Origin of the sequence: Arthrobacter sp. JUb119 (assembly GCF_024807995.1) — a bacterium.
Lineage (GTDB): Bacteria > Actinomycetota > Actinomycetes > Actinomycetales > Micrococcaceae > Glutamicibacter.
In genome coordinates this window covers 287,022-514,628 of sequence record NZ_JANUFE010000002.1, presented here as the reverse complement: position 1 = coordinate 514,628, position 227,607 = coordinate 287,022, and the positions used below count along the sequence as shown (strand labels likewise).

Annotated in this window: 214 protein-coding genes, 3 tRNA genes and 1 riboswitch (2 of these 218 running past the window's edge); of the genes, 79 read left to right on the top strand and 138 right to left on the bottom strand. The window is 60.6% G+C overall.

Annotated elements, in window-relative coordinates; genetic code table 11:
- Positions 1 to 1,263 carry the 5' portion of a sensor histidine kinase gene (locus M2368_RS08430; RefSeq protein WP_105661847.1) on the bottom strand. It extends 348 nt beyond the left edge of the window, so only the first 1,263 of its 1,611 coding nucleotides appear in the window; it begins with the start codon at positions 1,261 to 1,263; its stop codon lies off the left edge, out of view.
- Positions 1,264 to 1,492: 229 nt separating this feature from the next.
- Here M2368_RS08430 and M2368_RS08425 point away from each other — a divergent pair, with 229 nt between their 5' ends.
- From M2368_RS08425 to M2368_RS08410, 4 genes are read left to right on the top strand one after another with little or no spacing between them, the layout of a single operon-like run.
- A complete protein-coding gene (locus tag M2368_RS08425) occupies positions 1,493 to 2,506 on the top strand; it encodes a Bug family tripartite tricarboxylate transporter substrate binding protein (protein WP_105661846.1) in 1,014 nt (337 codons plus the stop codon).
- Positions 2,503 to 3,006, top strand: a complete 504-nt coding sequence (locus tag M2368_RS08420) for a tripartite tricarboxylate transporter TctB family protein (RefSeq protein WP_332594928.1) — start codon at positions 2,503 to 2,505, stop codon at positions 3,004 to 3,006. Before M2368_RS08425 ends, M2368_RS08420 begins: the two co-directional genes overlap by 4 nt.
- A 21-nt stretch (positions 3,007 to 3,027) precedes the next feature.
- On the top strand, positions 3,028 to 4,614 hold the full coding sequence (locus tag M2368_RS08415) for a tripartite tricarboxylate transporter permease (protein WP_483561974.1): 1,587 nt from the start codon (positions 3,028 to 3,030) through the stop codon (positions 4,612 to 4,614).
- A complete protein-coding gene (locus M2368_RS08410) occupies positions 4,611 to 5,012 on the top strand; it encodes a universal stress protein (protein ID WP_332727091.1) in 402 nt (133 codons plus the stop codon). The genes M2368_RS08415 and M2368_RS08410 overlap by 4 nt, the downstream gene beginning before the upstream one ends.
- 69 nt (positions 5,013 to 5,081) lie before the next feature.
- Here the strand turns inward: M2368_RS08410 and M2368_RS08405 are convergent, their stop codons facing one another.
- Positions 5,082 to 5,480 carry a DUF4282 domain-containing protein gene (locus M2368_RS08405; protein WP_105661845.1) on the bottom strand — a complete coding sequence of 133 codons (399 nt, stop codon included), beginning with the start codon at positions 5,478 to 5,480 and terminating at the stop codon, positions 5,082 to 5,084.
- Positions 5,481 to 5,659: 179 nt separating this feature from the next.
- Between M2368_RS08405 and M2368_RS08400 the strand changes: the two genes are divergently transcribed.
- A complete protein-coding gene (locus tag M2368_RS08400; protein ID WP_105661844.1) occupies positions 5,660 to 6,676 on the top strand; it encodes a S66 family peptidase in 1,017 nt (338 codons plus the stop codon).
- Positions 6,677 to 6,767: 91 nt separating this feature from the next.
- On the opposite strand, the gene M2368_RS08395 is transcribed toward M2368_RS08400, so the two are convergent.
- The 3 genes from M2368_RS08395 to M2368_RS08385 all read right to left on the bottom strand — a co-directional run bounded on the left by M2368_RS08395 (position 6,768) and on the right by M2368_RS08385 (position 9,454).
- A complete protein-coding gene (locus M2368_RS08395) occupies positions 6,768 to 7,865 on the bottom strand; it encodes a pyridoxal-phosphate-dependent aminotransferase family protein (RefSeq protein ID WP_105661843.1) in 1,098 nt (365 codons plus the stop codon).
- 109 nt (positions 7,866 to 7,974) lie between these two features.
- Positions 7,975 to 8,682, bottom strand: a complete 708-nt coding sequence (locus M2368_RS08390) for a phosphonatase-like hydrolase (RefSeq protein ID WP_498724336.1) — start codon at positions 8,680 to 8,682, stop codon at positions 7,975 to 7,977.
- 13 nt (positions 8,683 to 8,695) lie between these two features.
- Complete coding sequence (locus M2368_RS08385; RefSeq protein WP_133833237.1) at positions 8,696 to 9,454, bottom strand: GntR family transcriptional regulator; 759 nt, start codon at positions 9,452 to 9,454, stop codon at positions 8,696 to 8,698.
- A gap of 168 nt (positions 9,455 to 9,622) precedes the next feature.
- On the opposite strand from M2368_RS08385, the gene M2368_RS08380 reads away from it, so the two are divergent.
- Genes M2368_RS08380 through phnE form a run of 4 tightly spaced genes read left to right on the top strand, consistent with a single transcriptional unit; the run spans position 9,623 to position 13,423 of the window.
- A complete protein-coding gene (locus M2368_RS08380) occupies positions 9,623 to 10,822 on the top strand; it encodes a TIGR03364 family FAD-dependent oxidoreductase (RefSeq protein ID WP_286172040.1) in 1,200 nt (399 codons plus the stop codon).
- A 29-nt stretch (positions 10,823 to 10,851) separates the two neighbouring features.
- Entirely contained in the window at positions 10,852 to 11,772 is a 921-nt protein-coding gene (locus M2368_RS08375) for a phosphate/phosphite/phosphonate ABC transporter substrate-binding protein (RefSeq protein WP_133832986.1), read from the top strand.
- 2 nt (positions 11,773 to 11,774) lie between these two features.
- Complete coding sequence (locus tag M2368_RS08370; RefSeq protein ID WP_105658231.1) at positions 11,775 to 12,551, top strand: phosphonate ABC transporter ATP-binding protein; 777 nt, start codon at positions 11,775 to 11,777, stop codon at positions 12,549 to 12,551.
- The gene (gene phnE, locus M2368_RS08365) at positions 12,548 to 13,423 is read left to right on the top strand and encodes a phosphonate ABC transporter, permease protein PhnE (protein WP_286172041.1); all 876 of its coding nucleotides are present in this window, start codon (positions 12,548 to 12,550) and stop codon (positions 13,421 to 13,423) included. The genes M2368_RS08370 and phnE overlap by 4 nt, the downstream gene beginning before the upstream one ends.
- 207 nt (positions 13,424 to 13,630) lie before the next feature.
- On the opposite strand, the gene M2368_RS08360 is transcribed toward phnE, so the two are convergent.
- The gene (locus tag M2368_RS08360) at positions 13,631 to 14,761 is read right to left on the bottom strand and encodes an MFS transporter (RefSeq protein WP_498724335.1); all 1,131 of its coding nucleotides are present in this window, start codon (positions 14,759 to 14,761) and stop codon (positions 13,631 to 13,633) included.
- Positions 14,762 to 14,946: 185 nt separating this feature from the next.
- The gene (locus M2368_RS08355; RefSeq protein ID WP_498724334.1) at positions 14,947 to 16,617 is read right to left on the bottom strand and encodes an amidohydrolase; all 1,671 of its coding nucleotides are present in this window, start codon (positions 16,615 to 16,617) and stop codon (positions 14,947 to 14,949) included.
- Between the two features lie 304 nt (positions 16,618 to 16,921).
- Here M2368_RS08355 and M2368_RS08350 point away from each other — a divergent pair, with 304 nt between their 5' ends.
- Entirely contained in the window at positions 16,922 to 17,659 is a 738-nt protein-coding gene (locus M2368_RS08350) for a type 1 glutamine amidotransferase domain-containing protein (protein ID WP_402741683.1), read from the top strand.
- Between the two features lie 199 nt (positions 17,660 to 17,858).
- On the opposite strand, the gene M2368_RS08345 is transcribed toward M2368_RS08350, so the two are convergent.
- The 5 genes from M2368_RS08345 to M2368_RS08325 all read right to left on the bottom strand — a co-directional run bounded on the left by M2368_RS08345 (position 17,859) and on the right by M2368_RS08325 (position 22,920).
- Positions 17,859 to 18,416, bottom strand: a complete 558-nt coding sequence (locus M2368_RS08345; protein WP_105658233.1) for a hypothetical protein — start codon at positions 18,414 to 18,416, stop codon at positions 17,859 to 17,861.
- Positions 18,417 to 18,992: 576 nt separating this feature from the next.
- Positions 18,993 to 20,321, bottom strand: coding sequence for an LLM class flavin-dependent oxidoreductase (locus tag M2368_RS08340; RefSeq protein WP_426735088.1), 1,329 nt, complete (start codon positions 20,319 to 20,321; stop codon positions 18,993 to 18,995).
- Positions 20,322 to 20,350: 29 nt separating this feature from the next.
- A complete protein-coding gene (locus M2368_RS08335; protein ID WP_105658236.1) occupies positions 20,351 to 21,193 on the bottom strand; it encodes an ABC transporter permease in 843 nt (280 codons plus the stop codon).
- Entirely contained in the window at positions 21,190 to 22,038 is an 849-nt protein-coding gene (locus M2368_RS08330) for an ABC transporter ATP-binding protein (protein ID WP_105658237.1), read from the bottom strand. Before M2368_RS08330 ends, M2368_RS08335 begins: the two co-directional genes overlap by 4 nt.
- A 6-nt stretch (positions 22,039 to 22,044) precedes the next feature.
- The gene (locus tag M2368_RS08325; protein ID WP_166650649.1) at positions 22,045 to 22,920 is read right to left on the bottom strand and encodes an ABC transporter substrate-binding protein; all 876 of its coding nucleotides are present in this window, start codon (positions 22,918 to 22,920) and stop codon (positions 22,045 to 22,047) included.
- 76 nt (positions 22,921 to 22,996) lie between these two features.
- On the opposite strand from M2368_RS08325, the gene M2368_RS08320 reads away from it, so the two are divergent.
- On the top strand, positions 22,997 to 23,239 hold the full coding sequence (locus M2368_RS08320) for a hypothetical protein (protein ID WP_498724333.1): 243 nt from the start codon (positions 22,997 to 22,999) through the stop codon (positions 23,237 to 23,239).
- Between the two features lie 307 nt (positions 23,240 to 23,546).
- On the opposite strand, the gene rpsO is transcribed toward M2368_RS08320, so the two are convergent.
- The 6 genes from rpsO to truB all read right to left on the bottom strand — a co-directional run bounded on the left by rpsO (position 23,547) and on the right by truB (position 27,514).
- Positions 23,547 to 23,816: a 30S ribosomal protein S15 gene (gene rpsO, locus M2368_RS08315; protein ID WP_013348393.1), complete on the bottom strand. Its 270-nt coding sequence runs from the start codon at positions 23,814 to 23,816 to the stop codon at positions 23,547 to 23,549.
- Between the two features lie 107 nt (positions 23,817 to 23,923).
- Positions 23,924 to 24,709, bottom strand: coding sequence for a class I SAM-dependent methyltransferase (locus M2368_RS08310; RefSeq protein WP_105661835.1), 786 nt, complete (start codon positions 24,707 to 24,709; stop codon positions 23,924 to 23,926).
- 5 nt (positions 24,710 to 24,714) lie between these two features.
- Positions 24,715 to 25,668, bottom strand: coding sequence for a bifunctional riboflavin kinase/FAD synthetase (locus tag M2368_RS08305; RefSeq protein WP_105657289.1), 954 nt, complete (start codon positions 25,666 to 25,668; stop codon positions 24,715 to 24,717).
- Positions 25,669 to 25,732: 64 nt separating this feature from the next.
- Entirely contained in the window at positions 25,733 to 26,200 is a 468-nt protein-coding gene (locus M2368_RS08300; protein WP_181148828.1) for a hypothetical protein, read from the bottom strand.
- Between the two features lie 10 nt (positions 26,201 to 26,210).
- Positions 26,211 to 26,573 (bottom strand): hypothetical protein, encoded by a 363-nt coding sequence (locus M2368_RS08295; protein WP_105657288.1) that lies wholly within the window; start codon positions 26,571 to 26,573, stop codon positions 26,211 to 26,213.
- A gap of 17 nt (positions 26,574 to 26,590) precedes the next feature.
- Positions 26,591 to 27,514 carry a tRNA pseudouridine(55) synthase TruB gene (truB, locus tag M2368_RS08290; RefSeq protein WP_105661834.1) on the bottom strand — a complete coding sequence of 308 codons (924 nt, stop codon included), beginning with the start codon at positions 27,512 to 27,514 and terminating at the stop codon, positions 26,591 to 26,593.
- Between the two features lie 279 nt (positions 27,515 to 27,793).
- Between truB and M2368_RS08285 the strand changes: the two genes are divergently transcribed.
- The 4 genes from M2368_RS08285 to M2368_RS08270 all read left to right on the top strand — a co-directional run bounded on the left by M2368_RS08285 (position 27,794) and on the right by M2368_RS08270 (position 31,735).
- Positions 27,794 to 28,456, top strand: a complete 663-nt coding sequence (locus tag M2368_RS08285) for a fasciclin domain-containing protein (protein WP_105657286.1) — start codon at positions 27,794 to 27,796, stop codon at positions 28,454 to 28,456.
- 171 nt (positions 28,457 to 28,627) lie between these two features.
- A complete protein-coding gene (sigK, locus tag M2368_RS08280) occupies positions 28,628 to 29,209 on the top strand; it encodes an ECF RNA polymerase sigma factor SigK (protein WP_286134598.1) in 582 nt (193 codons plus the stop codon).
- Positions 29,209 to 30,051: an anti-sigma factor gene (locus tag M2368_RS08275; RefSeq protein WP_105657284.1), complete on the top strand. Its 843-nt coding sequence runs from the start codon at positions 29,209 to 29,211 to the stop codon at positions 30,049 to 30,051. The genes sigK and M2368_RS08275 overlap by 1 nt, the downstream gene beginning before the upstream one ends.
- 199 nt (positions 30,052 to 30,250) lie before the next feature.
- Positions 30,251 to 31,735, top strand: coding sequence for a molybdopterin-dependent oxidoreductase (locus M2368_RS08270; protein WP_105661832.1), 1,485 nt, complete (start codon positions 30,251 to 30,253; stop codon positions 31,733 to 31,735).
- A 114-nt stretch (positions 31,736 to 31,849) separates the two neighbouring features.
- On the opposite strand, the gene M2368_RS08265 is transcribed toward M2368_RS08270, so the two are convergent.
- From M2368_RS08265 to rimP, 6 genes are all read right to left on the bottom strand, one after another.
- Positions 31,850 to 32,296, bottom strand: a complete 447-nt coding sequence (locus M2368_RS08265; protein WP_105657283.1) for a YdeI/OmpD-associated family protein — start codon at positions 32,294 to 32,296, stop codon at positions 31,850 to 31,852.
- 188 nt (positions 32,297 to 32,484) lie between these two features.
- Complete coding sequence (gene rbfA / locus M2368_RS08260; protein ID WP_105657282.1) at positions 32,485 to 32,919, bottom strand: 30S ribosome-binding factor RbfA; 435 nt, start codon at positions 32,917 to 32,919, stop codon at positions 32,485 to 32,487.
- A 101-nt stretch (positions 32,920 to 33,020) separates the two neighbouring features.
- Positions 33,021 to 35,987, bottom strand: a complete 2,967-nt coding sequence (infB, locus tag M2368_RS08255; RefSeq protein WP_105661831.1) for a translation initiation factor IF-2 — start codon at positions 35,985 to 35,987, stop codon at positions 33,021 to 33,023.
- 176 nt (positions 35,988 to 36,163) lie between these two features.
- Positions 36,164 to 36,484 carry a YlxR family protein gene (locus M2368_RS08250; protein WP_105657280.1) on the bottom strand — a complete coding sequence of 107 codons (321 nt, stop codon included), beginning with the start codon at positions 36,482 to 36,484 and terminating at the stop codon, positions 36,164 to 36,166.
- Between the two features lie 141 nt (positions 36,485 to 36,625).
- Positions 36,626 to 37,609: a transcription termination factor NusA gene (gene nusA / locus M2368_RS08245; protein ID WP_105661830.1), complete on the bottom strand. Its 984-nt coding sequence runs from the start codon at positions 37,607 to 37,609 to the stop codon at positions 36,626 to 36,628.
- Between the two features lie 2 nt (positions 37,610 to 37,611).
- A complete protein-coding gene (rimP, locus tag M2368_RS08240; protein WP_105657278.1) occupies positions 37,612 to 38,178 on the bottom strand; it encodes a ribosome maturation factor RimP in 567 nt (188 codons plus the stop codon).
- 175 nt (positions 38,179 to 38,353) lie between these two features.
- Here rimP and M2368_RS08235 point away from each other — a divergent pair, with 175 nt between their 5' ends.
- Both M2368_RS08235 and M2368_RS08230 read left to right on the top strand, forming a co-directional pair.
- Positions 38,354 to 39,427 carry a hypothetical protein gene (locus M2368_RS08235; RefSeq protein WP_105661829.1) on the top strand — a complete coding sequence of 358 codons (1,074 nt, stop codon included), beginning with the start codon at positions 38,354 to 38,356 and terminating at the stop codon, positions 39,425 to 39,427.
- A 465-nt stretch (positions 39,428 to 39,892) separates the two neighbouring features.
- Complete coding sequence (locus M2368_RS08230; protein ID WP_133832996.1) at positions 39,893 to 40,324, top strand: hypothetical protein; 432 nt, start codon at positions 39,893 to 39,895, stop codon at positions 40,322 to 40,324.
- A 5-nt stretch (positions 40,325 to 40,329) separates the two neighbouring features.
- Here M2368_RS08230 and M2368_RS08225 read toward each other — a convergent pair whose 3' ends face one another.
- The 15 genes from M2368_RS08225 to M2368_RS08155 all read right to left on the bottom strand — a co-directional run bounded on the left by M2368_RS08225 (position 40,330) and on the right by M2368_RS08155 (position 57,475).
- The gene (locus M2368_RS08225) at positions 40,330 to 41,142 is read right to left on the bottom strand and encodes a TSUP family transporter (protein ID WP_181148826.1); all 813 of its coding nucleotides are present in this window, start codon (positions 41,140 to 41,142) and stop codon (positions 40,330 to 40,332) included.
- Positions 41,143 to 41,179: 37 nt separating this feature from the next.
- Positions 41,180 to 42,967, bottom strand: coding sequence for a proline--tRNA ligase (locus tag M2368_RS08220; RefSeq protein WP_105661828.1), 1,788 nt, complete (start codon positions 42,965 to 42,967; stop codon positions 41,180 to 41,182).
- A 605-nt stretch (positions 42,968 to 43,572) separates the two neighbouring features.
- Positions 43,573 to 45,363 (bottom strand): NAD(P)/FAD-dependent oxidoreductase, encoded by a 1,791-nt coding sequence (locus M2368_RS08215; protein WP_133832998.1) that lies wholly within the window; start codon positions 45,361 to 45,363, stop codon positions 43,573 to 43,575.
- A 124-nt stretch (positions 45,364 to 45,487) separates the two neighbouring features.
- Positions 45,488 to 46,657, bottom strand: coding sequence for a helix-turn-helix domain-containing protein (locus M2368_RS08210; protein WP_498724332.1), 1,170 nt, complete (start codon positions 46,655 to 46,657; stop codon positions 45,488 to 45,490).
- A gap of 112 nt (positions 46,658 to 46,769) precedes the next feature.
- Positions 46,770 to 47,510: a hypothetical protein gene (locus M2368_RS08205; RefSeq protein WP_105657272.1), complete on the bottom strand. Its 741-nt coding sequence runs from the start codon at positions 47,508 to 47,510 to the stop codon at positions 46,770 to 46,772.
- 369 nt (positions 47,511 to 47,879) lie between these two features.
- On the bottom strand, positions 47,880 to 48,620 hold the full coding sequence (locus tag M2368_RS08200; RefSeq protein ID WP_332486588.1) for a hypothetical protein: 741 nt from the start codon (positions 48,618 to 48,620) through the stop codon (positions 47,880 to 47,882).
- 51 nt (positions 48,621 to 48,671) lie between these two features.
- The gene (locus M2368_RS08195; RefSeq protein WP_332486590.1) at positions 48,672 to 49,466 is read right to left on the bottom strand and encodes a hypothetical protein; all 795 of its coding nucleotides are present in this window, start codon (positions 49,464 to 49,466) and stop codon (positions 48,672 to 48,674) included.
- Positions 49,467 to 49,982: 516 nt separating this feature from the next.
- A complete protein-coding gene (locus tag M2368_RS08190) occupies positions 49,983 to 50,666 on the bottom strand; it encodes a GNAT family N-acetyltransferase (protein WP_332486592.1) in 684 nt (227 codons plus the stop codon).
- A 166-nt stretch (positions 50,667 to 50,832) separates the two neighbouring features.
- Positions 50,833 to 51,999: a flavodoxin-dependent (E)-4-hydroxy-3-methylbut-2-enyl-diphosphate synthase gene (gene ispG, locus M2368_RS08185; RefSeq protein ID WP_105657267.1), complete on the bottom strand. Its 1,167-nt coding sequence runs from the start codon at positions 51,997 to 51,999 to the stop codon at positions 50,833 to 50,835.
- Between the two features lie 139 nt (positions 52,000 to 52,138).
- A complete protein-coding gene (locus M2368_RS08180) occupies positions 52,139 to 52,693 on the bottom strand; it encodes an NAD(P)H-dependent oxidoreductase (RefSeq protein ID WP_105657266.1) in 555 nt (184 codons plus the stop codon).
- Positions 52,694 to 52,814: 121 nt separating this feature from the next.
- Positions 52,815 to 53,237 carry an alternative ribosome rescue aminoacyl-tRNA hydrolase ArfB gene (gene arfB / locus M2368_RS08175; RefSeq protein ID WP_105661823.1) on the bottom strand — a complete coding sequence of 141 codons (423 nt, stop codon included), beginning with the start codon at positions 53,235 to 53,237 and terminating at the stop codon, positions 52,815 to 52,817.
- A 114-nt stretch (positions 53,238 to 53,351) separates the two neighbouring features.
- Positions 53,352 to 53,651, bottom strand: a complete 300-nt coding sequence (locus tag M2368_RS08170) for a YciI family protein (RefSeq protein WP_105657265.1) — start codon at positions 53,649 to 53,651, stop codon at positions 53,352 to 53,354.
- Positions 53,652 to 53,674: 23 nt separating this feature from the next.
- Positions 53,675 to 55,024: a M50 family metallopeptidase gene (locus M2368_RS08165; RefSeq protein WP_498724331.1), complete on the bottom strand. Its 1,350-nt coding sequence runs from the start codon at positions 55,022 to 55,024 to the stop codon at positions 53,675 to 53,677.
- Positions 55,021 to 56,244, bottom strand: a complete 1,224-nt coding sequence (gene dxr, locus M2368_RS08160; RefSeq protein ID WP_105661821.1) for a 1-deoxy-D-xylulose-5-phosphate reductoisomerase — start codon at positions 56,242 to 56,244, stop codon at positions 55,021 to 55,023. The genes M2368_RS08165 and dxr overlap by 4 nt, the downstream gene beginning before the upstream one ends.
- A gap of 76 nt (positions 56,245 to 56,320) precedes the next feature.
- On the bottom strand, positions 56,321 to 57,475 hold the full coding sequence (locus M2368_RS08155; RefSeq protein WP_105657262.1) for an acyl-CoA dehydrogenase family protein: 1,155 nt from the start codon (positions 57,473 to 57,475) through the stop codon (positions 56,321 to 56,323).
- A gap of 237 nt (positions 57,476 to 57,712) precedes the next feature.
- Between M2368_RS08155 and M2368_RS08150 the strand changes: the two genes are divergently transcribed.
- On the top strand, positions 57,713 to 58,333 hold the full coding sequence (locus M2368_RS08150; RefSeq protein WP_105657261.1) for a TetR/AcrR family transcriptional regulator: 621 nt from the start codon (positions 57,713 to 57,715) through the stop codon (positions 58,331 to 58,333).
- A gap of 69 nt (positions 58,334 to 58,402) precedes the next feature.
- Complete coding sequence (locus M2368_RS08145; protein ID WP_105657260.1) at positions 58,403 to 58,864, top strand: GNAT family N-acetyltransferase; 462 nt, start codon at positions 58,403 to 58,405, stop codon at positions 58,862 to 58,864.
- 445 nt (positions 58,865 to 59,309) lie between these two features.
- Here the strand turns inward: M2368_RS08145 and M2368_RS08140 are convergent, their stop codons facing one another.
- The 11 genes from M2368_RS08140 to pdhA form a co-directional block, all read right to left on the bottom strand.
- On the bottom strand, positions 59,310 to 61,007 hold the full coding sequence (locus M2368_RS08140; RefSeq protein WP_332486603.1) for an ABC transporter ATP-binding protein: 1,698 nt from the start codon (positions 61,005 to 61,007) through the stop codon (positions 59,310 to 59,312).
- On the bottom strand, positions 61,004 to 62,074 hold the full coding sequence (locus M2368_RS08135) for an ABC transporter permease (RefSeq protein ID WP_105657258.1): 1,071 nt from the start codon (positions 62,072 to 62,074) through the stop codon (positions 61,004 to 61,006). Before M2368_RS08135 ends, M2368_RS08140 begins: the two co-directional genes overlap by 4 nt.
- A 51-nt stretch (positions 62,075 to 62,125) precedes the next feature.
- A complete protein-coding gene (locus M2368_RS08130; protein WP_105657257.1) occupies positions 62,126 to 63,643 on the bottom strand; it encodes an ABC transporter permease in 1,518 nt (505 codons plus the stop codon).
- 141 nt (positions 63,644 to 63,784) lie between these two features.
- Positions 63,785 to 65,593: an ABC transporter family substrate-binding protein gene (locus tag M2368_RS08125; protein ID WP_332498227.1), complete on the bottom strand. Its 1,809-nt coding sequence runs from the start codon at positions 65,591 to 65,593 to the stop codon at positions 63,785 to 63,787.
- Between the two features lie 437 nt (positions 65,594 to 66,030).
- Positions 66,031 to 67,674, bottom strand: coding sequence for an ABC transporter ATP-binding protein (locus M2368_RS08120; protein ID WP_105657255.1), 1,644 nt, complete (start codon positions 67,672 to 67,674; stop codon positions 66,031 to 66,033).
- 3 nt (positions 67,675 to 67,677) lie between these two features.
- On the bottom strand, positions 67,678 to 68,700 hold the full coding sequence (locus M2368_RS08115) for an ABC transporter permease (protein ID WP_286134154.1): 1,023 nt from the start codon (positions 68,698 to 68,700) through the stop codon (positions 67,678 to 67,680).
- Positions 68,693 to 69,619: an ABC transporter permease gene (locus M2368_RS08110; protein ID WP_105657254.1), complete on the bottom strand. Its 927-nt coding sequence runs from the start codon at positions 69,617 to 69,619 to the stop codon at positions 68,693 to 68,695. The genes M2368_RS08115 and M2368_RS08110 overlap by 8 nt, the downstream gene beginning before the upstream one ends.
- 190 nt (positions 69,620 to 69,809) lie before the next feature.
- On the bottom strand, positions 69,810 to 71,441 hold the full coding sequence (locus M2368_RS08105; protein ID WP_105657253.1) for a peptide ABC transporter substrate-binding protein: 1,632 nt from the start codon (positions 71,439 to 71,441) through the stop codon (positions 69,810 to 69,812).
- A gap of 196 nt (positions 71,442 to 71,637) precedes the next feature.
- Positions 71,638 to 72,987 carry a dihydrolipoamide acetyltransferase family protein gene (locus tag M2368_RS08100; protein WP_105657252.1) on the bottom strand — a complete coding sequence of 450 codons (1,350 nt, stop codon included), beginning with the start codon at positions 72,985 to 72,987 and terminating at the stop codon, positions 71,638 to 71,640.
- Positions 72,987 to 73,976, bottom strand: a complete 990-nt coding sequence (locus M2368_RS08095) for an alpha-ketoacid dehydrogenase subunit beta (protein ID WP_105657306.1) — start codon at positions 73,974 to 73,976, stop codon at positions 72,987 to 72,989. Before M2368_RS08095 ends, M2368_RS08100 begins: the two co-directional genes overlap by 1 nt.
- A 14-nt stretch (positions 73,977 to 73,990) precedes the next feature.
- Complete coding sequence (gene pdhA, locus M2368_RS08090) at positions 73,991 to 75,106, bottom strand: pyruvate dehydrogenase (acetyl-transferring) E1 component subunit alpha (protein WP_105657251.1); 1,116 nt, start codon at positions 75,104 to 75,106, stop codon at positions 73,991 to 73,993.
- A 150-nt stretch (positions 75,107 to 75,256) separates the two neighbouring features.
- Between pdhA and M2368_RS08085 the strand changes: the two genes are divergently transcribed.
- Entirely contained in the window at positions 75,257 to 75,730 is a 474-nt protein-coding gene (locus M2368_RS08085; protein WP_388023964.1) for an Lrp/AsnC family transcriptional regulator, read from the top strand.
- Between the two features lie 84 nt (positions 75,731 to 75,814).
- On the opposite strand, the gene M2368_RS08080 is transcribed toward M2368_RS08085, so the two are convergent.
- Together M2368_RS08080 and M2368_RS08075 are read right to left on the bottom strand one after the other, a co-directional pair.
- On the bottom strand, positions 75,815 to 77,440 hold the full coding sequence (locus tag M2368_RS08080) for a monocarboxylic acid transporter (RefSeq protein WP_105657249.1): 1,626 nt from the start codon (positions 77,438 to 77,440) through the stop codon (positions 75,815 to 75,817).
- Positions 77,441 to 77,785 carry a DUF485 domain-containing protein gene (locus M2368_RS08075; protein WP_105657248.1) on the bottom strand — a complete coding sequence of 115 codons (345 nt, stop codon included), beginning with the start codon at positions 77,783 to 77,785 and terminating at the stop codon, positions 77,441 to 77,443.
- Positions 77,786 to 77,982: 197 nt separating this feature from the next.
- Between M2368_RS08075 and M2368_RS08070 the strand changes: the two genes are divergently transcribed.
- From M2368_RS08070 to M2368_RS08055, 4 genes are all read left to right on the top strand, one after another.
- Positions 77,983 to 79,164, top strand: coding sequence for a sensor histidine kinase (locus M2368_RS08070; RefSeq protein ID WP_105657305.1), 1,182 nt, complete (start codon positions 77,983 to 77,985; stop codon positions 79,162 to 79,164).
- A gap of 29 nt (positions 79,165 to 79,193) precedes the next feature.
- Positions 79,194 to 79,910 carry a LytR/AlgR family response regulator transcription factor gene (locus M2368_RS08065; RefSeq protein ID WP_105657247.1) on the top strand — a complete coding sequence of 239 codons (717 nt, stop codon included), beginning with the start codon at positions 79,194 to 79,196 and terminating at the stop codon, positions 79,908 to 79,910.
- 125 nt (positions 79,911 to 80,035) lie between these two features.
- Positions 80,036 to 80,335, top strand: a complete 300-nt coding sequence (locus M2368_RS08060) for a DUF485 domain-containing protein (protein WP_286172046.1) — start codon at positions 80,036 to 80,038, stop codon at positions 80,333 to 80,335.
- Positions 80,328 to 81,803 carry a sodium/solute symporter gene (locus M2368_RS08055; RefSeq protein ID WP_498724330.1) on the top strand — a complete coding sequence of 492 codons (1,476 nt, stop codon included), beginning with the start codon at positions 80,328 to 80,330 and terminating at the stop codon, positions 81,801 to 81,803. Before M2368_RS08060 ends, M2368_RS08055 begins: the two co-directional genes overlap by 8 nt.
- On the opposite strand, the gene M2368_RS08050 is transcribed toward M2368_RS08055, so the two are convergent.
- Positions 81,800 to 82,750 (bottom strand): DMT family transporter, encoded by a 951-nt coding sequence (locus tag M2368_RS08050; RefSeq protein WP_498724329.1) that lies wholly within the window; start codon positions 82,748 to 82,750, stop codon positions 81,800 to 81,802. The two genes, M2368_RS08055 and M2368_RS08050, sit on opposite strands and share 4 nt — an antisense overlap.
- A 39-nt stretch (positions 82,751 to 82,789) precedes the next feature.
- On the opposite strand from M2368_RS08050, the gene M2368_RS08045 reads away from it, so the two are divergent.
- On the top strand, positions 82,790 to 83,293 hold the full coding sequence (locus M2368_RS08045) for a MarR family winged helix-turn-helix transcriptional regulator (protein ID WP_105661811.1): 504 nt from the start codon (positions 82,790 to 82,792) through the stop codon (positions 83,291 to 83,293).
- 104 nt (positions 83,294 to 83,397) lie between these two features.
- Here the strand turns inward: M2368_RS08045 and M2368_RS08040 are convergent, their stop codons facing one another.
- From M2368_RS08040 to rpsB, 6 genes are all read right to left on the bottom strand, one after another.
- Complete coding sequence (locus M2368_RS08040) at positions 83,398 to 83,970, bottom strand: DivIVA domain-containing protein (RefSeq protein WP_105657242.1); 573 nt, start codon at positions 83,968 to 83,970, stop codon at positions 83,398 to 83,400.
- 149 nt (positions 83,971 to 84,119) lie between these two features.
- Positions 84,120 to 85,676, bottom strand: coding sequence for a phosphatidate cytidylyltransferase (locus tag M2368_RS08035; RefSeq protein ID WP_286134594.1), 1,557 nt, complete (start codon positions 85,674 to 85,676; stop codon positions 84,120 to 84,122).
- Positions 85,676 to 86,233 (bottom strand): ribosome recycling factor, encoded by a 558-nt coding sequence (gene frr / locus M2368_RS08030; RefSeq protein ID WP_105657241.1) that lies wholly within the window; start codon positions 86,231 to 86,233, stop codon positions 85,676 to 85,678. The genes M2368_RS08035 and frr overlap by 1 nt, the downstream gene beginning before the upstream one ends.
- A gap of 78 nt (positions 86,234 to 86,311) precedes the next feature.
- Complete coding sequence (gene pyrH / locus M2368_RS08025; protein ID WP_105657240.1) at positions 86,312 to 87,034, bottom strand: UMP kinase; 723 nt, start codon at positions 87,032 to 87,034, stop codon at positions 86,312 to 86,314.
- A 204-nt stretch (positions 87,035 to 87,238) separates the two neighbouring features.
- The gene (gene tsf, locus M2368_RS08020) at positions 87,239 to 88,075 is read right to left on the bottom strand and encodes a translation elongation factor Ts (protein ID WP_105657303.1); all 837 of its coding nucleotides are present in this window, start codon (positions 88,073 to 88,075) and stop codon (positions 87,239 to 87,241) included.
- A 145-nt stretch (positions 88,076 to 88,220) separates the two neighbouring features.
- A complete protein-coding gene (rpsB, locus tag M2368_RS08015; RefSeq protein ID WP_105661810.1) occupies positions 88,221 to 89,072 on the bottom strand; it encodes a 30S ribosomal protein S2 in 852 nt (283 codons plus the stop codon).
- A gap of 396 nt (positions 89,073 to 89,468) precedes the next feature.
- On the opposite strand from rpsB, the gene M2368_RS08010 reads away from it, so the two are divergent.
- On the top strand, positions 89,469 to 90,002 hold the full coding sequence (locus M2368_RS08010; protein WP_105661809.1) for a M23 family metallopeptidase: 534 nt from the start codon (positions 89,469 to 89,471) through the stop codon (positions 90,000 to 90,002).
- A 256-nt stretch (positions 90,003 to 90,258) separates the two neighbouring features.
- Here M2368_RS08010 and M2368_RS08005 read toward each other — a convergent pair.
- The 7 genes from M2368_RS08005 to M2368_RS07975 form a co-directional block, all read right to left on the bottom strand.
- Positions 90,259 to 90,335: transfer RNA gene (locus tag M2368_RS08005), tRNA-Ile, on the bottom strand.
- A gap of 99 nt (positions 90,336 to 90,434) precedes the next feature.
- Positions 90,435 to 91,622, bottom strand: a complete 1,188-nt coding sequence (locus M2368_RS08000; RefSeq protein WP_105657237.1) for a glycosyltransferase — start codon at positions 91,620 to 91,622, stop codon at positions 90,435 to 90,437.
- A gap of 51 nt (positions 91,623 to 91,673) precedes the next feature.
- Positions 91,674 to 92,585 carry a DMT family transporter gene (locus M2368_RS07995; protein WP_105657236.1) on the bottom strand — a complete coding sequence of 304 codons (912 nt, stop codon included), beginning with the start codon at positions 92,583 to 92,585 and terminating at the stop codon, positions 91,674 to 91,676.
- Between the two features lie 86 nt (positions 92,586 to 92,671).
- Positions 92,672 to 93,517: a phage holin family protein gene (locus tag M2368_RS07990; protein ID WP_332486638.1), complete on the bottom strand. Its 846-nt coding sequence runs from the start codon at positions 93,515 to 93,517 to the stop codon at positions 92,672 to 92,674.
- Between the two features lie 273 nt (positions 93,518 to 93,790).
- Positions 93,791 to 93,866, bottom strand: a tRNA-Asn gene (locus M2368_RS07985).
- 139 nt (positions 93,867 to 94,005) lie between these two features.
- Entirely contained in the window at positions 94,006 to 95,079 is a 1,074-nt protein-coding gene (locus M2368_RS07980; RefSeq protein WP_332486640.1) for a glycosyltransferase family 4 protein, read from the bottom strand.
- 42 nt (positions 95,080 to 95,121) lie between these two features.
- A complete protein-coding gene (locus M2368_RS07975) occupies positions 95,122 to 96,375 on the bottom strand; it encodes an MFS transporter (RefSeq protein ID WP_332486642.1) in 1,254 nt (417 codons plus the stop codon).
- A 353-nt stretch (positions 96,376 to 96,728) separates the two neighbouring features.
- Here M2368_RS07975 and M2368_RS07970 point away from each other — a divergent pair, with 353 nt between their 5' ends.
- Genes M2368_RS07970 through M2368_RS07960 form a run of 3 tightly spaced genes read left to right on the top strand, consistent with a single transcriptional unit; the run spans position 96,729 to position 101,924 of the window.
- On the top strand, positions 96,729 to 98,222 hold the full coding sequence (locus M2368_RS07970; RefSeq protein ID WP_105661913.1) for a pyridoxal phosphate-dependent decarboxylase family protein: 1,494 nt from the start codon (positions 96,729 to 96,731) through the stop codon (positions 98,220 to 98,222).
- The gene (locus tag M2368_RS07965) at positions 98,219 to 99,565 is read left to right on the top strand and encodes a lysine N(6)-hydroxylase/L-ornithine N(5)-oxygenase family protein (RefSeq protein WP_498724328.1); all 1,347 of its coding nucleotides are present in this window, start codon (positions 98,219 to 98,221) and stop codon (positions 99,563 to 99,565) included. Before M2368_RS07970 ends, M2368_RS07965 begins: the two co-directional genes overlap by 4 nt.
- A 10-nt stretch (positions 99,566 to 99,575) precedes the next feature.
- Positions 99,576 to 101,924, top strand: a complete 2,349-nt coding sequence (locus M2368_RS07960) for a GNAT family N-acetyltransferase (RefSeq protein ID WP_498724327.1) — start codon at positions 99,576 to 99,578, stop codon at positions 101,922 to 101,924.
- A gap of 54 nt (positions 101,925 to 101,978) precedes the next feature.
- Here the strand turns inward: M2368_RS07960 and M2368_RS07955 are convergent, their stop codons facing one another.
- Positions 101,979 to 102,626: a maleylpyruvate isomerase family mycothiol-dependent enzyme gene (locus tag M2368_RS07955; protein WP_332486647.1), complete on the bottom strand. Its 648-nt coding sequence runs from the start codon at positions 102,624 to 102,626 to the stop codon at positions 101,979 to 101,981.
- Positions 102,627 to 102,834: 208 nt separating this feature from the next.
- On the opposite strand from M2368_RS07955, the gene M2368_RS07950 reads away from it, so the two are divergent.
- From M2368_RS07950 to bioB, 5 genes are all read left to right on the top strand, one after another.
- Entirely contained in the window at positions 102,835 to 103,179 is a 345-nt protein-coding gene (locus M2368_RS07950) for a PadR family transcriptional regulator (protein WP_332486649.1), read from the top strand.
- A 2-nt stretch (positions 103,180 to 103,181) separates the two neighbouring features.
- Entirely contained in the window at positions 103,182 to 103,553 is a 372-nt protein-coding gene (locus tag M2368_RS07945) for a DUF1048 domain-containing protein (RefSeq protein ID WP_105657228.1), read from the top strand.
- Between the two features lies 1 nt (position 103,554).
- Entirely contained in the window at positions 103,555 to 104,346 is a 792-nt protein-coding gene (locus M2368_RS07940; protein WP_498724326.1) for an ABC transporter ATP-binding protein, read from the top strand.
- A complete protein-coding gene (locus M2368_RS07935; protein WP_498724325.1) occupies positions 104,343 to 105,110 on the top strand; it encodes an ABC transporter permease in 768 nt (255 codons plus the stop codon). Before M2368_RS07940 ends, M2368_RS07935 begins: the two co-directional genes overlap by 4 nt.
- 180 nt (positions 105,111 to 105,290) lie before the next feature.
- Positions 105,291 to 106,523, top strand: coding sequence for a biotin synthase BioB (gene bioB, locus M2368_RS07930; protein WP_402472383.1), 1,233 nt, complete (start codon positions 105,291 to 105,293; stop codon positions 106,521 to 106,523).
- A 21-nt stretch (positions 106,524 to 106,544) separates the two neighbouring features.
- Here the strand turns inward: bioB and map are convergent, their stop codons facing one another.
- Positions 106,545 to 107,327 carry a type I methionyl aminopeptidase gene (map, locus tag M2368_RS07925; protein WP_498724324.1) on the bottom strand — a complete coding sequence of 261 codons (783 nt, stop codon included), beginning with the start codon at positions 107,325 to 107,327 and terminating at the stop codon, positions 106,545 to 106,547.
- Between the two features lie 46 nt (positions 107,328 to 107,373).
- Here map and M2368_RS07920 point away from each other — a divergent pair, with 46 nt between their 5' ends.
- The 5 genes from M2368_RS07920 (at position 107,374) to M2368_RS07900 (ending at position 110,493) form a co-directional block, all read left to right on the top strand.
- Positions 107,374 to 107,667, top strand: coding sequence for a helix-turn-helix domain-containing protein (locus M2368_RS07920; protein ID WP_332486659.1), 294 nt, complete (start codon positions 107,374 to 107,376; stop codon positions 107,665 to 107,667).
- A 104-nt stretch (positions 107,668 to 107,771) separates the two neighbouring features.
- The gene (locus M2368_RS07915) at positions 107,772 to 108,098 is read left to right on the top strand and encodes an ArsR/SmtB family transcription factor (protein WP_498724323.1); all 327 of its coding nucleotides are present in this window, start codon (positions 107,772 to 107,774) and stop codon (positions 108,096 to 108,098) included.
- A 16-nt stretch (positions 108,099 to 108,114) separates the two neighbouring features.
- A complete protein-coding gene (locus tag M2368_RS07910; RefSeq protein WP_388024191.1) occupies positions 108,115 to 108,867 on the top strand; it encodes an NADPH-dependent F420 reductase in 753 nt (250 codons plus the stop codon).
- A 55-nt stretch (positions 108,868 to 108,922) separates the two neighbouring features.
- Positions 108,923 to 109,945 carry an LLM class flavin-dependent oxidoreductase gene (locus tag M2368_RS07905; protein WP_105657221.1) on the top strand — a complete coding sequence of 341 codons (1,023 nt, stop codon included), beginning with the start codon at positions 108,923 to 108,925 and terminating at the stop codon, positions 109,943 to 109,945.
- Between the two features lie 110 nt (positions 109,946 to 110,055).
- Positions 110,056 to 110,493 (top strand): 6,7-dimethyl-8-ribityllumazine synthase, encoded by a 438-nt coding sequence (locus tag M2368_RS07900; RefSeq protein WP_105657220.1) that lies wholly within the window; start codon positions 110,056 to 110,058, stop codon positions 110,491 to 110,493.
- A gap of 96 nt (positions 110,494 to 110,589) precedes the next feature.
- Here the strand turns inward: M2368_RS07900 and M2368_RS07895 are convergent, their stop codons facing one another.
- Positions 110,590 to 111,246 (bottom strand): DUF6308 family protein, encoded by a 657-nt coding sequence (locus M2368_RS07895; RefSeq protein WP_146112926.1) that lies wholly within the window; start codon positions 111,244 to 111,246, stop codon positions 110,590 to 110,592.
- Between the two features lie 136 nt (positions 111,247 to 111,382).
- Here M2368_RS07895 and M2368_RS07890 point away from each other — a divergent pair, with 136 nt between their 5' ends.
- Positions 111,383 to 111,757 carry a PH domain-containing protein gene (locus M2368_RS07890; RefSeq protein ID WP_105661912.1) on the top strand — a complete coding sequence of 125 codons (375 nt, stop codon included), beginning with the start codon at positions 111,383 to 111,385 and terminating at the stop codon, positions 111,755 to 111,757.
- 44 nt (positions 111,758 to 111,801) lie between these two features.
- On the opposite strand, the gene M2368_RS07885 is transcribed toward M2368_RS07890, so the two are convergent.
- From M2368_RS07885 to M2368_RS07865, 5 genes are all read right to left on the bottom strand, one after another.
- On the bottom strand, positions 111,802 to 113,028 hold the full coding sequence (locus M2368_RS07885) for a glycerate kinase family protein (RefSeq protein ID WP_134780869.1): 1,227 nt from the start codon (positions 113,026 to 113,028) through the stop codon (positions 111,802 to 111,804).
- 58 nt (positions 113,029 to 113,086) lie between these two features.
- Positions 113,087 to 114,646 (bottom strand): SLC13 family permease, encoded by a 1,560-nt coding sequence (locus tag M2368_RS07880; RefSeq protein WP_498724322.1) that lies wholly within the window; start codon positions 114,644 to 114,646, stop codon positions 113,087 to 113,089.
- The gene (locus M2368_RS07875; protein WP_498724321.1) at positions 114,643 to 116,163 is read right to left on the bottom strand and encodes an ATP-binding protein; all 1,521 of its coding nucleotides are present in this window, start codon (positions 116,161 to 116,163) and stop codon (positions 114,643 to 114,645) included. The genes M2368_RS07880 and M2368_RS07875 overlap by 4 nt, the downstream gene beginning before the upstream one ends.
- Positions 116,156 to 116,347 carry a hypothetical protein gene (locus M2368_RS07870; protein ID WP_133833006.1) on the bottom strand — a complete coding sequence of 64 codons (192 nt, stop codon included), beginning with the start codon at positions 116,345 to 116,347 and terminating at the stop codon, positions 116,156 to 116,158. The genes M2368_RS07875 and M2368_RS07870 overlap by 8 nt, the downstream gene beginning before the upstream one ends.
- 284 nt (positions 116,348 to 116,631) lie before the next feature.
- On the bottom strand, positions 116,632 to 117,441 hold the full coding sequence (locus tag M2368_RS07865) for a DUF4352 domain-containing protein (protein ID WP_498724320.1): 810 nt from the start codon (positions 117,439 to 117,441) through the stop codon (positions 116,632 to 116,634).
- Between the two features lie 337 nt (positions 117,442 to 117,778).
- On the opposite strand from M2368_RS07865, the gene M2368_RS07860 reads away from it, so the two are divergent.
- A complete protein-coding gene (locus M2368_RS07860) occupies positions 117,779 to 118,606 on the top strand; it encodes a hypothetical protein (RefSeq protein WP_498724319.1) in 828 nt (275 codons plus the stop codon).
- Positions 118,607 to 118,768: 162 nt separating this feature from the next.
- On the opposite strand, the gene M2368_RS07855 is transcribed toward M2368_RS07860, so the two are convergent.
- From M2368_RS07855 to dusB, 4 genes are all read right to left on the bottom strand, one after another.
- Positions 118,769 to 118,841, bottom strand: a tRNA-Asn gene (locus tag M2368_RS07855).
- A 53-nt stretch (positions 118,842 to 118,894) separates the two neighbouring features.
- Positions 118,895 to 120,775: a DNA primase gene (gene dnaG / locus M2368_RS07850; protein WP_498724318.1), complete on the bottom strand. Its 1,881-nt coding sequence runs from the start codon at positions 120,773 to 120,775 to the stop codon at positions 118,895 to 118,897.
- A gap of 9 nt (positions 120,776 to 120,784) precedes the next feature.
- A complete protein-coding gene (locus tag M2368_RS07845; protein ID WP_498724317.1) occupies positions 120,785 to 122,068 on the bottom strand; it encodes a deoxyguanosinetriphosphate triphosphohydrolase in 1,284 nt (427 codons plus the stop codon).
- Between the two features lie 77 nt (positions 122,069 to 122,145).
- Positions 122,146 to 123,330 (bottom strand): tRNA dihydrouridine synthase DusB, encoded by a 1,185-nt coding sequence (gene dusB / locus M2368_RS07840; protein WP_105657211.1) that lies wholly within the window; start codon positions 123,328 to 123,330, stop codon positions 122,146 to 122,148.
- A 103-nt stretch (positions 123,331 to 123,433) separates the two neighbouring features.
- Between dusB and M2368_RS07835 the strand changes: the two genes are divergently transcribed.
- From M2368_RS07835 to M2368_RS07810, 6 genes are all read left to right on the top strand, one after another.
- On the top strand, positions 123,434 to 123,898 hold the full coding sequence (locus M2368_RS07835) for a hypothetical protein (protein ID WP_134780863.1): 465 nt from the start codon (positions 123,434 to 123,436) through the stop codon (positions 123,896 to 123,898).
- Positions 123,898 to 125,544, top strand: coding sequence for a DUF5671 domain-containing protein (locus tag M2368_RS07830; RefSeq protein ID WP_105661784.1), 1,647 nt, complete (start codon positions 123,898 to 123,900; stop codon positions 125,542 to 125,544). The genes M2368_RS07835 and M2368_RS07830 overlap by 1 nt, the downstream gene beginning before the upstream one ends.
- Positions 125,545 to 125,679: 135 nt before the next feature.
- Positions 125,680 to 126,756, top strand: coding sequence for a FecCD family ABC transporter permease (locus M2368_RS07825; RefSeq protein ID WP_105657208.1), 1,077 nt, complete (start codon positions 125,680 to 125,682; stop codon positions 126,754 to 126,756).
- The gene (locus M2368_RS07820) at positions 126,753 to 127,799 is read left to right on the top strand and encodes a FecCD family ABC transporter permease (RefSeq protein ID WP_102598151.1); all 1,047 of its coding nucleotides are present in this window, start codon (positions 126,753 to 126,755) and stop codon (positions 127,797 to 127,799) included. Before M2368_RS07825 ends, M2368_RS07820 begins: the two co-directional genes overlap by 4 nt.
- Entirely contained in the window at positions 127,796 to 128,596 is an 801-nt protein-coding gene (locus M2368_RS07815; RefSeq protein WP_105657206.1) for an ABC transporter ATP-binding protein, read from the top strand. Before M2368_RS07820 ends, M2368_RS07815 begins: the two co-directional genes overlap by 4 nt.
- 13 nt (positions 128,597 to 128,609) lie before the next feature.
- Complete coding sequence (locus M2368_RS07810) at positions 128,610 to 129,578, top strand: ABC transporter substrate-binding protein (protein ID WP_332498741.1); 969 nt, start codon at positions 128,610 to 128,612, stop codon at positions 129,576 to 129,578.
- Between the two features lie 78 nt (positions 129,579 to 129,656).
- Here the strand turns inward: M2368_RS07810 and chrA are convergent, their stop codons facing one another.
- From chrA to M2368_RS07790, 4 genes are all read right to left on the bottom strand, one after another.
- A complete protein-coding gene (chrA, locus tag M2368_RS07805; protein ID WP_105657205.1) occupies positions 129,657 to 130,862 on the bottom strand; it encodes a chromate efflux transporter in 1,206 nt (401 codons plus the stop codon).
- 57 nt (positions 130,863 to 130,919) lie between these two features.
- Positions 130,920 to 131,933 (bottom strand): DMT family transporter, encoded by a 1,014-nt coding sequence (locus M2368_RS07800; RefSeq protein ID WP_332595107.1) that lies wholly within the window; start codon positions 131,931 to 131,933, stop codon positions 130,920 to 130,922.
- A 79-nt stretch (positions 131,934 to 132,012) separates the two neighbouring features.
- A complete protein-coding gene (locus tag M2368_RS07795) occupies positions 132,013 to 132,942 on the bottom strand; it encodes a GNAT family N-acetyltransferase (protein WP_105657204.1) in 930 nt (309 codons plus the stop codon).
- Positions 132,943 to 132,948: 6 nt separating this feature from the next.
- On the bottom strand, positions 132,949 to 134,334 hold the full coding sequence (locus tag M2368_RS07790) for a glycine--tRNA ligase (RefSeq protein WP_105657203.1): 1,386 nt from the start codon (positions 134,332 to 134,334) through the stop codon (positions 132,949 to 132,951).
- A 180-nt stretch (positions 134,335 to 134,514) separates the two neighbouring features.
- Between M2368_RS07790 and M2368_RS07785 the strand changes: the two genes are divergently transcribed.
- Positions 134,515 to 134,745 carry an RNA-binding S4 domain-containing protein gene (locus M2368_RS07785; RefSeq protein WP_181148825.1) on the top strand — a complete coding sequence of 77 codons (231 nt, stop codon included), beginning with the start codon at positions 134,515 to 134,517 and terminating at the stop codon, positions 134,743 to 134,745.
- Here the strand turns inward: M2368_RS07785 and M2368_RS07780 are convergent, their stop codons facing one another.
- Together M2368_RS07780 and M2368_RS07775 are read right to left on the bottom strand one after the other, a co-directional pair.
- Positions 134,746 to 135,396, bottom strand: coding sequence for an alpha/beta hydrolase (locus tag M2368_RS07780; protein WP_105657201.1), 651 nt, complete (start codon positions 135,394 to 135,396; stop codon positions 134,746 to 134,748).
- Between the two features lie 35 nt (positions 135,397 to 135,431).
- Positions 135,432 to 135,746, bottom strand: a complete 315-nt coding sequence (locus M2368_RS07775; RefSeq protein ID WP_332489447.1) for a hypothetical protein — start codon at positions 135,744 to 135,746, stop codon at positions 135,432 to 135,434.
- Between M2368_RS07775 and M2368_RS07770 the strand changes: the two genes are divergently transcribed.
- Both M2368_RS07770 and M2368_RS07765 read left to right on the top strand, forming a co-directional pair.
- On the top strand, positions 135,745 to 136,143 hold the full coding sequence (locus tag M2368_RS07770) for an SHOCT domain-containing protein (RefSeq protein WP_105657199.1): 399 nt from the start codon (positions 135,745 to 135,747) through the stop codon (positions 136,141 to 136,143). The two genes, M2368_RS07775 and M2368_RS07770, sit on opposite strands and share 2 nt — an antisense overlap.
- A gap of 68 nt (positions 136,144 to 136,211) precedes the next feature.
- Entirely contained in the window at positions 136,212 to 137,069 is an 858-nt protein-coding gene (locus tag M2368_RS07765) for an SGNH/GDSL hydrolase family protein (protein WP_402472421.1), read from the top strand.
- Between the two features lie 82 nt (positions 137,070 to 137,151).
- Here the strand turns inward: M2368_RS07765 and metX are convergent, their stop codons facing one another.
- Positions 137,152 to 138,297: a homoserine O-acetyltransferase MetX gene (gene metX, locus M2368_RS07760; RefSeq protein WP_105657197.1), complete on the bottom strand. Its 1,146-nt coding sequence runs from the start codon at positions 138,295 to 138,297 to the stop codon at positions 137,152 to 137,154.
- Between the two features lie 2 nt (positions 138,298 to 138,299).
- Positions 138,300 to 139,643 (bottom strand): bifunctional o-acetylhomoserine/o-acetylserine sulfhydrylase, encoded by a 1,344-nt coding sequence (locus tag M2368_RS07755; protein ID WP_105657299.1) that lies wholly within the window; start codon positions 139,641 to 139,643, stop codon positions 138,300 to 138,302.
- A gap of 91 nt (positions 139,644 to 139,734) precedes the next feature.
- Positions 139,735 to 139,854, bottom strand: a riboswitch (SAM riboswitch).
- A gap of 172 nt (positions 139,855 to 140,026) precedes the next feature.
- Here M2368_RS07755 and M2368_RS07750 point away from each other — a divergent pair.
- The gene (locus M2368_RS07750) at positions 140,027 to 140,671 is read left to right on the top strand and encodes a VOC family protein (protein WP_105657196.1); all 645 of its coding nucleotides are present in this window, start codon (positions 140,027 to 140,029) and stop codon (positions 140,669 to 140,671) included.
- Positions 140,672 to 140,732: 61 nt separating this feature from the next.
- On the opposite strand, the gene M2368_RS07745 is transcribed toward M2368_RS07750, so the two are convergent.
- Together M2368_RS07745 and M2368_RS07740 are read right to left on the bottom strand one after the other, a co-directional pair.
- Positions 140,733 to 141,149, bottom strand: a complete 417-nt coding sequence (locus M2368_RS07745) for a GNAT family acetyltransferase (RefSeq protein ID WP_332502608.1) — start codon at positions 141,147 to 141,149, stop codon at positions 140,733 to 140,735.
- Between the two features lie 18 nt (positions 141,150 to 141,167).
- The gene (locus tag M2368_RS07740) at positions 141,168 to 141,950 is read right to left on the bottom strand and encodes a CPBP family intramembrane glutamic endopeptidase (RefSeq protein ID WP_402696405.1); all 783 of its coding nucleotides are present in this window, start codon (positions 141,948 to 141,950) and stop codon (positions 141,168 to 141,170) included.
- 96 nt (positions 141,951 to 142,046) lie between these two features.
- On the opposite strand from M2368_RS07740, the gene M2368_RS07735 reads away from it, so the two are divergent.
- Together M2368_RS07735 and M2368_RS07730 are read left to right on the top strand one after the other, a co-directional pair.
- A complete protein-coding gene (locus tag M2368_RS07735; RefSeq protein ID WP_332502610.1) occupies positions 142,047 to 142,892 on the top strand; it encodes a phosphotransferase family protein in 846 nt (281 codons plus the stop codon).
- Positions 142,893 to 142,981: 89 nt separating this feature from the next.
- Positions 142,982 to 143,416 carry a hypothetical protein gene (locus M2368_RS07730; protein ID WP_498724316.1) on the top strand — a complete coding sequence of 145 codons (435 nt, stop codon included), beginning with the start codon at positions 142,982 to 142,984 and terminating at the stop codon, positions 143,414 to 143,416.
- A 148-nt stretch (positions 143,417 to 143,564) separates the two neighbouring features.
- On the opposite strand, the gene tpx is transcribed toward M2368_RS07730, so the two are convergent.
- Positions 143,565 to 144,062: a thiol peroxidase gene (tpx, locus tag M2368_RS07725; RefSeq protein WP_105657183.1), complete on the bottom strand. Its 498-nt coding sequence runs from the start codon at positions 144,060 to 144,062 to the stop codon at positions 143,565 to 143,567.
- 98 nt (positions 144,063 to 144,160) lie between these two features.
- Here tpx and M2368_RS07720 point away from each other — a divergent pair, with 98 nt between their 5' ends.
- Positions 144,161 to 144,403: a class I SAM-dependent methyltransferase gene (locus M2368_RS07720; RefSeq protein ID WP_498724315.1), complete on the top strand. Its 243-nt coding sequence runs from the start codon at positions 144,161 to 144,163 to the stop codon at positions 144,401 to 144,403.
- 138 nt (positions 144,404 to 144,541) lie between these two features.
- Here M2368_RS07720 and M2368_RS07715 read toward each other — a convergent pair whose 3' ends face one another.
- The 8 genes from M2368_RS07715 to tdh all read right to left on the bottom strand — a co-directional run bounded on the left by M2368_RS07715 (position 144,542) and on the right by tdh (position 153,703).
- Positions 144,542 to 144,679, bottom strand: coding sequence for a hypothetical protein (locus M2368_RS07715; RefSeq protein WP_498724314.1), 138 nt, complete (start codon positions 144,677 to 144,679; stop codon positions 144,542 to 144,544).
- 684 nt (positions 144,680 to 145,363) lie between these two features.
- The gene (gene hutI, locus M2368_RS07710; protein WP_498724313.1) at positions 145,364 to 146,551 is read right to left on the bottom strand and encodes an imidazolonepropionase; all 1,188 of its coding nucleotides are present in this window, start codon (positions 146,549 to 146,551) and stop codon (positions 145,364 to 145,366) included.
- A gap of 136 nt (positions 146,552 to 146,687) precedes the next feature.
- Positions 146,688 to 147,635 carry a carbohydrate ABC transporter permease gene (locus tag M2368_RS07705; RefSeq protein WP_332498752.1) on the bottom strand — a complete coding sequence of 316 codons (948 nt, stop codon included), beginning with the start codon at positions 147,633 to 147,635 and terminating at the stop codon, positions 146,688 to 146,690.
- On the bottom strand, positions 147,632 to 148,771 hold the full coding sequence (locus M2368_RS07700) for a carbohydrate ABC transporter permease (protein ID WP_402696413.1): 1,140 nt from the start codon (positions 148,769 to 148,771) through the stop codon (positions 147,632 to 147,634). The genes M2368_RS07705 and M2368_RS07700 overlap by 4 nt, the downstream gene beginning before the upstream one ends.
- Positions 148,772 to 148,839: 68 nt before the next feature.
- Complete coding sequence (locus M2368_RS07695) at positions 148,840 to 150,198, bottom strand: ABC transporter substrate-binding protein (RefSeq protein ID WP_105661765.1); 1,359 nt, start codon at positions 150,196 to 150,198, stop codon at positions 148,840 to 148,842.
- Between the two features lie 134 nt (positions 150,199 to 150,332).
- On the bottom strand, positions 150,333 to 151,349 hold the full coding sequence (locus M2368_RS07690; protein ID WP_388024054.1) for a LacI family DNA-binding transcriptional regulator: 1,017 nt from the start codon (positions 151,347 to 151,349) through the stop codon (positions 150,333 to 150,335).
- A gap of 70 nt (positions 151,350 to 151,419) precedes the next feature.
- On the bottom strand, positions 151,420 to 152,619 hold the full coding sequence (locus M2368_RS07685; RefSeq protein WP_105657176.1) for a glycine C-acetyltransferase: 1,200 nt from the start codon (positions 152,617 to 152,619) through the stop codon (positions 151,420 to 151,422).
- Positions 152,620 to 152,650: 31 nt separating this feature from the next.
- Positions 152,651 to 153,703: an L-threonine 3-dehydrogenase gene (gene tdh / locus M2368_RS07680; RefSeq protein WP_105657175.1), complete on the bottom strand. Its 1,053-nt coding sequence runs from the start codon at positions 153,701 to 153,703 to the stop codon at positions 152,651 to 152,653.
- A gap of 135 nt (positions 153,704 to 153,838) precedes the next feature.
- Here tdh and M2368_RS07675 point away from each other — a divergent pair, with 135 nt between their 5' ends.
- Positions 153,839 to 154,750, top strand: coding sequence for a LysR family transcriptional regulator (locus M2368_RS07675; RefSeq protein ID WP_105657174.1), 912 nt, complete (start codon positions 153,839 to 153,841; stop codon positions 154,748 to 154,750).
- 154 nt (positions 154,751 to 154,904) lie between these two features.
- Here M2368_RS07675 and M2368_RS07670 read toward each other — a convergent pair whose 3' ends face one another.
- Positions 154,905 to 155,867 carry a carbohydrate ABC transporter permease gene (locus M2368_RS07670; protein WP_105661761.1) on the bottom strand — a complete coding sequence of 321 codons (963 nt, stop codon included), beginning with the start codon at positions 155,865 to 155,867 and terminating at the stop codon, positions 154,905 to 154,907.
- A 237-nt stretch (positions 155,868 to 156,104) separates the two neighbouring features.
- Here M2368_RS07670 and M2368_RS07665 point away from each other — a divergent pair, with 237 nt between their 5' ends.
- Positions 156,105 to 156,581 carry a hypothetical protein gene (locus M2368_RS07665; protein WP_146112254.1) on the top strand — a complete coding sequence of 159 codons (477 nt, stop codon included), beginning with the start codon at positions 156,105 to 156,107 and terminating at the stop codon, positions 156,579 to 156,581.
- Positions 156,582 to 157,021: 440 nt separating this feature from the next.
- Here M2368_RS07665 and M2368_RS07660 read toward each other — a convergent pair whose 3' ends face one another.
- Positions 157,022 to 157,852 carry an aldo/keto reductase gene (locus tag M2368_RS07660; protein WP_498724312.1) on the bottom strand — a complete coding sequence of 277 codons (831 nt, stop codon included), beginning with the start codon at positions 157,850 to 157,852 and terminating at the stop codon, positions 157,022 to 157,024.
- Positions 157,853 to 157,896: 44 nt separating this feature from the next.
- Positions 157,897 to 159,078 carry an MFS transporter gene (locus tag M2368_RS07655; protein WP_498724311.1) on the bottom strand — a complete coding sequence of 394 codons (1,182 nt, stop codon included), beginning with the start codon at positions 159,076 to 159,078 and terminating at the stop codon, positions 157,897 to 157,899.
- Positions 159,079 to 159,192: 114 nt separating this feature from the next.
- Between M2368_RS07655 and M2368_RS07650 the strand changes: the two genes are divergently transcribed.
- The gene (locus M2368_RS07650; RefSeq protein ID WP_105657169.1) at positions 159,193 to 159,639 is read left to right on the top strand and encodes a MarR family winged helix-turn-helix transcriptional regulator; all 447 of its coding nucleotides are present in this window, start codon (positions 159,193 to 159,195) and stop codon (positions 159,637 to 159,639) included.
- 55 nt (positions 159,640 to 159,694) lie between these two features.
- A complete protein-coding gene (locus M2368_RS07645; protein WP_498724310.1) occupies positions 159,695 to 160,348 on the top strand; it encodes an HAD family hydrolase in 654 nt (217 codons plus the stop codon).
- Between the two features lie 26 nt (positions 160,349 to 160,374).
- Here the strand turns inward: M2368_RS07645 and M2368_RS07640 are convergent, their stop codons facing one another.
- The 3 genes from M2368_RS07640 to M2368_RS07630 all read right to left on the bottom strand — a co-directional run bounded on the left by M2368_RS07640 (position 160,375) and on the right by M2368_RS07630 (position 163,457).
- Positions 160,375 to 161,649, bottom strand: coding sequence for a low temperature requirement protein A (locus M2368_RS07640; protein ID WP_498724309.1), 1,275 nt, complete (start codon positions 161,647 to 161,649; stop codon positions 160,375 to 160,377).
- 97 nt (positions 161,650 to 161,746) lie between these two features.
- Complete coding sequence (locus M2368_RS07635) at positions 161,747 to 162,391, bottom strand: isochorismatase family protein (protein ID WP_498724308.1); 645 nt, start codon at positions 162,389 to 162,391, stop codon at positions 161,747 to 161,749.
- A gap of 142 nt (positions 162,392 to 162,533) precedes the next feature.
- Complete coding sequence (locus M2368_RS07630; protein WP_498724307.1) at positions 162,534 to 163,457, bottom strand: aminoglycoside phosphotransferase family protein; 924 nt, start codon at positions 163,455 to 163,457, stop codon at positions 162,534 to 162,536.
- 63 nt (positions 163,458 to 163,520) lie between these two features.
- On the opposite strand from M2368_RS07630, the gene M2368_RS07625 reads away from it, so the two are divergent.
- Positions 163,521 to 163,994, top strand: a complete 474-nt coding sequence (locus M2368_RS07625) for a mycothiol transferase (protein ID WP_332727279.1) — start codon at positions 163,521 to 163,523, stop codon at positions 163,992 to 163,994.
- Between the two features lie 26 nt (positions 163,995 to 164,020).
- Here M2368_RS07625 and M2368_RS07620 read toward each other — a convergent pair whose 3' ends face one another.
- The 3 genes from M2368_RS07620 to M2368_RS07610 form a co-directional block, all read right to left on the bottom strand.
- A complete protein-coding gene (locus M2368_RS07620) occupies positions 164,021 to 164,194 on the bottom strand; it encodes a hypothetical protein (protein ID WP_166650654.1) in 174 nt (57 codons plus the stop codon).
- A 119-nt stretch (positions 164,195 to 164,313) separates the two neighbouring features.
- Positions 164,314 to 164,832 (bottom strand): GNAT family N-acetyltransferase, encoded by a 519-nt coding sequence (locus M2368_RS07615; protein WP_498724369.1) that lies wholly within the window; start codon positions 164,830 to 164,832, stop codon positions 164,314 to 164,316.
- Positions 164,833 to 164,942: 110 nt separating this feature from the next.
- Entirely contained in the window at positions 164,943 to 165,518 is a 576-nt protein-coding gene (locus tag M2368_RS07610; protein ID WP_402696441.1) for a cysteine hydrolase family protein, read from the bottom strand.
- A 70-nt stretch (positions 165,519 to 165,588) separates the two neighbouring features.
- Here M2368_RS07610 and M2368_RS07605 point away from each other — a divergent pair, with 70 nt between their 5' ends.
- Complete coding sequence (locus M2368_RS07605) at positions 165,589 to 166,536, top strand: GlxA family transcriptional regulator (protein WP_332594774.1); 948 nt, start codon at positions 165,589 to 165,591, stop codon at positions 166,534 to 166,536.
- Here M2368_RS07605 and M2368_RS07600 read toward each other — a convergent pair.
- From M2368_RS07600 to M2368_RS07575, 6 genes are all read right to left on the bottom strand, one after another.
- Positions 166,490 to 167,032, bottom strand: a complete 543-nt coding sequence (locus M2368_RS07600) for a GrpB family protein (protein WP_402696444.1) — start codon at positions 167,030 to 167,032, stop codon at positions 166,490 to 166,492. The genes M2368_RS07605 and M2368_RS07600 overlap by 47 nt on opposite strands.
- Before the next feature lie 63 nt (positions 167,033 to 167,095).
- Positions 167,096 to 168,028: a hypothetical protein gene (locus M2368_RS07595; protein ID WP_402696446.1), complete on the bottom strand. Its 933-nt coding sequence runs from the start codon at positions 168,026 to 168,028 to the stop codon at positions 167,096 to 167,098.
- A 142-nt stretch (positions 168,029 to 168,170) separates the two neighbouring features.
- The gene (gatB, locus tag M2368_RS07590) at positions 168,171 to 169,679 is read right to left on the bottom strand and encodes an Asp-tRNA(Asn)/Glu-tRNA(Gln) amidotransferase subunit GatB (RefSeq protein WP_133833015.1); all 1,509 of its coding nucleotides are present in this window, start codon (positions 169,677 to 169,679) and stop codon (positions 168,171 to 168,173) included.
- 5 nt (positions 169,680 to 169,684) lie between these two features.
- A complete protein-coding gene (gene gatA / locus M2368_RS07585; protein ID WP_402696449.1) occupies positions 169,685 to 171,223 on the bottom strand; it encodes an Asp-tRNA(Asn)/Glu-tRNA(Gln) amidotransferase subunit GatA in 1,539 nt (512 codons plus the stop codon).
- A gap of 5 nt (positions 171,224 to 171,228) precedes the next feature.
- Positions 171,229 to 171,525, bottom strand: coding sequence for an Asp-tRNA(Asn)/Glu-tRNA(Gln) amidotransferase subunit GatC (gatC, locus tag M2368_RS07580; protein WP_038989805.1), 297 nt, complete (start codon positions 171,523 to 171,525; stop codon positions 171,229 to 171,231).
- An 84-nt stretch (positions 171,526 to 171,609) separates the two neighbouring features.
- Positions 171,610 to 172,161, bottom strand: coding sequence for a maltokinase N-terminal cap-like domain-containing protein (locus M2368_RS07575; RefSeq protein WP_133833017.1), 552 nt, complete (start codon positions 172,159 to 172,161; stop codon positions 171,610 to 171,612).
- A gap of 85 nt (positions 172,162 to 172,246) precedes the next feature.
- Here M2368_RS07575 and M2368_RS07570 point away from each other — a divergent pair, with 85 nt between their 5' ends.
- Positions 172,247 to 172,846, top strand: coding sequence for a GNAT family N-acetyltransferase (locus tag M2368_RS07570; RefSeq protein WP_166650655.1), 600 nt, complete (start codon positions 172,247 to 172,249; stop codon positions 172,844 to 172,846).
- A gap of 16 nt (positions 172,847 to 172,862) precedes the next feature.
- Here M2368_RS07570 and M2368_RS07565 read toward each other — a convergent pair whose 3' ends face one another.
- Both M2368_RS07565 and M2368_RS07560 read right to left on the bottom strand, forming a co-directional pair.
- Entirely contained in the window at positions 172,863 to 174,776 is a 1,914-nt protein-coding gene (locus M2368_RS07565) for a penicillin-binding transpeptidase domain-containing protein (RefSeq protein ID WP_133833019.1), read from the bottom strand.
- A gap of 63 nt (positions 174,777 to 174,839) precedes the next feature.
- Positions 174,840 to 175,400: a GNAT family N-acetyltransferase gene (locus M2368_RS07560; RefSeq protein WP_133833020.1), complete on the bottom strand. Its 561-nt coding sequence runs from the start codon at positions 175,398 to 175,400 to the stop codon at positions 174,840 to 174,842.
- A gap of 192 nt (positions 175,401 to 175,592) precedes the next feature.
- Here M2368_RS07560 and M2368_RS07555 point away from each other — a divergent pair, with 192 nt between their 5' ends.
- The 3 genes from M2368_RS07555 (at position 175,593) to M2368_RS07545 (ending at position 178,077) form a co-directional block, all read left to right on the top strand.
- Positions 175,593 to 176,723, top strand: a complete 1,131-nt coding sequence (locus tag M2368_RS07555) for an ROK family transcriptional regulator (RefSeq protein WP_166650656.1) — start codon at positions 175,593 to 175,595, stop codon at positions 176,721 to 176,723.
- Between the two features lie 69 nt (positions 176,724 to 176,792).
- On the top strand, positions 176,793 to 177,599 hold the full coding sequence (locus tag M2368_RS07550) for a glucosamine-6-phosphate deaminase (RefSeq protein WP_402696649.1): 807 nt from the start codon (positions 176,793 to 176,795) through the stop codon (positions 177,597 to 177,599).
- Between the two features lie 28 nt (positions 177,600 to 177,627).
- On the top strand, positions 177,628 to 178,077 hold the full coding sequence (locus M2368_RS07545) for an SRPBCC family protein (RefSeq protein ID WP_133833022.1): 450 nt from the start codon (positions 177,628 to 177,630) through the stop codon (positions 178,075 to 178,077).
- A gap of 9 nt (positions 178,078 to 178,086) precedes the next feature.
- On the opposite strand, the gene M2368_RS07540 is transcribed toward M2368_RS07545, so the two are convergent.
- Positions 178,087 to 178,320 (bottom strand): hypothetical protein, encoded by a 234-nt coding sequence (locus M2368_RS07540; RefSeq protein ID WP_498724305.1) that lies wholly within the window; start codon positions 178,318 to 178,320, stop codon positions 178,087 to 178,089.
- A gap of 196 nt (positions 178,321 to 178,516) precedes the next feature.
- Between M2368_RS07540 and M2368_RS07535 the strand changes: the two genes are divergently transcribed.
- The gene (locus tag M2368_RS07535; protein WP_133833024.1) at positions 178,517 to 179,074 is read left to right on the top strand and encodes a hypothetical protein; all 558 of its coding nucleotides are present in this window, start codon (positions 178,517 to 178,519) and stop codon (positions 179,072 to 179,074) included.
- Here M2368_RS07535 and M2368_RS07530 read toward each other — a convergent pair.
- From M2368_RS07530 to M2368_RS07500, 7 genes are all read right to left on the bottom strand, one after another.
- A complete protein-coding gene (locus tag M2368_RS07530; RefSeq protein ID WP_105657144.1) occupies positions 179,071 to 179,871 on the bottom strand; it encodes an inositol monophosphatase family protein in 801 nt (266 codons plus the stop codon). The two genes, M2368_RS07535 and M2368_RS07530, sit on opposite strands and share 4 nt — an antisense overlap.
- A gap of 2 nt (positions 179,872 to 179,873) precedes the next feature.
- Positions 179,874 to 182,150 carry an NAD-dependent DNA ligase LigA gene (gene ligA / locus M2368_RS07525; RefSeq protein WP_286172049.1) on the bottom strand — a complete coding sequence of 759 codons (2,277 nt, stop codon included), beginning with the start codon at positions 182,148 to 182,150 and terminating at the stop codon, positions 179,874 to 179,876.
- A gap of 47 nt (positions 182,151 to 182,197) precedes the next feature.
- The gene (locus M2368_RS07520) at positions 182,198 to 183,154 is read right to left on the bottom strand and encodes a PP2C family protein-serine/threonine phosphatase (RefSeq protein ID WP_402696454.1); all 957 of its coding nucleotides are present in this window, start codon (positions 183,152 to 183,154) and stop codon (positions 182,198 to 182,200) included.
- Entirely contained in the window at positions 183,154 to 184,365 is a 1,212-nt protein-coding gene (locus M2368_RS07515; protein WP_105657141.1) for an adenylate/guanylate cyclase domain-containing protein, read from the bottom strand. Before M2368_RS07515 ends, M2368_RS07520 begins: the two co-directional genes overlap by 1 nt.
- Positions 184,362 to 184,910, bottom strand: a complete 549-nt coding sequence (locus M2368_RS07510; RefSeq protein ID WP_133833027.1) for a hypothetical protein — start codon at positions 184,908 to 184,910, stop codon at positions 184,362 to 184,364. Before M2368_RS07510 ends, M2368_RS07515 begins: the two co-directional genes overlap by 4 nt.
- Positions 184,911 to 184,996: 86 nt before the next feature.
- On the bottom strand, positions 184,997 to 185,863 hold the full coding sequence (locus M2368_RS07505; protein ID WP_402696456.1) for a biotin--[acetyl-CoA-carboxylase] ligase: 867 nt from the start codon (positions 185,861 to 185,863) through the stop codon (positions 184,997 to 184,999).
- 57 nt (positions 185,864 to 185,920) lie between these two features.
- Positions 185,921 to 186,778, bottom strand: coding sequence for an SDR family oxidoreductase (locus M2368_RS07500; RefSeq protein ID WP_133833029.1), 858 nt, complete (start codon positions 186,776 to 186,778; stop codon positions 185,921 to 185,923).
- 195 nt (positions 186,779 to 186,973) lie between these two features.
- On the opposite strand from M2368_RS07500, the gene M2368_RS07495 reads away from it, so the two are divergent.
- Entirely contained in the window at positions 186,974 to 188,584 is a 1,611-nt protein-coding gene (locus M2368_RS07495; protein ID WP_105657137.1) for an acyl-CoA carboxylase subunit beta, read from the top strand.
- A gap of 52 nt (positions 188,585 to 188,636) precedes the next feature.
- Complete coding sequence (locus M2368_RS07490) at positions 188,637 to 188,855, top strand: acyl-CoA carboxylase subunit epsilon (RefSeq protein WP_105657136.1); 219 nt, start codon at positions 188,637 to 188,639, stop codon at positions 188,853 to 188,855.
- 79 nt (positions 188,856 to 188,934) lie between these two features.
- Here M2368_RS07490 and M2368_RS07485 read toward each other — a convergent pair whose 3' ends face one another.
- The 9 genes from M2368_RS07485 to M2368_RS07445 are packed head-to-tail and all read right to left on the bottom strand — an operon-like array spanning position 188,935 to position 205,930.
- The gene (locus M2368_RS07485) at positions 188,935 to 189,636 is read right to left on the bottom strand and encodes a hypothetical protein (protein ID WP_133833030.1); all 702 of its coding nucleotides are present in this window, start codon (positions 189,634 to 189,636) and stop codon (positions 188,935 to 188,937) included.
- 9 nt (positions 189,637 to 189,645) lie between these two features.
- Entirely contained in the window at positions 189,646 to 191,205 is a 1,560-nt protein-coding gene (locus tag M2368_RS07480; protein ID WP_133833031.1) for a serine/threonine-protein kinase, read from the bottom strand.
- Positions 191,202 to 193,100 (bottom strand): FHA domain-containing protein, encoded by a 1,899-nt coding sequence (locus tag M2368_RS07475; RefSeq protein ID WP_133833032.1) that lies wholly within the window; start codon positions 193,098 to 193,100, stop codon positions 191,202 to 191,204. Before M2368_RS07475 ends, M2368_RS07480 begins: the two co-directional genes overlap by 4 nt.
- Positions 193,097 to 193,921: a PP2C family protein-serine/threonine phosphatase gene (locus M2368_RS07470; protein ID WP_498724304.1), complete on the bottom strand. Its 825-nt coding sequence runs from the start codon at positions 193,919 to 193,921 to the stop codon at positions 193,097 to 193,099. The genes M2368_RS07475 and M2368_RS07470 overlap by 4 nt, the downstream gene beginning before the upstream one ends.
- Positions 193,918 to 195,015: an RDD family protein gene (locus M2368_RS07465; RefSeq protein ID WP_133833034.1), complete on the bottom strand. Its 1,098-nt coding sequence runs from the start codon at positions 195,013 to 195,015 to the stop codon at positions 193,918 to 193,920. The genes M2368_RS07470 and M2368_RS07465 overlap by 4 nt, the downstream gene beginning before the upstream one ends.
- Entirely contained in the window at positions 195,006 to 197,360 is a 2,355-nt protein-coding gene (locus M2368_RS07460; RefSeq protein WP_498724303.1) for a DUF4129 domain-containing transglutaminase family protein, read from the bottom strand. The genes M2368_RS07465 and M2368_RS07460 overlap by 10 nt, the downstream gene beginning before the upstream one ends.
- Positions 197,357 to 198,676, bottom strand: coding sequence for a DUF58 domain-containing protein (locus tag M2368_RS07455; RefSeq protein ID WP_105661753.1), 1,320 nt, complete (start codon positions 198,674 to 198,676; stop codon positions 197,357 to 197,359). The genes M2368_RS07460 and M2368_RS07455 overlap by 4 nt, the downstream gene beginning before the upstream one ends.
- Positions 198,676 to 199,686, bottom strand: a complete 1,011-nt coding sequence (locus tag M2368_RS07450) for an AAA family ATPase (protein ID WP_105661752.1) — start codon at positions 199,684 to 199,686, stop codon at positions 198,676 to 198,678. The genes M2368_RS07455 and M2368_RS07450 overlap by 1 nt, the downstream gene beginning before the upstream one ends.
- A gap of 49 nt (positions 199,687 to 199,735) precedes the next feature.
- Positions 199,736 to 205,930 carry an Ig-like domain-containing protein gene (locus M2368_RS07445; RefSeq protein WP_498724302.1) on the bottom strand — a complete coding sequence of 2,065 codons (6,195 nt, stop codon included), beginning with the start codon at positions 205,928 to 205,930 and terminating at the stop codon, positions 199,736 to 199,738.
- Positions 205,931 to 206,281: 351 nt separating this feature from the next.
- On the opposite strand from M2368_RS07445, the gene M2368_RS07440 reads away from it, so the two are divergent.
- Positions 206,282 to 207,949 carry a DUF885 domain-containing protein gene (locus M2368_RS07440; protein WP_498724301.1) on the top strand — a complete coding sequence of 556 codons (1,668 nt, stop codon included), beginning with the start codon at positions 206,282 to 206,284 and terminating at the stop codon, positions 207,947 to 207,949.
- 53 nt (positions 207,950 to 208,002) lie between these two features.
- Here the strand turns inward: M2368_RS07440 and M2368_RS07435 are convergent, their stop codons facing one another.
- Complete coding sequence (locus M2368_RS07435; RefSeq protein ID WP_498724300.1) at positions 208,003 to 208,365, bottom strand: VOC family protein; 363 nt, start codon at positions 208,363 to 208,365, stop codon at positions 208,003 to 208,005.
- Between the two features lie 216 nt (positions 208,366 to 208,581).
- Between M2368_RS07435 and M2368_RS07430 the strand changes: the two genes are divergently transcribed.
- The 5 genes from M2368_RS07430 to M2368_RS07410 all read left to right on the top strand — a co-directional run bounded on the left by M2368_RS07430 (position 208,582) and on the right by M2368_RS07410 (position 215,601).
- Positions 208,582 to 209,046, top strand: a complete 465-nt coding sequence (locus M2368_RS07430; protein ID WP_388024122.1) for a DUF2975 domain-containing protein — start codon at positions 208,582 to 208,584, stop codon at positions 209,044 to 209,046.
- A gap of 246 nt (positions 209,047 to 209,292) precedes the next feature.
- Positions 209,293 to 210,669: a dicarboxylate/amino acid:cation symporter gene (locus M2368_RS07425; RefSeq protein ID WP_426735255.1), complete on the top strand. Its 1,377-nt coding sequence runs from the start codon at positions 209,293 to 209,295 to the stop codon at positions 210,667 to 210,669.
- Positions 210,670 to 210,672: 3 nt separating this feature from the next.
- Positions 210,673 to 211,455, top strand: a complete 783-nt coding sequence (locus tag M2368_RS07420) for a TetR family transcriptional regulator (protein WP_105661747.1) — start codon at positions 210,673 to 210,675, stop codon at positions 211,453 to 211,455.
- A gap of 4 nt (positions 211,456 to 211,459) precedes the next feature.
- Positions 211,460 to 214,963 carry an MMPL family transporter gene (locus M2368_RS07415; protein ID WP_498724299.1) on the top strand — a complete coding sequence of 1,168 codons (3,504 nt, stop codon included), beginning with the start codon at positions 211,460 to 211,462 and terminating at the stop codon, positions 214,961 to 214,963.
- On the top strand, positions 214,960 to 215,601 hold the full coding sequence (locus M2368_RS07410) for a Maf family protein (RefSeq protein WP_105661745.1): 642 nt from the start codon (positions 214,960 to 214,962) through the stop codon (positions 215,599 to 215,601). Before M2368_RS07415 ends, M2368_RS07410 begins: the two co-directional genes overlap by 4 nt.
- 54 nt (positions 215,602 to 215,655) lie before the next feature.
- On the opposite strand, the gene M2368_RS07405 is transcribed toward M2368_RS07410, so the two are convergent.
- Entirely contained in the window at positions 215,656 to 215,859 is a 204-nt protein-coding gene (locus tag M2368_RS07405; protein ID WP_146112924.1) for a hypothetical protein, read from the bottom strand.
- Between the two features lie 25 nt (positions 215,860 to 215,884).
- Between M2368_RS07405 and M2368_RS07400 the strand changes: the two genes are divergently transcribed.
- Both M2368_RS07400 and M2368_RS07395 read left to right on the top strand, forming a co-directional pair.
- Complete coding sequence (locus tag M2368_RS07400) at positions 215,885 to 216,403, top strand: CGNR zinc finger domain-containing protein (RefSeq protein ID WP_498724298.1); 519 nt, start codon at positions 215,885 to 215,887, stop codon at positions 216,401 to 216,403.
- Between the two features lie 85 nt (positions 216,404 to 216,488).
- A complete protein-coding gene (locus tag M2368_RS07395) occupies positions 216,489 to 217,055 on the top strand; it encodes a GNAT family N-acetyltransferase (protein ID WP_388024124.1) in 567 nt (188 codons plus the stop codon).
- 158 nt (positions 217,056 to 217,213) lie between these two features.
- On the opposite strand, the gene M2368_RS07390 is transcribed toward M2368_RS07395, so the two are convergent.
- Positions 217,214 to 217,552 carry a hypothetical protein gene (locus tag M2368_RS07390; RefSeq protein ID WP_498724297.1) on the bottom strand — a complete coding sequence of 113 codons (339 nt, stop codon included), beginning with the start codon at positions 217,550 to 217,552 and terminating at the stop codon, positions 217,214 to 217,216.
- 281 nt (positions 217,553 to 217,833) lie between these two features.
- On the opposite strand from M2368_RS07390, the gene M2368_RS07385 reads away from it, so the two are divergent.
- Complete coding sequence (locus M2368_RS07385; RefSeq protein WP_498724368.1) at positions 217,834 to 219,615, top strand: acetyl/propionyl/methylcrotonyl-CoA carboxylase subunit alpha; 1,782 nt, start codon at positions 217,834 to 217,836, stop codon at positions 219,613 to 219,615.
- Between the two features lie 71 nt (positions 219,616 to 219,686).
- Here M2368_RS07385 and M2368_RS07380 read toward each other — a convergent pair whose 3' ends face one another.
- The 4 genes from M2368_RS07380 to M2368_RS07365 form a co-directional block, all read right to left on the bottom strand.
- Entirely contained in the window at positions 219,687 to 220,142 is a 456-nt protein-coding gene (locus M2368_RS07380) for a DUF6176 family protein (RefSeq protein WP_498724296.1), read from the bottom strand.
- Between the two features lie 102 nt (positions 220,143 to 220,244).
- Entirely contained in the window at positions 220,245 to 220,985 is a 741-nt protein-coding gene (locus M2368_RS07375; protein WP_448937578.1) for an SDR family oxidoreductase, read from the bottom strand.
- A 183-nt stretch (positions 220,986 to 221,168) separates the two neighbouring features.
- Positions 221,169 to 222,557, bottom strand: coding sequence for an MFS transporter (locus M2368_RS07370; RefSeq protein ID WP_102598219.1), 1,389 nt, complete (start codon positions 222,555 to 222,557; stop codon positions 221,169 to 221,171).
- A 335-nt stretch (positions 222,558 to 222,892) separates the two neighbouring features.
- Positions 222,893 to 224,302, bottom strand: a complete 1,410-nt coding sequence (locus M2368_RS07365; RefSeq protein ID WP_181148819.1) for an NAD(P)H-quinone dehydrogenase — start codon at positions 224,300 to 224,302, stop codon at positions 222,893 to 222,895.
- A gap of 126 nt (positions 224,303 to 224,428) precedes the next feature.
- On the opposite strand from M2368_RS07365, the gene M2368_RS07360 reads away from it, so the two are divergent.
- The 3 genes in view from M2368_RS07360 to deoC are tightly spaced (at most 59 nt apart) and all read left to right on the top strand, a layout consistent with a single transcriptional unit that may run on beyond the window.
- Positions 224,429 to 225,229 (top strand): purine-nucleoside phosphorylase, encoded by an 801-nt coding sequence (locus M2368_RS07360; protein WP_105657112.1) that lies wholly within the window; start codon positions 224,429 to 224,431, stop codon positions 225,227 to 225,229.
- A gap of 52 nt (positions 225,230 to 225,281) precedes the next feature.
- Complete coding sequence (locus M2368_RS07355) at positions 225,282 to 227,012, top strand: phospho-sugar mutase (protein ID WP_498724295.1); 1,731 nt, start codon at positions 225,282 to 225,284, stop codon at positions 227,010 to 227,012.
- 59 nt (positions 227,013 to 227,071) lie between these two features.
- A protein-coding gene (gene deoC / locus M2368_RS07350) for a deoxyribose-phosphate aldolase (protein ID WP_388024126.1) crosses the window boundary here: on the top strand, positions 227,072 to 227,607 show its 5' portion. Its footprint extends 151 nt past the window's final position; the window shows 536 of its 687 coding nt (coding positions 1-536); it begins with the start codon at positions 227,072 to 227,074; its stop codon lies off the right edge, out of view.

Genomic DNA, 227,607 nt, shown 5'->3' with positions numbered 1-227,607 from the left:
GGTTGAGCTAGGCGCCATCTTCAGGTGCACCCCTCGCTCGGCGGCCACGCTGGACTTGGCAATCAGCAACGCGGCAATCGTGGGTTCGGCGATGCACGCGGAGACGTCCTCGAAGATCTTGCTCCGGCTGAAGCTCACGCCATCGATGAAGCCCACGACTTCGTCGTATTCCCCGAGCTGGATCAACCCGGAAATTGCGTGCAGCTGGTTGGCGAATTCATGGGTCTGCGCCCTGAGCATGTCGGCGGTGGCCTTGCTGTCTCCAAGTTCTTGTTCCAGCAGGGTCAGTTCGGTCTTGTCGCGGAAGGTGGTGACCGATCCCAAATCCCGCCTGGCGGTCTTGACCGGCATCCGGTTGAAGACCAATACCCGCTCGCCGACAAGGAATTGCCGGTCGGGCAGCTCTTGGCTGGTGGTCAGTGCATGGCGGACCTGCGGAACAACATCCAATTCGTCCAGGGTCCTGCCCACGCAGTGACTGGGCAGCTGGAGCAGCTCGATGGCGACATCATTGGCCAGCATCACCCGGCTATCCGGCGACACCGAGATGATTCCCTCTTTGACTCCGTGCAGCAGGGCTTCGCGATGCTCGAAAAGCTCTGCAATTTCCCGGGGTTCAAGCCCGCGGGTCTGGTGCTTGACCCGGCGGGCCAGCAAGACTGAGCCGGCGGTCCCCAGCAGCAGGGAAATGACCAGGGTGAACAAGGCGTTGGGAGCGATCTCCTGGATCATCTCGCCGGTGCTGGGATAGCTTTGGCCGGCGCTGACAATGCCGACCATCTTCCCTTCGTCGTCCAGCACCGGAACCTGCGCAATCAATACGTGGTTGCCATTGCGCCAGATTTCCCCGGTCCATCCGCGGCCTTCGGTGACGGCGGATTCAGGGTGCAGTATCGAGGTTCCGACTTCATCCGGGTAGCTGGAGGTGACGACCGTTCCCCGGGGATCGGCAATGGTCACGAATTGGAGACCCGAGGTGCTGCGCACCGATTCGCCCATGGCCGGCAACGCCGAACCCATTTCCGGCTCCGCCTCGGGAAGGAGCACGCGCAGCAGGGGGTTTGCAGCCAGCGATTCGGCGGCCGAGAGGCTGCGGCGCCCCTCGATTTTTTCGAAGTTATTGGTGGCCTGGGTCAGCGATACCGTGATGACCCCTGCCAGCACCACCGCGATAATGAGCAATTGCAGTATCAGGTACTGCCCTGCAAGGGTCAGCTTGCGGCGCGTGTACAGATTAGCGAGCCAGAAACGCACGGCACCCATTGCCTCGCCCCCAATATTCCAGAAATCCACGTTGCACCCGGCAGGTCCTTGCTGGCACCTGCATCCGGGCACTGTGCTACCTTACCGAAGATTCGAATGGTTCAGATCACAATTTCCGGTTACACAATGAACAGTATTTTCTTTGAGTACGCAAGAGTGACCCGGCTCACGATGGCACGTAAGTTGGTATCACTCGCAACCCCGATGAAAGCAAAGAGGCTGAATCCCCATGAAACCCTTCAAGTCGTTCCGTGCGCTGAGCGCGCTGGCAGCTGCCGCTGCACTGGCCCTGACCGCCACTGGCTGCGGCGTGACATCAGAGTCTTCCAGCACTGATGCCGCAGAGTCCAAGGGCCCCATCGCGAACCTCCGCATCATGGTGCCAAACACCCCAGGCGGCGGCTACGACACCACTGCCCGTGTTGCCGCCAAGGTGATGGATGACGCATCGCTGGCCAGCAACCCTGAAGTCTTCAACCTTGCCGGTGCCGGAGGCACCGTCGGCTTGGCCCGCATTGTCAATGAGAAGGGCAATGGCGATCTGGCCATGCTCATGGGCCTGGGCGTGGTGGGTGCAAGCTACACCAACGAAACCGACTCCAAGCTGACCGATACCACCCCGATTGCCAAGCTCATCGAAGAGCCCGGAGCGATCATGGTTTCCAAGGATTCTCCATACAAGAGCATTGACGACTTGGTCAAGGCCTGGAAGGACGACCCAAGCAAGCTCTCGGTCGGCGGCGGCTCCTCCCCTGGCGGCCCGGACCATCTGCTGCCAATGCAGCTGGCCGAAGCCGTGGGCATTGATCCCAAGGACGTGAACTTCGTATCGTACGATGGCGGGGGCGACTTGCTGCCGGCCATCCTGGGCAACAAGCTGGCCTTCGCTGCCTCCGGTGCCGGCGAGTACATGCAGCAGATCGAAGAGGGCTCTGTTCGCGTACTGGCCACCAGCGGCGAAGAGCGCCTGGAAGGCGTAGATGCCCCGACCCTGAAGGAATCGGATATCGATCTGGTGTTCTCCAACTGGCGCGGTCTGGTGGCTCCACCTGAGATTTCCGAAGAGGACAAGGCCAAGTGGGTCAACCTGGTCACCGAAATGCATGATTCGGCCGAGTGGAAGGAAGCCCTGGCGACCAACGGCTGGAGCGACGCCTTCATGACCGGTGACGAATTCTCCGCCTTCCTCACCGACCAGGACGAGCGCGTTGCCAGCGTCCTGAAGACCCTGGGCCTGGCGTGAGCGAAGTAGGCACCGCAAAGAAGAAACGCGTCGAACTCCTGTTCGCCGCGTTTCTTCTTATCGTCGGAATCATCGTGTTTGTTGACGCGTCGCAGCTTCATGTGACGTACTCCCAGGCAGACGTTGTAGGTCCCAAGGCCCTGCCTTACGTCGTCTCGGGCATTCTCATTCTTTCGTCCATTGCCTTGGCCATCACCGTCATGCGTGGCAACCTTGCAGCGGGCGAAGAAGGCGAAGACGTGGACCTGAGCCAACCTTCGGATTGGAAGGTCCTGCTCCCGCTGATCGGCATCTTCGTGCTGAACCTGCTGATCGTGAATTGGGCTGGCTGGGTCATCTCGGGAACCATCATGTTCTTCGGCGCGGCCACCTGCCTGGGTGCGCGGCGCTGGGTATTGACCTTGGTTATTTCGCTTGCCTTGGCGCTTGGTTCGTTCTACGGCTTCTATCTGGGCCTGGGCATCAAGCTTCCGGCCGGAATCCTCTCGGGGGTGCTCTAATTGGAAACTCTGGATTTATTGATGGGCGGCTTCGCCTCGGCGCTGACCCCGATTAACCTGCTCTTCGCTTTCGCCGGTGTCATCCTGGGCACCGCTGTAGGAGTGCTCCCGGGCATCGGCCCGGCCATGGCTGTGGCACTGCTGCTGCCATTGACCTTCGGCATGGAAACTTCCAGCGCACTGATCATGTTCGCCGGCATCTACTACGGCGGGATGTATGGCGGGTCAACCACCTCGATCCTGCTCAATACCCCGGGTGAATCGGCAACAGTCATCACGGCCATCGAAGGCCACAAGATGGCCAAGGCCGGCCGTGCGGCACAGGCCTTGGCCACCGCGGCCATTGGATCCTTCGTTGCAGGAACCATCGGTACCGCGCTGCTGGTGACCGTCGCCCCGATCGTCGTGAAGTTCGCGGTGAGCCTTGGCGCACCGAGCTACTTCGCCATCATGGTCCTCGCTTTGGTAACTGTCACCGCAGTCTTGGGCTCTTCCAAGATCCGCGGGTTCGCTTCCCTGGGCTTGGGCTTGGCCATTGGCCTGGTCGGCATGGACCCGGTCTCCGGGCAGCAGCGCCTGACTTTCGGCTTCGCTCCCCTGGTGGACGGCATGGACATCGTGGTGGTCGCCGTGGCGATCTTCGCCATTGGCGAGGCGCTGTGGATTGCCGCGCACTTGCGCACCAGCCCGGCCCGCACCATTCCGGTGGGTGCCCCGTGGATGGGCAAGGAAGATTGGAAGCGTTCGTGGAAGCCCTGGCTTCGCGGTACCGCCTTTGGGTTCCCCTTCGGCGCGCTGCCTGCCGGCGGTGCCGAAGTTCCGACCTTCCTGTCCTACGTCACCGAAAAGAAGCTGTCCAAGCATCCTGAGGAGTTCGGCCACGGCGCCATTGAGGGCGTTGCCGGCCCGGAGGCCGCGAACAATGCCTCTGCCGCTGGCACCCTGACTCCGATGCTCGCCTTGGGCTTGCCCACCAATGCCACCGCTGCGGTGATGCTGGCGTTCTTGACCATGAAAGGCATCCAGCCCGGTCCGCTGCTCTTCGAGAATGAACCAGACCTGGTGTGGGCCCTGATTGCCAGCTTGTTCATTGGCAACACGTTGCTGCTGCTGATCAACCTGCCATTAGCGCCGCTATGGGCGAAGCTGCTGAAGATCCCGCGCCCCTACCTGTACGCAGGCATCTTGTTCTTCGCAACGCTGGGCGCCTTCTCGGTGAACATGCAGGTAGCTGATCTCTGGCTGCTGCTGCTGATCGGTTTGCTGGGCTTTGCCTTGCGCCGCTTCGGCCTGCCAGTGCTTCCGCTGATCCTTGGTGTCATCATCGGCCCCATGGCCGAGGAACAGCTGCGCAAGACCTTCCAGCTTTCTGCTGGTGAAGTCTCAGGTCTCTGGAGCGAGCCGCTGGCCGTGGGCATCTACGTGCTCATCGCCGTCCTGCTCCTGCTGCCAGTGCTGATCTCCGCTATTCGGCGCAAACGCGGGACAGCGTCTGCCGCCGCCGAGGCCCTGCTGGGCGACGATGCAGCTGGCGGCCCCGAACCGGAACAGGCGAAGCCTGGCCACGGAAATGAGAACAGCAAGGCTGCTGAAAGGAATGAATCATGACGATCGTAGTGGGCTATATTCCCTCGCCAGAAGGCGAAGCCGCCTTGGAACGAGCCATTCTCGAAGCCAGGCGCAGCGAGGTGCGATTGATCGTAGTGAACTCTTCGAAGGGCGATCAGCTCGTTGACGACAGGCTCATTGACGCGAAGCAGTACCACGAGCTGGAAGCCCGCCTTTCCGATGCCGGCATCGATTTCTGGATTGAGCGCCACACCCAGGGTGCCGATGCGGCAGACCAGATCCTGCATGTAGCCCAGGCCCAACGAGCCGAGCTGATCGTGATCGGCCTGCGCAAGCGGACGGCAATGGGCAAGTTCCTCATGGGAAGCAACGCGCAACGGATTCTGCTCCAGGCTTCCTGCCCAGTGCTGTCGCTCAAAGCGTCCAGCGACTGGTAGTTCTGCACGCTGTTCGCTCAACAACGGCCAATGGCCCGCACCACGGGTGCGGGCCATTGGCCGTTGGACTTACTTCTGGTAAGGGTTGGCTGGCGGAGTGCCGCCGCCATTGGCGGTTGGATCCTGCGGCTGCTGGGGAGCAGGAGGATTACCCGGGTGCGGGCGGTAGCCGCCTTCTGCCGGCGGGATGCCACCGGCCAGACGAACGAGTTCAGTGGTGTTCTCTGCCGTGCGGATCTGTGCCAGCAAGGATTCGAGTCCTGCACGGACCAGTACCAAATAGACTAGGGACACCAAAGGACCCACGATCAGGAGCATGAGGAAGCCGAGCATTGCATCAGCCATGAACCCGGAAATCACGATTCCGAGGTAGCCGATCGCCAACAGGACCATGATCAGGATGTAAACGATCTTGATGATCGATGGCGTGATGAATTGTTTGAATTCCAAGTCGAAGAGGGACTTCACCTTATTTGCTTCTTTCTTTAGAGAAATTGCGCTGTCCCGCCCACGTTATCGAATTTCGCAGTATTCTCCCAGTAGCTGGAGCGGAATATCTTCATTTGTTGCGAAAATTTCGCCAACTAGTCGCCTGCGACTGCGTGCGGGTTATTATCCCCTGCCAAGCCAGACCCTAGACTGATTGCATGACAAGCCATGAGAAGCCGACGATTGTCCCAGCCCGATTGCAATCCGGAGACACCATCAGGGCCATTGCGCCATCGTGCTCCCGCGCCTTCGTGATGGAATACGACAATACGAAGTGGATCACTGAACGCTTCGAGGCCATGGGGCTCAAGCAGGAATTCGGCGATCACGTAGACGAGAACGATGACTTCGACAGCTCGCCGATCCCGTCGCGCGTGGCCGATCTGCACGCCGCATTTGCCGATCCATCTGTCGCCGGAATCATCTCGGTCATTGGCGGCTTCAATTCAAACGAGCTGCTCCCCTACCTCGACTGGGATCTCATTGCCGCCAATCCCAAGGTCTTTTGCGGCTATTCGGATTTCACCGCCCTGGCTAACGCCGTGCACGCCAAGACCGGCCTGGTAACTTATGTCGGTGCGCATTGGTCCTCTTTCGGCATGCGCGATCATTTTGAACCGACCGGCCAGTGGTTCCGGACCGCAACCCACGAGCACTCGTGGACCATCGAGCACGCCAGCGAATTCACCGACGATCTGTGGTTCATGGATCAAGACAACAGGTCCGTCCAAGCATCCAGCGGACCATGGATCCTGAACCAGGGGGTGGCCACGGGCAAGGTAATTGGCGGGAATCTGGGCACGCTGCATTTATTGCTGGGCGGCGATTTCATGCCATCTTTGGACGGGGCAATGCTCTTCATCGAGGATGACTCCTCAGAAGACATCCACGAAATCGCCCGGAAGCTCGCCTCGTTCCTGCAGTCCCCCAGCGCGGCTGGCATTACCGGGCTGGCCATCGGGCGCTTCCAGCAGCAGTCCGGAATCACCCGTAGCCTGCTGGAGCAAGTTATCGCAAAGCACCCGATCCTGCAGGGCATCCCGGTTGTGGCCAACCTCGATTTCGGCCATACCTCCCCGATGTTCACGTTGCCGATTGGCGGCTACGCCATGATTTCGACCAGTGCTGATTCAGTGCAGCTGCATTTTGCGCATTCACAGGACCAGCTGAGCTAGCCCATGGGCAACAGCAAGAGGCGGAACCAACCAGAATCCCCTGGTTAGTCCCGCCTCGCTTTGCATTCAGAGGACCACGGCCCTTGCGCGCCTAGGCCTTGCCGATCGCTTCCTTCAGCGCAGCCAGCAGCAGCGCCACCGATCCCGGATTAGCGTTGGGGCCCATCATGCCGATGCGCCAAACGGTGCTCGCGTACTTGCCGACACCGCCGCCGATTTCAATATTGAAGCGGTCGAGCAGGTATCCACGGACCTTCGCCGAATCAACGCCTTCAGGAACGTAGACCGTCGTCAGCTGCGGCAGGCGGTACCCCTCCTGGGCGAATAGCTCCAGGCCCATTTCCTGCAAGCCATCTTGCAGCAAGCCTCCCGCTTCCTGATGGCGGGCGGTGACCGCGTCCAGGCCCTCAGCCAGGATGCGGTCGATGCCGGCTTCCAGCGATGCGACCATCGAGACCGGTGCGGTGTGGTGGTAGGTGCGTTGGCCCCCGGTGGAACCTGTGGCGTAGCCGCCGAGCAAGCCTAGATCCAGATACCAGGATTGGGGCTTCTGGACGCGGCGCTCGAAAGCACGGTCTGAAATGGTAAATGGTGCCAATCCCGGAGCCACGCCGAGGCATTTCTGCGTGCCGGCATAGCCAACGTCAATCCCCCATTCATCAGCCAGCACCGGCATGCCGCCAATGGAGGTCACTGCATCGGTGATCAGCAGTGCATCGCCCTTGATTGCGCCCAGCGCGGCTATATCGGAAACAACTCCGGTACTGGTTTCAGCATGCACGCCGGCAATGACGGTTGGGTTCGGGTGCGCCGCGGCAACGCGTTCGGCATCGATCGGCGTGCCGTATTCATGCTCGACGCGGACTACTTCAGCGCCAGCGCGCGCAGCAACTTCGCACATGCGCTCGCCGAATAAGCCGTTGATCGCGATGACCGCTACGTCGCCTGGGTTGATGGTGTTGACGAAAGCGGCTTCCATGCCAGCTGAGCCCGTGGCGCTCAAAGGCAAGGTACGGGAGTTTCCGGTTCCCCAGAGAGTACGCAAACCATCAGCAACGCGATCCATGCGTGCAATGAACTCCGGATCCAGATGGCCCAGCAGCGGAAGGCCGAGCGCCGCCGTTGCCTCGGGATACGGGTTGCATGGACCCGGTCCGAACAGGTGGCGCTGAAGAACAGTCTTGCTCATGACGACTCTCTTTCATCTCAATGGGATGTTCCAACTAGAGCTCAGCATATCCCGCATCCCAATCCGAAACGAAACATATCTTCCGCATTGCAAAATTACTCGGGTCGAACTACACGGCCGCGGGCTCGATCGCCTCGAGATAATCCGGCAGCTCCGCCACGGATTCGAGGATGGCGGCATGCGGGAACCGGTCCAGCTTTTCGCGGCCCAGCTTCCCGGTCAGCACACCGATCCCATGCACTCCCGCGTGATGCGCGGCCAGCAGGTCGTTGGCGGTGTCGCCTGCGGCAACAACCTTGGCTACATCGCGAATTCCCGTCAGCTCCATGGCTCGATGAATCATGTACGGCGCGGGGCGTCCCGCTGCGGCTTCATCGCCGGCAACCACTGCGTCGAGAAGTTCGCCAGGACCGACCTTCCACCCCAAGCCATCGAGGATGATATCGGCAACATCGCGCGAGAACCCCGTTGTCAATGCGATCTTCTTGCCGCTGGCAGCCAAGCGTTCCAGCGCTTGCACGACACCTGGCAATGCGACGGGCGGATTCTCCTGGTAATACCCCAGCAGCAAATGGCGGAAACGGTCAAACTGCACCTGCACCTGCTCGTCGCTGGCAACAGCTCCGCCAAGTTCAATCAGCGCTTTGATCGCTTCCTTCTTCTCGGCGCCCATCCAATGCTGCAGATCCTCCTCCTTGACCTCAACACCGAATTCGCACACCGCATTTTCCAGAGCCCGGTACACATCGGCATGCTCGTCAATGGTCGTTCCAGCCATATCGCAGGCAATGAGTTCAAACATGTCTTCTCGTTTCATCGTGTTTTCCTGTTCAGACAGCAATGCTTCGCACACGGCTCAATGAGGCGCGATGCTCGCTGGTGTTTTCAATGGTGAAGTTGGCCAGATCCGGCAAATACCGATCATCGGAGTACTCAAGTTTCTGCCCCGATTTGGAGGAAGTCACGCGCCGTTCGCGCAGGAGCGGGGCGCCGAGCCGGACACCCAGCAGCTGCGCGTCCAGTTCATCGGCCGCCACCGCGTCGATGGTGTGCTTGCCTCGGTAGAGGTCTACGCCTTGCTCCCGCAGGTACTCGAAAATCGAACCGTCATCCGCATCGAATTCGAAGAGCAGCCGACCGACTTCTTGGGTAAAGCTAGTCCGCTCCAGCATCGCCGGGCTCCCATCGAGCAAGCGCAGGCGCAGGATCTGCACCACCTTGGCACCTTCTTCGAGTTCGAGCTGCTCGGCCACGAGGGCATCGGCCGGGCGCTGCGCCAATTCCCGCGTTTCCTGTCCAGCCTCCAATCCGATGGAGCGCGCCCAATCAGTAAAGGACATGAAGGTGGTAAACGATTGGGATTGCACCTGTTGCGCCACGATTGGCGGCTTGCCTTGTCCCCCCGCAATGAGGCCCTCCGAACGCAACTGGGCGAGCGCATGCCGGACCGTGCCGCGCGAGGCATTGGCGCGGGCACAGAGTTCTGCCTCGCTGGGCAGGACATCTCCTTCGTGCCATGTGCCAACCGCTATTTCCTGCCGCAACCAGGTGGTGAGGGCTTGGTACTTGGGTTGCTTCTTGTTCTCCATCACCTCTTGATCATACAAGTGGTTTTATTGTGAAATCAGCGATTCACAAGACATTCCAGTGAACTGAAAGTGAATAGACGGACCCCATTCTGAACTCTAGGCAAACTTGTTCAAACAAGTGCCATTTCGGGTTGAATCCGCTCATCCCGGGCATGGATGATCACTGTCGTGAGCAACGAAAAAAATTTCCCGCAGACCCGGCCAGTCGCCAACCACGCAGATGTGCTGGTGATCGGCGCCGGCATTGTCGGCCTGGCCCATGCCGCTCGAGCCCTGGACGCCGGCCTCTCGGTAATCGTCATGGAACGTGACCATGAGGCCATCGGCGCATCGGTCCGCAACTTCGGCCACTGCTGCATCACCGCGCAGTCCGGCGAACTCTACGACCTGGCGCAGTCAGGACGTCCCTTGTGGCTTGACTACGCTGAACGCGCTGGCTTCTGGGCCGTTGAATCGGGAGCTGTCGTGGTGGCCTCGACAGAAACGGAATTGCAGGTCCTGCGCGAACTGTCCGCACGCCGCGAAACCGGACAGGTCGAGATGCTCAACGCGCAGGACATCGCAGAACAGCTCGGACGCGAAAGCACCGAAGGATTCCTCGGCGGCGCGTTCCTGCGTGATGACCTGCGCGTCGACCCGCGCACCACGGTGGCCAAGCTGGGCCAGTGGGTCAACGCCCATGTTGCTGGCAGCGTCCAGTTCAGCACCAGCGCCTTGGGATTCGGTGCCGGCCGGCATCGCCGGGCCAGCGTGCAAACTAATCGCGGCGCCTTCGAAGCCGACCAGGTTTTCGTTTGCGTCGGCCACGACGTGGACTACCTCTTCCCGCAGATCGCGCAGGAGCACCAGATCACCCGGTGCGCGCTGCAGATGCTCCGCGCAGAAGCTTCCGAAGACCTGGAATTGAAGCCGGCCGTCCTCACCGCCACCTCCATGCTGCGCTACGAGGCCTTCACCGAAGTGCCAGCAGCCAAGGCCCTGCAGGCTGAAGTTCTCGCCGAGCACCCGGAGCTGCTGGATATCCAGGCGAATGTCATGTTCACCCAAAGGCCCGACGGCACCCTGCTCATGGGAGATTCGCACAGCTACGCCGCAACCCAAGCTCCCTTCCTCAAGGAAGCGACCTCGCAAACATTGCTCTCGGCCATCGGGGACTACATGAGTGGCACCGAGCTGAAAGTCATTGAACGCTGGCAAGGAATCTATGCCTCCAGCGCTATCGGCCCCTTGCTCATCCGCAATGCCGCCGACGCCATTACCGTCGTCTCCGTGACCGCCGGAGTCGGAATGACCCTGTCCTTCGGCCTGGCCGACAAGAACATCAAGAACCTCGCCAAGCCGGCCATGGCTTCGTCGATCACCGCCTAGCTTAGCTACACCACGCATTGGAGCAAACCATGAAGATCTCTCAGGCATTTAAATTCTCTGCCGTCTCGCTGGGCCTGCTGGCCCTCACCGCTTGCGGGTCCGCCCAGGCGGATGAGCAGGCCGACTCCGCTGCCCCCGCGTTCTGCGCCGATGGGCCCATCAATTTCGGCATCGAGCCCTACGAAGCACCAGCCAAGCTCGAACCGGCGTACGGCGTGCTCGCCGACGCATTGGAGCGCGAGCTCGGATGCGAAGTCGAGGTACAAGTTGTCGAGGACTACGCCGCCGAGGTACTGGCAATGCGCAATGGAAAGCTGGATCTTGGCCAGTTCGGTCCCGTGGGATACGTGTTCGCCAGCCAGCAGGCCGGCGCTGAACCGCTGGTGTCCTTCGGAACCTCCCAAGGTGAGCTCAGCACCTACACCGGCGGCATCTGGGTTGCGAAGGATTCGAAAATCAAGACCCTCGAAGATCTGCGCGGAAAGGACTTCGCACTTGGCGGCGTGGGCTCAACCTCCGGAGATGTCCTGCCCCGCTACGCACTGAAGACTGCCGGCATTGCCGAGTCGGAAGTCAACTTGAACTACGCGGGCGGCCATCCCGAAGCGCTGCTGGCCCTGGCCAACGGAACCGTCGACGCCGCCCAGCTCAACTCGCAGACCCAGGCAGTCGCCGAAGAAGAAGGCACCTTCAACCCGGAAGACTACCGCCAGATCTGGACCTCGGAACCCATCCCGAATGACCCGATCACCATCAGCGCCGATGCCGATCCCGAACTGAAGAAGGCCGTAAAGCACGCGCTGCTGAACCTGCCGGAGGAAGATATCGCCCAGGTAGGAGCTTTCCTGGATGTGACCCCTCCGGGCCCATTGCTGGAAGTCACCAAGGAAACCTACGGCCCGCTGTTCGACCTGGCTTCCGAAATGGGCCTCACCGAGGACGATATCTAACCATGGACACCACGCAATTGGCCCGTCCGGCCCTCTCGGTGAAGTCCCTGGCCAAGACCTTCAACCAGCGCCGCGTGCTTGATGATGTCGATTTCACCGTCAACCGCGGCGAGCTCGTGGCCTTTCTGGGTGCCAACGGCTCCGGAAAATCCACCACCCTCAAGTGCGTCGCGGGATTGGCCACGCCGGATTCGGGAAGCATCGAATTGGATGGCATCCACCTGGCCGATCTCCATGGCCGTGATCTAGCCCGTGCGCGATCCCGGGCAGCCATGGTGTTCCAGAAGATCCATCTGGTGCCCCGCCGCACAGCACTGGACAATGTCTGCGCAGGCGCCCTGGCCCGTGTCACCGGCTTGGCCTCATTCTCCCCCGCTTTCTTCTCGCGCGAACTGCGGGAAGAAGCAATGGCCTGCCTGGACCGGGTTGGCATGGCCGACCGCGCCCTGGACAAGGTCGGGCGCCTTTCTGGCGGACAGCAGCAGCGCGTAGCCGTCGCCAGGGCCCTGTGCCAGCGCGCGTCGGTGCTGCTTGCCGATGAGCCGGTTTCTGCTCTGGACCCGCATGCGGCCGAGAACATCATGGAATTGCTCGCTACCTTGGCGCACGACGAAAACCTTGCAGTCGCCGCGGTTCTGCACCAGCCAGAGCTTGCACAACGCTACGCAGACCGGGCGATCGGGTTGCTGCATGGACGTATCGCCTTCAACGGTCCGGTCCAGAATCTCGGCGACGACTTCTTGGACGTTCTCTACTCTCCCGAGAGGATTGCAGCATGAGCCTCCATACCCGGACTCGCATCAAGGAACAGGCAGTGGAAAGCACTTCGCAAATGATCGCTGGAAAATCCGCCCCAGCACTGCCCAGGGACCCGCACAAGGCCGCCCGGCGTACCCTTTGGATCACCGCAGTTGCAGTGATTGCCGTCCTTCATCTGCTGGCCATCGCGGGAACTGATTTTGATCCGGCGCTGCTCGTGGATGGCTGGCGCGGGATGGCACGATTCATCAGCGACGCATTCCCGCCGGATCTGAGCTGGGACAAGGTCATACTTCCTGGCTTGGAGGCAACGCTGGTCACCTTGTGGATCGGCTTGCTGGGTACGACCTTCTCCATTCCTACGGCCTTGGTGCTCGCTGTGCTCGCATGCCGCACCACGACGCCGCATCCGCTGGCCTACCAAGCAGCACGCAGCATCTTGTCCTTCTTCCGCGCGGTTCCGGACATCGTCTTTGCGCTCATCTTCGTCACCGCCGTGGGCTTGGGTCCCTTCGCAGGTGTGCTGGCGCTGATCTGCCACAACACGGGAGTGATGGGAAAGCTCTGGGCCGAGTCCCTGGAAGAAACCGATCAGGGCCCGCAGGAAGCGCTGTCCACCACCGGCGCATCACGGGTTCAGCAACTTACCCATGGCGCACTGCCGCTGGTGATCCCGCAGTTCGTCGGCTTGCTCTTGTACCGCTTCGACGTCAACGTCCGTTCGTCACTGGTCCTGGGCCTGGTCGGTGCTGGCGGCATCGGCTTGCTCATCAACCAGGCGATCAAGTCGTTCCAGTTCGATACGATGCTTACGCACATCATCATCGTCCTGCTCTTGATCATCGTGGTAGACCAGGCTTCAGGCTTCATCCGCCGCAAGCTGGCAGTCTAGCTCCTCGCCAGTCGGAAAAGCGCGCTTCGGCCCCAGCAAGTGTCCGTGATCCCGGCAGGATCGAGGACGCTGGCTGGGGCTTCATAGCGCTCTGGGGCCAATCGCATGGGCCCATGAAGATGCCTCGGCACCGTTATCGGCGGCGCAGGTCCTGGAAGGTCGCCGATTTCCACTGGACCCGTTGTGCCGGTGGTGGACCGTGCACTGCTATTCAGGAATTCCCATTGGAGCGACGCGCTGGGGCAAGCCGTGCTGATTGCGGCCCTGGACGAGAACCACGCAGGTCGTGGACAGCAGCACTCCGACACTGCAGGCGACGAGAAGCACGCCAAAGCCGCTGGCAGCCTCGATGAGCATGCCGCCCAGAACTGGTCCAAGCGCGAACCCGGTGCCGATCATCAAGTTCGTGGAATTCATCAGGTGGCCGCTGGAGTCCAGGTCGGAGACCGTGGCCAGCAAGTAGGGCAGGATGAAGGTCCAGGAGAATTTGAAGATGATCGCCGCGGCCGCGAACTGCACGGCTCCGCTCAACCCGAACAGCAAGCCGATGGACAGCAGCATCGCCAGATAACCGAGAATGAGGAACAGCGGGCGGCGCGGATGGTCGCCCAGGAATGTGGCCAGCAAGGAGGAAGCAATTCCCGGGACTGTCGCAACAGCGAGAATCAGGCTCGTCGTACCCAAATTGATCTGCGCGGACGCCGCGAATTGCCCCATGAACGACCACACCCCGCTCAACGCTACGTAGAAAAGCATTACCGCCGCCAGGGCCAGAAACGCCTTGGATCTCGGGGCCGGCCGGTGCCCGTAGTTGGCACTATCGGCAGCCGGGTCAGCGGCGCTTCCCAACAGCACGTTGCCATCGATGCGGTGCGCAACCGCCATGCAGCACAGGGCTAGCCCAGCCATGGTCCAGTAGATCGCAGACACCGCGGAATCCGCGAAGAGCACCGGGAAGAGCGCCAGAATCACGGCGCCCATGACCAGCTGGGCCGCAACGAATAACCCATAGGCCCGTCCTGGGTTCGCGCTCCTGCCGCTCAAGCTCAGGATCACCACGGTGATCGAGCCAGCAGCCAGGGACGTCACAATGCGGCACACCGCCAAGAGCGCGTAGTTGTCCGCAAAGCCCGAGACCACATTTCCGGCCACGGCAACCAGCGTGAAGACACGAGTTGCCGTCACGAGGTTGACGCGCTTGAGCCACAGATAGGCGGGGATAGTCGCCAAGCTGAAGGCCCCGAGCTCCATGGACAGCAGCCCGCCTACTTGGGTGGCCGTCAGGCCGAATTGCGCCACCAGCTTGGAGGCGATCACCGGTGCGGTCAGCAGCACCATGTACAGCACCGCGCTGTAGGCACCGATTTAGATGTAGATTCCGCGGTCGCCGCCTGTTTTTGTGCGCGCGCCAGCCAGTATCGAGTCCATGGCTTTCCTTCGAGACAGCGGCGAGTTGCCGCGGGTAAATAATGATGCTCCGGCCGATACCCTGGCCGGCTGAGAACAACGTGCTGGGCAGGCGATTAGCGCACCGGCACGCTCGAGGATCCGAGTCGGTCGTAGACCTTTTGCCCGCTGAACCAGGTCTGCTGTGCAGTGATCTGCGGCAGCTCTTCGAGTTGCACCTCAAACGGGTCTGCCGAGAGCATGATGAAGTCAGCGGACTTACCGATTTCCAGCGACCCGGTCAGGTCATCCAGTCCCATCGCTTTGGCGCAATTGATCGTGTAGATACGCAAGGCATCCGCCAAGGTCACGGCTTCTTCCTCCCAGAGCGTTCCGGGGAAAGCTCCGGTAGGATCCTTGCGGGTGACCAGACCGTAGATTCCCTCCCAGGCGTTCGGGGAAACGCTCACCGGCCAGTCCGAGCCGCCGGCAACTAGCGCCCCGGTGGCCAGCAAGGTCTTGTTCGGGTGCATCTTGGATGCCCGGTCGGCGGGAAGGACGAGTTTCATGGCTTCGGTAATCACCCCGGGGAACCACAATGACGGCGAGATATCGGCGGTGACTCCCAGTTCTGCAAAGCGCGGCAGGTCATCCGGGTGAATGAACTGGCCGTGGGCGATATGGTATTTCGGCTCGCCCAGACCTGCCTCGCGCACCTTCTGGACTGTGTCCAGGACCAGGCGCACCGAAGCATCGCCGGTGCAGTGGATCTTCGCGGAAATGCCCCGCCGCGCCGTGCTCATCAGCCAGCCCGCGAGTTCTTCTGGAGGCATTGTGGTGTTGCCGCAATGGCATTCAGGGAATCCCGCACCCTCCAGATACGGTTCGATGAAGGCTCCGGTCCCTGCCGGCGGAACGCCATCAAGGAAGATCTTGATGAAATCCGGGCGGTGATGAGTTGACCTGGTTTGCTCGCGCTCGGCAATGATCCCCTCGCCCAGCGGATGGGTCCCGAAAATGAAGTCATTGGCCTGCATGCTGGAAACCACCCAGGCGTGCAGATTCCCGGATTCATCGAGTTCTTTCAGGGCCTGCATGAGTTGCAAGGAGGCGGCAGCATCCTGGAAACCGGTGATGCCGTAAGAATGCAGTATTTCCATGCCCCGCGATGCCGCTTCGGCCAACTGCCAAGTCGGCGTGGGGCTCATTGATTCGCGGACCTGTTCGACAATGACCCCGCCGGCTTCCAGCAGCACGCCGGTGGCTCGGCCTTCGGCATCCCGCATGATTTCCCCGCCTTCGGGGTGAGGGGTCGCGCCGGTGATGCCCGCAAGCTCCAAGGCACGGCTGTTCACCCATCGGTTGTGCTTAGCATCATCCTTGAGCAAGGCCGGCCGGCCACCGGTGGCCTGATCCAGCCGCGCCAGTGCCTGGGGCGTATTGATCTCACTCAACAGGCCCGAACCCCAGCTGCCACCGATGACCCACTGGTCCGCAGCCAGCTTATCCGACCAGACCACGACTGCCTCCAGGAACTCGTCCAGGTTGAGAGTTGGCGGAACGTTGAGCTCGAACAGGTCCATCTGCCCGGCAAGCATGTGATGATTGTGCACGTCCATCAGCCCGGGCATGATCGTGGCCCCGTCCAGATCGATAATTTCCATTTCCGGCCCACGCAGCGCCAGCGCATCCTCTCCGAGCGCGACAATCTTTCCTGCGCGGACGGCCATCGCATTGACTATGCGTTCATGCGGATCCAGCGTATGGATGGTGCCGTTGACCAAGAGAAGGCTAGGGGCGGTGTTCACGAGTGCAATCCTTTCGAAAGATACCAATCCGGGATGGCTCTCCACGGTTCAAGAAGTGATGCACGGCATATCCCGGCCGGTGCATTCATTCTCGCAAAGTCCGCCCCAAGGGCGTTGGCTTTAAGCGCATGCTTAGTTGGCAACGCACGCCAAACTCGCTCCGGGGCTAGAAACAGGAACCACGTCCCATTTGTTCTCCCTCCGGAGCACGATTCCGGAAAGCAAACTGGCAACTTGCGCATCGCCCTTGCGACAGCCTGCCTGTTATACAAGGGTGGAAGGACGAATGCGAAAGGAGCACACCTTGAAGAAAATCCTCATGGTCCTGACCAGCGTTTCCGAAATCGGTAATGACAAGGAACCTACCGGATACAACGTCGCCGAGGCCGCACATCCATGGAAGGTGTTCCGGGATTCCGGGCACTTCGTCGACTTCGCTTCCATTAAAGGCGGACAACCCCCGCGCGACACAGTGGACCAGGACGACCCGGTCCAGGTCCAGTTCACCCAGGACGAAACGACCCGTGCCGGCTTGTACAACACCGCCAGGGTTGAAGTCGTCGACCCCGAACAGTACGACGCCGTGTACCTCGTGGGAGGCCACGGCACCATGTGGGACTTCCCCAATAATGAGGGCCTGCAAAAGCTGGTCGGCGCTATCTACAACAAGGGCGGCGTTGTCGGTGCAGTCTGCCACGGCCCGGCCGGTCTGCTCGATGTCGAGCTGCATCATGGTTTGAAACTCTTAAGTGGCAAAACCGTTGCAGCATTCACCAACGATGAAGAAGTGGCCGTAGGCAAGGACAAGATCATTCCGTTCTTCCTGGCCGACAAGCTCACCGAGCAAGGCGCCACGCATATCGCCGCCGATAACTTCGAAGAGAATGTACAAGTCTCCGAACGCCTGGTCACCGGACAGAACCCAGCTTCCGCCGCAGGTGTCGCCAAGGAAATGGAAAAGCTCTTGGCCGAAGTGATCCACCAGGAGAAGGCCGCTGAAGCCGCAGCCGCCGAGTCCGAGGCCGAGGCCGAGGCACAATGAGCTAAGCCGTAACCCAGCCCGAAATCTCATGAAAAACGCTTGGATCCGTGTAGCTTCGCGGATCCAAGCGTTTTCGACTTCTACTGGACTTTATATAACGCATTCCGTACTCCATGCAACGCCATGCACCCCTTGCCGAAAGCGTGGCTGGTGATGCAAGCAGCTTGGAAAGCGTCTCGGATTGACCCGACAATACTCGTCAATCGATTGGGTCTGGTTCGCAACCTGGCCGTCCCTGCATCGCAAAAGCCTTCTCATACAGAGTGGCGCTCTCATCCGGCCAGCCTGGATCTCGCGGAACGACACCGGTAGCAGCCCAGAGCGTCTCCCTTAGCCACTGTGCGAATCCAGCTACACGGAAGTTGCCTACAGCGCCTGCATCCCCTTCAGCATGCTCAAGCAAGACAATTGCTCGCCTCATCCCACCGAGCTCGTTCTGAATGACGTTCCACAGCTCTTCATCCTTAGTGAACACAACGTCGTAGCTGTCTTCATCTTCTTCGGGAGGCCATTCCATCATTTCGCGTTCAACCGGCAAAGACCGGGAAGCAAGGAGCTCTGGGTCGGAAATATCGTAGGCTGCAACTACACGTGCCGAGTCTACATATTCATCGATGAGGTTGCCGGCGAACCTGGAGTAGTCGAAGGTCTTGCCACCCAACGAGGTGAGAAGTGCTGCAGCTTCCGACACGCGTGGAGCAGCGCCAACCCCGTAGTGTGCACGAGCAGCCTGCAAGAGTTCTTGGTAGTCAGTCATAGTTCCCCAATTCAAGCACTATTGGTGCCGCCAACAGTAGCTGGCGGCACCAATGCTTCGTGCAAGTTCTTTCCCAGGTCGAGCTTCCGTAGAAGAGATGAATGTCAGGGGTCCGCTTGTTGGGGTGGAAGTGCCACATGTACCCTTCTTGCCTCCTCCACTGATTTCGGGTCCAACTGGCGCCTTGCCGTCCTTAGTAGCTGCAGCTAGGGATTTTGCTTTGTTCCTGGAAAGCGCCCAAACGCCGTTGCCCTTCTTGCCACGGGTGACAGCCTTGGTTTTGGCCAGGCCCTTGGCGCTGATGAAGCTCTTATTGCTCTTGCGCGTTGCCGGGTAGTAATCGCGCTACTTCGATTTGCACTTCACCAGCTGCTGCCCGTGGTGGGAGCCTTGTCGAATCAACTTCGTGCGGCTCCCATCGCCAGTACTTTCCTTGCGGTTTCTCCATGCTGATCACCCAGGGCATTCCTGGAGGACGCAGCTGAACCAGCAACCGGTATCCGCCGGGGCCTGATCCCACCGGCACCGAAAGACGAGAGCAATGGCTCTCGCCCTTCGGTACACGACTATCAGGCTCTAGAATGCCAAGCCCAGGCGATTATTTGCCGGTACTGGCAACCCGTAGTTTCCGCGAAGCGTACTCTGCTCGTATTCAGTACGGAAAAGCTTGCGCTGCTGCAAAATCGGGACTACCTGCTCCGTGAATACTTCGAGACCTGCCGGCAAGACCGGAGCCATGATATTAAATCCATCGGCCGCTCCGGCTTTGAACCAGTACTCGATCCGGTCCGCCAGCTGCTCCGGCGTACCCGAGAACGTCTGGTGTCCCCGGCCAGGACCTAGCTCCCGGATGATCTGGCGAACCGTGAGCTTCCTTCGGTAACCCAGATCCAAGATGAGATCCCTTCGGGAGGTGGATTTCTCCTTGGCCACGGTATTCTCCAGCTCGGCGGGAAGTTCTCGGTCCAGTTCAAGGATTGCCGGCTCCACATGCAACTGCTGGGCCAACGTATTCCTGGCGTATTCCGGCAGAATGAGCTCATCCAGGGAATCCGCCAATTCATTGGCTTCGGCTTCCGTGGAACCAAGGATGGGAACAATTCCTGGAAGGACTTTGACCGAATGCGCTGCTCGGCCGTTGCCTGCTGCCTTGTCTTTGATTTCCTGGTAGAAGTCCCTGGCAGACTCAAATGATTGGTGAGCGGTGAAAATGGCTTCGGCCCATCGCCCGGCGAATTCCTTGCCGGCGGCCGAAGCTCCCGCCTGGACGATCACCGGATGCCCCTGGGGCGACCGCGGGACATTGAGCGCTCCAGCAACCTGGAAGTGCTCCCCGATGTGGGCCGCGGAGTGTATCTTGCCCGGATCCGCCCAGATCCCGCTTCCCTTGTCAGCGACGACTGCATCCGGCTCCCAGGAGTCCCAGAGCTTCTTGACCACCTCCAGGAATTCCTCGGCGCGACGGTATCGTTGCGAGCTGTCCAATTGGGCGGATTGGGAGAAATTCCTCGCCGCTGCATCGCCTGCTGTGGTGACGACGTTCCAGCCCGCACGCCCATTGCTGATCACATCCAGGCTTGCAAAGCGGCGGGCAAGATTATAGGGGTCGTTGTAGCTGGTTGATGCGGTCGCTATCAGCCCAATGTGCCGGGTCAACGGGGCGATGGCAGAAAGCACTGTCACAGGGTCGAGGATTCCTGCAGGTCGTTGGGCGACCGGCCCTTGAAGCACTGGGCCGTCTGCGAAGAAGATCGCGTCGAGCTTCGCTTTCTCGGCCAGCTGCGCCAAACGGATGTAGTGGCCGATGTCCGTTCCGGCGAGGGGGTCGCTGAGCGGCAGGCGCCATGAGGATTCATGATGCCCGGTAGTCATCAAGAACGCGTTGAGAGTCAAAGTTCGTGTCATGGTTGTAGTCCCTTCGGTAGGAAGATTGTCTAGGCGCGAGCCCAGCGCGAGAAGTGGCGCTCCAGCGCTACAAGTGCTGCGTTGACCGTGAAGCCTAGGATGGCGACAGTGAGTATGGCTGCGTACATTTTCGGGATCAGGAAACTGGCTTGCGAATTGGTGATCAGGAAGCCCAGTCCAGCCTTGGCGCCGATCATTTCGGCGGCGATGAGCACCAGCACGGATGACGTTCCTGCCATCCGGACGCCGGTGAAGATGATGGGTACGGACGAGGGCAAGACAACTTTCGCGAAGATCTCGTAGCTGGTGAGCCCCAAGGTTTTTGCCGCCCTGATCAGCAAGGGATCTACGCTGCGTGCTCCAAGGATGGTGTTGAGAAGCACCGGGAAGAACGCCGCGTAGACGACAATCGATACTTTGGATACTTCGCCAATACCGAGAAGGAGCGTGAAGACCGGAAGCAACGCCAAGGCCGCGGTATTTCGGAATACCTCCAGCAACGGGTTGAGGAAATCGCCGACTTTCGAGAACCACGCGACGACCAATCCGACTGGCACGCCGATGAGGACAGCGAGCGTGAATCCTACGGCCGCCCGGCCTAGGCTTGCCAGGATGTGCGTGCCCAGATCCCCTGAGGCAATCATCTTCCCCAGTGCCTGCAGGACTTCATGCAAGGGAGGAAGAAAGACCCGGGATGATGGTTCCAGGACGAATTGCGGGACAAGCTCCCACACCAGGAGAAAACCGATGATCGCACCCGAACGGTACAGCGTTGACCGCAGTCTTCCGGCCAAACGCAGGAAAGGAGAAGGCCGGTTTGACTCCCCGGTGGAGCCCTGCAGGCGCTGGTCCGGTACGGCTAAGGTGCTCATGCTGGTACTCCTGGAGAAACGAGCGACTTGTGGCTCACCGGCGATTTGCCGGCACTGGGAGCGGACTCGTGAAGCAGCGTCCAGATGCGATGGCGGTAATCGCTGAATTGGGGAGCCGAGCGGATGTCATCAACACTGTGGCGCCCGTCGAGTTCAATGTTGATGATCTCCTTGATTCGTCCGGGTTTGGAGGACATCACCGCTACCCGCTGCCCCAGGTACACGGCTTCTTCTATGCCGTGCGTAATGAAGACAATCGTGGTTCGGGTGCGACTCCAGATATCTAGCAGCAAGTCCTGGAGTTGTTCGCGTGTTTGGGCATCCAGGGCGGCGAACGGCTCATCCATCAGCAGCACCTTGGGTTCATGGGCCAAGGCACGGGCTATGGCCACGCGTTGACGCATGCCGCCGGATAGTTCGTGGGGGTACTTGTCTTCCACACCCTGCAGGCCAACGAGTCGCAGATATTCGTTAGCGCGGATCCGCCTTCCCGATTTGTCCAGTCCCCGACCGCGACGGGCCTGGCTCTCCAGCCCCACCTCGACATTGGCCACTGCCGTGAGCCATGGGAAGAGCGCGTATTGCTGGAAGACTACTGAACGTTCCAGGCTGGGACCGGAGACCGGCTCGCCATCAACGAGAACTTCGCCCGAAGTTGGCGCGGCCAACCCGGCCAAGATATCCAGAAGAGTGGATTTGCCGCATCCGCTGGGGCCGACAAGGGTGAAGAATTCTCCGTCCTGGATCCGGAGATCCAGTGATTCAATGGCCGTGACGGCAGTATCTTCACTTGATCCGGAGCGGAGGAATTTCTTGCCCAAGTTCTTGATCTCAATGGTAGACATGCGCGATTACTGCCCTTCGTTTGCGAGGTCGTTGAATTCGTTGGTGTAGTACTCGCTGGGGGTGATTTCTCCTTCGAGAATCCCCGCGTCGTTGAGCCATTGCGCCCATCTGCTGAAGTCCTCATCTTCGATGGCTGCGTGTTCGCCCAAGCCATAGCCGTTGAAGTACTGCAGGGCTTCAACGTCGTCTCCGCGATCCCTGGATTCAACGATTGCGGTGAATCTCTTGATGACCTCTTCGCGCGGATGCGTCGAAGCCCAGTCCGCTGCTTTGGCAATGCCAGTGGCCAGGGAATGCGCTGCTTCAGGGTATTGAGCGATGAAATCATCCCGAAGGACGTACTCTCCGGCATCAAAGTTGCTGAAGACTTGCGTGTCCCTGAAAACTTCTCGCAAGCCGCCTAGCTTCACCGCATGCACTTGGGAAGCCCCGGAAAGAGCGCCAACGTCGACCTGATGGGTGCGAACGGCTTGTGCGGTGTCGGTAGGTGGCAATACGACCAGCTGCACCTGCTCGATCTCTTGCGGCGTCAGGCCTTCGGATTTCAGATAGCTGCTAACGACCGCTTCGGAATGAGCGCCCAAAGTATTGACTGCAATTGTCTTGCCAATGAGGTCCCTCGGTTCTTTGATGCCGCTGTCTTCGCTCGTGTAGAACCCGACAAAGTAGTCTGCATTGGAACCATAGGATGAGACCACCGCGGTGACAGGCGATCCAGCTTCCTGCAGCTTCACCACTGCTCCGGAGAACGCGCTGCCGATCTCGGTGGCGCCGGTGGCTGTGTTCTGGATCGCCGAGGGCCCGCTGGAGTTGTTGCCAACCCATTCCAAGGACACACCGTCAAGGTAGCCCAGGTCTTCAGCCAGCTCCGGAAGGATCACGGTATTGGCGCTTCCTTCGTAGCGGACGGTTATTGTGCCGTCAGGGTTCTCAAGATCCGTGCCGTGAGCTGACGCAGTGCATGAGGCTAAAAAGAACGCTGCTGCCGTCAGCCCCGCCGCCGTGCCCATGCTTCGAAAGTTCAACCGTTTGAAATTATTCATCCCTGTTCCCCTCTATTTCGCGCTTTTTCCGTGCTTGGTAGCCATGCAACCACTTGGGCGGCGCCTCGGAAAGGGCATGGAAAACTGGAGAAACGAGAAGAAACCTGAGGTCAAAGTGACCTTCAGGTTTCGGAAGATGTCGCGGATGGCTCATTAGCCTTAGCCCAACGGTATGTGGCTCCACAGGAAGGTCAGATACCGAGATATTCGGGGCGGAATTTAATCCGGGGAAACGTTAGCGGGAGCGTCCAAGGCCTCTCCGACGCCTGTTCCGTCATGTGCTTGCCTGCGGGATGAGCCTGGGAGAGCAGGAATTCATCCGATTCTTGCCTCTGTCGATTACTGATCTTGATTCGTGCCGGCAAATCGCGAACACATGAGCGGCGTTGCCAAGGTCCGGAGGCAAAGAAAAATCCCCGACTCCTGAAGCGGAGACGGGGAATTTCTTGCTCTGAAGCAGAGGACTACTTGCGCAGGCCCAGACGCTCGATCAGCGAACGGTAACGCTCGATGTCGGTGTTCTTCAGGTAGCCGAGCATACGACGACGACGACCAACCAGAGCCATCAGGCCACGGCGGGTGTGGTGATCATGCTTGTGCATCTTCAGGTGCTCGGTCAGGTCCGAAATACGGCGGGACATGACGGCAATCTGAACCTCAGGCGAACCGGTGTCACCCTCGTGGGTAGCGTAAGCCTTGATGATTTCGTTCTTGATAGTGGCATCCAATGCCATAACAAACTCCTAGAGTTGGACCGCGTTCATAAGTCGGTGCGAACGTCGAGACGCTCACGGCGGAAACTCGCAACCGCGGACTGCAGCGAGAACCATCGTCAATCATATCACCGACGGGTGCGCCGGCGGGACCTCCAGGCATGGGTGAGATAGGGCACCTGCACCTTTGCGTCCTGCTCGTGCCCCAGATGCTCCTGCCAATACCAGGCCAAGTTCGCTTCCACCTTGGCGCGGGTAGTTTCTGAAGACTTGCGGTAGTAGCTGCGGGATTTGGTCAGCTCGACGATCTCGTGGAAATCCAGTTCCATGGACCAATGCCAGATGCCATGCTCCGGCTTCTGGAACTGGGGTCCCAACGGCGGCTCCAGCTCCGGCCGGTGCACATCGCCGGCATGCATGATGCGTGCCAAGCGGTGAACCCAGGGAATGGCGACATCCAGCTGATTCCACAGCAGGGTGAGCCAACCGCCATCATGGAGCAATCGGGCCGCTTCGGCACTGGCTTGAGGGTGGTCCACCCAGTGCCATGCCTGGGCATAGGTCACCAGGCCAGCGCTATCGGCCTCCAAGCCGGTCGCTTCACCTGCGGCGCAGGTTACCTCGATCGCCGGCAGCCGCTTGGACAGGACCGAGAGCATTTCTGCCGATGGGTCTACGGCCCTGACTTCCAGGCCTGCACGGATGAGCTGTTCGGTGAAGATCCCCGAACCGCAGCCGATGTCAATGGCACTCACCGGTCGGTGCTGCAGCGTGAATTCCAAGGCTTCCTGCGGATAGGAAGGACGGATCTTGTCGTAGCTTTCGGCATCGGCTTGGAAAGCGGAAGCTAATTCATCGCGGCGCTGGGCGCCCACGACGAAGGCCCGCTGCGGCAATGATGGTATCTCAGCCATGATTCCTAGTGGCGTTCTATAGCCAGCACCGCACGGGCCTGGTCAACGTCCTCGGTCATCTGCTCAATGAGGGCTTCGATGCCGCGGTAGGCAACCATCGGACGCAGGTGGGAAATGAACTCAACGACAATCTGCTGTCCGTACAGATCGAAATCTTCCACGCCTTCTTCGGGGCGGTCAATCACGTGGGCTTCAACCACTCGGGAGACGCCATCGAAGGTGGGGTTCGACCCGACGGAAATTGCTGCTGGCCAACGCACCTCGGCCTCGTCGATCACCCAGCCGGCATAGACCCCATCGGCGGGGATGATGCCGGTGGCTTCGGTGTCCAGATTCGCGGTGGGAAATCCCAGCTCGCGTCCACGGGCATGGCCATGGACTACTTCTCCGCGCATGCGATGCGGCCGGCCGAGGATCGCGGCGGCAGCTTCGACATTGCCGGCGGCTAGTTCTTCACGGACCCAGGTCGAGGACAAGCGGCGCTTGTCCCCTACGTCTTCGACACCTATGACTTCAAAACCGTATTTGGTGCCCAGTTCCTGCATGTAGCTGAAGTCCCCGGAATTGCCGCGGCCAAAACGCACATCATGCCCGACCACAACGGCCACGGCATTCAGCTTCTCTACGATGATGGAGCGAACGAACTCTTCAGCGCTCTGGTCCGCGAATTCCAGGGTGTAGTGGATCATCAGCGTGGCATCCAGGCCAACGCTGGCCAAGGTGTCCACGCGGTCAGCCAGACCCATGATCAATTCAGGAGCATCATCGGGACGGTGCACCAGCGCCGGGTGCGGGTCGAAAGTGATCGCTACCGATTGAGCCGAGCGTGCTTTGGCCTGCGCGACAGCTGCATCCAGCACCTCGCAATGGCCCAGGTGGACACCATCAAAGTTGCCAATGGTCACGACAGTGGGAGCCATATCCGCGGGGACGGCATCCAAGCCCTTCCAATAGTGCACTTTGCTCCTTCAGAAATTCTGCTGCGGTGGATGGAAAACCCACCGTGGTAATTCTTGCACGTCTTTAGGCGTGACGCTCATTACGGTTACGGTACAGCCACCACAAGCCGACAATCGGCAGCACCAGTGGAACGTAGCCGTATCCTTCGCCGAAACCGCTCCACACCGACGGATGGGCGAAGTCTTCGGGGTGGGTCAGCGACAAGATGCCGACCACGATCACGCCTGCCAATTCAACGGCTACCGCCCAGAGCGAAACCAGCCAGGCACCACGCTTGGCTGAAGACAGCGAGAATGTGGCAAGGATATAGACCAGGCCAGAAAACAGCGACAGGCTGTAGGCGATCGGCGCTTCGTCGAATTTGCTCATGATCTGGTACACCGCGCGCACGCTCGCCGCCAGGGCGAGGATGCCGTACACGGCAATGATCACCCGGCCCAGTCCGGTGGACCGGCTTGGCTTGGGGGCCTTATTGGTGCTGCGCGCCTGAGCGGCCTGCATGATTCGCGAATTTCGCGGCTTTTCACCCATGTGAGTACTCCTACTGCCAGATCTGTTCCATGCGGAACACCATTACGAAGGTGACGGCGGCCGACGCGGCCAGCACGGCGTTGGACCAACGGCTCTTCTCGCTGATCGCCCAGAAGAAGGCCACCGGCGGCATGATCAGCGCTGTGATGAAGTAGCCCCAGAATTCCACCGGGTCGCCTTGCACCGCATTTCCCCCGACCTGGCGGATCGCGGCCGCGATGCCGTAGGCAATCAGGAAAAGCTCGGTGGCCACCGCACCGATCAGCGCCCAGTCATCCGGGTGCTTGCGGATAGCGGTTGCGATAACTGCCACCAGCAATGCCAGTGCGCAGACCACCGCTCCGGCGATGAAGAATCCATTGACGGCAATCAAGCCAGTTCCTTTCGGGATTACTTAGCGGTGAAGACCAAGGCCGTACGCGCCTTGTCGCCCTTGTCTTCCAGCAGTGCGACCAGCACGCCATTGGGAGCGAAAGCCGCAACGGTCTGGCCTTCGGCAATGTCCATGCCCAGATGCGAGGCGGGGATGGTGCGGCCGAAAGACAATTCCACGGCTTCGTCGACGCTGACCGTGCGGTTCGGGAACAGCGCGGCAGCAGCCTTTTCGATTGGGAGAATCTCGAATTCCCCGGCCAGCTGCTCCAGGGTGCGGGTGAGCTCGATCTTGTATGGGCCCACCTCGGTACGGCGCAGCGCCGTCAGGTGCCCGCCAACGTTCAATGCTTCGCCCAGGTCGCGGGCCAACGCCCGGATGTAGGTTCCAGAAGAGCACGATACCGTGACGTCGACGTCGAGGATCTTGCCGCCGTTTTCGCGGCGCACCTCATGGATCTCGAACCGCGAAATGGTGACCGGGCGGGCCTTGAGTTCTACCTGTTCGCCAGCGCGCACGCGAGCGTAGGAACGCTTGCCATCGACCTTGATGGCCGAGACCGAGCTCGGGATCTGCTCGATGTCTCCGCGCAGCTGGGCGATCTCGCGCTCGATGTCTTCGTCGCTGACCGCCGCGGCGATGCGCTCGGAAATGATTTCGCCTTCGGCATCGTCCGTGACGGTGTTCTGCCCCAGCCGGATGGTGGCGGTGTAGGTCTTGTCGTGGCCGACGATGTAGGTCAGCAGCCGGGTTGCCTTGTTCACGCCGATAACCAGCACGCCGGTGGCCATGGGGTCCAGGGTGCCGGCGTGGCCGACTTTCCGAGTCCCTGCAAGTCTGCGGATGCGACCGACCACATCATGGGAGGTCATTCCCTGCTCTTTGTCGACTAATACGAGGCCTGAGGCCTGCTCTTGCGTGTTCTGCCCGGCTTTACTCACGCCTTCCAGTATATGGCTTGTGCGGAGAATAAGGCTGTCGCTGGTTCCAAGCGTGGCAGATCCCACTTGCAGCCTATTTCCATGAGCCGGCAATGCTCCGGGACAGGGCCCGCCAGCCCGCGGATCCGGCAGCTTCACGGCCTGCCAGCAAGACGAAAAAAAATTTCCAAGAGAATCCAATCCGTCGGGCAACCTGCCCCGAATGCTCATTGACAACCTGATCCGCACGGACAGGAAAAGGACCGACGACATCAGTCGCGGCGAAGCAAGGAGAAAATCATGAAGCGCACATACAGCAAAGTCGCTGGAGCATTCGGGCTCATCGCAGTCGCCGCCATGGGACTGAGCGCCTGCTCGACCGGTTCGGAAACCATGGAATCGCCCACGGCGTCCGCCTCGGAAAGCAGCTCGCCCATGGCCAGCGAATCGGCAATGGATCCAGCAAGCAATCTTGTGGGCAAGGGTTGCGCGGCCTACGCCGAAGCAGTCCCGACCGGTGATGGCTCGGTAGCCGGAATGGCCCAGGATCCAGTGGCCGTCGCTGCCTCGAACAACCCGCTGCTGACCACCCTGACTTCTGCAGTCTCCGGTGAGCTGAATCCTGATGTCGATCTCGTCGATACCCTCAATGGCGGCGAATTCACCGTCTTCGCACCGGTTGACGACGCCTTCGCGGCAATCCCGAAGGATGACCTGTCCGCAGTTGCCAAGGATGCCGACACCCTGACCAGCATCCTGACCTACCACGTCGTTTCCGGCCAGATTGCACCAGATGATCTTCCCGGAACCCACGCAACGGTCCAGGGCGAAGAGGTGGAAGTCACCGGTAGCGGCGACGATCTGGAAGTCAACGGGGCTTCGGTCATCTGCGGCGGCGTGCAGACCGCCAACGCAACCGTGTACCTGGTGGACACCGTCCTGATGCCACCGGCAAAGAAGTAGTATCGCCAGAATCATCAAAGCCGCTGGCATGAAGGTGGTGCATGGAATACCTTCCAGGCATCACCTTCGCCGGTGCAACGGGAACCTGGTTCCCTTGGACGGATCTTTTCGCAAAACGCCACGCCACAGCAGATAGCCGCTTAGCCACAGATGCATGAGACCCTAGGATTCATGAGTTCCAATAGACTCGATGCCATGGAAGACGATTCCGTGAAAACGCCAGACGTCCTGCTGCAACAGGTCGCGCTGGGAGATGAATCTGCCTTCGAATCGCTCTATGATGCCATGGCTTCACGGGTCTTCGGACTCGTGCTGCGGGTGCTTCGCGATAATGCACAGAGCGAAGAAGTCACCCAGGAAGTGTTTGTCGAAGCGTGGCAACAGGCAAGGCGCTTTGCTCCGGCGCGTGGCACGGCAGCATCATGGCTGCTGACTATTGCCCACCGCCGGGCCGTCGACCGGGTGCGAGCAAGCCAAGCGAGCCAGGACCGGGATTTGCGCGTTGGAATCAAGGAATTCCAGGACAGCTACGACGACGTGGAAGAGAATGCCATCTTGCACGACGAGACCATGCGCGTAGCCCAAGCCCTGCAGCGGCTCACCGCCCCGCAACGCGAGGCGATACACCTGGCCTACTTCGGCGGATACACCCACACGGAAGTCGCAGAGCTGCTGAAAATACCGGTGGGAACCGCGAAAACGCGAATACGCGATGGAATGGGCAAACTTCGAGAACTGATGGGAGCGGCGTAATGGACAAGCACGAGAACGAGCTGACCGACAGCTTCGCCCTGGATGCTCTGGAAGACAAGGAACGCGAAGCCCTCCAGCATGGGGGTCCCGACTCTGCCCAGGCACGCCGGGAACTGGATGCCCTGCAGGAAACTGCTGGACTGCTCGGCTTGTCAGCGCAACCGGTCAATCCTCCGGCCCGGCTGAAGAACAACATCATGGCCGCTATCCGCACTACCGAGCAATTGGCACCTGTGCAGGAGACGGCCCTCGATCACGACGGCGCCCAGGCACAGGACCCAATAGCTCCTGCTGAACCAGCTGCTCCTGCTGAACGGGAAACCGAAACCGCTGCAACGCACCAGGCCCCGCAAGCTGGCGCAGAACGCGGCCCGCAGCGCTTCTTCGCCTTGGCCGCCGGCGTCCTGCTGCTCGCAGCGGTGGCTCTGGGCGGCTTGGCCATCAACCAGAATTCCCAGCAGCGCGAGCTGGAAAGCCAGATGGCCGCCATGGCCTCGCATCAAGAAGAGCTCAGCCGCATCCTGGCTGCCCCAGATGCCAAGTCGAAAACGCAGACACTGGACGACGGCGCGCGAATCACGCTGTCCTATTCTGCCGACGAAGGCCTGATGGCGGTGTCCACCTCGGGCATGCCAGCCTTGTCCAGCGACAAGGGCTACGAGCTGTGGCTGATCTCGGCAGAAGGGGCGGTTCCTGCGGGAATGCTCACCGGCGGCGATGCCAACGGCATGATCATGGTTTCGGATCCAATGAAGGGCATCACCCACTTCGGGATCACGGTCGAGCCGGCCACCGGCTCCCCGGCTCCGACAACAGACCCCATCATGGTCCAATCGCTGTGAGCGTGCGGAAGTTCTTGTAGCCTGTTCCAATCCGCAATGCTGCCCGTTCCGAAAACACTGTGAGAAGTTGTTCCCCCTGCATTCTGCAGGGGAACATGGACCGCAACGCATGAGGTGAGTGGCAGTGGGCATTTGGCAGAAGCGCAGCAGCAGTAAACTCGTATTCCACGCGGTGGCTGGAATTTGCTCGGCCGCAATCATGTTTGCCGTGGCCCAATTCGCCTCGGCATTTTTCAACAATGCATCCTCGCCGTTTTTCGCGCTGGGTTCAGCCATCATCGACCTGACTCCCCCATGGCTCAAGGACTTCGCCATCGCGACCTTCGGGACCAATGACAAGTTGGCGTTATTCATTTCCATCGGTGCAGCCGCCGCAGTCCTGGCGGCGATGATCGGCCTGATCGCCAAGCGAAGTTTTGCGCTGGCCTGTACGGCCATCATCGGCTTGGCCGTGCTGCTCTCCAGTGCCGTGGCCGCTCGTGCTTCCACCAGCCTGCTGGATATCATCCCGACGGTACTGGGCGCGATCGCCGGTATAGGGCTTCTGCAGTGGCTGACCCGGCTGGCTGCGGCCGCGGCCCCTAGGCAGGACGAGGGCGCCACCGCGACGGGTCCAAGCCGCAGGAAGTTCTTGATAGGCGCAGCCCTGTCCCTGGCCGCCGCGGCCGTCTCCACCGGTGTTTCCACCTCGCTGTCGGCATCGCGGAATATGGCCGCCGCCGCACGCAAGGCCTTGCGCCTGCCTGCGGCCCGGACCAAGGCGGAACCCCTGCCCGAAGGGGTGCAGGTAGAAGTAGCGGACATGCCCCGCTTCGTGACTCCCAACCAGGATTTCTACCGCATCGATACCGCGCTTTCGGTGCCGCAGATCGACCCGAACCAGTGGTCGCTGCGCGTGCACGGCATGGTGGAGAAGGAATTCACCGTGAACTTCGACGAACTGCTGGGCGAAGAACTCGTGGAAACCTATCTGACGCTCACTTGTGTGTCCAATCCCGTCGGCGGCGATCTGGTAGGCAACGCGAAATGGCTGGGCTACCCGCTGCGTAAGCTGCTGGAGCGCGCGGTTCCGCAGGCCGGCGCGGATATGGTGCTTTCGACTTCGCATGACGGTTTCAGCGCCTCCACCCCGCTCCAAGCGCTCACCGACGACCGGATGGCTTTGCTGGCCATCGGCATGAACGGCGAGCCGCTGCCTTTCGAGCATGGTTTCCCGGTGCGCATGGTGGTGCCAGGTCTCTACGGCTACGTGTCGGCCACCAAATGGGTGGTCGATTTGGAAGTGACGCGGTTCCAGGACAAGGCGGCCTACTGGACTACTCGCGGCTGGTCCGAACGCGGTCCAATCAAGATGTCTTCCCGCATCGATACCCCTCGCCCGTTCGCCCAGGTGCCTGCCGGAGAAGTCGTCTTGGGCGGAACTGCATGGGCGCAGACCCGGGGCATTTCGCGTGTGCAGGTGCAGATCGATGACGGACCGTGGGCAGATGCCCAACTGGCGACCGAAGCCTCGTTGGATACCTGGCGGCAGTGGCGCTTCGTATGGAAGGACGCAGCACCCGGAACGCACTCGGCAACCGTCCGCGCCTATGATGCACAGGGCAAGCTGCAGACCAGCGAGAAAGCCAACCCGGTGCCCAATGGCGCCAGCGGCTGGCAGCGCCTGCAATTCACCGTGCAGTAGCTCCGGGGCACCAGTGGGTTGTTCACACTGCTGCCGACTGCGACCGGGGCTGGCTGGCCTGTTGGGCGCCGCCTTTGGCTTAGCTCCTGGCTCAGCGGGCATGGCCCCGGCAGGCTAGTGGCTGCGCAGCGTCTTGATGGCCTTCTCGACCCGGCGCGTCCTGGTGTCCTCGCCGCGGGCAGCCACGATGGGGTCCACGTGGCCGCGCTGCTTGCTGTAGGACAGCTTGTTCCAGGCGTCCAGCAGCTCTGGCTCGGCGGAGAGCAGCACGGCCAGCGGTTCGGGGATTTCGACGGTGCGCGGTTCCTCGTCCAGCTCGAGTTTCACGCTGATTTCATCGCCCGCACCCTTGCCCGTGGCAGCACGGGTCTCGGAGCTGAAGGAAATGAGGAACTGCCCGTGCATGGAGGAAATGCTGTTCCGGTACGTGTAGTCCCCGTCAATGCACACGATGACCGGCACGCGCTTGCCGCGGCCGAATCCGAGCACGATGCCATCGGGAACCACGATACCCACGTTGTTCCCGCCGGTTGCGCTCAATGTTGTGGTGAATTCTGGCATGTGCTGCACCTTTGGTCGGATCCGGCGGTTTCTGATCACGCTATCCCACCATCTTCCCGGCGACCAGCCTTCGGCAGGGATTCGCGCTTCGCTGTGAGGGTAATCGAGGCCAACGCACAACGCCCCGGCCAGCACGCAATGCGTGCTGGCCGGGGCGTTGGTCCAGTCAGGATGAAGCCCAGAAGCCCTTAGGCTTCTTCGGCGTCCTCGTCCTTCTTGTACGGGTCCTGGTCTCCGGCGAAGTCCTTGCCTTCGCGCAGAGCTGCAACCTCGGCGTCCTTCTCGCGGGCCTTGGCCAGCAATTCCTCCAGGTGCGAGGCACCCTCGGGGATTTCGTCGGCGACGAATGCCAGCGTCGGGGTCAGGCGGATGGTCAGATTGCGGCCCAATTCCTTGCGCAGGGCACCACCACGCTTTTCCAGCATGGTGGCGATGTCCTTCTTCATCTCGTCATCGCCAAAGACGGTGTAGTACACCGTCGCGTGCTGCAGGTCGTTGGTGACGCGAGCGTCGGTCACGGTGACGTTGTCAATGCGCTCGTCCTTGATGACGTTGCGCAGCGACTGGGCCATGAGGACCTGTACGCGCTTAGCCAGGCGTGCGGCGCGGGCTGAATCAGCCATGGTTTTCTCCTAATGGTTCAAAACTCGTGGGCGCTTGACCAAAGCTTATCGGTCAAACGCCCACGAATCAGTGAGTCACACTGCTAATTGCTTGTCGGCAATTAGTCGCGTGGCTTTTCGCGCATCTCGAAGGTCTCGATGATGTCGCCTTCCTTGATGTCGTTGAACGACCCCAGACCGATACCGCATTCGAAGCCCTCGCGGACCTCGGTGACATCGTCCTTTTCGCGGCGCAGCGAATCGATGTTCAGGTTGTCGCCCACGACGTTGCCGTCGCGTACCAGGCGAGCCTTGGTGTTGCGCTTGATGGTGCCCGAGCGGATGATCGAACCGGCAATGTTGCCGAACTTCGAGGAGCGGAAGACCATGCGGATCTCGGCGGTGCCGAGGGCCACTTCTTCGAACTCCGGCTTGAGCATGCCCTTGAGCGCATTCTCGATGTCGTCGATAGCGGAGTAGATGACCGAGTAGAAGCGCATGTCGACGCCCTCCTTGTCGGCCAGTTCTGCCACGCGCTCGGCTGGGCGGACGTTGAAGCCAATGATGATGGCGTTGTCCACGGTTGCCAAGTTGACGTCGTTCTGGGTGATCGCACCGACACCGCGGTGGATCACGCGCAGCTGCACATCGTCGCCGACCTCGATCTTCATCAGCGAGTCTTCCAGTGCTTCAACAGCACCGGAAGCGTCACCCTTGAGGATCAGGTTCAGGGTATCGATCTTGCCATCGGCAACAGCCTTGTCGAAGTCTTCCAAGGTGATGCGCTTGCGGCGCTTGGCCAGCATTGCGTTGCGCTCTGCGGTTTCGCGCTTGTCAGCGATCTGGCGGGCGGTGCGCTCGTCTTCGGTGATCAGGAAGCCGTCGCCAGCACGCGGGACCGAGGACATGCCCAGGACCTGTACCGGACGCGATGGCAGTGCCACGTCGAGGTTTTCGCCGTTCTCGTTGAACATTGCACGCACGCGGCCGTGGGCGGTGCCCACCACCATGGTGTCGCCAACGCAGAGGGTACCGGACTGGACCAGGACGGTAACAACCGAACCGCGGCCCTTATCCAGGTTCGCTTCAATGGCCACGCCACGAGCGGACTTGTCCGGGTTGGCCTTGAGCTCAAGCACGTCCGAGGTCAGCAGGACAGCGTCCAGCAGCTCGTCGATGCCCTGCTTCTGCAGTGCCGAAACCTTCACGAACATGGTGTCGCCACCGTATTCTTCTGGAACCAAACCGTATTCGGTCAGCTGGCCCATGACCTTGTCAGGGTTGGCGCCTTCCTTATCGATCTTGTTCACAGCGACGATGATCGGCACGCGGGCAGCCTGTGCGTGGTTCAGTGCTTCCACGGTCTGCGGCATGACGCCGTCATCCGCGGCGACAACCAGCACGGCCACGTCAGTGACCTCGGCACCACGGGCACGCATGGCGGTGAACGCCTCGTGGCCCGGGGTATCGATGAAGGTCATTGCGCGATCGCGGCCCTCATGGATGTGGTTGATCTGGTACGCACCGATGTGCTGGGTGATGCCGCCATGCTCGCCCTCGATAACGTTCGACTTGCGGATAGCATCCAGCAGTCGGGTCTTACCGTGGTCGACGTGGCCCATGATGGTGATGACTGGGGCGCGCTCTTCAAGCACGTCTTCGCCTTCAGCCTCAAGTTCGGCATCCAGGTCCAGGCCGAAGCCTTCGAGCAGTTCCTTGTCTTCGTCCTCAGGGGAGACGACAAGCACCTTGTAGCCCAGCTCTTCGCCGAGCACCTCGAAGGTTGCCTCATCCAGCGACTGGGTGGCGGTAGCCATTTCACCGAGGTGGAACAGTACGGTCACCAGTGCTGCTGGGTTCGCGCCAATCTTGTCAGCGAAGTCGGTGATCGACGCGCCGCGGCGCAGACGGATCTCGGTGTCGCCGTTGCCGCGTGGAACATTCACGCCGCCCAATGACGGAGCACTCATCTGCTCCAATTCCTGGCGCTTTGCGCGCTTGGACTTGCGCTGCTTGCCGCGACCGGCGCCTCCCTTGCCGAAAGCACCGCCAACGCCACCGCGACCGCGTGGTGCACCTGGGCGGAAGCCGCCACCGGTACCGCTGCCGCCACCGCTGCCGCCACCTGGGCGACCGCGGCCGCCGGCACCTGCACCTGGACGTCCGCCGCCTGCTGGCGCTGGACGATCGGTGCGGTTAGGCATCATGCGCGGGGTTGCAGTGGTACCTGCGCCAGCACCTGGGCGTGGACCGCCGGCACCTGCTGGGCGTGGGCCACCTGCGCCGGCTGGGCGTGGAGCGCCCTGGCCTGCTGGGCGTGGACCGCCGGCACCTGCTGGACGTGGACCGCGCTGGCCGTCACGTGCCGGACGTGGACCGCCCTGGCCGTCACGAGCCGGACGTGGACCGCCGGCACCTGCTGGGCGTGGACCGCGCTGGCCGTCGCGTGGTGGGCGAGGACCGCCCTGGCCGCCTTCGCCGCGCATACCCTGCTGCGAGGAGAACGGGTTGTTGCCTGGGCGTGGACCGCCCGGACGAGGTGCGCCTGGACGTGGGGCACGACCGCCTTCGCGGTTGCCGCCACCACGGCGTTCGCCGGACTCAGCGCCGCGCATACCCTGCTGGGAAGAGAACGGGCTGTTGCCTGGGCGTGGAGCGCCTGGCTTCGGAGCTGGCTTGGCACCTGGCTTCGGTGCCGGGGCTGCACCTGGCAATGGAGCGCCAGGGGTTGCCTTCGCGACCGGAGCTGCAGGCGCCGCAGGTGCGGCTGGGGCTGCAGGAGCCGGAGCTGCCGCAGCTGGCTTAACGCCTGGCTTCGGGGCCGAGGCACCTGGGGTAGCAGCCGGCTTGGAAGCCGACTTCGGTGCTCCAGGGGTCGCTGGCTTGGCGGCGGCTGGCTTGGCAGCAGCTGCTGGCTTAGCGGCACCGTTGGAACCTGGGAATGCGTCGCGCAGCTTGCGCGCTACTGGCGGTTCAACGGTCGAGGATGCCGAGCGAACGAATTCGCCCATGTCCTGCAACTTGGTTAGTGCTTCTTTTGAAGTGATTCCGAGCTCTTTAGCGAGCTCGTGAACGCGGGGTTTAGCCACATCTCTCCTGTGTCGATGTGATCTGCTCAAACCCCGGTATCAAAAGATAAATCTTTAGATCAGCGGTCTGGCAGATCAGCTGTGTAATTCGTGAAATTCTTCCGTCGCACGGTGGATCACGCAGAACTGATTGTTCATCGTTGTGCGCTCAGCATTGCCGACTCATCGGGTTGCCATCAGATTTCTGACCCGCTTTCATCATGTTTGCCAGATAGCTGGTTGCTTGCCAGCTGATCTTCGTATGCAGTGAATTCCTGCAGCACCTGCGAATCGTCTACCGCAGACCTGAAGGCCCGCGCGAACGCCCGGCGCTGCACCGCTTGCTGCACACACTTTTCGGTCCCGTGGGTCCAAGTGCCCCGCCCGGAAGCGGAACCCTGTTGATCCAAACTCACCGCATGCAGCGGTGTACCGTCTTTCAGGACCCAACGGAGCAGCTCATTTTTACTGGTTACGGTTCGACAGCCAATGCACGTGCGTTGCTGATGCAGCTTCATGCGAGCGCCGTCGCCACCTTCCCTAGTTATTACGAGCCATCTACTAGTCTAGCGCGTTTGGACGCCATAGCACGCATGAGTTGTGGCTCACACGCAGCTAGGCTTCCAACACGCTGAACTGGAATTATTTCCCGCAGCTGCTTAGAGCTGCGGTTCCTTGCCGCCCGAGGCAGCCAGGATGTCAATGCGCCAGCCGGTCAACTTGGCAGCAAGGCGAGCGTTCTGGCCTTCCTTGCCGATTGCCAGCGAGAGCTGGGAGTCGGGAACAACCACGCGAGCACGGCGTTCGGCTTCGTCCAGGATCTCTACCGAGACGACCTTCGATGGAGACAGGGCCGCGGCGATGAACTTCGCTGGATCCTCGTTGTAGTCAACGATGTCGATCTTCTCGTCGTTCAGTTCGTTCATCACGGCGCGCACGCGGGTTCCCATTTCACCGATGCAAGCGCCCTTGGCGTTGACACCGGCCTTGGTTGCGCGCACAGCAATCTTGGTACGGTGGCCAGCTTCACGAGCCAGTGCCTCGACCGTGACGGTGCCGTCAGCGATTTCTGGAACTTCCATTTCGAACAGCAGGCGAACCAGGTTCGGGTGGGAACGGGACAGGGTAACGGCTGGGCCCTTGTTGCCGCGCTCAGCGGAAACAACGTAGGCGCGCAGGCGGTTTCCGTGCTGGTACTTCTCGCCTGGGGACTGCTCAACTGGTGGCAGCAGCGCTTCCAGATCACCGATCTTGACCTGCACCATATGCGAGGAGTAGCCCTGCTGGATGACGCCGGAGATCAGGGTGCCAACGCGGGCTGCGAACTCGCCGACAACCTGCGCATCTTCAGCTTCACGCAGGCGCTGCATGATTACCTGGCGGGCGGTGGAGGCGGCGATGCGGCCGAAACCGTGCGGGGTGTCGTCGAATTCGCCCAGCAGCACGCCGGCGTTGTCGCGGTCCTCTACCAGGATCGCCACATGGCCGTTGCTGCGCTCAATGTGCGCGCGGGCGCCAGGCATGGCGCCTTCGGTCTTGTTGTAAGCCAGCAGCAGTGCCGACTCGATGGTCGGAATCAAAACATCCATTGGGATGTCGCGGTCTTTTTCCAGGATGCGCAGCGCATTCAGATCGATATCCACGCTTAGCCCTCCAAATCTTCAGTATCGGCAGTGTCAAATAGTGCGTCATCGAAGTTCAGCTCTGGATCGACAACAGCTTTACGGATATTTTCAAAGGCATAGGCCGCAGGATCGAGCACCTTGACCTTCATGCCCTTCTTGGCCGGCTCGCGGTGCTCAGCAATCAACACGTCGCCGTCGTTGACCTCAAGCAGGCGCCCGCGAAGCTTCGTGCCGTCGGCCAGCGAAATCTTGACCATGCGGTTGAGGGCGCGGATCCAGTGGCGCTGGGCAGTCAATGGGCGGGAGAGTCCTGGGGAACTGACTTCGAGTTCGTAAGGAGCCGACGATGCGTAGACGGCGTCCTTGTCCAGAGCGTTGGAGATGGTGGTGGTAACTTCACCAAGTTCATCGAGAGTCAGCGTTTCGTGACCGTCGGCCTTGTCGACGATGATCTGCACGATCATCTGCTTGCCGGAGGGACGCAAGGCGACTTCCTCCAGGAGAAGCCCGTGGGATTCTACTTCCTTGGAGAGCAATGCAGTCAGACGCTGCGCTTCCTGTTCGGTATCGGCCGGCATTCCGGTCATGGATATCCTCCCACGCTATTCGATGTTGTCCGTTAAGCCTATATTGCGTTCCGCTCATTGAGAACATCTAAACGGGCACAGGTGAAGGAACTCACGCCCATTTTCTATCCATCGTGGCGCTCGACACCGCTATTGCCCTCTTTACCTGCATTGATCATGGCATGATCGAAACGCTATGACTGAAAAATCGCCCCATTCCGCCCGTCGCACCGACAGGCAAGTACGCCGCGCTCCAGGCTGGATTGCTCCGGTACTGGCTGGTGCAGTTGCCCTTGCCGTGACGTGGGGCATTGGCAGCACCATCTTCCGAGGCGCCCTGGTGGAGCGGGGCCTGCCCGAACAGGTCAATGAGGCCAGCGCCGATGCCCGCATGATGTGGGAATACGGGGCAAAGCTGGCAGACCTGGCATCTCAGGCCCATGCCTTGGCCCAGCTGGCACCCGAGGATAACGCTTCGAGGCTATCCGCATTGGCGACTTCCTTGTCGCAGGGGTCAGCGGTGCTCGGTGAATTGCGCTTCGACGACCAAGAGCCTGCGGCATTGCCGCAAACCTTCTCCCCCGACGCGCTGGTTGCGCTTGCCACGAATGTCGCCGACGCATCGTCAGCGATGCCTGCCTTTGCAGAACCATCGCTGTCCAGGGATTCGAAGCTGGCCCAGATTGCTTTCCAGATCAACCTGGACGCCCGCAGCGCTGTTGCATCTTTGGGAGAAGAGCGTGATGTGGACTTGGCCTTGCCACTGAGTGCAGTCTCGGGTGAAGAAGAGCAGAAAGACCAGCCAGTAGCCTGCCTGCCTAATGAGGAGCTGCTGGACCCCGTGAAGGAAATCACCGAAGCGCAGAACATCGAACCAACGGCCGTCGCCCGGGCCCTGGACCGCGGCTATGCACTAGATTTCCTTCTGCAGCTCACGGCTGCACGTGGTGCCGACAGCGCCAAGGAAGCCGTCGAAGCTCGACGCAGCGAGCTGGGACGCCAGCTTCGCGGCCTGCGTGCGACCGTTGACGAACAGTGCGCAGACCTGCGTGAACCCGCCTATGCGCTACCCGAAGGCGGCCTCGAAGACCTGGCTGCCCTATCCGCGGAAGCCGAAGGGGATTTTGCTGATGCATTGGTCGTAGCAGCGGGCGTTAGCGATGGTGCAGCCGGCGCAAAAATTTCCGCCGTCGCTTTCCAGACTCTCAATGGCCAGCAGGGATCGAATGAGGAATACCGCATCTTGGAGACTGGCGAAGTCGGCAAATAGTTTTGGATTCAGCTAGAATTCAGCCGTATTTCACGTTTCGTTGAATTATCACGAAATAATCACGACTGCTAATTGCCCTGAGTCGAAATAGAGCACGGGTTCGGGTAGAGCCAAAACAGCGCGAGGCGCACTAAAATTCACGGATGATCCGTGATTTCCATCCGCACTATAAGATATAACCCGCATATGGCATGCGGGTTTTGCGCGGTATTACTCGAAACCAATTTATCAACGACCACCATTTCCTCCGCCATGGAATGACTCCAAAGATATATGAATCTCGTTCCTATTCACTGGCTCTCGATATTCGCGCCGAAAGGGGCTATCGTGAATAACAAGTGCTTGAGATACGGAATTTGGCTCCAATAACACGGAGCGGAATTCTCCGCTTTCTTCCACTTATTGGGGAACTAACAACTTGTGGCTAGGTCGTCAATTGGAGGTTGGGTAATGTCAGGTCAATTCATGCGTTCGAAGACAGCAGAACTGGTCAGCGAAGTGATCGGTTCAAGGCAAGGTCGGGCGCAACTCAGTTCACATGGTTGGGTCCAGGGCATGCCTATTGTCATTGCGCAACCTGAGGAAACAGTCAACGACGTCATGTCGCTCGTGGCCGCGCATCAGCCGCCAGCGCTGATCGCTACTCTCGATCCGGCGAACAACGATTTGTGGTTCCTGTATGTATCCATCGGTTGCACAGCGTTGCAGGTTGTAGATCCCCTGGAAAGCCACACTACGGTTTCCCAACTCTACAAAACTGCAATGGGTTCCAGCTTCTTGACTTTCAGGATCGCGCAAATGGCGACCAGTTCCATGGTCCATGCCATTGAACCCCAGCATGTCCAGCACTACGCCGGATACCCGCCAATCGACACATCAGCGGCTAGCGGCCGCTAAAGCTCTCACTTGCCGGCGAGGATCAGGTCCGAGCCGAGCTTGATAATCAGTGCCGAAACGACGATCACGAAAACAATGCGAATAAAGGCGCTGCCCTTTGAGATCGCCATGCGCGCCCCGAGATAACCGCCAAGCATATTCATCACGCCCATGGCCAGGCCTAATGCGACTAGGACGTGCCCCGTGGGGATGAAGAGCAGCAGAGCACCTGCGTTGGTGCAAAGGTTAACGATCTTCGCCTTGGCGGAGGACTGCAAGAAGTTGTAGCCCAGCACTGTCACCATGGCGATGATCAAGAACGATCCAGTCCCGGGACCGATCATCCCGTCGTAGCCGCCAATCAGCAGCCCAATCAGGATGGCTCGAAGATAATGCCCATGCCCGGCGTAGCGCAGGCGCGACAGCTCCCCGGCTTTGGGCTTCAGGATCGTGAACAGCAGCACCGCAATGAGCGCTGCGATAATGATGGGCTGAATGGCTCCAGAGGGAAGAATTGTGGCCAGCGCAGCTCCGCCGAAGGCACCGAGCATGGCAGTCAATGCCATCGGAATAGCGGTCTTCAAATCCGGGCTGGTGCGCCGGTAGTACGTCACCGCGCTGGTAGCCGTTCCGAAGATTGAGCCCAGCTTATTCGTGGCCAGCGCCTGCACCGGGGTGATGCCGGGGAAAAGAAGCAGCGCGGGCAATTGAATCAGGCCGCCACCGCCAACTACCGCGTCAATCCATCCAGCGCCCAAAGCTGCAAGAAGCAGCAACACCAGGGGCCAGAAGGAGACGGGTTCACCGTTGACGGACAGCAATTCCAAGAACTCTTGCACCGCGCTACTCCCCTATTGAGTTATTGGCTACAGCCTTTTAGGCGCTCAGCTCAGCGACAACGTCCTCGACCTTGACATCGCGGCGTTCGCCGGTGGCACGATCCTTGACCTCAACTACGCCCTCAGCAAGTCCACGGCCCACAACAACGATGGTTGGAATGCCGATCAGTTCTGCATCCGAGAACTTCACGCCCGCGGACACCTTTGGACGGTCATCCAAGATAACTTCCAAACCGGCCGATTCTAGTTCTGAGGCCAACTTCTCAGCAGCCTCAAGCAGTTCTGGGCCCTTGCCGGTAACGACCATGTGGACGTCGGCTGGAGCAACCTGCTTTGGCCATGCCAGACCGTTTTCGTCATGGTAAGCCTCGGCCAGTGCTGCTACCGCACGGGTGACGCCAATGCCGTAGGAGCCCATGGTGACAACCTTCAGCTTGCCGTTCTGGTCCAGGACCCGCAGATCCAGAGCCTCAGCGTACTTGCGGCCAAGCTGGAAGATATGACCCATTTCGATACCGCGTTCGGTGCGCAATGGGCCCGAGCCGTCCGGTGCCGGGTCGCCCTCTAGCACGTTGACCGACTCGATGGTGCCGTCAAAGCCGAAGTCGCGCTCGGCCACCAAGCCGAAAACGTGCTTGCCCTTTTCGTTGGCGCCGGTGATCCACGAGGTACCGGATACTACGCGAGGATCAACCAGGTAGGTGATGCCGCTGGTGCCTTCGGTACCCAGAACAGCCTGATCCAGGCCGTTGCCTGGGCCGATGTAGCCGGCAATCAATTCCGGGTGCTTGGCCAAGTCTTCACCGCTAGCGGCTTCAACCTGGACCTCGCCGATGATGCCCAGCGGGGCACCCACGGTAGCTTCGACACGCTTCAGGTCCACCTGGCGGTCGCCTGGAACACCGATGACTACCAACTGGCGGTTGCCTTCTGGATCGGTGACCGCCAGGACAACGTTTTTCAGGGTGTCCTTGGCTTCCCAAGCACCGGACTCGCGTGGGCGCAGCTCGTTGGCCGCGGCAACCAGCGTCTCGATGGTCGGGGTATCCGGGGTATCGACAACTTCGAACGCAGGTGCGTTGGCGTAATCGATGGACGCTGGCACTACGGTGGTGACAGCTTCCACGTTGGCTGCGTAACCGCCGGCCGAACGGACGAAGGTATCCTCGCCAATAGCTGTTGGATGCAGGAATTCCTCGGACTTGGAGCCGCCCATGGCACCAGCCTGCGCGAAGACCGGAATAACTTCCAGACCCAGGCGCTCGAAGATCTTCAGGTAGGCGCCGCGGTGAGCCATGTAGGCTTCGTCCAGGCCTTCATCATCGATGTTGAAGGAGTACGAATCCTTCATGATGAATTCGCGGCCACGCAGCAGGCCCGCGCGTGGACGTGCTTCGTCGCGGTACTTGTTCTGGATCTGGTACAGGTAGACCGGAAGATCCTTGTACGAGTTGTACAGATCCTTCACCAGCAGCGTGAACATTTCCTCATGGGTCGGTGCCAAGAGGTAGTCTGCATCTTTGCGGTCCTTGAGACGGAACAGGCCTTCGCCGTATTCGGTCCAACGGCCGGTCTGTTCGTAAGGGTCACGTGGCAGCAGCGCTGGGAAGTGGACTTCCTGGCCGCCGATAGCGTTCATTTCCTCGCGAACAATAGCTTCAACGCGCGCAAGGACCTTCAAACCCAACGGCAACCAGGTGTAGATGCCCGGGGCCGCACGACGGATGTAACCGGCGCGTACCAACAACTTGTGGCTGGCGACTTCGGCGTCAACCGGATCTTCACGCAAGGTGCGCAAGAAGGTAGTGGAAAGCTTCAAAACCACTCGGGGTGTCCTTTTCCGTCCGTCGACTTCAGAAATATTTTCGGATGCCGACTAGCTATGCAAAATCAAATGGGTTTTGGCCGCAAAATTGGCCTTAATCAATGCTACAGCTTTCGGCCACTTCCCAATAAATTCAAGGGCTTGCGCGGAATCGTGTTGCGTGCCCGGGGCCGGATGCGGGCCTCTGGATAGATGGTGGGCGCTGCAGGGTTCTGTTTCGTTGAGTCGCTGCCAGCAAAGGACATCCCAGTCGGGTGCCAGTTCCCCGCCGATTTGTACTTGCCAGCACCCATGGCGAGGCTTACGCGGAAGCATGGTGCAGCTGGGTCGGCTGCGGCGCGCAGGCCGGTGCACCGGCGTTGTTGCGGCATCCGCGGTCTGCGCCGATTCATAAACTGCGCAGGTGCCAGGAGCGTGGGAGTCATGGTTCATCCGGCTTTCCGTTCAATTCGTTGTGCGATTTCCAGGCCGTTGCAGTTCAACGAAACGTCCGGATAAGGCCCGAAAACCGCCACGTGGCAGACGCGCGGGTGACCCGGAGGAAGCGCCATACAGCGCTTGCTCCGGGTCCGGGAAACCGATTCACGGGCAGGGAAACGGTGTTATCAGGATTGATGATAGGTTTCGGCGAGCGCATACACCGGAGTTCCGATGCCCTCGTACCGTGCCTTGAGCTGCAAGCCCAGATACTTCGAATAATGCCTGGACTGGTGCAGGTTGCCTCCGTGGAACCAGAGGTTCTTGACCTTGGTGGGCTTCCACATATTGCGCAGTTCCCCCTGCCATGGACCCGGATCCTTAGCGGTCCCCGACCCCAGGCCCCAGCATTTTCCGACTTCATCCGCGACTTCCTGGGAGATGAGCTTCGCCGCCCATCCGTTCATCGAGCCGTAACCGGTGGCGTAGACCACCGCGTCCGCCGGCAGCCGAGTGCCATCGGCCAGCACCACCGATTCTTCGGTCAAGTGCGATACCTCGCCATGGGCCAAAGCAATCGATCCGTCGGCCACCAGCTCGCTGGCACCGATGTTGATGTAGTACCCCGAGCCGCGGCGCAGGTACTTGAGGAACAGCCCTGAACCGTCGTCGCCGAAGTCCAGCTCGAATCCCGCATCCGCCAGCGACTTGTAGAAGTGCGCGTCTTCCTGCTGGATTTTCTCGAAGACCGGCTTATGGAATTCCGGGAGGACTTTGTACGGGATGGAGGCGAAGATCAGGTCTGCCTTGTTGTGGTCTATGCCGGCAGCGAGGGCTTCTTCCGAGTACAGTCCGCCCAGCACATGCTTCATCAGCGATTCGGAGCGCACGATATGCGTGCTGGAACGTTGGACCATAGTCGGCTTGGCCCCGTTTTGCACCAGATCCGCGCAGATATCGTGTGCGGAGTTGTTGGCGCCGATAACCACGACGTTCTTGCCCGCGTACCGTTCGCCGCCTGGATGCTTGGAGGAATGGTTCTGCTCGCCTTTGAAGATCTCGGCTCCCGGGTACTGGGGAATGTTCGGAATACCGGACATGCCGGTGGCCAGCACCAGCTGGATGGGACGCAGGGTCAACGGTACTCCGTCGCGTTCTACCTCGACGATCCACCCCTCTCCTTCCGGATCCTGCCGGGCGCTGGTCGCTTCAGTCAGTGACCAATAGTCCAGCTCCATGAGCTTGGTGTAGCTTTCCAGCCAATCCCCCATCTTGTCCTTGGGCGTGAACACCGGCCAGTGGTCGGGGAAATCAATGTAGGGCATATGGTCATACCAGACCGGATCGTGCAGCGCCAAGGAATGGTAGCGCGAACGCCATTGGTCACCGGGACGCGGATGCCTATCGATGACCAGGGCAGGAACACCCATGCGCTTGAGCCGAGCGGCCAAGCCTATGCCGCCTTGGCCGCCGCCGACAATCAGCGTGTAGGGCTGGTCGGTGATCCCCAGGGACTGCTGCTGCGCGGTACGTCGATCAAGCCAGTTTTCCTTGCTCATCGCTACGCCGTGCTCGGCGCCCAGTTCGCGGCGCGGACCAGCAGGTTCGGGGAATTTGCGCAGGCCCTGCGCGGTGCTCAGCAGGGTCCAGGCCTTCCCATCGCGCAAGCGGAGTAATCCAAGCCCGTTGAATGCGTCGTTCTCGAACGTGTACCAGGCTTCAATGACGCCGTCAGCCTCTTGTGCGCTGGTGACTTCGATGTTCCGCGGCCACGCGCCTCGTTCAACGCCAAGCAGCATCTTCTCGATCCCGTCACGGCCCTCGCTGGTGTGAAGGTTCCATGTCATCGAGGCCAGATCCCGCCAGTAGCACTCCTCCGAAAATAGCTGCACAGCTGCTGGCGCGTCACCCGCTTCCAACGCTATCTGCAAGGAATGGAACCAGCTCCGGGCTTGCAACAAGCAATCATTGTCAGTCATTTGCGTCTCATCTCTTCATCGGGATTCAATGGATGGCCATTCGGGCCCTCCGCGACTAATGAAAGAATATGATCTGCGTCACAAAAGAAAAGCGTTGCAATAGGTTGCAGCTGCTCCGGGATTGCTAGTGGCTGCTCACCGGGACCACGATCCGGTAGGGACGTGAGGCGATCAGGCCACGCAGCTTGGAGCGCAAGCGGGATATTTCGGCGCGGATGGTGACGTTAGGCGTATCCACAGGCCACAGGCTCGCCAACTGCCCTGAGCTCGCTCCGTGAGGGTTCGCCGCCAGCAGCTCAAGGATCTGCCAATGCTTCGCGCTCAAGTTGATGCGCGTCGCCCCACCGGGCGAATGGACAATAGCCTGCAGTGAAGCTCCTGCGTACAGCTGGAGGCTCACCTGGCCTTCTGCCCTTTGCAGCAGCCAGCCTCCCTGTGTCCGCCGCGCATCAATTGATCCCAGCCCGGAAATCCAGTTCCGCCCTTCTTCCATGGACATCGGCAAATTGAGCTTGGATCCAACACTGTAGCCTTGGGCGGCGGCTATGGAGCCTTGCACGTCAACTAGGACGTACTCGCCTTCGGGCAGTTGGGTGGAAAGCTGGAGCGTCTGCATTTTCAATTCATGCTCGGTTTGCAGGAATAATTCTGCTTCTCGGGCCACGGATGAGACCAGAGCCAAGGAGTGCGGATGCGCCGTGCGGAACGAGCCTGCCAGCGTGATCGTGCCAATCAGCGCCGAGGTGGCAGGATTCATGACCGGCGCCGATGTGCAGACCCAGTTGTGCTGTTCCTCCCGGGCATGCTCCGGGCCGAAAATCTGCACCGGGGCACGCTCAGCCATTGCCGCGCCGATCCCATTAGTGCCCACGTCGCTTTCGCGCCAGCGTGCACCGGCGACAAATCCGATGCCGTCACTTCGGCGGCGTACCGCAGAGGGCCCGAGCACCCAGAGCACGAATCCTTGTCCGTCGGAGATGACCAGCTGGTTTCCCGCCTGGGTGGCCAAGGAGAGCAAACGCTCCTTGAAGAGCTCGACCAGTCCGTTGAGTTCTTCGTTGGCCTGCCTGCGCTCGCGTATTTCAGACGTATCCAAGGGAACGATATCTGCTCCAAGCTTGCCGGCCCTGGACCATGAACGCGCCACCACTGGCCGAACCACTTCAGGGATGCACGCACCTTCGGCCCAGAGCTGATGCAGGGACTTCAAGCTTCGGGCTTTGCGCGTCGGATCCTCGCCCGCAGTCAAGGCAGCCTCGATGGATTTGCGTGGCGCACCGTGTTCCAGGGTCATCCATTGAGAATGCCATGACTCGCGCATCATTGGGAAGCATTTGCCGCGCAAAGAAGTGAAGGCTCTTCTGATTCCCTTGGAACCAGAAGAGCCTTCAACGGCTGAAGGAGGCCTACTTGGCCGTGGCCTTAACCTCTTCAACTGCCTTGTTCAGTTCCTCAACGAGTGCTTTCACAGCCTCGCCATCAGCTTGTTCGCCAGTTTGGGTGCGGGAAACGGCCACAACATTTTCACCTACTACGCCCTGAATCTGGTAAGAACCGCCTGGGACCTCTTCGCCATTCATGGTCATGGCAGTGTGGGTTACGATGGTCTTGTCCGCATCGGATTCAGCATCCAGGATCTTGGCCGAGGCAGAAACTTTCTGGCCCGCAACACTCATCGAGAAGTCCTCGCAGCCCTGCAGGTCCTTGGCATCTACCATGTCCTTGATTGCATCCAGCTTGGCAGTATCCTCGTAGCCAGCGACGGAGTAGCTGTTGCTCTCGCCTGTTTCGCCAACGACGATCGCTGCGGCCATGTTGACGCCGTCCAGGTCCTGGGTCCCCTGCTGCGAGACGAACTCGGCGCACTTCGCAGGTTCGATCTCCATCTGATCGATCAGGCCCTTGGCGCTTTCCAATGAGCCGCTAAGTGCATCGCTATCCAGAACCTGCACATTCGGTCCGTCTCCACCCAAGGTTTTGGCAACTGCAGCGGCTTGCTCAGCAGTCAGCGCTGGCACCCCCGCGCTTTCCTGCTCCTGAGGGGCCTCCGAAGAGCCAGCAGCGCCCTCGGTCCCTGAATTCGAGCTGCAACCGGTCAAGGCAAGGGCAACTGCTACAGGCAGCACCCAGAGTGAACGCTTCTTCATGGTGATTTCCTCACGTTGGTGATGATAAGCCATCCACAGTATTTCACAATATGTTGGAAATAAAAGGACTATGAGAGAGTGTTGCAGCGAATGGAATAGAGTCCAAAGTTCACTTGAATGGTCAAGGGTTGGTCGCTTGCCACCCGTTGCCAGGAAAAGCACCAGTCAAAGAGAAATCGGCAGGCACCGCACAGAAACAAGGTCCCAGCAGTTGATTTATCGTTCATCTGCCAAGGGGGCTAGTATGACTCGGAGGTACGCTGCTTCGAGGAAAAGGCATGTTGGCTGCTAAACCACGAGCTCTGCACTCCTCGGTGCAAGGCCAACTGATGTTGGAGAGTCCATAAAACGGATACCCCGCCCGTTCGGCTACTGAGCCGCCTCGATTTCGGCGAACGCCCGATCTGCCAGCTCCACTGCCTGTGCGGCCAGTTCAGCTGGTTGCTGCGAACCGGTCTGCAGGGTAACCAGCACGAAATTGCCATCTTGCAGAGCCTGCACAACGACCGAGGTCAGTAGCTGTCCGCCACCCGCATCCATCTGGGTGGACATGGTCAACGATTGATCCGCTTCGACGTCCAGCGGCAGGATCTGGCGTTGAGTTTCGATTTCCTCGCCGCCCAGCTCAACAGTGGCCTTTTCACATCCCTCCAGATCATCCAGCGTCAATGCCTCCGATACGTTCTTGCGGGTGGCCTCGTCGGTCAACGAGAAGACCTGCACGACTTTGCCGACGGATTCGGAGGAACTGGTCGCCGTTGCGGATACCGATGCCGTCAAGTCGGTAACTGAATACTTGGCATTCATCTCGGCACACTTTTCCGGCTTGATTCCGCTGGGAGTTTCAGCGTTCTTGGCAACTTCCAGTTGCTTCTGCATCTGCTCATTGCCAACTATCTGGACTGCGTTGTCGCCTTCCAAAAGCTTGGAAGCAATGGACTCTACCTGCTCCGCACTGAGCACATCACCCGAGGCAGAAGTCTTCTTGCTTTCCGCCGGGGCCGTCGAAACAGCCGTTTCCGCTGGTTCTGTCGCGGAATTCGAAGAACATCCAGCCAGCATCATGGTCGTGGCCAATGGCAATGCCCAGAGGGCTAAACGCTTAGTCATCTATAGCTTTCCGTAATTGCCACCGGAAGACCGATGGCGTCTTGAAATGAACTACTGGGTAAGTCGGTTCATGAGTTCTTGGAGGATCCCGGATGCTTCTTCAACTTCGTTCGCGGTGTTCGCGGCAGAAGTGGAACGCTGAATGCCGAGCAGGACGTTCGAATTAGCGGAGCGAATGATGAGCTGCTGTTTGGTGGACGACCCATCACTGCTGGTAATTACATACCCGTCGGCCAATCCTGCAGCAGAATCAATAGGCTGCTTTGCAATGTGGTAAGCGCGAGTCTCATTGCCTAATTTGACTGTGTAACGCGAGCAATCAGCATTGGCCTCAGTTTTGGCAACCCATTGCGCTTGCAAAACTTCAGGGTCTTTGTAGATTGCAACAGTTAGGTAGCTGTCCTCGAATTCGATGGCGCCCATCGTGGCGCTCTGCAATTGATCTGCGACCGGCTCAGCAAAGGTAACTCCGCATTTACTGGGATTCACTTGGACGTTCTCTATCCACTCCTGTGCTTGCGGAATGCTCTTGCGTAGCTGTTTGTCGTTGATGACTTGGGAGTTTTCTTCGTCTTTGGCGAAATCCTCAAGCAGATTTTCCAGCTGTCCGTCGTCGAGCTGGACTGGGGCGACCGTCGAGGCACCGGTTTCGACTTCTGGCGAACTGCACCCACCAATGAGGAGTACTGCTGCGCACGTAGCAGCACCCAAATACGCTTTAGTACCAATGGCTTGAACCACAAATTTTCCCATCACCATCACTTTTACACTTTCGAGTCTAGAAGACTGATGATCATTCGATGGGCATTGTTGCTCCCGCGTTGAGCGGAAGAAGAAATAGCCCAAGTTGCATAGCACCTGGGTCCCGTTTCCCTTGCCGGGTCATTAAGCGAATGGATTGCTCTCCATTAACCGGAGAAATGGATGTTTGCCGCAGCTAAGCGAAAGTCCTCAAAGGATGCTAAACAGGTTTCCCGCCACTCGAGCTTCGCCAGCGATACAAAGGAAAAGCAGGTAATGGGGACTCATAGCGGCTAAGTGGGTCGCGGCGATAAGCTCAACTTCCAGCAACAGTCGTTCATGCGACTTTATTTGTCGATGCTCGGGCTTCATTGGCCGCGCAGCTGGAGCACTGACTACCGTGAATACCGAATGGCCCGTTATAGCGCCGTATTAGTCATGAGAACGTTGCACAACTGACGATGAACCGGGATCCGCAATCAACTTCGTTTTCGCCTTCACCTGCGGGATTCTTTGCAGCCAGCCAGATCCGCGGTAAGGCGGAATTGTTTCTGGCGAAGTAGCTGCAGGTGGCTCAAGAGCAGAACCGGTTGATTTCCACGTTGCCCGTGCCACTGCTGTTCAGAACAGGATCGTTGCGAAGGTGCCGACCTGTTCAAAGCCGATGCGCTGATAAGTCTTGATTGCAGCGGTGTTGTAGTCGTTGACGTACAGGCTCACTACAGGAGCGAACTGCATCGCGTAGTCCACCGTGGAGGCCATGTAGCCGGCAGCCAAGCCTTGGCCGCGATACATCGGGTTCACCCAAACACCTTGGATTTGCACTACTTCGTCGGTGACGGTACCTAAATCAGCCTTGAAAATCACGTTGCCGCGCTGGTCGCAGTCCATGAGCGTGTGCCCCTCACGAATTAACTGGCGTACACGGTTGCGGTAGAAGCTTCCCCCGTTTTCCAACGGCGAATATCCAAGTTCTTCTTCGAACATGGCAGCGCTGGCAGGCAGGACTAGGTCGAATTCCTGAACCTGAGCCGGCCGAATCCGGTTGCGGCGAATTCCCTCCGGGATTTGGGTGATGGCCATTAATGGCTGATTTTCCCGGACATCAAAAATTTCTTGCGGACCATCCCGCAAGACGTCATGCATGGCCAGAACTGTTTCTGCCGGTCCGAATACCGAGGCGAATCGCTGTCGGGAATCGATGGCATGCATGGCGTACTTCTGGGCATCGGACTCCGGCATGGCGGTGGGCGCCATATTAGCGCCCACCCAGCATGCCGATTCAAGACCTTCGCTGCCGTCCAAGCCAACGATGTGCGCAAACCCGTCTGGGACTGCTGACCGGTGGATGCTCACCTGCGAACGGGTGAATATATTGGCGACGGGGTCGCGATCGAGCAGCTCAATGAGGGCTGTCGTATCACGACGGCCCAAGATGCGCGGCTCTCCCTCGACGCTCCGGCGGCTAGTTCTAGCTGACGGAGACCATGGGAGAACCCGAGGAAGGATTCTCGTCATTGTCCAGTCCCATTTCTGCTGCCAAACGGTTGGCTTCTTCAATCAAAGTCTCAACAATTTGATCTTCCGGGACGGTCTTGATGACTTCGCCCTTAACGAAGATCTGCCCCTTGCCATTGCCGGAGGCAACGCCGAGGTCAGCGTCGCGGGCTTCGCCCGGTCCGTTGACAACGCAGCCCATTACTGCCACGCGCAATGGAGCCTTCATGCCTTCGAGCCCAGCGGTAACCTGCTCGGCCAAGGTGTAAACATCCACCTGGGCACGACCGCAGGACGGGCAAGAAACGATGTCCAGCTTGCGGGGGCGCAGGTTCAGCGATTCCAGAATCTGGTTGCCGACCTTCACCTCTTCTACCGGTGGAGCGGACAGCGATACGCGAATGGTGTCGCCAATGCCCTTGGAGAGCAGTGCACCGAAAGCGGTGGCGGACTTGATGGTGCCCTGGAATGCTGGACCGGCTTCGGTCACGCCCAGGTGCAGTGGCCAGTCCCCGCGTTCGGCCAGCATCTCGTAGGCACGGACCATGATCACAGGGTCGTTGTGCTTTACCGAGATCTTGAAGTCATGGAATCCATGCTCTTCAAACAGGGAAGCTTCCCAAACAGCTGATTCAACCAGCGCTTCAGGGGTGGCCTTGCCGTACTTCTGCAGCAAGCGGCGATCCAGCGAGCCAGCATTGACGCCGATGCGAATGGAGGTGCCGTGGTCCTTGGCGGCCTGCGCGATTTCCTTGACCTGGTCATCGAACTGGCGGATATTGCCGGGGTTCACGCGCACCGCGCCACAGCCTGCTTCGATGGCAGCGTAGACGTACTTTGGCTGGAAGTGGATATCGGCGATCACCGGGATCTGCGACTTCATCGCAATGATCTTCAGCGCTTCCGCATCCTTATCCGTTGGGCAGGCCACACGCACGATGTCGCAGCCGGCAGCGGTCAGCTCGGCAATCTGCTGCAAGGTGGCGTTGATGTCGTGGGTCTTGGTGGTAGTCATCGACTGAACCGAAATCGGCGAGTCGGAGCCGACACCTACGGATCCAACCTGGAACTGGCGAGTCTTGCGACGTGGTGCGAGTACCGGCGGTGGGCCTGCCGGCATGCCTAGGCTGACCGAAGTCAATGGACGCCTCCGAATAGATTGTGGGTATTTCTCTAGTCCAAGTATGTCACCGTATCGCGGTGAGCGGGTACTCATGCGAGAAAGGCCACGGTTACCGTGGCCTTTCTTGCACTATTGAGCTTCCGGGGATCGTGAAAACCTAGTTGGCTTCGGCGATTTCCTTGATGCTGCTCAGCACGCCAGAGACCTGCTCGACAACTTCAGCGTCATCCTTCGGGTGCAGTTCAGCGAAGCGTACTACCGAGTTAGGGATAGCCAGCTTGACGTTTTCCAGCACGTTGGCGCCGGCGATGTTCAGTGCCTTGCGCGCTTCGTCCTGCGCCCAGACGCCACCGTACTGTCCGAAAGCGGTGCCAACGACCACGGTTGGCATGTCCTTGAGCGCACCGGCACCGAAGGGGCGGGACAGCCAGTCAATGGCGTTCTTCAGGACAGCTGGCATGGTGCCGTTGTACTCAGGAGTGACCAGCATCAGCGCATCGGCGTCACCGGCTGCGTCGCGCAGGGCCTGGGCGGCGGCAGGAACGCCACCTTCCACGTCGTGGTCCTCGTTGTAGAAAGGAATGTTCTCCAAGCCGCTGAACACGGAAACTTCCATGCCTTCAGGTGCGTTGTGCGAAGTGGCTTCGGCCAGCTGCTGGTTGGTCGAACCGTTGCGCAGGGAACCGACGAGGGTGAGGACCTTGGTGGTCATAGGGTGTTCTCCTAAAGGCAAAATAATAGAAAGCTGACGCTTCACCTACTTTCAACCGTTTCCCCACCCCAACCATTCCGTGCAGCAAAGTGACATGAAGCACAGTAGCTGATCGCTGGGATCAGTCCATCCCTGGTTTGCGGCGAAGTTGCTTGGTGGCTGAGCGAGTAGCTTTGGCACTCAGCCTGCGCCGGTGAGAACCGCGGGTAGGTTTCGTTGCCTTGCGTGCCGGTGCATCCGGCGCCAGCGCTTTTTCCACGATGCGCCCCAACTTCTCTTGGGCGAGCTGGCGGTTGCGCCATTGCGATCGCTCTTCGGAAGCAGTCACGACGATGGCCCCGGCCACCAAGCGAGGTCCGAGCTTCGCCAGCAAGCGCTGACGCTGCCAGTCGGACAAGGCCCGCGAAGCGCCAATTACCCAGGTGAGTTCCACCCGTGAGTCCGAGGTATTCACATGCTGCCCGCCGGGGCCCGAGGAACGGGAGAAATGCCAGTTCAGCTCGGCTGCAGGGATCGCCAGCGTTGACGTGATCTGCACATCCATGATGTTTTCCACTTCCTCTCCCCTACCAGTCTGCGCCATCCGAGCTGTTTAATGCAGGCAGCCTCCGCTGTTCTCGGAAAAGAACAGCGGAGGCTGGTGCAAGGTACCTATCGTCTAGGACGCGAAATCCTCCAGCAGGCCAATTACCGGGTTCCATTCGGTGACGGTGGCCGCGCCGATTCCGCCAACCTTCTGGAAAGGATCATTGGAAAGCACTTCGTCCAGCGCAGCTTGCGATTCTGCCGCGAAGATCAACAGCGCGCCGTCGTTGACCGGGGTCGGCCCCGAAGCAAGAAGGCGTACCGCACCTTCGCCGAGGAAGCCGCAAAGGTACTGGCGGTGTGCTGGACGGTGTTCATTGCGCAGCTCGGTGGAGTTCTCGGCGTACGCGTATTCAACAGCAAAAACAGTCATGCCTACAGCATATTTCTCCCTGCTTAGAACAGCTGTATCGGCTTGAAGATATCCGCATATATTAAGAGCCCGCCCATGACCAGCATCGCTACCACCACGACATAAGTCAGCGGCAAAAGCTTGACCGTGTCCACAGGCCGTACCTTCTTGATCCTGAAGATCCTGGCAACTGTGCGCTTCAGCCCCTCATACAGCGCGCCCACCACGTGGCCGCCATCCAGCGGCAGCAGCGGGATCAGGTTGAAGGCGAACAGGGCCAAGTTCAAACCGCCCACCAATGACAGCAAGGTTGCGAATTTGTCAGCTACCGAGATGGAATCCTCCGCGCTGATCTCTCCGGCAATGCGCCCAACGCCCACGATGGACACCGGCCCATTCGGGTCGCGTTCCTCGCTGCCAAAAGCAGCTTGGGCGACATCCACCATGCGCTGGGGCAGGTGCAGGATGACATCGCCAATTCTCAGCAACTGATCCCCGATCACGCCGGGAACCGCGCTCAGCGGCTGGGTCAGGTCCCGCTGCAAGGAGCCCATCCCGACGAAACCGACCTTGGTCATGATGTATTCGCCCTGCTCATCGAGCAGCACGTAGCCATTTTCGTCGGTCGCCGGGCGTTCGGTCAGGTACGGAGTCAGCTCGGTGGTGCGAATCTGCCCGTCGCGGGCATAGTCCAGGGTGATGGCTTCTCCTGGATGATCGCGGATGACATCGGTGAGCTTATTCCATTCAGCTTCCGCAACAGCGGTGCCGTTTACGGCGGTGATCGTGTCCCCTGGCAGGAGGCCTGCCTCGTAAGCCGGCGCTGGGACATCCTTGTCGGTGCATTCGGCCTGCTCTGCGTTCTGTGCGCTGGCAATGCACTGGTACACCTCGGAGACTGTGGTGGTTGGCGTAGCCTGGCCGAAGCTGGTCAGCACGATGCCGATCACCACGAACCCGATGACCAGGTTCATGATTGGGCCACCGAGCATGATGATGACGCGCTTGTAGATCGGCAGCTGGTAGAACAGCCGGCCTTCATCGCTGGGCAGCACGTTCTCGTTGGCCTGCGAGCGTGCGTCATCCACCATCTGTCCGAAGACCTTCTGGAAGAGATTCGGCTTCTTCCCGGAAGCATCCGAGACGACCTGGTCGCGTGGCGGGTACATGCCCACCATCGAGATGTAGCCGCCCAGGGGCAGGGCCTTGATGCCGTATTGCGTTTCGCCACGCTTGAAGGAAACCAGCGTTTTGCCGAAACCGATCATGTACTGCGGAACGCGCAGCTTGAACAGTTTCGCGGGTACCAGGTGCCCGATTTCATGCAGCGCAATGGACAGCCCGACGGCTACCACCATGAATAGGACGCCGCCGATGAACAGCAATGCACTCATGCTTTGGCCTCGATGATCTTCGTTGCATGGGCGCGGGCCCAGCGGTCTGTTTCCAGCACTGTTTCGACCGATAGCGCTGCGCTCATCGGGGTGTACTCGTCCAAGGCCCGTTCCACGGTCTCAACGATGTCGGTGAAGCGGATCTTTCCATCATGGAAGGCATCCACTGCAATTTCGTTGGCGGCGTTATAGACAGCCATATGCGTTCCCGACGACGCTGCGGCCTGCTTGGCAAGCTTTACAGCGCTGAAGACCTCCTCATCCAGTGGTTCGAAGGTCCAGCTTGCTGCGGTGGAGAAATCGCAAGCCTTCGCGGCACCGGCAACCCGATGCGGCCAATTAATGCCCAAAGCGATCGGCAGGCGCATATCCGGCGGCGATGCCTGGGCGATCACCGAACCGTCGATGAACTCCACCATCGAGTGAATGATTGACTGGCGATGCACCACAGGCTCGATCTTTTCCAGTGGCACGTCGAACAGCAGGTGGGCTTCGATGACTTCCAAAGCCTTGTTGACCATGGTGGCCGAGTTGGTGGTGACCATGCGCCCCATGTCCCAGGTTGGATGAGCCAGCGCCTGGGCGGGGGTGACATCACGCAGCTGCTCATGGCTGTAGCCGAAGAATGGACCGCCAGAGGCAGTCACCAGCAGCTTGGCCACTTCCTCGGGCGCGCCGGAGCGCAGGGCCTGGGCGAGGGCGGAGTGCTCGGAATCAACGGGCGAGATCTGGCCTGGTGCCGCGATCCGCTTGACTACCTGGCCTCCGATGATCAGGGATTCCTTATTGGCCAGTGCCAGCAGGTGGCCGGCTTCCAAGGCAGCAATGGTCGGGGCTAGGCCAATGGCACCGGTGATGCCATTGAGCACCACGTCGGCCTCGGCGAAAGCGGCAACCTCGGTTGCCGCATGCGCGCCGGCCACCAGCTCGGGAGTGTATCCGGTTACCGATGCATCTTCTGCGGCTCGCTTAATGGCCGCGGCAAGCTCCTCCTTGGATTCCACGGCGCTGCCAACGAGCGCAGGGCGGTGCTTAATTGCCTGGCGAGCCAGTAATTCAAGGTTGTACCCACCGGACAGCGCTGCCACGGAGAATTGTCCGGATGCGTTTTCGATGACGTCCAGTCCCTGCGTGCCGATGGAACCGGTGGAACCGATCAGGCTGACGCGACGGGGATGTCCGGCTGGAATGAAAGTTTTTTGGGAGCTCACCCTACCCATTATGGTTCGTTTTACTGTGAGCGCCCAAAGAGCGCCACACCCCAAAATCAGGATGCAGCGCCCCCTCTGGCAAGAATCAGAGACCTAAGCTGCGGGCAATGAGCATCTGCTGGACCTGCGTGGTTCCTTCGCCGATTTCCAGGATCTTCGAATCGCGGTAGTGCCGTGCAACCAATGATTCATTCATGAATCCGTAGCCGCCAAAGATCTGGGTAGCATCACGGGCGTTATCCATCGCCGCTTCGCTGGCAATCAGCTTGGCATGCGCGGCTTCGATCTTGAAGTCCTTGCCGGCGAGCATCTTCGCCGCCGCCGCGTAGTAGGCCAGACGGGCCGTGTGGGCGCGCGAAGCCATGCGAGCGATCATGAAGGAGATGCCTTGGTACTGGCCGATGGCCTGACCGAAGGAAGTCCGGGTCTTGGCATACTTCACCGCCTCGTCGAGGCAACCCTGGGCGGCTCCGGTGGCCAACGCCGCGATGGCGATACGTCCCTCATCGAGAATTTCCAAGAAGTAGGCGTATCCGCGTCCGCGCTCGCCAAGCAGGTTCTCCTCCGGAACTCGCACGCTGCTGAAGCTCAGCGGATGGGTGTCACTGGCACGCCAACCCACCTTGTCGTAGGCCTTCTCCGCGGTGAATCCTTCGGTTCCCGTCGGCACGATGATTGCCGAGATTTCCTTCTTGCCGGTTGCTTCGTCGACACCGGTGACAGCGGTGGCCGTGACGAGGGAAGTGATGTCGGTACCGGAGTTGGTTATGAATTCTTTGGCGCCATCGATAACCCATTCGCCATTTTCCAGTTTCGCTTTGGTCAAGGAAGCTGAGGCGTCGGAGCCTGCACCGGGTTCGGTCAGGCCAAAACCGGCCAAGCGTTCGCCGGCGGCCAGGGCTGGCAGCCACTTCTGCTTCTGGCCCTCGCTGCCAAAGCGGTAGATCGGCATCGCGCCCAGGGAGACGCCGGCTTCGAGAGTGATGGCTACCGACTGGTCTACCTTGCCCAGTTCTTCGAGCGCCAGCGCGAGGTGGAAGTAGTCGCCGCCGGAACCGCCGTATTCTTCGGAGACTGGCAGCCCGAAGAGACCCATCTGCCCCATTTGCTTGACGATGTCATAGGGGAACGCATGGTTGGCATCGTTCTGCGCGCTCTGCGGGGCTACGACTTCCTGGGCGAATTCGCGGACCATGTCGACCAGGTCTTGATACTGGTCGTCGAGTTCGAGATCAATCATCAGGCTCTCTCTTCGTTGAGGGACGAACCGGCATCGGCTGCGGGATGTGCATAAACCGGTGGCGGTCATGTTCTGCGCCAGGTGCGTGAGTTTCTTGGAAGCACACGCCGCGACGCGTATGGTTAATATTTATTAACTGGTTGCTGCCTACGGGTGGGTAAACAGCTACATTTTTGACATTAGTGGCAGCGGTCACACTTGTCCAGACCGAGGCTTGGCAAACGTAAGGAGTTGATTGTGTTGGCGAGCAAATACCAGTCGCTCAATGAACCAACAGAGCGTGAGCGCGCCAAAGCTGAACGACGAGAAGCACTCTTGCGCGAAGCCACTCGACTGTTTGCCTTGAATGGCTACGCGGGTGTTTCGCTGGAGGATCTGGGCGCTGCCTGCGGCATATCCGGTCCGGCCGTGTACCGGCATTTCGCCGGCAAGCAGGCAGTGCTTATCGCTCTGCTAGTAGATATGTCCAAAGATATCTATGCCGGGGGCTGCACGGCCACGGAAGCCGGCGGCACTCCCCTGGAGGTGCTTTCGCGTCTGGTTGATTTCCACACTGACTTCTCGCTGTCCCGCCCGGACATTTTGCAGGTCCAGGACCGTGATTTGAAATCGCTCCCGAAGGCCGAACTGGCATTAGTCCGCAAACTCCAGAACTCCTATATCGGGCTTTGGACTACGGAACTGGCCAAATTGCATCCCACCGGAAGCAAGCAGTCGCACAGATTCCGCGCGCACGCCGTCTTCGGCTTGCTGAACTCGACTGCTCATTCCGCCCACTCGCCGAGGACTAAAAAGTCCGGCCTGAAGCCGTTATTGTCCAACATGGCACTCGCCGCACTCACTTCCCCGGTAGTGTAGGTTTCAAGCCATTGTTCACTGGTGTGCCAATACCGGCACGCTGACCCACACGATTGAAAGGCCTTTATCGTGCAGCTACGAGAAGTCCGCCCTTCCGACTTGGACGCATTCTTCGCTCATCAGCAAGAACCCGAGGCGAACCTCATGGCCGCTTATCAAGCGCGTAACCCAGCCGACCGCGCGGTATTCGACCACCACTGGAACTCGATTCTGAACGATCCGAATGTTCTGGTTCGCACCATCGAGCATGAGGGCGAAGTCGTTGGATCCATTCTGGTCTTCGACGGCGAAGTACCAGAGATCAATTTCTGGACTTCGACCAAGTACTGGGGCAAGGGACTGACCACCAGCGCGGTAGACACCTTCCTCGCCGAATACACCAAGCGCCCATTGACCGCGCATGTGGTCCAGGACAATCTAGGTTCCATCAAGGTCCTGGAACGCCGAGGGTTCAAGACCGTTGGCACCGAGCAGATCTTCTCCAACGCCCGCGCAGAGGTCGTTACCGAAAACGTCATGCAGCTGGACTAGATTCCAAAAGATAGGCAAAAGCTGGCTCTCGGCAGAGAGCCAGCTTTTGCCTATTAACGGGCCTCTACCGCCGAGGTTCCCTTGGTCCTTTCCTGGATCAGCATCGTCCCGCGCCCGGCGCAAAGCCCCAGGCAGGCGTCTGCGGGTTCCGTCCGAGCTGGTTTTCTGCTGCACGATCCGTGCAAGAACGCCAGTGCGGGTCATCCTGTGATTCCTGCAGCGATGAGTGTTGAGCCCGAGGCATTCCCTCTCGTTCAGCTGGTCCAAGTTCCGCCGCCCAGCACCTGCTCGTAGGCCCGCAAGTACTTGTATCGCTTTCCCGGACCGAGGCCGGATCCGGAGAATCGGCTTTCGCCATGTCCAGCTCTCCCGGGCAGACGGAAGGGGCCCGCTTCCAGTGAAAGATCTGGAAACGAGCCCCCTTATTCGTCGTTCAGCTCAGTATCTACTTCGTGCTGTTCAGCAAGCGCCAAGCCTCACGGCGTACTGCCTGCTCATGCGGATCCGGCACCGGAGCCGCGGCCAACAGGCGTTTGGTGTAGTCGTGCGTTGGGGCATGCAGCACGGTATCCACCATGCCCTGCTCAACCGCCCTGCCTGACTGCATCACTACGACCGCATCAGCCAGCATGTCAACGACAGCCAGATCATGGCTGACAAAGAGGCACGCGAAGTTGAAGTCCCGTTGCAGGTCCTGCAGCATTTCCAATACGACTGCCTGAACCGAAACATCCAAAGCACTAGTTGGCTCATCGGCAATCAGCAGCTCGGGGTTCAAAGTCAACGCGCGAGCAATGCAAACACGTTGACGCTGGCCGCCTGAGAGCTCGTGGGGGTATCGGTTGATCACGTTGCGCGGCAGCTTCACCGCATCGAGCAGTTCTTCAGCACGCTTGATGCGCCCTGCTTTGCTGCCAACCTTGTGAACCACCATTGGTTCGGTGATGCAATCGCCAATTGGGAAACGCGGGTTCAAGGATGCTGCCGGGTCCTGGAAGATGACGCCGATTTTCTTGCGAACCGCGCGGGCTTCCTTCGGGGAAAGTTTCGGCAGATCATGGCCCTGGACCGACAAGCTGCCGCTAGCCACAGGCAACAAGCCGAGCACCGCCTTGGCGATGGTGGATTTGCCAGAGCCGGACTCGCCCACAATGCCTAGGACTTCGCCCTTGGCAATATCGAAGCTCACCTCTTCCACGGCGCGGAAGATCTTTCCCCGCATGTCGTATTCCAGCACGAGGTCCTTGGCTTCCAGCACCAGCTCGCGTCCTGGAGGCGCAGTTTCGGAGCTGTGCGGGGGCGTCGCAGTAGTAACAGCCGGAGCAGACAAGCGCGGTACCGCGGCCAGCAGGCGCTGGGTGTATGGATGTTCCGGGCGCAGCAGAACTTGCTCCACGGTGCCGGTCTCGACGAGGTTGCCCTGGAACATCACGGCCACTTCATCGGCCATATCCGCGACAACACCCATGTTGTGGGTGATCAGCAAGATGCCGGTATTCAGTCGATCCTTCAGCTCGCGCAGCAGATCGAGAATTTCTGCCTGCACCGTTACATCCAGTGCGGTGGTTGGCTCATCGGCGATGATCACCTTGGGATCGCAGGATATCGCCATGGCAATGACGATACGCTGGCGCTGGCCGCCGGAAAACTGGTGCGGGTACTGCTTGACGCGCTTGGCGGGATCCGGGATGCCCACCATGTCCAGCAGCTCGATGGCCCGGTCGGTTGCTTCCTTGCCATAGGCGATGTCGTGCAGTTCCAGCGCTTCAGTCAACTGCCGCTCAATGGTCAGCACCGGGTTCAGCGCAGTCATGGGCTCCTGGAAGACCATCGCGATGTCGGTGGCACGCATCTTGCGCAGCTTGCCTTCGTCCAGGCCAACCACGTTGACGTTGCCGACCTTGGCGGCACCTGAGACATTGGCGTTTTCCGGCAGCAGGCCCATCGCCGCAGTTGAGGTGACGGACTTGCCGGAACCGGACTCGCCAACCAGCGCCACGACCTGCCCGGGGCGGACGGTCAAGGACAAGCCCTTGACTGCGTGGACGTCTGCACCACCGGTGGCAAAGACGACGTTGAGGTCGGTGAAGCTCAGCGCGTAGCCGTCTGAGCCTTGTTCGTTCATTGGTGCTGCGTGGCTCATGGCTTCTCCTTGCGGGTTGGAAGGGCGAACAGGCCGGCGCGGCGGCGGCGCTTCTTTCCGATTTGGCGCGGGTCGAACGCATCGCGCAAGCCGTCACCCAAGAAGTTCACCGACAGGGCGATGGTAACGATGATCATGCCTGGCCACCAGAACAAATACGGGCGGGTGGTGAAGGCGTTCTGGTACTGGCTGATCAGCAGGCCCAGCGAGGATTCTGGAGCCTTCACGCCGAAGCCCAGGTAGGACAGCGAGGACTCCAGCAGGATCGCGCCAGCGATCGCGAAGGTTGCGTTCACGATGATCACGCCCATGGTGTTGGGGATCAGGTGCTTGAAGATCACGCGGCTGGTCTTCGAACCCATGGCCTGGGCGGCAGCAACGTATTCGCGTTCGCGCAGCGAAAGGATTTCACCGCGCACCAGTCGGGCCAAGCCGGTCCAGGTCACCAGGCCGAGCACGAGGGCCAGGATGATGATGGAACCGGTGGATGCACCAGCCATCTTGCCCAGAACAGCGGCCAGGACCAGCAATGGGATCACGATGAACAGGTCAGTGATGCGCATCAGGATTTCGTCGACCCATCCGCGGAAGTAGCCGGCAACAGCACCGATGACGGTTCCCAGGACAGTGGCGACCAAGCCAACCACAACGCCGATAATGATGGACTTCTGCGTGCCGTTCATGACCAGGGCGAAGTAGTCCTTGCCGACCGAGTCCTGCCCGAAGGGGTGCTCGCCGATGCGGATGCCTTCGCCGCCGAGCCAGGCGGGGACCAGGCTCAAGGTCGGTTTGCCGCCATCCACAACGGCACCAGCGTGGTAGAAGTTCTGTCCCCACCAGCCGGGGATCGGTCCCCAGCCAATGGAGCTGAAAGCGAAAACGGTGATGACGACCAGGATCACCGCGGAAATCATCGCCGGCTTGTGGCTGACGAAGCGCTCGAGAACAATGCGTCCCTGGCTCTTCGGCTTTTCGTGGATTTGGGCCAGCTTGGCGTCTTCCACCTCGGCCACGGAATTCAGGTTCTGCGGCTCGTTCTCGTTCAAGTTCTTGTTCGGGGTGCTCATCGCTGGTCCTTAGGGTTGCAGGCATGAAGGATGTTCATTGGTCCATGCCTCCTAGACTCGGATTCGTGGGTCAAGCAGGGCGTAAACGATATCCGCCAGCAAGTTGAAGATGATTGCGGCGGTACCGGTAACCAGGAAGAACGCCATCACAGGTGCCGGGTCGACATGATCCAGGCCGGTTGCGAACATTTCGCCCATGCCCTTCCAGCCGAAGACGCGCTCGGTAATCACGGCACCGCCGATCAGGCCGGCGAAGTCGAAGGCTGCAATGGTGGCGATGGGGATCATCGCGTTGCGGAACGCGTGCCGGAAAATCACGGTGCGTTCGCTCAATCCCTTGGAACGGGCGGTGCGAATGTAGTCCTGGCGCTGCACTTCGAGCATGGAAGAACGCGTGTAGCGCGAATAGCTAGCCAAAGAAATCACTGCAAGCAGGATGGTCGGCATCAGCAACTGGGTGCCGTTATCCAGGAAGTGATCCCAGAAACCGCCTTCGAGGTTAGCAGTGGACGACCCGATGGTCGCGATGGGGCGACCCTTGACATCCAGGAAACCAGGCCAAGCGCGGAACATGTGATCGACAACGGTCAATCCTGCACCGACAACACCGGTGGCTACGGAGACGGACATCGCTGCTTTGCGCAAGCGGCCGCCCATGAAGCGCCCGACTACTGCCGGAATCGCTACCGCGAGGACCAATCCGAACAAGAGGATCCATGCGTTTGGTTCCAGCAGCATGTAGAAGGTCGCGTAGTACATGGCCAAGACCAGCACGACGGTAATCAGCGCCGGGTACAGCACGCGCTTTTCATTCAGGCCAACGCTCATGGCAGTGGCGCTCAAGGCCACGAGTGCCGTCAGCACGATGATGATTGCGGGGCCCATTTGCGGGTAGCGGTAGAAATTCAGCCAAATGCTGTACTGCAGCACCAGCGGGACGAAAACAGCGGCAGCTATGAAGGTGATGCCACGGCGCTTCAAGGAGCCCCCGAGGAACATCTGCAGGACGAGTCCGACGACGATGCCTATGGCTATGGATGACCCCAGGGATATCTGCGGATCCGCCAGCCAGTCGTTGTAGCTGATCGCCAGGTACTCCTTGAGCAGCACAGCTGCCCAGAAGACGGGAAGCGAGAAGAAGAGGAAGGTCATGAAGGTAACGATGTAATCCAGGCCGGAGTACTGGCGGATTGCAGTCAAAACGCCAATGGCGATACCCAGAACCGCGGCGATCACCGTAGCGAGCACTACCAGCCGCAAGGTGGACGATGCGGCATTGGCCAGCAAGCCGGAGACCTCTACGCCGTTGATATTCTGTCCCAGGTCGCATTGGCCAATCAGGCATTTGCTGGCGCCGGTCAGCCAGTCCCAGTAGCGTCCGTACCAGGGTGCATCCAGGTTCATGTATTCCACACGCTGGGCCATCAAATACTCGCGGTTATCCGCGTTGCTTTCGCGGAGGTCCTTGAGCGGGTCACCTGAATTGATTACCAGTACGTAGAGCAAGAGCGATGCGGCGAACAGCACGGCAAGTGCTGAGCCTAGTCTCTTGGCGATAAATTTCCACACGGTTCTAATGTCCTACTTTCATCTCACGGAAGTGAGCCGGCCCTTGAGGTTGGGGACCTTTGAACACACTGCGGGGCCCGATTTTTGATCGGGCCCCACATGTGCTCACTCACATTGTGCAAGTACGTTGCCTAGGGGCAATTACTCAGCACGTACCCACTGCTCGGCGTTCCAGACGATCTGGTCCTGCGTTGCGGTGTGACGGACATTTTGGATATCCGAACCCGAGGCGCTCAAGCCTGGGTGGGCGAATACCGGGATGCCGAACAGGTCATCCCACAACAGCTTCTCGATCTTCTTGGTCTGCTCGGCATGGACAGCCGGGTCCAGCGAGCTTGCCAGGGTCGCCCATGCTGCATCGACTTCAGCGTTCGAGTACTGGCCGAAGTTCTGCGGCTTGCCGGTGGCGTAGATGTTCTGGCCGGAACTGATCTGGCCGGAACCTGCCCAAGCGAACAGTGCTACTTCGTAGTCGCCACGGTCTTGCGCACCGTTTGGCGAGAAGAAGTCAGCCGAACCGGTGTCCTCGATCTTGAAGCCCGCTTCATCGCAGGAGGACTTGATGGCCGAGACCTGGTTGGCGCGGCGTTCATTAGGTGCCGAGTAGCCGATGCGTACTTCGGTACCCACAGCGTCCTGCTCTTCGAGGATCTTCTTGGCGCCTTCGATATCAACCTGGTCGTAGCGGCCGTCGTAGGATGCGTCCACTATTTCCTGGTAGTTATCCTGGAACGGGAAGACTTCGCGGGAGTTCATCACGATGGCGTCAGGGTTCAGCGGCTTGATCAGGTTGTCAACAATCTGCTGACGTGGAACACACATGGCAAAGGCCTTGCGCAGTTCCAGATTGGTCATTTCGTTACCCTTGGCGAAGTTGAAGTCAAGGTGCTCCCAGGTCAGGGTGTCGCCCTTCTGGATTGCTACAGCGTCGCCAAGATTCTCCAGCTGCGCGAGCGTATCAACGGTGGGCTGCGGGTTAATGACGTCAACGTCTTTATTCTGCAATGCCTGGACCATGCTTGCGTCTTCAAGGAAGCGGAAGGTCAGTTCCTTGGTTGCAGGCGCGGGGCCATAGTAGTTCTCGTTGGCAACCAGGGTTACGGACTCTCCAGCTTTCCAGCTACCCAGCTTGTAGGGGCCGGATACAGGCGAGATCTTCTCATCGGGCAGCTTGCCCGGGTCAGTCATCCAGCCTTCGTTCCAGAAATCGGCAGCCTTCTTCAGCTTGTCGGATTCCCCAGCGAGAATGGCTTTGACGAGCTCTTCGGTGCTCATGCCCGACTCTTCGGCCACCACATGTGCTGGGTGGAGCATCCAGGACTGGAGGGCCCAGTCCGGATCAGGCTCGGCGAATTCAACAGTGAATTCCTTGCCATCCCAGTCGCCCTGCGGACCAGCTGGAACAGTGTCGCCGAGATCAACAGAGACCGAGTTGAACAGCGGCTTGTCCTTGGCACCTTCGTTGAGGTTCAGGTTCTGCACTGCCCATGCCAGCACGGAGTCGGCCACGGTGATCGGCGTGCCATCGGACCATTTGGCTTCTTCGTTGATGGTGTACTTGATGGTGAGCGGATCGTCGCTCACCTTCTCATAGCTGCCCAAGGCCTCGTTGGGGTACAGCGTGCCGTCAGTACCGAAGTAGCTGAACCCAGCGAACATCCGGTCCACGATGGCCGAGTTGTAGGTGGAATAGGTGTTCGGAGTAAAGCCGTTGTAGCTCAGGAATTCCGGGGCACCTACGGTGACGTTGATATTGTCTTCGGCAGTCTTGATATCACCCAGATCGGCTTTGCCGCTGTTTGCTGCTTCTGCCGAACCGTTGCCGCCACCTGCGCCAGCATCCTTTGATGCATCGGCGCCTGTGTCTCCGCCGCCTGGTGCACAAGCCGAAAGGGCCAGGGCCAGTGCTGCGCCTACAGCTACTGCTTTCGAAACGCGCTGAAACCGCATTTCGCCTCCTTGAGTTCTTGAACGATACGAGTGCTGGATCGGTGGATCCAATGTGGATCAGATCACATGATCAATCCATTGAGCAATAGACTAACCCGAATTTTCTGGCTTGGATATAGAAAGAAGCGCTTCAGATATTGCCGCGACTCTCCCCCTGAGAGTCATTCGCAACGCGCTTGTTACCCACGGGTTTACGAGATCCAGCTCACATCCCCGAGATTTCAAGGATTTCTTTCAGATTGGGAAAAATCAATCGGGCAACTGTTTCATGCATGTTGACTCGCGGAGTGATTTATAACATTTTTGCAACGTTTGTTTCAGATTGATTAAATCTGAAATATTCGTTGAATATGACGTTGCTTGAGCTCAGGTTAAGCGCTGAATGGGCCGGTGAAACCTTACGGTTTCACCGGCCCATTCAGCGGATTTCCGAGCTGCTAGATCAGCGAAGCTCCAGGGATCGCAGCCAGCAGGTTGCGGGTATATGCACTCTTTGGCGCATCGAAAATCTCGTCCGTCGTTCCCTGTTCGACGATCTTTCCGTGTTCCATCACGCATACGTTGTCCGCGATCTGGCGGACTACAGCCAGGTCGTGGGTAATGAACAGGTAGGTAAGGCCCATTTCGCGTTGCAGCTCATCAAGCAGCTCAAGCACCTGGGCCTGCACCAGCACGTCCAACGCCGAAACAGCCTCATCGCAAACGATCATTTCCGGCTGCAAGGCCAGAGCACGCGCGATCGCGATGCGCTGGCGCTGTCCGCCGGACAGCTCGTTCGGGAAGCGGTGCATGGTGGATGCCGGCATGGAAACCTGATCCAGCAGTTCCTTGACCTTCTTCTCCCGTGATGCCGCGTTACCAATACCGTGAATGCGCAGTGGTTCTTCGATGGTTCGGAATATCGAGTACATCGGATCCAAGGATCCGTACGGATCCTGGAAAATCGGCTGGACACGTCGGCGGTACTTGAACAAGTGCTTCTCGCTCAGGTTGCCAATCTGTTCGCCATCAAAGATGATCTCGCCCTCGGTCTTGTCCAACAGGTTGAGCACCATCTGGGCGATGGTGGACTTGCCGGAACCGGACTCGCCTACCACGGCGGTGGTGGTGCCCTTGGGGATCTCGAAGGACACGTTGTCCACCGCGGTGAACTTCTCCTTCTTGCCGAACCCCTTGCGGATATCGAAGACCTTCGTCAGGTTGCTGACTTTCAGCAGCGGCTCGGCCTTGCCCGGAATTACCTCATCAACAATCGCCTCGTGCTTGTCTCCACGCTGTGCTGACAACGATGGAGCCGAGTTGATCAGGCGCTGGGTGTACGGGTGCTTGGGGTTGCGCAGAATCTCCAGCGCTGGGCCATATTCGACGACACGCCCCTTGTACATCACGACGACCTTCTCGGCACGCTCTGCTGCCAAGCCCAGGTCGTGGGTAATCAGCAGCACGGCGGTGCCCAGTTCACTGGTCATGGTGTCCAGATGGTCCAGGATCTGCTGCTGCACGGTGACGTCCAGTGCGCTGGTTGGCTCATCGGCAATCAGCAGGCGCGGGCGGCAGGCCAGGCCAATGGCGATCAGCGCACGCTGACGCATGCCACCGGAGAATTCGTGCGGGTACTGCCTCGCACGCGTCTCCGGATCGGGCAAACCTGCATCGGCCAAGACCTGGGCTACACGCTTGTTCGGGTTATCCCCCGCCAAGCCGTTGGCTTTCAGGGTTTCCTTGACCTGGAACCCGATCTTCCAGACCGGGTTCAAGTTGGACATCGGATCCTGCGGAACCATGCCAATATGGTTGCCGCGCAGCTCTACGAATCGCTTTTCGCTCGCTTGGGCGATGTCCTCGCCGTCAAAAAGAATCTGGCCGGATGAGACCTTGCCGTTGCCGGCCAACAGGCCGATAGCAGCCAGTGCCGAAGTTGACTTGCCGGAACCGGACTCGCCCACGATGGCCACGGTTTCCCCGGGCATCACGGTGAAGTTGGCGTCGCGCACTGCGTGCACTGGACCGTCAGGAGTGGAGAAAGTGATCGCCAGGTCCTTGACTTCCAGCAGAGGCTTTGGAGTTGCACTCTGAGTCATTGCTTAGGCTCCCTTCCGGGCCTTCGGATCCAGTGCGTCGCGCACTGCATCGCCGAGCATGATGAAGCTCAATACCGTTACCGAAAGGAACAGTGCTGGCCACATCAGCATGGTCGGGTTATTGCGCAGCTGGGTACGTGCGGAGGAAATATCGTTGCCCCAGCTCATGACGTCTGGCGGAAGCCCGACGCCCAGGAAGGACAGCGTGGCCTCGGCAACGATGTATACGCCGAGGTTCACCGTGGCAACAACAATGATCGGTGCCAACGAGTTCGGGATGACGTGCTTGACCAAAGCGCTGAACTTGGACAGGCCCAACGCGCGCGAGGCCTTCACGAAGTCCGCGTTGCGGGCCTCGATCACTGCGCCGCGGGTAATGCGTGCCAGCTGCGGCCAGCCGAAGATCGCAAGGGTGATGATAACCGTCCAAACGCTTCGGTTTTCACGGAAGGCAGGAAGCTGCATCACGATGATGGCGCCAAGGATCAGCGGCAGCGCGAAGAAGATATCGCCCAGACGAGCCAGGATGGTGTCGATCCAGCCGCCGTAGTAGCCTGCCAGGGCGCCAATGGCACCGCCGAGCAGCACCACGATGAGGGTAGTGAATACGCCTACGAGCAGCGAAGCACGCGTGCCGTAGATCGTACGGGCGTAGATGTCGCAACCCTGCAGGTTGAAGCCCATGATATGTCCTTGGCGTGCTGGCTCATTGGAATTTTCCAGCAAGCATGCCTGGTTGCCAGTCGGATCAATGGACGTGAACAGCTGCGGGAACGCAGCTACAACCACGACGGCGATGATCAGAAGCGTGGAGATGATGAACAGCGGTTGCTTGCGCAGTGAACGCCATGCTTCAGCCCACATGGACAATGGCTTGCCGGTTTCCTTGACAGAATCCACCGCCTGCAGCGGAGTCTCCTCCAATGGGGCCACGTAGTGCTCAATTTTGTACTTGGAAACTTTGCCGGCACGGGTGTTTCGGATGGGAAGGCCGTCTTCGGGATTAAAGTTCTGGTTCTCAGGCATAACGGATCCTTGGGTCAAGCAGTGCGTACAGCATATCCACGATCAGGTTGGCGATCACGAAGACGATCACCAAGACGCCTACAACGGCAACCACCGTCGGGGTTTCGCCCTTCTGGATTGCCTGGTAGAGCAAGTGGCCGACACCGGGGACATTGAAGATACCCTCGGTAACAATGGCGCCGCCCATGAGTGCGCCCAAGTCGGCGCCAAGGTAGGTCACGACTGGAATCAGCGAGTTGCGCAAGATGTGCACGGTGACAACGCGGTTGCGGCTCAGGCCCTTGGCAGTTGCGGTGCGCACATAGTCAGCGGTTTTGTTCTCAATGATGGAGGTACGCGTCAGTCGCAAAACGTAAGCCAGAGAAACGAGTCCCAGGACCAAGGCCGGCAGGATCAGTTCGCCCCAGGTTGCCGAACCGGAAACGGTTGGCTTTGCCCATTCGAGCTTGACTCCGACCACGTACTGGAGCAGGAAGCCCAGTACGAAGGTTGGAACTGCGATGACCAGCAGCGATGCGATCAGGACGGTCGAGTCGAACAATTTGCCCTTGCGCATGCCGGCGATGACGCCGAAGATGATGCCGAAGACAGATTCGATCAGCAACGCCAGTATCGCCAGGCGTGCAGTGACAGGGAATGCTCGTGCGAGCATCTCCTTGACTTCTTGGCCCGAGAATGAAGTTCCCAGGTCCAAAGTCACCAGGTTCTTCAAGTACAGGCCGTATTGGACCCAAAAAGGCTTATCCAAGTTGTATTGCGCAGTTAGGGCCGCTTGGGTGGCATCACTCATTGGCTTGCCGCCGGAGAGTGCCGCGATTGGGTCACCGGGAGTCGCGAAAACCAAGAAGTACACCAGCAAAGTAGCACCGATAAACACCGGGATCAGCTGCGCGATTCTCTTCAGGGTAAAACTTAACATGCTTGCATCTCACCTCGAGACACATGTGGGCACAAGGCCATTTTTATCCTCTTTCCGTCGATAAAGTAATCGACGTGTATTTTTGCGAGGCAGGACGGACACGCCAAAGGGAGACCCTGAGCTGCTCGGATCTCCCTTGACGAGTTTTCAGCTTCTATTCGCTCTGATTAGGCCGAATGCTGAAGGAAACTTATTTGCCAGTGATTTGCTGGTACATAGGAACACCGTTCCAGCCGAACTCAACGTTATCCACGTTTTCGCTCCAACCACCCTGAACTGCCTGGTACCACAGCGGGATAGCCGGCAGATCCTTGAACAGGATTTCCTGTGCTTCGTTGAAGATCTTCGCACCCTCAACAGGATCCGTGGCGGACAGGCCCTCGGTCAGCTTGGCGTCGAATTCCTTGCTGGAGTACTTGCCGTCATTCGAACCAGCCCCGGTACCGAATAGTGGACCAAGGAAGTTGTACAGCGATGGGTAGTCGGCCTGCCAACCGGTACGGAATGCACCGGTCATCTCGTAGCTGGTGACCTTCTCGCGCAATTCCTTGAAGGAGCTGAATGGCTTGGCCACGGCGTTGATGCCCAGGTTGCTCTTCAACTGGTTGACGACAGCTTCGACATATTCCTTGTTGCCAGCGCCATCAACGTTGTAGCCGACGGAGAATTCATCGCCGGAGTCCCACTTGCTGATTGCATCAGCCTCTTCCCACAGCTTCTTGGCTTCAGCCCCGTCGAAGTCCAGGACTTCGCTGCCTGGAACCTCTGCGTTATAGCCTTCAAGTACCGGTGCAGTGAAGTCGTCGGCCTTGATCTTGCCGCCGTTGTACACCTTGTCGATGATCAGCTGGCGGTCAATGGCGCGGGAGATCGCTGCACGGCGGAGGTTGCCCTCTTCACCCTGCTTGAAGTGCTCCAGGTAACCCGGAATGGTAATGGTTGCGTTGCCAGCGTAGGGCGAGTTGATCGAGCGGTCGCCCAGATCAGTCTCGTAGGAAGCCAGCGAGCTTGGCGGGATCTGGTCCAGCACGTCCAAGTTGTTGGACTGCAGATCGCTGTACGCCGAGTCGGTGGACTGGTAGACCTTGAAGTCGATGCCGGCGTTAGCCGCCTTGCGTGGTCCGTCGTAGCTCTCGTTGACGTCCAGCTTCAGGTTCACATCGTGGTTCCACTCGGTCAACGTGTATGGGCCGTTGCCGATTGGCTTTTCGCCAAAGGCCTTTGGATCCTCGAAGGCCGCTTCAGGCAACGGCATGAACGCCGTGTAGCCCAAGCGCAGCGGGAAGTCGGACTCAGGCTGGGACAGCTCGACGGTGAAGGTGGTGTCATCCACTACCTTCAGGCCTTCCATCTCTTCCTTCTTGGAGCCTTCCTTGTTGACCTCATCGAAGCCCTTGATGGATTCGAAGAAGTACGAGTTCAGCTGTGCGTTCTTTGCCGCGGCGCCGAAGTTCCAGGCATCCACGAACGAAGCAGCAGTTACTGGGGAACCATCCGAGAAGGTATGTCCGGCCTTCAGCTTGATGGTGTAGTTCTGGGAGTCTTCGGTTTCGATGGACTCAGCGAGTTCATTGACCGGAGCGCCCTTTGCGTCATAGCTGACCAAACCGGTGAAGATCAGGTCCATTACGCGGCCGCCGCCAACTTCGTTGGTGTTAGCCGGCAGAAGGCCATTCTGCGGTTCGGTGGTGTTTGCGGTGACGACGTACGAGCCGTCACCTTCGCCACCGGCGGTTTCATTGGAACCGCCGCCACAAGCGGACAGGGTCAGCGCCAAGGCTGCAGATAAAACGACAGCCTTAGATGCGTGCGAGTATCGCATCCTATTTCTCCTCAACAGATCGTTGCTGCTTCTGCATTTCGCAGAGCCGTGCAGGCAAGCGTGAGCTATAGCACGTAGTGAATGAGATTACATCAAACATTGCGAAACAACCAATGAATAGTCATGAAAGCAATGCTTGAAATCGGGTTACTCACCCGGCTGAAATAACTTCAGCCGGGTCAGTTTTTATTTAAGCTCAAATAAAAATATTCATCATTCCGGGGTCTTCCAATACCGAGCCGACACCTGCGAGGAACTCGCTTGCTTCCTTGCCGTCAACCACTCTGTGATCGAAGGACAAAGCCAAAGTCATGGTGTGGCGAAGGGCAACTTGGTCTTGGTATTCCCAAGGCCTTCGTTTCACTTGGCCTAATGCCAGGATTCCAGCCTGCCCCGGAGGTAGAATCGGGGTCCCGGCATCCACGCCGAAAACCCCCACATTGGTAATGGAGAATGTGCCACCGGTCAATTGGGCTGGTGACAACGTTCCTTCGCGGCCCTGGAGAATAATCTCGCTGAGTTCAGTTGCCAATACGGGCAACGTCTTGGCTTGGGCATTTTTCAGCACCGGAACCAGCAAGCCGCGGTCACTTGCCACAGCCATGCCCAGATTCACTGACCCGAACTCAATGATTTCGTCAGCCTTTTCATCCCACGTCGAGTTCAGCGCAGGATAAGTCTTCAGCAATCTCGTCACCACGAGCGCCGCCAACGTTGTGATGTTGAGTTTCCGGTCCTTCAGCAAGCGATGCGAACGCATTCTTTCCACCAACGCCATGGATTCGGTGACGTCAATAGTGAGGAACTCGGTGGCATGCGGTGCAGTAAACGCCGACTGCACCATCGCTTTGGCTGTGGCTCTGCGGACGGCGGTGATCTTCACATGGCGGTCCACATCCGGCGAGGACGCTGGCTCATTTCCCCTTGCCGATGAGGTGCTGGTACCTACGGAATCGATGGCCTGCTGAACATCCCTACGCAGCACCAGCCCACCCTCGCCGCTGCCGGCGAGCGCCGAAATATCGACTCCATGATCGCGTGCCAGCTTGCGTACGGGCGGTGTGCATCGAGTCGTCTCATGTTGCTCGCGCTCAGGACTGGCCGGCGCGGCATCCGGTGCGGATGCAACTGGTTCCGCCAATTGCGCCGCTCCCCCGTTGCGGGAGCCACGAGCTTTTCGCGTTGGACGGTTGCCGGTGTCTGCCGGGGCACCGTAGCCAACGAGGGTTGGGGTGCGCTCGACGGCCGCACTTTCCCCATGATTTCCGGGACCTGCTGCTGGCGGCTGCCCGCCGGAAGCGCCTGGCTCCTGATCAAAAGTGACCAGCGGACCGCCAACCTGCACTGTTTCACCTTCGGTGGCATGCAGAGCCTGAACGAAGCCGGCATACGGCGAGGGCAGTTCAACCACTGCCTTGGCGGTTTCAACTTCGGCAATGATCTGGTTGAGCGCAACATGCTCGCCAACCTTGATTTTCCAATTCAGCACCTCGGACTCGGTGAGCCCTTCGCCGAGGTCCGGGAGTTTGAATGTGTGGGCGGTCATCACTTGGCAGCTCCTTCGGTTGCCTCGTTGTGGCGCATCACGGTATCAACCGCGTGCATCACTCGATCCAAATCGGGCAGGTGGTGGCTTTCGAGCCGCGATGGCGGATACGGAATATCGAATCCGGTGACGCGCAATGGGGCGTGCTCCAGATAGTCGAAGCAGCGCTCGGTGATTTCGGCACAGATTTCTGCACCGATACCGCTGGTGCGGCTGGCTTCATGGACTACAACCAGCTTGCCGGTGCGCTTGACGGATTCGGCCACGGTGTCGATATCCAACGGATCCAAGGTGCGCAGGTCGATGACCTCCAGACTGGTGCCTTCATCTTCTGCGGCCTTGGCCGCATCCACCAAGGTGTAGGTGGTCGGGCCATAGCCGACCACGGTGACATCTTCACCGGGTCGGATGATCTTGGCCTTTGGCGATCCGTCTGGCGTTGGAGCCAGAAGTTCAGCTGTGCTTTTCTCGTGGTAGCGGCGCTTCGGCTCGAAGAAGATGACCGGATCATCGCAATCGATGGCCTGGCGCAACATGCTATAGGCATCTTCGACACTTGAAGGCGCGAAGACGCGCAGACCGGCGGTGTGGGCGAAATATGCTTCCGGCGATTCGGAGTGGTGCTCCGGTGAACCGATTCCTCCGCCGTAGGGAATTCGAACTGTCACCGGCATCTTCACACGGCCCCGGGAACGGTAATGCAATTTAGCCAGCTGGGATACTAGCTGGTCAAAGGCCGGGTAGGTGAAGCCGTCAAACTGGATCTCCACTACTGGGCGATAGCCTCGGTAGGCCAGGCCGATGGCGCTGCCGACAATGCCGGATTCTGCCAGCGGGGTATCGACGACGCGGTGCTCGCCGAATTTGGATTTCAGGCCATCGGTGACCCGGAAGACGCCGCCGAGGGTTCCGATGTCTTCACCAAGCAGGATGACTTTCTCGTCCTCGTCCAGGGCATCGTGCAGCGACTTGTTCAGCGCCTTGAGCATGGTGGTTGCCACAGTTACTCTCCACCTTCAAAATCTGCCAAGTAGTCCAGATAGTTCTTGGCTGCGCGTTCGGTTGGTTCGTGCTTCTCGGCATATACATTGGTGAACAGCTCTTCCACCTTGGGGTCCTCCATGGTGGTGATCGCGACGCGAAGCTTCGCGGCCAGATCATCGGCTGCGTTCTGGGCACGCTGCTCGTAGGACTGCACATCGGCACCCATCTCATGCAGGTACTTCACCAGGCGGTCGATAGGGTCCTTGGCTTTCCACTCTTCGAGCTGCTCGCTCTTGCGGTAGCGGGTTGGATCATCGGCGGTGGTGTGCGACCCCATGCGATAGGTGACCGCTTCAATGAAGGTTGGGCCCAGGCCGTTGCGCGCGTGATTCAGGGCGGCCTTGGTGGCTGCGTAGACTGCAAGGATGTCATTGCCATCCACCCGCCAGGTCTTCAGCCCGAAGCCGTGGGCACGGTCGGCAATCTGGGTGCGGCTTTGCAGGTGGACTGGTTCGGAAATGGCCCACTGGTTGTTCTGGCAGAAGAACAGCACTGGCGCCTGGTAGCTGGCGGCGAAGACCATGGCTTCGCTCACGTCGCCCTGGCTGGTGGCGCCATCGCCAAAGTAGGCCACAGAAACTTGCTTGCCCCCGTCGAATTTGATTCCCATTCCGTATCCGGCTGCGTGCAAAGCCTGGGAGCCAATGACAATCTGCTGGCAAGCAATATTGACTTCATTCGGATCCCAGCCGCTGGCCTGGGCCCCGCGCCACACGCTGAGCAGATCTTCTGCTTTCACTCCCCTGGCCCATGCGACGCCATGCTCGCGGTAGGAAGGGAAAATGAAGTCATCCGCTTCGGTGGCGCGGACCGAGCCGATTTGTGCGGCTTCCTGGCCGAGCAACGGGGCCCAGAGTCCTAGCTGGCCCTGGCGCTGCAATGCGGTGGCTTCATTGTCCATGCGGCGCAGGACCACCATGTCGCGAAGGAAATCTGCAAGGTCCGCTTCTTTGAGGTCCTTCAGATAATGGTCAAGTTCTTCGTCCGGGATTCGTTTCCCGTCGACGTTCAGCAGCTGATGCGTGGGTAGGCATCCGGCGGCTACGTCAATGTGCTGTGTGGACACGATCGGCATCCTTACTCTCACGTAGTCGGTTGCGGGTTTTCATTCACAAACACCGCTTAATGTGATGCTACTCACGCAAGGCAGGATGCACAATGGTGTTTTTGGAATTAGAGCAAAACGCACTGTTTATGAGAACCCGTCAGTGCTAACGTGCACATTATGCAACTTCTGGACACTACCGACCGGCGCATCCTGCTGGCCCTCTCGACCGCAGCCAAGCGCACCGGCTCGGCTATCGCCACGGCTTTGAACCTCGGGCGAAATACCGTGCAGACGCGGATGACCCGCCTGGAGAATGAAGTTCTTGATTCCATTGACCGCCGCATCCCGCCCGAAGTGCTGGGCTACGGGCTGCTTTCCTTTGTCGAGCTGCATGTTGAGCAACGCCATCTCGGGGATATCGCCGCCAAGCTCGAAGCCATCCCCGAGGTGCTTGAAGCACACGGGCTCACCGGCTCTGCCGACATCTTGGTGCGGGTAGCGGCCAAAGACGCCGAGGAGCTGTTTCGGGTCCATGGACAGCTGCTGCATATAGACGGAGTGAATCGTGCGGACTCGGCACTATCCATGGCCGAGCTCGTCCCCTACCGCACCACCGCTTTGCTTCAGCACTCGCTAGCCGATAACGCGTAGCGCACAGGGCAGCAAAAAGTTCCGGGAACCAGCCGGCTGGCTGGTTCCCGGAACTTCGCTATTGAGTTTTATGTATTCTTCGCCTTAGTGGTCGACTGCCTTCTCGGCACCGACACCGGTCAGCGAACGAACTTCCATTTCCGCCTGCTTGGTAATGTCCTCGACACGCTTGTCGGTAACCGAGCCCAGCCAGCCTAGGAAGAAGGCCAGCGGAATGGAGACGATACCCGGGTTAGCCAGCGGGAAGATCACCATATCGATGCTTGGGATCATTGCGGTCTCCGAGCCCGAGAACACTGGCGAGAAGATGATCAGCAGCAAAGCCGAACCCAGGCCGCCGTACATGGACCACACTGCGCCGCGGGTCTTGAAGCCCTTCCAGAACAGCGAGTACAAGATGGTTGGCAGGTTAGCCGAAGCGGCCACCGCGAAGGCCAATGCCACCAGGAAGGCCACGTTCTGCCCCTGGGCACCGATGCCGCCAGCGATAGCGAAGACTCCGATAACCAAGACCGTGCGGCGGGCAATCTTCATTTCCTTCTCTGGAGTGGACTTGCCCTTGGCAATCACCGACGCGTACACGTCATGGGCGAAGGATGCCGCCGCGGTGATGGTCAAGCCCGCCACCACAGCAAGGATGGTTGCGAAGGCCACTGCAGAGATCAGGCCCAGCAGCACTGTGCCGCCCAATTCGTAGGCCAGCAGCGGTGCCGCAGAGTTCACGCCGCCTGGAGCCGCCTGGATTCGATCCGGGCCAATCAGTGCACCGGCGCCGAAGCCCAGCACCAGGGTGAACAGGTAGAAGGCGCCGATCAGCCAGATAGCCCAGACGACGGACTTGCGGGCTTCCTTCGCGGTAGGAACGGTGTAGAAGCGCATCAGCACGTGCGGCAGGCCGGCGGTGCCAAGCACCAAGGCCAGGGCCAGCGAGATGAAGTCCAGCTTGGCAGTTTCAGAAACACCGTACTTCATGCCCGGATTCAGGATCTCAGGGTTGCCGGCTACTTCAGCTGCCTTGCCCAGCAGGTCGGAGAAATTGAAGCCGAACATGGCCAGCGTCCACACGGTCATGATCAGCGCGCCGGCGATCAGCAGGCAGGCCTTGATGATCTGCACCCAGGTGGTGCCCTTCATGCCGCCAACCAGCACATAGAGGATCATCAATGCGCCAACGATAACGATCACCAGCGACTGCCCCAGCTTCTCGTCAATACCCAGCAACAGGGAAACCAGCGCGCCGGCGCCAGCCATCTGCGCCAGCAGGTAGAAGACGCACACTGCCAGCGTGGAGATGGCCGCGGCGATGCGCACCGGACGCTGCTTGAGGCGGAAGGACAGCACATCGGCCATGGTGAATTTGCCGGTGTTGCGCAGCAGCTCCGCAACCAGCAGCAAGGCAACCAGCCAAGCAACCAGGAAGCCGATCGAGTAGAGGAAGCCGTCATAGCCCTGGATGGCGATAGCGCCAACGATCCCCAGGAAGGAGGCTGCCGAGAGGTAGTCACCGGCAATTGCGGTGCCGTTCTGCGTTCCCGTGAAGGAACGGCCGCCTGCATAGTAATCCGCAGCGGTCTTGTTGTTCTTGGAGGCGCGGAGCACGATCACCATGGTGACGCCCACGAAGGCCAGGAAGATGGCGATATTGACCAAGGGGTTGCCGACCTGGGTCGACTCTCCCGCGGCCTGGGCCAGGATGCTGAGCTGGTTCATTTAGTTCACTCCCTCGCTCTCTAGGCGTTCACGGATTTTGGTTGCCTTGGGGTCGAGCTTCTTATTCGAAAAACTGACGTAGGCCGCGGTGATCGCGAAGGTCGACACGAACTGCAGCAACCCGAGAACAATACCCATGTTGATATTGCCGAGAACCTTGATGGACATGAAGTCGTGGAAGTAGTCGGCTAGCAGCACATAGGCGAAATACCAGACGAGGAAGAAGACTGCCATCGGGAAAACAAAACTGCGGTGGGTCTTTCGCAGTTCCTGGAATTCCTCGGATTGGCTCTCCTTGACGAAATCAACGTCAGCAGCGACGCCGTGTTCCGGGTTGGCACTCATGATGCCCTCCTTGAGCGAGTTGATGATGTGACTGGGCGCACATCGGTTTTGTGACTAAGTTCACTATTGGCGATAAACCCGTTGGCGACTAGGGGGCTTGCACAGCTCGTGGCTCAACGGACTGCTTTCTGCGCCCAACGGCGCAGCATGGCGCGCTGAACGGTCGGCAGATCAGGCAGGGCCCTAAGATGGGATACATGTCTCCAGCGCTGCAAGTCACCCTGATCGTCGCCATTGCGATGGTCGGAATCGCTCTTGTCGGCTACATCGGTTTCAGGATTTCCCGCTCCACCAAGGAAATGGGTACCGACGTCGAGGAAGCCACCTACAAGACGTTGCACCACATGTCCGTTGCGGTTCCCCATTTGGAGCGCGGCCTGACTGAGGACGGGGCGGCCAAAAGCGCCAAGGCGCTGCGCAGGCTCTTGAACTGCCAGGTATTGCTGATCAGCGACACCACCCATGTGCTGGCCACCGATGCAGGGGCCGATTTCACCGCGGAACTCGAAGAAGCAGCCTCCAAGGTTTCCAAAAGCGCGCTGGCAACCGGCAAAACCCAGGTAGAACGTTCCTCCGGCATGGACTTCGTGTCCGCGCCGATCACCGTAGGAGATCAAAGCGTGGGAACGGTGACCGCGCTATCACGCAGGGCCGGCGCCAGCTTCGTTCGGGCAGTTTCCGAGGTAGCGGTCTTTGTATCCGCGCAAGTTTCCACCGCCCAGCTCGATGAATCCAAGGCCATGCTGCTCGAAGCGCAGATGCGTGCCTTGCGCGCTCAGATCTCCCCGCACTTCATCTACAACTCGCTGAATGCGATCGCCTCGTTCATCAATACTGATCCCGCTCGAGCCCGTGAGCTGGTCATAGAATTCGCCGACTTCACCCGGTACTCTTTCCGCCGCCGCGGTGAATTCACCACCCTGGCCGAAGAACTGGAAGCCATTGACCGCTACCTGTTGCTGGAAAAGGCCCGTTTCGGTGAGCGCATCAAGGTCTCCTTGCAGATCGCTCCCGAGGTGCTGCCCACGCAAATTCCCTTCCTGGCCTTGCAGCCACTGGTTGAAAACGCGGTACGCCATGGACTCGAAGCCCGGCCAGATGGCGGAGTCATCTCCATCACGGCCACCGAAGACGGAATGCACGCAGTCATCAGCGTGGAAGATGACGGCATGGGCATGGATCCCGAGCAGCTGTCCAGTGTGCTAGCTGGCGATACCCCGAATATGCACGTAGGCCTGCGCAACGTCGACCTGCGCATGCGCCAGCTCTACGGCAATTCCAATGGACTGGTGGTGGAGACCGCGCCGGGGGCCGGAACGCTGATCACTTTGCGTGTCCCGAAGTTCCGTCCGCCCAACACGATCACTTCCGATGCATAGAAAAATCCAATAAACGGTAGAATTTTCGCATGATTAACGTGGTGGTCGCCGATGATGAACTTCCAGCGGTAGAAGAAATCGCTTTTCTGCTCAGCCAGGATTCCCGCATCGGGAAAATTCACCGCGCCACCTCTGGTGCCGCGGCGCTGAAGGCGCTGGAGGAAAATACTGTCGACGCACTTTTCCTCGACATCCACATGCCGGCTTTGTCAGGCCTGGACATTGCCCGCGTCATCTCCCGGTTCACCAATCCCCCACTGATTGTTTTTGTCACCGCCGATGAAGATCAAGCGCTGCAAGCATTCGAGTTGGCCGCCATCGACTACGTGCTCAAGCCCATTCGCCCGCAGCGCCTGGCCGAATCCGTTCGCCGCATCTGCGAGCTGGTCGAGGAGACCCCTGCCAAGCCGGAAATGATCACGGTGGACCAGGGAGGCATCACCAAGCTGATCCCTCGGGCGGATATCGCCTACGTTCAAGCCCAGGGAGACTACGCCCGGCTGCACACCAAGGATTCGAGCTATCTCATCCGGGTTCCGCTCAACGATTTGGAACAGCAGTGGGGCGAGTCCGGTTTCGTTCGGATCCACCGTTCCTACCTAGTGTGCATGGATAAGATCGAAACCGTTCGCTTGCAGACCGGCAAGGCCGCTGTGCTGGTCAACAGCACCGAACTTCCGATTTCTCGTCGCGCGTTGCCATACCTGCGGGAACGCTTGGCTGCCAACCGCGTCCGCCCGCTGTAGGAAGCTGCTGGCCTTCCGTGGAGCACCTTCCCCAAGACAACAGCCGGCGAGAGCCCCTCATGCCCGGACGGTTCGCTGAGCAGCGTCCAAAACGCGTGCGTGTCCAGGCTCCGCAGGATGCATCCTTGACTGTCTCCCCCGACCGTCCCGAGCACACAGCAGAAGAATTCTATGTTCGCCAGCTGATCCGCTCCCAGCTGCGGCTGGCCTGTGCCGTCGCCGCGGGCCTGCTGGCGATGCTGGTAGGCATCAGTGCATTGCTCGTCTTTTGGCCGGTCTTCGAGGACATCCACCTGCTGGGCCTGCCCCTGCCATGGTGGGTTTTGGGCATCGGCATGTATCCACTGATCATCGTGGCCGGAATGCTCTACAACAGGGCCGCGGGACGCAATGAAGAACGGTATCGGAGCATCAGCCGTGGCTAGCCTGCTGTCCGTTTCCTCCCTGGTGATCGTTTGCCTCACCACCATGCTGATTGCCTTCCACGGCCTGCGCCTGTCCCGTACAACTTCCGACTTCTACGTAGCTTCACGCACCGTACGCCCGTGGTGGAATGCCTCTGCTATTGGCGGCGAATACCTGTCGGCGGCTTCGTTCCTGGGCGTTGCCGGACTGATTGTGCTCTCTGGGCAATCAGGTTTGTGGTTCCCCATCGGCTACACCGCAGGCTACTTGATGCTGCTCCTGTTTGTTGCCGCTCCCCTGCGACGTTCCCGGGCATACACAATTCCCGATTTCGCGCAGATCCGTTTCGAAGGCTCGCCGATGCTGCGGAAAATCACCACCTATCTGGTGGTGGTGATCTGCTGGCTCTATATCGTTCCGCAAATGCACGGAGCAGCCCTGACCCTATCCATCGCTACCGGATTCCCGAGTTGGGCCGGTCCGGTCATTGTTGCCGCGGTTGTCTGCGTGACGGTGCTGTCCGGCGGGATGCGCTCGGTGACCTTCGTCCAGGCCTTCCAGTACTGGTTCAAGCTGGCGGCCTTGGTTATTCCCACGATTTTCCTGCTGGGGCGGGCCATCCCCGAGCATTCGGCATCCGGGCATGCCCAGGCCCTGTATGCGCAGCTGGAGTCCGTGAACGCGATGAACCTCTACGAGACGGTATCCATCATCTTGGCATTGCTCTTCGGCACCCTGGGGCTGCCGCATGTGCTGGTGCGCTTCTACACGAACCCCACAGGCCAGGCTGCGCGTACCACCACGGTGATTGTGCTGTGCCTGCTCTCCGCGTTCTACCTCTTGCCGACGACTTTGGGCGTGCTGGGCTTGCTCTACACCCCGGAGCTCGGTGCCACCAATGAAACCGATGCCACCATCCTGCTCTTGCCCGGGCGCCTCTTCGACGGATTCCTGGGCGACGCCTTGACCGCAATTGTCGTCGGTGGCGCATTCGCAGCTTTCCTCTCCACCACCTCCGGTTTGGTGGTATCCCTGGCTGGTGCGCTGTCCCAGGAATTCTTCTCGGGTACCGTGCGGGGCTTCAGGATCTCTACCGTGCTGGCCACCGCCCTGCCCGTCCTGGTCGCGGTGGTGACCAATTCATTGGCCTTGGCGGGCGCCATTGGAAACGTCTTCGCCTTCACTGCATCCACCATCTGCCCGCTGCTGCTCTTGGGCATTTGGTGGCGTTCACTGACCGCTCGAGGTGCTGTTGCCGGACTGCTGGCTGGCGGCATCTCCTGCGGGCTGGCCTTGATCACCGGCGCCTTCCTGCCCCAGGAAGATGAGATCTGGATCCACCTCTTGCGCCAGCCTGCGGCGTGGAGCGTTCCCTTGGCCTTCATGGTGATGATCTTCGTATCGCGTAGCACCAAGCGGAGCGTGCCCGCCAACGTTGAACGCGTCATGGCGTTGCTCCATGTCCCGGACTGGCGGGCGAAGTTCTAGCCAGTCTCCACGGATTCTCCGGCAGGCGCGTCGCGGCCAGATGCTTCGCGTGCCGAAGCTGATCTGCGCCGGGATCCCTTGGCCAGCCCCAGAAGGACTCCGCCGAGAACCAAGCCCATCCCGATCAGGCTTTGGAGGCCGAGGCTTTCCGCTGCCAGCAATGTTCCCAGCAGGACCCCTGTCACTGGATTGAGCAGGCCAATGAGGCCAACTGACGATGCAGGGAGATGGCGCAGCCCGGTGAACCAGGCAAGATAGGCAGCCGCGGTGGCAATGAGGCTGACATAGCCGAAGCCCGCCATCGCCTGCAGGTCAAGCGCAGGGGGTGCTCCATGCACGAACAGCGCGCAGGGGACCAGTACTGCCCCTCCGGCCACCAGCTGCCACGCGGTGACACGGATAATCGGCATCCCTTCAGACCATCGTTTGGTCAGGATGAACCCGGCACTGGATAGGAGCATTGCTACCAGCGACAAGACGATCCCCAGGATATCGATGCCGGCCTGTGCATCGAATACCATGATGCCCACGCCGACGAAGCCCAAGAGGGCCCCAACCAAAGGCCAACGTGCAGGACGTTCACCGAGCAATAGCCATGCGAACAGCATGAGCACACCGGCAGAAATCGCCATGGTCGTAGCAGCGACACCCGATGGCAAAAGTTGCGCCACCACGTAGATCAGGGCAAAGAAGGCACCGATATTCAGCACGCCCAGAACCGCGGATTTCCACCACCAGCTGCCCTGCGGGAGTTTCCTGGCTAGCCCCAGCAACACCAAGCCCGCCGGCAATGCACGGATCGCCGCACCCCAGAGCGCTGAGCCGTCGGGAAGAAATTCCTTGGTGACATAGTAATTGGAGCCCCACGCGATCGGGGCTATCGCGGTCAGTGCTACCCAGCCCAGCGTTCGAAGCCGGTGCCCCGCGGAATTCAAAATATCTTCCATGGAAGATACTTTAGCTTCCTTGGAAGATATAATAAAGGCATGGAGCAAAACGACCACGTATCGCGCATTCAACAGCAGTGGGCAGAACAACGGCCGGATCTCGACCCAGCGCCCCAGGGAATCATCGGCCGGCTGCATCGCTTGGCTAATTACCTGACCGAGGAGCTCTGCACGGTTTATGCAGAGCATGGGCTGACCGAAGCTGAATTCGATGTGCTCGCGGCCTTGCGGCGGGCAGGAGAACCCCACTCCCTGGCCCCCGGCGAGCTGGCACAGCAGACGATGGTGACTACCGGAGCCATGACCAAGCGGCTCGACAAGCTGGTCAGCAACGGCTGGGTCACCCGCGCGCTATCCGGTGATGACAGGCGTGGGCGCCGCATCTCCTTGACGGCTAGCGGCAAGAAGAAAATCGATGAAGCGTTTACCGCCCACATGCGCAACGAAAAGCGCCTCGTGGACCAGCTGGCCCCCGCTGATCGTCCTGTGCTCGAAGAAATGCTGCGAAACTGGTTGGCCCACTATGAACAGACCCGGCCCTAGCCTTATCGGCCAGCGCGTCGCCAAGAATGCAAAAAGCCGCGCAGGGCAGCGGGGAGAATTTCCCACTGCCCTGCGCGGCAATGCGTTTGCGCTGGAGACAGCTGCTAGTCGATCGAAGCCATCAGCTCGACCACGCGGTCAAGGAATGCATCGACCTGCGATTCCTCGTAGCCATCGGTTCCCTGCGAAGAGCGGAATTCCACGCGGCGTACGGTGTCAACGGCCATGGGCACGTCGTTCTCGAAATAGTCGATGAGCTGATCGCATAGGCGATCGACATCTTCGATGTTGTAGCTCGACGCGTTGGAACGCGACGGGCGACGGAAACGCTCACCCTTGGCACGGTGCAGGCGGCCACGCAGGATCGCGGCCAGGCGGCCTACCTGCTGCAGCCAGACCTCCTCGCCCTGATGGGCAATCAAGTCGTCGCGCTCGCGCTTGGCAAAGACATCTTCCAAGCGGTCCAGCGCACCATCGACTTCGCGGGCCTGGTACCCGCCCTTCTGCGGCGCAAAAGTGGTGCGGCGGATCAGGTGGCTGGTGACCACACTGTCGTCGTTTCCTCCACCGTTGAAGGTGGCGCGGGCACGGCTCAGGAATGCATCAACTTGCTTTGCGTTGTAGCCGAATTCCGAGTCCGGTACGCGGGAAAACGGAGCATCTTGCTGCTGCGACACGACAGTTCCTTTTTCTCTAGAGAGATATCAGTTGGGTACCCCGGTAAGGCGATACCCCTCATATTCTATTGGCTTGGGCCAATAGTTGGCTTAATGGCCACACCAGCCAGTGCATTCCAGTAGAGGATCACACCCGCTGGCGGGACCGGTCAGAAGACTTCGACGCTCCAGGCCAACACATGCGAAATCACGTAGCCCAGAGGAATGACAAACAATATCGAGTCCAAGCGATCCATGATTCCGCCATGGCCCGGCAGCAAGTTGCTCATGTCCTTGATGCCGAGTTCACGTTTGACCATGGATTCCGCGAAGTCGCCAGTGGTCGCGGCAATGGTGGTGAAGAACGCCAAGATGACGCCCGTCCACCATGGCATTTCCAGCCAGAAGTGCATTGCGCAAGCACCAATAGCCATCGAACCAATCATTGATCCGGCGAAGCCCTCCCAGGACTTTTTCGGAGAAATCTTTGGCGCCATCGGATGCTTGCCTATTAGCACACCCACGATGTAGCCGAAGGTGTCGTTGGCGACCGCGAGCAGCAAAAGCGTGGCAATGAGCCATTGGCCATTCTCGGAATCAAGAATCAGCAGGGCGAAGGAAAGCAGCAGCGGCACCCAGCTGATGATGAACACGCTGCTCATCACCGAGGCCACAGCACCCTTTAGTCCTTCCATGAGCCGGAAGAGCAGAGCGATGAGGATACAGGCAATGTAGCTGAATCCAAGGGCTTCCACCCCGCCCCAAATGGCACTGACCGGCAGCAAGACCGAGGACAGGTACAACGGCAATTGAGGCACCGCGGTCTTGGCGTGAGTAGTAGCTCTCGCAACTTCCCAGCAGCCAATGCCGCTGAGGGCAATCAGCGCGATGACCAACAATGGCTGCGACCACATCAGGCCAACGAGGACGACGCCGAGCATCAGCAAGCCTACGCCGATTGCCGCGGGCAGGTTGCGTCCGGCGCGCGATTTCTTCGGCTCCGGGGTTCCTATCAACAGCTCGGCAGGGATGTCTGCTTCTGCCGCGTCGGGCTGGCCGGTCTCGGCCAGGTCCGTGGAGTCGGAAACCGGTGGAGCAGGCATCTTGCCCTCGGCAGGCGCTGGATTCTGCGCCGCTGATTCGGCTTCCGGTTTGGTCGCTTCGCCCTTCGCTGGCATACCACCCTGGGCAGCTGGGGCCGCTAAGATCTTGGCTTTGCCGGGTTCCGCCGATTCTACGGGCTCAGCCGGTTCCTCTGCTGGTCCGGCCTGCTGGGCAGCGACCGGCCCCGGGGCCGCCACCGACTTGGACGTATCAGCCTTGAAGGCTGCCTTGGCACGCTCTTTCGCTTGCCCGGTATCAGCCGTAGCGGCTGCATCCTTGCCTGGGGAAACCTCGGCTGCCGGGTTCGCGCCAGCCCCTGGCTGAGGGGTCGGCAAAACGCCATCGGTGCCGGCAACTTGCTCCACGGCTGGTGCCGGTGCTGGCGTGGCCATTGGAGCAGCTACCGGATTGGCCGGTTCAGTCGTGACCGGTTCTTGGATTCCAGTGGCAGGTTCTGGAGTTTCCCTAGCCGCGCGGTTCTTCATGAAACCGCGTTTTTTCCCCTTGGCGGCAGCCTCGCGCTGGGCACGAGCTTCACGTCGGGTCAGGGGCTGGGATTCTCCGGATGCCACTGAGGGCACCGCCGAAGCGTTGCCCTCAGTGTTGTCTGTCGAGCCTGGCATTAGACTTCCAGCAGCTCTGCTTCTTTTTTCTTCAAGATCTCGTCAACTGCGTCAACGTGCTTCTTGGTCAGCGCGTCGAGGTCCTTTTCTGCACGGGTGCCCTCGTCCTCGCCAATTTCGCCATCCTTGACCAACTTGTCGATGGAGTCCTTGGCCTTGCGGCGGTGGTTACGCAGCGCAACGCGGGCGTCCTCACCCTTGGCCTTGGCCAGCTTGACGTATTCCTTGCGGCGTTCTTCGGTCAGCACTGGAAGGACAACGCGGATCATCTTTCCGTCCGAAGATGGGTTTGCCCCAACTTCTGGATCGCCCAGAGCCTTTTCGATTGCGCGCATAGCGGTCACATCGAATGGGGTGATGGTGATGGTGCGTGCTTCTGGCACTGCAAAGGAAGCCAACTGCTGCAGTGGGGTCGGGGAACCGTAGTAGTCCACCATGACCTTCGAGTACATGCCTGGGTGGGCGCGACCGGTACGGATCGTCGCGAAGTCCTCCTTGGCGGCCTCAATGGTGCGTTCCATCTTTTCGGCGGTTTCCGCCAGCGTTTCGTCAATCACCGGTACTCCTCAAGTACTTCATCTGTGTTTCCGCTACGGGAAATTAAATCTACTTCAATCCTAAGCCACGATCACCGATTAGACGGTGACAGTGGTGCCAATCCGCTCGCCGCGAATTGCCGCGGCCACGTTTCCTTCGCCTTCCATGCCGAAGACCAGCATATTGAGCTTGTTGTCCTGGCACATGGTCATGGCGGTCTGGTCCATCACGCGGATGTCGTTGACCAGCGCGTCGCTGTAGGTCAAGGTCTCCAGCTTCTTGGCGGTCGGATCCTTCTTCGGATCCGCGGTGTACACGCCATCGACGCCCGACTTGGCCATCAGAACTTCGTCAGCATCGACTTCCAGGGCACGCTGCGCGGCCACGGTGTCGGTGGAGAAGTACGGCAGGCCTGCGCCAGCGCCGAAGATGACAACGCGGTCCTTTTCCATGTGGCGGATGGCACGGCGTGGGATGTAGTTTTCTGCGACCTGGGCCATGGCGATGGCCGACTGGACGCGGGTTTCGACGCCGCATTGTTCCAGGAAGTCCTGCAGTGCCAGGCAGTTCATGACGGTGCCAAGCATGCCCATGTAGTCTGCGCGCGAGCGGTCCATGCCGGAGGCCGAGAGTTCTGCGCCGCGGAAGAAATTGCCGCCGCCAACCACGATTGCGACCTCTACTTCGCCTACGGTTTCAGCGATCTGCTTGGCGATGCCGCGAACGGTATCCGGGTCAACGCCGATCTTGCCGCCGCCGAATACTTCACCGGAGAGCTTGAGCAGTACGCGGCGTCGTTTGGTTTCTGGGGTGCTTGGCATGAGGTGTCTTACTCCTGGAGGTCGGAATCAAGCTGGGGGTACTACTTCCCAGATCCCAAGCTATCGTGAGATCCGGGCTCAAGAAAAGGGAGGCGAGTCACCGAGTTTTCTCTCGGTGCTCACCTCCCTTTGATCTTGTGCACTCAGGTTGCCCTGAACGCGGTTCGCTTAATGCGTACGGCTAATGCTTAGAGCTGTAAAAGCTTAGGCACCAACGCGGAAGCGTGCGAAGGCAACTGGCTTGGTGCCAGCTTCTTCGAAGACCTTGCCTACGGACTTCTTTGCGTCCTTGGCGAAAGCCTGGTCAACCAAGACGATTTCCTTGAAGAAACCGGTCAGGCGGCCTTCAACGATCTTGGTGAGTGCAGCTTCTGGCTTGCCCTCCGCGCGAGCGGTTTCGTCTGCGATGCGGCGCTCGTCGGCAACCTTGTCAGCTGGAACCTCCTCGCGGGACAGGAAGGTAGGAGCCATTGCAGCGGTGTGGACAGCAACGTCGTGTGCGACGGTTGCGGCAGCTTCGCTGTCAGCGTCAACAGCCATCAGAACGCCAACCTGAGCTGGCAGGTCCTTGCTGGTCTTGTGCAGGTACGAAGCAACCTTGGCACCCTCGATGCGTGCAACACGGCGTACAACAACCTTCTCGCCGAGGATTGCGCCCTCTTCGATAACGATGTCGCCAACGGTCTTGCCGTCCAGCTCGTAAGCCAGCAGTGCTTCTGCATCTGCAGCACCGGAAGCCACAGCGGCATCCAGGACCTTGTTGGCCAGTGCGATGAACTTCTCGTTCTTGGCAACGAAGTCGGTCTCGCAGTTGATCTCGATCATGACGCCGACGTTGCCTTCAACCTTGGCAGCAACCAGGCCTTCAGCGGTCGAACGGCCTTCGCGCTTGGTAGCGCCCTTCAGGCCCTTGACGCGGATGATCTCGATGGCCTTCTCGGCGTCGCCGTTAGCCTCGTCCAGTGCCTTCTTAACGTCCATCATGCCGGCGCCAGTGCGCTCGCGCAGTGCCTTGATATCAGCAGCGGTGTAGTTTGCCACGTGCAATCCCATTCAGCTAGGAGTTTCAAGTTTATTTTGCTTATGGGACGGGTCGGATTTCCGGCCCGTCCCACAAGACTTGGTGAAGTTCACCCCGAGCTACACGCTAGTGGGCCCAGGCAAACTTCTGGAGTCACCGAGGTGACTACTTGGCTTCTGGTGCCTCAGTTGCATCGTCTGCAGCTGGTGCTTCAGTTGCAGCTTCTGCAGCTGGAGCTTCGGCCTTGGCCTTCTCGCCCTCAAGCAGCTCGCGCTCCCACTCAGCCATTGGCTCAGCAGCACCCTCGGTCTTGCCGGCAGCCTTGTTGTTCTTGGCGATGAGGCCTTCGGCCACAGCGTCAGCAACAACGCGGGTCAGCAGGTTGACGGAGCGGATTGCGTCGTCGTTGCCTGGGATTGGGTAGGTAACTTCGTCCGGATCGCAGTTGGTGTCCAGGATGGCCACAACTGGGATGCCCAGCTTCTGTGCTTCGTCGATAGCCAAGTGTTCCTTCTTGGTGTCAACGATCCAGATAGCGGAAGGGGTGCGGGTCAGGTTACGGATACCACCGAGGTTGTTCTGCAGCTTGGTCAGCTCGCGCTTCAGCAGCAGCAGTTCCTTCTTGGTGTGACCGGAGCCAGCAACGTCCTCGAAGTTGATCTCTTCCAGTTCCTTCATGCGCTGAACGCGCTTGGAGACGGTCTGGAAGTTGGTCAGCATACCGCCGAGCCAACGCTGGTTCACGTATGGCTGGCCAACGCGGTTAGCCTGCTCGGCGATCGATTCCTGAGCCTGCTTCTTGGTACCGACGAACAGTACGGTGCCGCCGTGGGCAACGGTCTGCTTGACGAACTCGTAAGCGCGGTCGATGAACGACAGCGACTGCTGCAGGTCGATGATGTAGATGCCGTTGCGCTCGGTGAAAATGAAGCGCTTCATCTTTGGGTTCCAGCGACGGGTCTGGTGGCCGAAGTGGACGCCGCTGTCAAGCAGCTCTCGCATGGTTACGACTGGCATGTCGCAACTCCTTTCAGCAGTGGCGGACCGGGCGCGCATGCGCCCGCGGTAACTGCTCTTGTTTGTTCGGGTTGATGCAGATAGCCATTGTGGATATCCGCCCTGGCATGAATACCGATAGATGCTTGGCATCTCGCCTTCGGTCCACCGATTCTCTCGGACCACTGGAACCTCAGGCCACAGCTCATGAAGCTGTGGATACTCATACGCGAAGTCAATCCCCTGCCCGACGCACCCAGTTTTGGACACACCTGTGACAGGACACTGCTGTTTCAAGTGTACTACAGAGAACTCAACGCTTTACACGGCGATATCGGTGATCTGCAGCCCATTCGCTTGCCCACAATTCGCTCTTCCAACTGCTCAAGATCCGGCTATTGGGTCCATCCTGAGAGGATGAAATCCAAGTATCTAGTCGCCGGGCTGCAGGTTTTGCTGCTGGCCTTCAGTGGTCCTCCGGCCTCGCCCCTGACTGCGGCGCCACAACCAGTCCAAGCACAAGCTGCACTCGCCGCCGGCAACGGCTGGCGTTGGCCGCTAGCTGGCGAACCGGAAATTCTGGAGCCCTTCGATAAGCCGGAGGAGAATTGGCTTCCCGGTCATCGCGGCGTGGATTTGGCTGCCAGCTCCGGAGACTCGGTCTTCGCGCCCCAGCGCGGCCAAGTCGCCTTCGCTTCAGTGATCGTGGATCGACCCGTGCTGGTCATCGACCACGGTTCCGGATTCAAGACCAGCATCGAACCGGTAGCCGCCGGAGTCTCGGTGGGCGATTGGGTCGAGGCTGGCGCGAAGGTGGGACAGGTAGCAACCGGGGCGCACTGCTCGGGCCGATGCATTCACTGGGGCGTGCGGCTCGAAGGAGAATACATTGACCCGGTGTTGCTGATCCGCGACATGCGTCCATCAATACTCTTGCCGCTGCACGAATGACCGTGAAGGCTCCCAGGGGTGCACCAAGAAGAGCCACGGTTACTGTCGCGGGTCTTGCAGACCGGATCCTCTGCGTGTTCTTGCCCCTGGCGAGAGCTCCATGCCGCGCAGCCGCGTGGCCTGTTCCTTGGACTGCCCTGAGAGTTGCAAGTTGGCACCGCGCAATGGGCCGGGAACTGGCTTCTTCCAGTTTCCAGACCCCGGAACGAAAAATCGCCCAGCAGCTTTTTTGCATAAGCTGCTGGACGATCTTGTTTGGTAGGGAGTATGGGACTTGAACCCATGACCAAGGGATTATGAGTCCCCTGCTCTAACCAACTGAGCTAACTCCCCACATGGGCCCATCGCCGAAGCGGCGTAACCACACTCGAAATATTCTAGGGCATCACTAGCCGAAACACCGACTTGACGCACCCGATGACGATGAACCTATTAATGGGTGGAAACTTCGTGGCCGCGGTAAAGGGCTTCGAAGGAGTTCATTGTCTTTTCCTGCGCGTGGTTCTTCACCTTTTCGTGCCCGGCTTCACCCATCTTGGCACGGCGCTGCCCATCCAAGGCAAGAACCTGGTCTAACTTGTTGGCCAGATCCTGCCGGTCTCCCGGCGTGAACATGTAACCATTGATGCCTTCGTCTACCAGGTGCGGCAGGGCCATCGCGTTGGCCAGAACGACGGGTTTGGAAGCCGAGAGTGCTTCCAGGGTTACCAATGACTGCAGTTCGGCGGTGCCTGGTTGGCAGAACACATCGCAACGCAGGTAGGCCTGGCGCAGTTGTTCATCACTTACATGCCCAAGGAAACGGACACGGTCTCGCAGCTGCAATTCGTCGGCGATCTTCTCCAAGTGAGCGCGTTGCTCTCCCCCGCCAACAATTTCAATGATGGCATCCGGCACCTGGCTCATTAAAGGCAATGCCTCGATGAGTTCATTGATGTTCTTCTCAACGGCAAGACGGCCTGCGAACAAGATCGTGGGGAACTCGTTTTTAATGATTTCTTCCCCTGCCGCCAGCTCGTAGTTGCCGATCTCGATCCCGTTAGACAGCGGAAGCACCCGGTTCAGTTTGGCACGCTCACGCATTGCCTTGGCCGCCAGTGGAGTCGGGGTCGTGACGGCGTCTGCCCGCCCAAAGATCTTCCCCATGTCTCTCCACGAATTCTGCGCGACAATTCGCTTGAACCACTGCGGGAAAGGCAGGAAGGGGTCAAGGTTTTCCGGCATGAAGTGGTTCGTGGCGATGGAACGAACCTTGTTCTTGCGAGCCCATCCGATCGTGCGCTGGCCAATCATATAGTGGCTCTGGGCGTGGACTACATCGGGCTTGATATCCGAGAGCAGCTTGCTGATCTGCCGATTGACTTCCCACGGGAACACGATGCGGAAGTACTCGTGGGTAGGTACCGAATGCGATTCCAGACGATGCACAATTGCTTCATCACGGATCTCGGTGTAGGTCTTGCCCTTATCTCCACGGGCCGCCAGCACATGCACCCGGTGGCCGCGTGCATGCATCGCAGTAGCCAACCGGTAGCAAAACATCGCTGCACCGTTGACGTCTGGCGGATAAGTGTCAGCAGCAATGACGATGGTCAGCGGTTTTTCCTTGGCCACGAGCATCCTTCGGCGTTCACACGCGTTGTAGTTTCTATTAAAATCTGCAGCTTCAGTCTATTTGGAATCAGGCATGGATTTTTCTGCTTCAGACTGGTTCCGGCGTTCAATAACATCCGGGTGATGTCTGGACAGTGCGGTCACACCGACGATAGCCAAACCAGCAGCCACCAGCATCAGCACGGTGACCAGTACCGGAACATCAGGACGCAGCTCCCCGAGGATGCCGATTCCAATGGCAATGCCAATTATTGGGTCAATCACCGTCAACCCTGCGATGACAAGGTCAGGAGGTCCCTTTGAGTAGGCCTTTTGCACAAAATACGAGCCTAGAAGGCCAGCTACAACTACCGCTAGGCCAGCCAGCCAAGGCAGCTGGACAAAGCTGCCGTCGCCGATATTCATCACGGCGATTGCAATGGTTCGAACCAGTACGGCGACGAATCCGAATAGGACGCCAGCACCGAGGATGAAGAAGAACGCACCGAGCTTCTTGTGGAAGAAGATGGTGGCCAATCCCACGATGGCAACGACTACCGCCAAGATCATTTCAATCAAGTGCGCTTCGTAGTCGTTTACCTCCTGGTTGCTGCTAGTGGCAGTGACGGCCAGAAGCACGAAGCCAACCGAACCCACCATGCAGCTGATGATCGCCAATACGGTGGGACGATTCATCGTCAGGTCGGTTTCCTTGGCATTGACCATCGCAGTGATCACCAATGCAATGGCACCAATTGGCTGAACCACCGTCAAGGGCGCGCTGGCTAGCGCGAAAACATTCAAGGCCATGCCAAGAGCCATCAGCCCCAGTCCGCTCATCCAGCGTTTATTGCGGGCCAGCTTCCCGACATTCTTAATTGTCAGGTCCAGACCGCCAACAGCACTGCGGACTGCCTGCGATTGGAAGTGCGCTCCAAAGGCAAGACAAAAGGCACTGCATAGTGCCGCTGCAATAGCGATCCAAACCATGTCAGTGCCTTTCTAGCCTAAGTTTTCATACGACGGGGCACGCGCACGCTTGGTACGGCTAATGCCTGGCCCCGTCGGCGAAAGACCTAGGAGCGCTTGAACAATGCGCGGACAACAGCCACCAGCGCCAGCCCGGAACCTGCCATCACGATATACGGTCGTGCCTGCTCTAAGCGGTTTGAGCCGGCTCTGTCAGCCTCCGATTGGTCTTCGGAAGACGAAGACGGGGAAGGGCGAACGAATCCCTTCGCCTTGGCAGCTGCTCCGGAGAACTTTTCCCCAGCTCCCTGGGTGAACGAACGAATCTTGTCGATCTTGGCCAGTGGCGCTTGCACGCTCTCGCCCAGGTTGTCACGCAGAGCCTGGATCTGGCGGCGGCGACGCTTGGTGCGAAGGATCAGCTCATCGGCACTCGGTGCCGGAGGCTTCGGTTCCTTCTTCTTTTCAGCCTTCTCGTCATCCTCAGCCGACTTCTTCTTCAGCGGCTCATCAAGAGTGCTGACATCGAAGGCGCTGCCGTCCTTGAGCACGCCCAAGTCGTGGCGGAGTCCGCGAATAGCTGCTTCCGGCTTCAGCGGCAGTGCCTTCTTGACCTTGGCATATCCAACCAATCCCAAGATGGCAGCAACCAGCAAGAAGAATCCTGCAACGATCAATGCGGCTGCCCAACCGGGCAACCAGAGAGCCAATACATTGACCAGGGTAACTACAACAGCAATGACGAAGAGCAGCACTACGAGCAGTGCAGCTCCGGCGAGCGCCGCCGCCATGCCAATGCTGATTCCCTTGCCTTTGAGTACCGTAGTCGCGAGTTTGATCTCGTCCGAGAGCTGTTGTGGAACAAGCTCCTTGAGACCATCAACCTGCGTCTTAGCACTCTTGACACTCGACTTAAGGCTTTCGTCAGCTTGCGTCGATTCAGCTTCAGACATGGTTTCTCCATATTCTCGATCGCTCAGCAACCGGTACATCAAACGCTAACACCCCGGTTGCCGCATACGACTCAGTCTTCAGGCGTAAAACCCACTGCATTTATCTCATGCTGTGGGTGTAACTGTTAACGATTCGAAAGTCTATCGTCTAATCACCTGTGGTTATAGGAGGTTCGGGTGTTGCTGGGTTTTCACTTCGAATTTGCGCATGGCAACGACCGCTTTTGGGTAAAACAAAACCTCCCAGCTACTTGCGGAGCTGGGAGGTTTCTTTGGCTCCTCCAACTGGACTTGAACCAGTAACCCTTCGATTAACAGTCGAATGCTCTGCCAATTGAGCTATGGAGGAATGCAACGAGTAATACTTTAGCACTGGCCAAGTGCCGTTTTCAAATCGGAAGTTCCCGTTGCGGAGCATGCGTTCCCTGCCCCGAAATTCCGCCATTTTCCGGGCGAGACCGGATGCTTATCCACCAAGCAGCAGCAAACTACTTTCTGTGATCTGCCGCATATCTGGTCAAATCCAGCAGCTGCTGCGCTGATTGTTCCCATGAGTAGTGCCCGGCTCGTTCCACGGCGCGTTGCGAATACTGTCTCCAGGTAGCCTGCTCATCCAAAGTGCGTACTTGGTCCGCGAAGCCTTGTGCATCATCTGCCGAAGCGTACAGCGCGGCGTCATCCGCGACTTCCCTGAAAATCGGCATATCGGTGGCAATCACCGGAGTTCCCATGCTCATCGCTTCGACCAGGGGAAGCCCGTAGCCTTCTTCTCGCGAAAGGGTTACCAAGGCAGTGCATTCGCTGAGCAGCCGCTCGTATTCCTCATCGCTGACACCGCGGTGGAATACCACTGTGGATTGCGAGGGGATGAGCTTGGATAATTCAGCATGACGTTGCTCGTTGATCCCGCTTAGCAGGTGCAGCTCATAGTCCGGCAGGTGCGCCATACCGCGGATGAGTGTCTCGACGTTCTTGTATTCCATGAAGGAACCCATATAGACCAAGGTCTTCTTTGGGCGCTTCGCTTGGTCTCGACGAGCAAAATTTCCGGTGGGGGCGTTGGACACCAGTCCAATGCGCTTCTTGGTCAGTCGATGTCTGCGCATGAGTTCGGCTGTGGTGTTGGAAACGGTAGCCACCGCGTCGGCACGATTCAGGAGCATCCGCTGCGGCCAGTAGACCTGATGGAACAAGAACCATCCAGCGCGAATCGGAGCAGGCAGGAACTTCGGTGCATGCGGATGCGAGTAGTAGATCAAATCATGCAGGGTCAAGACCAAGGGATATTTCCGCCCCAACGATCCGATGGTCTGCATGGGCGAGAACACGACATCCGGCTTGAGCTTGTTGATCTGCAGGGCGACGAATGGCTCGAGCACGCTCGTGGGGCCGGAAATCTTCAGATACGGAACATCGGGGAGCATTGCCAGCTGCCTGGTGTCGTTGACCAGCATCGTGACCTCGGCAAGCTTGCTGGCGGCCTCGATCAACCCGGCGGTATACCGGCTAATGCCATCATGGTGGGTGATGCGGGTGTATCGAGCGTCGATAACGAGTTTCACGTGCGCGGTTGCCTTTACTTCGTGGTGCGTATGCTTTCCAGCCTAACGGCTTGCGGGGCCGCGCATCACTAGGTAGCTAATAACTGAGAGGGTTGCGGCAACGACCCAGGCAAGCAGTCCAGCGGTAATCCCCCACGCGCTGGCCAATGCGCCGCCCGCCAATCCGCCAACGGGTACGACTCCAAAGGTGAATAACCGGCGTGCGCTTAGGACCCGGCCCAGCAGCTGCTCCGGAACGATCTGCACAATCCAGGACGAGGCAGCAATGTTGAAGAGCAGCACGACGATTCCCCATCCCAGCGCGAAAATTCCCAGCAGCGCCATGGACCACATTTCGGTTGCATAAGCCGCGGCCAATACGCAGCCCGCCAAAACTGCCTGCATCGAACCGGTGTAGATCAGCAAGGTTGCCGGAGCGAATTTTCCAGCCAGCGTTCCTGCGATAGCAGCTCCAATTAGCCCGCCAACGCCACCCACCGAGGCGAAAAGGCCGTACCCGAATTCGCCAAAGCCGAGCTCGTTGATAATGAAGATCGCTTCCACCGATGACCCGATGGCCAGCCCCAAGTTGGAGAACATCACTGCAACGGTAATTGCCAAGAGCAGGCGGTGCCGGGCCAGATACCTGAGGCCAGCCAGGATGCCGCCCTTTTCGGTCGACGGCCCGGGGCGGCGGCCAGGGCCTTGCGACAGGCGAGAGGAACGCACCTGCAGCGCCATCAGCATTGCCAGCAGGCCCAGAGCCGTCGAGATGCTCAGCAGCGCTGGCGCTCCCCACAGCGCGAAGCCGGTTCCCGCCAAGGCCGGGACAATCACGGTCATTGACTGGTCCGCAGCTCCCAGCGAGGCGATCAGCTTGCTAATGCTCGCCGCTCGGACTTCAGGCTCATCTCCGATGAGCTGCGGAACGGCAGTGGTTTGGGACGTTTCGGAAAAAACATTGCAGAAGCCGAGCAATGCGCACAACAGCATCCCCAGCGGGATCGTTAGCTCCTCGGCGAAGGACAGCGCCGCTAGGCACCCCAGCAGGAAAAGCTTGGACCCGAGACCGATGCGCAGGACCCGCAACGCGGAATACTTGTCGACCAAATGGCCCGCGGGGATGCTGGCGAGCACAAAGGAAAGGGAACCAAGCGCATTGAGCACTCCCATCTGCATGGCAGTTGCGCCAAGGGTACCTACGAACAGCAGATCAATCGTGATATCAGAAAGTGAGCGTCCTGCCGCGTCCGTTGCGTTCGACCCGAGGAGCAGACGCTGGGATCGCTGGACTTTTCCTGGGCTTGCCGTGGCCACTTGCCCTCCCTTGCTCTAACTGTTTGATCATACAGTTCTAGCTTGAAAGTGCAATCAAACGATTAGTGATAATTCCGGGACATTGGAAGTCGAGAAGTTCTCTCCATTTCAACCTCGCAGGGGTCCAACTTCAGCCTCGCTCAGATGCAGGTCAGCGGGTAACTTATCACAGCCGGGCGCCACCCGCAGGAAAATGTAGAAACTTTTCTTCTGGCGGAGAGAGTGAATTACTCGGCTTGCATTAACTAATTGAAGTGTGTTGTTAATAGATTCTTGTTAGGTGAGCCTGACCAACTATTGATTGTCTCTATCTGAGGAGCATGCTTTTGGGTGCCTCACTGCCTACCCTGCAAATGCCTGATCTACCACTGCCGATCTACGATGATTCGTTGCTCTGCGCAGACACCGCCCGTGTCTACGAAAACGAGTCGCGTGAAGCCATTTCACGCGTGGCCCACCGATTGGCATCGGTGAACGCGCCGACGACCGGACCGACTCCGCAGCAGTTGCAGGAACGCATCGACCTGGTCGACCTGCATAGTCCGTTGGGTTCAACCCAGGACTCGTTCACCGAGCTGAATGAGTTGTATTTCAACGACGCGGTCTACTTCCACGACCCGAAGTACGCGGCGCACTTGAACTGCCCCGTCGTGATCCCTGCGGTGGTCGCCGAGAACTTCGTCACGAGCATCAACACCTCGATGGACACTTTTGACCAGAGCGCTGGAGCAACACTGATCGAGCGCAAACTCATCGATTTCACCGCCGATCTGATCGGCTTCGGGACCGGGCAGGCCGACGGAATCTTTACCTCTGGCGGAACTCAATCCAACCTTCAGGCCATGCTGATCGCACGAAACACCGCAACCGCAAAGCTGCGGGGCACCTTGCCTGAACGGCTGGCTAATCTGCGGATCTATTGCTCGGAAGATGCGCACTTCTCGATTCGCAACGCCGCGATGCTCCTTGGCCTGGGCTACGACGCGGCCGTGGCGATCCCTACAGACGCCCAGCACCGCATGGATGCGCATGCATTGCGCGTGCGCCTGGACGCAGACCTCGCCGCCGGTTTGGTGCCCATGGCCATCTCCGCCACCAGCGGGAATACCGACTTCGGGGCCATCGATCCGTTGCCCCAGCTAAGTGCTATCGCCACAGAAGTAGGCGCGTGGTTCCATGTGGATGCCGCATACGGTTGCGGCCTGCTCGTCTCCAACTCCCACCGCCACCGGTTGGACGGCATTGAATTGGCCGACTCGGTCACCGTGGATTACCACAAGTCCTTCTTCCAGCCCATCGGCTCCAGCGCCTTGGTGGTCCGCTCGGCAGCCTCCTTGGAATCCATCGCCCACTATGCCGAGTACCTGAACCCGCGTGCGGAGGCCGAGTCCACCCCCAACCAGGTCTCGAAGTCCCTGCAGACCACACGGCGCTTCGATGCGCTGAAGCTGTGGGTCACGTTGCGCTCTTTGGGGGCCAGCCGTTTGGGTGCCATGTTCGACCAGGTCATCGCCTTGGCAGAGGACGCTCAACAGGAAGTTGCCATGCGCGCCCAGCTTCGGATGGCAGCCGACGTGCAGCTGAGCACGCTGGTCTTCTCCTTTGAAGATCCACAGCACCCACTGGAACTGGACGAGCACAATGCCCTGGCCAACCAGATCCGCCAACGCCTCTATGCCAGCGGCGAAGCGATGATCGCCGCCACCACGGTCAAAGGCAAACGCCTGCTGAAACTGACGCTGCTCAATCCGAATACGACCCTGGCCGATATCAGCGAGATCCTCGACGCTATCTGCCGGATTGGTTCCGGACTGCTGGCCGAACGCACCCTTGGAGAGAAGAAATGATTGAACCTACCGAGCACTTTGACGTCATCGCTATTGGCGCTGGCCCTTTCAATCTGGGTTTTGCCGCCTTGGCCGATGGATTGGATGATCTGCACGTTGCAGTTCTGGAAGCCGGAGAGAAGTTCGTCTGGCACCCTGGCATGATGCTTCCCGGAACCCATCTCCAGGTTCCCTTCATGGCAGATCTGGTGACCATGGCGGACCCGACCAGCAAGCATTCGTTCTTGAACTATCTCAAGGAAAAACAGCGGCTTTACCCGTTCTATATCCGCGAAGACTTCTACGCCTTGCGCGAGGAGTATTCCAACTACCTGGCGTGGGCCGCAGAAAATATTCAAAGCGTACGATTCGGGCACCGGGTGCTCGAAGCCGAATACCACGACGGGGTCTACCTGTTGTCGGTGCTCACTGCCGCAGGATTGACCCGATTCACCGCAGACAAGTTGGTGCTGGGCACCGGATCCCAGCCTTATCTGCCGCCGGTTCTCACCACGGAAGCACAAGCCACCGGCAACGTGGTGCACTCAAGCGACTACGCCTTCCACCGCGAGAAACTCCTATCCTCCCGGACCGCAGGTTCCGGCCCGAAAGTAACTGCTGTGCTCGGCAGCGGCCAGAGCGCCGCAGAAATCTTCTTGGATCTTCTGCGCAGCTTGCCAGAAGAGGATCATCTGGTGTGGGCAACGCGTTCAGAACGCTACTTCCCGCTGGAATACACCAAGCTCACTTTGGAGATGACATCTCCGGATTACATCGACCACTTCCATGCCCTGCCCATGGATCAGCGGGATGTCCTGTCAGCAGAGCAAAAGGGGCTCTACAAGGGGATCAACGCGGACTTGATTAACGAAATCCACGAAGAGCTCTACCAGCGAAGCGTCAATGGCGCAGCGAATGTGCACCTGCGTACCGGCTGCGCGGCCACGAGCATCGGCGCTGACACGGATCACCTGGCCATCAGCTTGCGCCATGAACGCACCGGTGAAGACCTGGAATTCCTCGCCGACCACCTTGTCATGGCAACCGGCTACCGCGCAGGCACTCCGGACTTCTTGCAAGGCATCAGCCAACGCATCGATTACCTTCCCGATGGCCGCTTCAATGTAGATCGCGAATATTCCATCGGGTTGGACCAGGACATCTTCGTGCAGAACGCTGAACTGCACACCCACGGCTTCACCGCTCCGGATCTGGGCATGGGAGCCTACCGCAATTCAGTAATTATCAACCGCTTGGCTGGACGCGAGGTCTACCCGATCGAGCGACGGATCGCTTTCCAGCGATTCGGCGCCGCCGAACTCAGCGGCTTGCCCACTTCCGCCACTGCCAGCGCACGAGCCTAAGGAACTTCCGATGACCAACTACACTTTCCGTTCCGTGACGTTGCCCGGGGATACTGCGCTGCTGCATTCGTGGATTGCCACCGCGCGTGCCTCCTTCTGGGGCATGGCCAACGCAACCGAAAAGGAAATCGAAGCAGAATACCGCACATTGCTTGGCACCCCAGGCTACGAAGTCCTCTTCGGCATCGACGCATCAGGGGACGAGAAATTCCTTGTCGAGCTCTACGACCCCGCAGCATCGCCCCTGGCCGATGCATACAACTGCGTCCGCGGCGACCGTGGACTGCACTTCCTGGCTCCGGCAGCCACCGAGCCGCAGCCTGGGTTCACCCTCGAAGCTCTCTCCTCGGCCATGGTCCAGGCTTTCGCCCTGCCCGGAACCGAACGAATCATCGTGGAACCTGACCTGCGCAACAAAGCCATCCATGCCCTGAATGCCCGAGTTGGCTTCCGCCCGGTACGTCCAGTGGAGCTCTCCGAAGCAGACGGCTCAATCAAGCAGGCACTTCTGTCCATCTGCACTCGCCAGGACTTCGAAACCGCTACCGGCCGCGGCTTGGAATCCTCATTCCTCTCCCCTGCACGTTGGGACATCGCCAATCGCCATGTCTTGGCCAAAGCCCTAGGCGAATTTTCGCATGAGCGCCTCCTGGAGCCTGCCGGCCATGGAGAAAACCGCTACTCAGTCCAGAAGGATGCCCACCGCTACAGCTTCAGCGCCCAGCGGTACCAGCTGAACCACTGGTTGGTTTCACCGCAGTCCGTGGAACACCACCACTTCGTTGACGGCAGCTGGCAGCAGGCAGAGGTGGACGCCATTGAGTTCATCACCCACTTCTGCCAGGAACTCACGCTTTCCCCGGTGCAGCTGCCCACCTACCTTGAAGAGCTCTCATCCACGCTGGCCAGCCACTGCTACAAGCAGGTTCATGCAACCCATAATTCAGCACAGCTGGCCCGGTTCGACGGCACAGCCGCACAGTCCTTCCAGCTCATCGAATCTTCCATGACCGAGGGCCACCCGTGCTTCATAGCCAACAACGGAAGAATGGGCATCGGGCGCACCGACTACCTGAGGTACGCCCCCGAAACCGGTTCCGCCCTGCACCTTGGCTGGGCTGCCGCCCACAAGTCCCGAGCACAATTCGACGCCGTGGATTCGCTGGATTACGAAGGGCTGCTGGCCGCCGAGCTGGATCCAGCCGAGCGCCAGCGCTTGGATGCGGCCCTGGAGGCCTCCTTGTTCGGCACCGGCTATGCAGCCGGGGACTACATCTTCATTCCGGTGCACCCTTGGCAATGGGAGAACCGCCTGTCGATCACGTTCGCCAATGATATTGCCCGCAAGCAATTGATCTGGCTGGGCACCAGCGTTGACGAGTACCAGGCGCAGCAGTCGATCCGTACCTTCTTCAACCTGTCCAACCCGGAACGACACTACGTCAAGACGGCAATGTCGATCTTGAATATGGGGTTCATGCGCGGGCTCAGTGCCGAGTACATGAAGGTGACTCCCGCGATCAACCAGTGGTTGGGCGAGCTGTTCGCAAAGGACCCGGTGCTCTCGATCCAGCCGGTCGCCCTGCTGCGTGAAATTGCGGCCGTAGGCTACCGCAACCCGCAGTTCGAAGCAGCCACCGGCAAGAGCGATCCGCAGCGGAAGATGCTGGCTGCGCTGTGGCGGGAGTCCCCGATCAGCCTGCTGGGCCCGGAAGAAAAGTTGGCTACGATGGCCAGCCTATTGCATGTCGATGCGTCCGGCAGGTCCTTTGCCGGCGCCCTCATTCGCCGCAGCGGGCTAGCACCGGCCGACTGGCTAAGCCGTTACCTCGATGCCTACCTCATTCCGCTGGTGCATTGCCTGGCTGCCTATGATTTGGTGTTCATGCCGCATGGCGAAAACGTGATCATGGTGCTTGAGAACGGTGCTGTGAAGAAGGTCCTGCTCAAGGATCTGGGCGAAGAGATTGCCGTGCTCTCGGACCGGGTGGAACTCCCGGAGGAGATTCGCCGGGTACGCACCGGTGGAGATCCGGTTTTGTCGGTCTTCACGGATGTCTTTGATTCGTTCTTCCGCTTCCTCGCGCCGCTGCTGGATGCCGAAGAACTGCTTTCCGAAGCAGATTTCTGGCAGACCGTAGTTCAACGGCTGCTGGATTATCGCGGGCAGCATCCGCAGTTCGCTGAACGCTTTGATCAGCTGGGACTTTTCGCGCAGAGCTTCCCGCTGTCGTGCTTGAACCGCCTGCAGTTGCGCAACAACCAGCAGATGCTGGATCTCGCCGACCAGTCCGGAGGTCTGCTCTACGCAGGCGATCTGGAGAACCCGCTGGCCACCGCCCTCATTCCCGCTGGCTGATTTGCCGGCTTCCCCAGCATCGCGCCGTACAGTCATCGTGCGGCGCGATGCTTGCTATTTCCGCGGCTGTGCCGTGATCCTGCGTGCCAGCTCGCCGACCCCTGCGCCCTGAAGCCGCGGGAGGACCTGTTCCCTTCCGGCCATCGCCAGGACCAGATCCAGCAGTTCGCCACGCACCTCGGGACCGTTCCCGCAACTGAAAGCGTCGTCCACCGCCGACATCCGCAACCCCTTGACCAGGGTGCTGCTATTGACTGCGAAGTCCTTGGAGGCGAAGAATCCTGCCACCGCTCGCAGTGCCGTGGGTTCAGGCCGCAGGATCAGATCGAGTGCCTGGACGATGTCCTGACCGTGCACTACCACTTCGCCCAGCAAACCGGCCACCGAGTTCAGCGGGGCAATGGACTTGCTGGCAGAACGATTGAAATTATCCAGCGTTTGCCGGGCGCCGTCCCCGAGCTGCGGGCGCAGCAGCCGCTCGTTGTGCCGGTCGGCATTGAATCCGGAACGAGCCATATTCACCAGCCAGCGGGCGGTCGAAGTGGATCCGGCGGCCGCCAGGTGCGCCGCCACATCGCGGATCTGCCAGTTCGCGCATAGCGATGGGGCGTTCCACTGCTCCGGAGCCAAGCTGCCCAGCAATCCTGCCAACCGCGCACGCTCGGCATGGACCAGCTCCCAATGCCATCTCGCATCCTTCATGGCGCCTCATCCCCATAGATCCAGTACCGGCTCAGCTTCCAGGAGCATACCGGATTTCCGGTTGCGCCATCTTGCCACTGGTCAAATGGCGGTTCTCCAAAGCCACGAAAAATATCTGGAAAATCTTGGTACTAAGTATTGCTAAATACCGCTACTTAGTTCTACTATCTACTTGTACTCAATGACACTAAGTAGAGAGGGGTGCAGCATGGCCACACAGATGACCGAGATGCTCAAAGGCACCTTGGAAGGGATCGTCCTGGCGATCCTGGCCGAACGCCCGGCCTACGGATACGAGATCACCACGGAACTGCGCGAACGCGGCTTCACCGATCTGGCCGAGGGAACCATCTACGCGCTGCTGGTGCGCATCGAGCAGAAAGGCCTCGTCTCGGTGGAGAAAGTCCCGTCCGAAAAAGGGCCTCCCCGCAAGGTCTTCACCCTCAACCCCAGCGGCAAGCAGCAGCTCGACGACTTCTGGACCACCTGGAACCTGCTCGTCTCCCGCATCAACAACCTCCCCTACCCGAGCACCCCGCAGAAAGGGCACTGATCATGGTCGCCAAATGGATTGAAGCTTTCACCGGCTCACTGGAGCAGAAGAAACAGTACAAGCAGAGCATGGCACGCCTCAAGGCCCTGCCCCAGCCCTATGCCAAGGCCGCTGCAGGAGTGCAGCGCTACCTGCTGAACCAGAGCGGGGTCACCGACGCCGAAACGATGATCTCCATGTATTCGGACCTGGCCGACCTCTTCGAAGGAGCAGCCGCCAACGGCACCGCACTGCGCGAACTGCTTGGCCAGGACCCGGCGGAATTCGCCGATGACTTCGCCCAGGCCTACGGGGGCAAGCGCTGGACCGACAAGGAACGCACCCGCCTGGCCGACACCATTTCCGAAGCAGAGAACGAATCGAAGGAGCAATGACATGAATACCGCATTGGCCCCGGAACCGGCCATCGAGGTCACCGGACTGGTCAAGTCATTCAAGAAGCTGCCCGTGCTGCGCGGACTGGACTTCACCGTGCAGCCTGGCAGCATCTTCGCCTTGCTCGGTTCCAATGGCGCCGGCAAGACGACGCTGGTGCGGATCCTGGCCACCCTCCTTCCCGCCGATGCGGGAACCGCCCGGGTCTGCGGAGCTGCAGTGCGCGAGAACCCGGTCCAGGTCCGCCGGTCGCTGGGCCTGACCGGGCAATTCGCAGCAGTGGACGAGGTCCTGACCGGGCGCGAAAACTTGCTGCTGATCGCGCGGCTGCTCCGCTTGGAGAATCCGCGGTCCATCGCCAACGGCTTGCTGGAGCGCTTCAACCTCTGCGACGCAGCGGACCGGCCCGCAGGAACCTACTCCGGCGGGATGCGCAGGCGCCTTGATATCGCCATGGGACTGGCCGGCAACCCGCCGGTGCTCCTGCTCGATGAGCCGACCACGGGACTGGATCCCCAATCGCGCCGCGAGACCTGGCAGGTGATCCGCGACTTGGCCGAGTCCGGCACCACGATCCTGCTCACCACCCAGTACCTGGATGAAGCAGAGCACCTGGCCGATCAAATCGCTATCCTCCACGAGGGCACCATCATCCACCAGGGCACGTTGGCCGAGCTCCAGGCCCTGCTGCCGCCGGCCACCACCGAGCTGGTGGCCAAGCGGCCGAGCCTGGAGGAGATCCCCCTGGAACTGATCGGCCACCACCAGCGAACCGAAGGGAGCAAGCCATGAGCATCGCGGCACTGCAGGAAACCAGAATCCTCACCGGGCGCTCGATGCGCCACGTTGTCCGCAGCCCCGACACCATCATCACCACGGCCATCACCCCGGTGGCCATGATACTGCTGTTCGCCTACGTCTTCGGCGGGGCCATCGGCACCAGCGCCACCGGGCCGTATATCAACTACCTGCTGCCCGGGATCCTGGTCATCACCATCGCCTCCGGGGTCGCCTACACCTCCTACCGGCTGTTCCTGGACCTGCGCGATGGGCTGGTGCAGCGCCTGCGCTCCATGCCGATCTCCCGCTCCAGCGTGCTCTGGAGCCATGTGGCGACCTCGTTGGCGGCGAACCTCCTGTCCCTGGCGCTGGTACTGGGGGTCGCCCTGGCCATGGGCTTCCGCTCCTCCGCCTCCATGGCAGCGTGGATCGCCGTGCTCGCGCTGCTGTGCCTGGTGACCCTAAGCCTGACCTGGGTAGCGGTGCTTGCCGGCTTGAGCGCGAAATCGGTGGATGGCGCCAGCGCCTTCAGCTACCCGCTGATCTTCCTGCCCTTCATCTCCTCGGCGTTCGTTCCCACCGAGTCAATGCCCGGGCCGGTGGCCTGGTTCGCCGAGCACCAGCCGATCACTGCTATCGTCGATTCGCTGCGCGCCCTGCTGTCGCAAGAACCCGTGGGTTCCGAGCTCTGGATTGCCCTGGCCTGGCTGGCAGGCATCTTGATCCTGGCTTGGGCGCTGGCCACGCGGATCTACCGGAGCAAGACCTCCAGCTGAGCGGCGGGCGCTCCGCACGGGACGCGCGCCGTCTGCAACTGCTGTGGAAAGCAGAGCAAGCCCCCGACTTGAACATTGTTCAAGTCGGGGGCTTTTCGTGTACATTGGTGCCAGCAATTGAACACCGTTCAAGAATGGCTGCACCTTGGCAGGCAGTCATCCAACCAGGCGAAGGAACCCATGAGCATCCCCGCGCAGCGCACCGACACCGCAGATTTCACCGAGCTGGCCGCACGCATCTCCGCTGGCCACCAGCTCACCGCAGCAGAGGCCCTCGGGCTGCTGGCCACCAGCGACGCGCAGACGTCGGCACTGGTCAGTGCGGCCGGGGTGCTGCGGCGCAAGCATTTCGGCAACACCGTGAAGGTCAACTACCTGGTCAACCTGAAGTCCGGCTTGTGCCCCGAGGACTGCACCTACTGTTCCCAGCGTCTGGGCTCCAAGGCCGAAATCCTGAAATACACCTGGCTCAAGCCCGGCGAAGCGGTGCGCCAGGCAGGTTTGGGCATCGCCGGCGGCGCCTCGCGGGTCTGCATGGTCGCCTCCGGCAAGGGACCCACAGACCGCGATGTGGAACGCGTCGCGGACATGATCGGCGCATTGAAGGAAGCGCATCCGCAGGTCGAGGTCTGCGCCTGCATCGGCATCCTGAAGCAGGGGCAGGCCCAGCGGCTCAAGGAGGCCGGCGCCGACGCCTACAACCACAACCTGAATACGGCCGAGTCCCTCTACCCGGAAATCTGCAGCACCCACAGCTTCGCCGAGCGCGTCTCCACCGTCCAGCAGTCCAGGTCCGCCGGCCTCTCCCCCTGCTCGGGGCTCATCGTTGGACTGGGCGAAACTCCTGAGCAGCTGGTCGAGGCGATCTTCGCCTTGCGCGCACTGGAAGCCGATTCCATTCCGGTGAACTTCTTGATGCCTTTCGACGGCACCCCGCTGGAAGGCACCTGGAACCTGACCCCGCGCGCCTGCCTGCGGATCCTGGCCGTAGTGCGGCTAGCCTGCCCGGACAAGGAAATCCGGATGGCCGGCGGACGCGAAATGCACCTGCGTTCCTTGCAGGCCAATGCCCTGGAAGTGGCCAATTCGCTGTTTCTCGGCGACTATCTGACCAGCGAAGGGCAGGATGCGAAAGCCGACCTGGCGATGATTGCCGACGCGGGGTTCGTGGTCCTGGGCCAAGAAGGCCAGGACCCGGCGCAGCTGGCCAGGACGCTGCGCGAAGCCGCCGGCCATGCTTCGCGCCAGCCGGAGGATGCGGGCAACGCCGGGGCCAGCGGGTGCAGCGGATCGTGCTGCACCTCCGTTGCTTCCCCGGCCTGCGGCAGCGCCTCCTCGGGCTGCGGCACCGGCACGGCCGAACCGGTGCTCCGCCGCCGCGGCGCCGGGACCGGGGAAAGCCCGAACGCCTGATCGCGGCCATGCGGCCTCCGTCTATGCCGGGAGGTCGGTGGGCAGGGTGAGAATCTCCGCGCCAGTTTCCGTGATGGCAATGGTGTGCTCGGTGTGCGCCGTGCGGCAGCCGGTGGCGCTGCGCAGGGTCCAGCCATCGCGGTCGGTCACCAGCTTGCTGGTATCGGCCATGACCCACGGTTCGATGGCCAGCAGAAGACCGGGACGCAGCGTGTACCCGCGTCCGCGGCGGCCGTCGTTGGAAACGTGAGGATCCTGATGCATGGTGCTGCCGATGCCGTGGCCGCCGAATTCCATGTTGACCTTGTACCCTTCGGCGGTCAGCACCGATCCGATGGCGAAGGACAGGTCGCCGATCTTGGCTCCGGGACGCGCCTCGGCGATAGCGGCGGCCAGGGCGCGCTGCGTGGTCTCGATCATCTTCAGGTCTTCTGCACGCGCAGCCGTGCCGACAATGAAGCTGATCGCCGCGTCGGAGGCGATGCCTTTCAAGGTGACGGCCAGATCCAGGGTGAGCAAGTCGCCATCGGCCAGCTGGTAGTCGCGAGGCAGTCCATGGAGCACCGCATCGTTGACTCCAGTGCAGATGTAATGGCCGAAGGGGCCGCTGCCGAAGGACGGGGCGTAGTCGACGTAGCAGGAGACCGCGCCGGCCTCCTCGATCATTTCCTTGGTCCAGGCGTCGATTTCCAAGAGATTGGTGCCGACCTGCACGCGGTGCTTGAGCGTATTGAGGATGTTTCCGACAAGGCGTCCGGTCTCGCGGGCGCGCTCTACTTCGCTGGCTGTGAGAATCTCGATCATTCCAATTACTATACCGGTATTTTAATACCGGTATAATGGTCTCATTATGGTCAGACTGCCGCTTACCGCCCGGGAAATCGAACAGGGCAAGAACCTCGGCGCGCTGCTTCGGCAGGCACGCGGCGAACGAACAATCCTCGACGTCGCGATCCAAGCCGGCCTCTCCCCCGAAACCCTGCGGAAAATCGAAACCGGCCGCGTCGCCACTCCCGCTTTTTCCACCATCGCCGCCGTCGCGGCCGCGCTGAGCCTATCGCTCGATGAGATCTGGTCAACCATCAACTCGCAGAAAACCTGCGGCTCTCCAGCACTTCACCCCTCACAGCTATCGCACCGCTAATTCGCAGGGCCTGATCCCTTCTGCATGTACAAGTTGACGCGTACATAACTAGTATGTACACTTTTTTGCGTACATGCACGCCTTTCGGAGTTAAGGAAATGAACGTGGCAAGCCGCCTCACTCGACCTCTAACCATTCCCTCCGAAGAGGACATGGACCTATTCGAAATCATGGCCGCTCTGGCCGATCCGGTCAGGCGCGCCATCATCGGACACATTGGCGCAACCCCCGGTGGCGCGTGCAGCAGCTCGGACTTTGGTGTCTCAAAGTCGGCACTCACCCGGCACTGGCGCATCCTCAGGGAATCCGGCTTGATCAGGCAAGAGGCTGATGGCACCCGGCACCGCAACTGGTTGCGCACCGAAGAACTGGATCATCGATTCCCTGGACTCATGGATACGGTTCGCCAGGAACTTGCCCGCACCACATAAAATTCTTCACCCTTAGATACCTCATCGACCACAAGATAAGAATTCGGAGCAACCCATGAGCACAACCAAGATCGGGATTATCGGTAGCGGAAATATCGGCCAGGCCATTGCTCGCCTAGCAGTGGCCGCTGGCGCCACCGTGGCCATCGCGAACTCACGCGGCACCGCCTCGCTCGCCGACGTGGTGGAAGAACTCGGCGACAACGCGCACGCGGCAACCGTTGCTGAAGCCGCTGAATATGGCGATATCGTCGTGTTGGCCATCCCGCTGTCGGCTTATTCGGACCTTCCAACCCAGGTGCTTGCCAACAAGACGGTCCTATCCACCGGCAACTACTACCCATCCCGCGACGGGCGCATAGAAGTTCTCGATTCCTTGAAGTCCACTACTGCGCAGTTGGAAGCATCGCTCCTTCCCGGCGCCCGCATCACCAAAGCCTTCAACAACATCGTGGCGCATCACATCCCGCTTCTGGTCAATTCAGCTCCGAGGACCGCGTTGCCAATATATGGCGATGACCTTGCTGCCAAGACCGAAGTGCTGGAACTTGTCCAAGCGTTGGGCTTCGACACGGTTAATGCCGGAACCTTGGCTGATTCGTGGCGCGCCGAGCCCGAATCCGGTGGCTACACTCACGTCTACGCCCAAGATCCCGCTAATTTCTACTCCGCGCACCTTGCCGATCGCGGTCAGCCAGTGACTATCGCGCAGCTCGAAGAGGCGCTCGCCACTGCGCATCGAGCCGACGTCGCCGCCCGCCAGTTCTAGCAGACCACGAGGCTAGGACTGGAATAACCATTCGAGACTACTTGTTGCCTCAAGCATGAAGAACATCGGATTCTTGTCCTTCGGCCACTGGACCGACCACCCGCAATCAGGCACCCGCACCGCCTCCGATGCCCTGCTGCAGGCCATCGATCTGGCGGTCGCCGCCGAGGAGCTCGGCGCGGACGGCGCCTATTTCCGCGTGCACCACTTCGCCCAGCAATACGCCTCCCCGTTCCCGCTGCTGGCTGCCATCGGCGCGCGAACCAGCCGCATCGAGATCGGTACCGGCGTCATCGACATGCGCTACGAGAACCCGCTGTACATGGCTGAGGATGCAGGCTCCGCCGACCTGATTTCCAATCGCCGCCTGCAGCTGGGCATCAGCCGTGGTTCGCCCGAGCAGGTCATTGACGGCTGGCGCCACTTCGGCTTCGAGCCGCGCGAGGGCGAATCGGATGCCGATATGGGCCGCCGGCATACCGAGCGCCTGCTCGAGGTGCTTTCCGGGGAAGGCTTCGCCGAGCCTAGCCCGAACCCGATGTTCCCCAATCCCCCGGGCCTGCTGCGCATCGAGCCGCATTCGGACACCTTGCGCGAACGCATCTGGTGGGGTTCCGGATCCAATGCCACTGCAGTGTGGGCCGCGAAGCTGGGCATGAACCTGCAGAGCTCCACGCTCAAGGACGATGAATCGGGCAAGCCCTTCCACGTCCAGCAGGCCGAGCAGATCCAGCTCTACCGCGACGCCTGGAAGGAAGCCGGCCACTCACGCGAACCGCGCGTCTCGGTGAGCCGCAGCATCTTCGCACTGACCGATGAGCGCGACTGGCAGTACTTCGGCCGTGACCGCTACAGCTCGGACCAGATCGGCAACATCGATGAGAAGACCCGTGCGGTCTTCGGCAAGTCCTATGCCGGGGAACCAGATGAACTGGCCAAGAAGCTGGCCGAAGACGAAGCCATCGCCGCGGCGGATACGCTCCTTCTCACCGTTCCAAACCAGTTGGGCGTGGACTACAACGCCCACGTCATCGAATCAGTGCTCAAGCACGTGGCCCCGCTGATGGGCTGGCGCTGAACCGGCTCATTCGTTACGCGGATCCCTTCCCCATTTATTCCATTGAGACCCACGCCACTAGGGTAGATCAAAAGACTTAGACATTTGCACGCAGAATCAGGGAGCAACTCATGAGCAAGCCATTGAACGTCGCCTTCATCAAGGCCAGCTGGCATGCGGATATCGTCGACCAGGCCCTGGCCGGCTTCAAGGCCGAGATGGATTCTTCCGGGCAGGAATACACCATCAATGTCGTCAGCGTACCCGGCGCCTACGAAATGCCGTTGCAGGCCCAGCGCCTGGCGAAGACCGGCAAGTACGATGCAGTGGTAGCCGCAGCCCTCGTGGTTGACGGCGGCATCTACCGCCACGACTTCGTTGCCCAGGCGGTAGTGGACGGCTTGATGCGGGTCCAGCTGGATACCGATGTACCTACTTTCTCGGTCAGCCTGACCCCGCACCACTTCCACTCGAATGATGAGCACCAGGGCTTCTACTTCGAGCATTTCCTGAAGAAGGGCGCCGAGGCGGCACGCGCGGTTCAGGCCGTGGCGGCTATCGAGCTCTAGGGAATACGCGAAAAACAGGCGTGCTGCCTTGAACGCCGTTGTCAACGGTCAAGGCAGCACGCCTGAGCCGATTCTGGGCCAAGCCCTAGGCGCGATTTACGAATGCCTTATTTCGCGCTTTCCTTGCTTCCATAATGCAATATCCAAAACTCGTAATAACGACAAGTGAGGTTGGCCAGCCTCAGCCCTGATCGCTCTGAGCTTGTCTACAAATTCCGCGGCCTCGGAAGAACCGTCGTGGAAGGCTGAGTACCAAACGATCCACTGTTCTCCACTGCCTTTGATCCCGGCAACTGCTTCGACAACCGAATCGTAAACCGGAATCAAGTCCGGCCGCTTGCGAGCCATGATCTTGCTTGCCGTGGTTTGTCCAACCTTCCAAGGGTCTTCATGTTGCCGTAGAAGCGACCACAATTTATCCGCAGGCGATCCCTCAGCGAGATATTTCTCGAATGATTCTGGTGTCAAATTCTCAAACTTCAAGTCCTGCGGAATCTGGGACAGCAATTCTCTGATTTGCTCGGCTAGCGTTTCGAGGATTCCCAAGGAAGCCTGCGCTGGCACGTCAACGGAGAGCATCGATACCGCCACCAAGTCGGTCGCAGTGATTCGATGTGGATCAGTATCGACACCTTCACCCAGAGTTTCAAAGCGCGATCCAGAATACTTGGGCCGACCGTTTCCCATGGTCCCGAAATAGTCCCTTACATCTTCTACCGCAGTGCTGAAGTCTACTTTTGATCGAAGTTGCATTTACGCTGACCCCCATTGTTGGTTGAAGATTTGATTATTTCACCGTACCTGAAAGTACCGACAAGTTGGGCTCTCAACCATGATTCGGGAAATTAGTCGTCGCCTATTTGTCCCTCATCCTTCGTACGCTCTTTACATGATTGATTTCAATAATTCCTCTGTCTTCAAATTGGGCCCATGGGACCTTTCACAAGTCGCACCGGAGATCGTACCCATGATGGTCACTGGCGAAGAGCTACTAAGCGCTTTCAAGGGTGCACGCGACTACGTGGTCTTCAGCAACAAGCGACTCATCGCCGTCAATGTGCAAGGCATGACCGGCAAAAAGCGGGATTACACCTCGTTACCGTATTCGAAAGTCCAGTCGTTCTCCCTTGAAACAGCTGGAACCTTCGATCTGGATGCGGAGCTGGACCTGTGGTTCAGCGGGTTGGGCAAAGTTCGTCTGGAGTTCAAGGGCAAAGTTGATGTCCGGGCCCTCTCTCAGCTCATCGCCTCCTACGTGCTCTAGCAAGGCAGCACGCCTGTTCCTATTCAGGGCGCGACCGCTGGCTGCTACCAAGCCTCGCGCGGGCTGAGCCGGGCTGCTGCCATTGATGCACCCAGGATGATGGTGCGCATGAAGCGTTCGGCCGCTTCGATCAGCAGCCGCTCCCCGTCATCCACTGCTTCTTGCAGCGTCATCGGGATGGGCATGATCGAGGCAATGGCGTCAATTCCGATATCGTGCACGTCTCGGCAGCCGCGGCCCAGAGTTCCTGCCAGGGCCACTACCGGCACCCCATGCAGCGCCGCGCGCCGTGCTACCTCCGCCGGCACCTTGCCCTTGGGCGTCTGGAAGTCGATGGCGCCTTCTGCGGTGATGACCAGATCCGCTCCGCGCAGCATCGAGTCCAGATCGATGCCGGCCAAGCCCGAGTCCAGGATCGCCTCGAAGCGAGGCAAGAGCACCGCCCCCACCGCCGCCAAGCCAGCGCCCAGCCCGCCCGAAGCACCCGTCCCCGGGGCCAAAGCGAAATCCGTGGAGCGCGAGGACTCCAGCGCATCGCGGCGCAGGATCGAGGCCCAGCGTTCGAAACCTGCTGACATGATTTCGACCTGTTCCGGAGTTGCCCCCTTCTGCGGACCGAAAACGCGGGCCACTCCGCGCGGGCCGGTCAGCACATTGTGCGGGTTCAGCGCCATGGTGATCCGGACATTCCCGGCAGCCAGGGCCGGGTGCAGGCCGGACAGATCCAACCGGTCCACCGATCCGAGGTAGTTGCCGCCGGCCTTGACCTCATGGCCGTTGGCATCAAGGATTCGTGCACCCAGCGCCTGCAATGCCCCCATGCCGCCATCCGAGGTACCCGAGTCGCCGCAGCCCACGAGGATCTTGGAGGCCCCGGCATCAATGGCGGCCGCGATCAGCTCGCCCACACCGTAGCTGGTGGTGGTTCCCGGATCCCGCTGGTCGCGGGGAACCAGCCGCAGGCCCGCAGCGGCGGCCATTTCGACGACTGCCGTTCCGGCCGCTTCGCCACCGAGCATGGCGTAGTGGGACTCGACTTGCTGGCCGACCGGACCGGTGACTGCCATTGGCACCAGGTGGCCGCCGGTAGCGCATGCCAGGGTTTCTGCGGTGCCTTCGCCGCCATCGGCGATGGGCACTGCCTTGACCGTGGCTCCGGGCAAGGCCCGGCGAACCCCGGCGCCGATGGCCGCCGCGACTGCCGCCGCGTCGAGGGATTCCTTGAATCCGGAAGGGGCTACCAGGATGCGTTGTGGAAGTGCGTGTGCCATGATTCGTTGTCCTTTTCAGTGAGGATGAATGCGATGAGATGTGAAGCTACGAGGTGGTTCAGAGGAACAGCGGCAGTCCCATGGCCGGCCAGATCCAGAAGGCGAAGACCAGGACCAGCAGGACCATGAGCGGTCCGAGCACCGCGCTCAGGCGCAGCAGGTCTGCCGGCTTATAGGTTTCGATGCCCTCGATCTCGGAGAACAGGTTCACCGGCTTCGCGCTGCTGGTCAGGGTGTGGCAGAAACCGGCGGCGGCGGTGGAAGCCAGGGCAATGGCTACCGCGTTGACCCCGACGCCCGGGGCCAGCGAGACCACCAGCGGAATCAGCACCGCTGAGCGGGCCGAACGGGACTGGATGACCAGATGCGCCGCGGCAGAGACCACCACCACGAGGACGGTGAAGACCCAGGGTGCGGCAGCGCCGAGCTGCTCGACGGGGCCAAGCACCTTGCGGGCCAGCCATTCGGCGGCTCCGCTTCCGGCGAGCGCCGTGCCCAGGGTGAGGGTCGCGGCCATGAAGATGAGCATCGACCACGGCACCGCCTTCAATGCCTTGGCCAGGCCTACAGAGCCGTATCCCGGGCTGGCTACCAGCAATGAACCAAGCAGGGCCACGATGGCGGGATGGAGCTGGTGCAGGGGCTCGGTGCACCAGAGCACCACCACAGCCGAGACCAGCAGCGCTGCCCTGGATTGCCCCACCGTGAGCGGGCCCGAGAGCGGCACCGGCGAATACTGCTGCAGCCGCTCGATGCCCACCGCCAGCGGTTCTGCGCGGTCCCCCTTGCGGGTGAACATCCACAGCACCAGTTCGGCGCACAGATGGGAGGAAACGAAAGCCAGCGGCAATCCGTAGACCAGCCAGCCGGCGAAGGAGAATCCTTCATGGCCCGCGGTGGCGAGGATCTGGCTGGTGATCAGGTGCGCTCCGGCGCCCAGATAGGATGCCACTGCCGAAAGCAGGATAACCGAGGGGAAAACCAGGGACAGGGCCAGGACGATGCGGCGGCGATCCGCCAGCGCCTTGGCCAGGGCAATGAAGACCGGAATGGCCAGGGCCGCGCGCCCGGAAGTGGACGGCACCGCGAATGCGGTAGCCACCAGCACGCCGGTAGTCAGGTGGATCAGCTGCCGCGGGGTGTTCGCCCCTGCGGCTATCCATGCTGCGGCGCGGGTAGCCAGTCCCGTGGCGGTGATCCCCGCCGCGATCACGAAGGCGGCCAGCAAGAGCCAAATGGTGTCTTCTCCCAGCGAGGAGAACAGGTCGGCTTCGGGCAGCACGCCCATGAGCACCAGCACCACTGCTGCGCCCAAGGCGATAAAGGTATCGCCTACTGGCGAGAAGACCCAGAGCCAGATGGCCAAGGCGAAGACCGCCAGGGTCAGGGCCCCTTGGGCTGGCAATGCCTGCGCTGTCCCCGCATCTGGGCCGAAGGCTCCGTAGGCGCACCAGCCGAGAAAGGCCAGCAAGACCAGTGCGGCGATGATTCGCGCTGCGTTCTGCTTGCTCCACCGGTTTCGTGCAGCACCGGCGTTGCCCTGTTCCGCGGCTTGGTCCGTGGACCGCTGGGCGGTGTAGCGGAATCCCGAGCGTGGCGCGGTTGGCTTGATGCTCATGACTCACCGCCCAGGCTGCTGGCCATGGATTGGGCGAATTCTTCTTCGCAGCGGATGCCTTGTCCGGCATCAGCTTGCGGGAGGGAAAATCCGAAACTGGTTCCGTTGCCGTTTCCGGATTCCACCCAGGCCGTGCCGCCGTGGGCTTGCGCGACCGCTTTCACCACGGCCAGGCCCAAGCCCATGCCGGTTCCTTGCTGGCCGGCTTCCGGGGCACTGCGATAGTTTTCCAGCAGGGCACGGGCCTGGTCCGGATCCAACACCGGTCCATCGTTGGCAACCCAGAAGCTGGCCATGCCCTTTGCTGCGGCAGAACCGATCCGGATGCTTTCTCCATCCTCGGTATGCGCGACAGCATTTTGGATCAGTTGGTGCATGGCCTGGGCAACGCGCAGCGGATCCAGCCACGCCTGGGCCTTGGCAGACTCGGCTATGCGGAATCGGCGGTCCGGGTAGGCGCCCGGGCGGGCGGCTGCCGCGGCAACGTCCGCCGTGACTTCGCCGACGGGCACCATTCGGCGCTGGATGAAGTCCGGGTCCGAGCTTTGCGCCAGCAATTCCAGGTCGGCAAGCGTCTGCCCCATCAGTGAAATGTGCGCCTGCGCGGTGCTGATGATCCTGCCGCGTTGCTTCCGGGGCACCTCTTCCTCGTTGAGCTTCTGCAAGGCAGCTGCCATCTTGCGTTGCGGGCTTCCCAGGTGCTCTCGTGCTTCGGCGATGAAGTGGCGTTGGGCCAGATGCGAAGCTTCAACCCGGTCAAGCATCGCATTCAGTGTCCTGGCCAGCTGCGCCAAGTCGTCGCGTCCTTCAACCGGAACGCGGGCCGAGAGGTCATTGGCGCTAATCGAGGCGGCGGTTTCGCTCATGGTGCGGATGGGACGCATGATCTGCCCAGCTGCCAACCAGGCGATCCCCGCGGTCAAGGCCAGTCCCCCGGCGGCCACGCCGAAGAGCATGGTTGCCTGCCGGTTGGCTTCTTCCTGGGCCCCGCCAATGAAGTGCGCGACGACCAGATGGGCTTGGTGCCCCGCCCCGCTGGCTCCGGAGGCATCCTTGGCCTCGGCCTTCGCCCAGCGAACCGTCCCGTGGTTGCTCTCCAGGATTCCGGAGGTCTTCGCGTCATCGAGAATACGGCCCAGGAGCACGGGGTCATCAGCCAGCCAGGTCCCGGCCTGGTTGGCTGCGGTGCCTGCGGTGAGCACCCGTCCATTGGCCTGCGCGAGAATCGCTTCGCCGGCCATCGGCTGCTGGCGGGCCAGATAGCGTTCCATCAATTCACCGATCGAGGAAAACGGGCGAGCTGTCTTCGGGTCCAGTCCCTCGGCGGCGAAGGTCCGGAACTCCTCGATTTCCTGCGCGATGCCCACGTTGGCAGCTTCGGCTACTTGGCCGGACATGATCGAACGCATCGAAACCGTTACGGCCAGCAGGGCCAGTGCAGTAGTGAGCACGATCCACCCGACAATGCGCAACCGTGCCGACACCGCTGATCCCTGGTGCTCATGGATATCAGCCATTGGCGATCAGCTCCTCAGCTTGCGCTTGTGCAGCAGCGGGCTCGGGAGCCGGTGAGAGCTGGACAATGATTGGCTGCTGATGCGGGATGGGCGGATTGGCCTTGTCGGCAAGTGCCTGGCTGGCGCCGGCCAGTCCCGCTGGCACGGCCAACACCATGAGGATGAGAAGTATGCGGCGATTCATGCTTTGAACATTAAAAGACCCTTGTGAGGGGTGCATTAGGCGGTGGTGAGAGGATTATGGCGCGTCCATGAGAAGCAAATGAGAGCGAGCGAATCGCCCCGGGTTCTCGCGTATTTCCGAGGTCCGGCAGCGCGGGGAATTCCTTGAAAATTTTCCCGATCTTCCTATTTCCGGTGTTCATGTTGTGGTCGCAATCCGCGAGCTGCGGGCTTCCTCGCCGCCAGGGCAAAAGAAAAGAGGTTCCGCCACCCCTGATGGGATAGCGGAACCTCTGCGAATTCGAGCTACTTCGCAGCCCAGAGCACCGAGTCGTCAGTGAATGAGAGCGTTTCGCTCATGCGGATTTTCGCATCTGCTACGGCCTCGGCCGGCACGTCGAAGACCACCTGGTAGCTTCCCTTCCCGCCCTTGGCCAAGGTAGGAACGTCCATGCCCGGCTTGGCGGTGATCGCAGTCGCGCTGCTGGTGCTGTAGATGCTTGCATCCGAGCCCACCAGCTCTGGATTAAGGTCCAGCCATGCGTCGCCTTCTTCTTCTCCGTTGTAGACAACAGAAAGGTCCACGAGGACATACTGGCCTTCGGCCTCCTGGTTGAACTCATTTGCCTTGGCGATCTGTGCGCCGGCATCCAGGTTCACCGCACTGACATTGACCGAATACTCGCCAACAGCAGCGGCCTGCCCCAAGGCCAATACCTGTGTTTCGTCTTCGGCTTGCTCGATGATCTCAACCGGTGCCGCCACTTCGCCGTCGGAAGCGTCGGCAATGCCGTTGGCGACCTCGTCGATCGCCTTCACATAGGCTGCCTGGGTGACGAACACAAGAACGATGGCTACGATGGCGATGATGCTCGATGCAACGCCCAAGCCCTTGCTGCCACGGCGCTTGGAAGCGACAATGAGCGAGACGATGCCCAGTACCAGAGCAATGAAACCGAGCACGGCGGCAAAGTTGTTGACGATCGGTACCCAGCACAGGGCCAATGCAACGATGGCCACGACCAGGGCCGCAATGCCCAGGCCCTTGCCAGCTGAGCTCTTGGCAGGCGGTGCCGGTGGCACCATGTTCGGATCGACCGGATTTTGTACAGACATGAAAGCTTCCTTCGAGTGAAGACGGCGCCACGCTGGCGCCGAGGCGGATATCAGCCCAAGCGGATGAGGACTTCGGCCGAAAAGAGTCTTTGTTGACTCTTCAAGAATCATGCCAGTGCCTACCGACAATTTAGCTTGCCCCGGATTCGGCTCCAGCCGAGCTGCCCAAGGCAGCTGCAGTTTCCGGAAGCCAAGTGCGGGCGATTGACGTGCACCATTCAGGTGTTCCAGCAGGTGCATCTGGCCCGCGGACCGATGCCTGCGATTCTCCCGGGAATTTTCCTGCGCTAGGCGGGCCCGTTGGCAAAACCTGGGTGATTCATTACAGAATGCACTTATGGCCACTTCCCTTGAACACTCCCCGGGCCGCAGTACATTGCGCTATGTGCGCCTCATGCTGCTCGCGGTACCCCTGCTCCTTGTCGTTGCCATCGTCATCTATGGCATTGCCAACCAGCGCATTGAAGACTCCCTGAGTTCCTATTACCTGGGTCCAGCACGGGACTTGTTCGTTGCGATGCTGGTGACTACCGGAGTGCTGCTGGTGGTTTACACCGGAGACGAGCTGGAGGACTATGCACTGAATTTGGCCGGCTTCTACGCCATGTTCGTCGCCTTGGTTCCCACCAAGCTGGGTGAAACGCTGGCGCAGCTGCACCTGGGCGAGCAGAGGCGGCTCATCTTCTCCGTGCAGGTATCGGTTATTGCGGTTCTCGTCGTCAGCTCGGTATTCATCTGGCTGGGAATCAGGACTAGCCGCGCTCCGCACCGCGCGCTGTTCCACAGCACCGCGACCAAAGCGCTCGGTTTGCTGAGCACCCTGCTCCTGGTCGGCTTTGCCCTGCTGCTGCTGTGGCGGACCGTTGAAGGCAAGCAGTTCGCCGGCGTGCATGCCAGCGCTGCATTCCTGCTGATCTTCTCCATGGGCATCGCCATCGCCAGCCACCTGGACCACAAGCCGCTGTGCGCGATGGACACCAGCGGAGGCAAGAAGCTGCACTACGCAATCATCCTGCTGCTGATGCTCATCGGATTGATTGCCTGGCCGATCCTGCTGGCCGCGGGCATCCAGGAGGCCCTATTCATTGTCGAATGGTTCGAGATCAGCCTTTTCTCGTATTTCTGGTATCTGGAATCCCGGCGCTTGTGGAACCCGGCTGCCTGAGTCCGCTAGGCAAAATACCCGCCGCTGGTCCGGCAACTGGCCCCTGCTACCTAACTCGGCTTTTTCCTGGCGAGGCTAGTCAGGGCTAGGTGCCAGAATTCCGGTTTCAGGCGAAAATAAAAAGTTCCGACTCGCGAATGCGAGCCGGAACCTTCTTGTAAGCTCCTCCAACTGGACTTGAACCAGTAACCCTTCGATTAACAGTCGAATGCTCTGCCAATTGAGCTATGGAGGATTGCAACGAGATATAACTTTACCCAAGATTCCCGCGAATGCAAAATCGGGATCCTAGGTTCCGCGAAGGATCCTCCGGCGCATCTCCAGTTCCATCAGTTCCCGGTTGATCTGGGCATATTCTTCGCCGTCGGGTGCCATTTCAGCACGCTGCAAGCGGCCGATCAACTCAGCCTTGCGGTGTGTGATTTGAAGCTCAATCAAGCCGTTGATGATGTCGGCGCAGTAGCGGTTCAGGCTATGTTCGTCAGATGCCGGAATGCTGGTCACTGCGAGTTCTGAAACGAAGCTGCGCAACTGCTCGGGGACTTCGTCGCGAATGACTTCAACCCAGGAGGTCGCCGAAGCGCCTGCGCTGGACGCGGCAACGACGCCATCGTGGACAGCAGAGTGCGCCGGGGCCAGGAAGCGAGCCTCGTAGAACGCCTGCCATTGCTCGTCCTTCAACCGCTGCGGCTGCTGGATCACCACTTCCAGGGCCTGTCGTTCAAGGCGCATCACCGGGTCGCGGTGATCCGGGCGTTCAAAGGCCGCCGCCGGGATTGCCTGTTCAGCCTCCCCCGGTTGCGGGTGTGGTGCCTGCAGGTCGGCGTTCTTCGGCAACCGGGCGCGTTTGATGGAGGCGCCCACCGAGCGGTTGACGTCCTCATTATTCATTCCCAGCCAGCCGGCAAGCTCACGGGCATATGCCGGACGAATGGCCGAGTCGCGGATCTGCGCAACGATCGGAGCGGTCTGGCGCAAGGCCTGGACACGTCCTTCAACGGTGTTCAGATTGAATTTCTTCAATTCGGCACGGATGGCGAATTCAAACAGCGGACGCTTGAGCTCGATGAGCTCGCGTACAGCTTCGTCTCCGCGGTGCAAACGCAAGTCGCACGGGTCAGCACCGGTTGGTTCAACACAAACGTAAGTCTGGGCAATAAATCGCTGGTCTTCTTCGAAGGCGCGCAGCGCGGCCTTCTGGCCTGCGGCGTCACCATCAAAGGTGAAGACGACTTCGCCACCGGTGCCGTCATCCTGCAGCAGGCGACGGGCAATCTTGATGTGGTCCGTGCCGAAAGCGGTACCGCAGGTGGCCACCGCGGTGGTGATGCCAGCCAGATGGCAGGCCATCACGTCGGTGTAGCCTTCCACCACAACGATCTGGCGGCTCTTGGAAATCTGCTTCTTGGCCAGGTCCAGGCCATAGAGGACCTGGGATTTCTTGTAGAGCTGGGTCTCCGGGGTGTTCAGATACTTCGGGCCCTGGTCATCCTCGTAGAGCTTGCGTGCACCGAAACCGATGGTGGCACCAGACAGGTCGCGGATCGGCCACATGACACGTCCTCGGAATCGGTCATAGATTCCGCGATTGCCCTCGGAGAACATGCCCGTCAGCTTCAGCTCATCATCAACGAAGCCCTTGGAGCGCAGGTGCTTGAGCAGCGAATCCCAGCCCTTGGGCGCATAGCCCACGGAGAATTGGGCTGTGACTTCCTGGTCAAAACCGCGACCGGCAAGGAACTCGCGGCCGGCGGCTCCTTCCTCGGTAGCCAGCTGCGCGCGGAAGAATTCCTCGGCGACCTTGTGCGCGTCGACCAGGCGCTGGCGCTTGCCGTAGTCTTCGCGGCGCGGTCCCGGTCCCCCGTCTTCATAGCGAAGCTCGTAATTGATCCGGGCAGCCAGAAGTTCCACAGTTTCGGTGAACGAGGAGTGGTCCATTTTCTGGATGAAGGCGATCACGTCGCCGGACTCGCCACAGCCAAAGCAGTGGAAGGTTCCTAGCTGCGGGCGAATATGGAAGGACGGACTGCGTTCGTCGTGAAAAGGGCACAGGCCCTTGAACGAGCCAATGCCCGCGGATTTGAGCGTGACATAGGATTCGACGACCTCACGGAGGTCGGTGCGGTTACGCACCTCGTCGATATCTTCACGCTTGATCAGCCCTGCCATGATTCCCTTCTAGAACAACTTTGCGTCAGGGGCTTCGCCCTTGACCAGATACGAGTGCCATTCGGTGGCTGAGACGTCAGTGAGCGAGGCGACCTGGTCAATCACCACACGCAGCTGGGCCGCTTCATCAGCGGCGTCTTCCCAGTCAGCTGCGAAGATCGGCTCCAGATTATCCCGGCCCGTTTCACAGAGCAGTTCGACCAGCTCGGTCAGCAGCGTGCGCTGATCCAGATAGAGCGGCTGGCGCACTTCCGAAGCCATCACGTAGCTGGCCGCGATGCCCTTCATCACGGCAATCTCGTGCTCGGTTTCCTCGGGCACAATCAGGTTCGCGTTATAGCGGGTGAGCTTGCCTTCCCCGAAGCGTGCCCGGGTGGCATCCATTGCGGCGGCGGCGAAGCGGCCAATGAATTGGCTGGTCATGTCCTTCAGCGCCGCCATGGAACGCCGTGAGCCGTCAAAATGCGAAACCCACTCATCGCTGATTTCCAGGCGGCGCAACGCCGCGTCGATGTCGGCCTCCCCAGTGGTCGGCAAGTACCAGTCCTTGGTCACCTGCAACGCGCGCTCGCGCTGCAGATCCTGCTTGAGCCAACGCAGTTGCAGCTTGCCGCCGACAATTGCGTCTTCCACGTCATGGACCGAGTAGGAAATGTCATCAGCCAAGTCCATGACCTGGCCTTCCATGCAGACTGCTCCGGCGGTGGCTTCCGGGACATTGCGCAACCAGTTGAAGAGGGTGGCGTCATCCTCGTAGACACCGAACTTCTTGGTTTTCTTGCCGTTGACCTCTGGCGCATCGGTTTTGAGCCACGGGTACTTGCACGCTGCATCCAGCGAGGCCCGCGAAAGATTCAACCCGGCCGAATGCCCGTTGTGCCGGAAGGTCTTGGTTTCCAAGCGAGTGAGCAAACGCAAGGTCTGGGCATTGCCCTCGAATCCGCCAATGTCCTTGGCTGCCTTGTCCAGCGCCTTCTCGCCGTTGTGGCCAAAGGGCGGATGACCCAGGTCGTGCGCCAAGCAGGCGGTGTCGACGACATCCGGATCGCAGCCAAGGGCCGCACCGAGCTCGCGGCCCACCTGGGCCACTTCCAATGAGTGGGTGAGCCGGTTGCGCACGAAGTCATTCTGGTTCGGTGCCACTACCTGGGTCTTGGCGCTCAAACGGCGCAAGGCGGAGGAATGCAGCACGCGGGCACGGTCCCGCTCAAAGGCAGTACGGTAGGACTTCTTCGCTGGTTCAGGCACCCACCGCTGCTGGTCGGCTTCGGTATATCCGGGGATCTGAGTCATAGTTCCTAGTCTAGTAACTCTTTGCCGGCATTGAGGAGTTATCCACTAGTGGCGTAGCCGTGGCTATCCCGGGGTGGCTAGCCGCCGGAGATATCCAGCTCGGCGGCCTTGATCATTTCGCGGTGGGCATCGCTCATCACGCGGTTATCCAGCCAGCCGTCGGGGACGTGCGTCTTCTTCGGGTGGCCCGCACGTCCGCGGGTGCCTTCTGCGGCAACCCCCGGGTACGGCAGGTCCAGATCCAGCTGGTCCAGCAGTTCGCGCAGCACTGCCAGGGATGGCACCTGGGCCAGCTGCGAGCGGATTTCGCCGCCTACCGGGTAGCCCTTGAAGTACCAGGCAATGTGCTTGCGGATATCGCGCATGCCCTTGCCCTCGTCCTCGAAGAATTCGGCCAGCAGTTCGCCATGGCGGTATACGGTGTCGGCGACCTTGCGCACGCCCGGGCGGAAACGGTCTTCACGGCCCTCGAAGGCCGCCTGCAGGTCGCCGAAAATCCATGGCCGGCCCTGGCAGCCACGGCCTACCATGACGCCGGCGGCACCGGTCTGCTCAACCATTTCAATGGCATCCTCGGCACTGAAGATATCGCCGTTGCCCAGCACCGGCATGTCATCCATGGCTTCGCGCAGGGTGGTGATCGCGTCCCAGTCGGAGTGCCCCGCGTAGTACTGACCGGCGGTGCGCGCATGCAAGGTGACTGCGGCCGCACCGTGGTCCCGGGCAATTTTCGCTGATTCCAGGTAGGTCAGGTGGTCCTTGTCGATGCCGATGCGCATCTTCACGGTCAGCGGGATATCGCCCTTGGCGGCCTCTGAAGTCGCGGCTTCGATGATGGAGGTGTAGAGATCCGATTTCCAGGGCAGGGCCGAGCCGCCGCCCTTGCGGGTGACTTTTGGAACTGGGCAGCCGAAGTTCAGGTCAACGTGGTCCGCCAGGTTTTCGTCAACCACCATGCGCACGGCAGCGCGCACGGTGCCGGGGTCCACGCCGTAGATCTGGATGGAGCGGATCTCCTCGTCGGGATCGTGGGAGATGATGCGCAAGGATTCGGGGTTGCGTTCCACCAGTGCCCGGGCGGTCACCATTTCGGTCACGTACAGCCCGCCGCCATATTCGCGGCAGAGGCGGCGGAAGGCGCGGTTGGTCACCCCAGCCATCGGAGCAAGAACCACCGGGGTATCAATGGTCAGCTTGCCCAGCTGCAATGGAGGCAGCTTGAGGGTCGGGGTGTTGGTTGGCGCATCAGTCAGGGTCGTCACCCATCCATTATCCCGCACGAACGCAAAACAGTAACTGAGATCTTCATCAAATCTTGATTCCGAGGCGCTGGATTATTGTCCTGATGTGGACCAAAATGATGCAATGACAAGTAAATTTTCGGCGGCGCGGGTGGTTCTGCTGGCCCTTGCCGCCGCCATTGTGGCTTTGGTTATAGCCGCATTGCTCGTGGTTTCGCTGCGCTCGGCACCAGAGGTCCACGGGGAGAACACTCCGGAAGGGGTCGTGCAAAGATATCTGATGGCTTTCGAGGCCGAGGATTTGCCGGCCATGCAGGGCTACACCGTTGAAGGCCAATCCAGGACGCTGTGCTCTCCCGAACCCTATGCCCCGCAGCCGCTTGATGTGCAGCTGCTGCGCAGCACCGTCGGGGAGTCCAGCGCTACCGTGCGCACCAGGTTCAATACCCGCGACGCCCAATTCCTGCCCTTGGGGAATCTGTCCTCATATGAAGAGGCGTTCGAGCTGCGCAAGATCGATGGAGCCTGGCTGATTGACCGCATGCCGTGGCAGGTCGGCCTGTGCACCGCCGAGGAGATGGGTTACTGATGGCCGCAACCGCCCCGGCGTTCCACGTGCAAAGCAGCAGCGTGCTGCGTCCAGTGATCCTCCACGGCTTGCTGTTCGTGCTGTTGATGGTCTCGGCTACGGGCTTGTCTACGCTCTTTACCGCGCTCTTCCATGGTTTCGATTCCTTGCTGGTCAGCACCGAGCAGCTGGCGATGGCCTTCACCTTCACCCTGGTTGGAATCCCCTTGGCCTGGCTGTTGTGGCGTTCCATCCGCAAGCGCTTGGCCCGGCCGTCGGCCTTCGACTCAGCCATCTGGTCCTTGCAGGCCTCGGCCGCGTACCTTGCCACCCTGGCTGCCAGCAGCTGCGCCGCGCTGGCGTTCCTGGCGGGACTTGTTTCCGCAGCCCGCGACGGTGCATGGCAGTCGACGCTGGCGGTGGCCTTGGGCTGGGGCACGGTGTGCGCCTGGCAGCACCGCCAAATCACTTCACCGCGTACGGCACCGCGGCAATTCGCCCAGCTGGCGGCCACCGCGGGAAATTACTTCAGCATGGTGCTCTTCGCGCTTTCGCTGATTGCCACGCTGACGGTCGCGTTGGAAATCCTGGTCGTGCCGGAAAACACCCTGGTGGGCCCCACCGGCATGCCGAATCTGCTGATGGCGCTGGTCTGGCTGGCAGGTTCCTCGGCCCTGTGGTTCTGGCATTGGAAACTGCGCAGAGTCCAGAAGATGTCCAATCTCCTGAACAGCGTCCTGCTGGTTGTATTGGGCCTGGCCGCACCGGCGTTGGCGTTCCTGCTGGCGATCGCCGAGCTGGTTTCCTGGGTGTGGCCGCAGGCATGGACGGCGCAGGAACGCACCGAGCTGTTCCTCGACGGCGGTCCAAGCCTGCTGGCCATCATTGTGGCGGCCGCGGTTCTCTGGATTTACCACCAGTCCCAGCTGCGTTCCGGGCTGCACCCTGCCTCCGTGGTTGGCGCAGCGCACCTGGCGCTGAGCGGTGTCAGCCTGGCCGTGCTGGCTACCGGGCTGGGCATGGTGGTCAATGCGCTCTTCGCAGCACTCGGGTCCAGCGTCTCGGTGGGCTACTCCGCGGGTTTGCTGGGCCATGGTCTCGGCTTGCTCGCCTTCGGAGCCGCCGCATGGCTTTGGTACTTCAAGCCCTGGAAGCCCTTCCCGGCAGACTCGCGCAGCGCCTATTTGGTCCTGTTCTTCGGAGCCAGTTCCGTCGTCGCGCTGGTTTCCCTGCTGGTCTTCGGGTACCGGATTTTCGAGTTCTACCTGGAACCCGATTCTCGTCTTGATTCCCTCCTGGACACCGTTCGCGGCCCGCTGGGCTGGCTGGTTGCGACCGCTGCCGTGGCCGGCTACCACTTTGCGCTGTGGCGTTCGGATAAGGATTCCAGAGCCGGTTCTTCCGGAGAATCCATTGCCTCTCAGGGGGCGATAACACGTCGAGCAGTGGTAATCGTTGGCCCGGCGGCTTCCGAGCCGATGGCGGCTCAGCTCAAAGCGCGCCCGGAGCTAGCGGTGACGTGGATGGCTTCGTCCGGCCCTGCATTGGACGACCGGGCCGAGGTGTCGGTGCTGGCGCGCATCGAGGAATACCTGGCAACTCATCATGATTCCTTCATGGTTCTTGCCGAAGCTGACGGGTCGGTGCGTTTTATCAATCTCGCCTAGTCGGAACGCATTCAGCACCAATTTGTAAATAGGTGCGTCTATTGTGACTTATTTTGCCCTAAACTAAAAACATCATGGTAGTGTGACTTTTTGTGCTCGCGATTCAGTGAGTGTTCCCTAATTACGGAAAGTCGCATGACCCTCCTTGCGCCGCATCAGCCCGCCAACAAGTCCGATCAAGCCAAAGCCGCCCATGGATCAGCAGGATTGGCCGCCAGCAATGCTTGGAAGTCAGCGGCGTTGGCCCTCTGCCTCGGCTTGCTCGCAGTCGCCCTCTTCGCGTCTTTGGGCATTGGAGCAAAGGCGATTGCGCCGCTGGCTGCCGGGCAGGCGCTATGGGGAATTGGCACACCCGAAACACTGGTGATCATCAACGAGCTGCGCCTGCCGCGCACCGCGATTGGGCTCCTGGCAGGAATGTCCCTGGCTGTTGGCGGCGCATTGATTCAGGCACTGACCCGCAATCCGCTGGCAGATCCCGGTATCCTCGGGGTCAATGCGGGCGCCGGATTCGCCGTCGTGCTCGCTGTGGCGTTCCTCGGCATCACCCACATTTCCCAGTACATCTGGTTCGCCTTCGCCGGAGCCGTGCTGGCCACCCTCGCGGTATACCTCATTGGATCGCGTGGCCGCGGTGGAGCGACACCGGCCAGGCTGACCTTGTCCGGCGTCGCACTGGGCGCCGTGCTGGGAGGAATTTCCAACGGGATGACCCTGCTCAACCCCGAGGCTTTTGACCGCATGCGCTATTGGGGCGCGGGAACCTTGAACAACCGCACCCTGCCCATGGTGGGCGTCATCGCCCCTTTCGTTATCCTGGGGCTGGTCTTGGCGGTGCTGTGCACCCGCTCGCTGAACACATTGGCCTTGGGCGATGAGGCCAGCCTCGCGCTGGGTACCAATATCGGCCTGACCCGCGCAGTGGTGATTGTGGCGGTCACCCTGCTCTGCGGCGCAGCGACCGCCGCCGCCGGCCCGATCGGCTTCGTGGGCTTGATGATCCCGCATATCAGCCGTTGGATCGTCGGACCGGATCAGCGATGGATCCTGTGTTTCTCGATGATCCTCGGCCCGGTGCTGTTGCTCGTTTCCGATGTGCTCGGCCGCATCGTTGTCCCGCCCGGCGAAATGCAGGTGGGGGTCGTCACGGCCTTGCTTGGCGCTCCGGTGCTGATTTGGCTGGTTCGGCGCAAGCAGGCTAGCGGACTATGAGTGCTGTGGATTTTGGCCCGGGCCACCGGGTACTGCGCATTGGACGCATCTGGTTGCGCGTGCAACCACGTCAGCTGCTTCTCGCCGCACTCCTCTCGGTGTTGGCGGCCGCCCTGGGCCTCTACGCGTTGGCCACTGGCGACTACACGCTGGGCTTGGGCGAAGTGCTCAATACCCTGGCTGGAGCCGGGGAGGCCAGCAGCCAGCGGGTGGTGCTGCAATGGCGGCTGCCCCGCGTTCTGATGGCACTGCTATTGGGCGCAGCGCTAGGCGCCAGCGGGGCAATTTTCCAATCCATGACCCGCAATCCCCTGGGTTCTCCAGACATTATCGGATTCAATACCGGTGCCTATACCGGTGCGCTGGCCGTCATGCTGGTCTTCGGCGGCGGGTATTTCCAGGTGGCACTCGGTGCATTGGCTGGTGGCTTGGCCACCGCGGCCGTGGTGTATGCCTTGTCCTTTAAGAACGGCTCTGAGGGATTCCGGCTGATCATCGTCGGGATCGCGGTCAGCGCGATCCTCGCTTCGGCCAACACCTGGCTGATCTTGCGCAGCGAGCTGGAGGACGCCATGTCCGCGGCCATCTGGGGTGCCGGCTCGCTGAATGCCATCGGCTGGGACCAGGCCATACCGGCCGCAGCGGTCGCGTTGCCTCTCGCGCTGGGCGCCATGGCCTGCACGCGCAGGATGCGCCTGCTGGAATTGGGCGATGACGCTGCTGTGGCGCTGGGCATCAACACCGAATCCAGCAAGCTGTCCTTGCTGGTGATCGGGGTGGCGTTGACTGCCCTGGCCACCGCGGCGGCAGGCCCCATCGCCTTCATCTCGCTAGCTGCTCCGCAAATCGCGCGCCGGATCATGGGCAGCGCAGGCGTGTCGTTGGCTTACTCGGCATTGCTCGGCGCCGTGCTGCTGCTGGCCAGCGATGTGCTGGCCCAGCGCGTTTTGGAGAACACTTCCCTGCCGGTTGGCGTAGTCACCGTCAGCATCGGCGGGGTCTACCTGATCTGGCTACTACTTCGTGAGGCACGACGCCAATGAGCATGACCCATCCGCAGCTATCCGCCGACCGGCTCACCTTGGGCTACGGGCCATCGGCCATCTCCGAAAACCTCTCGCTATCCATCCCCCCGGGCTCGTTTACGGTCGTCATTGGACCCAACGCCTGCGGCAAATCGACCTTGCTGCGCGCCCTGTCCAGGGTGCTGAAGCCTTCCTCCGGCCAGGTCATCCTGGATGGCAAACCGATCCTGTCCCTGCCAGCCAAGCAGGTGGCCCAGCGGCTGGGGCTGCTGCCGCAGTCCTCCATCGCCCCGGATGGCATCACCGTTGCGGATCTGATCGCCCGCGGCCGCAGCCCGCACCAAGGCTTGTTCTCCCAATGGTCTGCCGCGGACGAGCAAGCAGTGCTCAGCGCCATGCACGCCACAGGCACCACCGGGCTCTCCCGGCGGCTGGTCGACGAACTATCCGGCGGGCAACGCCAACGCGTCTGGATCGCCATGGTACTGGCCCAGCAGACTCCTTTGCTGCTGCTCGATGAACCGACCACCTTCTTGGACATCTCCCACCAGATCGAAATCATGGAACTGTGCCGCAGGCTCAACGAGCAACAGGGCAATACGGTGGTTGCGGTGCTCCATGACTTGAACCAAGCGTGCCGCTACGCCACGCACCTGATCGCGATGAAATCCGGTGAGATCGTCGCCGCAGGACCTCCCTCGCAGATTGTCACCGAGGAACTGATCCGCGAGGTTTTCGCCTTGCCCTGCACCATCATCCAGGATCCCGTCTCGCACACACCACTCGTGATCCCGCTGGGCCACGAGGCCATCTAAGAAGGAAAAGAACATGCAACCAATGACCCGACGCGTCTTTCTCGGCGCAGCTTCGCTGGCCGCAGCCCTGGCCCTGGCCGCCTGCAGCCCGAGCACCCAGGCCGCTTCCCCTTCAAGCGGCGAAGCCAGCGCAGCGTGGAGCTTCACCGATTCCGGCTATGGAAAAACCATCTCCATGGATGCCGCACCGCAAACGCTGGTCACCGATTCCTATTCGGCTGCGGCACTCTGGGACTACGGCATCCGCCCCTCGGGCGTCTTCGGATACGGTTTGGACGAGTCGGGCAGCCTGGCCCTTGGCAGTGCGGATCCAGCAGAGATGACCATCATCGGCCAGGACGGAGAGTTCAGCCTGGAGAAGTTGCTTGGCCTCGACCCGGATCTGATCGTGGGCTTCGGCAATGCCGAAGGCACGGGCTGGACCTGGTGGGATGACAAGGTCCAGGCAGAGGCCACTGCCACGGCTCCATTCCTGGGCATCAAATTTGGCAACCGGCCTGTTCTGGAGGTCATCGAGGACTATGAATCATTGGCCAAGTCATTGGGTGGGGATATTGCGTCGCAGTCCGCCGCCAAGGCCGACTACCAAGCCAAACTTGAACAGTTGCGTGCCTTGGCCAAGGACCAGCCGTTGCGGATCATCGCGCTCAATGGGTATGACGACCTGTACGTCGGCCAGAAATCACTGGGCCAGCTGGCCCTGCTGGATGAACTCGGATTCGATATTGTCGGCCAGACCGAGGACAGCGGCTGGGCTTCAATGAGCTGGGAGAAGGTTGCCGATTACCCTGCCGATGTGGTGCTGAGCTATTCGGGCACCGCGCAGCAGGTCAAAGACCATCCCGTCTTCGCGTCTTTGCCAGCGGTAGAGGCCAGCCAGGTGGTCGAATGGGATGATAAGCGTCCGTTCACCTACAGCAGCTATGCGCAATGGTTCGACGAGCTGATCGCAGTGCTCAACACAGCCAAGAGCCTGAACTAGGGGCATTGCGCCGAGGTCCGGTACCCGGGGGCCACGAGGCGCACCGGGGTGCCGGCCCCAGCAGCTCACCGAGCCTGCCTAAGCCAGCACGCCCAGCAGCACTCCCCCGAGCGCACCGATGGCCACGACAATCCATGGGGCCATCTTCCAGGCGGTCAGCAAAACAAAGCAGAGCAAGGCCAGGACGAAAGCGGGAGCCGAAGTAATCGCCGAGGTGAAGACCGGGTTGTACAGTGCGGCGGCGAGCACCCCGACCACTGCCGCGTTGGCGCCATGCATGATGGCCCTGGCGGCAGGCCAGTGGCTCACCCGGTTCCAGAACGGCAGCACGCCGAGCAGCAGCAGGAAGCCCGGAAGGAAAATGGCAAGCAAGGCGATGAGCGCTCCGGCAGCGCCGCCGGGACCCGAGTCGACGAGGACGCCAAGGTACGCGGCGAAGGTGAAGAGCGGTCCGGGCATGGCCTGGGCCGCGCCGTAGCCGGCGAGGAATTCTTGGGAACTGATCAGCCCGGGATCCACGACTGCGCTTTGGAGCAGCGGCAGGACCACGTGCCCGCCGCCAAAGACCAGGGCGCCGGAGCGGTAGAACGCATCGATGAAGCCCAGCAGATCCCAGCCCGTTGCAAGGGCTGCCACCGGCAACCCGAAAAGCAGGATGGCGAACAGCGACAGGCAGCTGATGCCCACGGTCCTTGATACCGGAAACTGCATAGCCGCCGCTGCTCCGGCATCCTTGCCGCGGCACCAGAAATATCCTGCCAATGCGCCGAAGGCAATGGCCAGGACCTGCCCGAAGCTTCCGGCCAAAAGCAGCGCCGATCCGGCGGCGACAACCGCAATGGCGGCACGGGCACGATCCGGAGCCAGGTTCCTTGCCATGCCCAGTACCGCGTGGGCGATGATGGCGACCGCAACGATTTTCAGGCCGGCCAGCAGCCCGGTACCGATGGGACCGCTGAACAGCGAAGCGCCGAAGGCGAAGACCGCCATCACCACCGCAGAGGGCAGGGTGAACGCCAGGAATGCCGCCAGGGCACCGCGCATTCCGGCCCGGTGCAAGCCCAAGCCGAAACCGACCTGGCTGGATGCCGGGCCCGGCAGGAACTGGCTCAATGCGACCAGTTGGGCGTACTGCTGGTCATCGAGCCAGCGGCGGCGATCAACCAGTTCGGTGCGGAAGTATCCCAAGTGGGCGATGGGACCGCCAAAAGAGGTCAAGCCGAGCTTCAGGAAGACCTTGAAGACTTCCCTGGCCGAGCCCTGTGCCATGCGCTGTGGTTCCATGGATTCCAGCATAAGTCGTGGAGGAAAACGGAAGGTAAACAGCGATAGCGCGCCACGCTAATTGCGTGATGCCACCGGGATCCTGGGGCTGGCGCGCTTCGCGTTCCGCGCTCCTGAGATCGAGGCCAGGCCAACGGCGAGCAGTGTCAGCAAGGTACCCATGACAGTTGCGGCGGTGACGGACGAACCGGGGGCCGGGAAGAAAACGTCCAGGAGCAGCGAGCCCACCAGCTGGCCGCCAACGGCCGCGAGGCTGGTGACCAGCACTCCGAGCCGCTTGACCACCAGGGCGGTGATGCCGACGAACAGGCAACCGAGCAGTCCGCCGATGTAGTACCACCAGGTGCCTGGCAGCGGGTCCAGGCCGATGCCGGCAGGCAACCGCACCAGCATCACCATCGCCAGGACCACGAACCCGACGGCAAAGTTCACCAGGGTCGCCGCCGTGGCGCCGCCATAAGCCGCCGCTTGCGCGCCGTTGGCAGCTGCCTGGAAGCCCATGAGCATGCCGACGGCTGCCGAAAGCGCCATTGGCAGGAGCAACGCGGAAAGGTCCGCGTCGGCTCCGCGCGGACTGACCGCCCAAACCACGCCGATAATGGTCAGCACCACGCCGAGGATGCGCAAGGCATTGATCTTGCGCGGCGCGGCCCCGCCAAAGCCCACCCGGTCCATGAACATGGAACCGATTGCCTGGCCGGTCACCAGGCAGACGGTGAACAGCGCCACCCCAATGAGCGGCACCGCGGCGGCCTGGCTGAAGACAATCAGGGCACCTACCGCGCCGGCCACCAGGTACCAGCGCGGGAAACGGCCCTGGGCCAAGGCGCGCGGCACTTGCGCCACCGAGCCGCGCACCGCGGGAACAAAGATGGCCAGCAGTACCAATGCCGCCAAGCCGACACCGAAGCTGATGGTTGATGCCGCGATGGCGTCCCCCAGCTTCGCGCCCAGCGCCCCGTTGATGCGAGACTGCACGCACAGCAGCAGGCCCGAAGCGATGGCAAGCAGGATGAACAGGATCTTTCCGCCGGAGCGGACCTGCGCGGTCATGGTGGTGCTGGTGGTCAACGGAGTTCTTTCACGAAGTGGAGGCTGGTGCAGAATGGCAAAAACGGGACCCGCCAGGCGGGTCCCGTTCTTGCTGGCATTACTTCGCCGCGTCGCTGGCGAGGATATGCGTCGTGGATATGACGGTGGCCTGGTCAACCACGGCCAACGCATCAATCAGCGAGGAGAGGATGAACATCGACGAGTCGACTTCCAGCTTCACCGGGTACTGGTGGATCAGCATGGCGACCATGTCGCGCACCGCTTCTGCCACTTCGTCATCGCTGAAGGCCGGGTTGTGGCCTACCAGCACGTCGGTCGGGGCGTTCTCGCGGGCGGGCACGTAGCTGACCGCGAAAGCCAGCGGAACACCGCCCTCGCGCTTCGGCTTGTCGCGCAGCACCAGGGCGCCCTGCGCGCCGGTGTGCTCGTCGAGCAGCATGCGCTGCGCCGAACCCACGGTCATCTTGGCTGGATCCCAACCGGTGTGCACCGCGTTGTAGAAATCCATCACCAGCTGGGTCAGCTCGACACTGCCGGTGGACAGGTCCTCGATCACCCGGTCATTGGTGTCGAAAACCGGTTCAGCCAGAGCCCCCGGCTCCAGGATGACATCGCGCGAGACCTGGATTTCTCCCAGGCCCAGCGACTGGCAGAAGCCAGCCGCCGCGGCAGCAGGATCGCCCGCGGTCACCGTGTAGCGGGCCTTGAGCTCCTGCGCCTGGCCGGCCGGAATCTGCTTGCGCAGCTGTTCCACCAGGGCGGTGCCCACGCCGGACCGGCGCTGCTCGGCGGCTACCTCGACATAGAGCCACAGGCGCTGCGGATGCAGCGAGGAAGCGAACACCACGCCGGCGCCGATAGCCACCTGGTCAACGGTGGCTACCAGCGTGCGGGAGAACGGTGCATCGCTGTTTTCGCGCAGCATGGTGCGGTCCTGGTGGGCCTGCGGGGAACGCGGGTCGCCGAAGATCTGCAGCAGCTGGAGGTCGTCCCCGGAGCGCCACAGGCGGAATTCCAGTTCGTTCATCGGGCTCTAGGCTCCGTTCAGGCGCTCGGAAAGGTAAGCGGTGACCTGGTCCAGGGAAACACGTTCCTGGGACATGGTGTCGCGTTCGCGGATGGTCACGGCCTGGTCCTCGAGGGTGTCGAAGTCCACGGTGATGCAGAACGGGGTGCCGATCTCATCCTGGCGGCGGTAGCGGCGGCCAATGGCACCGGCGTCATCGAAGTCGATGTTCCAGCGCTTGCGCAGCTCGGCAGCCAGGTCCTTGGCCTTCGGGGAAAGGTTCTCATTGCGGCTCAGCGGCAGCACCGCGGCCTTGACCGGAGCCAGGCGCGGATCGAGCTTGAGCACGGTGCGCTTGTCCACGCCGCCCTTGGTGTTCGGTGCTTCGTCCTCGGTGTAGGCATCGACCAGGAAAGCCATCATGGAACGGGTCAGGCCGAAGGAAGGCTCGATCACGTAGGGGGTGTAGCGCTCACCGGTGGCCTGGTTGAAGTAGGACAGCTCGGAGCCCGAAGCCTTCGCATGGCTGGACAGGTCGTAGTCGGTGCGGTTGGCAACGCCCATGAGCTCGCCCCACTCCGAACCCTGGAAGCCGAAGCGGTACTCGAAGTCGATGGTGCCGGCCGAGTAGTGCGCGCGCTCGTCTTCTGGCACGTCGAACTGGCGCAGGTTCTCTTCCTTGATGCCCAGATCCAGGAACCATGCCCAGCAATCCTTGACCCACTGGTCGAAGAAGGCGGGGGCATCTTCTGGAGCGGTGAAGAACTCGATTTCCATCTGCTCGAACTCGCGGGTGCGGAAGATGAAGTTGCCCGGGGTGATTTCGTTGCGGAAAGCCTTGCCGATCTGGCCGATGCCGAATGGCGGCTTCTTGCGCGAGGCGGTGAGCACGTTGGCGAAGTTCACGAAGATGCCCTGGGCGGTCTCCGGACGCATGTAGGCCAGGCCGGCTTCGGTATCCACTGGGCCCAGGAAGGTCTTCATCAGGCCGGAGAACATCTGCGGCTCGGTGAACTGGCCCTTGGTGCCGCAGTCAGGGCAGGCGATCTCGCTCATCCCGTCCTTGGCTGCACGGCCCTTCTTGGCCTCGAAAGCCTCGATCAGGTGGTCCTGGCGGTGGCGCTTGTGGCACTGGATGCATTCGACCAGCGGGTCGGTGAAGGTGGCCACGTGGCCCGATGCTTCCCAGACAGCCTTGGGCAAGATGATCGACGAGTCCAGGCCAACCATGTCCTCGCGGCCGCGAACGAAGTTCTGCCACCACTCGCGCTTGATGTTTTCCTTCAGTTCGGTGCCCAGGGGACCGTAATCCCATGCCGAACGGGAACCACCGTAGATTTCACCAGCCTGGAAAACGAATCCTCGACGCTTTGCGAGGGAAATAACCTGGTCTAGCTTGGACTGTGGCGCCATATCAACTCCAATGGGAATTACGAGGCCGCTGGTTGCGGTCCGTAGAAAAATACATACCTTCCAAGGGTATCGTTTCCGCGGCCTGCAGACGAAGCCGAATCAGGTAACGCCGACGTGAACTTCCACGCCTTTGGCCGATTCTAACGATGCAGCGCGCTTATTTAGGGAAGAATGGAAGCCATGAGTGCCAACGAAGCTTTTGACCTAGAAATCCGCGACGAGTCCATCCGCTTGGGCCAGTTGCTCAAGCTTGCCTCCCTGGCCGAGGATGGCATCCACGCCAAGGAAATGATTTCCGACGGAATCGTCACCGTCAACGGAGAGGTGGACACCCGTCGCGGGGCGCAGATCCGCCCCGGCGACGTGGTGTGCGTGAATGGTGAATGCGTGAAGGTCACCGCGCAGCAGTAGTCAGCTTTTCCCCAGGACGACCCTGTTGAGGAACTCGGCCACATCCTGCAGTTCTTCCATGCACACCGAGTGGCCAATCTGCCGGTAGGTTTCACTGGCCAATTCGGTGTGCCCCGGAACCCACCCCAGGGTGTATTCGATCTTGTCCCGGGTGATCACCGGGTCAGCCAGGTCGCGGCCCCAGAACAGCGGCAGCGGCTTTTCTGCCAGCTTCGCGTCGTCGAATATATCCAAGGGCCCGGGATCCACTGCGAAGCCCGAGAGCCCGACGACGGCTTCAATGGAATCGGGCTGGTAGCGTGCCAATGAAGTGGCCATGGCCATGCCCTGGGAGAAACCGAGCAGGGTGATCGAGGAGTGCTGCTTTACCAGCGGTTCCAGCAATGCCCATAGCGCTTCGACGCTGCGTGCCACCGACTCGATGGAGTAGTCGATTTCCTGGGTCAGCGGGAACCAGCTGTACCCCGGGCCTGCTTGGAGCGGTGCGCGCACCGAGAGGTAAGTGAACTCTTCGGGCAGATGCTGCGAGAGCCCCATGAGGTCTTGTTCATTCGAGCCATAGCCGTGCAGGAACACCAGCAGCGGAGTTCCAAGGCGGGATTCGTCGTTACGGGAGATGATGGCCACTGGAGCCTGGTCCGGGATAGTCATAGTTCCCCAAGACTATCGAACAGGACCTCGCTAGCTCAGCGCTTCCGCGGCCCGATTCCATCAAGTCCCCGGCCACCGGCGATGGCAGCGCCCGGGTGCAGCAGAACTTCCCCGTAATCACCGTCGAATCTCCTGAAGGCGTTGGCCGGCACTATCCTGGAACCATGGTCTTCCAAGGCCTCGAAATCCAGTTGACATGTTACAAGATTATAAATCTTCAAAAAATTGCCTAGCTTTTCAAGTTTTTCGTGTTCAACTGGACCAACGGCCTCACGGTCCTCCGGAACGCCGCTCTCGCCGCTCTCGCCGGACGAGACGGCGACAGCGACAGAGTTAGGAATAGGCGCCATGGACGAAATTGAATACAGCGAAGATATTCCGGGGCAGCTGCAAGAGGATCTCGATAGTTTCGGGTACATCGAACCGGACCCGGGAAGCGCTTCGTCCCTATTCGATAACGTGGACACCGTATTTTCAGTCGGCACTCCCCTGTTCGCCATGCTCTTTATCGCCGTTATCGGATTGATCATCTTCGTAGCGGTGCGCAATTACCGCAAAGCCAAGAGCGCCGGTTTTGATCCGCTGACCCTGGAAACCGAACTGATGGCAAGAGCCGCTAATTCAGCTATGCTGGCGCCGGAAAAATCCCTTGAGGACAAGCTTGCCGAACTCGATTCCCTGCACTCGCGAGGAATCATTACCCGCGACGAGTACTTGCAGGCGCGCCGGGACGCTTTGAGCGACTAGCACGGCGGTTCATGGAATCATCCTCGGGAATGATTGACTATAAGTTACCCTTTGGTAACAATAGATTCGTGCCAAACGATTCTGCTTCTGAACCATCAACATCCGCCAATGCCCCACTGCATCCGTGGCGCCGCTATGTCGCCATTGGGGACTCGTTCACCGAGGGCATCGGCGACCCCGACCCGTCGAGCACCGGCCGCCACCTTGGCTGGGCCGACCGCTTGGCCCATGAGCTCAGCCGCACCGTCCCGGACTTCTCGTATGCCAATCTCGCCATTCGAGGCCGGCTGATTGGCCAGATCGTTGCCGAACAGCTCGATCCCTGCATTGACCTGAAGCCCGATCTGATCTCGCTCTGCGCAGGCGGCAACGACGTCCTGCGCCCGGGCGGGGATCCAGACAAGATTGCAGATATCCTCGACAATGCGGTAGCCAAGCTCACCGATACGGGCGCCACGCTCTTGCTCTTCACCGGGCCCGATATTCGCGATACCCCGGTTTTGGGAAGCATCCGAGGCAAGGTGGCGATCTACAACGAAAACGTGCGCACCGTAGCCGCCCGCCACGACGCCATCGTGGCGGACATGTGGGCCTTGCAGGAGTTGCACCAATCCCAGATGTGGGCACCGGATCGCCTGCACTTCTCCCCCGCCGGGCACCAGCGCATTGCCGCCATGGCACTGGACTCGCTGAACGTCGCGCATCCGCTGGACACCGAAATCGTTCCGGCCGTGGATGAACGCAGCTGGCGGGAAGCCCGCAAGGAGGATCTGCAGTGGGCGCGTGAGCATCTTGCTCCCTGGGTATTGCGCCGCCTGCGCCACCAGTCCTCCGGCGACGGCATCACCCCGAAGCGGCCCTCGGCCACGCCGTTTGCGCAGACCAAGCCAAACGACTCGCTCGGCGCCGGCGACAGCGCCAAGTAGGCACGAAAAGCCTGAAGCAGTTCCACCGATTACTGGCGGAACTGCTTCAGGCTTTGAAATCTTCCCGAGCCCCTTCCGGGGCTCAGTCTCCGAACACCAAGGTCCGAAGCACGCCGTCGAGCTGCGTGGCGTCGGTCAGGAATCCATCGTGGCCAATCGGCGAATCAATGTAGTGCACCGGTTTTGGCTTGGCCAGCGACGAGGCCAGCTTCACTGACTGCTCAGGAAAGTACAACCGGTCAGTGGTTACCGCGGCAACCACCACGTTGATCTTCGCCAGTCGCGCCAAGGCGGCTTCCAGGGATTCATGGCCGCGAGCCACATCATGGCTCATCAGCGCCTCGGTGAGCACCAGGTAGCTGTTGGCGTCGAAACGATTCACCAGCTTGCTGGCCTGATGGTCAAGATAGCTTTCCACCTGGTACCGCCCGCGAGGCCCCTCGAGCAGACCCGTCGGCTTCTCGCCATCCTGCGGGTTGCGCGAGAAACGGGTTTCAAGCTCGGCCTCGGAACGATAGGTGATGTGGGCCAGGCGGCGAGCCAAGCCAAGACCGGCGTCCGGGCGGGCATCGTTGCCGTAGTAGTCGCCATTGCAGAAGTGCGGGTCCAACCGGATGGATTGGGTTTGCACCTGTGCAAAGGCAATTTGCTCGGCAGTCGCCTGCGCGCTCGAGGCCATCACTACGAGATTCTTGACCTGGTCGGGGAACTCGACGGCGTATTCCAACGCGCGCGCACCGCCCATCGAACCGCCAATGACCGCATGCCAGGAATCAATTCCCAGTTTCTTGGCCAGCCGCGCTTCAAGGCGCACCGAGTCCTTGATGGTGACGAAGGGAAAGCTCGAACCGTAGGGCAGGCCCTGGTCGCCCAAGGACGAGGGGCCGGTGGAACCATTGCAACCACCCACCATGTTGATGGACACGACAAAGTACTCATTGGTGTCAACCGTGGCGCCGGGGCCTACGAGCTCTTCCCACCAGCCGGCGCTTTGCGAATCGCCTTGCGCAACGTGGGCGTCACCGGTGAGCGCATGCATCACCAGCACCGCGTTGGAGCCATCAGCTGCTAGCGTCCCCCACGTTTCATAGGCCAGCACCACGTCCGGAAGGAATCCACCGAATTCGAAGTGGTGCTCCCCCACGGACTTACGGCGCAAAATGCCGTCTTGCCCGCCGGCGAGCTCTTCGGCGCGCAGAGTATCTTCAGTAGTCACAATGGATGCCATGCCTAGAGGGTTTCCTGCAGTTCCTTGTTCTCGAGGGCTGCAACTGCTTGGAAGCCCAGTTCCAGATCGGCCAGAATATCCTTGATATTCTCCAGTCCAACGCTCAGCCGCACCAGTCCCGGGCTCACGCCGGCCGCAACCTGCTCAGCTTCGGAGAGCTGGGCGTGGGTGGTGGAGGCCGGGTGGATGACCAATGAGCGCACGTCGCCGATGTTCGCGACATTGGAGTGCAATACCAGTGCGTCCACGAAGGCCTGGCCGGCTTCCGAACCGCCCTCCAGTTCGAACGCGATGATCGAGCCGGCGCCCTGATCGCTGTACTTCTGCGCACGCTCATGCCAAGGCGAGGACTTCAGGCCTGCGTAGGCGACCTTCTGCACTTCCTCGCGGGCTTCGAGCCAGTTGGCAACTTCTACGGCATTCTGGCCGTGGCGTTCAATGCGCAGCGACAAGGTTTCCAGGCCCTGTGCGATCAAGAACGCGTTGAACGGCGCAACCGAGGAACCCAAATCGCGCAGCAACTGCACGCGGGCCTTGAGGATGTAGGCCAGATTGGCGCCCAGGATGCCGTTGACACCCAGGTCGCGGGCGAAGACCAGGCCGTTGTAGGACTCGTCCGGGGTGTTGAAGCCCGGGAAGCGGTCGGCGTCCTTGGCGAAGTCGAAGTTGCCCGAGTCCACGATGACACCGGCAATGGCACTGCCGTGTCCGCCGAGGAACTTGGTGGCTGAATGGATCACGATATCCGCGCCCCACTCGATCGGGCGGATCAAGTACGGGGTGGCCAGGGTGTTGTCCACCAGCAGCGGCACGCCAGCTTCGTGGGCGATCGCCGAGATGCCCTCGATGTCCAGGACGTCCTGTCGCGGATTGGAGATGGTTTCCCCGAAGAAGGCCTTGGTGTTCGGACGCACCGCGGCGCGCCAATCATCCAGGTTGTCCGGGTCGGAAACGAAGGTGACCTCGATGCCCAGGCGCTTGAGCGTGTGCTTGAGCAGGTTCTGGGTTCCGCCGTACAGGCTGGGGCTGGCCACCAGGTGGTCGCCGGCTTCGGCCAAATTCAAGATGGCGAAAGTGGTGGCAGCCTGTCCCGAGGAGAGCAGCAGTGCTCCAACGCCGCCCTCCAGGTCAGCGATGCGGGTTTCCACCGCGTCGGTGGTCGGGTTGCCGATACGGGTGTAGATCGGCTCCAGTTCCTGCAGCGCGAAACGTGCAGCAGCGCTCTGGGCGCTGGGGAAGACGAAAGAGGTGGTTTGGAAAATCGGGAGAGCCCGTGCCCCGGTCGTCGGATCCGGGGTCTGGCCGGAGTGGATCTGACGGGTTTCAAATGACCAGTTATTGCTCATGGTTTCCTCCAAATAGCGTTTCATGACTATGGGGGTACGCCACTGAAAAGACACCGACAGGAAGCACCATATCGTGACGACTTCCAGGGGTAACCCGCGCTTGTCCTTGATGCCTTGTGCGTTCAAGGGCCAGGTCTTCACCCGGGGCACCCCACCGCGGTTGGAGGGTTGCCGCCCAGTAAGCCGGGGCTTGTTACTGGGACTCATGACCTGGTACCAGTTTGCCCGAAAACCGAAGATCTTTGCAACGCAAGGGCTGGTGATTGGACTCAATCGGTCATATTTCGCGAATATTGCAGGTTCATCGCAGAGTATTCGATAGCATCACGGAACTTAGGTGTGCCTAAGTAGAGACTCGCATCACATGTTGTCATGATGGGCACATGATGAGGCTAGATCACGTAAGTTATGCATGCGGCCCGGACGGGCTGTTGCCAACCGCTGAAAGAATCTCCGAGTCCCTTGGACTGGAATTCGTCAAGGGCGGCGTGCATCCACGATTCGGAACACGCAATGTCATCTTCCCGCTCAAGCATGGCCAGTACCTGGAGGTGGTTGAAGTCCTGAACCACCCGGCCAGCGACAAGGCACCCTTCGGACAGGCGGTTCGCGCCCGTTCGGAGCTCGGCGGCGGCTGGATGGGCTGGTGCGTCTCGGTGGAGGATCTATCCAGTGCCGAGGACCGCTTGGGCCGCAAGTCGGTGCCGGGCAACCGGAAGTTCCCTGATGGCCGCGAACTGACCTGGCAGCAGATTGGCATCAAGGGCCTGATCGCCGATCCGCAGTGCCCGTACCTGATTTCCTGGGATGAAGGATCCGAGGAGCTGCATCCGTCCAAGGCGCTGGAACCTGCCGGCGCCATCAGCCAGATCTCCATCGCCGGCTCGCGTGAACGGGTGCTGGATTGGCTGGGCCAGCCGCAGAACGTCAATTTGGGCGCTGTCACCATGCAATATGAAGCGCCGAATGGCACTCCGGGCATCATGTCGGTTACCTTTGAGACCGAGTCCGGAACCGTGGTGCTGTAAACAGTTCCGCAGAGATCGCAAGTAGGCGGGGACAATGGCGTCCCCACCTACTTTCTTTTCCTTAAGGCCGGTCCAGCCGCTTCCCCAGGACCACGACGTGCTGATCTTCGAAGCCCAGTCGTTCATAGAAATCGATGACGGCAGAGTTCTCCCCGCGGACCATGAGCTGCACCTTGGGCACGCCGCGATCCCGCAGCCACAGGACAGCAGCATCCACCAGCGCCCTTCCCAGGCCGTTGCCCTGCCGGCACGGATCCACCGCAACATAGTAGAGCCAACCTCGGTGGCCATCATGGCCAACCATCGCAGTAGCCATGAGTTGATCGTTCTCAACGATGGACAGCACCGTGGAAGTAGGCTCGGCCAAAGCCCGTCGGGCGTCGGCGAGCGCATCATTCCACGGACGAGTCAGCCCAGTTGCTTCCCACAATTCAACTGCTTGGCGAAGGTCCTCCTCGCGCAGCACGGTAATCTGCATTGGCTCAGCTTACCGGCGCTACTGGCCGATTCCGATGGCCGGCCCGACCAAGGCGTATCCCACGAAGCCGATGGCATCGAGCAGGAAATGCGCGATGACCAGCGGCATCACCCGCCCGTACTTCTGGTATACCCAGCCGAAGACGACGCCCATGAGCATATTGCCGATCATCGGCCCCACCCCCTGGTACAGGTGGTAGCTGCCTCGGATCATCGCAGAACCAATAATGGTGCTCCACAGGCCCAGCTTCAATTTCTTGGCGTAGGTGAACAGGAATCCGAGCATCAGCACTTCTTCGAGGATTGCATGACGTGCAGCCGACAGCAGAAGCACTGGGACGCTCCACCAATAATCGCCAAGATTCGCTGCTGACAGTGCCGTGGTGACGCCCAGTGCCCGTCCAGCGGCATAGACGCCCAGCGTTCCCACTCCCATGGCCAAGAACATCCCCGCCCCGAGCAGTGCGTCCTTGCCCGGCTTGCGCATATCGAAACCGATGTCCCGGATAGTTCGTCCGGTCGTGCGCTTCATCAGGTAGAGCGCCAGCACGACGGGTACCAATGCAAAGAAGATGTCCAGCAGCTGGTAGGAGAAATCAAAGAACTCGCGGGTGCTCAGCGGGTTGTTCAAGGATGTAGTCTGCTCGCGCAGTGGCGCCCGGGTGACCTTATCGGCAAAGCTCAGCAGCGAGTAGACCGCGCTTTGTCCCAACGACAGGGCAAGAACCAAGACGATCTCGAATTTGAGGGTCTTGCGGGTTGCTGTCTGCTTAACTTGTTCAGCGTTCACGTTTCCGATCATAGGCTGATCTGGCTGTGCGCGTACTGAGCAGCCACGTGGCAAACCTGCGATAGCCTGAGGTTGAGACCACCAGCAAGCTGAACGAGAAGAGTGCGAGTGAGCCGTCCTGCCACCATTGGAGAACTGCAGATTGCCCGTCAGCTCTGCCCCGATCTTTCCTGGGAAGACGCGGCGGTGAACGAAGGCGGACAATTCCACAAGGTGGTCATTGGCAATCCGCAAGCGGTGATTCGCATGGCGCGCACGCCAGCGGCCACGGAACAGATGCCCCGTTCCGTCAAGCTGCTGTCTTTGCTGGAGGGCCAGCTCAACTACCAGATTCCGGTGGCGGTTTCCGAGATCCTGCACGTCGACGGACTCAGCTCCGTGGCCATGTCTTTCATCCCCGGCAGCGCCCATGAACCGCATTACGGGGATCCGAAGGTGCTGGGACAGCTGGTCAAGGATTTGGCCGAGCTGCCGCTGGAGCCGATCAGCGAGCATCTGGCCAAACCGTTTTCATTCCGTGGCGAATGGACCCAGGCCAGGCAGCAGCAATGCTTCGATGCGCTGCCCGAGGAACTGCGAGGGCCTGCTACCGAGCTCTGGGCCCAGCTCGATTTCCTGGCGCAGGTTCCTGCGGGCTTGGTTCATGGCGATTTGGCCGGCCACAACATGCATTGGATCGGCGAGAAACTGGTTGGCATCTTGGACTGGGACCTGGCCGCTGCGTGGGACCCGGCTTTGAACACCGCTTACCTGAGCCTGTGGCATGGGTTGGAAATGGCGGATTTGATTGCTCCCAGCGCCGAGGAAGCATACCGGGCCAAAATCTGGTTGGGCCTGATGAGTCTTGAACGGCTATCGGATACGCTCTCGCGCACCGACAACCCGAAGATGGGCAAGCTCATGCGCAAGATTGGTCCGCGCATCCTCACCGCCGCGCAGACGGTACGGAAGTGAGCTCCTCGCTAACCATTCATCCCGTCGCGACAGCATTCTCACCAACCAGAATCCGATATCGAACTGTAGCTTCCTAAGCGAGGAAAAATATGACCCTGAAAAACGCATTCGCTCTCATTGCCCTCGTAGGAACTTCAATGGCGTTCACAGGTTGCTCCCTCAGCGATTCCAGCAGTCCTCCTCCACCAGGTACAGATTCGATGATGCCGCTGCAAGACCATGAGCTGGCTGCCATCAGCACAGAAATTGATAGGAAAGACCAGAATATCTCCTTTGCTATTCCGCTCCGCGGCGGCAAATATACGGTAGTGCTCGAATGCTCGGGCGAAGACATGTCGTCCAGCATCGCATGGCAAAGCGATGAGAAACCTGACAAAGGAGAAATCAGCGTTCCCTGCACCCATGACGGCGCAAACGCCCGCGAAGAGATTTCTCTAAACGGCTACTCAAGTTCGCTCACTTTCGTCGCAAGACAGTTGCAAGGACACGAACTTACGGTATCAATTGCCTCAAACGCGACTTAGCACTTGATGATGATCCCTCCCGATGTCTTCGTCTATCAGGATTTAGCGAAACATTATTTTGTTCAAACGCGTTGAAAAAGCAAAATGCCCACCCGAGCACGATGCTCAGGTGGGCATTTCGGCGTATCGTCTCCGATGCGAGGAATATTTAGTTCAGTGCTGAGATGGCTGCATCGTAGTCCGGCTCGGTGGTGATCTCCGGGACGATCTGGTTGTAAACAACCTGGCCGTCTTCATCCAGGACAACAACCGAACGGGCCAGCAAGCCAGCCAGTGGACCGTCAACCTGGGTCACGCCATAGTCCGAACCGAAGTCGGAACGAAAGACCGAAGCAGCGGTAACGTTCTCGATGTCTTCGGCACCGCAGAAGCGTCCCAGTGCGAATGGCAAGTCAGCAGAAACGCACACCACGGTCGTGTTCTCCAGGCCGGCAGCCAATTCGTTGAAGCGACGCACGCTGGCAGCGCAAACGCCGGTATCAACCGACGGGAAGATGTTCAGGACAACGCGACGGCCAGCCAGCGATTCGCTGGTGACATCTGCAAGGCCGGTGTCGGTGAGAGTGAAAGCTGGAGCCTGCGAGCCAACGGCCGGCAGATCACCAATAGTCTGTACAGGGGTTCCCTTGAAAGCAGTATTAGCCATAGGTCTTGTTTATCATGAATGCCTAATCCGGAGCTATATTTTCTGCCTACTAGCGCAAACAAGTCGCTCACCTCTCGTTCCTATGCAAAACTGTGGACATGGGCCCCGACTACGATTCATACGCAGCGAAGATGCGTGCTCAGACCCTTGACGGCACTGATTTGGAAGTAGTCGCCCGTTTCACCGACATGCTCTGCCGCCGCAATTCACGAATTCTCGATATCGGTTGCGGGGTAGGCAACACCGTCAACGCCTTGCGCCGCTTGGGACACCGTGGCTACGGCATAGATCCCACACCCCAAGTGCTGGATGTAGCTGCAGAGCTATTCGACGGGAGCTGATTCCGGCAGCTATTGGCGAACCAGCTGGCCCTGGGCTCATTGGACGAGCATGACCTGCCAAGGACGTACGACGCCATATTGTTGACCGGTAATGTGCCTGCTTTCATTTCTCGCGATGAACTGCGAGGCATATTCAACTTAGCCGATCAGGTGCTCAGCGTCACGGGCGTACTCGTTGTCGGAACCACCCGCCATGCCAACGGCGGACCGGAAGACCAGGACGAACTCCGCGAAGGAACCTCGCTGCAGCTCGTGCAGCGATTCGCCGATTGCCATTTGGCTCCCTACCGTTCTGGCTCCCAATGGTCGGTGAGCGTGTACGCACGCACCGGTCAGCGTTCAGGATTCCAGAGCCCAGATGGAATATTCATTCTGCCCCCTAGCCTCGTGGCTATTTGCGAAACGCCGCCAGGTATTCAACAGTCGGCAAGCTTTTCAAGGCCTGGAATCGCTGCCTAAATGCGACCGCTGTTTCGTAGCCAACTGACTTCGCAAGGGAAGCTGCCGTTTCATCGGTTTCCACGAGCCGCCGGCAAGCCTCTTTTATTCTCCGATGTCATTGGGACAGTGGGCATCCCCATGCAGAACTGTGCTGAGCCAAGCGGGGAGAATTGCCCATGGCTCCGGGCACGAGACGCTAATTCCCCAGCGCTAGGAAGCTACCAGTCCGGGAAGGCACGGAGGCTTGCCTCGATCTCACCAGAAGCCGCCACCAGTCGTCGGGAATTGGGAGTAGCGGACCTGCGTGGCCAGCAGGGGCAGGCATTGAAGGCTTCTCATCGCTTCGATCTACCGGGCGGACAGAATGCAGAGTCCTAGTTTTGCTTACGGCTTGGACTGCTTCAATCCGCAGCACGGCCCGGGGCCGAAGAATCCTTGCGGCCGGATCCCTGCCGCCCCTATCCCCCTTCCCTGGGCGCGCGCGATCCAGACAAATTTTGGATGGGCTCTCACATAGCTCTAGATCGCTTTGCCGGCCCGATACACGCTGTGGGTCAAGTTCATCCCAGGACGGTACGCCAGATGCGCAGCAACTGGCGCGTCAAGAACATGCAGATCCGCACGCTTGCCGATCTCAATGGATCCCACTTGGTCGGCAACCCCCAGCGCGAGCGCCCCGCCGTAGGTTGCCGCCTCGATGGCTTCAGCCAGGGTCAGGTCCATTTGGAGCACAGCAGTAGCCACGCAGAAGTTCATGTTGCTCGTGTAGCTGGTACCCGGATTGCAGTTGCTTGCCAGTGCGATTCGCACGCCTGCATCGAGCAGTGCACGGCCCGGTGCCAACGGTTGCCGTGTCGACAGGTCGCAGGCGGGCAAGCAGGTGGCGACGGTGCCCGCAGTCCCTGTTCTTGTTCCCGTGTCCCAGCCAGCCCAGCTTCCGGCGAGCGCCTGGAGGTCCTGATCGTCCAGGTAATTCACGTGGTCTACCGAGTGGCTGCCGAACTCTACGGCCAGCTTCACGCCCGGCCCTGGACCCAGCTGGTTTCCGTGGACCTTGGTTGCCAGTCCCTTGTTCCTTGCGGCGTCCAGGACCCGGCGCGACTGTTCTTCGGTGAATGCGCCGCGTTCGCAGAAGACATCCACGAAGTCGATGTAGGCCGCCACGGCATCCAGCATCGGTCCGGTGACCAAATCGGTGTAGTCATCGGCATCCCATCCTGCCGGTACCAGGTGAGCGCCAAGGAAAGTCAGGGAATCGACCAGCGGCTTGCCCAGCACCGAATGCCGGATTTCTTCTTCCAGTGCTAGTCCGTAGCCGGTCTTGGTTTCCATCCAGGTGGTGCCCATCGCCAGAGCTTCACGGCGGCGATCAGCCACGAGGTCGGCCAGCTCCTTGTCCGAGAGCTGCCCGGTAGCCGAGGTGGTGACCGCGATGCCTCCAGCGGCATAGGACTGGCCTGCCATGCGGGCTACGAACTCCTCGGCGCGGTCGCCGCCGAAAATCAGGTGGCTGTGGGAATCAACCCAACCGGGCAGCACCGCACGGCCGCCCAAATTAATCTCGTGTCCCGCAGCAGGTGCATGCGCCATGTTGCCGATCCATGCAACCAGTCCGTCCTCGATCAGCACCGCCGCGTCTTCCAGCACGCGGCCCTTCGCGTCAACCGTAGTCAGCTGTCCAATGTTGGTAAGCAACAAGGTTGCCATGAGCGCTCCGCCTTCGTGGTATTTCCAATCCTTTAGCCAAGAGCCTACCCATGGCTCGTTGCCTATGGGGCAGAACAATAGGGTGCCCGTCTGGGATTTCAGACTGGCACCCTATTGTTCCCACTGCAGGCCAGGGTTACCCCTTGGTGGCACCTGCCAGCAATCCCCGCACGAAGAACCGTTGCAGGGCGAAGAAGACCGCCAGCGGAATGATCATCGAGATGAAAGCGCCTGCGGTGAGCAGCTCCCAGGATTGCCCGTAGGTACCCGAGAGGTCCTGGAGCGCTTTCGTGATCGGCAAGCCTCCACCCGAGGTGAAGACCGTCGCAACCAAGAGGTCATTCCACACCCAGAGGAACTGGAAGATTCCGAAGGAAGCAATAGCCGGCATCGACAGGGGCAGGACGATCTTCGAGAAGATCTTCCCGTGCCCGGCTCCGTCAACACGCGCAGCCTCGATGACCTCATCGGGGATTTCCGAAATGAAGTTGTGCAGCATGAAGATCGCCAACGGCAAGGCGAAGATCGTGTGGGCAATCCAGACCTTGGCGTAGGCGCCATCCAGCCCGTTGACTCCCAAGCCCGGCAGGATATACAGCCCACCGATCTTCACTCCGTCCGAGAACAGCTGGAGCAGCGGAACCAGCGCCATCTGGATCGGAACGATCTGCAGGGCGAAAATGAGAACGAAGAGCGTATTGCGCCCCTTGAAGTTGATCCACGCGAAAGCGTAGGCAGCCAAGCTGGCGACAAGGATCGGCACAATTGCCGCTGGAATGGTGATGACCAGCGAATTCAGGAACGCCTTGGACAGCGGAAGGCTGTCGCCGGAGGCAAAGGCCTGCGCATAGTTATCGAGCGTGAATGAAGGGTTGGACAGGGCCGTCCACCACCCCGAGGTCTTGATGTCATCAGCCTGCCTGAAGGAGGAGACAAACAGGCCGAAGGTGGGGATGGTCCACACCGCGGCAATGATGAACGCCGCAATGGTGGCTGCGCGGGAGGTGGTGGCTTTGCGCAGTTTCCCGCTGGTTTTCTCGGTAGCTGCCAAGAGGCGTCGAGAGGACTCGCTGACGGTGCTCATCGGATTCCCCTTTGCTTCTTATGCTGGCGGACGTTGTAGATGATGATCGGCAGTACCAGGATGAACAGGATGACGGCCAGGGCCGAGCTGTAGCCGGTGCGTGCCCCGAGCTGGAACTGGCGCACCATTTCGAATGCCAGCACCGTTGTATCCGAGCGTCCGCCGGTCATCGAAGAGACGATGTCGAAGACCTTGAGCGAGGCAATGGAAATGGTGGTCAATACGACGATGACGGTGGAGCGGATCCCCGGCAGAGTGACATTGGCGAAACGCTGCCATGGGCTGGCCCCGTCCAGGGAGGCTGCTTCGATTTGCTCTGCGGGCACGCCCTTGATGGCCGCGGACAGGATGACCATGGCGAATCCCGCCTGTGTCCAGATCAGGATGACCACCAGGAACAACGTGTTCCACGGTTCGAACCCGAGCCAGTCGACCGGGGTGGCCCCGAATGCCGTGATGATCGCGTTGAGCACGCCTATTTGCTCGCCCTGGCGGATGTCGTAGAAGAACTTGAAGATGATCGATGCGCCAACGAAGGAAATCGCCATGGGCATGAACACCAGCAGCTTGAAGAACTTCTCGCCACGGCTCTTGTCGATGAATACCGCGTAGGCCAATCCGATAATAGTGGAGACCACGGGCGCCACCAGAACCCACACCAGGGTATTGAGCAGGGCGGTCAGGCCATCGGGGCTGGTGAACACCCAGCGAAAATTCCCCAGGCCGACGAAGCCGGATCCGTCGTTGGCCATGAAGGCGCTGAGCGCGGTGCGGACCGTGGGGTAGATCAAGCCGATAGCGAGCAGCAGCATGGCCGGAGCCAGGAAACCGGAGAGCTGCAGCAGCGAGCCGGCGCCGGATCGCGAGCGCCGGTCCAGGAAAAACAGCACCGCGCCGAGCACCGCGGCCAGCGCGGCCACCCACATCACGGAGTTGTACAGGCCCAGGACCAGCAGGATCGCCACCGGGACCAAGACCGCGGCGGCAAAGCGCACGACGGCGAAAACCCGTCCGCCCTTGGTCGCTATCTCGACAAAGGCGAGGATCGCTGCGATCAGGACCGCGAAGGCGACCAGGATGATCGGCACTTGGGCTAGCGGCGGAACGCCAGCCAGCCACTGGAAGAATTCAGACATGCGCTCAGGCTCCTACAATCCCGCCAACGGCCGGGACTCCCGGCCGTTGGCGATGGGCCAGATGGCGATTAGGAGTCATAGCCGGACTGGATATTTTCAAGCACTTCCTTGGTCGGCTTGCCATCGATCCAGTCCACCAGGCCCTTCCAGAAGGAGTCGGAGCCGACGCTCTTGGGCATCAGATCAGACCCGTCGAAGCGGAAGGTGGTGTTCGGATCCTGCAGCAATTCAACAGCGGAGCGCAGCAGATCGCTGCTGGCGTTCTTCGGATCAAGCCCGGAGTTCGCCGAGATCACGCCGCCGAGTCCAACGCGGCTATTGGCCCAATCCGCGCTGGCCAGGTATTCCTGGACCTTGGCGGTATCCTCATCATTGGAGAAGGCGGCAACGAATTCACCGCCGCCTACAACAGATACGGGGTCATCGGCTTTGGCTGGCGGGGCAACGAAAGCCCAGACATCCCCGTCAGGCGCCACGGTAGCCTTCTCGCCATCGGCGTTCTTGGAATCCAGGACGTATCCTTCCAGGAAGGATGCCTGGTGGGTCAGCGGGCAGGTTCCCTTGGCCACGGCCGTGCCAACATCGCCGAAGGCGGTGGCGTTGATCGACTTCACGTCGCCATATCCGGCGTTGACTTGCTCCGGGTCCAGCAGGATCTTTCCAACGGAGTCGAAGGCGCTGGTGATTTCTGGCGAAGTGAATTCCAGATCTCCCGAAACCCACTTGTCGTAGGCTTCGGTTCCGGACTGGCGCAGGACCGCGTCTTCAATCCAGTCGGTGCCCGGCCATCCCGATGCCTCGCCCGAAGCGAATCCGGCACACCAGGCCGGTTCATTGGTCTGCTTCGAGATTTCGGTGCCCAGGGTGGTCATTTCATCCCAGGTTTCCGGGACGCTCAAGCCCCACTGCTCGAACTGCTTGGGCGAGTACCAGATGTAGCCTTTCACGCTGGCCATCAGCGGCACCCCGTACTGCACCCCATCGACCTTGCCGTAGTTCTGCCAGTCTTCGGACCAGTTGCTCTGCAGCTGGGACTGCACTGCCTCGGGAAGTTGCTGCACCTTGCCCTGGGCCACGGTGGCCTGCAGCAAGCCCGGTTGCGGGAAGACGGCCAGGTCCGGGGTGTCGCCGCCCTGGACCTTGATTCCGATTTGGGATTCGAAGTTCTTGTCGCCGGTGTAGCGGATCTTGATGCCGTTCTCCTCGGACCACTTGGCCCAGGATTCTTCCAGCAGTTCCGCTTCAATGCCGGTGACCGGACCGTAGATGTCGACGACTCCGTCGGCTTGGCCCACTTGCGCTTCGCCACCGCCGGAGGCGTTGGGGTCATTGGGGTCTGCTCCGCCCGAGCAACCGGCCAGGAGCAGGCCGATTGCTGCCACCGAGATAACCGGCGCGAACTTCAGCCCGCGTTTTGCTTTAGTCATGATGCCCTCCACGTTGGGTAATGCCCTGCCGGATGAGGCGGCCTGGCACGAGTGATCCCCTCAATAGTGACGCAGGTCATCGACGCGCGTCAACAGTTATGGGAGAACACCGTGGAGAAATTGGCGCGGGCAGGTCATTGCGGTGCCGGGCCCGAGCTGTCCCGGACCACCATCAGCGGCGCGACCAGTTGCTGCACCGGCGCTTGGGAGCGCCCCTCGATCTGCTGCACCAGGGCGTCCACCGCGGCATGGGAAATGGCCTCCCCCGGCGGGGCCACCGTGGTCAGCGCCGGGGCAACCATCTCGGCCGAACGGTCCCCGACCCCCAGTGCGATCACCGAGAGGTCATCGGGGATCCGCAACGCAGCCATGCCAGCGGCGTTGACAAATCCCGCGGTGGCGAACTCCTTGAGCGCCAGCACCGCAGTGGGTCGCGGGTGCAGTTCCAGGTAGGCATTCAGCGCCGCGCGGCCGCCGCGGGCGTTGTTTTCCACCGGCACTTCCTGCATCGCCATGCCCCGATCGCGCACGGCATCGCAGATGGCCCGGGCCGTGCGGATGGCCGGGCCGTTGCCGGCTTCCTGGTCTTCCACCGATACGTTGATGTACATGATGGATTGGTGGCCGAGGCTCGCCAAATAGTCCACCGCGATGCGCCCGGCCTGGGCAAAGTCATTATCGACATAGGACAGGTCCGCGCTGTCATCGGGACGGCCAATGGAGGCAAAGGCAATGCCCGCGCGCCGCAGGACATCAAAGCGCGGGTCATTGATCGACACTTCCATCAAGAGCACCCCGGCCACCAGCTTCTGTCCGACCAGGCTTTCCAATCCCATGGCATCGGTCATCGGGTTGGACCACAACAGCATGTGGTAGCCCAGCGCGCGGGCACGCTCCATGGCGGCGGTGACGTACTCGAACTCGGTGGAAGAATAGCCGTCCAGGCTGGTGGGAAAGTGCAGGGCAAGGATGCCCCGGCGCGATCCGGCCAGGCCCTGGGCAAAGGCATCCGGGGTGTAGTTCAACTCCCGCATGGCCGCCAGGACCCTGGCCTTGGTCGCCTCGGAAATGGTGCGCCGGCCGCTGATCACGTAGGACACGGTACTAGGAGATACGCCTGCCAAGCGCGCCACGTCGTTCCTGGTAGCCATGAGCCCACCGCCTTTGGTTATTCCAACTCGTCATCCCTATTGAAACACGGCGCCGGGCAATCCCCCTGGGTCAGCGGCTGGCGACGAATGCCTGCACGCAGGCCTCGATATCCTCAGCCGAATGCGCGGCAGAAAGCTGGACGCGGATGCGCGCGGCCCCCTTGGGCACTACCGGGAAGCTGAAGGCCGTGACGAAGACGCCCTGCTCCAGCATCTTGCCTGCGACCTCTGCGGCCTTGACCGCGTCGCCGAACATCACCGGAATGATGGCGTGCTCGCCGTCGAGCAATTCGAAGCCCTCTTCGGTCATGCGGCGGCGGAAGTGCGCAGCGTTCTCGAAGAGCTTCTCGCGCAGGTCCCCGGAGTCCACCACCAGGTCCAGCGCCTTCAACGTGGCAGCGACAATCGATGGAGCCAGCGAGTTGGAGAACAGGTACGGGCGGGCCTTCTGGCGCAGCATCGCGACAACCTCGCCGCGGCCGGACACGTAGCCGCCCGAGGCGCCGCCTAATGCCTTGCCGAAGGTGCCGGTGTAGATGTCCACGCGGTCCGAGACTCCTGCATGCTCCGGAGTGCCTGCCCCGGTGGCGCCCATGAAGCCCACAGCGTGGGAGTCATCGACCATGACCAGCGCGTTGTACTTGTCAGCCAGATCGCAGATGGCCTCCAAGGGAGCCAGGTAGCCGTCCATGGAGAAGACGCCATCGGTGACGATGATGGTGCGGCGGGCGCCCGCCCCGCCGTTGAGCTGCGCGGCAGCCTGCAGCTGGGTTTCCAGGTCGGCCATGTCCTGGTTGGCGTAGCGGAAGCGCGCGGCCTTGGACAAGCGGATGCCGTCGATGATCGAGGCGTGGTTCAGCGCATCGGAGATGATGGCGTCTTCCTTGCCGAACAGCGATTCGAACACGCCGCCGTTGGCATCGAAGCAGCTGGAGAACAAGATGGTGTCCTCGGTGCCCAGGAATTTAGAGAGCTTGGCTTCCAGTTCCAGGTGCAGGTCCTGGGTGCCGCAGATGAAGCGGACCGAGGCCATGCCGAAGCCGCGCTCATCCATGGCGGTCTTGGCCGCGTCGATGATCTGCTGGTTATCGGCCAGGCCCAGGTAGTTGTTGGCGCAGAAATTCAGCACTTTCCGTGCATCGTCGCCCAGCGAGCCGGCCATGATGGAGGCGGACTGGGCCGAGTCGATGTGGCGTTCTGCCTTGAACAGGCCGGAGGACTTCAGCTCGTCCAATTCGGCGGCAAGCTGGTCTTTGAGATCCGTGTACATTGCAAATGCTCCTTGTAGATGCGGGAAATTCTTAGCCTGAGAAAACGGTCCAGTCGAGCACGACCTTGCCGCCGTGCCCGCTGCGAGCAGCTTCGAAGCCCTGCTGCCATTCGGTGGCCGGCAGGAAGTCGGTAACCACCGAGGCGATGCGTTCGCGCATCACCTCCGAGGAGGTGAGCATGGCGCTCATGGCGTACCAGGTCTCGAACATTTCGCGGCCGTAGATGCCGCGCAGGGTCAGCATGTGGGTGACAACCTTGCCCCAGTTGATGTCGATCGAGGTGCTGGGCAAGCCGAGCATGGCGATCTTGCCGCCATGGTTCATGTTCTCGATCATTTCCGGCAGGGCGGTCTTGTGCCCGGACATTTCCATGCCGTAGTCGAAGCCTTCGACCATGCCCAGCTTCTGCTGCGCTTCCTTGATGCGGGTGGTCGCGACATTCACGGCCAGATCGATGCCCATGGACTGGGCCAGTTCCAGGCGCTGCTCGGAGACATCGGTGATGGCGATGTTGCGGGCGCCGACGTGGCGAGCCACTGCCGCGGCCATCAGGCCGATGGGTCCGGCACCGGTGATCAGCACGTCCTCGCCCACCATCGGGAACTGCAGTGCGGTGTGCACGGCATTGCCGAACGGGTCGAAGATGGCGCCGAGCAGTGGGGTGATGCGCTCATCGCGGTGGATGTAGACATTGCTTTCGGGGATCACCACGTATTCGGCGAATGCGCCGTCGCGCTGCACGCCTACCGAATCGACGTTGATGCACATCTGCTTGCGGCCGGCGCGGCAGTTGCGGCATAGGCCGCACACGACGTGGCCTTCACCCGAGACGCGGTCGCCGATCTTGACCCCGTGCACGAAGTCGCCGATTTCCACGACCTCGCCGTAGAACTCGTGGCCCGGAACCAGCGGGGTGTTGATCATGGCCTTGGCTGCATCGTCGTAGGCTTCGATGTGCAGGTCGGTGCCGCAGATTCCGGCGGTCATGACGCGGATCTTGACCTCGTGGGCGCCGGTCTCTGGTTCTGGGCGATCAACGAGTTCCAGCCCCGCGTGCGGGCCGGACTTGTACAGTGCTTTCATGCGGGTTCCTTTGGATTGGGCACCTGGGTGCGCGCAACACAGACATGGGGTCGCTTCAAGTGTCGCACCCGACAGCACGGTACAACACCTTAGAAGATCACTGATTTACTGATCCAACGATTTAGAATTTACTTCATGGAATTGCATCAGTTGAGGATTCTGCGTGAACTCGCGGATTTGGGCAGCGTCAACGCCGTGGCGAAGGCCCTTTTTGTCTCGCCCTCGGCGGTCTCGCAGCATTTGGCCCAACTGCAGCGCAATTTCCCTGTGCCACTGACACAGAAAGAGGGACGGCGGCTAGTACTCACCAGCCAAGGAAGGATCTTGGCACAAGCCAGCGCCCAGGTTGCTTCAACTCTCGCCGAGGCAGACTCCAAGATCAGGAACTATGAAGGCAACTTTGCCCAACCGGTACTCATCGCTGGATTTCATTCCATTGGCCAAACGATCTTCGCGCCGTTACTGAATTCCGGTGATGATGACCTGCCGCCCTTGCGTTTCTTTGATGAAGACGTTTCACAACAAGATTTTCCGGCCCTAACTTCTACATATGATCTGGTCCTCGCTCACCGAATGCCGCATACCGAGGCCTGGCCTGCCGACAGAGTTTCCGTAATCCCATTGGCCTTCGAACCCCTAGATATTGCTGTGCATCAAGATCATCCACTGGCACGGTTTGAAAGTCTCTCGCCAGCTCAAGTTATCGAAGAGCCTTGGGTGGTCTCCCGCCCAGGATTCTCGCCGGCTGATGTGCTCGATACCATCGCCGCGTTGTCGGGGTCGGCTCCTCGAATTGAGCATCGGGTCAACGACTACGGCACGGCAGCCGCACTGGTACGAGCCAGTCATTGCCTGGGAATTTTGCCTCGCTTCACTTCGCGGTCCATGCTGGGCAAGGATGTGACTTTACGACCAGTTTCAGGCTTGGAATCCGGTCGACAAATCGACATCCTGGTACGCGCCGAACACCTTCACAGACCGACAGTTATTCGAGTTATCGATGCCCTCAGAGAGACGGCGCGGAAGTTGGTGGCCGAAAATCTCTAGCGCCGGGTTAGTTCGCGTTGGAGGCCATTTCTTGGGAGGCTTTACCACTTTCCCGGACAGCTCCGAACAGCAAGGCGGCCAGCTCAACCTAGAGCGTTGAGCTGGCCGCTTTGCTGACCAATGATGTAAAAATACCGAGCCTTGGGCATTCCGCTTATTTGATGGCGCCAGCTGTCAGGCCTGCTTTCCAGAAGCGTTGCAGGAACAGGAATAGCAACAGCAACGGAATCACGGAAACCAGTGCTCCAACGACTACCAGCGACATTGGCACCTTGCCATTGGAAGCAAACCAAGCCACCAAACCCACTGTCACGGGCTGCAATGAGGAGTCATTGATGACCATTGCAGGCAACAGATAGTTATTCCAGATTTCTACAAAATTGATCAAGAAGATGGTCACCAGAGCGGGCGTCATCATGCGCACACCCACGCGGAAGAAGATCCCAACCTCACTTACCCCGTCAAGACGCGCTGCTTCAATTACTTCGTCAGGTACGGACTGCGCGGCGAAGACTCGCGAAAGGTATACACCGAAGGGGCTGACGATACTGGGCAGCAGGACAGCCAATGGATTATTGATCAATCCCAGCTCTGAAAACATGAGGTACAGGGGCAAAGTGAAAAGAATCTTGGGAATTAGTACCGCTGCTAGCACCACACTGAAAACTACTTCGCGTCCACGAAAGCGGTATTTGGCCATGGCATAGCCAGCCATCGATACCAGTAACGTCCCAACCAGGGCACCGATCCCGGCATAAAATACGGAATTCATAATCCACCGCAGGAAAATTCCGTCGCGTGCCGCCAACAACTCGGCGATGTTGTTCCCCAGGTGCATTCCGTTGAACCAAAAACCTGGAGCAGCAAACTGCTCGCCCATCGGTTTTGAAGCCGACACCAGTAACCACCATATTGGTGCTAGGAAATAAATCGCAAAGCATCCCAACACGATAGTGACAATCAGCCGACTCAACAACGTAGTTTCACGATTTGATTGAACCGGTTTCACGGATACGAGCTTTCCCAGTCTGGATTTAGCAATCGTCGAGCCCGTCTCAGACTGATTGCGGTCCTGCGCGGTAGAAGTACTTATTTTCGAATCTACATGGACGCTCATGAATCGGATCCTCGACGCGGGCGCTCCGTCGCCAGGTAGGGTAAAGGCTGAGCGGATCCAACCTCTCCCAGCGTACGTCACCTCTTTGAGACAAAGCGCGCCCAGATTCACGGCCTTTGAACTTTGTACATTGTGCGCCTAAAACCAAACACGTTCAAACACCAGCCGTGCCGTAGCTCTGACAGTCCGGTTACACCAAAGTTTCATTCTTCAGTCACCTTGATAGTATGGCTTCAAATGGTTAAACGTCTTTCTCCGGTCATCATGCCAACTGTCCTTATTATCGGGTTGGCCTCTTGCTCGTCGATGCCTGAGGTCGATTGGAATCAGTCACAAAACGAGGCAAGTATGTTCCTGGAGGCAGCCACGTCTGCAAAGGGATCCCTCGGTGGGGGCACCCTGCGCGTTGGCCAAGGTACTCCGGGAGATACTGATTCGGGCATCGTTCTCAACTATGACTCCGGCGCCCGGATCACGGGGATCCGCGTCAGTTGCTTCGGAGAGGGAACGCTTCGACTCGGATTCGCCACCCAGACTGGGTCCAGTTGGAGCGGCAACGATACTGTCGAAGTCATCTGCAATGGCGAGGAGAACAACGTATCGGTTTCAGAGATCCTGTCTACGGCACAGGTCGATGCGGTGCAATTCAACGGCATCCTCGGTGAGGGAACGGGTGGAGTCCTCGCCGTGGCTATCTCCGGGGTGGCGAACTAACGCCCGCTGCAGTTGCAAGTTCGGCATTCGAAATCTCCAAAGGCGAACTTACGGCGCTGATAGGCATGATTCTCAAGCAAGTACGCGCCGTTGCGTTCTCCAACCGTGACTGCGGCAGAAAAAAATTTGCCGTACCAGCAGGATGCCGAACCGGAGACAGCACGCGTCGCCGATCTGTCTCCATTTGACTGTATAGCTGGCCGACGGGCGAAACATGATTTCTACCTACATTTTTCCGCAGAGCATTGATCAATGGAAACTGTACGATCCGCCGTATAGCTGTATCAGACGCATAGTCGTCCGTCACTCCATAATGCTTGTGGCCAGCCGGCGCCAGTGCAGAAAGTCCGCATCCGAACAAATCCTCGGACTATCCAAGCCATAGATGCTGCCCGTGGCCCGATGAGGGCACAGGCAGCATCTTGGTTGTTGTCATCAAGTTAGCCGTTGAAGGTGTCCGGGTTTGGGCCGGTGCGTCCATCGCGATCAAGGGCATCAATGCTTGCCAGTTCGTCGCTGGTCAATTTGAAGCCGAACAAGTTCAAGTTGGCGATGATGCGTGATTCAGTCACAGACTTCGGGATGATCACCCGGCCCTGCTGCAGATGCCAGCGCAGGATGACCTGAGCCGCGGACACCTCATGTGCCCGAGCGATGCCCACGATGGTTTCGTCGGTGAGCATTGCACCCTGAGCCAGCGGGCTCCATGCTTCGGTGACGATACCGTGCTGCGCGTTAGCTGCAACGACTTCGCGGTTCTGCAAAGCTGGGTGGAGCTCCACCTGGTTCACGGCCGGAACGATGGTTCCTTCGGCGACCAGCTGCTCCAGGTGCTCAGGCTGGAAGTTGGAAACTCCGATGGCGCGGATCTTCTTCTCTGCATACAGCTTCTCCAGCGCCTTCCACGTCTCAACGTAGAGATTCTTTTCCGGGGCTGGCCAGTGAATCAAGTACAGGTCCAGGTAGTCCAGGCCCAAGCGCTCAAGACTTGCATCAAAGGCTTCCAGCGCCTGCTCGTAACCCATGTCCGCAATCCAGATCTTGGAGGTGATGAACAGGTCTTCTCGGGCGATGCCGGACTGGGCCAGTGCTGCGCCCACGCCTTCCTCATTGCCGTAGATGGCGGCGGTATCGATGCTGCGGTAGCCGGCCTTGAGCGCTGAACCCACTGCAGCAGTGGTCTCTTCGTTGGGAACCTGGAAGACTCCAAAACCTACCTGAGGCATATCAACGCCATTGTTCAGCGTGATGGTTGGAATGGGGGTAATCATGTCTAACTCCTAGAAATTGGTTGGGGACTGAACAGAACTGTGGATTAGCCAGCTGTAACCAGCTGGGGTGATGCTGCCGAAGACTTCTTGGCCAAGCCCATGGCCAGGAGAATAACGACCAATGCGACGAGGGTAATCAGTGCGCCGACCCAGATCGGCGAGGTGTAGCCCAAGCCTGCCGCAATGCCCAGGCCGCCGGCCCATGCGCCCAGCGCGTTGCCGACATTGAACGCACCGATATTAGCGCCGGATGCCAGGGTCGGTGCATTGCCGGCGTACTGCATGATGCGGCTTTGCAGACCGGGAACGGTTCCGAAGCCGAAGCCGCCCATCAGCAGCAAAGCGATAACGGTGGCGATCTGGTTGCTCGCGAAGAATCCGAAGAGGACAAGGACCACCAGCAGTGCCGAGATGAAGATGAGCAGAGTGCGGTCGATGCTCTTATCAGCCATGCGGCCACCGATCCAGTTGCCTGCGAACAGGCCGGCGCCGAAGAGCATCAGCAACCACGGAACGCTGGTCTCGTTGAATCCGGTGACCTCGGTCAGGGTGTAGGCGATGTAGGTGAAGGCGCCGAACATGCCACCGTAGCCAAGGACCGTGACACCTAGGGACAGCCAGACCTGCAGCGAGGTGAAGGCCCCGAGTTCTTTGCGCAGGGAGATGCCTTCGGCTGCGTGCTTGATGACTGGCACCAGCACGAGGATGCCGATCAGGGCGATAACGCCAATGCCGGAGATGGCCCAGAAAGTCGAGCGCCAGCCGGAATGCTGCCCTAGCAGGGTACCGAAGGGAACACCCAGTACGTTGGCCGCGGTCAGCCCGGTGAACATGATGGCAATGGCGCCAGCCTTCTTGTTGGCCGGGACCAGGTCGGCTGCCACGACCGCGCCGATGCCGAAGAAGGCACCGTGGCACAGGGCAGCAATGACGCGGCCGATCATGGCCACTTCGTACGTTGCTGCCATCGCGGTAAGCGAGTTGCCGATGATGAAAAGCACCAGCAAACCGACGAGCACCGGCTTGCGCGGCCAGCGGACGGTGACTGCGGTCAGGCCGAGGGCGCCGACCACCACGCTCAATGCGTATCCGGAAATGAGCCAGCCAGCTGCGGCCTCGCTGACGCCGAAGTCGACCGCCACATCCGGCAACAAGCCCATGATGACAAATTCGGTAAGCCCGATGCCGAAGGCACCGATGGCCAACGCAATAAGACCGAGCGGCATAGCGTTACTCCTGATAGACTAGATAAATTAGTTGCACACGCTTGTTATTGCGCGATGAACACTATCGTTGCACACGCAACTAACCAGCGCAAGCAAGTACTTTTGGAGGAACCGATGGGAATCGCAGATGATGCTGTCGAAATTCGGGCAAGAGGGTGGCGCACTTTGGCGTCGTTGCACGGATTAATCGATACTGCACTTGAAAAGGACCTGACGGCGCAAGTGGGGCTCTCTGTGGTCGAGTACACACTTCTGGATGCCCTGAATCGTCAGGATGGCTGGCATATGCGCATGGCGCAGCTGGCCCGCGCCACGGCCCTGAGCCCCAGCGCAACGACGCGACTGGTTACCAGGCTCGAAGACCGCAATCTGCTCTCGCGGGTGCTGTGCGCCGATGACCGCCGCGGCATTTACACCGAGCTCACTCCCACTGGCCACGAGCTATACCAGAAGGCCAAGCCCATTCACGATGCCACGCTGGAACGCGTGTTGAAGCAGGCAGAAGAGCAGCCCGAGCTGGCGCCGCTGGCCCGCATTCTCCACGAATTCTCTGCCGCGTAGCCAATTGCTGAATCCTTGGAAGGGACCGTCCTTGCTGCATCCGAAATTTTCCGCCGTGCTTTTCGATTGCGATGGCGTCCTGGTGGATTCCGAGTCCATCACCAATTCCGTGCTCCGCCAGATGCTCATCGAGCTGGGCTGGGCGATCAGCCCCGAGCAATGCATCGAGATCTTCATCGGCAAGGCGTTGAAAGACCAGTGGCAACCCATTCTCGACCAGACCGGATTCCGCATCGACGACCAGTGGATTAGCCAGTTCCGCGCACGCCGCGACGAAGCGCTGCGCTCGGAGCTGCAGCCGATCCCCGGAGCGCTGGAAGCAGTCAAGCAGATTTCCTCGGTCTACGGCCAGAACATTGCCTGCGCCACCGGCGCAGACCGGGCCAAGGTCGAAATGCAGCTGGCCCTGGCCGGGTTCACCGAGTACTTCGGAGACCGGGTCTTCAGCGGCATGGAATGCCCACGCAGCAAACCGGCACCGGATGTCTACCTGGCCGCAGCCGCGTCACTGGGCATTGACCCAGCTGGCGCACTGGTTATCGAGGACACTGCCACCGGGGTGGCTGCCGGGATCGCGGCCGGCGCGACGGTGTACGGCTATTCCAACGGCGGACCCACGAGCACTTCGCCCGAGCTGCTGCGCGCGGCCGGAGCAACCCATGTGTTCAGCAGCATGGACGCACTGCCCGGCATGGCTTCCGCAGCATAATTGACGGCTGCGCTGATCGAGTACCGCTACCCCGCAGGCTGATCCAGGACCCTGTCCAGGGATACTGCCAGCTTGCGCCAGTACCCCAGCTCGTAGACGATGATCACGGTCAGCGGCGAGCACAGCAGCACCAGCAAGCAGGCCCACACCGGAACGCCCAGCTGGCTGAGCCCGGCCGCGGCCAGCGGCATCAGGAACGTGGGCAAATGCGCCCAGGTGAACATCGGGGCACCGAGCAACCAGGTCAGCAGCAGGGTAATGATGACCATGAAGGCGAAAACCGGAATCGCCAGAGCCACAATGACCACCACTGGGTCGGTAGCGGCTTCGGGATCATAAGCGTAGCCGATGGTGTGCAGCCCGGCGCCGATCGCGGCAATGGACGTGAAAAGCGCAATATGCCCGAAGATCCACGCTGCGGCCTTGTCCCGCCGCAGGTGGAGCACCGGCCCGGAGGGCAGCTGGAAGTACGCCCACCACAGCGAGAAAGAAATCAGCACGCCCGCGGCGACCACCACGATGCTCTCGAAATTCCAGTTCGCCCCTTGGGAGATCGTCCGGGCAGCTGCCAAGGTTCCCACGATGCATTCACCCAGGGCAATGATCGACATGAGCGAATAGCGTTCCGCCAAATGGTGGGCGTGCCAGGGAATACCCGATTCGCCATGGGAACGGGCCACCCGCTCCGCAATCAGCGGTGCGCTGAAATCGATGATCCAGAAGACCGCCAGGCAGCACAACGCCGGAACCAGCGAGAGCGGAAGGAAGAGGAATGAGGTCCAGCCCAGCTGGGCAATGCCCACCCCGATAGCATTGCCGCGCGCTGCCATCCGGTGCTGCGGATCGTGCCGGGCCACCCGCAGCCACTGTCCGATCAGCGCCACGCGCATGACGATGTAGCCGGCGACCATCACATTGGCATCAAGCACCGCCCCCTGATCGATGGAGGCGAACATCATCGGGATGCCGACCGCCAGCACGATGACGCCCGCCATCTGCACCAAGGTCAGGCTGCGGAACAGCCAGTCGTCGTTGTCGAAGGCCGAGGCCAGCCACGCGTAATTGGCCCAGGCCCAGATGATCGACAAGCACGCGATGGCAAAGGAGACGATGGCCGGCGCATAGTGCCCCACCTCGATGCCGTGGGCCAGCTCGCTGCCGGCAACTCCGAAGGCGGTGACAAATGTCAGGTCGAAGAACAGTTCCAGGGTGGTGGCGGTCCGGTTCTGCTCCTGCGGATCGCGTCCGCGCATGCGGCGCAGGCCGTGCTGATAGAAATCAAGACCCGTGCTGGCGGACATCGTGCGGCTTTCTCGAAAACTCAACGGAGGACATTCACAAGAATAGGTAACCGCCAGCTGGAATTATCGCATTGACGCCTCGGCAAATCCGCGGGGCCTACTTCCCAGCCGAATCCAGTTCATGCTTCAGCGGGAAGTACCAGCGCATGATCTTGCGCAATTTGTCCGAATCATCGCGGGCCCAGTTGCGCATGAGCTCGCCTCCGAAGGAAATGGTCGTGACCGGCTGGGCGCCGGCGGCGATCATCCGTTCGAAGGCGAAGTCGTGCGCCGCCTGGGATATGCCGCCCACGGCGTCGGCTACCGGGTAGACCTCGTAGCCTTCGGAAAGCATGTCCAGGGTGGGAAAGGCGAGGCAGACCTCGGTCCACAACCCGGCCATGACCACCTTGCGCCGGCCGCTGCTTTCGATGGCTTCCCTGAACTCGGCATCCTCCCAGGCGTTGACTCCGCTGCGGTCGATTTCCTTGACCCCGGGCAGCTCGTCCTTGATCACCTGCGCGGTGCCTTGGTTGACTCCCATGTCCACGCCCACGGTCGAGAGCACCACCGGAATCCCGTACTCCGTAGCCAGCCGGCACAGCGCCACGACATTCAGATCGATCCGCTCGCGAGTGGTTGAAGTGACCGTGCCATACTGCTCGGGCTGGAAGTCGATCAACGCCAGCACGCAATTCTCCGGCGTGAGCAAGTGGTCTGCGCGCTGATCGCGAACAGGTTCCGGCGAGGTTTTCTTGGGCATGTCCAGCTCCTCATGGATCAATGAAGTTGCAAGAAATTTCGTGCGTGGCTTCAGGCTATCGCCGGGAATCGGGCCCGGCCAGTGCCCGGCGCAAGTCCATGGGGACTTCCAAGAATCCCGATCCGCGCAGGCCGGTTGCTGCTCATTTCCGGCACTGGCCGCCGGCGAGCAGCAGTTGCAGCGTCTGGCGCCCGATGCTGCCCAGCGGATCCTCCTCGGTAAGCGTTGCGGTGAGCATGGCGTAGCGCAGCGCCCATCCCCTGGACCGCTGCCACAGGTCGCTGCCCGGTTGGGCGCCGTAGCCGTCGAAAGCCGAGGCGGTGGCTTCGGCGCTGAAGTGCATCCACAGCATGCCCAGATCCGAGGCCGGGTCCCCGGCACACAAATCCCCGAAATCGATCAGCGCCGCTAGCTGGCAGCGGCCGTGCTGCTCAGTGATGACCGTATTGTGCGGATGCGGATCACCGTGCAACCACAGCGGTGCCTCCTCATGCGGCGCGGCGGACAGCGCTTGGGACCAGAGGTCCTGCGCCGGACCTTGCAGCGGGGAGTCCAGCGCCGCAATCTGGCCGCGGGTTTTCGCATCGAGTGCGGCCAGCCCCACGCCCCGGAATTCGCTGCTGGGCGCTGCGGCTCCGGCAGGCTGGTGCAGCCGGTACAAGTACTGCGCGAATTCCCCGGCGTAGCCATCGCGCCTGCGGCGGTCCACCGTCGCGGCGCTGCGGCCCGGGACATAGGGGCAGATGGAGAACGTGAAGGGGTATTGCGGTGCGGGTCGGCCAACGAAGACCGGCATGGCGATGGGCAGGCCGGTCTCGGCGGCCAATTGCGGTAGCCAACGCCGTTCCTTGAGGCCAATGGCCTCGCCTAGTTCCCGGCGAGGCAGGCGCACCACCAGCTCAGCACCCAGCCGGTACACCTCGTTATCCCACCCGGTAGCCAGATAGGCAATGTCCTGGTTCGCCCAGTTCGGCGCCTGGCTAGCCAGCAGGTGCCTGACCAGCTCCGCGTTAATTTCAACTTCGGCTGGCGGCATTCCCTTATCCGTGGAGACAGAAGAAGTCATTGCTCAATGCTAGTGCACCCCGCATGGCTCACCCTGCCGCGCGAATCGTTCTAGAATCGGTGCATGGACTCCCCTGCACCCGGCGAGCAGATCCTCGCCACGCTCCTGCTGGAGAAATTCGACCAGCTTACCGAAACCTTGGCGAGCATTCCGCAGGAACAGGCCAATAGCGTCCTGCCCGTTCACGGCAGCAATTCGCCGGTGCAGCTGGTGCTGCATTGCTGCGGGATGATGCGCCGCTGGTCTTCCACGGTCAATCTCGGCATCGAGGTCCCCCGCGATCGGGCCGCCGAGTTCACCGCGGTGATGGACAAGGAGACTGCCCTGCAACTGGCGCATGAGGCCAGGAAGGCGTTCGCCAACGACCTGGCGTTCACTGCCATGCATGATGCTCCCGTTGCGGCCCCGCCAGGCAGGGAGGGCGAATACTGGATGTCCACCTGCCAGGGCGTGCTGCTGCATGTGCTCGAAGAGCTCTGCCAGCACTTGGGGCATCTGGAAATCACCCGGGATCACTTGGCCAAAGACGCGTCGTGAAAGGCATCCGGCAGGTCACAGCTGGCCTACCCATGGCCTTTCCCGGGGCCTGAAGAGCGTCCGCGCGCAGAGCCGTCCCAAACGAGCAAGGCTCCTGCAGCAGGCAAGAACAAGAGAGCTGGAAGCCACTGGAATGCCATCAATGCCACCATGGCGGCCAGCAGCATGGCCAGCGCCGCGATTCTGGGCCATGCAGCCATGGCTACCCTCCTAGAAGCCTTCTACCGCTCAGCGGTAGTTGATTTGGTGTGAAACCCTAGCAGGATCAGTGCGCAGTTGCCAGAGGCGCCAAATCAAATGCCGCAGGACCGCGCGCCGCTCACAGGTCCAGATCTTCCCAATCGAAGCGGGTAGCGGTCCCGGATTCCCAATCCTGGCGCAGGATCGCGTAGGCAACCGAGGCGAGATGGCGCCCGTCGCCGGTGGGCCACGCCATCCGGTAATGCGCCTCCTTGAGGAAACCGGCGCGAAGAAAAGTCTTGCGCATCGCGATGTTGTCTTCCCTGGTTTGGCCTTCGAAGCGCAAGGTGCCGGGGAAATCAGTGAACACCTTGGCGGTCAATTCCCTCAGTACGAGGGTACCCAGGCCTGATCCCCGGTGCTTTTCCGCCAAGCGCAGGTCAAGCATGGGAGTGTCGTCTTCCAGATCTTCGAGTACTGCCATTCCCAAGCATTCTCCCTCGCCAATAATCCAGAATCCTTGGCGCTCGCTGTTCCAATATCTTCCGCTATCGACTAGTCGTCTCAGCTCCGGCTCTGTCCAGTTCCGACGGACATGGAATGGGAAGCTGTTGCTTGATAGAAAAGCGGCGATGGCACGGCTGTCTTCCGGTGCCATTGCTGTGAACGAGATATTCATGGGGCCAGCCTATAGAAGACATGCCGGATCCAGTCAGCGTAAACATGAATCCGGTGGCGACAGCACCCGGCCGAATATCTGCTTCCATGTCAGGCCGCTTTCAATGAATCCAGAATCTCTTGCGTCGAAACCACCAGCGCAAAGCCGTCTCCGTGAAGATTGGTCGCCGTAACCTGCATCAGAGTGGCTGCCGGTATTACCGTGCCGTCAGGTCCTGCCAGATCAAAAGTTCGTGTGGCATCGAGAGGCACAATGACGTCAAATCCCAGATTTCCGCCCATCCGGGCGGTGGTTTCTACACACAAGTTGGTTTGGATTCCGCAAACCACGATCTTTTTGATCTGATTGGACCTCAGCCACTGGCCCAAATCCGGGGAGCCATAAAATGATGAGTTCACTGACTTGGTTACGAACAGATCAGGGGTGACCGCTTGCACCGATTCGTGAAGATTATTGCCGGGACTTTCCACGAACAAGGGCGAGTCCGAATTTCGGCTATCGTGCCTGACGATCACTATCGGCATGTTCTTTTGGGACCACTCCGAGAGAAGCCGATCAACGTTGTTCTCGCATTGCGGGTAGTTGGTTGTCGGGCCCCATGAGGTGTCGTAGAAACCCTGCTGCATGTCAACCACGATCAATGCGGTCTTTGTACTTGTCATCATGCTTCTACTTCATCAGGGATAGAGCTACCCAACCAGTGGCATAAATGACATGGTTCGATAAGATTGCGCCATGACCATTGTGGGGATTCTAGTTGGGCCGGGCCGTCGAGCATTTGATATCGAAGTTGCACGTGAGGTGTACGACGACCGAACCGACCGTGGTCTCCCCCGGCCCGCAGTTCGAATCCTCGCAGCAACCACGGTCACCGCTCTTGACCCGGTTCGCTCAATACGGCGCACACATCCGCTTGCTTCGGTGGAGGAACTCGACATGATGGTGGTTCCAGGAAGCGAGAATCCGCTCGCAGAACCTCACCCGCAGGAAGTGGCAGCAGTTGCACGAGCTGCTTCCTCCGGGGTCCTTGTCGCCTCATTGTGTACCGGCGCATTCACACTCGCCGCTGCAGGACTGCTCGATGGGCGAAGCGCGACGACCCACTGGCGTTTTGCCAATGAACTTGCAAGGCGTTATCCAGAGGTCAACGTCAAGTCGAGGGATTTGTATTGTGGCGAGGACAAAGTATGGACTTCGGCTGGAGTCACCGCAGGAGTTGATCTATTACTCCATCTAGTACGTCTGGACTGGGGAACCAGCGCTGCAGAAACTATCGCGAAGGCCATGGTCACCCCTGTTTTCAGACCGGGAACCCAAGCGCAATACGCGGATACCAGCATCCCTGGGAATTCATCGCCGTCAGTTGAACAACTGCATCTGGCAGTCAGCCAAGATCTTCAACGGCATTGGAACGTCCAAGAACTAGCAGCGGTCTGCGCAATGTCACCACGGACTTTTCACCGGTGGTTCTCAGACGCGGTCGGGACAACACCTATTGCATGGCTCAATGATCTTCGAGTCAGCGAGGCCCAACGCCTACTGGAACAAAGCGACCTGTCGGTTGGCGCCGTTGCCCGTCAGGTTGGCTTTGCTTCTGATGATCTGCTGCGCAAGCATTTCTCGTCGCGATTGGGGATCACGCCGACTGGCCATGCAGCGGCTTTCCGTCGACAACGTCCTTGATGAATTGCGCCTTGCCTCGCGCATAAGCGATCCTGTCATCCCCGACCCTCGTGGCCAAGTCCTGTTTCAGCTCGGCATATGCGGTAGCAACATTGGCGTCTTCCCTCAGTCGATCGCGGAACACCAGATGCTCGCGTTCCCAGACCGAACCGAGTTGGCACACGTGAACATGCACTGTTCGGGGCTCTCCCGCGGGCGGACGAAAGAAGAGATGGCCGGTCTCCCGTTGCCGCAGCACTAGCCCCAGCGCTTCGAGGCCGCTGCGGTACGCGGACTCTTCTGAAATATCCGGAACAGCTATTTGGAGGTCGAGAACTGGTTTGGCGATGAGGCCCGGAACTGCTGTCGACCCGATATGCTCTGCAGATGCCGCGTCAGGACCAATGGCGGCCTTGATGCGCAGCATCCAATCAGCGGCCTGGACGGCCCACGACGGATCATGCTCGACAAGATGGACAGGTTCACCACCGGGCTTATCGAACCATTCGCTATTCATCTATCCAGTATGCCTCGATGCCGGAAGCCGGAAGGTGCAATTCCAGGCAGGTTCCACTTCGCCCTATCCAGCCGGCTGGCCGTTTTCACCCAGCACCGCTTCCCCGTCGGTATGCAGCGGGTTTTTCATCGTCGGCATCCACGCGCAGCGCGTCTGCATGCCCGACTCCGCTTGCCCATCCCTGACCAGCACCGTGCCCAGCATCCACTGCCCGTCGTCGGTGACTTCCTCCATGGCTTCCGGTCCGGCCAGGTAGCCCATCATTTCTTGATCGTCCAGAGGCATCTCGCTCTTGGCGTTCGGGGCAGAATAGACGGGGATCGACACGGAAATGGTGTCGCCCTTTGCCTCCGGGTGGCAGTATCCACCGTCGCCTCCAAGAGCGTCCGTGCGCACGAGGTAGTACTGGTCATCGCCGGAATACTGTTTTACGCCTACCGTTCGAACCTGTTCCAGCGGGCCATTTTCCGCGCAGGCAGTATTCTGGAAATCGCTGCGCAGGTACTCAGTGACCTTGACGCCCTGCGTGGCTGGCACCACGCTCGCAACGGTGGATCCGCAATTATGCGAATAAGCGATCTCGCCGGGAACCTGGACTGGCCCCTCCTCCGTCGCAACCCAGGCAACGAAGTGCTCCCAATAGGCATTGCCGGACGTGCTGATGAACGATGCGACGGCATCGTCTACGCCGTCGCCGTCCAGATCCGCGTAGACGATCTTGCCCAGCTCATAGCTGTTGAATTCATCGCTGGCTTTCGAATTCTCAAGACGGATCTTCGAGGGTTTGCCATCGAGCGCCATCGGATCCATCCAGGTTGCGTTTCCAAGATCCGCATCTCGCAGGGATTCGATCCCAGGTTCTTCCTTGCTCGGCGAAGGAACTGCCGTTGGCGTTGAGGATTCCAGGTCCGGCTCTGGTTCGCTGCACCCAGTGAGCAGCAGCCCAACCGCGGCCACCGTGCTGAAAATTCTTGCTCCACGAGATGCATCGATCATGTTCAGATGATAACTGAATATAAAAACGACTCATAAAAACTTGTGCCATCAAGACCGCTTGCGCGTAATGCTTGATAAAAAACGCCAGCCTCGGACTTCACGCTTGGAAGTCCGAGGCTGGCGCCAGGGCTGGAGTCCGGGACTAGAGTCCCAGCTTCTCCATCACGATTTCGCGCACGCGGCCGGCGTCGGCCTGTCCGCGGGTGGCCTTCATGACAGGGCCCATCAGCGCACCGATGGCCTGCATCTTGCCGCCCTTGATCTTCTCGACCACATCAGGCATGGCAGCCATGGCATCATCCACGGCCTTGCCCAAGGCATCATCGTCATTCACAACAGCCAAGCTGCGCTTCTCGACGATTTCGCTTGGGGTGCCTTCGCCGGCGATGGCGAATTCCAGCACCTGGCGGGCGATCTTGTCGTTGATCTTTTTCGCCTCGATCAGCGAGTTCAGCTCAACGATGGTCGCAGCGCTCACGCCCAGATCGGCGATGTCCTTGTCCGCGGCCTTGGCCAGGCGGGCGATCTCGCCCATCCACCACTTGCGGGCCACAGCGGCGCTGGCGCCAGCGGCAATGGTCTGCTCGATCTCGTCGAGCACACCGGCGTTGACCACGTCGCGGAATTCCTTGTCCGCGTAGCCCCACTCGGCCTTCAGGCGCTTGCGGCGCTCGGCTGGCGGTTCCGGCAGGCGGCCGCGCAGCTCTTCGACCCATTCGGCGGTGGTGACGATAGGCACCAGATCCGGCTCCGGGAAGTAGCGGTAGTCATCGGCATCCGACTTCGGGCGGCCCGAGGTGGTCGAACGGGTGTCCTCATGCCAGTGGCGGGTTTCCTGGACGATCTTCGCACCGGAGTCCAGCACCGCGGCGTGGCGCTCGATCTCGAAGTGCACGGCGTGCTCCACGGCGCGCAAGCTATTCACGTTCTTGGTTTCGGTACGGGTGCCGAACTTCTGGGCGCCCTTGGGCATCAGCGAGACGTTGGCATCGCAACGCACGTTGCCGCGTTCCATCTTGGCATCCGAAACGCCCAGGTTCTTCACGATTTCGCGCACGGCGGCCACGTAGGCCTTGGCCAACTCGGGAGCGCGCTTGCCGGCACCCGTGATTGGCTTGGTCACGATCTCCACCAGCGGAACGCCAGCACGGTTGTAGTCAACCAGCGAGTAGTCCGCACCCTGGATGCGTCCGGCAGCGCCACCCATGTGGGTCAGCTTGCCGGCATCTTCTTCCATGTGGGCGCGTTCGATCTCGACGCGGAAGACTTCGCCGTCTTCCAGCTCGATGTCCAGGTAGCCGTCGAAGGCAATTGGATCATCGTACTGGGAGGTCTGGAAGTTCTTCGGGGTATCCGGGTAGAAGTAGTTCTTGCGGGCGAAGCCGCACTTCTGCGCGATCTGGCAGTTCAGTGCCAGGCCGATCAGGATGGAGTACTCCACGGCGGTCTTGTTGACCACCGGCAGCACGCCGGGCAGGCCCAGGTCTACCGGGGTGACGTTGGTGTTCGGGGCATCGCCAAAAGCGTTCGGCGCGTCGGAGAACATCTTGGTCTTGGTGTTCAGCTCGACGTGGACCTCGAAGCCCAGGACCGGGTCGTAGCGATCCAGTGCCTCGTCGAAGTCGACCAGTTCATCGGTGTAGTTGCTCATGGTGCCTAGGCCTCCTGCGCGATCGAAGCGGTGTCAATGGCTGGTGCCTGCGAGATCAGCGAGTGGCCCCACTGCTTCTCGAGCAGGGTTTCCAGTGCTGCGCCGGCACGGTACAAGCGGGCATCCTCGTAGGCCGGGGCCAGGAACTGGATGCCTACCGGCAGGTTCTCGGACAGGCCGCCCGGGACGGTGATGCCCGGAACGCCAGCGAGGTTGGCCGGGATGGTGGCCACGTCGTTGAGGTACATGGCCAGCGGGTCGTTGTCGTTCGCGCCCAGCTCGAAGGCGACGGTCGGCGCGGTGGGGGAAATCAGCACGTCGGCCTGCTCGAAAGCGGCCTCGAAGTCGCGCTGGATCAGCGTGCGGACCTTCTGCGCCGAGCCGTAGTAGGCGTCGTAGTAGCCGGCGGACAGGGCGTAGGTGCCCAGGATGATGCGGCGCTTGACCTCGTCGCCGAAGCCGGCGGCACGGGTGGAGCCCATGACGCGCTCGATGGTCATCGGGCCCTCTTCCGGAAGCACGCGGTGGCCGTAGCGCACACCATCGAACTTGGCCAGGTTGGAGGAAACTTCCGACGGCATGATCAGGTAGTAGGCGCCCAGCGCGTACTTGAAGTTCGGGCAGGAAACCTCGACGATTTCTGCACCGGCGGCCTTGAGCAGTTCCAGCGACTCGTTGAAGCGTGCCTGGACACCCTCCTGGTAGCCTTCGCCGGTCAGTTCCTTGATGACGCCAATGCGCAGGCCCTTGATATCCCCGGTGGCGCCGGATTCAGCGGCGGCAACCAGGCCTTCGAGCGGGTTGGGCAGCGAGGTGGAATCCTTGGGATCGTGCCCGCCGATCAGTTCCTGCAGGTAGGCCGAGTCCAGCACGGTACGGGAGACCGGGCCGATCTGGTCCAGCGAGGAGGCCATGGCGATCGCGCCGTAGCGCGAGACAGCACCGTAGGTCGGCTTCACGCCGACGGTACCGGTGACGGCGCCTGGCTGGCGGATGGAGCCGCCGGTGTCGGTGCCCAGTGCCAGCGGAGCTTCGAAGGAGGCCACGGCTGCGGCCGAGCCGCCGCCGGACCCGCCCGGAATGCGGTTCAGGTTCCACGGGTTGCGCGTCACGCCGTAGGCGGAGTGCTCGGTGGAGGAACCCATGGCGAATTCATCCAGGTTGGTCTTGCCCAGCATCGGCAGCTTGGCAGCGCGGATCTTCTCGATCACGGTCGCGTCGTAGGGGCTCATCCAGCCTTCGAGCATCTTCGATGCCGCGGTGGTCGGCTGGCCCTTGGTGACGATCAGGTCCTTGATCGCGATGGGCACGCCGGCCAGCGGGTGCAGGGCTTCGGCCTGCGCGCCGCCGGCGGCACGGATGGCGTCAACTTCGGCTGCGACGGCGAGCGCTTCTTCGGCGTTCACGTGCAGGAAGGCATTCAGTGCGCCGTCAACCTCGGCGATGCGGTCCAGGTGGGCCTGGACTGCTTGAACGGAGGTGGCTTCGCCGGCGCGCAGCTTGGCGGCCAGCTCGGTGGCGGAAAGCTTAATCAGTTCATTCACTTGGATTATTCACCATCCAGAATAGCCGGGACCTTGAAGCGGTCCGAGTCCGAATCAGGCGCGTTGAGCAGAACTTCTTCAATGCTCAGCGTCTGCCCCACCGTATCTTCGCGCAACACGTTGGTCAGCGGGATCGGGTGGCTGGTGGCTGGGACGTCGGAGGCGGCGACTTCGCTGACGGACGCGATGGCACCGACGATAGCGTCGAGTTCACCGGTCATTTTGTCCAGCTCTGCGTCGCTCATCTCGATGTGGGCAAGGTGTGCCAGATGCACAACGTCCTCACGGCTGATGGCAGACATGTATCTCCCTAGAATGGCGGTTGGGTTTCATAGACAAGTCTATCCCTTACGCGCCTGCCCCAATGCCTATATGCGGGGCATTAGTTATGCTGTGCGCAATACCAAACCGCTCAGGTCCTGGCCGAGGGCGTTCTCCCAGATCCCGATAACACCGGCTTCGGCGGGATCGCCGGCTACCGGTTTGCGGATGATCACCGCGTCTTTGCCCCGACTCTCGCCGCGGACCAGGATCCGCGGATCCGCGGTAAAGGACTCGGACCGGTGCTGCGGCGTGGCATTCCCGGCCAGCAGTTCACGTGCCTGGGCGATGAAAATGGGGTCGCCGGCGGCGTCATAGACAAAGCGGGTGCCCAGAATCGCGTGCTCGCTCGTTCCCAGGAGGTAGCGTTCCGCACCGTCAACCGGGGCATCCCGATAGGTCAGCGGAACGTGGTAAATCACGTCAGAGGTATCGCTGTGGTCAGCGTAGAAGCTCAGCTCGATACCGACTTCACCCTGCGGGTCTTCCAGACGGAATCCGCCAACACTTTCAAGTTTCGGCGCGCCCTGGCCGGTGTAGAACTCCTGCTTGGCCAACCAGGCTGCCACCAACTCGGTCTTAGTTGGAGACATGGTGGTGTTGTAGACGATTCCCATGAGCTTAGTCTGTCAATTGCTGGTATTAGGCACAAGTGTTAGCGCAACGGTTCTTTGGCCAGCCGATAGCTCCTACGATGGTTTCATGCACACACATGAGCCATGGGATGAAGTTCAGCAGGCGCAGCAGTACGGGCAGAACCTGCTGCGGGATGCCGCCATTGAACTGCGCGAGTCCGAGCACGAGGACTTCTCGGTCATGGCCGGGTGGTGGAACGATCCGGCCTGGGCGGTGCTCCAGCAACGAACCATCAAACCGCGTCCCGGGGCTCCGCTCGTGGAAATGTTCGCACAGTGGAGCGAGAACAAGCCCTCTTCCGGCGATGCCGGCTTCAGCATCTTCGAGCGCGGCAGCGGAACCTTCATCGGGCACATCACGCTGCATGGCGGCCAGTTGCCCCATCGCGCCGCTGAAATGGCGGTGATGATCGGCCCGGACTTCGTCGGCCAGGGTTTCGGCACCCGTGCCACCGCGTTGATGTCCGGCTATGGTTTCCGCGAGTTGGGACTGCACCGGATTAGCCTGTGCGTTGCCGCCTTCAACCAGCGGGCCATCCGGGCTTATGAGAAAGCCGGGTATACCCAGGAGGGGCGCCAACGCGAGGTGTACTTCCACAATGGCGTATTCCACGACCAGGTGCAGCTGAGCCTGCTCGCCGGCGAATACTTCGCCCAGCGGGGCTGAGCAGCACCCCGCGGTACTATTTGGCCGCTTCCTCCAGCATGGACTTCACCAGCGGTCCCGCCGTCTGGGCTCCGCCGTCTCCATCCTCGACGAACGCGGCAACCGCCAGATCGCCTTGGGCGGCGATGGCCCAGGCATGCGCGTTCTTTTCGCCGTCGTATTCGGCGGTGCCGCTCTTGCCGATGATCTTTCCGCTGCCTACTGCCTTCAGGTCCTCCAGGGTTCCGTGGTCCACGACCTCGGCCATCATGGTGGACAGCTGCCCTGCTTCCTCTTCGCTCAGCGTGGAAGCCGGCTTGGCAGGTGCCTGGGGTTCTGGCGCCAGGATCAGCTTGGGCTGCACTGTGGACTTCGCCTGGATCGATGCCATCACGGTGGCCATGCCCAGTGGCGATGCTTCCACCACGCCCTGGCCAATCATGTTCGCGGCCTGGGTGGTGCCTTCAGAATCTTCGGGCACCGAACCGAACACTGCGCCGGCACCGGTTCCGTCCTCTGCCAGCAAGCCGAGAGCAGCCGCGGCTTCAGCCAGGTTCTTGCCGCCAATTTCCGTTCCCTGATTCACAAAGACCGTGTTGCATGACTGCGCGATTGCTTCGGATAGCGGGATGGTGCCTACGGCGGCAGCAGGATAGCCGTCATAGTTCTTGAAGCTCTTGCCATCCACCACCGTGGTTGCCGGGCACTTGACCTCGGTGCCCGGTGTCGCTCCGTCACGCAGCATCGCCAAGGCGCTCACGACCTTGAAGGAAGAACCCGGTGCATAGGAAGCTTGCAAGGAGGTGTTCAGCCCGGAAGAAACCGGGCCCGAGGAGGCCGCGAGGACGCTGCCGTCAGAGGGCCGAATGACCACGATGGCAGAGTTCGATTCGGCTTCGGCCAGCAGTTCATCCGCGGTTTCCTGCAGTCCGGTGTCCAAAGTGGTCTTCAGGTCCTTGCCTGCTACCGGGGCTGCGGTGATCAGTTCCGCTACCGCTTCATCTTCAGCGTTGTACTGCGATACCGAGACTCCTGCAGTTCCCGCGAGGGTGTCATTGTAGGCGGCTTGCAATCCTGATTGGCCTACCTGGTCACCGGCCTTGACCTTGCCTTCAGACTTCTCGATATTCTCGGCGGTGGCCTTGCCAACGCTGCCTAGCAGCGGGCGGGCGAAGGAGCGAGTGGGTGCCAAGGGCAGCTCGTCGTTGTGGAAGCCGGCACCCGGAATGCCCTTGATTTCCTCGTCGGTGACTTCCCGCGTTGCGTCATCGCGCAAGACAATAGCTTCCACCCAGGCTTTGTCGCCAGCGGCCATCACTCGTTGCGCATAGGCCTGTTCATCGATGTCCACGAGCTTGGCCAGTTTCTTCGCCGAGCTTTCCCAGTTTTCTTTTCCGGTGTGGGTCTTATCCATGCCAACACGAATCACCGGCCGATTGGAGACAATGCTTTCGCCTTCAGCATCGGTGATGCTGCCTCGTGCTGCAGGGTCGAAGGCCGCTTTGAGGTAGTCGCCGGTTTCGAACTCAGGGGCAAGAATTGACGGGTCAAAGCGCAGTTTCCAGGAATCGGATTCCTTGTCGAATTCCCACACAGCCTGGGTGTCGTAGCTCAGATCCTTGTCCGACTTGTCGATATCCCATACCGTGGTGATGCTCGCGGTAGCTGTCTTGACCCCATCTTGCTCTTCTTCGTCTTCGGCCACCGAACGAACGGTGCTCGTGTGCTTGATTTCGCCCATGGCGCCAAAGGCAGTTTCCTGGGCTTTCGCTGCATCTTTCGGGCTGGTCCCAGCGAATTGCACTGAGCCGAAATCGCCGCTATTCATGGCGGATACCAGTGCATCGGCCGAAGGCGCCGGGTCTGGCGCGCCAGCGCTGCAGGCACTTAGTGCGCCCATGGCCAGGGACGCAACGGACAGGGCGGCAACACTTCGGCGAATAGCACTCATGGCGCCATTCTATTCACGCGCTCGGACAGACCACAACGTGTGTCCGCCGAAGTCATGGGCGGTTCACCTGGATCCAGGCTGAATCCTTCTTGGCTGCAGGCTATAGGCGTAGACAACCAATTCGATATCGGTGTTCGGCACAAACCAGTCGCGTTCGGGATAGTGGATGAATCCGAGGGATTCATACAGTCCCCGGGCAGAATCCCAGCTGCTGCCGGTAGTCAGGGAGACGGCATTGATTCCGGGAATGAGCCGGGCGCGCTCGATGGCGGCCTGCACCATGCTCCGGCCAACACCCCTGCGCTGCGCGGCCGGATCAACGCTGAGCATGCGGATTTCCAGCTCGTCCGCTCTGGCAATGTCCGCATAGTCGCTGCCCGCCCGGATCAAGGTCATGGAACCGATGATCTCTTCTTCCCGGCGCACCACGTAGATTTCGGTCTGGGCTGCACGCTCGGCCACCTTGCGCACGAAGTCCAGGTACTCGTTATCCGGGCTGTCGAAATGCCCAGCGGCAAAATAGGACTCTGCGGTCAGCTCCCCCACATGCTGGTAGTGCTCGGGAGCAGCCAGTTCAATCGACAAGTCGCCAATGCTGGTTGAAAAAGTTTGCGTGTCAGTCATGATGCTCCAAGTGTGCCACGAGCTCAGGGGGTTCCTGCACGTCACCGAGCCCAAGGCAAATGATGCTCTGGCTGAAATTTTTGCTGAGCAATTCTTCTCTGATCTGCAGTGATTCGCGGTGGGAAATAGCGCCTTGCGAATAACTGGGAGAAAAACTTGCCCGCAAGTTTGTTAATGGAGTTAACTAACCCTGTGACTTCCCCACGCAAGGACTGGAATGTGCTGTCGCACGGCAGCGCTATTTTGCCGTCCCATGGAAGGGAGCACAACCTCTCTCTGGTTCTGCAAACACTTTCGGACCAAGGCGCTTCGAGCCGTGCCGATCTGGCACGCGCTACCGGCCTGACACGTGTCACCGTCTCGGAACTGGTCGCGGAATTGATCAACCGCTCGCACGTCATTGAGACCGGGCAGCAAGAGCAAAAACGCCCCGGCAAGCCCTCCACCCTCGTCGATTTGAATCGCCCGGGGCTCAGGATCATCGGCGTGGACTTATCCGGCGTTGTCCCGTTCCGGGCGGCCATCATGGATCTGGATGGCGCCATCCTCAAGAGTTTTTCTGCCCAGGCACGTGAAGCAACCGGTGAGGCCGCGACGGTCCAGCTCCTGGAGCTGCTCGACACCGCACTAGCCGAATGCGACGCACCGGTTCTGGGCGTGGGCATTGGCTCGCCCGGCGTAGTGACCGATCGGGGAATTGTCCTCGCAGCCGAAAAGTTCGGTTGGCGCGACTACGACCTGCGATCTGCGGTCGAGCAGGCTACCGGCCTGGCCGCTCATGTCCTCAATGACGCCGACTGCGCCATCCTTTCCGAGCACACTTTCGGCCAAGGCAGCGACCACATGATCTTGCTGCGCCTGGGGCGCGGTGTAGGCTGCGGCGTCATCACCCACAACACCCTGGTGCGCGGCTCGGATTTCGCCGCCGGCGAGCTGGGCCATGTCCGCCAGCGTGCGCAGGACACTGTCTTATGCAGCTGCGGGCAAATCGGCTGCCTGGAAGCCTATGCTTCCGTTCCTGCAATCTGGAAGTCCCTGGCCGAGGGGGAACCAAAGGAACAGCTGGATCAGCGGATCGCCGCGTATCTTGCTGGCGCACTTGCCCCGCTTCTTTCGGTACTCGACATTCGCGATGTCATTTTCACCGGGACCCCGGAAGTCGTGGATCAGCCTCTCGCGCAAGCGCTACGCGAAGCACTGGCCCTGCGCTCGCATACGGCACGCGCCGAGAACTTCCGGCTTTCGCTGAGCGAAGATCCAGAGCATCTGGTGCTCCGAGGTTGCGCGGTCAACGTGCTATTCCATGAACTGGGGATCACCTAGCGGGGCCGCCCGGTTTCTCCATACCTGTATTCCACTAATCATCACTGCCAAGATCGGAGAGTGCCCACCATGCGAGTGCTCATTGGTTCATCCCCTGAAGAAGTTGCACGCATCGCTGCCGACAACGTGTTGGCCGGCCTGGCCCACCACAGCGCTGGAGCCCCCTCGAATTTGGGGCTTGCCACAGGTTCGTCTCCGTTGGGCCTGTACCGTGAACTTTCCCGTGCGGTCCAGGAAGGCCGTGCCGATTTCACCGATACCCAGGGTTTCGCCTTGGATGAGTACATCGGGATCCCGGACACCCACGAACAGTCCTACCGCCAGACGCTGATCAACGAGGTCTGCAATGTCATCGGCTTGCCTGCCCGCTGCCTGCATGTACCGCAGGGCATGGCCGCATCCGTGGAAGCCATCGAGACGGCGGCCCGGGCGTACGATGCCTCCATCGCCCAGGCCGGTGGCATCCACGTACAGATTCTGGGTATCGGATCCAATGGGCATCTGGGCTTCAACGAACCAGGCAGCGCGCTGCGAAGCCGCACCCGCATCAAGCGCCTCGCGGCCAATACCCGTGAAGACAACGCCCGGTTCTTCGACGGCATCGAGCACGTTCCCACCCACTGCGTCACCCAGGGACTAGGTACTATTCTTGACGCCAGCCGCTTGGTCCTGGTGGCTGTAGGCGCGGGCAAGGCCCGAGCCATTGCCGCTGCCGTAGAAGGGCCGCTGTCAGCTTCCTGCCCGGCATCCGTCCTGCAGCTGCACCAGGATGCCGTGGTAGTAGTTGATGAAGCGGCAGCCAAGGGGCTGAAACTGCGTGAATACTACGATGACGCGGCTGAGGAACTGACCGTCGTAGACCTCGTGGTCAGCTAAACCGCCCAGCCAATGGCATACTGAAGCCATGGCCGTCTACTTTGAATGCGTTACGCTTTGCGGTGCTTCACGTGCCGACCTCTTCGAGAAATCGCTCAGCATCGACGCGCACGCCGGTTCAATGGCCGATTCGCAGGAAAAGGCCGTGGCGGGGGTTACCAGCGGCACTATCGGATTAGGCGAGCAGGTCACCTGGCGTGCCAAGCATTTCGGCATCCCCTTCCGGATGACCTCGAGGATTTCCGACCTGGATGCCCCGCACACGTTCACCGACCAGCAGGAGCGAGGGCCTTTCAAGTCCTTCCACCACGTCCATGAATTCTACGAGTCGGACCAGGGGACGTTGATGGTGGACAAGATCCGCTTCAGCGCTCCATTGGGTCCCTTGGGCTGGCTAGCCGAGCGGCTCGTGCTTGGCTGGTACCTGCCCAAGCTCATCCGGATCCGCAACGACTACCTGGTCAACGCGCAAGGCTAATCCTGCTCGCTAGCGGTCCTGTGGCTCGATGACCACAGCCCACTGGCGCACCGCGCAGGAGTCGGATTCCCCGCATTCTCCGGTCAGCGGCTGCGCCTGGACTATGACGGCCATCGGGCTGGGCAATTCATTGGGAACCACCGGAGGCACATGGCTGAACGAACCGTCGGCGTTAACCGGGATCTTCAGATCCGGGCCTTGATCCGATATGGCTTCGCCCCGCTCCAAGATGACGGAGTACACGGTTGCAGTGCGGATTGGAAGTTGGATCCGAGGGCTCATCGCCGTCGGCCTGCGAGGGGAATTATTGACGGCTCCACGTGTACAGTGGATTAGTCGCCACGACGGCAGTAAACCGCTACCCCTATCAAGGCCAATGACCCCGATGCAGCAGACCTCGACAGCCAGCTCACCTCTTTCGGTGCGAAAAATCGCCTTAGTGGTTTCGCACGTGCTCTCCCCCATTATCCTGGCCACCGTGTTGCTGTTGGCAACGCCATGGCGGGATTCCTCAGTGCGCTGGACCGAGTCGATTGTTGCCGCCTTGTTCACCACGATTATTCCGTGGCTGATCCTGGCCGGGGCGAAACTGCGCGGCAAGGTCACCGATATGCACGTGACCGTACGGCGTCAGCGGCATGGGATCTATGCCTATACCGCAGGATTGATCCTGTGCGGCCTGCTCGTGCTGCGGGTCATGGATGCCGGTTCCGGGATCTTCCTCGAAGTGCTCAGCATCCTGCTTGGATTGGCGCTTGTTGCCGTGATCAATTTGTGGTGGAAGGTCTCGGTGCACCTGGCTGTGGGCACCTACGTTGTTTTGCAGGTGGCGGGACAGCAGGCCGAGCTGATGCCGCTAGTGGTGTTCTTCCTTGCGGTGCTTTCCTGGGCCCGGATCCGCAGCTGCCAGCACACCGCCACACAGGTGTGCGGCGGTGTAGCTGTGGGCATCGCCATCCATTACGCGCATCAGTGGATAGCAGCTTTGCTTCCCTAGGCGCTAGGCTCCGCGAGCTTGGCTGGATCCACCAATCCGGCGTACTGCCAGCCCGGGTTGCTGCTGGGCCTGCCTACCTGGCATCCGGCTTCCTCTGCAATCAGCGCGCCGGCAGCCCAGTCATACTCCTGGGTGCCATATTCGGCGTAGGCGTCCAAAGACCCCTCGGCCACCAGGCACAGGTCCAGCGCGGCCGAGCCGAGTCGGCGCACATTGACGTAGTCCTGGAGCATCTGCCCGAGCACTTGGGCTTGGAACTGGCGGCGCTGGGAATCATAGCCGAAGCCAGTTGCCAGGATCCTGGTCTCGGATTCGGCCGGCCCGGTGAGCTGTGTGAGCTTCCCGGATCGCAGATCAAGCTTCCATGCACCCAATCCCTTTCCGGCGAAGTATTCCACCTGCAATGCAGGGGCGACGATGGCCGCGGCTACCCAGGTCTCGCTGCCATCCTCGTTGCGTTGGCAGACGCCCACCGAGGAGCAGTAATAGGCGATGTTGCGCACGAAGTTCGTGGTGCCATCCAGCGGATCAATGCTCCAGCGCAAGCCGCTCGGGTTCGCAGGCTTGGCACTTGGATATTCCTCGCCGGTCAATTCGTCGTTGGGCCGGGAGGTCAGGATGGCCGCGCGAATTGCTTCCTCGGCGGCACGGTCGAAGTCGGTCACCCAGTCCCCGGCCGCCGATTTGTCGGTGAGGTTGAACTGCGATTCATCGCGGCGGTTGAGTACTTCGGCGCCGGCGGCGGCGGCCCGGCGGGCAACCATTACCAGCGGATCATGAGTCACTGCGCGGTCCATTTCTAGCCTTCCGTTAGTGCGGCGAGGGCTACCTCGCGCGCTGCGTCTGGGCCCTGTTCAAGCAGGACGCCGAATCCGGTTTCGTCCAGTACCGGAACACCCAGGGACTGGGCTTTGTCCAGCTTTGACCCTGCGGCTTCGCCGGCCACCAGGAAGTCCGTCTTCTTCGAAACGCTGCCGGTGGCCTTGCCGCCACGGACAATGATCGCTTCCTTGGCGGTATCGCGGGAATAGTGTTCCAAGGTACCGGTCACCACAATGGCCAAGCCTTCGAGGTTCTTGGTGATGTTCGCATCTTGCTCGTCTTCCATCTTCACCCCAGCGGCCTGCCAGGAGGAGACAATTTCACGGTGCCAATCCACCTTGAACCAGTCCACCAGCGCGTCGGCAATGATTGATCCGACGGAATCGATTTCGCTCAGTTCAGCCTCGGCGTTGCCCGAGTCAAGGACCTCGAGCAGGGCATCCATGGAGCCGTAGCGGGTGGCAATGGCCCGCGAAGCGTTCGGGCCAACGTGGCGGATGGACAGTGCCACCAGCACGCGCCACAGCGGGTTGCCCTTGGCCTTTTCCAGCTCATCGAGCAGCTTCATGGTGCTCTTGGTTGGTTCTGACGGCTTCTTGGCGGTGGCCTTGGAGTAGAAGTACGGGACGAGCTCGAAAATGCCGGTGCCTTCCCCCTTGGAACGCTTTTCCCGCCATACCTTCACCTCGCCAAGCTCGTCGAGCATGTCCTTGAGGTTGAACAGTTCGGCTTCATTCTTCAGCGGGCCGGAGCCAGCAGGCAGAATGATGCCGCCCTGGGTGGCAGGGTCCTCGCCCGGACCGCTGGTCAGGGCCGCTGCTGCTTCGTAGCCCAGCGCCTCGATATCAAGGGCGCTGCGTCCGCCGAGGTAGGCCACGCGTTCGGTGAGCTGGGCCGGGCAGGATTCAGCGTTGAGGCAACGAATGTCCACATCGCCTTCCTTGGCCGGCGCCAGTGGCTGCCCGCAGGATGGGCATTCGACAGGCATGACGAAATCACGCAGGTCATCGTTGCCCTCACGCAGTGGCAGCACCGGGCCAACAATTTCAGGAATGACGTCTCCCGCCTTGCGCAGGATAATGGTGTCGCCAATCTTGACGTTCTTCGCCTTGACGACTTCCTGGTTGTGCAGGGTCGCGCGGGCAACGGTGGAGCCAGCGACGAGGACCGGTTCCATCACGCCGAAAGGCGTCACGCGGCCGGTGCGCCCCACCTGGACCTGGATGTCCAGCAGCTTGGTGTGCACTTCTTCTGGCGGGTACTTGTAGGCGACAGCCCAGCGTGGAACACGCGAGGTGTAGCCCAGCTGTTCCTGGGTGGCCAGGTCATCGACCTTGATGACGATGCCATCGATGTCATGGATCAAGTCGTGGCGCTTCTCGCCGTGCTCGGCAATGTAGTCCTTGGCTTCCTGGCGGCTGCCGACAACGCGGCCGTAGGGCGAAACCGGAAGACCCCAGTTGCGCATCAGCTCGTAAGCCTGGGACTGTTCAGCAAGGTTGAAATCGCGGCTGCGGCCCAGTCCGTGCACGAACATGCGCAGCGGACGCTTGGCAGTCTGTTCCGGGTCCTTCTGGCGCAAGGACCCGGCGGCCGCGTTGCGCGGGTTGGCCAGGGGCGCCTTGCCCTGGGCAATCAACGCTTCGTTGAACTTGTTGAAGTCATCGGTGGCAATGAAAACTTCGCCGCGGACTTCGAATTCTTCGGGCCAGCCGGTGCCGGACAACTCCTGCGGGATGTCGCCGATGGTCAGCGCATTGTGGGTAACGTCTTCACCGGTGGTGCCGTCGCCGCGGGTAGCTGCACGCACCAGCTTGCCCTGGCGGTAGGTCAGGTTCAGTGCCAGGCCATCGATTTTGACTTCGCACAGCCACTTGACCGGGGTTTGCGGGTGCAGGCGTTCGGCATTGACCTGGGCACGTTCGAGCCACGCTTCGAGTTCATCAAGTGAGAAAACGTCTTCCAGCGAGTACATGCGGCTTGCGTGGGTGACCGATGCGAAGGCGGCGGAAACTTCGCCGCCGACTTCCTGCGTGGGCGAATCCTGTCCAGCCAGGATGGGATAGGTTGCCTCGAGCAGCTGGAGCTCATGGAACAACGCATCGTATTGCGCGTCGGAGACCAGAGGAGCATCGTTTTGGTAGTACGCCTCGCGGTGGGCACGGATCTGCTCGACCAGCTGTTCATAGCGGGACTTGTCAGCTTCTGGCGGAACGTTGGTGGCCTCAACTGGTGTTACGTCTTTTTCACTCACGTATTCAATTGTGCCCCACCGGCGGACAGTTTAGCTGGCTTGGAGCCCTAGTTCCCGGGTGCGTCAATTTGCGCGGACTCGGCTGCCAGCACATCAAGGACAATCACCGCGATGTTGTCCCGGCCGCCAGCTTCCAGTGCGGCCCCGGTGAGAATCCGGGCCGCTTCGGTGCGGTCCTTGTAGTTCACCAGCAAGGTCTGCAAGATGTCTTCGGTCAGTTCGCCCGAGAGCCCGTCGCTGCACAGCATGTAGCGGTCGCCGATGCGCGGCTGCAAGACGGTGAGATCCGGCTGGCTTTCGGCGCCGGCGCCAAGCGCACGGGTAATCAGATTCCGGTGCGGATGATTGCGGGCTTCCAACTCGGTGATCTGCCCGGCATCCACCATTTCCTGCACGGCCGAGTGGTCACGGGTCAGCTGCTGCAGGGCGCCATCACGCAACCGGTATCCGCGCGAGTCCCCCACATTGACCAGCAACAGGCTCGGGATTTCATCGGCGACTACCGGGATCGGCTCGGTAGCTGGAGCCAAACTGGCGCGGTGGTTCTCCAGCATTTGCGGAGTGATCTTGGAGATGACATCGGTGTTCTGCGTCATCGCGAAACTTGAGGTCCAGGGCGGCACCGCGGCCAGTGGAGCGGTCACATTGTCCCGGCCTTTGCCCGGGGTCTTGATCTGCACCATTGCGCACAAGGTAGTGCCGCCACGTGATTCAAGCGCTTCGCGAATGCGGTCATCAGCCAGTTGCACCTGGCGCTGGACATCCGGCACGGATGGCAGTTTCCGAACCGACGTCTTATTGGCGAAGGTGCAGATTTCCTGCATGGTTTCCACCGCAAGCTGGCTGGCCACCTCGCCAGCTTCGTGACCGCCCATGCCGTCGGCTACCGCATACACGATGTCGTGCATCAGGATGCGGTCCTGGTTTTGCGTTCGTTTCCGGCCCACGTCCGTCAGCCCTGCCGCGGCGAGGATGAACGGTACCGGTGCTGGTTCTTTAGCCACTAGTCAATCACCAGTCCTGCTCCCTCGCCTGCGGAGAGCTCATAGGGTTGAATGTCTCCAAAGCCGCGCACCGCGGTGATTTCCTGGGCGGTGAGCACAAAGCGTGCGTCATTGCGCAGGGTGTTTGCGGTAATCGCGTCGGTCAGCACGGTGCCCGGTTCCGCCAGCGAGGTCAGCCGAGCCGCCATGTTCACCGTAGGACCATAGATATCGCCCAGGCGTGAGAGCAGCCGGCCCCAGACCACCGCGCCGCGGGTTTGCGGGAAGAGCTCGTCCTTGGCCAGCTCGCGCGACAAGGACAGCGCAATCTCGGCGCCGGCCTGCGGGGTTTCGGCCACGTAGAGCACTTCATCGCCAATGGTCTTGACCAGGCGGCCACCGCCCACGGAAATGACTTCGGCGCATTTGGCTTCGAAGCGCTGCACCAGCTGGGCCAGGGTGCGCTCGTTCATGCGGCGCGACAGCGAAGTGTAGGAGACCAGGTCGGCAAAGCCCACCGCACGGGCCAGTGGCAGCGGGGTGCCGCCATCTTCGTCGCCACGGTCTTGGTTGTAGGCAGCCACTCCGGTTTCCACCCGCAATGCCATGCGGTGCACGGCAGAGTTCAGCTGGCGGCGCCATGAGTAGAGCAGCAGGTCTTCAATCGCTGGAATGATTTCGGGCAGCAGGCCGAAAAGCTGGCGGCGCGCCTGGCGATCCGACATGTTCTGGTTGGCGATCATGTCCTCAACCAGTGCTTCGATCTGCCACACCACCATGCGGTCAGTCATCTGGCCAACCGAACGCATCAGGGAAATGGCGGTTTCTTCGGTCAGCTTGCCTTCGCGGACCATCCCCACCATGGTGCCCAGGGCTTCCTTGTCGGCCTGGGTGAAGAACACTTCATCATCGCTGAGTTCAGGGAAGCCGATGGCGCGCCAGAGCTTGCGCGCGGAGTGCAGGGAAACACCGGCCTCGGAAGCGACCTCGCGGCGACGGAATTCGCGTTGGCCGCCGATGAGCCGCCTTTCCAGCGAAGCGACGGTGTCGCGGACAGCGTCGGGGGTGTGGGCCGGAATGCGCAAGGGGCCTTCCATGGCCTGCGCAAGTTCGAAAATTGGATCCGACTCGGCCGGTGTGGCCACAGGGGGGTGCTGGCGGGCGCCGCGGACAGCCTCGGCGGCGGACTGCGGAGAGTCTGCTCGGGGTGTGTTGGTGTGCTCGGTGCTCATGCCCCCATGCCCTCACTGTTCGTCGTTTCGGTGTGCGCCGCATTCTGGTTGCTGCGCAGGTTCGCCATCGCCTCCATTGCCAGGGAACGGAAATACGGTACCGAGGGGACATGTGAGAGTCTCACGTATCCCTGGTTCAGCACGATATCCAAGGTTCCCGCACGCGTCATGGTGTTCTTCGCCTTGCTGTGCGCGACGAGGTCGCGAACTGTAAATAATCCTACAGATTGCAGCTTGCCATCGTTGTATGTGGGCCGGAACATGATCCGCTCGGTGGTCAAGACGATTTGGCTGCGTAGCCACCGGGCCCAGGGAATCACGCTCCAGATCAGCACCAGTGCGGCCCAGAGAACCACCGAAACGACCATCCACACATTCGCGTTGCCAGCTAGCCAGTCCGAGAGATCGTCCCGGGAGAGATAGCCCAACGAGAAGGTGCACACGGCAGTCAATACGAGGAAGGCTCCCACGGGCTGGCGCAGCACTCGCGAATGTTCACGAGTTTTGATAATCACTCGTTCCCTTTCATGCAGCGGCAACTTCATCGTGTTGTTCCTCGCCCCTCCTGTTCTCGACTCCGTGTTTCGGTCATCATCTCCAATAATAGTCCCGGGCCAAGACCCAAGTCTGGTTAGGCATACTTTCCGTCGGCGCGCCGTACGTGGTGCACGTCCCCTGCCATCACGTGCTTCCGCTGCCCGGTTCCATATTCCAGGACCAACGAGCCGTCTGCGCCCAACTCGACCGCGTTGCCAACCAGCGTGGATCCATCGGGGAATTCCACACGCACTTCATGTCCCAGTGTGGCCAGCTTGTCGCTGACGAGCTGGCGCAAAGATTTTCCATTATTTCCCGGCAACGGCATCTGCGCAAAGCCGCCGACCCGGCGGAAACCCTGATCCAGTGCTGCGAATTGCTTCAGGTACTCAGCCAGCAGTTCGGTGCGGTCCAAGTTCTGGGCGCCAGCCAAACGCAGGGACGTCGCGGTGGGCACCGGAAGCTCTTCCCGGTTCTGGTTCACGTTGATTCCGGTGCCAACCACTACCCCGTAGCCGTTGCCAGTTGGAACCATTTGCGCCAGTATGCCGCAGACTTTCTGCTCTCCGGCCAACAAATCGTTGGGCCATTTGATGCCCAAGGGAACGCCGCCGATATTCTCGGCGGCTCGGCTCCAGGCCAAGGCCGCAAGCATGGTGTACCAAGACAGGGATTCGGCAGGGAAGCTGGGACCGGGCACCGCCAAGACACTGACGGTCAGGGAGGATCCTGCCGGAGTTACCCATTCACGGCCCAAACGCCCTTTGCCTGCCTGCTGGTGCTCCGTGAAGTACACGCTGAGGTGGCCGGCATCCCCATTGCCAGCCAGTTGCGCCAACTCGGTATTGGTTGAACCGGAGGTTGGCTTGATATTAACCAGCCCCAATTCCAGCTGGGCGGTGAGCTCGGTGAAGAGCCGGGAATCGAGAACTGCGCGGTCGGTGCCATGCGGGTTTTCCATACCTCCAACCCTATGGCACCGGCCGATGATTATGCTTAGTACTGCCTCGTCATCTGCCTAGAGGAAGATGTCTTCAACCAGCGGGACTTCGGGGTTCAAGGTGTACTTCTCCAGGTCCGTCTCGCCAGCCAGCGTCAGCACCTGTCCATCCGTGAAGAAGTTTCCGCTGACTCCGGCTGGCGGGCTGGCAAGAATGGCCATGGCGGCATCTGCCACGACCGAAGCATCGCGCGCTCCCTGAACCATTTCCTGTCCGCCCGGCAGGTTCCGGATGGCTGCGGTATCGATCAGGGTTTCGGGCCAGAGCGAGTTCACGCCGACGCCATCGTCCTTCAGCTCTTCGGCCAGGCCAAGGGTGGTCAGCGACATGCCGTATTTGGCCATGGTGTAGGCCAAATGCCGTCCAGCCCACTTCGGTTCCAGGTTCAATGGCGGGGAGAGGGTGAGTACATGGGCATGCTCGGAGGCGCGCAGGTACGGGAGCGCGGACTTTGAGAGCAGGAAGGTGCCGCGGACGTTGATGTCCTGCATCAGGTCGTAGCGCTTCATATCAAGCTGATCGGTCTTGGCCAGGTTGATGGCCGAGGCGTTGTTGACCACAATGTCGATGCCGCCGAACTTTGCCACGGCCTCTTCCACCGCGCGCTGCACATCGGCGTCCACGCGGACATCGCCAACTACGGCCAGGCCCTTGCCACCTGCTTCTTCGATTTGCGCAACGGCGGTGTGGATGGTCCCTTCCAGTGCCGGATGCGGCGTATCGGTCTTGGACAGCAGGACCACATTGGCCCCATGCTTGGCTGCGGCCAGGGCGATAGCCAGGCCGATGCCGCGGCTACCGCCGCTCATCAGGATGGTGCGGTTTTCCAGGTTCCCGGGAACAGGTGCGATAAGAGTGCGCGATTCACTAGTCATGTGATATAGATTACGCGACAGTCCGCCACTAAGCTACTGTTCAGTAACTTATTCTGGCGTGCCACGCACCAGATATCGGGCCATTTTGTAAGATTCCTACAAACAAATGAGCTGTTTGCCCAGCTAGACTGGCTTAGTTGGCATTTTTCTTGTGCCATTCCTACACATTGAAGACAACTCGAGGGAGTCGAAGGCATGACGCAGGGCAGAACCGAGGCAGCCGAGTCAATCGACCTGTCCACCACCGCCGGAAAGCTTGCTGAGTTCCGCCGCCGCCAGAAGCTCTCTAAAGCGCCAAGTGGCGAAGCAGCGATTGAAAAGCAGCACTCCCGCGGCAAGCACACTGCCCGCGAACGCATTGAAATGCTCATGGACGAGGATTCCTTCGTTGAGTTCGACGCCCTCGCAGTCCACCGCTCCACCGCCTTCGGCATGGAGAAGAAGAAGCCATTAGGCGATGGCCTGGTCTCCGGCTACGGCACCGTCGATGGCCGCCTGGTGGCTGTCTACTCCCAGGACTTCACCGTCTACGGCGGCTCCCTGTCCCAGGTCAATGGCGAGAAAATCGTCAAGGTCCAGGAATTTGCGCTGCGCAACGGCTGCCCAGTTGTCGGCATCCTGGATGGCGGAGGTGCCCGCATCCAAGAAGGCGTCGCTTCCCTGGCCATGTTCGCCGACATCTTCCGCAACAATGTCCATGCCTCGGGCGTTGTCCCGCAGATCTCGCTGATCATGGGCCCATCGGCCGGTGGTGCAGCGTACTCCCCTGCACTGACCGACTACGTGATCATGGTCGACAAGACCAGCCACATGTTCATCACCGGTCCGGACGTCATCAAGACGGTTACCGGCGAGGAAATCGACATGGAAACCCTGGGCGGCGCCCGCCAGCACAACGCCAATACCGGTACCGCCACCTATCTTGCGTCCGATGAAGAAGACGCCGTGGAGTTCTGCAAGGAACTGCTGGACTTCCTCCCGTCGTCCAACCTCTCGGATCCGCTGATTGCCGAATTCGATGAAGAGCTGGATATCACTGCCGAGGACCTGGAGCTCGATACGCTCATCCCGGACTCCGCCAACCAGCCTTATGACATGCGCACGGTCATCGAGTCGGTTGTCGACGACGAGCATTTCTTTGAAATGCAGTCGCTGTACGCACCGAACGTGATGATTGGCTACGCCCGCATCGAAGGGCGCACCGTGGGCATCGTCGCCAACCAGCCAATGCAGTTCGCTGGCACCTTGGATATCGCCGCCTCGGAAAAAGCTGCCCGCTTCGTGCGCAACTGCGACGCCTTCAACATCCCGATCCTCACCTTCGTGGACGTGCCAGGCTTCCTGCCGGGCAAGGACCAGGAATTCCAGGGCATCATCCGCCGCGGTGCGAAGCTGCTCTACGCCTACGCCGAGGCCACGGTGCCGAAGCTGACCGTGATCACCCGCAAGGCCTACGGCGGAGCGTACATCGTGATGGGTTCGAAGAAGCTGGGCGCGGACCTGAACCTGGCTTGGCCTACCGCGCAAATCGGCGTGATGGGTGCCCAGGGCGCAGTGAACATCCTCTACCGCCGCGATCTGGCCGCAGTGGAAGCCGAAGGCGGAGACGTCGAGGCCCGCCGCAAGCAGATTATCGACGACTACGAGGCCGAACTGCTCAACCCCTACCAGGCGGCGGAGCTGGGTTACGTGGATGCGGTCATCGCCCCGAGCGAGACCCGCTTCCAGCTGGTTCGCGGCCTGCGCGCGCTGCGCGAGAAGCACGTTAGCCTGCCTCCGAAGAAGCATGGCAACATCCCGCTGTAAGCAGCAGTGCCTGCCCGCCTAGTACCAGCTAAAACCAATAAGGAGCACTCCCATGGAACAGAACGCTGCGTTGCCTGTTGCCCCGCAGATCCGCGTCACCAAGGGAAACCCCAGTGACGAGGAAGTGGCGGTAGTTACCGCGCTGCTCGCTGCCATGGGCAATACTCCGGCTCCTGCACCAGAAGCCGCAGAGCCCAAAAAGCGTGTAGCCCGGATCCGCAGGCGCCGGGCGCTGGCCCCGCGTTTGGGCTGGACTATTGGCCGGCGCTAAGGCCTGCTGAAAGCGATGGCCCGGAACGTTCCCTAGCGGAATTTTCCGGGCCATTGCTCTGTGCAGCGCCGCTGGCAACCTAGTCTTCGTCGGGAACTTCGAAGTCCAAGATGGCTAGGTCTGCACGAGTCACCAGATGCGAACTCACAGCATGTTCCACCAGTCGCGCCCTGCGGTTGGTGGCCAATTTTCCAGGCCCCCCGCGCAGCCCGGCCACGCCGGCCTTGTCCAATTTGTCGCAGACGTTATCGAGTTTGCGATTGAACTTCGTAATTCCCCACCCCAGCCGGGCGGCGGCAGCGGCACTCGTGGGAATTGAACTCAAGCCAGTGCCTTCACGGCGCAGCATCGGCTCAGCCAGGACAACGACCAAGGCCCGCTGGGCACTGGTCAGCAGCACCGGGCCAATGGTAGTCTCGCCCGAAGCGTCGTAGTCCATGTAGGCCTGCCGGAATGCCGGCTGCGCAACATGAATCGATAGCTCGTAGGTGGTGGGACCGGCGGTGAAAACCACGCCCACCCGGTTCAGCACCAGGGGCAGGCTCGATTCCGGCGAGAGCCAGGCCTGCAGTCCGCCGGTACGGTCAGCAATCGTCGCGGTCAGCCGGCTACCGACGTTATTAAGCCACCACAGCCCGCTTTGCTTGGTAATCGTCAAGAAGTGCCGGTGCAAGTAGGGATTGTCGTCGATGGCCAGATCGCCTTCTCGGCCGATGGTGAAGGGCTTGGCGTCTTGGACAGGATAATACTGTCCGCAGTACTCGATAGTTACTTCACTCATCTCTCTTGCCTACTTTCCTGAACCTGCGGCGGTGCAGAACCGTGCTCCATCCGAGATACGTCCATCATCGCGCACGAGCTTGACCTCGATACAGGTTTGTCCGCCTTTCCCGATCTCGGTAGTGGCGCTTGGGGACATCGTCTGCTTGTATTCTCCCGTTTCCGTGGCGGTAATTGGAGCCCACCGGTAATGGTCTGCCTTATTCGGTTCTGGGTTGGACCAACGGAAAGTTACAGTTTCTCCGACCGTGGAGTACGCAAAATTATCCACCTTCGGCACAGTGCCGCCAACCAATGCATCCTTGGGCCCGTCCGTCGCTGTAATAGGCGGGCCAGAACGCTGTGCAGCATTTTGGTCGGGCAAGTACATGTTGGCAATGACAGCGCCGCCAACCAGGAGAAATAGCACAAGGCCCACTGCGATGAAGACCTTCGGCAGTCCCTGGCGCGGCTTCGGTTCTGCCGGCGCGTCCACCGGCGTTCCTGATTCGCCTGGAGCTGCGCTCTGCTGGCCCGGAGCCGAAATGGAATCCTTCGGCATTTCCAGCCGCGGTATTGGAACTGACGGTCCTGCCTGCCGCAGCCGTTGCCCGGGAACGGAGGAAATCATCGGTGGGGTAGGCAGCGGACGCTGCGCATCGCTAATCGAAGTAACATTGCGAACGCGAGTGCTCTCGCCGTGATCTTCGTCAACCGCTTCTGCAGGTTCTTCAAGTACTTCAAAGGGCGTGACCGAGAAGCCCAGCTCGATCTGGATTCGTTGCATCGAGCGGGCCAGTTCGGCAGCCGAGCCGAATCGCGACGCCGGGTTCTTCGCCATGGCTACCGCCAGCGCCTGGCTCAATGATTCAGGAACATCAAGCCGTTCCAACGGCACCAACGGCGTATTGCAAATCCGCTCAATGAGTACTGCCTGCGAATTATCCTGTCCAGGACGGACGAATGGCGAATGCCCGGCCAAGATCGTATAGATCGTGGCACCGAGCGAGTACACATCCATGCGCACACCCGGAGGCATGCCATCGCCGAAGGCTTCCGGTGCGGACCATGGCACCGAAAGCCCAGCGGTGTGTGAACCGATAGTTCCCGAGATGCCGAAGTCGGTCAGCGCCGGCCTGTTGTAGTCGGTGGTCAGCACGTTTCCCGGCTTGATATCGCGATGCACAATGCCAGCAAGATGCGCAGTATGCACCGCTGAACACAACTGGATCGCCAGGGACAGCGTTTCATCAATGCTCAGGACGCCACGACGGTATCGGACGTCCAAAGAAGGCCGGGAACAATACTCCATGGCCAAATAGGAACGTCCGTCTTCGGTGATCTCCGCTTGGTAGATCGTGACAATATACGGATGGGTGGACAGCTGGGCCATCAAGTTGGCTTCCGCCTCGAATCGCTGGCGGGCTTCCTCATCGCTGACATCCGCCAGCAGCACCTTCACCGCCACCTTGCGGTTGGGCCGGTGCTGCTCGTACAGGTAGACATCGGAAAATCCGCCCGTGCCCAGCGGCTTGACGTAGGTGAATCCCGGGATCTGCGGTGCCGGAGCTGGCGCGCGCCGCAGGCTCACGCCAGATCCTCGAAGCGTATGCTCACGCCATCGCCCAGATCAGCAACATCGCCGTTGATCAGCATGATCTCCTGGTGCCGGGACAGGCGCCGTGGCCGCTGCCCTTCGCGCAGGAGCACGGTGCCATTAGTCGCACCCAGGTCAACCAGCTGCACATGCCATCCTTCCACTCGCACATGCAGGTGCGAACGGGAGATATCACCGCTTGGGCTTTCCACCTTCAGCAGGCGGGGTTCGGTGTCGGATTTGATGGCTGCTGCGCTTGGCTGGCGCCCCAGGATCACCGAGCGGTTCAGTTCATGGGCGTATTCGCGGGCGCCACTGTGATCGCTGACAATCATGCGCCCCATGGCCGGTTTGCGAACTTGCTGCGCTTGGCCGGTGAGGCGCTCGCCGCATTCCCGGCAGGTCGAGGCAGTTGGAGGGTTGGGATGCCGCTTGGAGCAAGAGCGGGCCAAGATGAATTCATTCAGCGACACCGAATTTTCGGTGCCGTCCTTGGCGTCCAAACCTGAAGCGGCGCTGGATTTCGGAACACTGGAGCCGCGGATGATCGTGTGCTCGTCGTCGGCTGGTTCAACCGGCCGCGCCGAAGAGGCAGGACTTCCCGGGCGCGGTTTGATAATCGTGTCCAGATCATCGCCCTGGCCGGTATCGTAGACGGTCTCTGCTGCACCTCTGGCGCCCAGCAGCTGTCCGCCCAGCGATAGTTCCTCCGAGTAGGCTTCCTGCTCGTATTGTGCTGGATCCTGAGTTTCTTCCGAGACTTCGGTCGGCGGCAGCGCATAACTCGTTGCCGTGCCATCTGTCTGCTCATCCCCGGCACCCTGTGCAGATACCTTGGCCGCGTCGGCTGCCTTGGCTGCTCGTGCCAGCACAGCTGCGGGGCCCTTGGGATCTCCTGCTTCTTTGGACGGCGCGGCGGCGCCCGGGTCGGATGCCGGCTTGGCGGCAGTTGGCGCTGGTTCTTTCGCTGCCGCTGGGGCCTTTGCCGGCGCGGGCGCAGCAGCAGGCTGGGCCGCGGTTGCTGCGGGGGTCTTTGCCTGCGCGGGCGCCGCCGCAGGCTTAGCCGCAGCTGGCACTGGTTCTTTCGCTGCCGCTGGAGCTTTTGCCGGAGCAGCCGCCGGCTTGGCAACAGCGGGGGCCGCCGCAGGCTTAGCCGCAGCTGGCGCTGGCTCTTTCGCTGCCGCTGGAGCTTTTGCCGGAGCAGCCGCCGGCTTGGCAACAGCGGGGGCCGCCGCAGGCTTAGCCGCCGTTGCTGCGGGGGCTTTTGCCTGCGCGGGCGCAGCAGCAGGCTTAGCCGCAGTTGGCGCTGGCGCCTTTGCCGGAGCCGCAGCAGGCTTGGCCGCAGCGGCGGCAGGCGCCATCACGCTTGGAGCTGCTTTGGCCGGAGCAGAAGGGGTGGCAGGTGATTTGGATGCGGCACCGGCGGGCGCACCAGCAGCGGCGTCCCCTTCGGTGCCCCACTCAAGGCTTGATACTCGAACAATGCCTTCGCTAATTGGCAGCGCGAACGCAGCTTCAGGATTCGCCGAACCGGTGCTCAAAGTCCATGACTTCGACTCGCCAAGTTTGCGTTCGGTCCAGGTCGCAATGCCGGCACCGCTGACCAGCTCGTCACCGGCAGCTGTCCGTGCGGTAAATTCTGGGGCTCCCCGCAAGACCAGATGCGGTGCCCTGTCCCGGGAAACCAAAGCGAAGTTCGGCAGCTCGGCAATGTTCATCTGGTAAAGCGGCAACAGCTCTGAGAGCAGTGCTTCCACCGTCGTCTTCCCAACGAGGTTGGACCACAAAACGTTGACCTGTTCGGCGCTGGCGCTGGCAGGAAGCAGGACGATGTGCTGGTTATTCACCAGGGCGTACCAGTCTCCGGGAATGTAACTCAGGCCGTTCATGATTTCTCCTCTTGGTGGCTCGTGGTCGATATGCGTGGGATTGTAATGCCAACATCATCGGGGTGCCCATACTGCACGTCGGCGACGATCACGCTGATATTATCGCGTCCTCCGGCGTCGATGGCCGCTTGGACCAGTTCCTCGGACGCCTGCTGCGGATCCGGGAAACGCGAGAGGATCTCCTGGATTGCGGCGTCGCCGACTTCGCTGCTCAGCCCATCTGAGCAGACCAGAATGCGTTCGTGCCCTGCTAGTGGCACCAGCCAGTAATCGGGTTGGCTGTTGGCGTTGATCCCCAATGCGCGGGTGATGACGTGCCGGCGCGGATGGGTGGCCGCTTGCGCGGCGTCCAGCTGGCCGATATCCATCAGCTCCTGCACTTCGGAGTGATCGATGCTGACCTGTTGCAGCAATCCTTGGGCCCACAGGTAGGTGCGCGAGTCGCCCACGTTGAAGACCAGCAGTTCGGGTTGTTCTTCCTGCCCGCTGGAGGTCCTTGCATCAATCAGCACGGCCCCGGTGAGTGTGGTTCCGGCTCGGCCGGAGCCTGCCTCCACAATGCTGCGGTCAGCTTCAAGCAGCAGCGCGTCCAGGGTTTCCGGATCGAGATTGGTGCCGGCGTCTTGGAATCCTGCACTCAGGATCTTGAGGCACAGGGCGCTAGCTATTTCACCGGCCTCATGCCCGCCCATGCCATCGGCAATGGCCAGCAACCGTTCCGAGGCCAGCAAGCTGTCCTCGTTCAGGGCGCGGCGCAGTCCACGGTCAGTTGCCTGGCCGTGGCTGAATCTGAGGCTGGATGCCGGGCTAGTATCTGTCATGGACGTTCCACCTGGAAGTAGCGGTCACCGAAGTACACCGTATGGCCAATCATTGCCTGTTCCGGCTTGCCCGGGACAAGTTCGCGCACGTTTCCGTCTTCATCGACAATGGATGAGCCGTTGCCCGAATCCCGGTCCGTAACCCAGACACTGCCTACTCCCGGCTCGATCAGCAGATGCGTTTTGGAGACGGTGCGTTCCGGATCATCCACCACGGCCAGGTGAACACCTGCATCGCCCTCTGCGTAGGAAGGGTTGCGTCCGATCAAGATGCTGCCAGCAAGGTCAAGGCACCGGCTATCGTCAAAGAGCAGATGCAAGGCATCAGGCGATTGCGAACGAATCTGCGTGTGACCGAGATCTGCATCCGGGTCACCACCGGACTTGGACGAAGCGACTTCAACGATCTTCGCCTCCGGCTTAGGCTGCGAGGCAGGACGGGGACGAGACGCTTTGAGCGCCTCAGGCGCAGTGGCGCGCACGGCGCCTGGCACCGAATCGATGACTCCCGAGGACTTGCCGGGCTCTTCTTCTGGTTCGCCCACGAAGCGACGGCCCGGAGCATACTGCGGCTCAGGCGCGAAAGACCCCGGTCCCCCGGTACCACCGGTAGTCAGCGGATCCCGTCCAGCCTTGATATCCAGTACCAGCGTCCCGGCCGCCTTATCGTGCCATCCCTGCTTCTTGCCGTTCGCGTCGAATTGGTTGGAGATCACCATAAGCACCGGTCCCAGGATCGGAACGATACCCGCGACGGCTATCAGCAAACGGCGAATAATGGTCTTGCCCCAGCCCGGGCGCTCGCCTGACACAGTAGCGGTGCGTAACCCGAGGAGCACATTGCCAAGACTCTTGCCTGCAGCAGCTTCCCACCACCACAAGAACACCGTGTAGGCCAGAGCCAGGACGCCGTACAGGATGTACGTTCCGGCGATCTCGCCCATGATCTGCGGCGCATCCAGCGAGTTCACCATCCTGGATCCGATCATCGGCAGGAAAATAGCCGAGAGGACCAGTACTGGCAGGAAGTCGACGAGCCACGAAAGCAGCCGCTGCGCAGTTCGGGCATCTACCAGGTCCATTTTTACCGCCATGGCTTGCTCCTGTTTTTCCGTTGCAATGTTCGTGCCCTGGTGACCGTTTTAGCCGCCAACTCGTGTATCAGAGAGCGTGGAGAGTATTTCACCCGCATCTTGCCGAAGAAGCCCAGCGGCTCCTGCATCTTCTGGGTCTGCGCAATGACATCCTCCCAGTACTTCCGCACTTGCTCTTCGGTCGGTTCTTCAAGCGCGAAGTTCGCCGCATCCGCACGCTGCGCCAGCGACTGCACCGGGCTGGACAGCGCCGGGAAACCGTCGGCCAGCACGCCGGCACTTTCCCGCCGGGTCGCACCGCTGGCAGTCGCGATTCGGTGGTCAGTGGCATGGCTGAGCAATTCCTGCCAGCCACCGCTCACGCGGTCACCGGCGCTGCCGGTTTGAGAACGCTTCTGCCTGCGGCGCAGCTTCAGCAAGGCAACCAGCAGCAGCGGCGAGAGCACAAGCAGCACCGAACCCAGCGAAATGCCGGCGACAATGATGACCTGGCCCCAGCGTTCCCAGAAGGTTTTCGGTTCCTCTTCGACTTCCTGCGGCTCCGGTGCAGTTTGCGGAGGCAAATCCGCTTCTTCCTGCGCCGGTGGTGGCGGTTGCAGCACCTGCGGCTGCGGCACAGCCTTGGGTTCCTGTTCCGGAGGAGTGGGCTGCTCGTCTTCATTCGGCGTCGGGTTGAAAGCAACCCAGCCTATTTCCTCGAAAGCGATCTCCACCCAGGCATGAACATCGGACCCCTTGATTTCAACGGCTTTCCCCGGCGCGTATTCCTCCGGGTAGAAACCCATGACTACGCGCGCAGGGATCCCTTGCTCGCGGGCCATCAGCGCCATCGCGACAGCATACTGCTCGTCATCGCCGATCATCTGCTCGGCATCGAGCAGGCTGGTGATACGTCCCGCTCCGTGCCCGGAGAGCGAGGGAACCTGGCTCTCGGTGCCGTTGGAGAAGAATCCGGTTCCGGAAAGCATGGCTTCAATGCTCCGCACGCGCTGCAGGTCGCCGCGTGCCGTACCGGTGAATTCGGCGGCCTTGGCTCCCGCCGTGGCTGGCACATTGGCCAGCTCTGGCATGCGGAACTGCGCCAAATCCAGTTCATTGAGCTGGTCATCGCTCGGCTTGGCGGGGAAGAGCACCTTAGCCGTGTAGGCATCGCCCTTCTCCAGGCCAATGGAGCTCAGCGCGCTTTCAGAGGTATCGCTGTAGAACAGGGAACGGGCCAGTTCATCTTCACGACCGCCGGCCAGATCCAAGCCCATGAGCTTGCCTCCGGAAGGAACCCACACCCCTTCATAGTCCTGGATCGAGATTTCAAGTTCAGCCGCTTCGCGGCCTTCCAGCGTCTGGGCAGAACGAATATCGCTGGCATCACCCACGGGGGCAAAACTGCCACCAGCGGAAGGATCCACGTTGATGACCATGCCGTTGTAGGAATCCAATGCGGCCAAGCGGATGCGCTCGTCCTTTGGCAAGCCCTTGACGGTCAGCAGGGTGTCGTCAGCCATTGTCTTCACATACTTGCGGAAACTCGTCAGCGGGCTTGGATAATCGTAGAGATCCACCGGTGGTTCCAACGCATCGCGCAACACCTGGCGCGGGGTTTCGGGGGCCAGCAGCGGAGTGGCCGCGGCGGTCGCTACGCCGGCTCCGGCCAGCACCAGGGCTCCGGCGATGATGCGGCGCAGCAACATCTGCTGGCCGCCATGGGAATCAAGCTGCTCGTGGTTCACCGAGCTGAATCCGCCGGAAATGCGCGTGTCCATGAAGCGCCGCCAGGCAAGCCAACCGACCAATACCGCAATCAAGGCGACGCCACGGGCGATCGGCATCGGCACGTCGCGGGTGCCGAAAACAATACCCAGCACGAACATCGCCAGCAGCGGCAGCAAAGTCCAATACGGCGAGCGCAAATGCCAGGCCGCCAAGCCGGCCAGCAGCGCGGTGAGCAGCGCGGAAAGGAAGGCCACGATCAGTACGCCGCCGTAGGAGCCTACCGGTGACGCCACGGTGAGCATGTCTTTCCAGCTGAAGACCAGGCCGGTCAGCAAGGTGCGCAGGGATTGCCCGGTGGGCAAGATTCCGAAGGCAGCCTCGCGTGGAGTCGCCAACGGCGTGCCCAGTACGAGGTACAGCAGTGCGAACAGGGCCATGGTCCGCCACGTGCCCAGCTTGAAGTGCACATTGGCCCAGGCCAAAGCAAGACCGGCAACAATTCCGCCCACGGCAGCCAGGATGAAGTTCAAGCTCGCGCCGTAGGCGTCCAGGAGACCCAGGGCACCAAGGACCAGGGCCAATCCCAGGCAGGCCGCGTCAACGCCGAAGCGCCAGAGGGGCAAAGTCTGTTTCATGCCACGGCCTTTCGCAGCATCAAGCCGAGTTCTTCCAGTTTGCCCAGGCTCAGTACCGTCAGCTCGCCAATGTTCGAGCGCGTCGGCTCCATGCCGGTCTCGCACCTGATAGCGATGGCGCGCACTCCGGCAGGCACATGCATCCAGGCTTCGCGCAGCGACTTTGCACTGGTCCTGGTGCCGGTGAGGAAGAAAAGCACCGACGCTCCGGGCACGATATCGGCGGTGTGGCGAACCACCTGCACCAGGTTCTCGCGCTGGCCAGCGGCTGCTTCGATGCGGGTCAGCGAGTCCATCATCATGCGGCCGCTGTCGGTGCGCACCGGACCTTGCTGGGTCACGATGGCCAGCTTGCGCTGTTCCGCCACTGCCTGCTGCCCGATGGAGGCAGCGACCGAAATAGCCAGTTCGAAATCTTCCTCTGCGTGCGCCTCGCAGTACTCGTCCAGATTGGTGCTCAGGCTCAGTGCCAGGTGCGAACGCCGGGTCTCTTCGAACTGGCGGACCATCAATTCACCGGTACGCGCCGTTGACTTCCAGTGGATATGGCGGCGGTCGTCTCCTGCCTGGTATTCGCGCAGGGCGTGGAAGGACACATCGGAGTTCGAGAGATCCGAAGTGGGCATGCCTTCGAGGTCGCGGATGAAACCAGCAGAGGAGCCATCGAGCGCGGTGGTGCGCGGATGGATGAACAGCTCGTAGCGGTCGGTCCATTTCACCTGCCGGCGCAGAATGGCGAAGGGGTCCTGGCGGACCGAGCGGACCGGCCCCACCTCCAGCACCTGGCGGCGCTGGGTCGGGATGGTGAACAGGTCTTCGTGCGTTCCTTGCGGCTCCAGGCGCGGGATCCGGAACTGGGCGGCACCATGGCCTACCGGAAGTTCCATCATCACCGGCGCTGCGCTGCGCGAGGCCTGGTTGGCCACCTGCAGGGCGCCAACGGCGCGGTCCCCCACAGCGACACGGGTGCGGTGCAGGTCCAGGTCCACGCTGAAATCATTGCGGCCCAGGATGAATCCCACGGAAGCCAGCAGCAGCAAGGTGGCCATGAAGGCGCCGAGCAGGGCCTCCTGCCAGCCGAAACTGGCGCCCAGGATCCACAGGAGAATCGCTGTACCCAGCAGCACGAAGCCCAGCGGCGAAATGACCGTGGTGACCGGTGCGAGGAAACGGGTGCTGAATTCCTTGACCCGCGCTGTTGCAGGGCGCAGGTATTCGCGCAGCACCTGCATTGCTTCGCTGGCCATGGTCAGCGACATTTCGGCCCTGCGATTCAGCCTGGTGCTCCGTGCAGAACGCTTAGCTCGTCTGCTCATTAATGCTCGTCCTGGTCCTTGCCGGCGGCCGGAGCGGAGTCTTCATTGCCACGGCGGGTTGGGGCCGGGACCTTGCGCAGCACCGAGGTGATGACCTGGGCGGAGGTGGTGCCGGTGAATTCCGCTTCCGGGTCCAGCACCAGGCGATGGGTGAAGATATAGGGCGCCAATTCCTTGATGTCATCCGGCAGCACGTAGTTCCGTCCCTGGCTGGCAGCCCACACCTTGGCCGCGCGCACCATCGCCAGGGCTCCGCGGACCGAAACTCCCAAACGGGTTTCCGGAACTTCGCGGGTCGCTTCGCACAGCGCCGCGACGTACTCCAGCACGGCGGTGTCCACATGCACGGTGGTTGCCAGCTCGGCCATTTCCACCACTGCTTCGGTAGTGATGATGGCGCTCAGCGCGGTCGAGCGGTCACGCTGGGTGCTGCCCGAAAGCAGCGCCACGGTGGCTTCCCGGTCCGGATACCCGATGGAGGTCTTGATCAGGAAACGGTCCAGCTGGGCTTCGGGCAGCCGGTAGGTACCGGCCTGCTCGATCGGGTTCTGGGTGGCAATCACCATGAACGGGCGAGCCTGCGGGTAGGTGGTGCCATCGACGGTGACCCGCCCTTCTTCCATGACTTCCAGCAACGCCGACTGGGTCTTTGGAGACGCGCGGTTGATCTCATCGGCCAGCACGAGGTTGGCGAAGATCGGTCCATGGTGGAAGTCGAACTGCCCGCTGCGCTGGTCGTAGATGGTGATGCCGGTGACGTCCGAGGGCAACAGGTCCGGGGTGAATTGGATGCGCGAGTTGCTGCCCCGCACCGTGGCGGCCAGCGAGCGGGCCAGCATGGTCTTGCCGGTGCCCGGTGCGTCTTCGAGCAGCACGTGCCCTTCGGTGAGCATGGCAGTTAGCACCAGCTTGATGGCCTGGTCCTTGCCCAGCACGGACAGTCCGACATTGGACACCAATTTGGCGAAGGTATCGCAGAACCAGTTGGCCTGCTCGGTGCTCATGGTCATGGCAGTGTTTGTTCTTTCTGTACGTCTTGATGCTCGGTCGATGCCGCGCTTATCTGAAATTAACCCGGTCGGATTCCGTGCCGTCGATTTTCGCGAAGTACGGCTGGGCATATCCCGATTCGATCACGCATGGCAGGTCCTTGGAGGCCCGGCCATTGCCGTCGACGTTGAAGGTCACGTAATTATCCGAGAACATTCCCTTGGAGTGGTAGCACTGCGCCAGGTAGGTGTGGGTGCCCGGGTCGAAGTCGTAGAGCTCCACGTGGTACTTGTAGCAGTTCGGCGGGCAGGTGGAGTTCGCGTAGCCGTTGTACAACGGTCCTTCGGACAGCTTCACCGAACGGGCCGGTTTAGGATTGGTCTGATCCGTTTTGGACCAGGACTTGCTCTGGCCTTCGGTATCCGTTGCCACGATCTTGAGGGTGCGGCTCGTGGAGTAGCCCAGGTTGCTGACCTTCTCCGTACCGTCGTTAGCCGTGTTAGACCCGCCAATGGCTACCGTCTGGGTGACCTTGCGTCCGTTGGATTCGCCGGCGGCTGTATTCCAGCTGAAGGAAATCCAGTTATCGCCATGCGACGAGGAAATCTTCGCGTTGTCGCGCAGCGGACCGTAGGCGCTGGTCTGGTTGCTGGCCGGGCTGGGGTCTCCCGGGCCGGCAGCATTCAAGGCACGCACGCGCCAGGTATGCGCGGTGCCGTTGGAACCGGTGTCGATCACCGAGCCGGGGCCGCCGAAGGACTGCCACCCTCCGCCATCGGCGGAGTACTGGTATCCGGTGATCTTCGAGCCGTTGGCCGCAGGAGCCTGGAAGCCCAGTTGCACCATGCGATTGGCGCCGGTGGCCTTGGCGCTCACGCTGGACACGGCCTTTGGACGCCCGTACGGGGTCACCGCCACCGAATTCGAGCTCTGTTCCGAGCTGCCCTTGCGGTTGGTTGCCGCGATGGTGAAGGTGTAGGAACCCGAGGTGCTCAGGCCGGTGACCGACTGGCTGGTCTGGTTGGCCGCAATGGAGCCAATGGTCTTCTCCAGGGTTCCGGACTTGTAGACGCGCAGGGCATAGCCGGTGATCGGTGCGCCATTGGTGCCCGGTGCGTTCCAGGCGACGTTGACCACGCCGCCATCCACCGCGGATTCCTTGCGGGCCGCGGTGGGGGCGGACGGCTTGAACGGCTTGCCAGCCGGGGTCACGGCTGCCGAGTAGGCGCTGAAGGCCGATGGCTTGGATGCCTTGTTCACCGCACGCACGCGGACCTGGTAATCGGTGCCGTTCTTCAGGCCCTTCCAGGTATAGGAAGTGCCGGTAATGCCGGTGACCTGGGTGACGCCGTTGGCCGGTGCCGGGGAGATCTCCAAGGTGTAGCTCTGGATGGCCGAACCCCGGCTGGCGGGGGCAGTCCACTTGAAGGCCGCCTGCTGGTCGCCGTCGGTGCCGGTCGGGGCGGCAGGCTGTTCGGGTTCCACGTCCGGTCGGGCATCGGCTGACGGCGCCGAGGCCGGGGACTGGCCGATCTCGTTGGCGGCGGTCACCGTGAAGTTGTATACGGTGTCGTTGGCCAGCGGGGTGATGGTGCAGGTGGTGGTGGCGCACCGCTGGGTGTGCCCGCCGCCGGTCACGGTGTAGTGGGTGATCTGCGAGCCGTTGTTGGCCGGTGGATCCCACTGCAGCACAGCCTTCTCATCCCCGGTGGACTGGACGCGTGGCAGGCCCGGGGCTTCCGGGGCGCCCTTGACGTTCAGCGTCACGGTACCGATGACGTTGCGTGCCACGTCTTCGGTGACATCGCCAATGGTGTATTCCACCCGCATGGTGCCCACGAAGTTGTCCTTCGGGGTGATGGATACCTTGTCGCCGCTCGTTTCCACTTCCCCGGTGTCTTCCAGGGCGCGGGCGTTGATCAGGCGCAGCGGGCCTTCATCCGCGTACGGGTTGTGGTCGTTGGCCAGCACATCGACCACTTCGGTCTTGCCCTGGGCCGCATCGGCCACGTTATCGGCCACAGCTACCGGCAGCTCGCGGACCGAGCCGGTCACGGTGATGTTCATGGCGGCCGGAACCGGCGGGTTCACACCGTCGCTGACCGTGACGGTGACGGTACCGGTGGTGCCCTTCGGGGTCGAAGCTCCGGCGCTGACCTTCAGGTTATGCTCTTCGACCAGTTCGGCCTGGACACCTTGGATATCCACCGAAGAGATGGCGAACTTCAACTTCGGAACGTCGTCTTCATTGGCATCGTTGGCGGCCATGCGCAGGTCCAGGAAGGCTGGCTCCTCGCCCTGGCCCACGGCCAAGGCATTGGCCTGCAGGGTCGGAGCGAAGTTCTCCTCCTGCGGCTGCTCTTCTTCCTCTTCCTCTGGCTCTTCCTCCTCCGGTTGGCCTTCCTCGTTCTGGTTCTGGCGTTCCTCGGAATCGTTCTGGCGCGGAGCCGGGGTGACATTGATTGGCAGGGTCAGCTTGGACTTCAGGCCCATTTCATCGTCGGGGCCGGTGCCGTCGGTGACTTCGAAGCTGACGGTAGCCGAGCCGTCGAAATCGACCGGTGCACGGAAGGAAAGCTCGGTGGCGGACTTGACCAGCTCGCCGTCGTTTTGCGGCATCGAGGCCACCGACTCTTCGGTGGTCAAGCGCGGGGTGCGTCCCTCACGGACGAGGACCAGGTCATCCAGGTTCAGTGGCAGGACCTGTCCCGCCTCGACCTGCAGATTCAGCCCGCTGTGCAGGATTGGCCGTGCTCCAGCGGTGCCTGGCACATGGACGAAGGCAGTAGAAGCCAGTTCGTCGGGGTCGGTCAGGGTGTAGGCAATGATCTGCGCGTCCTCGGTGGCGGTGACGACCAGGCCATCTTCGGTGACTTGGGCAGTAGACGGGTTATCCGGCAAGCTGATCTCCAATTCGCTGGAGCTGCCATCCGGGTCCTCGTCATTGCGCAAGATATCTACGGTCACTTGTTCATCGCCGATGACTTCTTCCAAGGAAACCCGGTCATCGCGGGCAATGGGCGCCAGCAGCTGGGCCTCTGGATCGGACTTGATGCTCAGCGTGCCCGCCGCGGTGCCGCCGCGGCCGTCGGAAATCATGTAGCGCACCGAAACGTTGCCGTCTTCCGGGGGCGAGGTCAGGGTGACGCGGCCGTCAATGACTTCCACCTCCGTGCTGGCTTCGGTGGAGACTTCGCTCATCAAGGCGATCGGGTCGCCATCCGGGTCGGTGTCGTTGTCCATCACGTCCACCGCCACCGGGCGGTTGGGGCGCACGGTCAAGAAGTCGTTGACGGCAACCGGGGAATTATTCGATTCGGCAAGCGGTGCCACGCCGATCTTGATCGTGCCGGTGGCGCGGGCACCCAAACGGTCTTCCACCACGTAGCTGAATTCATCGGTGCCCGAGGCATCGGGGTTAGCCGTGTAGTCGATGGAGGCCCCGCGGATCTTCGCGGTGCCCATGCGCGGGGAATCGCCGAATTGCACGAGGGAGACCGAGTCGCCATCGGGGTCGATAGCGTCAATCGGGATCAGCACGTTGGTGCTGGAGCCGGCGAAGACCCGCCCGGTGACTGGTTCCGGGTTCGGCGGGGTGTTCTTTTCCAGGTCATTGGCTTCTGCCTCGGGCAGGACGTTGAAGGTGACGCTGGCGCTGGTTTCCTGGCCATCAGGTCCTGCCACGGTGTAGACCGCGGAAACCTGCTTGGCCTTGCCGCCAAAGTCGCCGGCGCGGAATCGAATCGTTTCGTCGGCAACCGAGATCAGGGACCCTTCTCCCAGATCATCAGCTTCTTCCAGCTCGGGACGCAAGAGCAAATCTCCGCCGTTCGGGTGGATGTCGTTTTCCAGAACCTTGACGGTGGCCACGTCGTTCTCGCGGACGGTGACGGTGTCCGGGTTGGCCTGCGGCGGATCCATGCGTGGTGGTGCCGGAATCGGAATCACGCGGATGGAACCGGTCGCTTCACGAGAGCCATTGGACACGGTGTAGCTAATGGTGGTCGGGTCGGTGAGGCCGCGCACGTCGGTGATGCGGACAAAGGTATTGCGTTCTACGGAGGTGGAGAACGGCTTGTCGCTGGCGGTCTGCACGCCGGTTACCACCAGTACGCCACCGGCCGGGTCGGTGTCGTTGCCCAGCACGTTGACCAGTACATCCTGGCCGGCAGGCAGCAAGGCGACATCGCGTACCGCGATCGGATCCTCGGCATTTTCTTCCGGCTTCTTGATATCGATGCGGGCCAGGCCCGGGGCGCTGGCCGGGCCGTTGGTGGCCATGTATTCAACGTAGTAGGTTCCGGCGCGTTCGGCACGTGCGGTCACGGTTCCGGTCTGTGCGTTGGTTTTGATTTCCAACCCGGGAACATCATCCACGCCGGCCAGCCGCAGACCGTCCCCGCTGGGATCAGTGTCATTTTCCAGCGGGGAGAAACTGGCGGATTCATTGATATTGGCCACCACATGATCGGTTGCGGTCACCGGTTTGACGGTGGCGTCGGCCAAGACCTCGATCAGGACCCGGCCCTTGGTGCCCTCCTGCCCGTCGGAAACCTGGATGGCCAATTCCTTTTGCCCCAGCTTCTTTCCGTCATCCTGGAACGTCAAGGTGCCATCGGGCTGGACGCGGATCACATCATCGCCATCGGAAGTTCCACCGAGCAAGCGGAGGTCATCGCCTTCCGCGTCGGTCCAGTCAGCGAGCACGTTGTGGCTGACTGACTCGCCCTGCTGCACGCGCAGCACGGTGGTGCGCTTTTGTTCCGGAGCCTTATTGGTTTCATCGTCCACCACGTTCAGCTTGACGGTCGCGGTGTCCTGTCCCCCGCGGCCGTCTTTGGTGGTGTAGGAAAAACTCGCGCCGCCCCTGGCATCTTCGGGGACCACAATCTGGAATCCGGTGCCGTCATGGACCGGCTGCACGGCACCTACCGAGGGCGCAGCGCCTTCCAGGTTCGCGGTCAGCAAATCGCCGTCCGGATCCACGTCGTTATAGAGCACCGGCAGCAAGGTGGTGCGGCCGGGGCGTACCGAATAGCTGTCGTCCTCGGCGATCGGCTTCTTGTTTTCCTCGGTGCGGTTGGGCAGCTCGATGGCGTCGGTGATTTCCTTGGTTTCTTCTTCCTTGGCTTCGCCCTTGCCAGCAGGCGGTTCCAGATCACTCCAGTTGCTGACGATTTCCATGCCTTCATTGGCCAACCAGACTTGCCCCGAATGCACGTCGTTGAGCACGACCACGTCCCGGTTGACGCGGAACGCCAGTTCAGCGCCTTCTGGCATTTCCGGAATTGCGGTGCTCTGGTTATGTGCCGGGTCATCGCAGAAGCGCAGATACTCGCCGCTGGTCTGCCAGGCCGCGTAGGTGCACGTTCCCACGCGCACCGGCTGGATAGGGGTGCCAGCGGTTTCCAGCTGCTCATAGTTGGTGTCCTTGCCGGACAGGCTCACCGTTGCCAGCGACTGGTCCAGGGCCACAGCAATGTTCTCGGCTGCCGGGCCCGGAGACTGGATCCGGGCGTTGGCAGGATTCTCGAGAATTGCGGAGTTGCCCTCCGAGGTGACCAGTTCGCCGGTGGCTTCATCGAAGACCACGCCGATCTTGCCGACGGACGAAAGCTGCGGCTCCTTCATCTCGGCCAGTTCCGGAATTTCGAATTCCTGGGCGAGTTCGGCTTTCCCGTCGTCGTCCAGGGTGAAGCTGGAAAGGGTTCCTGCGCCGAGGTCTGCGGCCCAGATGGTGTCGTCGGCGCCAACCACGGCGGCGACTTCGCCCTTGGACTCGATCAGCGGTTCGGCGCCTTCGCCCTTGAAATCGGCAATCTGTTCGAGGTTGCTGGCCTGGACAGTTCCGTGTTCCGCGTCGGTGACGGCGACAACGGACGCACCGAAGGAGAAGGATGAGTTAGCTGGCAGGTTGTTATCGCCAGCAAATTGCACCATCGCGGGGTCAATAGTGGTCAGCGAGGCCTGTTCCAGGTTGCGTACCAGCACGCTTTCTTCATGCTGCACCAGGTCATAGTTGGCCAGCGGGGTGGCAACGCCACCGTCGATGGTGCGCGACTGGTAGTTGACATGCCCGATCTTGCCTTCGGACTGATTGACTACCCAGACACCACCGTCGTTGAGTTCCACGTCAGCTGTTTCGAAGCCCGGATAGATAATGGCGCCGGTGACGGCAAGGGCCGCCACGACTGGGATCGCAGTCACCTTGAACCCGGTGCTTTTGAGCAGTCCGGTCCATCCGGTCGAAGCGGCTTTGGCCATCTAGAGGTCAGTCCTTGGTTTGCTGGTACGAGTGTGCGCCAGAATCCGGCCTTATTCCCCATAGCCAGACTCAACGCCCTCCAATTCTAACGAACTGACAAAACCTCCGCCATGGAGAGTTCTCCCCATGGGCACTGACTGGGCGATTCATCAACGCAAGACAATTCGCGTGCTTCATCTTCATCAGCGGGAACCGCCTATGCGACCGCAGATGCCCTTTGATTCCTTTTCGGCAGGTCCAGCGGCATAACCCGCGCCTGGAAGCACCTGCTAGACGACCGCGGAAGCAGTTCAGACCGAACCTGCGCAAAAGTCTTCAACAAATCTTTCATATCAACTACTGTTAGTTACATGACATCCTCTGCACCGCACCGCGAGCCTTCGGCCATCGACCAGATCGCCGAAGCCTTCTTCGCCAAGTCCCTTGAACTGACCCCGGAATGGGGAGTTTCCCTTGGCCTGCCAGGCTACGAGACCACCTATGGCGACTACTCCCCTGCTGGCACCACCCAGCAGATCAGCTTACTGCGGGAGACTTTGGGCGCATTGGCCAACGCCACTGCGGTCGACGCAATTGACGAAGTCTCGCTTGACGCGATGACCGAGCGATTGAGCCTCGAACTGGAAATCCTGTTCACCGGGCGCACCGAGCTGAACAATATCGCCAGCGCGGCACAGGAAATCCGCTCAATCATCGATTTGATGCCGCAGGAGTCCTCCGAGGACTACGCTTTCATCGCCCAGCGAATGTCCAACATTCCGGCTGCGATTGACGGCTACATCGCATCTTTGCGTGATTCCGCTTCAAATGATCTGGTTGCGGCGCAGCGCCAAGTGTCCATAGTGATCACGCAAACCACCGATTACGCCAAGGATGGCGGATTCTTCGACCAGTTGGCCACCTCCGGCACCGCAGTGGATACCGCTTTGCAAGCACAGCTGGAAGCCGGAGCCGAAGCCGCGAAGAATGCCTACCGCAAACTCACCGCGTACTTGCAAGATGAACTCCTGGCACAGGCACCGGCCGAAGACGCGGTGGGCCGAGAGTACTACTCGCTGATGTCCCGCCGTTTCCTGGGCGCCGCAGTGGATTTGGAAGAGACCTATGCCTGGGGCGTCGGCGAACTCGATGCCATCATCGCCGAGCAGCGGCGCGTCGCCCAGCAGATCAAACCGGGCTCCACGATCGAGGAAGCCAAGAAGATCCTCAACGAGGATCCGGCGCGCAAGCTCTCAGGCACCGACGCCTTGCGGGAGTGGATGCAGGGCAAGGCTGACCAGGCCATGGCGGACTTGTCGGGCAAGCACTTTGACATCCCGGCGCCAATGGACCGCATCGAATGCATGATCGCTCCGACCCAGGATGGCGGCGTGTACTACACCGGCCCATCAGAAGACTTCAGCCGCCCGGGACGGATGTGGTGGTCGGTTCCGCCTGGAGAAGATGAATTCACCACGTGGGCCGAGCTCACCACCGTCTATCACGAGGGCGTTCCCGGCCATCACCTGCAGATCGGTACAGCCCAAATGCAGGCTTCCACGCTCAACAGCTGGCGCAGATTGATGTGCTGGGTTTCCGGCCAGGGCGAAGGCTGGGCGCTGTACTCCGAACGCCTCATGCACCAGCTGGGCTACCTCGATGACCCGGGCGATTACATGGGCATGCTCGATGCGCAACGCATTCGAGCCGCGCGAGTGGTCTTTGATATAGGAGTTCACCTGGGCTTGGAAGTTCCTGCACAGTGGGGCACCGGCACCTGGAACGCCGAAAACGGCTATGAATTCCTGGAGAAGAATCTGGACATGTCCACGGGTCAGCTGGACTTCGAGTACAACCGCTATTTGGGATGGCCAGGCCAGGCTCCGTCCTACAAGATCGGCCAACGGCTCTGGGAGCAGATCCGCGACGATCTCGCGGCCGCCGAGGGCGAGGACTTCTCGCTCAAGGAATTCCATACCGCGGCATTGAAGCTCGGTTCAGTTGGCCTGGATACCTTGAAGCGCGCCCTAGTGAAGTAGCCTCCAGGAAATCGGCTTGGCGGTCCTGCTTATTGGCAGGACCGCCATTCGTTTTATCCCTTGTAGCTGGAAATCTGGATCAGATTGCCACACGCGTCATCAAAGGTCGCAACCACAACGGGTCCGGCATCCGTCGGTTCTTGCGTGAACTTCACGCCCAGTGAGCTAAGACGCTCGAATTCCACCTGGACATCATCAACGGCAAAGGAAGTTGCCGGGATGCCGTCTGCTTTCAGTGCTGAACGGTACGGCCCAACGGCAGGGTGTGCTGAAGGCTCCAGAAGCACTTCAGGACCTTGCTCCTGGTCCGCTGCAACAAGGGTCAGCCAGCTGTATTCGCCCACAGGTATATCGTGCTTGACCTTGAAGCCCAGCACCTCGGTATAGAACGCTTTAGCTTTCGCCTGATCATCCACGCACACACTAGTGATATAAACCCGCATTATTTCCTTCTTTCAGTTCCGGCCCATGCAGCAACCAGGGATTTCCCACGCCTTGCTGGCTTCTACCTTTCCATATGGTTCCGACAGGTCAAGATCACGGAAGCAGTACTGAAGAGCCCAGCTCTATATTCCAGGGAAAAACAACAAGAAATTATTGATTAACGATAGATAATAGCCGAAAATCATTAGATGACCAGTCTCGCAGTTTTACCCGCCCGAATCGCGCTCATCGCAATCTTCCTCGGGGTGCTCCTTGGCCAAGTGCTGATTTTGCCGATGTTCATCGAGGAGACCATCTACATTCATCCCGAAGTGGCCCATCTGGCGACCCCGTACCGGTGCGCAGTGACGGCCGGGCTTGCTTGCCTGCAGATTGTCCTCATTTGTTTTTGGATCCTCATATCGAAGCTTCGGCGCCGAACCTTCTACCAGGCCAGCTCACTGCACTGGTTCAGCATCGCCAGTTGCGCCGCCGCTGCAGCAACCCTGCTGGTCCTGGGACTCGGAATTCACCTCTTGGGGTTTATCGGCGCTGGCGGTCCCGGTGTCGTCCTTGCCGTTGCCGGCGGGGCGGCACTGGGAGGAACTGCCACTTGCTTGCTGGTCGCCCTGCGCGGCATGCTCGCGTCCAGGATACGAAAGCAAACTGCGTGAAGTGAGCGATGCTTCTTCAAGCACAGTCACGGCGATTAGTCCAGCAACAATGGCACGGAGCCAAAAATTCCCATGTGAAGATCTGTGTCCCCGCACCGAAGTCTTCGCACAAATCGTGCGCCATTTCGCCGGTCCAGTGACCCTAGACACCGCTTTTCAGTGCAATAAAGCACAAACGGCGAAATACCGTCATGTTGCGTAACATAAACTGCCGCCGGCGAAGAAAAGCGCCCTAATCTTGAACGCATGTCTACTACCGCGCCTTCATCTAAGCTTCCACGCTGGATGACCAATTTCGGCCCGCAGATCATTGCGGCGCTGATTGTTGGTCTTCTACTGGGTCTCCTAGCCAAGTACACCGGCAGCACCGCCGAGGAACCCAACGGGCTGGGTGAAGCCCTGTCGATCATTGGTTCCAGCTACGTTGCGTTGCTGCGCACTGCAGTGATCCCACTGATCTTCTTTGCGGTTGTCGCCTCAATTGCCAATTTGGCCAAGGTCACCAATGCGGCACGCCTTGCGTGGCAGACCCTGCTCTGGTTTGCCATCACTGCCTTGATCTCGGTAATCATCGGCATGGTTCTTGGCACCGTTTTCCGCCCCGGAGCGAATACCGGCCAGGGCATGCCAGATGAATACGATGGCAAGACCGGCGACTGGCTCGGCTTCCTCACTGGCCTGGTCCCAGCCAACTTCCTGGGTCTGGGCGCGAGCACCAAGCTGGTTGATGAAGCAACCGCTTCCACCTCGATCAGCTTCAACGTCCTGCAGATACTGGTCATTGCCATCGCCGTGGGCGTCGCTGCCCTCAAGGTTGGCAAGGCGGCCGAACCATTCCTCGCGTTCTCGGCCTCTATCCTGGCGATCATCCAGAAGGTCCTCTGGTGGATCATCCGCATCGCGCCGATCGGCACGGTTGGCCTGATCGGCAACGCTGTTGCCACCTATGGCTGGGACACTATTGGCGCACTGGGCAAGTTCACCGTTGCAATCTACGTCGGCTTGGCACTGGTGCTATTCGCGCTCTACCCGGTACTGGTCCGCGCACATGGCCTGTCAATCAAGCAGTACTTCTCGGGTGTATGGCCTGCAGTGCAGCTGGCCTTCGTTTCACGCTCTTCGATTGGCACCCTGCCATTGACCCAGCGCGTGACCGAACGCAACCTCGGGGTGCCTTCGGGCTACGCTTCCTTCGCAGTGCCGCTGGGCGCGACTACCAAGATGGACGGCTGCGCTGCCATCTATCCGGCGATCGCAGCAATCTTCGTTGCCCAGTTCTTCGGTATTGAGCTGTCCCTCACCGATTACTTCTTGATTGCGCTGGTTTCCGTATTGGGCTCGGCAGCAACCGCAGGCACTACCGGCGCCATCGTCATGCTGACGCTGACCCTTTCCACCCTGGGCCTGCCGCTGGCAGGCGTTGGCCTGCTGATGGCCGTTGACCCGATCATTGATATGGGCCGCACCGCGGTAAATGTCGCCGGCCAAGCACTGATTCCAACCATTGTCGCCAAGCGCGAGGGCATCTTGGACATTGACATGTACAACGCACCACGCAATGGCAACCCCTTCGCTGATGAAAGCATCTCAGCGGCAGATGCTGAGGCAGCTGCAACCAAGTAGGCATTGCTGAAAGAAATCGGCGCACGAGCACTACTGCTCGTGCGCCGATTTCCGGTTAAAGGTCACACGGATTCACTTTGCACAGGGTGCAACTTTGCACGTAGTGTAAGTTATGTGACTTCCCCGAGTACCGGCACCCGCCGCGAACTAAACAAACGAGCAACGAAACAAGCCATCGTTGAAGCCGTCGCGGATCTGCTTCGCAAAGGCTCTGCCACGGCGCTTACCGCTACGCAGATCGCTGAAGCGGCCGGTGTTTCGCGCCGTACACTCTTCAACTACTTTCCATCAGTAGATGCGGTCTTCTCCTATCCCCTGCACCAGGTTCTGGGAACCATGGTGGATTCCATTAGCGACCTGACCGACTCCATGCCTCTGGTCGAAGCGATCATCGAATCGCTCAAGTCTGATGACGTGTCGCAGATGCTCGGGCAAGTGGCCCAGTTTGGTGCATTCTTGCGAACGGAAGAAGCCAACTGCGGCTTCCCCGCCACGATGAACGAATGGCGGACAGCCACCACGGAAGTCATCGAAAAAGTCGCCCGCCGTTATCCGCAGGCCGACAGTTTTTCCATCAGAGTCTTTACCCATGCTCTGCTCGGCGCAGGCCAAGCAGCATTTGATGAGTGGATCGAGCGTCTGCCAGCTACCGAAACTCACGGTCTGGATATTTCCCCCGAGCTCATCTCCGTCTTCCATTCCTTGATTACCCAGGCCATGAAAACCCTTGACCAGGGTTTTACCGCCTTGCCGCTGACCAGCACTAGCACCTTGAAGGACATCTAAGCTCATGGCTTCCCTCCTCTACCGCCTCGCTCGATGGGCACACCTGCACCGCTACCGCGTCATTTCAATGTGGCTGGCGGCCTTCATCTTCATCGGCCTGTGCGCCAGCTTGTTCATGGGCCAGCTATCGAATACCTTCACCCTGCCCGGAACTGAAACCCAGCGCACCCTCGACCGAATGAAGGAAGAGCTCCCGGATCTCGCCGGCGGCTCTGGCTCGATTGTGTTCCGTGAAAGCTCGAACCGGCCGCTGAACGAAACCCAGCAGCAGGCCGTCGCCGAGTCCCTGGAACAGCTGGCCATGCAGTCCCAGGTAGTCGAAGCCATGAGCCCCTTCGAACTGCAGGAACAGCTCGATAAGGCGCAGCCAGAGCTGGAGAAAGCGCAGCAGGAACTCGTTGACGGCCAGGAAAAGCTTGACGATGCCAAGGTGCAGATTGCCGATGGCAAGGTGCAGCTCAAGGAAGGCCGCGAGGAACTCACCGATGGCTGGGCACAGTACTTTGACGGCCAGAAGGAAATCCAGGCTGCCGAGCCGCAAATTGCCGCCGCCGAAAAGCAGCTCGCCGATAGCCGCGCGCAGCTGGAAACCGGCCAGCGCGAGCTGACTTCGGGTCGTGCCCAGATGGAAGCCGGCGAAACGAAGTACAACGCCGGATTAGCCCAGTACAAGGACGGAACGGCCGAATACAACGCTGGCCGCGCAAAGTTCGACGCTGGCGAGCAGAAGCTCGATGCCGCTGACGCCAAGCTCGCCGCGGGCGAGAAGGAGTACCAGGCTGGCATGGAACAGCTGCTGGGCGACTCTTCCCGCGAAGAATTCGACGCAACCCTGTCGGCAGGCAAGGAAGAAGCCACCACGGGTCTGAAGTCAGCTGAAGATGGCCTGGCCGCCGCACAGGCCGGACTGGCCGAGGCTGAAGCCGCTATCGATGATCTGAAGATCCAGATTGCAGGCGTGCAACAGCAGCTTGATGCCGCTGAAGAAGCCGGCAATGAAAAGGAAATCTCCGAATACACCGCTGCGTTGAACGCCTTGCAGGGTGGTCTCGCCGAAGCCGAAGCCGGCAAAACCTCGGCTGAATCCGGCATCGCCCAAGCGACCGCCGGTAAGCAGCAGGCCACCGCCGCACTGGGGCAGATCGCCAAGGCCGAAGCCGGCTTGAAGCAGCTTGACGCCGCCCGCAAGGAACTCGACGCTGGACAGGCCCAGGCCAAGGCCGGCCATCAGGAACTGGAGGCGAACCGCAGCCAGCTTAGCGCCGCCAAAACCCAGCTGGACGACGCCAAGGCGCAGCTGGATGCAGCGAAAACTGAGATCGCCAGCAACAAGGTGAAGCTGAGCGAAGGCCAGGCCGAGCTCGATGCCGGCAGGGCCAAGCTGGAGGCCGGGCAACGTGAATTCGATGCCAAGAAGGCCCAGTTCCTTGCAGGCAAGGCCGAGCTGGCAGAAGCCAAGAAGCAGCTTGAAGACGGCGAAAAAACCATCAAGGAAAAGACCGCCGAGCTTGAGCAGGGCGAGAAGGACATAGAGCAAGGCCTGAAGGATCTGGAATCCGGCCGAGCTGAACTGGAATTCGCTTCGCGCCAGGTGGGCGCAAGCTCCGATATGCGTTTCGTTTCCGAAGACGGCAGTACTGCAGTTTCGCAGGTGACCTTCAAGGTCCAGACCGACGCTTTGACTCCCGATGACCGCGAGCAGATCAAGGCTATCGCCGCAGGTCCACAGGCTAACGGCGTTGAGGTGCTGTTCTCCAAGGAGATCATGCAGGACATGTCCCAGGTCTTCGGAGCCTCGGAAATCATTGGTGTGGTCATCGCTGCCATTGTCCTGATTGCCATGCTCGGCACCTTGGTCGCCGCCGGCCTGCCGCTGTTGCTGGCGATCCTCGGTGTGGGCGCTGGCGTGGGCACTACGATGGCGTTCTCCTCGCTGATTGACATGGCCTCGATTACCCCTGCCCTGGCTCTCATGCTGGGCCTTGCGGTGGGCATTGACTATGCGCTGTTCATCATCCACCGCCACCGTTCGCAGCTGTTGTCCGGCATGGAGGTCGGAGAGTCGATTGCACGCGCCGTGGGAACCAGCGGCAACGCGGTGGTCTTCGCCGGGCTGACCGTGATCATCGCACTGGCCGCACTGGCTGTTCCAGGGCTTCCGTTCCTGACCGTCTTGGGCCTGTCGGCCGCGTTCACCGTGTTCTGCTCGGTGCTGCTGAACATCACTTTGCTGCCAGCACTGCTGTCCCTGGCCGGCACCAAATTGGTTTCCAAGCGGGCCCGCAAGAAGGCAGCCGCGGATGCCGCGATTCCCCACATCAAGGAATCGTTCTCCATTCGCTGGGTTCGCATGGTCACCAAGATCGCTGTTCCGGTGACCCTGCTGGTGATACTCGTCCTGGGTGCCATCGCCCTGCCGGCCACGCAGATGCGAACCGCTTTGCCTGATGGCAGTGCAGAACCTGCCGATTCGCAGGCCTTCCAGGCCTACGAGCAAACCAGCGACAAGTTCGGTTCCGGCTACAACGGCCCGCTGCTGGTCTTAGCTGATCTGCCTGCAGGGCTCAGCGAGCGCGAAGCTGAGGAAACTAGCCTCGATGTGGCCGAGAAACTGCGCGAATACAACGGCGTGGTGGCCGCAATTCCAGTCACCATGACCGAAGACCGCACCTTGGCAGCCATCCAGGTGATCCCTACCGATGGCCCTTCCTCGGAAGCCACCGAAGCGCTGGTGCACCAGCTGCGTGCGGACTACTCGGAGTTCTCCGAGGCCACGGGTGCCGACATTGCCGTGACCGGCCAGGTTGCCGCGCAGATTGACGTCTCCGAAAAGGTCACCGCCGCCCTGGTACCGTACCTGAGCATCGTGGTTGGCCTGTCGCTGATCCTGCTGCTGCTGGTCTTCCGTTCGGTCGTGGTTCCATTGCTGGCCACCGGTGGCTTCCTGCTCTCGCTGGCCGCGGCCTTCGGCGCCAGCGTCATGGTTTACCAGTTCGGCTGGTTCTCCGGCCTCTTCGATGTGAACGTTCCCGGTCCGCTGCTCAGCTTCCTGCCGATCCTGCTCACCGGCATCCTGTTCGGGCTGGCCATGGACTACCAGGTCTTCCTGGTCTCGGCGATGCGTGAACGCTACGCTCACGGCGAGCCGGCCAAGGACGCGGTCCGTTCCGGCTTCTCGATGGCAGCACCGGTCGTCACCGCCGCTGCGCTGATCATGATCTCGGTCTTCGCCGGCTTCGTGTTCTCGCACCTGGCAATGATCCGCCCGCTCGGTTTCGCGCTGGCTTTCGGTGTGCTCTTCGATGCGTTCATCATCCGCATGACCTTCATTCCGGCAGTGATGCACCTGCTGGGCGACAAGGCCTGGTACCTGCCTAAATGGCTGGACAAGATCCTGCCGGATGTTGATGTCGAAGGATCGAAACTCAACGATATGCTGGATTCCGGGGAAAGCACTTCCGCTGATAATTCCAGCCAGGACCAGGCCAAGGAGAACGCCGCCGTATGAGCGAACAGATGAAGACAGGACCCCGGTTGCTGCTGGCTTCGGCTTCGTGGGGACGCAAGAAGGTCCTGGCCGATGCGGGCATCAAATTCACCACCCAGGTTTCCGAGGTGGATGAAGATGCGGTGCTGGCAGCTGCCGTAGCCCGCAACGGCGAGCAGAGTCCAGCGCAGACCGCATTGCTGCTGGCTCGTGCCAAGGCCGAGAACGTGACCCAGGCAGATCATCCGGCAGGCACCGTGGTGCTGGGCTGCGATTCGGTCTTCGAACTTGATGGCGTGGCCTACGGCAAGCCGCACACCAAAGAGGTAGCCCGCGAACGATGGCTGCAGCTGAGCGGTTCTACCGGAATCCTGCACTCGGGCCATTGGCTGATTGATCCCGCCAATCCGGAACAGGCTCGCGGCCAGGTATCTTCCACCGTGGTGCATTTCTCCACCGTGGATGATGCCGAGATCGAGGCCTACGTCGCCAGCGGGGAACCGCTGCCCTGCGCCGGGGCATTCACCATTGACGGGCTGGCTGCAGCCTTCATCGAGTCCATCGAAGGCAACTTCCAGAACGTCGTCGGATTGGATGTCTTCGTGCTGCGCGGCCTGCTGGCCCAAGCCGGGATCAGCATCGTGGATCTCTGGAAATAATCCGGTTCCGGCCGGCAAATGGTGTCTTCCGCCCCACAGCGGAAGGCACCTTTTTCATGCCTGCAGTTCCCTGCTCAGCAGCATCTGTTCGTGCCCGAACCCGCGCTGGAGCATGATGTGGCGCCGGCAGCGGCGGCAATGGAAGTATTCAACAATCCCGGCGGAAGTCCGATGCCTGGATCCGATCTCCCAGCAGTGCTCATGGACATCGGTTTCCTGCCGGGAATCAACGGCTTGGCTGTGCTGTGCAATAGTCATGGCTCCAGCATGATGTAATGCTCTTATGCAACTCAACCCTTACGGAGAATATGCGGTGCTCCTCGCTGCGTCGCTGGCCAATGACTGGCCATCGGACCGCGACGGCATCGAACAACGCACCCGGCAGAGCGGCATGACCATGCCTTTTCCGCGGCTCGCCTCGGACTATGCCCAAACGCGCGCGGTAGTGGATGACTGGCTGGACATCGTTGACGCGCCGTCCGATCCCGAGCGGGCGCTGCTGCTGAATTTGCAGGCGGCTCGAGCTTCGGCCTATCCGCGCCTGGTGGACCACGATGGGGAGGGTTGGCACCTGCACTATCGCGATGACGGCCAGAGCATGCCCCAGGTGCTGCGCTCGGTCTTCTGCGTGGGCACGGCATTGCACCTGACCACCAGGGGCATGCACCGGCTGCGGCGCTGCGAGGCCGCACCCTGCGGCCACGTGGTTGTGGACGTGACACGCAACGGGCGCCAGCGTTTCTGCTCAGTGCGTTGCGCCAATCGCGCGGCCATCAGGCGGCACCGCGAACGGCAGGCGTAGCTGCCGGGGCTGATTCATGCCAGGCCGGAACCATGGCGTGGCGGCGCACGGCGGGAGGCCGGGTTGGCTTGGCTAGGATATGGATGTGACTTCAGCTATCCGTTCCGCGCGCCGCGCGGATATTCCCAGTGCGTCCTCTACTTTGGCCGAGGCGTTTGCGTTCTACCCCTGGACACGGTGGAGCATTCCAGCCGATCGCTACCTGGAGCGCTTGGAACGCCTTCAAGCCGTCTACCTTTCCCACGCTCTGGAGCATGGAGTCGTCCTGGTCAGCGAGGACCTCGACGGTGTCGCTGCGCTCCTGCCACCAAGTTGTCCAGAGCCTGGCTTGGGCATGCAGGAAGAGATTTCGCAGCTGATGGGCGATCGCTTGGAGATCACCTACGGAGCCGACCTGCCACAGCGGCCTGAGAACGCGTGGGACTTTGCCACGCTTGGGGTTGCTGGATCCAGCGTTGGACGGGGTCTTGGTTCGGCACTCATCAGCCGGTGCCTGAACCATATTGCCGCGTCGGACTATCCCGAGGTGTCGCTGGAAACATCCAACGAGAGAAACGTCCGCCTATACGAGCGGCACGGTTTCGAGGTATTGCATCGCACCGCGATAGCAGAGGGACCTGTGGTGTACACCATGGGCGCCAACCTTGGATAGCCCAATCCTGCAGGCGTCAAGCGGCCCTTCAGGAATCCCTTGGCTCCCGGCCAGCTAGAACACTAGAATGTTCTCGTGGATCCTGGTCCAGCCCACCTCTTCCAAGTCCGGGAAGTCGGCTCCGGCCCGGACCAGCATCATCCTCATTCCAGGAGCGCTCACTTCGACGATGGCATCCGCGTCCCGGCCCCGCCGCATCCGCCAGCAGCGGAAGCCTCTCCCTGGGCGAATTTGAACAGGCAAGCCGTTTGCTCATCTGCCGATGCGGTGGCGAAGTAGTCGGCGTTGCCGTGCGTGACCAGAAATCGCACGGATTGCATGCCAAGGTTCTCCAACTGGCTCCTATCCCCCGGCCACTGGTCGGCTCCAGCCGGTTCGCGGTCAAGCGCCGGGATGCCGGTTGCGCTGGAACAACCGGCCAAGGCGAGCAGTCCAGCAGCCAGCAGCGCACAGAGCGCTTTGCCTCGATTTCCCACGGCGGCCTCCTTGTTTTCCATCTTGGCGATAGCCTAGTTCGCCGGGTGCGCGAAGACTAGGGCAGAGGCCAGCGCTGCCAGCGCACCAGCGGAGAGCAGCGCCCCTTCCAGGCCTCGCCGGCGACAGGGTCCGCAAGCCTCCCTGGGCAGGTTCCACGTTGAGCCAGCGCCAAGGTCCTTTGTAGGATTCCTCCAAAAAATTCACCCTAACACCCTCGTTCTAGGCGATAACTACATATAGTTCCCACAAAAACGATAGGCTCATAGCTGAGAAACCCTATTTTTAAAAGACAAGGTTCATGATGAATCCATTGACGAAGGTGCTTATCGCCAACCGCGGCGAGATTGCAGTGCGTATTATCCGTGCCGCACGCGATGAAGGAATCGAGTCCGTTGCGGTCTATGCCGACTCGGATCGCGATGCCCTGCATGTGCGTCTGGCTGATGAAGCCTACGCGCTGGGCGGTACCACCGCCGCTGAATCGTACCTTCGCATTGAGAAGATCCTGGACGCAGCTGAACGCTCCGGCGCCGACGCGATCCACCCGGGCTACGGCTTCCTCTCGGAGAACGCCGAATTCGCCCAGGCTGTTATTGAAGCGGGCTTGACCTGGATTGGCCCTTCGCCAGAGTCCATCGACCAGCTCGGCGACAAGGTCAAGGCCCGTCACATTGCTGAAAAGGTGGGCGCTCCACTGGTTCCCGGCACCAAGGATCCGGTGGCCTCGGCCGACGAGGTATACGCCTTCGCCGACGAGCACGGACTTCCGCTGGCCATCAAGGCTGCCTACGGTGGCGGCGGACGCGGCATCAAGGTGGTCCGCAACCGCGAAGAAATCGGCGAGATGTACGACTCGGCAGTGCGTGAAGCTGTCGCGGCTTTCGGCCGCGGCGAATGCTTCATCGAACGCTTCCTGGACGCACCGCGCCACGTGGAGACCCAGTGCTTGGCCGATATCCACGGCAACGTGGTTGTCGTCTCCACCCGCGACTGCTCGCTGCAGCGCCGCAACCAGAAGCTGGTTGAAGAAGCGCCGGCCCCGTTCTTGAGCGAAGAGCAGACCACCCGGCTGTACGAAGCTTCCAAGGCCATCTTGCGCGAAGCGAAGTACAACGGCGCGGGCACCTGCGAATTCCTGGTAGGCCAGGATGGCGTCATTTCCTTCCTCGAGGTTAATACCCGTCTGCAGGTTGAGCACCCGGTCTCCGAGGAAGTCACCGGCCTGGACTTGGTTCGCGAGCAGTTCCGCATCGCCCGCGGCGAAGAACTGGGCTACACCGACCCGGAGATCCGCGGCCACTCCTTCGAGTTCCGCATCAACGGCGAAGATGCCGGCCGCAACTTCATGCCGACCCCAGGCACCATCTCCAAGATGAACCTGCCATCGGGGCCCGGCGTTCGCGTTGACTCGGGCATCGAGCAGGGCGAAAGCGTTTCAGGGAACTTCGACTCGATGATCTCCAAGCTGATCGTCACCGGCAGCACCCGTGAAGTGGCTGCGGCTCGTGCCCGCCGTGCGCTGGAAGAATTCCAGATCGAGGGCATGGCTACCGTACTGCCATTCCACCGCGCAGTGATGAGCGATCCATCGTTCGTTCCGACCCAGGGGCCATTCAAGGTCCACACCCGCTGGATCGAAACCGAATTCGATACCGCCATCGAGCCCCACCCGATGCCTATGGACGGCGAGGACGCAGCCGAAGACGAGCGCACCAGCGTGACCGTTGAAGTTGGCGGCAAGCGCCTGGAAGTCACCCTTCCTTCGTCGCTGGGATCGGTATCCTCCAACGGTGCCGAGAAGGCCGCAGGGAAGAAGAAGCGCAAGCCGGGCCGCAAGGCAGCCAGCTCCGCTGGCGCGAACAGCGCAGAACTGCGTTCGCCGATGCAGGGCACCATCGTGAAGGTTGCCGTTGAGAATGGCGAGGCCGTGGCCCAGGGCGATCTGATTGTCGTGCTGGAAGCGATGAAGATGGAGCAGCCAATTACTGCGCACCGTGATGGCGTGGTCAGCGGCTTGGAAGTTGCCCCAGGCGAGACCCTGTCATCGGGCGCCGTCATCGCTTCGATCGAAGAAGCCAAGTAGCACTCGTTGGTATCGACGCAGGGCCTGGACAGATATGTCCAGGCCCTGCGTCGTTCTGCAACTGGAATCTTCTACTCTGGCACCTGTCCATGTTCTGCCCAGTGCGCCATGGATGCCTTCAGGTGATCGGGCATGAGCAGGAACTTCGGTTCAAGCTCTTCCCAGCCAGGCATTTTCGCTTGGCGGCTAGCTGCTTCGTGCGCCGCATCGATCTCCTGCTGCGTATCGAGCCCGCTGCCGTTCTCGCCTACCAGGCTCAGGTGGTAGATCCATGTTGAACCATCGGCTTCCACATGCCTGAATGTTGCTTCCAGCGCTGCCCGTTGTGCCGATAAGGATGCTTCGCATTCCTCGTAGCGCGCATTGAGCATGTCCATCCAGGCGCCAAAGTTCTCATCCTGCCCATCCTTGATCCTTGAACGGCTCAGCTCCAGACGCATGCCTTGCGGCACTGAAGCTGGCATCGCAAAGCCGGGAAAGTCCCGAGGCGTGGGATTGTAGGGAACATGCGGTTCTTTTTCGACCATGACGTGATGCTTCCAGAATCCGCCTGTTTTGTCACTGCTATTCGGATGCTGGAAGTTCCCGCACGCCAGCCAATGGATACTGAATAAGGAGGGTGGTTCGGGCTACTGCCGAGCTAGCCAGGCATCGAAGGTTTCGTGGCCCAACCGGGCGGAACCGCCCGGCAGCAGTCCCCCATCACGCATGGCCTTGCCCATGGGGCCAGGAACAGGCACTTCAACCATCTTTGGAGACCTGCCTTGGGCCTGCAGGTACTTGGCAAACAGGTCGGGAGCGTATTCTTCTTGCGGCCCAGCAAGGTCTTGCACCACGCCCTGCGCCGGCGCCTCAGCAAGATCCACTAGTGCTGCGGCCACTTCGATGCCCGCGATGGGCTGCATCCGCATTTTCGGCGCCATCTGCACCGGACCCGCGCCCAGACGCTTGATATTCTGGCCAATGAATTCGTGGAACTGGGTCGAGCGCAGCAGCGTATAGCCACCGGGAAGCATGTGCAGCATCCGCTCTTGCACGGCTTTGCCCGCGTAATAGCTGGAATCCACTTCGGCCGCTCCGATGATCGAGAGCGCCACGTGGTTCTGCACCCCGGACTCGCGCCCCACGCTGACGAGGTTGGCCGTCGAGTGGGTGAAATACCGCATGGATGCAGCAGAGCTGGTGGTGGAAACTCCGGAAACATCGATGACCGATTGGCAGTCAACCAGCCACTGCTTTACCGCGTTGCGGTTCACCAGGTCGCATCCCACGGACCGTGCGAGCACCACTGGTTCGTGGCCAGCACTCTTGAGTTTTTCGACCACCAGCGTGCCGATAGCGCCGGTGCCTCCCGCAACTGCAATACGCATGAGCATTCCCCTTCGGTATTGGATATCCCGCGTCCCATGCTTCCATGCCGCGCATCAAGTTGTCAGGGGTTAATGACCCTTTTCAGCTCGTATTCATCCAGGCTGCACGGAAACGGGAAACGGCCCGGCGAATCATCATGGCTTGATGATTCGCCGAGCCGTTCCCTCGGCAAGACTGTCGAACTACTCGACCCACTCTTCCATGTCCATGTCAGAGGTATCGCGCGTCATGAACAACGCGACCAAGGTCAGTACCGCGCCAAGTGCCAAGTACAGGCCAACGCCGGTGGTGTTGCCCGCACCTGCCTTCCACAGGGCTACAGCCACGAAGGACGCAGGAGCCGCACCGATCACCGAGGACATGTTGTAGGCAACAGCCGAGCCGGTGTAGCGGACATTGGACGGGAACAGCTCAGGCAGATACGCAGCCATTGGGCCGAAAGTCAGACCCATCAGGGTGAACCCGATGATCAGCCCGGCCATGGCAGCGCCCTGGCCTGGACCGAAGAACAAGGTCCAGGACAGTCCGAAGACGAAGATGCCCGCGGTAACCCAGATCAGGAACTTGCGGCGGCCGAACTTCTCAGCCAACGGGCCCGAAACCACGGTGAAGATGCCGAAGAAGACGACACCGATGATCAGCATGGTCAAGAAGGTCGGGCGTTCAATGCCCAAGCCCGGAACGAAGCCTGCGGCGTCAAAGGTCTTGCCCTTGGCTTCAGCTGCAGCAGTCGCCTGCTCGATGGTAGCTGGCTGGGTGCCGTAGGTCAGGGTGAAGGAGGTCATCAGGTAGAACAGCACATAGGTTGCCAGCATGATGAAGGTACCGGCCAGGGTTGGGCGCCAGTGCTTCTTCATGGTCACCGCAAACGGCGACTTCACTACCTTCTTCTGATCCAGGACCTTCTTGAAGGACGCGGATTCAACCAGCTTCAGGCGTACCCACAGGCCGATGATCACCATGACTGCCGAGAAGTAGAACGGAACGCGCCAGCCCCATGCCATGAACTGCTCTGCAGTGCAGAAGGTCTGCAGGGCCACGAACATCAGGTTCGCAATGATGAAGCCGATGGGTGCGCCCAGCTGGGGGAACGTGCCGTAGATGGCGCGCTTGTTCTTCGGCGCATTCTCGGTGGCCAGCAGCGCAGCGCCGGACCATTCGCCGCCCAGCGCCAGGCCCTGTGCGAAGCGCAGCAGCACCAGTGCGGTCGGAGCCAAAACGGTCCAGTTGCCCGCGGCCGGCGGCAGGAAGCCGATCAGGAAGGTGGCAATGCCCATCAGCAGCAGTGACGCCACCAGGGTGCCCTTGCGGCCGAGCTTGTCGCCGTAGTGGCCGAAAATGATCGAGCCCAGTGGACGAGCCACGAAAGCCACGCCGAAGATCGCGAACGATGAAAGGATCGCGTTGATGGTGGAGGCGTTAGGGAAGAACAACGCCGGGAAAACGAGAACCGACGCGGTGGCGTAGGCGTAGAAGTCGAAGAATTCGACAGTGGTGCCAATCATGCTGGCAAACAGCACGCGACCGCGGGTGTTTTCCTTCGGCGCCACTGCTTGGTTAGCCTGCGACATGGAGGCTGCTCCTTAGAGTGAAAGTACGAGTCTGATGTTCATTTACGTTGCCATAATCGTAAACCTCGGTGACCAGTATTCGGATATTGATGTCCAGCATTTGGACACCAGATGAAATGAAACTGAACAGCAAACGGCAATTCACGGGCCTACTAGCAGGAATATGCGCTTCCACATACTGAGACGTGACCTGAGAAAACGGTTTTTACACTTATATCAGAGTCGGTCGGCAAAGTGAATGGCGTCACAAGAGCTTGTATTACGGCACTAATGGCAAAAGGACGGCATCTCCCTGAATGCAAGGGAAATGCCGCCCTGGTAAAGTTCTTCAGAACCTACCGATGACGGTGCAGGCGACGTGCCGCTTCGGCCAGCGAACCGGACAACGACGGGTAAACGGTGAAGGTTTCAGCCACGTCATCAACATGAAGGCTGTTCTGGACCGCCAGTGCCAGCGAGAAGATCAATTCACTGGCACGCGGAGCAACCACAACACCGCCGATAACAGTGCCCGAGCCCTTGCGGGAAACGATCTTCACGAAGCCCTGGTCCACGTTCATCATCTTGGCGCGAGCGTTGGTGTTCAGGTCAACCTTGATGATGTTGGCCTGGTACTTGCCCTCGGCAACCGCACGCTGGGTCACACCCACGGTAGCGATTTCCGGGGAGGTGAAGACGTTGGATGCCACTAGATCCAGGTTCAATGGCTTTACCGAGTCGCCGAGCAGGTGGGCCACGGCAATGCGGCCCTGCATGGCTGCTACCGAAGCCAGGGCGAAGACGCCCGTGCAGTCGCCGGTAGCGTAGATGTTGGTTGCGGTAGTGCGCGAAACGCCATCGACCTTGATGTGGCCCGAGTCGGTCAGCTGCACACCGGCTTCTTCCAGACCCATGTTGGCGGTATTGGGGATGCCGCCCACTGCAACCAGGCAGTGGCTGCCTTCGAGCACGCGACCGTCCGCCAAGGTGACCAGCACCCTGTCGCCCTGGCGCTCCACGCCCTCGGCGCGAGCCTGGGAAACAACGTTAACGCCGTTGTCCTTGAAAGCATCTTCCAGCACGCCAGCTGCGTCTGCATCCTCGCCGGGCAGCACGCGGTCGCGCGAGGAAACCAGCGTGACCTTGGCACCGAGCAAGTTGTACGCCGAAGCGAATTCTGCACCGGTAACGCCGGAGCCTACAACGATCAGGTGTTCAGGCACCTCGTTCATGTTGTAGATCTGGGTCCAGTTGAAGATTCGCTCGCCATCAGGCTTGGCGGTAGGCAGTTCGCGCGGGTGGGCTCCCACGGCAATCAGCATGGCGTCCGCTTCGATTTCCTGCTCGGAACCATCCGGGTGCGATACGGCAACCGTGTGGTCGTCCAGCAAGCGGCCCTCGCCGATCACGATGCGCACGCCAGCGCGTTCGAGGGTGGTGCGGATATCCGAGGACTGCTCCTTGGCAAGATCCAGCAGGCGGTGGTTCACCACCGAGAAGTCGGTGACGGCCGAGTCGAGGCCGTCAACGTGGACTCCAAAGGTCTCTGCGTGCTTCACCCGGCGCACTGCGTCCGCCGTAGCGATCAGGGTCTTGGAGGGCACGACGTCGGTCAGCACCGCTGAACCGCCCATGCCTGCACGCTCCACGACGGTGACATTGGCGCCCAGCTGGGCTGCACCCATGGCAGCTTCGTAGCCGCCAGGTCCTCCGCCGAGAATAACTAAACGGGTTGCTTCATTCCTACGATCTGCGCTCACATTCACTATTGTTCACCATGCACGGTGATTGCGCACATCGAAGCACGATCCCGGAACGTGATTTTGAATCTGAAGCACTAGTTTCACCTGACAAAGCGCCCCGCTACCGGTAGCGTATTTCCCGTGACTGATATGCAAAATGACCCACAGGTCCTGGCGGCACAAGCTGCCCAGGCAATCGCCGAACAGACCGGCGTCGAAAAACACGACATCGCGGTGGTCCTGGGCTCCGGTTGGGGCCAGGCCGCCGAACTCATCGGCGAAACCACCCACACCCTGGATGCCGCCTCCATTCCAGGCTTCCATGCCCCGGCCGTACCCGGGCACAAGGGCAGCATCTCCTCGATCCTGACGTCCACTGGAAAGCGGGTCCTGGTTCTGGGTGCCCGCACCCATTACTACGAAGGGCGCGGCGTGCGCGCGGTAGTCCACCCCATCCGCACCGCGGCAGCTGCCGGCTGCGAGCAGCTGGTGCTCACCAACGGTTGCGGCGGCCTGAATCCGAACTGGACCCCAGGCACCCCGGTAATGATCTCGGACCACATCAACTTGACTGCCGCCTCCCCTTTGGAGGGCGCGACCTTCGTTGACCTGACCGACCTGTACTCCTCGCGCCTGCGCGAGATTGCCCTCGCAGTTGATCCGACCCTGGATCAGGGCGTGTACGCGCAGTTCACCGGACCGCACTACGAAACCCCGGCCGAAGTCCAGTACGCCAAGGTGATCGGTGCTGATCTGGTCGGCATGTCCACCGCATTGGAAGCAATAGCCGCCCGCCATGCAGGCATGGAGATCTTCGGTATTTCCCTGGTGACCAACCTGGCCGCCGGCATCAGCCCGGTGCCGCTGAGCCACGAGGAAGTCATCGAGGCCGGCCAGGCCGCCGGTCCGCGCATCTCCAAGTTGCTGGCACAGATCATCGCGAAGCTCTAAGCCTCGCATTATCGGCGCAAAGAAGCAGTCAGTGTCCTTCGAAGGGAAATCAGTGAATCACACGCAGAAAATCCAGTTGCTTGATGCGGCGGGCCAATGGGCAGCCCAGGATCCCGATCCGCAAACGCAGGAAGAACTGCAATTACTGATCCAGCGCGTCACCGACGGCGACGCGCTGGCCTTCGAGGACATTGCCGACCGCTTCAGCGGCGTCCTGGAATTCGGCACCGCAGGCCTGCGTGCCGAATTGGGCGCCGGCCCGATGCGCATGAACCGTGTGGTAGTCCTGCGCACCGCTGCGGGCATCGCCCGTTTCCTGGGCGAAAAGGCCAACGGCGGATATGTCCCGAAGGTCGTCATCGGATTCGATGCCCGTTTCAACTCGGATGCCTTCGCCAAGGATTCAGCAGCCGTCTTCGCCGCTGCCGGTTTTGAGGTGCTGCTGATGCCCTCGGCCTTGCCGACCCCGGTGCTGGCTTGGGCCGTTCGTGAATTCAGCGCGGAAGCCGGTGTCATGGTCACGGCCAGCCATAACCCTCCGCGGGACAACGGCTACAAGGTATACGTGGGCGGCAGGATCACCGATGCGCCGGGCCGCGGGGCTCAGATCGTCTCCCCCATCGATGCGCAGATCGCTTCCTTGATTGACCATGACCAGCCAGTGGCGCAGATCCCGCTGGCACAGTCCGGTTGGGAAGTGCTCCCGGCCCCAGGCGAAGAAGGCGATATCGAGGCAGCCTATCTCGCTTCCATCCACCCGATCATCGAAGCGAACCAGCCGCAGGGCCTGGTGCGCAAGAATCTGCGAATTGTGGTTTCGGCAATGCACGGCGTGGGTGGCCACACCATGCGCCAAGCCCTGCTGAACGCTGGATTCGACGACGTGCACATGGTCGTTGAGCAGGAACACCCCGATCCGCTCTTCCCTACCGTGAAGTTCCCTAACCCCGAGGAGCCAGGGGCCATCGACCTGTCGCTGGAACTGGCCCGCACGGTCGGTGCTGATCTGGTCATTGCCAATGACCCCGATGCCGACCGTTGCGCGGCAGCCATCCTCGACGGCGGCAGCTGGCGGATGCTGCGCGGCGATGAGGTAGGTTGGCTGCTCGGGGACCAGGTCTCCAAGACCTTGCCAGAGGGCAAGAAATTGGCCAATTCCATCGTGTCTTCGCGCATGCTGGCAGCCATCGCCAAGGACGCCGGACGCGAGCACGAAGAAACCTTGACCGGATTCAAGTGGATCTCACGCGTTGAGGACCTGGGCTACGGCTACGAAGAAGCCCTGGGCTATTGCGTAGCCCCGGAACTGGTGCGCGACAAAGACGGGATTTCTGCCGGTATCGTCCTGGCCGATCTGGCTGCGCAGTTGAAGGCCTCGGGCAGCTCCATCCCGGACCGCCTGGATGAACTGGCCGCCAAGCATGGCGTGCACGTCACCGACCAGCTGTCCCTGCGCTTCACCGACTTGGCGCAGATCCCGGTGCTCATGGAAAGGATCCGCAAGAACGCTCCGGCCTCGCTGGGCGGCTCCGAGGTTTCCGAGGTGACCGACCTGTCCAGGGGCACCGAAAAGCTCCCTGCGACCAACGCCATGGTCTTGCATACATTTTCCGGTGCCCGCGTGATCGTTCGGCCCTCGGGAACGGAACCGAAACTCAAGTGCTACTTGGAAACTATTGAGCCGGTCGATGATCTGGCCAAGGTCCCTGAAGCCCGCAAACGCGCTACCGCGCAGGTCTTGGCAATCAAGGATGAATTGGCAGCTTACCTGAATGCCAACTAGGCTTACCCCTTCGAGACCTTCATTTGAAATGATTGAAATCTTTATTGTTAGAGGAAATGATGACTGAACTAAGCGCCCGCGAGATCGCAAGCTACATCGATCACACCCTGTTGGCTCAGAATGCTTCCCGCGAACAAATTGTGCAGATCTGCGAGGAAGCCAAGAAGTACGGCTTCAAGTCGGTCTGCGTCAACCCGTTGTGGGTTTCCACCGTTTCGCGCGAGCTGGAAGGCTCGGACGTACTGACCTGTTCGGTCATCGGTTTCCCGCTGGGTGCCTCGGCCACCGATACCAAGGTATTCGAAACCAAGCACGCAGTTGCAGACGGTGCCAACGAAATCGACATGGTGATCGACGTTGCCGCCGCCCTGCGTGGCGATCGGGATGCCTTGGTCAACGAGATCTTCGCCATTGCGCAGGCCGCGCATGAAGGTGGAGCCATCTTGAAGGTCATCATCGAAACCTGCTTGCTCACCGAGGAAGCCAAGGTCCTGGCCTGCGAGGCCGCAAAGGCCGCTGGCGCTGATTTCGTCAAGACTTCCACCGGTTTCTCCACCGGCGGCGCGACCGTCGAAGACGTCGAGCTGATGCGCAA

What these genes read in the sequence shown, in the direction of transcription:
- M2368_RS08425 (WP_105661846.1), top strand. Translation starts at nt 1,493, where the DNA reads ATGAAACCCTTCAAGTCGTTCCGTGCGCTGAGCGCGCTGGCAGCTGCC.
- M2368_RS08415 (WP_483561974.1), top strand. Translation starts at nt 3,028, where the DNA reads ATGGGCGGCTTCGCCTCGGCGCTGACCCCGATTAACCTGCTCTTCGCT.
- M2368_RS08410 (WP_332727091.1), top strand. Translation starts at nt 4,611, where the DNA reads ATGACGATCGTAGTGGGCTATATTCCCTCGCCAGAAGGCGAAGCCGCC.
- M2368_RS08400 (WP_105661844.1), top strand. Translation starts at nt 5,660, where the DNA reads ATGACAAGCCATGAGAAGCCGACGATTGTCCCAGCCCGATTGCAATCC.
- M2368_RS08395 (WP_105661843.1), bottom strand. Translation starts at nt 7,865, where the DNA reads ATGAGCAAGACTGTTCTTCAGCGCCACCTGTTCGGACCGGGTCCATGC.
- M2368_RS08390 (WP_498724336.1), bottom strand. Translation starts at nt 8,682, where the DNA reads ATGAAACGAGAAGACATGTTTGAACTCATTGCCTGCGATATGGCTGGA.
- M2368_RS08385 (WP_133833237.1), bottom strand. Translation starts at nt 9,454, where the DNA reads ATGGAGAACAAGAAGCAACCCAAGTACCAAGCCCTCACCACCTGGTTG.
- M2368_RS08375 (WP_133832986.1), top strand. Translation starts at nt 10,852, where the DNA reads ATGAAGATCTCTCAGGCATTTAAATTCTCTGCCGTCTCGCTGGGCCTG.
- M2368_RS08370 (WP_105658231.1), top strand. Translation starts at nt 11,775, where the DNA reads ATGGACACCACGCAATTGGCCCGTCCGGCCCTCTCGGTGAAGTCCCTG.
- phnE (WP_286172041.1), top strand. Translation starts at nt 12,548, where the DNA reads ATGAGCCTCCATACCCGGACTCGCATCAAGGAACAGGCAGTGGAAAGC.
- M2368_RS08360 (WP_498724335.1), bottom strand. Translation starts at nt 14,761, where the DNA reads ATGGTGCTGCTGACCGCACCGGTGATCGCCTCCAAGCTGGTGGCGCAA.
- M2368_RS08345 (WP_105658233.1), bottom strand. Translation starts at nt 18,416, where the DNA reads ATGACTGACTACCAAGAACTCTTGCAGGCTGCTCGTGCACACTACGGG.
- M2368_RS08340 (WP_426735088.1), bottom strand. Translation starts at nt 20,321, where the DNA reads ATGACACGAACTTTGACTCTCAACGCGTTCTTGATGACTACCGGGCAT.
- M2368_RS08335 (WP_105658236.1), bottom strand. Translation starts at nt 21,193, where the DNA reads ATGAGCACCTTAGCCGTACCGGACCAGCGCCTGCAGGGCTCCACCGGG.
- M2368_RS08330 (WP_105658237.1), bottom strand. Translation starts at nt 22,038, where the DNA reads ATGTCTACCATTGAGATCAAGAACTTGGGCAAGAAATTCCTCCGCTCC.
- rpsO (WP_013348393.1), bottom strand. Translation starts at nt 23,816, where the DNA reads ATGGCATTGGATGCCACTATCAAGAACGAAATCATCAAGGCTTACGCT.
- M2368_RS08310 (WP_105661835.1), bottom strand. Translation starts at nt 24,709, where the DNA reads ATGGCTGAGATACCATCATTGCCGCAGCGGGCCTTCGTCGTGGGCGCC.
- M2368_RS08300 (WP_181148828.1), bottom strand. Translation starts at nt 26,200, where the DNA reads ATGGGTGAAAAGCCGCGAAATTCGCGAATCATGCAGGCCGCTCAGGCG.
- M2368_RS08285 (WP_105657286.1), top strand. Translation starts at nt 27,794, where the DNA reads ATGAAGCGCACATACAGCAAAGTCGCTGGAGCATTCGGGCTCATCGCA.
- sigK (WP_286134598.1), top strand. Translation starts at nt 28,628, where the DNA reads ATGAGTTCCAATAGACTCGATGCCATGGAAGACGATTCCGTGAAAACG.
- M2368_RS08275 (WP_105657284.1), top strand. Translation starts at nt 29,209, where the DNA reads ATGGACAAGCACGAGAACGAGCTGACCGACAGCTTCGCCCTGGATGCT.
- M2368_RS08270 (WP_105661832.1), top strand. Translation starts at nt 30,251, where the DNA reads ATGTTTGCCGTGGCCCAATTCGCCTCGGCATTTTTCAACAATGCATCC.
- M2368_RS08265 (WP_105657283.1), bottom strand. Translation starts at nt 32,296, where the DNA reads ATGCCAGAATTCACCACAACATTGAGCGCAACCGGCGGGAACAACGTG.
- rbfA (WP_105657282.1), bottom strand. Translation starts at nt 32,919, where the DNA reads ATGGCTGATTCAGCCCGCGCCGCACGCCTGGCTAAGCGCGTACAGGTC.
- M2368_RS08250 (WP_105657280.1), bottom strand. Translation starts at nt 36,484, where the DNA reads ATGAAGCTGCATCAGCAACGCACGTGCATTGGCTGTCGAACCGTAACC.
- rimP (WP_105657278.1), bottom strand. Translation starts at nt 38,178, where the DNA reads ATGACCGGAATGCCGGCCGATACCGAACAGGAAGCGCAGCGTCTGACT.
- M2368_RS08235 (WP_105661829.1), top strand. Translation starts at nt 38,354, where the DNA reads ATGACTGAAAAATCGCCCCATTCCGCCCGTCGCACCGACAGGCAAGTA.
- M2368_RS08230 (WP_133832996.1), top strand. Translation starts at nt 39,893, where the DNA reads ATGCGTTCGAAGACAGCAGAACTGGTCAGCGAAGTGATCGGTTCAAGG.
- M2368_RS08215 (WP_133832998.1), bottom strand. Translation starts at nt 45,363, where the DNA reads ATGACTGACAATGATTGCTTGTTGCAAGCCCGGAGCTGGTTCCATTCC.
- M2368_RS08210 (WP_498724332.1), bottom strand. Translation starts at nt 46,657, where the DNA reads ATGACCCTGGAACACGGTGCGCCACGCAAATCCATCGAGGCTGCCTTG.
- M2368_RS08205 (WP_105657272.1), bottom strand. Translation starts at nt 47,510, where the DNA reads ATGAAGAAGCGTTCACTCTGGGTGCTGCCTGTAGCAGTTGCCCTTGCC.
- M2368_RS08200 (WP_332486588.1), bottom strand. Translation starts at nt 48,620, where the DNA reads ATGACTAAGCGTTTAGCCCTCTGGGCATTGCCATTGGCCACGACCATG.
- M2368_RS08180 (WP_105657266.1), bottom strand. Translation starts at nt 52,693, where the DNA reads ATGACCACCAAGGTCCTCACCCTCGTCGGTTCCCTGCGCAACGGTTCG.
- arfB (WP_105661823.1), bottom strand. Translation starts at nt 53,237, where the DNA reads ATGGATGTGCAGATCACGTCAACGCTGGCGATCCCTGCAGCCGAGCTG.
- M2368_RS08170 (WP_105657265.1), bottom strand. Translation starts at nt 53,651, where the DNA reads ATGACTGTTTTTGCTGTTGAATACGCGTACGCCGAGAACTCCACCGAG.
- M2368_RS08165 (WP_498724331.1), bottom strand. Translation starts at nt 55,024, where the DNA reads ATGAGTGCATTGCTGTTCATCGGCGGCGTCCTATTCATGGTGGTAGCC.
- dxr (WP_105661821.1), bottom strand. Translation starts at nt 56,244, where the DNA reads ATGGGTAGGGTGAGCTCCCAAAAAACTTTCATTCCAGCCGGACATCCC.
- M2368_RS08155 (WP_105657262.1), bottom strand. Translation starts at nt 57,475, where the DNA reads ATGATTGATCTCGAACTCGACGACCAGTATCAAGACCTGGTCGACATG.
- M2368_RS08140 (WP_332486603.1), bottom strand. Translation starts at nt 61,007, where the DNA reads ATGAGCCACGCAGCACCAATGAACGAACAAGGCTCAGACGGCTACGCG.
- M2368_RS08135 (WP_105657258.1), bottom strand. Translation starts at nt 62,074, where the DNA reads ATGAGCACCCCGAACAAGAACTTGAACGAGAACGAGCCGCAGAACCTG.
- M2368_RS08125 (WP_332498227.1), bottom strand. Translation starts at nt 65,593, where the DNA reads ATGCGGTTTCAGCGCGTTTCGAAAGCAGTAGCTGTAGGCGCAGCACTG.
- M2368_RS08120 (WP_105657255.1), bottom strand. Translation starts at nt 67,674, where the DNA reads ATGACTCAGAGTGCAACTCCAAAGCCTCTGCTGGAAGTCAAGGACCTG.
- M2368_RS08115 (WP_286134154.1), bottom strand. Translation starts at nt 68,700, where the DNA reads ATGCCTGAGAACCAGAACTTTAATCCCGAAGACGGCCTTCCCATCCGA.
- M2368_RS08110 (WP_105657254.1), bottom strand. Translation starts at nt 69,619, where the DNA reads ATGTTAAGTTTTACCCTGAAGAGAATCGCGCAGCTGATCCCGGTGTTT.
- M2368_RS08105 (WP_105657253.1), bottom strand. Translation starts at nt 71,441, where the DNA reads ATGCGATACTCGCACGCATCTAAGGCTGTCGTTTTATCTGCAGCCTTG.
- M2368_RS08100 (WP_105657252.1), bottom strand. Translation starts at nt 72,987, where the DNA reads ATGACCGCCCACACATTCAAACTCCCGGACCTCGGCGAAGGGCTCACC.
- M2368_RS08095 (WP_105657306.1), bottom strand. Translation starts at nt 73,976, where the DNA reads ATGCTCAAGGCGCTGAACAAGTCGCTGCACGATGCCCTGGACGAGGAC.
- pdhA (WP_105657251.1), bottom strand. Translation starts at nt 75,106, where the DNA reads ATGCCGATCGTGTCCACACAGCACATTGACGTAGCCGCCGGATGCCTA.
- M2368_RS08085 (WP_388023964.1), top strand. Translation starts at nt 75,257, where the DNA reads ATGCAACTTCTGGACACTACCGACCGGCGCATCCTGCTGGCCCTCTCG.
- M2368_RS08080 (WP_105657249.1), bottom strand. Translation starts at nt 77,440, where the DNA reads ATGAACCAGCTCAGCATCCTGGCCCAGGCCGCGGGAGAGTCGACCCAG.
- M2368_RS08075 (WP_105657248.1), bottom strand. Translation starts at nt 77,785, where the DNA reads ATGAGTGCCAACCCGGAACACGGCGTCGCTGCTGACGTTGATTTCGTC.
- M2368_RS08070 (WP_105657305.1), top strand. Translation starts at nt 77,983, where the DNA reads ATGTCTCCAGCGCTGCAAGTCACCCTGATCGTCGCCATTGCGATGGTC.
- M2368_RS08065 (WP_105657247.1), top strand. Translation starts at nt 79,194, where the DNA reads ATGATTAACGTGGTGGTCGCCGATGATGAACTTCCAGCGGTAGAAGAA.
- M2368_RS08050 (WP_498724329.1), bottom strand. Translation starts at nt 82,750, where the DNA reads ATGGAAGATATTTTGAATTCCGCGGGGCACCGGCTTCGAACGCTGGGC.
- M2368_RS08045 (WP_105661811.1), top strand. Translation starts at nt 82,790, where the DNA reads ATGGAGCAAAACGACCACGTATCGCGCATTCAACAGCAGTGGGCAGAA.
- M2368_RS08035 (WP_286134594.1), bottom strand. Translation starts at nt 85,676, where the DNA reads ATGCCAGGCTCGACAGACAACACTGAGGGCAACGCTTCGGCGGTGCCC.
- pyrH (WP_105657240.1), bottom strand. Translation starts at nt 87,034, where the DNA reads ATGCCAAGCACCCCAGAAACCAAACGACGCCGCGTACTGCTCAAGCTC.
- rpsB (WP_105661810.1), bottom strand. Translation starts at nt 89,072, where the DNA reads ATGCCAGTCGTAACCATGCGAGAGCTGCTTGACAGCGGCGTCCACTTC.
- M2368_RS08010 (WP_105661809.1), top strand. Translation starts at nt 89,469, where the DNA reads ATGAAATCCAAGTATCTAGTCGCCGGGCTGCAGGTTTTGCTGCTGGCC.
- M2368_RS08000 (WP_105657237.1), bottom strand. Translation starts at nt 91,622, where the DNA reads ATGCTCGTGGCCAAGGAAAAACCGCTGACCATCGTCATTGCTGCTGAC.
- M2368_RS07995 (WP_105657236.1), bottom strand. Translation starts at nt 92,585, where the DNA reads ATGGTTTGGATCGCTATTGCAGCGGCACTATGCAGTGCCTTTTGTCTT.
- M2368_RS07990 (WP_332486638.1), bottom strand. Translation starts at nt 93,517, where the DNA reads ATGTCTGAAGCTGAATCGACGCAAGCTGACGAAAGCCTTAAGTCGAGT.
- M2368_RS07970 (WP_105661913.1), top strand. Translation starts at nt 96,729, where the DNA reads ATGCCTGATCTACCACTGCCGATCTACGATGATTCGTTGCTCTGCGCA.
- M2368_RS07965 (WP_498724328.1), top strand. Translation starts at nt 98,219, where the DNA reads ATGATTGAACCTACCGAGCACTTTGACGTCATCGCTATTGGCGCTGGC.
- M2368_RS07960 (WP_498724327.1), top strand. Translation starts at nt 99,576, where the DNA reads ATGACCAACTACACTTTCCGTTCCGTGACGTTGCCCGGGGATACTGCG.
- M2368_RS07955 (WP_332486647.1), bottom strand. Translation starts at nt 102,626, where the DNA reads ATGAAGGATGCGAGATGGCATTGGGAGCTGGTCCATGCCGAGCGTGCG.
- M2368_RS07950 (WP_332486649.1), top strand. Translation starts at nt 102,835, where the DNA reads ATGGCCACACAGATGACCGAGATGCTCAAAGGCACCTTGGAAGGGATC.
- M2368_RS07945 (WP_105657228.1), top strand. Translation starts at nt 103,182, where the DNA reads ATGGTCGCCAAATGGATTGAAGCTTTCACCGGCTCACTGGAGCAGAAG.
- M2368_RS07940 (WP_498724326.1), top strand. Translation starts at nt 103,555, where the DNA reads ATGAATACCGCATTGGCCCCGGAACCGGCCATCGAGGTCACCGGACTG.
- M2368_RS07935 (WP_498724325.1), top strand. Translation starts at nt 104,343, where the DNA reads ATGAGCATCGCGGCACTGCAGGAAACCAGAATCCTCACCGGGCGCTCG.
- bioB (WP_402472383.1), top strand. Translation starts at nt 105,291, where the DNA reads ATGAGCATCCCCGCGCAGCGCACCGACACCGCAGATTTCACCGAGCTG.
- map (WP_498724324.1), bottom strand. Translation starts at nt 107,327, where the DNA reads ATGATCGAGATTCTCACAGCCAGCGAAGTAGAGCGCGCCCGCGAGACC.
- M2368_RS07920 (WP_332486659.1), top strand. Translation starts at nt 107,374, where the DNA reads ATGGTCAGACTGCCGCTTACCGCCCGGGAAATCGAACAGGGCAAGAAC.
- M2368_RS07905 (WP_105657221.1), top strand. Translation starts at nt 108,923, where the DNA reads ATGAAGAACATCGGATTCTTGTCCTTCGGCCACTGGACCGACCACCCG.
- M2368_RS07900 (WP_105657220.1), top strand. Translation starts at nt 110,056, where the DNA reads ATGAGCAAGCCATTGAACGTCGCCTTCATCAAGGCCAGCTGGCATGCG.
- M2368_RS07895 (WP_146112926.1), bottom strand. Translation starts at nt 111,246, where the DNA reads ATGCAACTTCGATCAAAAGTAGACTTCAGCACTGCGGTAGAAGATGTA.
- M2368_RS07890 (WP_105661912.1), top strand. Translation starts at nt 111,383, where the DNA reads ATGATTGATTTCAATAATTCCTCTGTCTTCAAATTGGGCCCATGGGAC.
- M2368_RS07885 (WP_134780869.1), bottom strand. Translation starts at nt 113,028, where the DNA reads ATGGCACACGCACTTCCACAACGCATCCTGGTAGCCCCTTCCGGATTC.
- M2368_RS07880 (WP_498724322.1), bottom strand. Translation starts at nt 114,646, where the DNA reads ATGAGCATCAAGCCAACCGCGCCACGCTCGGGATTCCGCTACACCGCC.
- M2368_RS07875 (WP_498724321.1), bottom strand. Translation starts at nt 116,163, where the DNA reads ATGGCTGATATCCATGAGCACCAGGGATCAGCGGTGTCGGCACGGTTG.
- M2368_RS07870 (WP_133833006.1), bottom strand. Translation starts at nt 116,347, where the DNA reads ATGAATCGCCGCATACTTCTCATCCTCATGGTGTTGGCCGTGCCAGCG.
- M2368_RS07865 (WP_498724320.1), bottom strand. Translation starts at nt 117,441, where the DNA reads ATGTCTGTACAAAATCCGGTCGATCCGAACATGGTGCCACCGGCACCG.
- M2368_RS07860 (WP_498724319.1), top strand. Translation starts at nt 117,779, where the DNA reads ATGGCCACTTCCCTTGAACACTCCCCGGGCCGCAGTACATTGCGCTAT.
- dnaG (WP_498724318.1), bottom strand. Translation starts at nt 120,775, where the DNA reads ATGGCAGGGCTGATCAAGCGTGAAGATATCGACGAGGTGCGTAACCGC.
- M2368_RS07845 (WP_498724317.1), bottom strand. Translation starts at nt 122,068, where the DNA reads ATGACTCAGATCCCCGGATATACCGAAGCCGACCAGCAGCGGTGGGTG.
- M2368_RS07835 (WP_134780863.1), top strand. Translation starts at nt 123,434, where the DNA reads ATGACAAGTAAATTTTCGGCGGCGCGGGTGGTTCTGCTGGCCCTTGCC.
- M2368_RS07830 (WP_105661784.1), top strand. Translation starts at nt 123,898, where the DNA reads ATGGCCGCAACCGCCCCGGCGTTCCACGTGCAAAGCAGCAGCGTGCTG.
- M2368_RS07825 (WP_105657208.1), top strand. Translation starts at nt 125,680, where the DNA reads ATGACCCTCCTTGCGCCGCATCAGCCCGCCAACAAGTCCGATCAAGCC.
- M2368_RS07820 (WP_102598151.1), top strand. Translation starts at nt 126,753, where the DNA reads ATGAGTGCTGTGGATTTTGGCCCGGGCCACCGGGTACTGCGCATTGGA.
- M2368_RS07815 (WP_105657206.1), top strand. Translation starts at nt 127,796, where the DNA reads ATGAGCATGACCCATCCGCAGCTATCCGCCGACCGGCTCACCTTGGGC.
- M2368_RS07810 (WP_332498741.1), top strand. Translation starts at nt 128,610, where the DNA reads ATGCAACCAATGACCCGACGCGTCTTTCTCGGCGCAGCTTCGCTGGCC.
- chrA (WP_105657205.1), bottom strand. Translation starts at nt 130,862, where the DNA reads ATGGAACCACAGCGCATGGCACAGGGCTCGGCCAGGGAAGTCTTCAAG.
- M2368_RS07795 (WP_105657204.1), bottom strand. Translation starts at nt 132,942, where the DNA reads ATGAACGAACTGGAATTCCGCCTGTGGCGCTCCGGGGACGACCTCCAG.
- M2368_RS07790 (WP_105657203.1), bottom strand. Translation starts at nt 134,334, where the DNA reads ATGGCGCCACAGTCCAAGCTAGACCAGGTTATTTCCCTCGCAAAGCGT.
- M2368_RS07785 (WP_181148825.1), top strand. Translation starts at nt 134,515, where the DNA reads ATGAGTGCCAACGAAGCTTTTGACCTAGAAATCCGCGACGAGTCCATC.
- M2368_RS07780 (WP_105657201.1), bottom strand. Translation starts at nt 135,396, where the DNA reads ATGACTATCCCGGACCAGGCTCCAGTGGCCATCATCTCCCGTAACGAC.
- M2368_RS07770 (WP_105657199.1), top strand. Translation starts at nt 135,745, where the DNA reads ATGGACGAAATTGAATACAGCGAAGATATTCCGGGGCAGCTGCAAGAG.
- M2368_RS07775 (WP_332489447.1), bottom strand. Translation starts at nt 135,746, where the DNA reads ATGGCGCCTATTCCTAACTCTGTCGCTGTCGCCGTCTCGTCCGGCGAG.
- metX (WP_105657197.1), bottom strand. Translation starts at nt 138,297, where the DNA reads ATGGCATCCATTGTGACTACTGAAGATACTCTGCGCGCCGAAGAGCTC.
- M2368_RS07755 (WP_105657299.1), bottom strand. Translation starts at nt 139,643, where the DNA reads ATGAGCAATAACTGGTCATTTGAAACCCGTCAGATCCACTCCGGCCAG.
- M2368_RS07750 (WP_105657196.1), top strand. Translation starts at nt 140,027, where the DNA reads ATGATGAGGCTAGATCACGTAAGTTATGCATGCGGCCCGGACGGGCTG.
- M2368_RS07745 (WP_332502608.1), bottom strand. Translation starts at nt 141,149, where the DNA reads ATGCAGATTACCGTGCTGCGCGAGGAGGACCTTCGCCAAGCAGTTGAA.
- M2368_RS07740 (WP_402696405.1), bottom strand. Translation starts at nt 141,950, where the DNA reads ATGATCGGAAACGTGAACGCTGAACAAGTTAAGCAGACAGCAACCCGC.
- M2368_RS07730 (WP_498724316.1), top strand. Translation starts at nt 142,982, where the DNA reads ATGACCCTGAAAAACGCATTCGCTCTCATTGCCCTCGTAGGAACTTCA.
- tpx (WP_105657183.1), bottom strand. Translation starts at nt 144,062, where the DNA reads ATGGCTAATACTGCTTTCAAGGGAACCCCTGTACAGACTATTGGTGAT.
- M2368_RS07720 (WP_498724315.1), top strand. Translation starts at nt 144,161, where the DNA reads ATGGGCCCCGACTACGATTCATACGCAGCGAAGATGCGTGCTCAGACC.
- M2368_RS07715 (WP_498724314.1), bottom strand. Translation starts at nt 144,679, where the DNA reads ATGGCAATCGGCGAATCGCTGCACGAGCTGCAGCGAGGTTCCTTCGCG.
- hutI (WP_498724313.1), bottom strand. Translation starts at nt 146,551, where the DNA reads ATGGCAACCTTGTTGCTTACCAACATTGGACAGCTGACTACGGTTGAC.
- M2368_RS07705 (WP_332498752.1), bottom strand. Translation starts at nt 147,635, where the DNA reads ATGAGCACCGTCAGCGAGTCCTCTCGACGCCTCTTGGCAGCTACCGAG.
- M2368_RS07700 (WP_402696413.1), bottom strand. Translation starts at nt 148,771, where the DNA reads ATGTCTGAATTCTTCCAGTGGCTGGCTGGCGTTCCGCCGCTAGCCCAA.
- M2368_RS07695 (WP_105661765.1), bottom strand. Translation starts at nt 150,198, where the DNA reads ATGACTAAAGCAAAACGCGGGCTGAAGTTCGCGCCGGTTATCTCGGTG.
- M2368_RS07690 (WP_388024054.1), bottom strand. Translation starts at nt 151,349, where the DNA reads ATGGCTACCAGGAACGACGTGGCGCGCTTGGCAGGCGTATCTCCTAGT.
- M2368_RS07685 (WP_105657176.1), bottom strand. Translation starts at nt 152,619, where the DNA reads ATGTACACGGATCTCAAAGACCAGCTTGCCGCCGAATTGGACGAGCTG.
- tdh (WP_105657175.1), bottom strand. Translation starts at nt 153,703, where the DNA reads ATGAAAGCACTGTACAAGTCCGGCCCGCACGCGGGGCTGGAACTCGTT.
- M2368_RS07675 (WP_105657174.1), top strand. Translation starts at nt 153,839, where the DNA reads ATGGAATTGCATCAGTTGAGGATTCTGCGTGAACTCGCGGATTTGGGC.
- M2368_RS07670 (WP_105661761.1), bottom strand. Translation starts at nt 155,867, where the DNA reads ATGAGCGTCCATGTAGATTCGAAAATAAGTACTTCTACCGCGCAGGAC.
- M2368_RS07665 (WP_146112254.1), top strand. Translation starts at nt 156,105, where the DNA reads ATGGTTAAACGTCTTTCTCCGGTCATCATGCCAACTGTCCTTATTATC.
- M2368_RS07660 (WP_498724312.1), bottom strand. Translation starts at nt 157,852, where the DNA reads ATGATTACCCCCATTCCAACCATCACGCTGAACAATGGCGTTGATATG.
- M2368_RS07655 (WP_498724311.1), bottom strand. Translation starts at nt 159,078, where the DNA reads ATGCCGCTCGGTCTTATTGCGTTGGCCATCGGTGCCTTCGGCATCGGG.
- M2368_RS07650 (WP_105657169.1), top strand. Translation starts at nt 159,193, where the DNA reads ATGGGAATCGCAGATGATGCTGTCGAAATTCGGGCAAGAGGGTGGCGC.
- M2368_RS07640 (WP_498724309.1), bottom strand. Translation starts at nt 161,649, where the DNA reads ATGTCCGCCAGCACGGGTCTTGATTTCTATCAGCACGGCCTGCGCCGC.
- M2368_RS07635 (WP_498724308.1), bottom strand. Translation starts at nt 162,391, where the DNA reads ATGCCCAAGAAAACCTCGCCGGAACCTGTTCGCGATCAGCGCGCAGAC.
- M2368_RS07630 (WP_498724307.1), bottom strand. Translation starts at nt 163,457, where the DNA reads ATGACTTCTTCTGTCTCCACGGATAAGGGAATGCCGCCAGCCGAAGTT.
- M2368_RS07625 (WP_332727279.1), top strand. Translation starts at nt 163,521, where the DNA reads ATGGACTCCCCTGCACCCGGCGAGCAGATCCTCGCCACGCTCCTGCTG.
- M2368_RS07620 (WP_166650654.1), bottom strand. Translation starts at nt 164,194, where the DNA reads ATGGCTGCATGGCCCAGAATCGCGGCGCTGGCCATGCTGCTGGCCGCC.
- M2368_RS07615 (WP_498724369.1), bottom strand. Translation starts at nt 164,832, where the DNA reads ATGGCACCGGAAGACAGCCGTGCCATCGCCGCTTTTCTATCAAGCAAC.
- M2368_RS07610 (WP_402696441.1), bottom strand. Translation starts at nt 165,518, where the DNA reads ATGATGACAAGTACAAAGACCGCATTGATCGTGGTTGACATGCAGCAG.
- M2368_RS07605 (WP_332594774.1), top strand. Translation starts at nt 165,589, where the DNA reads ATGACCATTGTGGGGATTCTAGTTGGGCCGGGCCGTCGAGCATTTGAT.
- M2368_RS07600 (WP_402696444.1), bottom strand. Translation starts at nt 167,032, where the DNA reads ATGAATAGCGAATGGTTCGATAAGCCCGGTGGTGAACCTGTCCATCTT.
- M2368_RS07595 (WP_402696446.1), bottom strand. Translation starts at nt 168,028, where the DNA reads ATGATCGATGCATCTCGTGGAGCAAGAATTTTCAGCACGGTGGCCGCG.
- gatB (WP_133833015.1), bottom strand. Translation starts at nt 169,679, where the DNA reads ATGAGCAACTACACCGATGAACTGGTCGACTTCGACGAGGCACTGGAT.
- gatC (WP_038989805.1), bottom strand. Translation starts at nt 171,525, where the DNA reads ATGTCTGCCATCAGCCGTGAGGACGTTGTGCATCTGGCACACCTTGCC.
- M2368_RS07575 (WP_133833017.1), bottom strand. Translation starts at nt 172,161, where the DNA reads ATGGGAATCGTCTACAACACCACCATGTCTCCAACTAAGACCGAGTTG.
- M2368_RS07570 (WP_166650655.1), top strand. Translation starts at nt 172,247, where the DNA reads ATGCACACACATGAGCCATGGGATGAAGTTCAGCAGGCGCAGCAGTAC.
- M2368_RS07565 (WP_133833019.1), bottom strand. Translation starts at nt 174,776, where the DNA reads ATGAGTGCTATTCGCCGAAGTGTTGCCGCCCTGTCCGTTGCGTCCCTG.
- M2368_RS07560 (WP_133833020.1), bottom strand. Translation starts at nt 175,400, where the DNA reads ATGACTGACACGCAAACTTTTTCAACCAGCATTGGCGACTTGTCGATT.
- M2368_RS07550 (WP_402696649.1), top strand. Translation starts at nt 176,793, where the DNA reads ATGCGAGTGCTCATTGGTTCATCCCCTGAAGAAGTTGCACGCATCGCT.
- M2368_RS07545 (WP_133833022.1), top strand. Translation starts at nt 177,628, where the DNA reads ATGGCCGTCTACTTTGAATGCGTTACGCTTTGCGGTGCTTCACGTGCC.
- M2368_RS07530 (WP_105657144.1), bottom strand. Translation starts at nt 179,871, where the DNA reads ATGGACCGCGCAGTGACTCATGATCCGCTGGTAATGGTTGCCCGCCGG.
- M2368_RS07515 (WP_105657141.1), bottom strand. Translation starts at nt 184,365, where the DNA reads ATGAGCACCGAGCACACCAACACACCCCGAGCAGACTCTCCGCAGTCC.
- M2368_RS07510 (WP_133833027.1), bottom strand. Translation starts at nt 184,910, where the DNA reads ATGAAGTTGCCGCTGCATGAAAGGGAACGAGTGATTATCAAAACTCGT.
- M2368_RS07505 (WP_402696456.1), bottom strand. Translation starts at nt 185,863, where the DNA reads ATGGAAAACCCGCATGGCACCGACCGCGCAGTTCTCGATTCCCGGCTC.
- M2368_RS07500 (WP_133833029.1), bottom strand. Translation starts at nt 186,778, where the DNA reads ATGACTAGTGAATCGCGCACTCTTATCGCACCTGTTCCCGGGAACCTG.
- M2368_RS07495 (WP_105657137.1), top strand. Translation starts at nt 186,974, where the DNA reads ATGACGCAGGGCAGAACCGAGGCAGCCGAGTCAATCGACCTGTCCACC.
- M2368_RS07490 (WP_105657136.1), top strand. Translation starts at nt 188,637, where the DNA reads ATGGAACAGAACGCTGCGTTGCCTGTTGCCCCGCAGATCCGCGTCACC.
- M2368_RS07485 (WP_133833030.1), bottom strand. Translation starts at nt 189,636, where the DNA reads ATGAGTGAAGTAACTATCGAGTACTGCGGACAGTATTATCCTGTCCAA.
- M2368_RS07475 (WP_133833032.1), bottom strand. Translation starts at nt 193,100, where the DNA reads ATGAACGGCCTGAGTTACATTCCCGGAGACTGGTACGCCCTGGTGAAT.
- M2368_RS07470 (WP_498724304.1), bottom strand. Translation starts at nt 193,921, where the DNA reads ATGACAGATACTAGCCCGGCATCCAGCCTCAGATTCAGCCACGGCCAG.
- M2368_RS07465 (WP_133833034.1), bottom strand. Translation starts at nt 195,015, where the DNA reads ATGGCGGTAAAAATGGACCTGGTAGATGCCCGAACTGCGCAGCGGCTG.
- M2368_RS07460 (WP_498724303.1), bottom strand. Translation starts at nt 197,360, where the DNA reads ATGAAACAGACTTTGCCCCTCTGGCGCTTCGGCGTTGACGCGGCCTGC.
- M2368_RS07455 (WP_105661753.1), bottom strand. Translation starts at nt 198,676, where the DNA reads ATGAGCAGACGAGCTAAGCGTTCTGCACGGAGCACCAGGCTGAATCGC.
- M2368_RS07450 (WP_105661752.1), bottom strand. Translation starts at nt 199,686, where the DNA reads ATGACCATGAGCACCGAGCAGGCCAACTGGTTCTGCGATACCTTCGCC.
- M2368_RS07445 (WP_498724302.1), bottom strand. Translation starts at nt 205,930, where the DNA reads ATGGCCAAAGCCGCTTCGACCGGATGGACCGGACTGCTCAAAAGCACC.
- M2368_RS07440 (WP_498724301.1), top strand. Translation starts at nt 206,282, where the DNA reads ATGACATCCTCTGCACCGCACCGCGAGCCTTCGGCCATCGACCAGATC.
- M2368_RS07430 (WP_388024122.1), top strand. Translation starts at nt 208,582, where the DNA reads ATGACCAGTCTCGCAGTTTTACCCGCCCGAATCGCGCTCATCGCAATC.
- M2368_RS07425 (WP_426735255.1), top strand. Translation starts at nt 209,293, where the DNA reads ATGTCTACTACCGCGCCTTCATCTAAGCTTCCACGCTGGATGACCAAT.
- M2368_RS07415 (WP_498724299.1), top strand. Translation starts at nt 211,460, where the DNA reads ATGGCTTCCCTCCTCTACCGCCTCGCTCGATGGGCACACCTGCACCGC.
- M2368_RS07410 (WP_105661745.1), top strand. Translation starts at nt 214,960, where the DNA reads ATGAGCGAACAGATGAAGACAGGACCCCGGTTGCTGCTGGCTTCGGCT.
- M2368_RS07405 (WP_146112924.1), bottom strand. Translation starts at nt 215,859, where the DNA reads ATGACTATTGCACAGCACAGCCAAGCCGTTGATTCCCGGCAGGAAACC.
- M2368_RS07400 (WP_498724298.1), top strand. Translation starts at nt 215,885, where the DNA reads ATGCAACTCAACCCTTACGGAGAATATGCGGTGCTCCTCGCTGCGTCG.
- M2368_RS07390 (WP_498724297.1), bottom strand. Translation starts at nt 217,552, where the DNA reads ATGGAAAACAAGGAGGCCGCCGTGGGAAATCGAGGCAAAGCGCTCTGT.
- M2368_RS07385 (WP_498724368.1), top strand. Translation starts at nt 217,834, where the DNA reads ATGAATCCATTGACGAAGGTGCTTATCGCCAACCGCGGCGAGATTGCA.
- M2368_RS07380 (WP_498724296.1), bottom strand. Translation starts at nt 220,142, where the DNA reads ATGGTCGAAAAAGAACCGCATGTTCCCTACAATCCCACGCCTCGGGAC.
- M2368_RS07375 (WP_448937578.1), bottom strand. Translation starts at nt 220,985, where the DNA reads ATGCGTATTGCAGTTGCGGGAGGCACCGGCGCTATCGGCACGCTGGTG.
- M2368_RS07370 (WP_102598219.1), bottom strand. Translation starts at nt 222,557, where the DNA reads ATGTCGCAGGCTAACCAAGCAGTGGCGCCGAAGGAAAACACCCGCGGT.
- M2368_RS07360 (WP_105657112.1), top strand. Translation starts at nt 224,429, where the DNA reads ATGCAAAATGACCCACAGGTCCTGGCGGCACAAGCTGCCCAGGCAATC.